Source organism: Sphingobacterium athyrii, assembly GCF_003071065.1.
Lineage (GTDB): Bacteria > Bacteroidota > Bacteroidia > Sphingobacteriales > Sphingobacteriaceae > Sphingobacterium > Sphingobacterium athyrii.
Window position 1 is genome coordinate 461373 of sequence record NZ_QCXX01000001.1, and the last position, 217588, is coordinate 678960.

Sequence of the window (217588 nt, forward strand, 5' to 3'; positions counted from 1 at the left end):
GTATCCAATGGTAAACCTCTATGGTTATTCATCTGGTCAAACGTCGCATCAATACGTTCATCTGTGTATTTATCCCATGCCGCAAAAACCAAAAGATGAGAGCTTTCTGCAATAATTTGTTGCCCCCAAGCTACAGGTACAATTTGTTCTTTCAATTGTTGATCTGTAATCAACACGACACGGAAAGGTTGCAATCCCGAGGAGCTCGGTGCCATACGTGCTGCTTCGATAATTTTATCTACGTCTTTCGGATCAACCTTCTTTGTTGAATCGTATTTCTTGGTCGCATAACGCCATTCAAGGGTTTCTAATAATGCCATTTTCTTTTCTTTTTTTGCTTTATTATTTATTCAAATGCCTTGTTACAGGCTTAGTATCACCTAAATTTGATAAAAGAAATTAAACCCGGAAAGCAGTATACATACAATTAACCTTATTTTAATTTCTATTTATAAAATAAATATAGCAAATATTTGAATGTTCAAACACTAAAACAACATAATAATCCAAGAAACTGAGTAAATCTTTGTACAATCCCGTCAAATTCCCTTGCCGATGATCAGCCCTGCCCTAACGTCTTTTTTTTGCAAAGGGATTAAAAGAAAGTCCAACATTGACATAAAACGACGGGTCCGCAGAAGCTTCCCATACATAATTATTTTGCCGTTCACTTTTTTCAAATATCCTTGATCTCGGAATGTTCTTCATACCAGATTTGAGCGTTGCAATAAACGATCTTCCCAAATTATGTTCGTAGGTCAATCCCGAGTTGATCTCCATCTGACTAAAGGTATAGACCTTGTCTGATCCCCAAAAATCATTGAGGTAGAATGTAGTCGTGCTGAGATCTGCCCCCAGAGAAAGACGACCATTTCGCAACATTGCTTTTCGGACGTAGGCGCCCTTGGGTAATAGCACATCTATCATCCACCCATCGCGATATTGCTGCTTATAGGTGAAGGTAGGAACAACAGGAATAATTGCCGCAGGATCAATAAACCCGAGTAAGCCGATTGTCATTTGTACATCTCGAGTTGCTTTTAATACCCATGTTCCGGTCAATATCCCACGCATCCGTTCAATCCCCTTATCGCTTCCATCCGTCATGAAACTAGCGGAATAAATAACCATTTTTCCAAATAATTTTGAGAAGTAAGAAAAATTAAGTGATTCATAATGGTAATGGAAATCTTGTTTACGCATTTTTTGCGGCTGCGTGCTTAAATCTGATTCTTGGACATTGAATGAAGTATACTGATAACCGAGGCTAGTACCTAACGTCCAGCTACGCCGGTTTAAAAAATTGACATTCAAGTTCCCGCCAGCCTGATGGAGTGACTCTACCTTACCTCGCGTAATGACGCCCCCTTTAACATTGGATGAATATTTGTAACCGCCATTATATTCATAACTTAGATTTAGCACCCGCGCTGCAGGAAATTTGTCGGCTACAATGGCCTGTACTTTTTGCGGAATACTATCTTTGGTCTGTGCGGAACTGCTGCATACAAGAGCAAAGCTCCCAAGCAACACCAAGTTCTTTTTCATGTGGATATACGTTTTTTTTATCTATTCTTTTTCAATTAAAGGAAACCCGAAAAACTGCTCTTTCGAAAATTAGAACGGAGCAGCCGACGTGTTACAAGAATAGATCAATAGGAAACGCTCATTTTATTTTTTATACAAAAAGGTCAATATTTTATACGAAAGGTGGGCAGCTTCAAAAGAGCTTTTTATCCATTCTATCTACCGATTTCACTTTGGTATAAAAAAAAGCAGTGTTCATATAAAACAAAATCATTTTGAAACAAAAAAAGTTACATTTGCGAAATCAGGGTCAATAAACCAGATCAATATGCTAGACTGCAACAACCGTATTGTTTTACGCTACCTAACGGAAAAGAAATTCAGATTTTTACGACATGGTCTGTTCTTAATTGGTTTGCTTATTCTTTTTGCCAATGCCAATACAAATGCACAATTTTTAGGAAATTATAAGACCTACTTCTCCCTGGCGCTTTGGACGGTTTTCGTCGCAATGTTCTATATCAATATGTACGTATTGATACCACAGTTTTTTTTCAGGGGAAAATATGAAATCTACACGGTATTGCTCATTTTGCTGGTGACAGCGAGCCTGCTTGTTGTCATGCAGATCGCAATCTATATCTTTAGCATCCATATTCCGGCAATTGAAAGGCAACGAACCAATACCATGAGTTTTGTGAGCGGTCTTTTTATCTGTGTTCCCATCATTTTGACCACCACTACGTTTAAACTTTTTAAACGTTGGATCGAAGACAATAAACGCATTTCAGATTTAAAAAACTTGGCGCTTACAACGGAGTTAAATGCATTAAAGAACCAGATTCAGCCACATTTCTTGTTTAACATGCTCAATAATGTGAAGGCTCTGATTCGGAAAAACCCGAGTATGGCCACCGAGGTTATTATCAAACTATCCGATTTTCTGCGGTACCAACTGTATGAAAATGATGCAGATAAAACACTCTTAAAATCCGAAATAAACTTTATTTTCAATTTTCTAAAACTTGAGGAAATACGCAGGGATAATTTGAAAACCTCACTTTCCTGTGCCGCGGAACTCGAAAAACAAAGTATTTTTCTGCCGCCACATCTTTTTACCGCTTTTATCGAGAATGCGATTAAACATAGTGTCAATATACACAATGAAAATACCTTTATTGCCATTCACTTTACACAGACCGATGGGCAACTTTGTTTTGAATGTGAAAATTCGAGCGATCCAAATTTTTCGACTACTAATCCTAAATACGGTGGATTGGGATTAGTCAATGCCAAAAGACGACTTGATTTGCTATATGGCAATAATTACGAACTTAACATATCAAAAAAGGACCTGTTGTATCAGGTAAAATTAAAAATTCCATTATGAATTGTATCATTGTAGATGATGAACCCTTAGCAAGGGAAGAAATGCGAAATCTGGTCGAAGAAATTTCATCCATAGAAATCCTCGGCGAGTTTTCCAATGCCTTAGCTGCCAAGGAATATCTCGCAACTGGATCTGTTGACCTTGTTTTTCTGGATATTGAAATGCCCACCGTCAACGGACTGGATTTTGCACAGGCCTTACCGAAAGATGTCCTGGTGGTACTGACGACAGCCTATGCCCAATATGCATTGCGGGGGTTCGAGCTGGATGCACTTGATTACCTGCTTAAACCAATTAAAAAAGATCGCCTGGTCAAGGCAATTGATAAAGCGTTTAGCTATAAAAAGCTGCTCAATTTAAAAGAAAATCAAAACACCTTTGAAGATGCGAATGAAGATGCTGTATTTATCAAATCGGATCGAAAATACTATAAAATCTTATTTGGCGATATTCGATTTATTGAAGCACTCAAAGATTATGTGGTCATCTATACCCGTACCAACAAACTGATTACAGCAATGAATCTAAAAACCATTCACCAAAAACTACCGGCCCATATATTTGTTCGGGTCAGCAAATCTTATTTGATCAATTTGTCCTTTATTGATTCTTTTGACAACCATACGATATATATCGACAAGTTCGAAATCCCGATTGGCGACATCTATCGTGAGCTATTTTTTAAGCAGTATACAGGCGGGCTATTGTAAGATCATCTGTACGGCGATCTGAATAGAGCTAAGCAAGGACAAAGCGGTCCAAAAAATCAACTTTTATACCATGTCTATGCAACAAAGCTGTCAATAGATCTACGGAACAGTCCTCTGTTTCTACCCGAAAGATGGCGTCTTCATCATCCAGATCCAAGGTAGCCGACTGTATCTGCGGTAGATGGAGCTTTAACAGCTGCATCAGGAAGGTCTTCTTCTCCTTTGTTCTCACAGAGCTTTTAAAAATCAATATCTGCTTCGCTTTCATGTTATAAATTTAAAATTGCACCCAAAATTCGATCGCTTCTCAGTTTATATTCATCCGAGATTTATCACAAATCTATCATTTAAACCTATCGCCAGTTGAGATTTTATACGAAAGCAGGCCTTTCTTATACCAAAACTCCCGTAATTCGTCTTGCAATCATTAGCCCTGCTTTTCTTTATGGGATTATCTAATTTTTTTAAGACCTTTGTCTATCTTTAATTCAATAAGCAAAAACACAAAAAAAGCGCAATGTCTATTACCAACGAGAACGAATTGACCGGAATGCAAAAAGCGAGTGCGGCAGTCGCCAAAACGCTTAAAGCGATGTGCGATTATGCCAAGGTAGGCATGTCAACCAAAGAATTAGATGAATATGGCGCAAAGATATTAACTTCATATGGTGCCAAATCAGCGCCAGCGTTGACCTATAATTTCCCGGGCTGGACTTGTATCAGTGTAGACAACGAATTCTGTCATGGTGTTCCTGCTGCGGACCGTTTATTACAGGAAGGAGATCTTATTAATATTGATGTATCGGCTGAGCTGGATGGTTTTTGGGCTGATAACGGGGCTTCTTTTGTAATCGGTCAGGATATTCATAACCATCAGAAATTGGTAGACGCTTCAAAGGAAATCCTTCAAAAAACCATAAAAAATATCCGTGGTGGTGTTAAAATTGCGGACATTGGCCAGCTAATGGAAACAGAAGCAAAAAAGAGAGGTTATAAAGTGATCAAAAATCTAGGTGGACATGGCATCGGACGCAGCTTACACGAAGAGCCAGATGAGTTGCTCAACTATAAGAATAGATTTGACCAGAGACGGTTTAAGAAAAATTCAATTGTTGCTATCGAAACCTTTATTTCCACCTCTTCCACTTATGCTACTGAATTAAATGATGGCTGGACGATGGTTGGTGACAAAGGCGGTTACATGGCACAACATGAACATACCATTATGATTACAGATGGCGCTCCAGTGATTTTAACGGCGGAGAATGGTATTTTCAATTAGGCATTATATCCGGAAAGATATTTCCTAAGATCGTTAAGATCAATATCTTTCCGGAATAACTTTTCTAAAAAACGCCTTTTTTGGCAGGCTCCTCTTCAAAGTCCAAAAGACTTATTTTCAACTTTTTTTGCTCCATCAGACGAATAATCAATTCATCTACTTTTTTTGTTGATTTCACCATCATCGTGAATACCTTGTCATCTAGATTAAAAGAAATGGATATCACTGTCGGAACCAGTAAAAAAATATAGGTTTCAAGTTCCTTCCGTCGCAGTAGAATTCCCCTACCTACCGCAAAAAGTTGCATATAACTCATCATCGTTATTTTTATAATTTAAATTCAAATTACCGACCTATGCCTGCTCCATAGTATTCCACGGCGATGCTGTAAGGAAAATCTTCCACAGTTGAAAACAGCTGTTCCAACCCTTCCAAGTGCGGTATGATAGCCACTTTTTGCCTTCTTTTTTCAAGGATTAAGGCTAGCTGGTCCGCAAAATCCAGATCGGCATCAACAAGTATAAACCGATCAGCACTACATGCGTAGGCCATCTTTTCAGTTTCGCGGCGATTTTGACTTGGATTGATCAGAATCAGCATGTTTATTGTTTTCATTTCGTTCGTATATTAAGATGCTGCTATTAGAGCCAGCCGCCTCCCAAAGCACGGTAAAGGGATGTTATGGCATTAATTTTCTGTGATTTCACCGTAGCCTGATCCAGTTCGGCCTGCAAGCGATTGGTCTGTGCCACAATTACTTCCAAATATGTTGCTTCATTAAATTTATAAAGCAGCAAGGCGTTCTGCACGAGCTGTGCGGAGCGTTCTACCTGCAGATTGGAAGTCTCCAGTTGTTCGTCTGATTTCTCAAGCTGAATCAGCGCATCGGACACTTCACCGACTGCTTTTAACATCGTCTGTTTGAAATTCAGTTCCATTTGATCCTTCGTAATTTTTGATTGTTCTAAACGTGTTTTTAACTGTCTTCCATTCAGAATCGGCTGTACGATAGTTCCGGTTGCTGCGGCAAACAGTGAGCCAGGCAAATTAAACCAGTTATTGGCTTTAAATGCATTTAATCCGCCCTGAGCAGTGATATTTAAATTTGGATACATACTTGCCCGGGCGATGTGTATGGAGGCCAGGCTACGTCGGACATCCAATTCGCTGCTGCGCAGATCCGGCCGGTAGCTTAACAGATTTGCAGGAACCCCCAGCGAGAGATTGGTCGGCGACTGAACCTGATCCAATCGGGTAGTTCTTTTTACGGGCCCCGGCACCTCACCCACTAAAATGCTCAATGCATTTTCCTGTACGTGAATTCGGGCTTCAATTGCTGGAATCTGTTTAGCTACCTGATCCCGCGCCACCTCTTGCTGTTGTACGGAAAGTATGTTTGTCAGCCCCAATTCAACCTGTTTATTGAGAATGAATAACGTGCTATCCGCAAATCCCAGATTACGTTTTGTTATCTCCAACTGTCGATCCAGCAGCAATAGGTTGTAATACCCTTGAACGACCTCAGCCACCAAACGTGTCTTAATTGCGCGCGCTGCCTCCTGTGTTTTAAGAAAATCCACCAAGACCTCCTGCTTTTGTCCTTTCAATTTCCCCCAGATATCGGCTTCCCAAGATAGCTGAATGGACGATGTATAATCCATGTTATATTTTTGTCCCATAAACTGACTGGCCATCATACCGTTCATGCTGTTGTCAGAAGGGCGGTTAATCCCCACATTGGCAAGATTTGCATTCAGCAAAGGCACATTCAGCCACTTGGCTTGCTTATACCCTTCCGAAGCAAATTCAATCTGCTTCAGGGCAACATTCAGATCATTATTTTTTTTCAAAGCACTGTCCAAAAGAGAAATGAGTATTTCGTCTTTAAAAAAATCGCGATAAGATATCTTTGCGATACTACTATCGCGTTCTTGCACCTCCTCCTGATTTCGATAACGATCGACCGGTTTCATCTCGTTCCTAGCGTATTGTGGTACGCGGCAGGCATGCAGCACTGTGATAGTCGCTAGCAGCACCATACCGTAACGGCAATTTCTTTTTATCTGTTTCATATTATATCATCCTTAATTAGTACTCCCATTCACTTTCATCCAGCTCACGGCCATTCAATCTTTCGTGGAAGTACTGAAATACCACAAAGAGTACAGGGGTTAGGAATATCCCTAATACTGTCCCCACCAGCATGCCAAAAATGGCAGCATAGCCAATGGAATGATTACCCATTGCTGAAGGTCCTACAACAAAAACGAGCGGCACAATTCCCGTAATAAAAGCCAATGACGTCATTAAGATAGGTCTTAGCCGCGCTTTTGCACCTTCTACCGCTGCCGCAATCAAGCTCTTTCCGGCTTTTCGGCGCTGGCTTGAAAACTCGACAATCAGAATTCCATTCTTTGCCAGTAGCCCAATGAGCATCACCATAGCAATCTGTACATAGATATTATTTGCAATTCCGGCCATACCAATTCCGATGAACACGCCTGATAATCCCACAGGAATGGAGAGCAGTACGGAAAAAGGTAATATGTAGCTTTCATATTGTGCAGATAACAAGAAATAAACAAATACAATACAGAGCACAAAAATTATTGTAGTCTGTGATGTCGCCATGTTTTCTTCGCGGCTCATGCCTTTGTAATCGAAGGTATAACCTGGTGGGAGCAGCTGCTTGGCTACCTCCTGGATAGCTGACATCGCCTGCCCCGTACTATATCCCGGAGCGGGCATTACCGTAAGGTTTGATGCATTGAATAAGTTAAAACGCTCCACCACCTCGGGTCCGGTAACGGGCTGGATACTCACTAACGTACTGATCGGGATCATGTCCTGCCGGCTATTTTTCACAAACACCCCCTGCAATGATTTTTCATCTGTCCGGGATTCCGGAGTTGCCTGTACCAGTACACGATAATATTTACCGAAGCGATTAAAGTCCGAAGCCTGTATGCTGCCGTAATATCCTTGCATAACGCCAAGTACATCACTAACAGCCACACCGAGCTGTGCGGCTTTCGCTTCGTCCACAGCAACTTCGTATTGTGGGTAGGAAACATCAAAAGTAGTAAAGGCCATGGCAATCTCCGGTCTTTGCATCAATGCGCCCATCATGCCATAGGATATGTTGCCAAGTTTTTGCAATTCCGCATTTGTTCTGTCCTGTAAAACCAGCTCCATACCACTCGAATTACCAAATCCGTCTACCGTAGGTGTGTTTAATACAAGAAAGTTCGCTCGTTTATCCTGCGCAAGCATCCCCTGCAGCTCGCCCATAATCGCTCCGAGATTGTGCACTTCGCCACGTTCTTTTTCAGCTTTCAGGCGAATAAAGAAAGTACCGGCAGCGGAAGACATTGCTCCGGTAAATAGACTTAAGCCATTCACGGAGATTACCTCACGAACTGCGGGATGCGCCATCAACTTGTTTTCGGTATCGGACATCAGCACGGTGGTCCGATCTTTAGACGTTCCGGCAGCCAGGTTGGCCGTCACAATGATAAACGACTGATCTTCATCCGGGATAAAACCTTTTGGAGTATTCATGGAGTACCAGGCAAACAAGCCACCAAACACAGCCAAAAGTAAAAATGCGATCCACTTGCGTTTGATCATCGTTAGAATTGCTTTTCCATAACGAAAAGTAAGTTTATCAAAACCCGCATTAAATCCGGCAAAAAAACGTTGTTTGAATGTAACCTTATGATTTTCATGCGAATGATCCACATGGGTTTTCAATAAGATTGCACATAAGGCCGGACTCAGTGTCAGGGCATTTACGGCTGAAATGACAATTGCGATCGCCAATGTCAACGCGAATTGCTGATAAAACAAACCTGTGGAACCGTCCATAAATGCTACCGGGACAAATACTGCGGACATCACCAGCGTAATCGAAACAATAGCACCCGAAATTTCCCCCATGGCAGACATCGTAGCGGCTTTGGCATTTAGTTTTCGCCGTTCCATTTTGGCATGTACGGCTTCGACAACAACAATGGCATCATCGACAACAATTCCGATTGCGAGTACCAAGGCGAAAAGCGTCAGTATATTAATTGAAAACCCAAATATTTTCATAAAGAAAAATGTCCCTACAATGGAAACCGGAACGGCGATGGCCGGAATCAAAGTCGAACGAAAATCTTGTAAGAATATAAATACCACGATAAATACCAAAATAAAGGCTTCGATCAGGGTTTTAATGACCTGCTCAATCGACTGATCCAGTGATTCTTTGGTTGCATATGGTATTTTGTACTCCATCGTTCCCGGAAAAGATTTCTGCAGTTCTTCCATGCGCTTTTGCAATGCAATTTGTACCTCATTGGCATTTGATCCGCTCATCTGGAAAATTGCCATGGTGACGGCAGGTTTCTTGTTATAGTTGGATGCCACGGTATAGCTATAAGCTGCAAATTCAACTTTGGCAACATCTTTCAGACGCAATACCGAACCATCGTTCTGCGCCCGAATAACAATATCTTCATATTGCCGAGGTTCGGTGAATTTCCCCTTATAGCGCATCACGTACTCTTTCACCTCTGTGCTCTGCTCACCAAACCTACCTGGAGCTGCTTCCAGATTTTGGGACTGGATGGCGCGCGACACATCACTTGGTGTCAGGTTGTAGCTATTCAGTTTATTTGGATCTAACCATACGCGCATGGCGTAGTCCTTATTTCCATATACCATTGCGTCGCCTACTCCTTTGATACGCTTAAGCTCGGGTACTACATTTATTTTGCTGTAGTTTTCGAGAAAGAGATCATCCATGGTACCATCTTTACTTGTCAGCGTGACCATCGCAATCATGCTATTTTGACGTTTTAAGGTGGTGATTCCACTTTGGATCACTTCTGCCGGCAGCTGGTTGGTCACCTGCGCGACACGGTTCTGAACATTGATAGCAGCCTGATCCGGATCGGTACCTAATTTGAAGATTACCGTAATATTTAATGTACCGTCATTGCTTGCCGTTGATGAAATATAATCCATATTTTCAACCCCATTAATAGCGTTTTCAATGGGTGGGGCGACGGAACGTGCGATTGTTTCGGCATTTGCACCGGGATACACAGCGGTCACCATAACAGTAGGTGGGGCAATATCGGGAAATTTGGTAATGGGCAGGCTGAGCATACCGACAACACCGAGAATGACCAATAAAACAGAAATCACGGTGGCCAATACCGGTCGTTTAATTATTTTTTTTAACATGAAATTGCTGCTTTATTTTTTGTTTTGAGTTTGCTTTTGTGCTGTAACCGGCATTCCGGGCTGCAGACGTTCGAATCCTTGTGCGATATAACGGTCGCCCTGTTTTAATCCTTCGCGAATGATAAAATTATCTTCAGATTTTCCTGAAATAGCCACGGGTATCTGTACGACTTTATTTTCCTTATCGACGGTATAGGCAAAGACCTTATCTTGGTAAGTCACTGTCGACGCGATAGGTAATAATGGCATTTCCTTCAATTGTTGAACCATCACAATTTTTCCGGTGTTACCACTGCGCAGCGCAGCATTGGGATTATCAAATTTGGCACGGAAGGTAATCGAACCCGTATTCTTATTGAACTGACCTTCAACGGCATCTATTCGCCCTTTTGTGGCATACTCTTGTCCGTCCGATAATAATAGTGCAACGGGCGCTGCATTTTGCAGTTTCTCGGCCACAGTACTTCCGGTATGCTCGCGTTGAAATCGCACGAAATCACGCTCACTCAAGCTAAAATAGGCATATACCTGATGATTATCCGAAACGACTGTAATGGCTTCCTGATTTGTCGTAGACAGCAAACTTCCCAAACGATAGTTGAAGCGACCGATATAGCCATTCACAGGCGATTTGATCACCGAAAAATCCAGATTGATCTGTGCCGAAGCTATCGCTGATCTGGCCTGTGCCACAGACGCATTTGCGGCGGCATAGCTCGCCTGAGCCTCTTGCATCTGGATATCCGAAACAATCCGGCTTTTGGTCAGCTCCGTTTTTCGATCTAATTCAATTTTAGCAGTCAGTAGATTTGATTCAGCAACAGCCAATGCAGCCTTTGCATTGGTCAACTGCTCGCGGAAGATCCGATCTTCAATTTTGAATAGCGTCTGTCCGGCGCGAACATAGTCCCCTTCATCTACGAATATTTTCTGGAGATAACCGTTCACCTGGGGCCGTATTTCTATATTGGAAAGGCCTTCAATGGCACTAGCATATTCATTTCGAATCGTTGCATCGCCCGTTGTCACAGTATCAAAAAGTACCTCCGCAGGTCCCTGCTGATATCCGTCCCCCTGCCGTTTACCCGTACAGCTGGATAATAATACCAGCGCAATAAACAAGTTCGTGGTGCGTTTTTTAACGACATTTTGCTTCATAATGGATTTTGCTTTTAATTATATGTGTAGCAAAAGTCCAAAAAAACCGAAGTCTAAATTCGGCGCAAAGACGCCAAAATTTGTTTAAAAGACGCCAAACAGGATAGCTCAGGCCCTAAAAACAAAGGTGCTTTTACTTTCGTACGCAGTAAAAGCACCTTTGTTTGGATTGCTATTGGAACAGCAAGAATTACTTAAAAAAGGTCGTCCATTTTGTAGTCACTCGGATTTCTTTCGGTATGTTTTTTGAAAAATTTGCTAAAAACCGTTTGATCTGAAAAATTAAGTAAACAGGCCACCTGACTGATGTTATTTGTCGAGTTTTTTAAGAGAATTTTTGCCTCGATAAGGAGTACCTGGTTAATAATTTCTTTTGGGGTGCGCGACATGGCTTTCTTGACAACTTTCGTAAGATACTTTCGACTGACAAATAAACGATCCGCGTAAAACTGAACGTCGTGATGTTCGACATAATATTCCCGGACAAGTGCAAAAAAAGCACTCGTAATCTCTTCTTCCCGGGAAGAAAAACTTGCCTGCTGCCGAAAGTTTTTGGAATAGTTCTCAATATCGTACATCAATAAAGAAAAATAATGCCAGATCATCTCATTACTATAATAGACCGTATTCTTAAAATCGTTGAGATAAGCTAGTTCCTTAATATAAAATGCCAATCGTCTGTAGAGGTGTTGCTCGCCACGAATGATATAGGAAGGGTTGTTGGAGAAATTCTTTAACATATCATTTGACCGATAATTAAAGCCGGCATCCGATAGCATATCTATGGAAAAGAAAATTTGCTTTTGCCTGACATCCGCGGAAAAGTAAATGACTTTGAAAACCTCCTGTGGAACACAAAAAAGAATGTCGCCTTTTTGAAGCTCATATTCATAGTCTCCCACCCGATAATAGGAAATACCCTCCTCAGCCAACAATACTCCAAAAAAAGAAGCACGATAATGGCAATTGCGTTGAATATGCATATTGTCACTTGTAGACTCTAGCACCATATATTCCTTGCTGCGTTGCGGAAACAGCAGCTCACGCGTCAAATCCTCCATTTTAAGAGAAATGACGTACTCTTTTTTTTTCATTATGTTGAGTTGGCCTTAAAATAACTTCTATTGAAGCAATCAAAAATAGCCGATTAAATAGTGTAAAAAATCATATCATGGTCTTGATTTGGAATTTGACAAAAAAGAAATAAAATATATTCGACGATATCAGAGCTGGAAGTATGGATCATGAACAAAAGCATAAATACCGCCGCCGAATCCTTTAAAAAATATAAGGGGCCTCTCTTGACGAGAAAACCCCCAAATAATATATTTTTGTAGGACTAACTAGATTATTCCAATAAGTACGCAATAGTTTGCATAAAAAATGTGTGATGCGGACGTTCTAACGATTCAAGTGGGATGAACATCTATATTTAAGTTTGTATTTGATTACGATAATAAAGGTCGATGAATTCTTTCAATAAAAAAGTGACTATCGTCACTTTTCACTTAAATTCTGAAATTATTTCAAAAAGTATTTCTATCCCACCTGTTAAATGAATTATATAAAGTTCATTCGCTCAATTATATTGTGTAAGATTGCGCATATAGATCGTTATTTAATTTAGCTTTAAGATTAGTACTTTTGATGTTTAAAGTTTACTGCTATTGAAAACAATAAAATTCCATAAGGGCGAATGCGGTGTTGAATTTCTATTAAACGTACTAAATCAACAGGAAACGGACTATACACATCGCGAGACCTATCATAAAGACTTTTTTGAAATTTTGTTTTTCAAAAAGGCTAAGGGACGTTTGCGATTGAATCAGGAAGTCATCGAATTAACGGACAACAACATTATTTTTATTTCCGCCTTTCAGAAACATACCTTCGAACTGGATCCTACGCATCTGGAATTTACCACATTGATTTTTCAGGAAGATTTTCTCAATGAATTTTTCGCAGATAAGCTTTTTACGTATCGCCTACTGTATTTCTATCAGTCACACCATACTGTAAAAATAGCAGCTGATGATGTACATCTATCTAAATTCTATACGCTGCTGGCGGAAATAAAATCAGAGCTTGTTCAAACACAAGCAGACAGTGCACATATTATACGCTCTTTGCTTTATTATTTACTCCAGACCTTGAATCGAAAATATGCCCGATTGAATGGACTTTCTATACAAAAGCCTGAGAATAATTTTGCGTATCAGTTCAGGATGTTACTCGAACAGCATATTCAACAGAAACAGCGGATTAAAGACTATACCGCACTGATGGGCGTTAGCCGGATCACATTGAATCATGCTGTTAAGGCACAATTCAATACCACGGCGACACAATTACTCAAACAACGATTATTATTTGAAGTGCAGGAGTTGCTGATACATTCAGGCAAGTCAATCAGTGAAATTGCCTTTGATCTGAATTTTTCTGAGCCTAATCACCTGATGCGTTTTTTTAAGGCTCAGACAGGCAAAACCATCAGTGCATTTATCAAGGAACTTCGGTAAAAGATTTATGACCGGTTGTCCCGAGCCGATAATCTCTACGAATTATAAAAAAGCTGACAGTAAGCAACATTGCTATAAACTGTCAGCTGAGATCATTTAATTGTGCGCCAGGTATGTTTCCGTCGTCTGAATCTGCGCATAGAAGAATTCTAATGCTGCGAGAAAGGCATGCTGTACATCCTCAGCTTTCACCGTAACATCATTAATTTCTAGGTCACGTGTTGCACAGGCATCCCCTATTACTGTACATGCAAAACCAAAATCAACCGCTGCCCGCGTTGTGGCATCAATACACATGTGCGTCATCATACCTACAACAACGAGTTCAGTAATTTGATTGTTTTTCAGATAATCTAAGAGTTCAGTTTCCCTAAAACTATTTGGAAAGTGTTTTTTGATCACTTTCTCTCCCACTAGCGGTTTAACGCTGGAGTGGATATCAACAGCAACTGTACCTGCTATAAAAAATGGCATTTTTGCAGGATCGGGAGAGATATGCTGAATATGGATAATCGGTGCATCTCTTTCTCTAAAATGATTAATTATTTTTCCGGCATTTAGACTTGCTGCGATAGGGTTTACAAGTTCCATTCCGCCATTTTCAAAATATTCATTTTGAATGTCTATCACAATTAACGCTGTAGTATTCATCTTTTATATAGTATTATGTTTTCGTTACGACAAAATTAGCGGGTCAACAACAGAGGCCACTACCAAATATATCCTCGACACTACCATTTTGATAAGGAAAGATGTTTTAGTTATCTTAGCCCCAGGAATAGCCTTTTGGAGGCAACATTAATTCGATTAAAAGAAAGAAATATCGTGAAAGAATTACTACACAGCAAAATATACGGAGCAGAAAATGGTGGAACACCACTTGTTGTTCTGCATGGCCTTTTTGGTATGGCAGACAACTGGGGATCTTTTGGCCGTAGCTTTGGCGAAAAAAGACAGATACATTTGCTTGACCTGCGCAATCACGGTCGAAGTTTCCACAGCGATGGCATGTCCATTGAGGATATGGTCGAGGATCTAGCCGACTATATTGCTTCGATCGGGTCGAAGAAAATTCTCTTATTGGGCCATTCTCTGGGTGGAAAGGTTGCCATGCAATTTGCCATTGACCATCCCGAACAGGTTGAAAAGTTGATTATTGCGGATATTGCCCCCAAAGCTTATCCACCACATCACGAAGATATCTTCAATGCGCTCTGTGCTGTTGATATCAATAGTATGGACAACAGGAAAGATGTACAGACAAAACTTGAAACTTATCTTGATGATCCGGGAGTGGTTCAATTTCTGTTAAAAAACGTTTATATTAAAGAAGACCGCAAACTGGGTTGGCGCTTCAATCTAGATGTTCTACAGCAAAAATATGCGGATTTTATCACAATAAGTGTAAAAGCTGGTATTTACACCGGTCCTACGCTATTTCTGGCGGGCGAAAAATCGCGCTACATTCTTCCTGAAGATAAAGTCAAAATCAAAGAGCAATTTCCAAATGTCAGCTTTGAAACGATACCAAACGCCGGACACTGGGTTCAGGCAGAAAACCCACAGGCATTCGACAAATTTGTTGCCGATTTTTTGGAGCAATAAAAATCTAGTCCTGAGGAGCCCGATCCCAGCTGAACCGATCGTTAAGTTGGGATTGGATTATCCTAAGTCACCGTTTATCCAATGCTGCCGCATAGGTCTTTAGCGCACGTTCTCGAGCAAAAGAGTGTGCTATCATCGGTTCGGGATAAGCTGCGCTCCCAAGTTCAGGGATCCATTGTCTACTATATTCTTGCTTCTTATCAAATTTTTCAGCCTGAATGATTGGGTTAAATACCCTGAAATACGGTGCCGCATCACAACCACAACCCGCTGCCCATTGCCAATTGCCGTTATTCGCAGACAGATCATAATCATTGAGCTTTTGTGCAAAATAAGCTTCGCCCCATCGCCAATCAATTAATAAATGTTTACATAAAAAACTAGCCGCTACCATGCGTACACGATTATGCATATAACCCGTACTATTTAATTGCCGCATTCCAGCATCGACCAAAGGATAGCCCGTTTGGCCCTTACACCAACGTTCAAATTCCTCTTCATTATTGCGCCACTGAATACCATCATATTTCTTTTTAAATGATTCGTTGACAACATTTGGAAAATGATACAAGATTTGCATAAAAAATTCACGCCAGATGAGCTCTGATAGCCATACCGCATTATGTTGCCCGGCAAAGGTCACACACTGACGAATACTGATCGTACCAAAACGTAGCGCTATACCAAGATTCGTTGTCCCCGTTAAGGCAGGGTAATCACGGTATTTATCGTAATTATTAATAATATGTGCACGCAATTGTGGCGGATGGAAAGTCAAATCTGTCTTTTTAAATCCAATTTTTTCCAGCGAAATTATTGGCGTATAAGCCTGCTGTACAAAAAGTCCTCCTTTATGATCCAGCGGTTGAAGATCTTTTGTCGTTAATTTTTCCCGCCACTTTTTCGCATAAGGGGTATAAATGGTATAAAGGCTACCATCGTTTTTCAACAACTCATTTTTATCGAAAATAACTTGATCTTTTACTGCTTTAAATGGAATACCAGCTGCTTTAAAAAATTCAAATATTGTGCGATCCCGTTTGATTGCTTTAGGTTCATAATCTCTATTGCAATAGATTTCATGAATTCTGTATTTCTTATGTAGTGTTTTAAAAATTGCGAAAGGACTCCCATAGAAAGTATTCAATGTGGCTCCAAAATCCTTTAATTGTTGGTTTATCGCTTCCAGTGCCCGATGGATATAGTCTACACGTCGATCCGATTTATCCTCCAACTGCTGTAAAATATCTTCATCAAATATAAAAACCGGCAACACAGGGAGTCCTGTTGCTAATGCCCGGGATAATCCGGCATTGTCTTCCAGACGAAGATCCCTGCGGAACCAAAAAACTACGACTTTACTTTCTTCCATAAAAATAGAGACAAGGCCATCAAAATAGCTACACGTCTAATTAATTCAATATCATGATACCAAAAAATTCACAAAACGACAAACAAATTAATTGGACAGTGTTAAACCTAGCATTAATCTAAAGTTGCTTTAATTTAACACTGTCCGGTTTGCACCCTAGTTCTTTAAGCTTTCCATATCGATCACAAATCGATATTTTACATCACTCTTAAGCAACCTATCATAGGCTTGGTTAATGTCCTGCATCCGTATCAGCTCTATATCCGAAGTGATGTTATGCTTTCCACAGAAATCCAGCATTTCTTGCGTTTCGGCAATTCCACCGATCATTGATCCTGAGAAACTTTTGCGGGCAGGAATTAAGCTAAATGGGGCTACTGGAAGCGGATGTTCCGGAGCCCCCACAAGCGTAAGTGATCCATCGCGTTTCAATAGGCTCAGGTAAGCGTTGATATCGTGTTGTGCAGAGACACAATCCAAAATAAAATGTAAAGTGCCGGCATTCTTTTTCATCTGTTCCTGATCTGTTGATAGAATGACTTCGTCAGCACCTAAACGTTTGGCGTCTTCCACTTTACTTTCAGAGGTTGTTATCACTACGACATGTGCCCCCATCGCTTTAGCAATTTTCACTCCCATGTGCCCCAAACCGCCAATGCCCACAATACCTACCTTCTGCCCGGGACCAACTTTCCAATGCCGTAATGGTGAATAAGTTGTAATACCGGCGCAAAGCAAAGGCGCAGTTGCTGCCAGGTCCAAATTTTCAGGAATCCGTAAAACAAAATCCTGATCCACTACAACCCGCTCTGAGTATCCGCCAAAAGTCTGTTTGTTCAGATGTTTATCATGACCATTGTATGTTTGGATATTTCCATTCTCACAATATTGCTCCAATCCTTCTTTGCAACTCTCACATTCACGGCAACTGTCCACCATACATCCAACACCGGCAAGATCGCCAATTTTAAATTTAGTCACGCTAGATCCCACTTTAGTGATCCGTCCGACGATCTCATGACCGGGAACATTTGGATAAACTGTCCCGCCCCATTCGTTACGTGCAGTATGTAAATCGGAATGGCAAACACCACAATAGAGAATATCAATCTCCACATCTCCCGCTGTTACTTCACGGCGCTGAATTTCCAGCTGTTTTAAATCTGCTGTCGGCGCTTCAGTTCCGAAAGCTTTTATTAAAAATGTACCCATATTAATATGATGATCTATAATTAATTATTATTTATACCTGTTATAAAAATCTACCCTAGTTAACTAATCCGGAAGGCCAATTATCTCCCGTATAAGTTAAGAATAACCCTTAGTACTAAAAAAAGTTTGGTTTAAAACACAATATATTCCATTTTCGATGCTTTCCTCGATCTTGGAAGTGAACACCTTATATTTATAGTGTTTCCTAGCCTGAATCAAAAAATATGACATGTAAATTTATGCATTATAGCAATGCGCTGAACTGGATTTTCACAAATCTTTAATCGACATCCTCTACCTGGACAAACTGTATCTTAAGGCCTTGTTGCTGGCAAATATTTAGAATTGAAAATTCTAAACGGCTGTTAATCTTGACAACAAGTAAAAATTGCTGATCATCCAGCAATAAATCGATATTTTTGATCTCCGGAAAACGCTGATATAAGAATTGATAGATCTCGCTGGCCTTCCATTTCAATTTGCGGGATAGGGAGTAAACAATTTTGTACATATTTAGATTTGTTTCAATAAAACAGTTTATTTCAATATCTTAACTGCGAGCTGATTCAAGTCACCGATCACAATTCCTTTATCTTTCAGCTCATTAAAATTGCGCGCCAGTCGCACTTCTTTATTTATACCTTCCAATGCAAGCGCCAATTCATCCAAACGTTCGATTTCACGGTGTATCAATACATAGCAATCAAACGCTGCATCCAATAAACCAGTAGACTCGGGCTGAATCTTTTCATCCGTTTCTACTAATACGAGCAGGTATTTTTGTGCCGTTAATTTTCTGGTCACCTTTCCTATTTTTGCATTTAAAATCATGTTATACCATATTTTTTATTAGGCATTCTTATTTTTTGAGTCAACTACAAAATAGACATATTTTGTATTTTTGTCGAAACTCTACGCTAAAAAAAGAGCAAATGCTCATCAATTTTTAATGCCTGGATATCAAACAGCTACCTTAGTCCTTTTACACAAATGCTAATTAACCAACCAAGCCGCGCTTCGAAATCAGGAAACCGGTCAAATAGCAACACTTCCTGTTCAAAACAACGGGAAGTCGTTACTAGCATTTCCGAGAGGAAGAGGATATCTTTTTCTTCTAAAAACTGAATCTCCCCTTTGGCAATAGCGATCCCGATCATATCACGAATCAATTTAATTTCATCATCCAACATATAACGTGTCTTGGACACCATCAAAGCCGGATCTGATTTCATATCCTCGAAAGCAAGGTGAAAACGTTTCGTAATCAGATTAATCTGGTGCAGTTTCGCTCTCAAAAAGCCAACCAAATTCTCCTCCAAAGAAGCTTCGCGACTATAGCTTTCCTTTGCTTTTGTGAATACCTGTTCACATAAACATTCGGCTATCGCATCAAAAACATCCATTTTGCTCGTAAAATAGTAATACAATGTACTACGGCCTTTACCACAAGCTTTAGAAATATCCTGCATTGAAACTCGTGTAAAACCATACGTTTCAAATACTTTCATTGACGAAAGGATAATTTCTTCCCTAATATTTTCCTGTTGCATTGTCATCGCTCGACAAACATACAAAAAATGTCGAAAATTCACATTATCATTCTTCAATTAAACATATTTTATTATTTTTACGTCCATGATATCGGATATATTCCCAATTTTATCGACTGAACGTCTTTATTTGCGTGAGATTCAACATTCGGATGCTCAGGCTTTATTCTCTTATTTTTCAAAAGATGAGGTAACGCTATATTTTGATCTACCAACTTTTCAGCACATGGACGAGGCCTATGAGCTCGTAAAAAATTGGCAGGAAAATTTTCAACAAAAGAAAGCAATTCGTTGGGCAATCTGTCTGAAGGGCAATCCGGATCAGCTGATTGGCTCTTGTGGTTTCCATAACTTCTCCTCCGAACACTTTCGTGCAGAAATCGGCTATGAACTTCATCCTGACTTCTGGCAACAGGGGATTATGACAGAAGCAATTTCTACCATTATTTCTTACGGATTTGAGGAATATAAGCTCAACCGAATAGAGGCATTTATCGACCCTGACAACTTGGCTTCCCGTAAGTTGCTTGAAAAAATGAACCTTCTTTCAGAAGGAATCCTGCATGACTATTTCTTTGAGAAAGGACGCTTTGTGGATGGCGAAATTTTTGCATTACTTAAAAAGAATTATATCCAGCCTACTTTCTTTCGCCAGATTGTATAGTCGGGATCCCGCTGATTTAAAATCGCAAGCTCCTCTACATGATAGATCGTATCGAGTTTCCTATTGGTGAGCCGGGGCAGATTCATTCGCAGGCGCAACGTGTTCAGATCTTCCTTGTTTTCCACAGGATAGATTCCGCCATCCGCAGTTAACTGTGTTCCAAAACGCTGTGGCTCGCCCTTGAAATACTGTATTCTATCGTATAAATAGGCTATGTGTGCCAAGTTAATATCCTCTTTATCCATGTTCATCAATTGATAACAGGTTTGCATGAACACAGGCTCTGATACCGCATGCTGTACAATAAACCAAGCAGCTTCGCTAGCCTCTTCGCCAACTTTTGAAATACCGGGATATCCTATCTTGTCAATTATTTCACGTAATCGTTTCGCGTTAGCACGATGGACAGCTTCCATTTTCGGATGATAGCCCTTTCCAAGTGCACCTTCTTTGGCTAACTCTTCCCTCAAAAGTCTATCGCCATTTGCTAATTGAATCAATTCTTTTGCAAGCTTCTCGTCTACCATAAGTACAGTTTATCGCTTATAAACGAACATCTTTATACGACTGTTGGTCAATTCTTCTTGACCAACAGTCGTATAGGATATTGGATTTATAACACTTTTGTCATTTCAAGCTGGATCATCCCATTTACCAAGCTTTATTTCTCCAGAAATAATTTCAATTCCTCCGCTTTTGCATCAATGTTATTGAACTGGCATTAATCAAGTCAAATAGTACAAAAGGATTTTATCGATGACCACGATTCGTTTTTTATACTTGAGATTTAATGATTGTTTCAATGTTTTCACAGTACTCTTCCAATGTTGCGATCAATTGTGCGACATGAATCCCATCACAGACGGCATGATGCACCTGGATCGCAATAGGCATCAAGATTTCATCAGCTTGTTTTTTATACTTTCCAATGGTAAAAGAAGGCGCAAAATAATCTGTAAAGTCAGCAATATGCAGATTAAAACTATCAAAATTAATCCATGGAATCGCTGAAATATTAAAATGATTTTCCGGTGGCTGCTCCGGAAAAAAATGCAGATTATCTGCGTGTCTTTCTCCTACATCATTATAATTAGCCATAAACCTCGTAAAATCTTTATCGTATATGGCAGTCAGTGCAGAAAAAGTCTCCGTTTCCGAATGCAATACGGTATATATCGGATCTACATAATCCCATACAATGAGCTCTCCCTCCTTCATTGCCATCTTAAACGCATCATGCTTATTTACAGCGCGTGCGATGAGGTATATCATGACAGGATAAAATTTATAGCCATTTTCCTTAATAAAAGGAAGTACTTTGGCGATATTGATTTTTGTTGTCAGGCTAAAGCCGCATTTCATCTGGCTGCGATATACCGCAAAGTGCTCCTTCCGCTTCCAGTCCGCTAAATTAATCTTCTTATATGCTGATTTTATCTTCTCCATTATTTTTATATTGATCATCTTGTCTGAATCTATTGACTGTATCCTAAAATCACCAATTTCTATCCAGATTTTCTTTCCAGTCAAAAGGTAACAATTCTTTTAAGGATTTGAACACGCCATTTTTTACTTCGACGATTGCTTCGAGGTTGTCTTTGGCAAGCTGACTGATCAATTCCCGGCAACGCCCGCAAGGGGGAACGGCATTTCCCGCGGCATCTACCGCAACAAATGCCCTGACCCGAAACTCCTTATGTTTCAACATTTCCGCAACAGCACTATGTTCAGCACAAAAGCCCATTGAGCAGGCTGTATCGATACTGATTCCGGTATAAATATTGCCTGATACCGTTTCTATCGCTGCGGCGACGCCGGCATATTCAACAAAGTCATTTAGTCTATTTGTACCGGCCAACCCGATTGCTGCCTGTTTCAATTTATTCGTCATATCTTTACTCATGTCCTATGTATGTTTCATACGTTCACTTCATCTTTCCATATTCGCCACTCAAGACCTTCGCTATGTTTTGGTATAAAGCCTAAAACAACCTCTGTAAAAGAAAAATCATGATCAGTATACACCACCATATACAAATCAACTTCCTTTGTTGCAAAAAATTCAATCAGGTACAAAACATTGTTTTCCCTTTTTACCACAGCAGCACAATTCAATTTATCCAAATGATAAATTGAATCTTAACCCCATATTGGGGTAAGCATAGCAATAGAAAAGGCGGGACAAAAGCTTACATTCTCGCTAGTCATTGCTGTCTCTCCCTGTACCATTTTAATGCGTTTCTTTCCTGCATCTTCAAAAATTCGTCCTTACCCGTGTTATAATCGTTTCCATCAACCCATTCGAGTTGAATTAAATGTTGTTTAAGTGTCTGATAGCTTTCTTTGACCGTCGGATGGGCCATTAGATAATCCCGAAACGCGATATGTCTTACCCAATCTGCCGAGCCCTTTACAAAAGCATGTAAATGGGCAACACGCAAATCATGGTCATGCAAGATCGCCGGTATCTCCTCCCCCGTCTTTACAACATCCGGGACCGCAATTTTATCTACGGGTTCATTGAGCAAAATAAAAAAACGGCGTTCGGGCCAATCTTGATTATATTTTTCGTAATAAACAATATTCGGCAATTTTAATAAATCGGGCAGCAATTCCAAATCCGTTTCGTTCTCTACTCCTAACTGTATATCAATGATCGGTTTAGCGGAGAGACCTTCTACTGCAGTGCTGCCAATATGATCAATCTGAGGAGCAAGTGGTTTAAGTATAGCTTGTAGCTCCAGCTTAATTGACTCAAATTGTTTTTTCCATTTCGGATCGTAGGGTAGAAAAGGTAATCGCATTTAAATATTTTTTTAAAATCAATAAATAGTTTGTTTGACTCAGACGCATTCTTTCCAGTTTCTCAGACTAAAAATGGTTACCTCGGGCAGATGATTTTACACCGTTATTACCACTAAAGTTAAAGCCGGTGATCACTGCAAACGTCGAATCAAAATTAAAGTTTTTCGATTGAAAATCAGCATTCACAATCTTGTCTAAGGTGTCCATATGCTAAGATTTTATGTGCTAAAACATCATCTGGGGCGTAAAACCAATTCTGCAATAAGGTAAATCCTTACAGGAATTGTAGCAATGTAGGTGTTTCTCTACAAGAAAAAATACAACAATCAAACAACACTTCTTAAACAAAAAAACCATTTAATTTTGCGTCGAAAAACATTTACCACTACAGATATCATATTACTGACACACTAAAAATACACAGCTTTTATTTAAATATTTCCGAATAAGGATGCAACTAAACGCTTTGTATCATATAAAAATACATTAAAACAAAGAATTCCCTTACATAAATATTTAATTACATGAATTTAAAGCCTTACCTTAATCTGAAAAACATTTTAATGCTAACCTGCATTGTACTGACGGGCTCAGGCCTTTACTCTTGTCAAAAGAGTGGTGAAACTGCTGCATTAACTGGAGAAACAGTGGTTAAAATCAATCTACAAGGCGTTGAAGCCTTTGGTGAAGATGGCAGTAACCCTGTAGGTCAAAAGCAGGGCTCGGCTAAAGGATCGTTAGCTTCTGGCAGCACATCGGATGTTCAGGAAATGACCGTCCCTTTCGGTAACGGATGTTCCATCGATGTTGTCCTGACAAACAGTTCTGCAGCAGCTGTAAAAAAGGGATTAGTTGCCGGATCAAGTCCAAAAACCACCGCTGCTCAGGTAAGCGAGAAACCATTGGACAAAGATATCAAATACAAAGTTGTGGTATATGACAACCAAGGCAGCTATGTAACAGAAAAAACCTATAGCTATGGTAGTGAATCAACAGCAGCGGGAATTGCGCTGGATGCTGGCAAAACCTATACCTTCATCGCGTATTCAATCAACAGCACTAGCACTGTTCCCAATATCAACAACCAAAGCACATTGTCTGCGGCAAGTCTGGACAATATCAGTGGCGATTTAATGGTTTACTCAGGTTCTTTAAAATTGAACACTGGTGTAAACAACTTAAATGTTGTTTTAAAACATCGCTTCAGTCAGATCATCACGACTTTGACAATGGATCCAAATATGACCGGTGCGATTACAAAACTTGAAAATGCAGTGTTCAAACCAAGCTATTCTACGGCAAACTTCAAATTATCGGATGAAGCGCTTACATACAATGCCTTGAATGATGCTGGTGTGCCTGCACAGTTTCCAAGTTTAGGAAATGGTCTCCGTACAGTCGTTAGTACTCCTTCTTTATTGATCCATCCGGCAACGAGCAATGGAACACTTAAATTAGGAACGTTGACAATTGACGGTGAAACAAAATCAAACGTCAGCATTCCAAATGTAAAAATCAATCCGGGACAAAAATATGACCTCAAACTTAATTTCAAAACCTGTACACAAGACGTAACAAGTGACGGATTAAATTGGAGCTATCCTGAAACAACTTTTCGTGGTAAAAAAGGAATCATGAAAGATGAAACATTCTACGCCAATGGTAGCACAATCGAACGTATTTTTACAGCACCGGTAGCGAACTATGGTTTTGTCTTCGATATCACTGAGCTTGACAATGCTTTCAATATGGAAGTAAACGGTATCAGATTGGCCAAACAGGAAATCCAATTTCAGAATGCGGGTGCTTCTTCAAAACAAAATATTCAATTTGCTGATGGAAGCAAATACGAAGGTACGGATGTACAAACCAATAAAAGAATTGGTAACATCTATGACATGAAAGGCACGGCATCAAAACCATTAATTAAGCTTGTAATTAGCAGAACTGGTGAGGTTACAATGTTTGGAAGTAAAACTTCCGGTGGTGAGTTGTATCCACTTGTCTTAACCAATGGCAATGCTTTCAATACATTCCCTTGGAACGGCGTACAAAGCAATGCGGTAAAAGTTACTCAACTTGTTGATGGCAGAACCGTAATCAAAGGTATTGGAGCCGGAAAAAAGAAAATACCATGTAATTAATAATTTAGGTATAAATAAAAGAGAGCCCTCTTAAACATAAAGTTTTAAGGGGGCTCTCTTTTTAAGCTCCATGATCTTTCTGTAAGATTTTGCTGAGGTGACTTACGTCTGTCAGTCCAAACTCATCTGCAATTTCCTTTAAAATCATCCGCCCTGCTGCGATACGTTGTCGAATAAGCGTATTCCGGTAACGCAGAATATATGCCCTTATGGTCATCCCAACCTGACGTTTGAAATAGGTACCCAAATAATCAGGCGAAATATTAAAATGAGGGGCCATAACCTGCGACTTCAATAAATTGGGCGTATAGATATTTTTATGGATATAGCAAAACATCGCCTGTAGGTCGCGGCTTCTACTTCCATCTGTCTGTAATTCGGGCATATTTCTCACCAGAATCGTAGTTATGCCAAGCAACTGATACCAGATCAAGTCTTGATTGGCAAAGGCATCGTGTTTTAATGAAGCAACGACCTGAAACAGTAGGTGAACAGTCAAGAGATCAGCAGCAAGTAGCGGAAATCCATGCTGATGGGTCTCCCTGCTTTTTACCAAATACTCCAATTGTCGGGTTAGCACACCCGAATCGGCAGCATACCGATGGCTATATGCATCTGTAAATTTTAAATAAATAAAATGCGTCTCTTGTTCAATCTCAAAATAGTGGTACTCTTCTGGCCCAATAAAGAAAACAGCCCCGCTTTGGTAAGGGACAGTATGACCATTGATCACATGTACACCCCTTCCACGCACAATAAAAATAAATTCGTAGTGATTATGATTATGTTCAGGATGTGTCCATTCAGCGGCTTTAAATTCTGACACCAGAACAGGCTCAAATTGTCGATAGCGTTTCATTTAAGAAATGTACAAAATTATAGCCGATTTTTACATCCCGCCCGATCGGATCAACACTAATTTTGTTAAAAAAGAAATCCATATGGAAACAACAAACAACACGGCATTAATCGTCGGGGCAAATGGTGTCATCAGCACAAACCTCATTGACTATCTTAGCAGCCTTGGAAATTGGGACATCATTGCATTATCCCGTCGCGGCGGAACCGATCGCGGCCACGTGCATTATATTGCAGTAGATTTATTGGATTTAGAGGACACTGTCAACAAACTAAACTCATTAACAACCGTAACCCACATTTTTTACGCAGCTTATCAGGACCGGGAAAGTTGGGCTGCATTGGTCGAACCTAATTTGAGGATGTTGATCAATGTCATAACGGCTATTGAGCCCGTAGCCAAATCCCTACAACATGTGAGTCTTATGCAGGGTTATAAAGTATATGGTGCGCATCTTGGCCCATTTAAAACGCCAGCCAAAGAATCGGATGCTGGTCATATGCCTCCTGAATTTAATACCAGCCAGCTACAGTACCTGCAACAGCAACAGATTGGCAAACAGTGGACCTGGTCCGCGATCCGGCCATCGGTTGTGGGTGGAACAGCGCCCGGCAACCCGATGAACCTTGCACTGCTGATAGCTGTATATGCTACTATTTCCAAAAAATTAAATATTCCACTTCGTTTTCCGGGGAAACCCGGTGCCTATGGCAAACTGTTGGAGATGACCGATGCCAACTTATTGGCAAAGGCGACTGTATGGGCGGCTACGGAGCCGCATGCTGCCAATCAGGCCTTCAATATTAATAATGGTGACTTATTCCGTTGGGAAGATCTCTGGCCCAAGATTGCGAAATATTTCAAGATGGAAGTCGACGCACCCTTACCCATACCTCTACAGACGATGATGTCCGACAAAGCAGATATATGGGAAGATATAAGGGCCCAACATGGATTGAATTATACTTATACAGAAGTATCTGCCTGGGCTTTTGGCGATTTTGTTTTCTCTTGGGATTATGACTTTTTTGCGGATGGCAGTAAAGCACGAAGAATGGGATTTCATGAGTTCGTTGATACCGAGCAGATGTTTTTTCGTCTATTCGACGAAATGCGGAATAAACAAATTATCCCTTAATAGCATTTCTCTTCATGGTGATTTTGATGATCGCCATGAAGAGAAAAATCAACTTGTTATTTGACCACTGTAGCTTCCAATTCGACCTTCAGCGTCTCAAATAATCCTACAACTTCCAGCGCTGTTAATGCCTGTTCAATTTGGTGTTTGGCAATCCATTCCTGAAGTATCGGGAAATGTGGCCAAAGTTCTCGCATGGAAGTGGTATATAGGTTTAAGCGCACAATTCCGCTACACAAATAGCCAGCTGTCTGAATAACGTTTTCTAGATTGGCAATAGCCTGTCTCAGTTGGGACTCCATGTCTTTATCACTAGAAATTCCGTCATCAGCTATTGCCGCCTGTCCGGAACAATACAAGGTCCCCGCTACATTTTTTACTTCAACAGCCTGCACGTAACTCCGTTGCCGTTGCCACGTCCATGGGTTAATCGATCTTCTATTCATTTTCACAACATTTTGATGTACAACAAAATTGTGAAATGGCAGATGTAAATACCCTTGATAAAACGCACAATTTTTGCGTGACAGAAGTCACATCACCGCGGCAGCCGGCTTAGAGCCTCCCGAGAAACGCCTAAATAGGCTGCAAGTAATGATTTCGGAACACGCTGTACCAGCGTGGGGTATTTTTTCAGGAGTTGTTCATAGCGTTCTTTAATCCCTACTGTCATTGTTGAAATAATGCGTTGCTGCGCAGCGATAAAGCCTTGATAAGCCTTCTCCAGAAAAAAATGCTCTAATTGGGGCATTGCAGCGCATAGTTTTCTATAGTCAGTCAAACGGAGGCAAAGTACCTCCGTATCTTCAACACATTCAAGTGACATCGTGGCCCTCGATTCCGTATAAAAAGCGGCAAAGTCAGTCTCCCACCAATCTTCCTGTGCAAAACCGACAATATGCTCCTTTCCGGTATCGTCAGAATAAACGAGTTTTAAAAGTCCTTTGAGTACAAAAAAGTTGCATGGTACCAGCGCTCCTTCCTGAATCAAAAATTGATGTTTTTTGTATTTTTTATAGCTAAAAAAAGAAGAAATCGTTTCAAATTCAGTATCGTCAAGAGGTACAATACGTTCTATATGATCTCTTAATTGATTCATCATTGTATAAAATTTGGTTGCTAAAAATACAATTTTCTTACATCATTTTGCCGGTTTCTTGGACAAACTCAGGGCTAACGCATTAAAAATAAAAAATTCAGGAGAGTTTCCACATTTTTAGGTTTTCGATGTTGGTAAAATGTGTTTCGTTAAAGTTCTGATGGAGGTATCTTTGTTCCATCATGTTAGAGAAAAAGAGTACCCTCCATCACTATTTTGAACAGTTTCCCGACCACCGGATTAACCGGAACAAGAGGCATCTTTTGAGTGACATCATCATTCTGTCGATCCTTGGTGTACTTTGTGGTGCTGAATCCTGGGATTCCATTGAGGCTTTCGGTAAAACCAAGCTTGGTTTTCTCAAAGGTTTTCTCAAACTGCCTCATGGGATTCCCTCACACGACACGATCAATCGTGTCTTCAGCGGTCTTCGGCCCAAGTTGTTTGAAAAAATGTTCGTAGAATGGGCAGGTAGCCTGAAGAATGAGTCGATCAAAAAGGAGGTCATCAGTATAGATGGGAAGAGCATTAGGGGTTCAAGGGATAGTTTTCATTCCCAGAGTCCAATACACATGGTGAGCGCATGGGCATCCAGTAATGAGCTGGTATTGGGACAATTGAAAGTCTCTGATAAGAGCAACGAGATCACCGCAATCCCCCTTTTATTGGAACTGCTGGACATAGAAGGGAGCATCGTGACCATAGATGCTATGGGTACCCAAGTCGATATTGCACAGAAGATCGTAGAGAACAAGGCGGATTATATCCTATCGGTCAAGGGAAACCAACAGGAACTATCGGATCAGATAAAGGGTCGATTTGAAAACCAGCTTCCAGCAGACGCAGATCTCGCCCAGGAGAAAGGGCACGGACGCATAGAAAGCCGTAAATGCGAGGTGATCACCGACCTTACCTTCATAGACAACAGTATTTCATGGGCTTCAATAAAATCGGTGGTACGCATAAGTTCCACAAGGGAGATAGGAAACAAGGTGACCACAGAACAGCGCTATTATATCAGCAGCTTGAGTGAAAAAGCGGCACATTTCAATAGTTATATCAGGTTACACTGGGGCGTGGAAAACAAGTTGCACTGGTCACTGGATATGATATTTAATGAGGACAGGCAAAGAAAGAGAACAAAGAATGCGGCCGACAACTTCTCATATATTAGAAAAATAGGACTCAATCTGCTCAAAAAGGATACATCAAAGGGCTCATTGGTTACAAAGAGACTCAAAGCGGGATGGGATGATAAGTATCTAATGCAAATTTTTAATCAAATTTAAATGCGTTGACCCTGGGACAAACTGCTATTCCGCTCAACCTGATCCAAGTTTGCTAAAAGAAAAGTTAATTTGTTTGGTTACTGACAGCTGCAGAGTGATATTGGTTACGGTATAGTCTTTTTTTGTTTCAAAAAAGTTCATTTTGTTATTGATCATCATCCCGTAGCTGAAAGACCAATCATCCTTGGTGTAGCTGGCCACTGTTCTTGCCAATACAGTTGGGTAAATTTTAAAATGAAACTTCTTAAAATTTTCGAGGTCATTTCCGATGTTAAAACCAATTGTTGTATATGCCGTAATCAACCAATGCTGATCTAAAACCCAAGAATATACATATCCTCCCTGTGCACCGATCTGTAGATTATCGAGATTCTGTACAAGATTTCCTTCAGCCCCTTCAAAGTCCCGCAGTCGATGCCAATATAGGTTGGTTCCTAGCAGAAAGCTGCCTGCACTCTGAAGCTGTCGTTCGCTTCGCTCAAAAGCTGCCTTCAATGAAAATTGTGTGTGATTAAACAGGTAGGTCTGTTCGAGTCCCATCTGATTGATTTTCATTTCCGGAAAAAGATTGATGTCCCTTCCATCCATGGCAAAGAAACCTTTATAACGTTGAAAATAGATGTCCGTCACAAACTTTCGTCCATACCGATGGATCTGGAAGTCTGTCGAACTGGTTTTACCGTATGTTTTATCTTTTAATGAAACGATCTTTGTGCCTACTAAAAAATTAATCATAGTGTTTCTGATCCCCAGCCCCACGCCCACTTTCATCGGATAATTCGGTTCGAAAGTCCTGTCCTCGGTGGTCATGTTGACCGCGCTTGTTGATAGATAACTCGTTAACCAGGAAGCATTGGGATAGGTATAAATAAATGTCGTGTCAATTTCCTGTCCTTTTGAACAGAACGATAATAAACACATCGTAATAAATAGCACAATGTTCTTAAGCATTAAAAACGGACATAAAGTTTTCAATAAAATAAGCAGTATAAATCTATGTGGTGAATATACAGCTTATAGGATAAAAACGATAACTTTCCATGCGAGGCTTTATTACAATCTTCTTCTCCGCAAAGAAATTCGGCAAAAAGACAAAAACAAAACAAACTAAAAATCAATCAGATAAACAATTTTAAATACTTATTTTTAAATTTAATGCAACCTAAAAATAATTTATGGGTCTTAATTATCCGTGAGCACAACAACAACGATACAACCTGAGGCTGACCGGGAACTAATCTCTAAGATCCTGAAACGGGATCCGCATGCTTTCAAAAAGCTCATCGTCGATCACGAGAAACTTGTTGCTCATTTCGTTTATAAAATGATCCCAGTCGCCGCTGACCGACGGGATATCATACAGGATGTCTATATCAAGGTGTACAATAATCTGGGACATTTTCGCTTTCAGAGCAAATTATCCACCTGGATCGGACAAATTACCTATAATACCTGTTTGCATTATCTACGGAAAAAGCGTCCACTGTTGTTAGCGAGCTTTTTCGAAGAAAGTGACCTATCCTATGTTGATTATAAAATAGCACATGCATCCGCCAATGCGACGGAAGAAGGACTGTATGCGCGTGAGCTCACAGAAACGATAGCACAAGCGGTGAAACAGCTCCCGGCATTATATCAAACACTGATCGGATTACATTACCAACAGGAACTTAGTTTACAGGAGATTTCAGAAATCACACAATTACCGGAGGGTACCATAAAGTCTTATTTGTTTCGTGCACGCAAGCAATTAAAAGACATTCTATTAAAATCACAAAAAAGGGAGGAATTATGAACATCGCACATTTAACAGAAGAACAGCTGCAGACTCTTGCTGATTCCACTGACGGCACAGCAAGTTTGGAAATGGATCATATTTCCACCTGTGCAATATGTAGAATTAAATTTGAAAATTATCAGTCAATCAACTTGGCTATCCAAGAATTACCCATAACCACCTTTGATCCGGATTTACCGGATGATATTGTCAACATGCTGATCCCCCAAAAGATTCCGATTCACTGGGCAGCCCTGGTGGCGGCTACCCTGGGCGGTATATTGGTTACGGTCAGCGCTGTTATCTATGGTAAACAATTTGTAGTCCTATTTATTCAGCTTCCCACCATAATGCGTTATTTATTTGCCATCTTGCCGCTTTCTTTTATTTGTATACAGAGCATACTATACCTAATACGGTATCGACAAAAATTGAACATGATCATAAAAAAACAGATTATTTTGCAACCTAAATCGGATCTCTGGATCTGATATACTATAAAATCAATTGTATGAAACGCATTTTGAACATAACATTGCTGCTCACAGTCATCACCGTTCCGACCATGGCTTTACAACAAAGCACTTCAGTGATGGAAGATAAAGAAGTTATCTTTTTTTCGCTCAATGCGATTGCTGTTTTGCTATCCATTTGGATTGCTTCATCTTTTTTGCTCAGTCTCATCAAACTGTTCTTAAACGATCGCTTGCGAAGGACCCTTATTCAGCGCAATGCCCCTTTAGCGATAATTACTGAAATCCTCCCCAAAGAAAACAATCTTGCGGAGCGCGCACTAAATTGGTGCTGTATATTATTTGCCGGTTCTGCCGGACTCACGCTATGTTATTATACCCAGCCATTTGGCTTGCATTCTGTCATTATCTTAAGTATAAGCTTAGCATTCGGTTTACTTATCTATTATTTTATACATAAACATACCAACAAGTCATGAAAACAAATTACACGCTTATGGCAATAGCTATTCTATGTATCGGGTTATTCGCTTCCGGAAAAAAACTATTCGATCAATTCGCTTATACTCGTTCCAAAACAACTGTTGTTTACAATGAGATCGGTCCGCTCTGCACCTTAACGGCAACCTTTCCAAAAGCAAAGTCTACATCAATTGGCCAATACATTAAAAACTGGAGTCAAAAAAATGGTAAATCTCTAGTTCTGTCGGGAGACACAGCACTATTGTCATCCCTAAACGGCCCCTGTTACAAGCTCTATATGGATGAGACAAACCTAACAGTCATCGCAAGTCGCAATCAGTCTGACTGGACTGCATATGCCTTAATGAAAAATGATTACAAGTTGATCACAGATTTTATCACGAAAGGAAGCGAGCAACGTAATTAAAAAATAAAACAAATGAAATTAGCAACACAGCTTCTCACTTTTACGTTGATCTTTGCCGCGTTTATGGCCACCAAAGCCCAAGACCAACAAAATTTGCCGGTGATTCGGGCTAGCAAATCTATGGTTAGCATACGTGACGGAAAGTTATTCGCTAAAGACGTTTGGAAATTAACCCCGACAACGGCACCTGATATTTACTACACACAAGTGCCAAGAGCAAAACGTAAAATAACATTTATTACGGATAAAGATTCCATTTCTTTTACTACGGTTTATGGTAAAACTTATGATTTCATTATATTATTGAATGAACAGGATCGTATTCTCACCCGAATATCGGCTAATTATGAGCAACTTTTAAATCCAGCAGCACAATCTAAACCGGCCAAACAATCGGTGGATACCATTCCCTTTTTTATGAAAAATAGTCGTATTTACTTTAAAGGAAGTCTGAATGGTTATAAAGATTTGACGATCATGTTTGATCTAGGGGCAGGTATGAGCTGCCTGAGCGAAAAATCGCCAGCAAAAGCAGCGGTCAAATTTGATGGTCACATCAGTGTCCAGAACACGGATGGAACAAACAACGAACCCAGTGCCAGGATGAATAGTTTAGAAATTGCTGGATTACGCTGGGATAACGTTCCATTGGTACAAATTCGAAATCTAGCGGATGGTGAAGATATGATCATCGGAAATTCACTGTTCCGTGACAAAATTGTTGAAGTTGATTATGAAAAAAAACTCATGATCCTAACTGATCAGTTAAACAAAGATCTACAAGGGTATCAGATTCACGATGTTGACTATGTTCAATATCGACCTAGATTTGAAGTCATTATTAAAGTTGGAGAACGGGATTATCCCTTCCATTTTCTATTTGGTACCGGTAGGGATGGCAGTATGCTCATTGGGGATGATTTTACAAATCGTTATCGTCTTTGGAACAAATATCACTCGCTATTTTCTTTTGGAAGAAAAAAGATCATTGTCATTCAGGAGCTCCACATCGGAAATCAGGTTTTTAAAAACATTGTAACAAACGCCAATAATCCTAACTATCCGAATCCCAAACAAAGCTTATTGGGTAATAAAATACTGAATCAATTTAATTTCATCCTAGATAACCGTAACGGTAAACTGTATCTGAAAGCGAATAAACTCCAAAATGATAACTACAGTACATACAATGAGTTTAAGCTGGCATTGGTGTTTATTGCAATTTTCATCATCGGAATGCTGATCTTTATCGGGTACCGCTTCAAAAAATCATATCTTCGAAAAAAGTCTACCCTATAAATATTATTTTCAGCCGGTCTACATTTCTGGAAACCGGTCTCCGACCAAGTTAAGCAAAATATTAAATTCCAAATGCTTTTAGATTTGCTAAAACGAGTGTAAATCCCTCGGTACTGTCCCTTACGCCGACAATCAGCTTTTGGGGCGTATCATGTTCGATTTCATTAGTTACCGATACAAATGTTCCTCCTTTATTGCCTGAAATTTCCATTCGACAATAGAAGGTTCGTCATAATTACCTCCGTTGAAAACAATTTTTTTTGTTATCTATGATTTCCAGTACTTCAACATTGACCTTATGATTATACATCTCCCATTCCCATTCAATATTCTTGTCCTTTTCTAATTTCCCGGAACTCTTGGTGAACCAAATTTTAGTTGTAGTTGCAGGGTCTATAATGGACTGAAACACCTCAGTAACATCTTTTCTGATAAACATTTCTGCTTTGGCAAAATTCGTCTTCATTGTTTTATTTTTACGATCGGTAGTCTATTTACCCGTTTAAAAACAATCATTTCCTTTAGCAAATCAGAAAATTATTTGATCTAAGAACGCATTGTATTTCCATTACATGATTCATTTTTCGGTCTCTTTTTATAAAGCGGACTACTCATTCTTTCTTAATAAATTTGACAAGATGTGAAGTATGGCCCTTATGCTAATTTGTCCCGACATATCGACTCCAGTTACGGATTATGGCATCGGTGGAATAGATTTTGTTTTGTTGTTATTTTATACGTACTTTGAATAGGTTTTTGTGGGATACCTATTGTAAACAGAATTAAATTATGAATTTCTCCGCCCGTTCGGATCAGCAAATTTTTGAATCAGTTTGTCAAGGTGAGGAAAGAGCGCTACAACATCTGATGCACCGCTTCTGGCAGCCGCTGTTCAAGACAGCCTCAGTCACCATGCAGGATCCCGAAGTATGTCAGGAACTTGTCCAAAACGTATTTATCAATATCTGGCGAAACAGGGAGAAAATAAATCTCAAATATTCCATCAAAACCTATCTATTTGGCTGTATTCGTTATGAAGTATTCCGAAATGTCAAAAAAAAGATGGATTATGTCGAACTTAAAGATTTAGATGAGAACTATGTTGACTCATTCAATCCGTTGTTAAAATTGGAGTATACAGAACTGCTTGACTATCTGGATCAAATGATCAATCAGCTTCCTGATAAATGTAAGGAGATCTTTTACCTCAGCAGAATGGAGCAACTCAGCCATAAGGAAATTGCCGAGAAGCTGAATATTTCTGTAAAAACAGTAGAAAACCAAATTTCTATTGCATTGAAACGATTAAAGCAGGGTATGCAGAATATGCACATCTTTTTTCAAATTTTCTTTTTCTAACAAGAATCTGAAATACAACACATTACAACCACAACAGTCTAATAAAAGGCTCTTTTATATTTTCTTTTAAAAAAAAGTGCAATTCCTTTTGGGGGCTAATTGAAAAAATGAACTCTATAAGAACGAATCAATTATAGATTTCATGAAAAAACCTGAAATTATAGACTTAATCAAGAAAATTTTGCGCAAGCAATCCTCCGAAGATGAAGTGCGTGAAGTAGACCACAGGCTCTTGGATGCTTATCATGATACTACTTGGGACGAAGGTAAATTCGGCCCTGCAGAAAATATAGAAAAACAGATTAAGCTCAACGTAGAACAACTTATTCAAGCAGAAGCGGGCAATACAAAAAAAACAAGTATTTTCCTTCGTTACCTCCCTTATGCCGCCTCTTTGTTATTGGCTGTTTCCAGCATTGCCGGATATTATTTTTTTAAGGGTCGGAAGGCCGATTTACAAGCCACCAATCAACAGGCATACCTGAATCCGGGGACCGAAAAAGCTTCTTTGAAAAATTCAGACGGCAGCAGCCTGGATCTGCAGCAACAGCAGGTTGGAGACACTGTTCCTTTCGGAAAGCTGTTGTTCAAAATTGATCAAGAAGGCATTATTAGTTATCAGGCAAAGACCGGAAAAAAAGACATGGAAGCTCAACTTGTCACCTTAGCAACCCCAAAAGGCGGTAAATATCAGATCAATTTAGAAGATGGTACCAAAGTATGGCTCAACGCCGAGAGTAGCCTAATTTTCCCCGAGCATTTTGCTGCTGACCGTCGTCTCGTTCAGGTCAAGGGAGAAGCTTACTTCGAAGTTGCTGAATCAAAACACAAACCTTTCATTGTAGCGGGTAATGGATTTGGAATCCGGGTACTGGGGACCAAATTTAATGTATCCGATAGGGATAACCTCCATGTTGCAAAAGTCGCTCTGTTACAGGGATCAGTACGTTTGACTTCAAAAACAGGCCAGACCATGCTCAAACCCGGTGAACGTGCGAAGATATCTACCTCAGGTGTTCAAATAGATCAATTTGACGCGGAATCCGAAATCGCCTGGAAGAACAACTATTTTATTTACAAAGATGAAAATATCAAAACCATTATGGCGGATGTTGCGCAATGGTATGATGCCGAAGTTATATTTCAGGGAAATGACTGGGATGATGTAAACCTTAAGATGAAAGTCTCCCGAAGAGAAAATATCGAAGAGATCTTGTCACTTCTCGAATTAACAAAATCAATCAAATTTAAAGTTGTGGAAAGGAGGATCTACGTCACAAAAAGATAAATCGAAAACTTAAGCCGGGATGCTGTCACATCCCGGCTACGAATAGAGTTTAAAAATTTTCTGTCAAAAATTAATTAACCTTTTAATTCTAAACAAAATTATGAAAATAATACTGGGAAAAGAACAGTACATGTTCTTAATTAAGACCCTATTGATTATGAAGTTCTACCTAATGCTCGCATTTTTTGGCGTTGTTCAGGCTAAAACTCCGGTTTATAGCCAAAAAATGAACCTACATTTTAAAAATAGTAAGGTCGACCTTGTTCTTGCAGAAATCAGCAAACAGGCGCAGCTTGACCTGCTTTATGATTCAAAGCTGATCAAGAAAGCAAGCCCTGTCACCCTCAATCTGGAGAATGCCACGTTAAATGAAGCGCTGACAGCCTTGTTTCGAAATCAGGCACTTGAGTTTGAAGTCATCAAAAAGACCTTAATAATACGTCCAAAAGAATCGACGGGAGTAGCTCGTACCGCAGAGATTACCGAAAATCAAAAAGCCATCAATGGCTCAGTCAAAGATCAACAGGGAAACCCATTAGCCGGTGTTACCGTACGTATAAAAAATACCCAGATCACAACGACAACCGACGGCAAGGGAGATTTTACCATCGCCCCACCATCCGGATCCGGCCAGGTGATCTTGACATTTACATACGTAGGCTATGAACCTATTGAACGACCAGCAGATAACAAGGACCATTTAAATATAACCTTGGCATTGGCCAATAATAATCTGGATGATGTTGTTGTTGTAGGTTATGGTACACAGAAAAAAATCAATGTTACGGGTGCCGTAAGTTCGGTAAATATGGCCGATATGCGTACACCGGTTCCCAATTTATCGAATGCTTTAGCAGGTAAGGTAGCAGGTATTATCTCGGTACAATCGAGTGGCGAACCCGGTTATGACAATTCGACCTTCACAATTCGTGGAATCGGGACTTACGCTGGTAATTCGTCACCTTTAATTATCATTGATGGTGTACAACGTGATGATGTCAATAGTGGTTTCGGTGGATCTTTCAATAATATTGACCCGGAAGACATCTCCAGTATTTCCTTATTAAAAGATGCCTCATCCACGGCAATGTATGGTGCTAAGGGTGCCAACGGTGTTTTGATTATCACCACCAAGAGAGGTGTCGCTGGCAAACCAAAGATTTCCTTTAAGGCAGAGAATGGCTTTTCCAGTTTTACAAAAACACCGCAAATGCTGGATGGCATAAAATATATGGAGCTGCAGAATGAAGCAAGAACAAATATGGGCTTGACCCCAACCTATTCAGATGAATTGATCCAAAAAACAAAAAGTGGACTAGATCCCTATATGTATCCCAATGTGAACTGGATTGATGAAGTGTATAAAAAGAATTCCATGCTGACCAATGCCAACATCAATGTTACCGGCGGTGGCGAATCGGTGAAATACTATATTTCGGGATCGTATTATAATCAAAAAGGCCCTTATAAGGTAAGCAACTTAAACAATTACAACCCTAATCTCGATTTCAAACGATATGATTTCAGGAGTAATGTAGATGTCAATTTATCAAAAAATACTTCCGTTCAGCTCAACTTAACAGGGATGTTGGTCAACTCCCGCTATCCCGGTATTGCTGCCGGTGATCTATGGTATTTGGCTTATGCGACGACACCCGTCGCATACCCAATTCAATATCCGGACGGTAAATGGGCCGGACCACTTAGCGGTGGCGGCGCCAATCCATTAAATGAGGTACAAAACAATGGTTACTCCAACGAATTTAAACCCATTGTACAGTCCGTATTGACCATTAATCAAAAATTAGACGACATTACTGAGGGATTGTCTGCTTATGCCCGGTTTTCCTTTGATAGTTATGGCGAATTCAACAACCGTCGCTCAGGAAAAAATGATTTATGGCAGGCAACAGGAAGAACCCCTGAAGGGGACTTTATTTTTAACCAAACTAGAGTCGGTCAACAATTTTTGGATTATAGCCAGGAATCTTCCGGTCAACGCGTCATGTACCTCGAAGGTAATTTAAATTATGATCGTACTTTCAATGATCACAAAATCGGCGGGATGTTCCTCTATAATATGCGTAACCGTCTGGTCAGTCTATCAGGCAGCGTTATTGGCTCTATTCCCTATCGTAACCAAAGTTTGGCTGGACGGATTAACTACGGATTCCGTGATAAATACCTTGTTGAAGTAAACGCTGGTTATACAGGATCTGAAAATTTCGAGAAGGGCCAGAAGTTTGGCCTATTTCCTTCCGCTTCGGCTGGCTGGGTGATTTCCAATGAAGAGTTTTTTGAGCCGTTGAAAAAGACATTTAGCTTATTAAAGCTTCGAGGATCTTATGGTATTGTTGGAAACGACAATATTGGAGCTGGCGGCCGTTTTCCCTACTTAACGCAGATCGGCGGTGGTGGTTTTACAGGCTTTGGTCTTAATGGAACTTGGGCCGGCGGAAAGACAGAAAATGTAATGGGTGTAGAAAACCTGACCTGGGAAAAATCCTATAAAACCGGGATCGGTCTTGAAATTGGCCTGTGGAACAAGCTCAATCTGATCTTTGACGGTTTCGCCGAACGTCGTAAGAATATTTTGATTGAACGAAAATCCCTTTCTTCTATCGCCGGTTATAGTAACTTAGCCGTATACGCCAATAAAGGTGAGATGGACAATAAAGGCATGGACGCCAGTGTTGAGTATAACGACAAATTTGGGGAAGTTGGCTTCCGCCTTTTTGGTAATGTCACCTATAGCCGCAACAAAATTGTCTTCGCCGATGAGCCGGTCAGGCGGTATGGTTATCAATCAATGACCGGAACACGCTTTGGTGAATACCAGGGACATATTGCCATGGGTTACTTTACGAGCAAAGAAGAGGTCGAGTCTGCCCCGCAACAGAAGTTTAACCCGGTATCTCCAGGGGATATCCGTTACAAAAACTTAAATGCTGAGGATGATAATATCATTGATGCTTATGACCGAACCTACCTTGGAAAATCCTGGTTTCCTTCTTGGTTATATGGTGCTGGTTTTTCTGCATCCTATAAAAACTTTGACCTTTCGGTATTCTTCCAAGGGGTCGCGGACGTAGGTATTATGGCCAATGGCAGTGAAATCCCTGGAAAAGGCATGGGGGTCAATGGTGTTGGTGTGCTCCCTTTTTCGGGTTTGGGAATCTATCCCAACAATACCATGTCCATTGTTGAAGACCGTTGGACCGCAGAAAATCCACGTCAGGACGCTTACTACCCACGCCTAACCATGGCCAGTGGAAGTGACAACAATTATATTAACAGTACACATTGGTTAAAAGATGGATCTTATATCCGTATGAAACAGGCCTCTGTGGGCTATACTATTAAAGCAAAAGGCTTAGACAAACTTGGTTTCACCTCTATGTATGTGTATTCATCAGGCCAAAACCTCCTGACGTTTAGCAAATTCAAGCTCTGGGATCCCGAATTGGGAAGCAACGGTGCCAAATATCCATTAAATCGCATGATTACCTTCGGCGTTCGGGCACAGTTTTAATCTAACTATATACCACAACTATGAAACAGATAACACCAAAATATATCGTATCAGGCCTACTGGCACTGGCCTTATGCCAAAATATGCAAAGCTGTACTTATTTGGACAAGAAACCGGATAACCTCCTCACTTCAGACATGGTCTGGGAGACCAGGGCAAATGCAGAATCTTACTTAAACCAGATCTATAGTTATATCGAAACACCTGTAGACGATTTTACTACCCTTGGTGCCAGCGATGAAAGTTCATGTAACATACCCGTTGTGAATGTTCGGCAAATGGCTGTCGGGAACTGGAATCCACAAAGCATGTACTGGCAGCATTATTGGAATAATGCATACGCCGCTATTCGGCAATCATTTGTTTTTGAGGAAAACATCGACAAGGTTCCCGAAGGTGCATTGAGCACAGAACTTAAAGTACAATACAAAGCCGAAGCAAGGTTTTTGCGGGGCTGGTACTATTGGAAATTGCTACGTCAATATGGCCCAGCGGTATTGTTGAAAGGGACATTGGGTTTGAACGAAGATTTCAACAAATATCCCCGCAATTCATTTCAGGAATGTGTCGATTACATCAATAGCATGATGGATCTTGCTGCAGCAGACCTTCCTGTGGTATGGTCCGCCTCCTCCAATTATGGTCGTCCAAGCAAAGGAACCTGTTTGGCCATAAAATCACAGGTGGCGCTATGGGCTGCAAGTCCCTTATGGAATGGAAATCCACGATTTGCAAATTTCAAAAACAAGGATGGTAAGGCACTTGCCCCTTTGCAGAACGATGCCAATAAATGGCAATTGGCCGCTGATGCCGCAAAAGCTGTTATTGACTTAAATGCCTATAAGCTCTTTACCAATCTGGATGAAGGAGATTCAAAATTCGATCCTTACCTCTCTTTCCGTAACCTCTTTTTAACAAACTGGAATAATGAGATTATTTTTTCCACGCACAAAGCGGACACTTGGCATTGGGGACATGAGAAAAGAAGTGCACCTGAACCCGGTGGGATTGCCATGATGAATGCCACACAAAATGTCGTGGATGCCCACCTGATGCGCAATGGTAAAACCATTGAAGATCCCAGCTCTGGTTATCGGGAGGACGGTTTCGTAGCAACGGATGATCCAGCCGACTGGGGCAAAAGTCGCGATGGTGTCAATAGAGGTTACATCGCTGGCAATTCAAATATGTATGTAAACCGGGAAGCGCGATTTTACGTCAATATTCTCTATAATGGTAAGCCTATCCTACCCGCACCGACAGCCGATGACCGCAACTTCTTTTCGTCAGATGCCAACAAGGATGGACGCGGAAGGGCTGAGTTTTATTATTCAGGAAAAGCCGGATTGGTCCAAAATTCAAATAGTGCCGATAAAACAGGATACCTTGCACAAAAAAATGTCAGTCCAGCCAGTAATATTCGCCAGGATCGAGCCGTATATCGTCCGTATATCCATATCCGCCTGGCTGAAATCTACTTAAATTATGCCGAATCGCTCAATGAAGTTAATCCGAGCCATCCTGATATTCTATCCTATCTAAACCTTGTCCGTCAACGGGCCGGTTTGCCTAAATTGGAAACTGTCTATCCACAGGTAGTGGGCAATAAAGATGAACAACGTAAATGGATTCTTCGAGAGCGGCAAATTGAGATGGCTTTTGAGGGCGACCGTTATTTCACGCTCCTTCGTCGACTGATGATGGGAAACCCAGCTTCCCGAGCAATATACAGGATGAATATCGCTTCAAACGATAATAATCAAGGATTTTTTTATCAGGACTTCTATAAGAGAAACTTATTGCAAAACAGATACTGGGATGATAAAATGTATCTATTTCCTATTTTACAGGATGATATCGATAAGAACACGGCGCTTGTTCAAAATCCAGGCTGGTAATTAAGGTTTGAATTTTAACTTTTACTATTTATGAACCTTCCTATTTAAAATTTCATTTTTATCCCACAGGTACATGTAAATTTTAAAATAGGATAAGCTCCATCTGGCGGATGGAAAAAAAATTATTGACAGATGAAATTAATATATAAAAAGTATTTATTCTTTCCCCTCCTCTCCTTAGTGCTATTGGTGGGAATATGTTCATGTAAGAAAGATAATATGGGTGCAGCACATGATCCCAATGCGGCAATTGTTGTCACGGATTTCCTTCCAAAGCAAGGTATCTATGGAACAGAAGTTCTGATCAATGGGGAGAACTTTACAACGGACACCACGGCGATTTCCGTTAAGCTCAATGGCATCCCGTTAAAGATTATAGCATCAAATGGCACGCAGATTATGGCCATAGTCCCTAAAAGGGCTGGCAGTGGAGTTATTGAAGTCTCTATTGGCGGAAAAACGGGAACGTCAAAAGATAGTTACAACTATATCTATAAAAGAACAGTCAGTACCTTGGCCGGCAACGGAACTGCAGGATTCTTTAACGGAAAAGGTACTGATGCAAAGTTTAATTTTGGTGGTGAACCTTGGTACCGCAATGGCGGTATCGCTGTAGATGATGCGTTAAATGTCTATGTCACTGACCCCGGTAACCACTGTATCCGTAAAATTGATCCCGCCGGAAACGTCAGTACGTTAGCAGGATCCCCAAGTAATGCCGGTTTTGCAGAAGGGAAAGGAGGTGAAGCACGGTTTAGCCTTCCCTATGGATTGACCATTGATGAACAGGGTAATCTGTATTGTGTCGATCCCGGAAACTGGGATATCCGTAAGATAACACCCGATGGTACAGCAAAGCTTGTCGCCTGGGCCGCGAGAGAGCCTTGGTTCATTACTTATGACCGAACCTCAAAAAAGCTATACTATAATTCTGTTACCTCCCCGGCTCCTATTTATCAGTTAAATACAGATGGTACAGCAGTAACGACAGTCATCGATGGATTGAATTTTCCAGCAGGAATGGCCTGCGGACCGGATGGCAGTCTATACATCTGTATCCATGGCGACAATCAAATCAGAAAATACGATCCCAAAACATGGAAGCATACCATGAGTGCCGGTTCTGGTAAATATGGTTACAAAAATGGACTCAATACAGAGGCCGAATTTGCCCTCCCCTGGGGTATTGCAGCTGACAACCAAGGCAATGTATATGTAGCTGGAAATGGTACCGCCGGTGCCGATAGTGGATCTCCGGATCAGAGCATCCGCTTGGTGGATGGCAAGACATTCCAGGTAAGTACATTTGCAGGATCCAATATCGCTGGTTTTACAAATGCCGTTGGCGAAGCCGCTTCGTTTAATGTGCCTGAAGGTGTTGCTGTAGACAAAAATGGTACGGTCTATGTCATTGACAAGAAAAATAATAGTGTCCGAAAGATTATCTCGGAATAAATGAGTGGGTGTCCGACGTAAAGCGATCGGACACCTGCTTTTTCTAAGCGGTGGGTTGCATCCCCGACGACATCTTTTCAATTCATGCGTTCTCAGAAGCTTCGCTTTTATGCCTTCGACAGCTTCTTTACATTTCAAATGACTTTATATGATTTTTAAGCGTCTATTTTCCTTGAGCTATGTACTGCTGCAGGGTATACTATTGTTTGCAGCATGTGGTCATGCTGATCATCTCGATCATACACAGACCGACGCAGCTCTTCAAAAAAGCAGGTACGTCTCGGTTAGGGGCAATGACCTAAACAAGGGTACGGAGAGCAAGCCCTTTCGTACGATTGCCCGCGCTTTGGAGGCAATATCACCAGGCGACACTATTTTTGTTCGCGAGGGTGCCTACCATGAGAAAGTAATGATTTCAAAATCGGGAAGTTCAGCAAAACTCATTACGATAAAGCCCTATCCCAATGAAGCGGTGGCCATTGATGGCGAGGGACTATCCATCTTCGGCACAGAAGCATTAGTAACGATCAGAAATGCCCGATTTATTCAGTTTGAGGGTTTTGAAATCCGAAATTTTAAAACACAGGCCAAAGGCAATGATGTGAATGGGATTATTATTGATCAAGGCTCTAAAAACATCACTGTGCGAAATAATAGAGTCCATCATATCGAAAACAATGCCAGCCCACAGGATGGCAGAAGTGGGCATGGTATTCTGGTCATTGGCAATACCGCCGAGGCCTTACAGGATATTATTGTGGAGGATAATACGATCCATGACTGCAATACCGGTTATTCCGAAAATCTGACAATCAATGGATATGTCGATGGCTTTATTATCAGACGAAATAAGGTATACAATGGCGAAAATATTGGTATTGTTGCAGCCGGAGGATATGCCGCCAATGCGACAGCAAGCCTGAACTATGTACGTAATGGACTGATCAGCCAAAACGAAGTTTACGATATTGACGGTAGAACTGGTCCTATCCCCGCATTTGCCCAGCATAACGGGGCCATTGGGATTTACATCGATGGCGCCCGGGATATCATTGTTGAAAGAAACAGTGTCTATCGCTGTGGACGGGGAATCGGGCTAGTCAGTGAAACTGATCATTTTCCGACACGTGACTGTATCGTAAGAAATAACGAAGTTTATCACAATTCACTCGCGGGGATAAGCTTAGGCGGTTACCTAAATTACACCGGTGGTGGTACGCTGAAGTGTTATGTTGTGAATAATACCTTATTTCACAACAATATCGACAAAGGGTATTTTGATGAAATTGAAGGTGAAATACGACTTGTTGAGAGCTGTACAGAAAACATCATCCAGAATAATATTATTGTAGCACAGCCTAATAGTGTATTTATTCATAAATATACCAATACGGGTAAATCCAATGCGATTGACTACAATTTATACTTCAGTACCGGAGAAGGTCAGTGGATATGGAATGGGAAAGTCATCCGGGATCAACACACCTGGAAATCAACCCTTATTGGCGATACACATACGATCTTTGGACAGGACCCGGGGTTTATATCAACGACACAAGCAGATTTTGGATTACGGGACTCATCTCCTGCCCTCGCCAAAGGGAAATTTATTGGTCAAGCAATCCATGGTGAATTGGATTTGAGTGGACAGGCAAGATTTGAGTCAAATCGCATTTCCATTGGAGCATTTCAAAAATAATCGTTTAAAAAGAAAATAGGCCAGTTGACACGAAATTGTCTATTGGTCTATCTTGCGTTTAATTCGAATGATTTTCCTTCGATTTAAAAAATCGCTGGGTCAGATATTTTCGCACAGGGACATCGTATAGTTTTAAACAAATATAAGCGAGCACAATGCTACCGATTACAACCGCTGCTGCACCGGGCAATGATTCTTCAAAGCTGAGGTTTTCATTTTTTACCCAAGCGTAATACAAATAGATAAAGGGATAGTGCACCATATACAAAGGGTAAGAGATGTCTCCCAGGAATTTAGACAGTTTGTTTGTAAAACTGCCTCCCTTTCCGGAAGCCCCCAGAACAACTAGCAGTGGAAAAATCAGCACACAGCACAACGTATCATAGAGTCCATTCATCCAGAGGTTTTCAGCTCCCCCGATACGCGGAATCGCCAAAAGTGAAACAAGGATAATACTACAGATCCAAAATGCCCCTTTTATCCGAACAGGTTTAAATACTCGAGATAGAAATAAACCTGCGGTAAAAGAAAATAAAAGACGTAATGATCCGGCTGTGAACTCCATTCCTGTCAGCGAAAACCCTGCACAGATATCACCCAATGGGCCCCAGATAGCAAAAACAGCCAATCCACATGCTGTAACGACGACGAGCCCGCCAAGTGCTTTTGTTGAAAATTTACGGATGACCAAAACATAAAGAACATTACCAATATATTCAAAAAATAAAGACCAGCTCGGGCCGTTAAGTGGAAACATCTCCCCTAGGCCTCTTACTTCATGTCCAGGCAGAGCAGGGATCAACAGTGCGTTCAATACCGTAGCCAGCAATAAAGCCGAAACAGTCACCTTGGATACATCCCACACCGAACAGCCCTGAGAATAAAACATCAAAGCGCCAATGATCGCCCCCATAACAACCATGGGATGAAGCCTTATAATCCGGCGTTTGATAAAATCCATTGTCGTCATCGTTCTCCAACGGTCATCATAAGCATAACCGACAACAAATCCAGAGAGCATAAAGAAAAAATCGACTGCTAAATAACCGTGGTTAATACGTTGATCCAGGTGGCTGGTTGCAAAGGCTTCAAAAATATGGAAGCATACGACTGTGATAGCTGCAACACCACGCAGGCCGTCGAGCACAGTATAATGTGGTTTGGTATCGGCATACGCGGATGTAGAAACTGCTGTATTAGGCATAGAAATAATAAGAATAGTTTGATTGATTTCCTAAAGCAAAGACGTAAATATAAACAAATTTGAAAAAACGTTTTATCGCTGCCGTTCAAACGAATCGTTTATCATTTAACAACAGGAATATAATCCTTCAAATAAACCTGTTCTTTCCGCATATCCTGAATATATTCTTTACTAAAAATTTCCAAAAGTATATCAGAAATGGCAGTTGTAGTCGGACCTTCATCTTCGGATTCACCAAAAGAGAAAATCTGTTCTTCCGTTCTATCTTTTTTAGTTAAAAAATAATAGAAATCCGGACTTTCCCAGCCTTTTACCCCAAACCCGGCTTCTTTTGATAGGTTGAGAGGCGTGTATGATTTTTGTAGAAAATTCTGAAGATTTTGGAAATCGGCCATATTTTTTGAGGTTTTGCTCGCCGATAAATAAGCGAATTTACCACCGTTATTTTCCCCCATAGCCAGCGAGGGAAAAGCGACACCATTCAGCATGGCCAAGGTATCCTTCTCTTCGTTGTAGGACACCGTTGTATAGCGATAGCCATAATATTTCTTCGGTTTTAATTTCCTCGTGCCCCAGCCCGAGGTAGACTCCACATAAAATGGCGTCGGCAAACTTCCTTCGCTATCAAAAATTGCCATGGTATCTTTTTTGAACATGGCGGTTTCAAAAACCTCCTTTAATGCTTTCTTGTCCATGTTATTCACATCAGAAGCTAATATAGACTCCGTTTTTTTTATTTTCGGCGCATAAAACTTTGAAACATCGAACGACTTATCCAACTTATCCAAGAATACAACATCCGGATCCTGAGATTGACAAGAATATAACAACGTCAATAAAAGCAGTGAAAAAAGGAGACTTTTATGTATAGAACTAAATAGCTTCATGGGGAAAATTGCTCAAATTATCTTTTCATTTTCAATCTTAAACCAGCGGCAAAAGATAGTCAAATATAAGGAGTACAGCGTTAGGTTGACAATATTATTTACAATCCGTGCAAACTGGTTTTAAAAATTGATCGTTATCCGAAGAAAGGGATGCGATTAATCCAAACCATGAAATGGAAGTAAGAACAAATTGATTTCTGTTCGTAAATTTTTATTTATAAATTAGCGATAACAGCTTATCTCTAAATACAACTTGCGGTAATTTTTTTATCAAATTTCAAACAAAATATTATTTTTTTTGAAAAAGTGACAAGCCATGTAATCACATAACATAAAACTAGCATTATATTAATATTCAATAAAAATGAACGATTTTATACATGAATTTGAAGTTCTCATTGATACTTTTCCAGCCGAACTTTCGGCCATTAATACAGTCGCATTTAATGAAAAGTCAGTTCCGGGAAAATGGAGCAAGAAGGAAATTTTAGGACACTTGATCGATAGCGCCATGACAAACTATCTCCGGTTTATAAGAGCACAATCTGAAGAAAACCCGCAGATTTTTTATGCACAGGATGACTTTTGCGAAAACGCAAATTATCAGCAGTCAGAGACTAAACAACTCACAGACTTATGGTTATCGCTCAACAAGCAGCTTTTATTTCTATTCAGGACGCTGATTGCGAGAGATCTGACAGCACGAAAATGTAATGATCTAACATTGGCGTTTTTGATGGCAGATTATGTAACCCACCTCAATCATCACCGGCATCAAATACTAGCTTAATTGTAAATTCATAAAGAAGGTCTAGTCCAGATAATCAGATGATTCTAAGGACTAGACAAAATATAGTTTACTTCTTACTCCACCAATGATAATAGTTGTGGGCTCCGTCGTATTCAAATCCGCAACGTGGATATAGCGTATTGCCGATATCGTTTGTTTTTTCCGTTTCTAGCATCAAACCACAGGCACCGGTTTCCGTACACCATTGTTTACTTCGGTCTATCAGTGCGACAGAGAGTCCTTTACCACGATAGTCCTGATGAACAAACAGGTCGCTCAGCAGCCATTGCATTTCCAATTTGGTGTAATGAAACAGTTTATATAATTGTACAAATCCTACCGCTTTACCGTCCACCATCGCTAGAAAAATATCCGATTCGCTATTCAGAAACCGTTCTTTTAAAAAGACCTTCCCTTTTTCCAGATCCGATTCCTGGCGATAAAAAATCCGGTAGAGGTTAAACAGTTCTGCAGTCTGTTCCAGGTCTTCGAGGCTAGCTTTTTTAATTTGATAATTCATTTTAGTAAATATTTTGATTTATACGGGCAAAAATACTCGTAAAAGAAATTCGCCTCATCCTCCAGATTTGAGATGTCAGACAGTCCAGTATGTTACCATCGCTGATTAAAGTCATTAAACGAAGATGGGAGGAGTTCAGTCGTGTTGCATTCTTCAATCGACGGATAAAATTTCATTTGTTCATAATGACGTGATCAGCAATCAGTTTAACACAATTTGATGTATGATCATATATAAAATCTTTTCGGACGAATTGTAAAAGCAGCATACATGGAGTACTTTACACCTTTATATTTATCAAAAATGATAAAGAGCTTATGGTTAATGAGGTTCAGTCTGAAAAGATTTATTATCGACCAAAAAGGAAAAGTGCCACTATCGCCGTTATTTTAGTGTTCATTGGTCTAGCACCATTAGGCATCGATATTTCCTCTTTGTTATATTCCATGGTAGCGATTCCATTGAAACTTATCTGTATTCTTACCGGTTTTTGGGTTTTGAAAAACAAGAAGAGGACCATTCGAGCGAAAACAGATATACATGGTTTTTATTTCAAGCGAATGTGTGGTAGCCCGGTATTAAAAAAGGCTATAACGGACTTGGATTTATTGGTTTTTGTTCCATTTGTGCAAATTGTCAATATCCGGATAACAGCGAGTATCTGGACGGGAACGAGACTCGAACTAGAAACCACGCAAGGCAAAGAGATGCTGACTATGCTGAATGTACTGAGCAGAAAAGAAAAACAGCAGATTTATCAAACTATTAAAAGATTCGGAATAAGGAATCCCGTCAAACCCCGAAAGGAAGAAGGATACCTTAAATATTTAGAAAAACCTGCTGTAAATTAGCCTCCTCCCTGTTAACTTAAATGATCTAATAACAATTGATCCACATATTCCCTAATTTCTTCGGGCAACATCAGGTAAACTGGTGTTTTTAGATTTTCTCTGTTGGCTTCACCTTCGGTAAAAATATTTCTGAACCCTTCATTGAGCCATTTTCCTTCATCTTCTAAATAAGCCTTATATTTATTGTCCAAAATCTCAATTATGTTTTTGCTATCTTTCATTTGTTCCGTCATTTATTCGATTGTAAACTGCATCTAAAAATATTCGACAGGGGAACATCAACATTGGTGCCACTCCTCAACTAAATTTTCAAAAGAAGATTGGAAACAGAAAACTTTAAGATTTCTTAACATTTTTATCAATTTGCCAAATAATGATTCAGTACGCCGACAGTGGCGATGTTGGTAACAGCATTCATATTGAAGCAAGTAGCAGCAATTTTTCACCATTCTTATTTGCTTTCTTTCTTATTATTGTCGATTTTTGCTTTGAACATCTAAGCTATCTATAGCCAGATAAACGTAGATTATTTTAACATAAGATATTACTCTTTTATAAATCAATTGTTATGATCTTGATCGCAGTGTTACTACCTTGGTTATCCTTCTTTTTAAGAGGAAAAATTTTCAGTGGAATTATCTGTTTAATCCTTCAGCTCACTATTTTGGGCTGGTTACCAGCTGCTATTTGGGCGGTTGCTTCACGTGTAGATGGAAAAAATAAACAACGTATACGAAGTCTGGAACGAAGTATGCGCCATTAAGTGTAGCAATCACCTGTCCTAAAATCGGATCGTTAATGTATACATCACCGCCACAAAAGAGTGCTATTAGGCCTCCAGGAATTTTCGAACCTGAAAAATGGTAAAATCAATTAATCCTTCATCAGTCTGACCGTTGAAATCTTTCATCATATAGTTTCCATGGTTGGCGGGTAAGATCATGAGACGGGCATCTGGGATCTGTTTTTGCATTTCAGCTAAATGCTCTCCCTTCACCACATCCTGATCCCCTCCGATCAGAAATACCGGACATGATATATTTTCTAAAGCTCCGGCTTCAAAATCGCGAAAATTTATCATTCGTTGGCTGTCTTTTTCATACATATTTCTAAAATCTTCGGGATCCGGATTTAATTTCAAAAAGTTTTCTTTCAGCGATGGCGGCATCACCTCGATCGTTGAAGCCGACATCCCCTCAAAAAAACCATCTAACAAACCCGCCCTTTTTGTATTACCGGAAGCTGCGATCAATCGGTCTACCCGATCTGGAAAAAGAGAAGCGAGTTTCAAAATAGTGGTCGCACCATTACTGAAACCAAAAAATGAAGCTTTAGCTATGGCGAGATGATCCAATACTGCTACAATGTCCTTTGCATCCTGCTCAAATGTTTCGGGAACTCTTCTATGTGCCGATTTTCCGTGATTCTGCATATCCAACAGAATCAATTGGTACTGATTCTGTAGCCGTTTCACGGTTTCCTCAAAATCAAAAAAACCAGAAGAACCGCCACCGTGAATAAGTATCAGCGGTTTTCCTGTTCCATAGATCTCATAATATAGTTTTATTCCATTGGCTGGAGAATAGCCTGAATGATTGCTCAATATATCCATAATTCAATATTAATTAGTTTGGCTTATTTAGGAGGAAAATTTATCTGCTTTCCATAAATTTCTTAAATTTGACCAGAACAGAGTCTGTGAATTTTTGTTGAAGGTCTAAAGGAGTTTTTGTATCCGGTTCAAATGTTTCCCTTAGAATTGTATTGTTATCTATTGCCTGAAATTCGACAATGCAGTTTCTCCCTGCACTGGTACTTTCAATATATTCGAATGGGATAATTCGGTCATACACGCCGCGATAGTCAAAGCCCTCTCCGTCTTCCATTCGCTCCATTCGAAAATTAAAATGCCCTCCTTCCCTGAAATCGTTTGTCACTACTGGACAATGCCAATCATCAAATGGAATGTTCCACTGTTTTATGGATCCGGCACCGGTCCAATGTTCCCAGACATCTTCAATCGGCCTTTCCACCAAAACAACCGAGACTAGGGTATTTCTGTTTGAGTCTGCAGCTTCCATATTTTATATTTTTAGGTTAAATACATTCTATCTATTGATCATTGTCTTTCCTATTTAATATTCCGATCGTCTGCTGCGTCCAGCAGATCTGATCGTCGCAAGTGAATAGCAACCTATCAATTGAAAGACAATATTAATAAACAGCGTACTAAATTAACTTGCCCTATGACAATATTTATGCAACGTTTAATTTTTTTAGATAAAAAGTACAATTTGAAAAATATGGTATATTTATTGCACAGCAGAATCAGAACACATAGAAAAACCGATTCAAATGAAAAAAATAGCGATTCTAGCACTGAGTGTGATCCTATTTGCCGGATGTAACAATACACAGCAATCAAAATCTACTGAGAACACAGAAGAGAAGGCCAAAGAAGAAACGCCATCTATTGGCGGAGATAAAGATGAACATGGGTGTCTTGTAGGTGCAGGTCAAACCTGGAGTGAGGTTAAGCAGGGATGTATTCAGGTGTTCAATGTCGGAATGCGACTAAATCCTGTTGATACCAAAGAGGGGGATGCTGTCATCAGTGCTTTTGTTGTCGTAAACGATGATAAATCGAAAATGGAGCTATTTTTGCCAGATGACAATAAAACAACCATTATTTTGGATAAAACGGAAGACAACCTGTACCAAAAGGATATTTACAAATATGATGCAAAAAAATCAGATTTATATGTCGATGGTACAGTCAAATATAAAGGTGAAGTTGAATAACATCCCTGAAACTTTATAGGACGTAAAGGTAATGCCAATGTTTATCACATTGGCATTTTTTATTTATCTTACAAAGAACAATATCTCCTTTTGAACCTTTTTGACTGACAAGAATGCCTACATAGCGCTTCTGCTTAATCAATCTCGAAGATTGCCTGTATCTCAACCGATGAATTTGTGGGTAGAGATGACGCACCAAAAGTTGCAGGGGCATGCTCCTTTTATCTTTTTTGCCAAAAATTACATTTAAAACAACATTTCGAATTCGTGCATAAAGCAATTGGGAGTAAATAAATTTTCAATATCTTTAAAGTAATATATTTTTTTAAAATGATCGAAACTAATGCGTGTTTTCAAGTTGCAATAGAGAAGGCTTCCCACTTTAATTATAGCTTCTGTTTCCATAGCCTGTCCCTGGTGGAAAAAATTAAAATCACTGCGGTCACGAGAGATATCGAGCACATTAAAATTGAGATGACTTCTGAAATAGGGCTGTTCAGCCCTTATGCATTTTATATGGATAAATTTTCGGAGGGAATTCCAGTAACGCTGGAAAATTTAGCTTTCGACTACAATATTCCATATATCCGGAATCTCGTGGAGAAAGATATGGACACCATTACTTGTACTATCTCTTCTAAAAATGAAATATTACATCAGCAAAAGTTTGCCGTAAAGGTGTTACCCATGGATTATTTTGGCGGATTAAGTAAATATCCGGAGTTGTTAGCGTCCTATGTGTTACCCAATCACCATATAATTTATACAATTAAAGCAGAGGCGGTCAAGATTCTTGAAAAAAATAGATTAAAGCCGGCCTTTTTGGGCTATCAATCCAATAACAAGGAGCGTGTCCTACAGGAAGTAACGGCGATATACCAAGCAATTTTAAATATCAATATTACCTACAGTGCCATGCCCCCGAGCTTCGAAACTGAAGGTCAGCGGATTCGTTTGGTCGATCAGATTTATGAAACCAAATTCGGAAACTGTATTGATATTTCTCTATTATTTGCGGCCTGCCTGGAAGCGATCGATCTGAATCCGATTCTTATTGTTACGCATGGTCATGCATTTATTGGTGTCTGGCTCAGTGACCAACGGTTAGAGACGGTAATCAACTATGATCAGGCCGCTATTTCAAAACGGATCGCTCATGGGATTGATGATATTGCTTTAATTGAGTCTACTCATCTGTGCCGTGGAAATGCGTATACCATGCGCGAGGCAATGAACAACGCCGAAACACAGCTCTTGCATGCAAACAATTTTATCTTATCTCTTGATATCAAACATGCCCGTTCACATGGTATTCTTCCCTTACCTTTTACGGGAAAAGAAGAGCTGGACAATGCAGGTATAAAGAACTCTTCAAGCCTACCTAAACAACAGGCTATCGATCATTTTACGCTAGATGACAACAAGCTGGACCTAGCTCTTAGTGACGCTAAAGAGCTAACCAAACAAAAAATATGGGAAAGGAAGTTGCTCGATCTCTCCCTCAGAAATAATCTATTAAATCTACGGTTCACCAAAAGCATGCTGCAGATCGTGGATCTGAAAATAGACCATCTGGAAGATCACCTTTCGAATGGGAAATCACTGTCAATTCACCCCAATAACAATCAACAGCTCTTACGCCGTTATAATCTATATTCAGCACCTTTACACTTCTCCGAGCCATTATTTAAACTCGCAGATGACGCATTTCGCTACAACCGCCTGCTGACCCATTACCATCAGGATGACCTGGATATCATTTTAACACACTTGTACCGTAATGCGAAATTAGCCGAAGAAGAAAACGGGAAAAGTACATTGTATCTGGGTGTCGGTCTATTGAAATGGTTTGAACCCAAAACCAAGCAGCAGGCCAGACTCGCTCCTATCCTATTGATTCCGGTAGAATTATCCCGTCGATCCGTTAACACGAAATTTACACTCCGAAGCCGTGAGGAAGAGGCTATGATCAATATTACCTTATTGGAATATCTCAAGCAGGAATTCAAACTTAATCTCAGTACATTGGAGACACTACCGATGGATGAATCGGGAGTAGATGTGCAGAAAGTACTCGCCATTTTAAGAAAGTCTATTTTAAATCTGGAAGGTTGGGATATCCTGGAACAGGTTGTTTTAGGGAACTTTTCTTTTAACAAATTGATTTTATGGCAAGATTTATCCAGATATGCTGAAGAAATTGAAAAAAGTAAGATTGTAAAGAGCTTGATTGACGGGAGGCTTTCAGAAATGCTGGATATCAGCGGCGATTCGGAAAATCTGGAACTGATGCCATCTTCGCGGTTAACATTACCGATACCAACCGATAATTCGCAATTGGAAGCTGTCCGGCACTCGAACGCAAATAAAAGCTTTGTTTTACATGGACCTCCCGGTACGGGTAAATCCCAGACCATTACCAATATTATCGCAGATGCTTTGGCGAATGACAAAAAGGTACTTTTTGTGGCTGCTAAAAAGGCGGCACTGGATGTGGTCCATCGCCGGTTGGAAAAAATTGGACTGGGCTCCTTTTGTTTGGAGTTACACTCCAATAAATCCAAAAAATCAGATGTGCTAAGGCAACTGGAGCAGAGCCTGGAAACCCCCAAATATCAAAGTCATATTGATTTTCAGGAAGAAGCCCAGCGTATCGATCAGCGCAAAGCGGCATTAAGTCGCTACGTAGACGCCCTGCATCAGCCCTTCGCAGTAGGATGGAGCCTGTATGATTCTGTCTCTTATCTAGACAGCAACCATATTGCAATCAACACAGCATGGCTGCTACCTTTGCAACTGGATGTTATCGATAAAAAGACCTGGAATGACTGGCAGGACTGGGCAATCCCCTTTGGACAATTAACAGCTAATTTGCCCGCTATTGACACGCACCCGTTGCGTTTGATCCCGTTGAAAGATCAGAACTTTGCCCATAAAAATCAGATCGAAAAATCTATCGACGATTACGTTCAGGCATCTATTCATGTGACCAAAGCCCAATCGGATCTGCAGCTGAACCTGTCGGACAATTGGATCGTAAACAAAGCTTCTCTATGCTCACTTCTCGAAAAAACAGCTCATTTTCAAGCGCATCAGACCCTCGTGAATGTGCATTTTGACCCACGTCAAAAGAATTTACTTGATCACTGGATTGAATTGCAAACCCAAAAGCAAGCATTAAAAGAAGTGCTTACCACAGGTTTTGGCAACCGAATATTCACCACAGACTGTAACCCTATTGAATCTGTCTGGAATCAGTCAAAGCATTCCTGGTTTCTGTTCAAGTGGCTGAAACAGCGCAAAGTAAAAAACTTTTTAAATGGCTTTGCCACAAATAAAATCAACTCCGAACAACAAGTTGATCAATTCTTTAATCAAAAAAATTCCTTTGATCTCTTTACGAAGAATTTAAGCGAGCCGCAGTTTAATACCATAAACGAAGCGACGAGCTATTATCTTGTCGGTAACCAGTTTGACTTAAACACATTATTACAGAACCTGAATGAACTGGAAGAACTAAATCGTCTGGCGCAATATCTCAAATTTGAAAATTTCCAATCCTGGCTCACCAACATCCTCACGGCTGTAGACTTAAAGCTGAGGATCCCTGCCACTATCCTCACCCTACTGCAGTATGCGGATAAACATCAGGAAATTTCGACATTCTTAACATATATTCCGGACGTCGAAGAATTAAACCAGATAAAACTACATTTAGATAGCCTTGAAGACTGGATCAGGTACAATTATTATAAAGATCAGGGAATAAAACTTGGATTATCCTGGCTGATTGACCTCCTTGAATCAAACAAGATTGATAAAAATGAATTAAGCAGAGATATGGAAAGTGTATTGCATCTCAATTACTTCATAAAATCGTTGGATCAGTCCACTATTCTAAATGGTTTTGACGCAGCTGTATATGAAGCTCAGATCGTACAGTATAAGGCACTTTATCAAGAATTTACCCGACTGGTTCGGGATCAATTGATTTTGGAGCTAAGCAACAAAATTCCGAGTCTCTCCCAGGAAGCGGTCCATAGTTCAGAAATCGGTATTTTGCAACGAGCCATCCGTAACCGGGGGCGTGGGGTCAGTATCCGCCGTTTATTTGACCAAATATCGACTTTACTTCCGCGGTTAAAACCCTGTATGTTGATGAGTCCAATTTCGGTCGCCCAATATTTCGACGTAAATACCGATCATTTTGATCTTGTTATTTTTGATGAGGCTTCACAATTACCGACATCTGAGGCAATCAGTGCTCTTGCGCGGGCAAAGCAGGCCATTATTGTCGGGGATCCCAAACAAATGCCGCCAACTAGTTTCTTTGCCAGTAACAAAGTCGATGAAGACAATCTGGAATTGGAGGATCTCGAGAGTATCCTTGATGATACCCTTGCCTTGTCCATTCCGTCCAAATACCTGCTGCGGCATTACCGCAGTAAACATGAAAGTCTGATTTCTTTCAGTAACTCCAACTTTTATGAAAACAAATTGCTGACATTTCCTTCTCATGACGATCAGGACAGGAAGGTAAGTTATCAATTTATAAACGGCCATTATGACAAAGGGAAAACAAGAACAAATCAGAACGAAGCTGAAGCTGTTATTCAATACATAAAACATCATTTGGAACATCATCCCCATCGTTCATTAGGTGTGGTTACATTTAGTCAAACACAGCAGAATCTAATAGAAGATTTGCTACAGCTTTTATTTTCCGAATATCCTACTTTAGAGGAAACCGCACTGCAGGGAGAGGAACCCATTTTCATTAAAAACCTGGAGAATGTTCAAGGTGACGAACGTGATTTCATTTTATTTTCAATTGGCTATGGTCCAGATGAAGAAGGGAAAGTTTCCATGAATTTCGGTCCATTGAATCGTGAGGGTGGCTGGCGAAGACTAAATGTCGCAGTAACCCGGGCCCGATATCAAATGCGTGTCTTCTCTTCGCTAAAGGGGGACCAGATCGATTTAAGCCGTACCAGTTCGGCCGGTGTGCAAGGACTGAAAGCCTTTTTGAACTTTGCGGAAAGAGGTATATTGCAAACAACAGAAACTGTTGCACCAGATAAAGAAAAACATACGCTCATCCAGTCTATTGCCGGCCATTTAGATCGAAATGGAATAAAAGTAAAAACAAATATCGGAACCTCTGGCTACCGTGTTGATATTGGTATTGTTGATCCTATGCATACGCAACAGTATATTTTGGGAATTTTGGTCGATGGAAAAAACTATTTCAATACAAAAACGACAAATGACAGAGAGTTGCTTATTCCCGAGGTTCTACAATCCTTAGGATGGAATATTTATCGCATCTGGACCTTAGACTGGATAAAAAACAGAGAAAAAATACTGGCTGACATCCAAGTGGTAATGCAACGTATCATGAATGACGCGAAGATACAAGAGCCTATCATCATTGACGCCTCACAACCACAACCAAAGGCAAATATTTCAGTGATATCCGATGATGCGATTGTTTCAAGTAAAATGAAACCCTATCTAAGTGCCAATGTCAGTTCAATGGCAACAGCTAGTGCGGAATCAATTTATGATGCAACACATCGCGCAACATTGAGCAATCAGATCCTGAAAATCATCCGTACAGAATCTCCAATTGGTCAAAATCATCTGTTTCGCAAAGTACTACGCCTATGGGAACTCCCAAGATCCTCCGGAAAACTTACCCAATATCTAAGTGAGCTTATAAAAAAGTTACCGGATATAAGGGAGGAAATTTCACATCAAAGTTTTTATTGGGATCAGGGGCAATTGGCTACCGACCTGACCCACTATAGAGACAATAGTCTGGAAAAACGGGCAATAGAAGATATTGCTCCCCAAGAAATAGAGATTGCGCTCATCGAGATCATGGATACCAACCTCAGTCTATTGCGGGAGGATCTTGTACGTGCCGCCGCAAGAGCCTTTGGCTTTTCAAAGACTGGCGCTCAAATTGATATAATTGTCAATAATTCAATAGATAAATTATTGCAGCAGGCATATTGGAAATCTATAAATGGGAGAATTGTGCTGATAGATTAGGCCCATTTGCTGCTAAGTGATTATAATCCTCTTATCTTGTTTGGACCATATAGATCAGGCCTAGCTGCCTGATCTATATATCTGATTGACATAGGCCGTATAAATTCCGATAGGAATCTTGCCGGTCACTTGACCTCGGCGCGATTCGGGACAGGCATTCAAAATACTGTCCAATGAAAAAACAAATATATTTTCCACCGCATTTTGAAGCCTCCACTCTCCTTTTTCGTGCATATATTCCATCAGATGCAGCGCCTTTCCCAGCTCATCTTCGCACGCCTGTGCGATCATTTTTTCAATATAAGCGGTAAGAATCCTGATTATTGTAAGTGGATTTCCAACATTTTCGGGTCGCAAGATTTCCGTTTGAACCGATGGTATTACCGAAACAATTATTTCCTGAGCCTGTTTTATATTCATCATTTACTTGCGTTTAATGCTATATCCGGTTCAAACATCATCGCCGTACAATAGCAGTTTCTAAATCCTGTATTTTTTAAATTCTGATAATTCACACATTGCTCACATTTACGCCAAAATGATGCATCCTGTGTTATTTCTGAGAAAGTTACCGGCCGCATCCCGAGTTTTGAATTGATTCGCATAGTCGCCAATGTCGTTGTGATGCCAAATATCTTTGCCTCTGGATACTTTTCCCGTGTTAACCAAAATATACACTCCTTCATTTGGGTTGCGATGCCAAGTCTGCGCCAGTCTGGAGCTACAATCAAGCCACAATGAGAAACAAAACTTGCATGTCCATACACCTCCAGATAAATGTAACCAATCCATTCTCCAGCTTTGGTCAAAGCGATAACGGCATTTCCTTCCAACATTTTATGAGCGATAGACGCGGGACTTCTTCGTCCAATTCCGATACCGCGCGCACGCGCTGAAGCTTCCATTTCCTGGGAGATCCGAACCGCATATTTACAGTCGGCCGGAATAGTCTGCCGAATTAATACATCAGTTGTTTTCATAGGGACGATATTCAGCATGCTTGTTTTTTTCTTTATCATAGGTACCTTCGGGCAAAACAAGCCGTTGTATTGAAAGTGGCAAGCGGGCTTCAAGGTAATTCCATTCAATCGAGTTGCATGCTTTTTTTACTCTGGAGAAGGTGTTTGGAAGTAATCCGTTTATCACAAACTGAAGTTCGGAGGTTCCCCGATCATGCACATAAGCCATGACTTGCATAATCCATTCAAAACGATGCCAATCCTTGGCATAAATGACATCTTCTGCAAACTGTGAGATCAATTTTATAATATTTTTGTAGTCTCCTTTAAGTTCGGATTTTCTTAATCTTAGATTCAACTCAGGGATTACAGCGGCAATAAAATCCACTGTCTGTCCTTCATCCATTTTTTTTCTTACATCCATTGTATCGTTTTTTATGTCTACAGGTTTCACTGTACACGGGATGAACCAAACAATATTCCAAAACAACAAAAAAGAGGTTAATAACCTGATATACAGAAAGATAATTTTATTTAAAAAGATATAAAAAAGAAACGGCCTTATCAAAATGATAAGGCCGTTCTCAATTTGGAATAATCTCCACTTCGTAGGGACCTGTATACCGATTGCCAACCATCCTATTTTCATTGACAGTAATATAGTATTGTCCGCTATCAATAAAACGATGGGTCAATTCTTTCCCAAAAGGTCCGTCGGCTGTTCCATTTGGAGAAAATAGCTGGCTAATCCGAATATTAGCCGTATCTGAGGGAGTTTTGATTTTTACCCGAACAGAATCTGCTCGATGAACGAAAATAAAAATAGTATCAGTATGTCCTGACTTTATTTCCATATGCTTTACCAAACGGCCATCGTCAAAAGAGACTGCTTTTTCTGCTGATTCCAGATCAGCTGAGTTATCTCGCATATTTCTATCCTGGTCTGACGGGGACTGACACGCGGTCTGTCCGATGAGTGCTGCTGAGATCAGAATCGCTGATAATACTTTATTCATGACTTTTTACCCGATATAACAATTCTCAACGCATCCTTGTTTTCGTGATACCTGATCTTGCTTACATTGTCCAGAGACTCCATTTTGATTTTACCGCAGCAGGATTTACTTCCTCTATTTTCTTATAAAATTTATAGAAATCTTTATTCCATAGGGTATAGTTATGGGTAAATTTAAATACTATCTTGTGATCGTCAGCCTTCTGAATAACGACTTGCCAGACCCTATCATTGGTGATTGTTATCGAAGTCTTACTCAGTTCGATTATATCCGTCAGCGGGAAAACCGCCTTTCTTTGTTGTTTATTATCGATAGCATAAAAGTTTATATCATCAAAATAGAAATCTTCATCGCTGACAAGATTATCTTCCATGCCAAACAGGAAAGGACGGGACGAAATCTTTCTGATCTCTTCGCCCACTAAATCAGCTGAAGCTTCATAACTGATCTGATTATTTTCAGGTTTAAATCCAGCAGTATACTTCCTGAAAATCAAGCTAAATAGTACAATAAATAGTACTAAACCGACCAAAAATATAAGGTATAAATACATTCTTCTCTTGTTAAACGACATTTGTGTTTCTCTCCGGACATCAAAAAAACGCCTAAATATATAATAAGGTAATTAATTAGCAGCGCAAAATTACCAAATTTAAATCAATACGCTGAATTCCATGGCCAACGGGTAATAAACGAGATCAAAGCTTCCGTTTTGGATGATACCCGCTTCCGTTTCTCGATATAAAAAGACTAGCTTCCAAAGCTGATATAATACAAGGGCGTATCGCCTGGGTGATTCTTGACACGGTCAAGCCCTTCAAAGAATATGTGATCGCCCAATTCCTTGCCTATCAATTGTTTCTCCATTTGATACAATAGATCCAGTGCGGTAAAATTCTTCTCATTGGATGCGCGTAAGCGGGCACAGATCTCCACTTGGTAGTATCCGCTGTCTTCGTTGTCCTCATCAAAAGCCTCTTCTTCATCATCCAATAGTGTTTCATTTGGATTCAAATCTTCCATATCCTTGATCCAACACATATAACACAGCTCTATTTCGGGAGCATCCACCACAATTTCATTGGCGTCCCATTGCGCCTGATCAGCTAAAATATCACGTTGATACGCCGCAACATCGGCATCAAATTCCTGGGAACTCTGATACGATTTGGCCTGAAATGTCCAAGCAATAGCCGACAGCACACGATCTTGGACTGACTGAGTGTTCCAATCTATATTATTCCAAGGGCTGCCTATTTTTTCCCTTAAATAGCCAATATATCTTTTCAAATAAGATTTCCCGATTTTATTGTTCAGCCCAACATAATGTTCTCCTTCTAAAAATTTTTCGGAGAATGAGTGCCAATCTTTAAAATGCAATCTTGCGTAAGAAGAAAGGTTTTTCAGTATATCCAAAGCGGCTGATTTTGGCAGATACCCTACATCAGTTGCAGCAGTCGTGATATGACTGCTAACAGTAATGACAAGTGCATCCACACCAGGTTTGCCAATATCCCAGTTTTCGCTGTCGATTTGATTTTCCCGCCCCTCCAGGACGGTCCCCCCTGTCTTAATTCCGAGCAAGTTAAAATATGCCGCTAATAGCTGCAGGCAGCTTTCGGTATCTGCAATAGCGAAGTCTCTGTTCAATAGTTTCGCCAGTTCGTCACGGTACTCTGCCTGTTTAGGATAAGTCCCGAACTGATAGAGATGAACCGGATAAGTTCTATCGTCCCCAGCACTGCCAAATACGGTAAACCAATCGCCAAAGACGATAACGCGGAATGCCGCTCCCAATGCCGTACCAAATTGCTCTTCATAAGAAATATCTTTCAACATATCCTTACTGTTAATTTGCTGTTTTTTGGCTTTATCCAATTCCGCTTCCTGTGCGAGTTCCTCCCGCGCTTCTTTTACTCCCTCTTTGGCTGCACTCAATAATTCTTTGAAAAATTTAAACATAGTTTTATAATATTATTTTTAGCTAATGATTCCTATTTAAATTTTATCGCAGCCCCAAAAGACTCCCACAGTGAGTTTAACTACTCATTATCACCTTTATGAGCTTAAGATTTCAATTTACTGCTGTAAATCTGGAAATAAATATTTACTTTTTATCTTGAAATCCATATTAGTTTGAAGTTCCACTATATTTGTAGTCGAATACTTTATATTTGATTGAAGATAAATGGAATAAATAGAATCATTATCGAAGTTAAGTCGATGAAGAGGAAAACAGGAATAACTGTATTAAAAGATCTAATTACACCTTCCGTTTTTAAAAAAGTACTTACATTTAAACGGAATGGACTAATCAAAAGCAGCGGCACTGTAGACTCAAAAATACATTTCATTAAAAAGGGCAGTATATTTCGGCTCTTTTGGAAAAGATGGATAACGATATTTCAACTATGTAAATAATTTGAAGATATCCAGTATCGCTGCAAGTATATTTAGCACATGTTTCATAGGACGAATTGCACAATTATTAGGCCATTAAAAGGAGCGTGATGTAAAGAGGTCGATGACGCTATCCAATGGACGTCCGATAACCGCTTTACCGTCTTTAATAACGATAGGCCGTTCAATCAATATTGGATTTTGCAGCATCACCTCAACCCACTCCTCATCTGTCAATTGAAGATGTCGAAATTTCTCGAGAAATAAGGCTTCGTTCTTTCGAATAAGCGCTAATGGCTTAAGTCCGAGTTGTGACAATATTTCAATGAGCTCCGCTTTACTGGGCACTTCTTCGAGATACTCTTGTACCTCCAGATCTATGCTATGCTGTTGCAAAAAATCCAGCGCTGCGCAGCTCTTGCTACATTGTTTATTATGGTATATTTTAATCATGGTAGCTTGCTGTTGGCCCTCATTTGTTTTCAGAAAAAGATGTTAACATTCCAAAGTATCTTCGATCTCGAGAAAATGCTGGGGCAATAAGGATCGTTACCCCTCTCTTAATCAAACTAGAACACTTACCCCGTGATAGTAGATGTGTTGACCTAACAAAAGATCCTCTAGCTGTACAATAATACAAAAAAAGATAAATGGTAAACAATAAAATTGAAACTGTATTGGGGGGTAACGGTAAGTGTGGCCGTCTATCTCCATACTTATCTGAGATACAAAGGAATTATCATCCATACGGAGTAAAAAATTGAACTGTAAATGACCATGGATTGTAAAACGAATTTTATAATTTAGTACTATGAACTCAGCTGAAAGCGTAACAGATTTCTACAAAAGGCAACCGGGCTTTGCAAACTTAGATTTACCGCTCAATAATACAGGTATAGGGCATTTCAATGTATTTAGCAGAGAATCCTGTACGTTGGTCTCCCCCTATAATCGTCGTGATTTTTATAAAACATCACTGATTATAGGCCGCGGCAAATTATATTACGCTGATAAATGGATACAGATCGACCGCCCTGCCATGTTGTTTGCCAATCCGGTCGTACCTTACGCTTGGGAACCGGAGTCAGCAGCACAATCTGGATGGTATTGCGTCTTTACAGAAGAGTTTATCCAGCATAGTGAACGCATAGAGAGTTTAAAGGATTCTCCTCTTTTCAAAATAGGGAGCAACCCTATTTACTTTCCAAATGCGGAACAACTGGATGAAATCTCAACAATTTTCAAAAAAATGATGTCGGAGATGAATTCAGACTATGCCCATAAAGATGATATCCTGCGCAGCTATCTGCATTTATTGATCCATGAAACAATGAAATCGAACCCTGCTCAGGAATTTGGTTCATATACCAACGCATCTACCCGGGTATCCAGCCTTTTTTTGGAACTTTTAGAACGCCAGTTTCCAGTGAATACAGTTCATACAGGTCTGCAATTGAAAAGTCCGGGCGATTATGCCCACGCTCTTTCAGTACATATCAATCACCTCAACCGTTCGGTTAAGGAAACAACAGGTAAAACGACTAGTGCACATATCGCCGGCCGTATTGCCCAGGAAGCCCGGGCGTTGCTTTTACATACAAATTGGAATATCTCGGATATTGCCTATAGTTTAGGCTTTGAATACCCCTCTTACTTTACAAATTTTTTCAGAAAACATACTGGAATGTCACCAAACCAATTGCGGACAACAACTGTTTGAATAGTATAATTATCTGTTTGATTGTCTTAAGTAAGGCACGGGATACCTTCATTACTTTTGTATTGAACAAAATATAACAGTCATGAAATATAGAAATCTTGGAACAACAAACGAACAGTTATCTGCTATTGGATTGGGTTGTATGGGAATGAGTTTTGCCTATGGACCCACTGACGAAAAAGAGAGTATCGCCACGCTTGAAAAAGCATTGGATCTCGGTGTAAATTTCTGGGATACAGCGGACATGTACGGTAATGGCGCCAACGAAGAATTAATTTCAAAAGTTCTCGTTCCCAATCGGGATAAAGTATTTATTGCGACCAAATTTGGCTTTCGCTTTAAAGATGGAACCGCTGGGCCGAGCGGTACTGCAAATACTTACTTTGACGGTTCGCCAGCTTGGATAAAGATAGCTGTAGAAAATAGCCTAAGACGCCTTCGCATCGATACCATAGACTTGTATTATGCTCATCGGGTAGACCCGAACGTACCTATCGAAGATACTGTGGGTGCAATGGCGGAATTAGTAAAGGAAGGCAAAGTGAGGTACCTGGGACTAAGCGAAGCATCACCGGCTTCGATTATCAAAGCCAATGCCGTCCATCCTATTGCAGCGCTACAGAGTGAGTATTCTCTACTAACACGCGATGTGGAAAAAGAAATTCTGCAGACTGTACGTAATCTGGGTATTAGCTTGGTTCCTTATTCGCCATTGGCCCGAGGTTTATTTTCCAACACCTTAAATTTAGATAGTCTGTCAGCAGATGATTTTAGAAGAACACTTCCCCGCAATCAGGGCGAACATGCAGTGAATAATGCGCGATTAATCGCTGAGTTTGCATTATTGGCCCAAGATAAACAATGCTCACCGATACAATTGGCACTGGCTTGGGTACTCGCTCAGGGAAATGACATTATTCCGATTCCGGGGACAAAAAAAAGAAAGTACCTGGAAGAAAATGCAGGCGCCATCGATGTACAATTGTCTGATTCGGATTTAAATACCATCGAAGATATACTCCGGAAATACCCGAACGTAGGTGCACGTTATAGTGATGGCGCCATGGCACTGGTCAATAACTAATAGCCGATCTTTAACGCATACGGAGTATTACAGGTAGTTTCCGGGCACTACCTAATACTCCGTATTTGCTTTATCAAATTTGTCTTTGAAATCATTTTACAGACAATAAAACTACAGCTGGTAAGTCAATCCGTATAATGAAGCCTTTTTATTGAAAATTCCCCATACTATTCGTTATGGATTATTTGAACCGCGTGCTCTCAATAAAAAGTAAAACGAACTTCCTGCACCGTATTCACTCTTTACCCCTATTACACCACCCTGCGCCTCAATAAATTCTTTACTGATACTCAACCCCAGCCCAGTTCCCCCCTTTTTGGATCCCGGAACACGAAAATAACGTTCGAAGATCTTGTCTAAGTATTTAGGTTCAATACCTTGTCCATGGTCGGTGACCGAAAACCGGATCGCCGATTCAATTTTTTCAACGCGGATCTGAATACTGGCATCTTCATAGGAATAGCGTACGGCATTGGATAGAAAATTTGTCAATACCCAAGCTGTTTTTTCATTGTCCGCTACAACCGTATTTATGGTGGGATCTATTTCCAAAACAAATTTTACCCGCTTTTGATCTGCCGCAAACTGATTTGCCATCACGGCATAGTCAATAATAGGCCTTACATCAGTTGTATGTAAACTGATCTGAATAGCGCCACTCTCCACTTGAGTCATGTTCAGTAGTTCCCCGGTGATCTTAAGCAAGCGGTCAGAATCATCTTTTATCCCTTTGAGCAGTCCGACCTGTTCAGGGTTGAGATGCCCGATCTGTTCATTTTCCAATAGCTGGATTCCCATTTGAATCGCAGCGATGGGCGTTTTAAATTCATGCGAAACCGTACCAATAAAATTTGTCTTTGCCAGGTCAAGTTCTTTGAAAGTAGTGATATTTTTTAAGATCACCACCTGGCCGATAAACGTTGGATTAGCTTCGCCCGTCGGTAATACATTGATATCTATAATATCCTTTTCAAAATAGCTTTCCCTTTCATTTGCATAAATTTTAATGGGGCGTTTTTCCCGTTTATCCGGCGGAAGTGCAAGATCTTTAAAAATATCCCTTATCAGATCATTTTCATTGGCAACGAGCGGCGCAAACCTTCCGACCAGCTGCTCCTTTTTCAAGGTTGTGATATTGATCGCTTCTTCGTTTGCGAAAATAACCTGTCCATGTTCATCAATTCCAATAACGGGATCATGCATGTTGTCAATCAGGGCCTCAATGCGTTTCTTCTCTTTTAAGATCTTTTCCAGCTTACTTTCCGAATACTCCTCAAGTTTTTCTGCCATTGTGTTGAAAGACCTGACCAATTCCCCAAATTCTCCCGTGCTCTGTAGATGCAAGCGTTCCTTATAGTTCTGACCCGCAATCTGTCTAATACTCCCCGTCAGTTTAGCAATTGGATCAGCAATATTAGATGGCAGATTGACAAGCAATATAAAAGCAATAATAAAACAAAGTGCCCCGGCAAATGAAATGATCAGGATAGCCTGTTCAGCAGTACGATCCGCTACAAGGCTTTTATCTGAAATAGCCCCCATATTTTGCTGCATCAGCTGAGTGATATCCTTCCTGATCGTCGATATGACCATCATATTCTGCGGATTACTTTTAAGCTGCCCAAAATGCTTAACAATAGCGTCCGTGGTCTGTTGTTCTCCAGGTTCAGTAACATTCTTCCGTTGCTGATTCAGATTGTTTTCAAAACTAGAAAGCGCATCGTTTTTTTTGGGGACATCCTCCAGCGCCAATAGCATATTCTTTGCGTAAAGCAATGTATTATAATTGGCTTTCAATATATTTCCGGTATCTTTCTTTAACCTATACACATACCAACCGCTCAATGTAGCAAGCAGGAAAATCATGAGAAACAGGGAGCCTACTCCAAAAGTAAGTTTCGTTTTTATTTTCATCGTTGTTTGTCAATTAACTTATATTCATGATATCATATACACTATATATCATTATTTTAAGACAATATAATGAGGTCAATATCCTTCTTTGACAATTGCGCCAAAAGTCTACGGAATGTGTCGGTTGACAGTAGAATTCTAAACAGGGACAGTCTGGGTTTTCCGATACACACCGTCGTAATATGTCGCTGTTCACATAAGGTTAATATTTCATCTGCGACACTACGAGCTTCAATCTTTACAATTTCTCCGCCCAATTCTGTTGCCAATTTAAAATTATTGATTAAATGCCGCTGCTTGTTGAGAGCTATCCTATCAGCGCGTTCTGCAGGCACCTGAACATACAATACCAGCCAGCTACTGTTATAATAACCAGCCAGACGAGCGGTCTTTCGGATTACATTTTTAGCTTTGATTTCGTTGGAACTGATACAGGCAAGGAAGCGTTCTTTGCGTACCCATCGCTGTGGCTGGACTTCTATTTCTACTTTACGCTGCACCTGCGAGGCCACTTCCTTTAATGCCATTTCCCGCAACTGAAGAATATGCTCGCTCTTGAAGAAATTCTGTAATGCCGCCTGAATTTTTGAAGACTCGTAGATTTTACCTTCCTTTAAACGGGTGATAAGTTCTTCCGCAGTAAGGTCTATATTGACAACCTCATCAGCCGAATCCACCACGCTATCCGGTACACGCTCTTTCACTTCCACTCCCGTAATCGCCTTTACCTCCTCATTTAGGCTCTCAATGTGTTGAATATTGACAGCACTGATTACATTTATACCAGCATCGAGAATCTCAAGAACGTCCTGCCAACGTTTCGTGTTTTTACTTCCCTCAATATTTGTATGTGCCAGTTCATCAATAATGACCACTTCGGGATGAATGTTCAGCACAGCATTTACATCGAGTTCCTCCAATTGTTTTCCCTTGTAGAAAAGGTTGCGCCTTGCAATAAATGGAATTCCCTCCAGCAACTCGTGTGTCTCCTTTCGATTATGTGTTTCGATGTAACCAATGCGTACGTCAATCCCGCTATGCAGTAGGTTATGCGCATCCTGCAACATACGATAGGTTTTCCCCACACCGGCACTCATACCGATATAGAGTTTGAATCTACCCCGTCTGGATTTCTTGATCAGATCCAGAAAATGTTCCGCGTTTTTTCTTTCTTCCATTTTTTGCGTGTCATTTCGCTAACCTTGCTGTTGAATCAACGTACAACAGCAAGGTTTGTTTTTAATTAAAAACTAACAGCAAGCGCCATCACGGCAGTTGTGCTATTTTTTACCAGATTATTTTTCCGGTCGAGGAAAATTGCGTCCTTATTTGTCAGATTACGTAATTCCATCCGCCAAAGTACATTCGGGAGGATGGAATAATCAGCATTGAGTGAATAGCCCAATGTCTGGAAACCATTTTTCGCTTCAGTAGAAATAATGACTCCTTTTTTATCCTGATAATATTCGCCCCTAGCGGTAAGACTAAATTTATCCGAACCTATATAACGGGCAATCAGCACCGGAGTATACCATACATTATAGCTGCCGCTTCCTTTTTCCTTTTGCTCTGCCCCAATGTCAAAACCGACTGTAAAGCCAAACTGTCTATTGAGCTGATAAATGGCATATAAATTATGAAAATAGCGCATCTGTCTGACACTATCGGCTTTGTCACTACCAATAAAAGATCCACTGTTGATGGTTAAATTATCGGTTGGCTTATAGACAAGCTGATGTCCAAAGGCAGGCAAACTATTGCCATCGACTCGCTGTATACGTTGCCAACCGTTTAGCACAAGCCCGCTAAGAAATAATTTCCCTGATGCGGACGTGTATGATATTTTCGCGCCTGTTTCAAAATATGGCGAATTATCGGCAAAAAGACTCCTTGTCAATGTCCAGTTATCTTTTCCGATGGCACTTTCGAATCCCAAATGGGAGGAAAAAATACCGGCATCGATCCATAAATTGTGTTTTTTTGAAATGCGTACACCGACATTGGCCTCATAAATGTTCTTTAATACGCCCGGCTCAGCCGCGTAATTGGCGTTCATGTAGGTACCTGTTGCCAAGGCGACATTAGCTCGCGTATTTTCAGTACCATAAGTTGCTTTTAACAATGCCATATTAATATTTACTTCATTATTTCTGTTGTGGCTGTAAACAAAAGCAGGGCGTGTGTTGGCAATTGGATTATTAAAATCACGCATATAATAGGCCTCAACATACCCACTGAATGAAACTGTCTTATTTTTTGTTGTATCTTCCTGGGCAAATATGGATATCGTCGACCCGAACATAAGGCAGGTCAACAGGATTATTTTCTTCATCTATTTAATTATTTTATCGTCTTTTATGATCTTCGTATCGCCAGACTTTTTGCATTTATTTTTCAGTCATCTGATCCAAGGCAATATTCAATTCAAGTACATTTATTTTTTCTGGCCCGAACATACCCCAAAGTGGCTTTTGCACATGTGCATCCACTAAGGACTGTACACTATTTGCATCTATGGCTCTTGCTTTGGCTATACGCGCCACCTGTACTTTTGCTGCTGCCACGGATATATCGGGATCCAGTCCACTACCGCTTGCTGTGACAAGGTCTACAGGGACCTGCGCTTTTGATACCTCCGGATTTTTTTTCAAAAAGGTATCAATACGTGCTTTTACCTCTGTCAGGTATTCAGGATTGGAAGGGCCCTTGTTGCTTCCCCCCGATCCTGCAGCATTGTATGCCACGGCTGATGGTCGGGACCAGAAATAGGTTTCGTCGGTAAAAGACTGACCGATATTTTTATAATAATTCTGATTATGATAGCTTATAACCGCCCCTTTTCCATGATTGGGTGCCAGCTGTGCGATCGCCCAGACAACAGCTGGATAAATGACAGCGAGAAGTACCAAGAGCGCCACGGTAATCTTGATAGCTGGATAGATATGTGTTTTCATTTTATTTTTATTAAAAGATGTTAGATAAATAGTGCAACCAGCAGATCGATCACTTTAATTCCGATAAAAGGTACGAGAACACCTCCCACCCCAAATACGAGTAAGTTTCTCCGCAACAGCGCACTTGCACCGATAGGCTTATAAGCGACCCCTTTCAACGCCAATGGGATCAATAACGGAATAATGATCGCATTGAAAATCACTGCGGAAAGAATCGCGCTCTGAGGGCTGTTCAAATGCATGATATTTAGGCCTTGCAGTGCTGGAATTGCCGTAATAAACAATGCTGGTATAATGGCAAAGTATTTGGCCACATCATTGGCAATACTGAAAGTTGTCAGCGTACCACGGGTCATCAGCAATTGTTTACCGATTTCCACTACCTCAATCAATTTCGTGGGGTCATTGTCCAGGTCTACCATGTTGCCCGCTTCTTTGGCGGCTTGGGTACCACTATTCATTGCTACACCAACATCTGCTTGTGCAAGAGCCGGGGCATCATTGGTACCGTCCCCCATCATGGCAACCAATCGACCATCGCCCTGTTCCTTCTTGATATAATTCATTTTATCTTCGGGTTTGGCTTCGGCAATGAAATCATCCACACCTGCTTTTTCAGCGATATATTTTGCGGTCAGCGGATTATCGCCGGTTACCATCACGGTCTTAATTCCCATTTTACGCAGTCTTTCAAAGCGCTCCTGAATGCCAGGTTTAATCACATCCTGCAATTCGATCACGCCAAGTACCTGTTCGTTTTCGGCCACGACCAATGGTGTTCCCCCATTTTGCGAGATGGCCTTCACCCGTTCGTCTGTTTCGATGGGAAACGAATTCCCCGCTTTGGTCACGATATTACGTATCGCATCTGTCGCACCCTTGCGGATACGTGTGCCGGCAAAGTCTATTCCTGAGCTGCGTGTTTCGGCAGTGAACTTGATAAATACAGGCTCCTGAACGCCGTAACTCGCTGGTTTTACTGCCGCCAATTCGACAATGGATTTTCCCTCAGGCGTTTCGTCGGCCATAGAACTTAAAACAGCGGCACGTACCAAACTATCCATTTCAACCGTATTTGCTGGATAAAAATTAGTCGCCTTCCGGTTTCCTATCGTAATCGTTCCCGTTTTGTCAAGGAGCAATACATCAATATCGCCCGCCGTTTCCACGGCCTTACCGCTTTTTGTGATGACATTCGCACGCAATGCTCTATCCATTCCGGCGATACCAATAGCTGACAGGAGACCACCAATAGTCGTTGGTATCAAACAGACAAAAAGCGATATAAAAGAAGCAATCGTGATACCTACATTGGCATAGTCAGCAAATGGCTTGAGGGTCACCGTAACGATAATAAAAACCAGTGTGAACCCCGCTAATAGTATCGTCAAGGCAATTTCATTCGGTGTTTTCTGGCGACTGGCACCTTCAACCAAAGCGATCATTTTATCCAGAAAGCTTTCACCCGGTTCTGTCGTCACCTGCACGACAATTTTGTCGGATAAGACTTTCGTTCCCCCGGTAACGGAACTTTTATCCCCACCGGCCTCACGGATGACAGGGGCAGATTCACCGGTGATGGCACTTTCGTCTATCGTCGCCAACCCTTCTATAATTTCTCCATCAAGTGGTATGATGTCCCCTGCCTGACACACAAAGACATCATTTTTCTTTAATTGTGCAGAAGAAACGACCCGGCCATCCTGCAGTTTAGCAGGCGTCTCCTCACGGGTTTTACGAAGACTGTCCGCCTGTGCTTTTCCACGGGCTTCGGCTATCGCTTCCGCAAAATTCCCAAAAAGCAAGGTCAGGAACAGAATGACAAATACAGTGAAATTATAACCGAGCCCACCCTGTGAGGTTTCCCCGGTCATTATCCAAACACAAACTGCGGCCATAATCAGCGTTCCAATTTCCACCGTGAACATCACTGGATTGCGGAACATTACCTTAGGATTTAGTTTCACAAAAGATTGCTTTAACGCTTGTTGTACAAGTTCTTTCTGAAACAATGTTTGTTGATTGCTCATTTCTAAATTTTTTTTATTTTAATTATTGCATGGAAAAATATTCAGCGATCGGCCCTAATGCCAATGCCGGGAAGAAGGATAGTGCTGCTATGATAACGATCACAGCAAATACCATCATCCCGAATGTACTTGTATCGGTCTTCAGTGTACCTTCACCTTCCGGGATAAATTTCTTCTCGGCCAAAAGCCCGGCGATCGCCACTGGACCGATGATCGGAATAAAACGTCCGAGCAACAGCACGATACCCGTAGAAATATTCCACCATAAGGTGTTGTCTCCCAGCCCTTCGAAGCCACTTCCATTATTTGCAGCCGAAGAGGTATACTCATACAATATCTCGCTAAAACCGTGGAATCCCGGATTGTTTAATGTAGATGCTCCCTGCGCCGGAAAAGCGGTCGCCAATGCTGTACCGACAAGGATAAGAAAGGGATGGGCCAGCGCCACGATCATGGCTATCTTCATCTCACGGGCTTCCACCTTTTTGCCCATAAATTCGGGGGTACGGCCGACCATCAATCCGCTGATAAATACGGCCAATATGATAAAAATAAAGAAGTTGAGGATTCCCGCTCCAACCCCACCATAAAATGCATTGACCATCATTGCAATAAGTTCGTTCATACCTGACAATGGCATATAGCTATCGTGCATGGAATTCACCGACCCTGTTGAAATCATGGTCGTTACAATACTCCAGAAACCAGATGCAGCAGCTCCAATGCGAACTTCCTTACCTTCCATGGCGCCAAGAGAAGTGTCAATTCCCATATGTGCCACTGCTGGATTTCCGGCGATCTCCATCCTTATATTTGGAATTGTCAGGATCAGGAAACCTATGGTCATTACAGCGAACATCATCCATGCAAACTTGCGCTTGCGGATAAAGAAACCAAACGCAAAAATCATAGCCATAGGGATTAGAAACTGAGCGACCATCTCCACCATGTTTGTCAGGTAGTTAGGGTTTTCCAATGGATGTGTGCTATTTGCACCAAAAAATCCACCACCGTTTGTCCCAAGATGTTTAATGGGAACAAATGCGGCAACCGGTCCTCTGCTCACCTGCACAGTATCCCCTTGCATATTGGTCATGGTATCCTTCCCCTCCATCGTCATCGGCATTCCCTGAAAGACAAAAATTGCTGCAATGAGCAGACAAATTGGAAGTAGTATCCGCGTGCATGACTTAAGAAAAAACTCATAAAAGTTGCCAAGCTGCGTTGTGGTCTTATCTCTAAATGCTTTAAAAATGACCGCAGCTGCCGCCATTCCAATACCTGCCGTAACAAATTGAAGAAACATCAGCCAGATCTGCCCAAAGTAACTCACCCCGGTTTCACCAGAATAGTGCTGTAGGTTACAGTTCACCAGAAAAGATATTGATGTATTGAAAGCAAGATCAGCCGACATACTCGGGTTGCCATCGGGATTCAAAGGTAAATGGCTCATATTCATCAATACGGCCATGCTCAATAGGAACCAAACAAAATTTATGGTTAAAAGAGCAACCAAATGCTGCTTCCAAGTCATCTGTACGGTCGGATTTATACCGCTAATTTTATAAAATAAACGTTCCAAGGGTTGAAAAACAGGATCAAGCCCTGTTTTCTCGCCCGCATATACTTTGGCGATATACCTGCCAAGTGGAAGTCCCAGCAGCAATGTGATGATAAACATTGCAACGATTCCAAAAATTTCTGTATTCATTTCAGTTGTGTAATTGTTGTTTGAAAGATTTTATTGTCTACCTTATTCGAAATCTCCTTCTTTCCATCAGAAATCTGTCGAACTTTTGGATAAAACTGAATTCGTCTACGGTATTTTTTAGTACTGTTAAAATTTTTCGGGTCTGAGGAGTACGTAACAAATGTATCCAAAAACCAATAGCGCCACTATAAATAAAGCTGTCATTTGTCTTATTATTAATATATTGCCTGTTGCTGTCTTTTTTGAATTTCCAGAAAAGACAAGGGGAGACGGTATTCAATCCTTGTCCATTCTTCTGCCGAGTAGATCCGCTTTAGCCCCGCCAAGGATCGTACAAATAAATTCTCCATCATGTATTTGACATAATGATTACCTCGGTTATATAATGTCCCCAGAAAATGGATATGCCGGCACAATTTATCGATATTACGATCAGCGCTCAATACGCGAAGGTGGTTGACCACTGCCTGTAATGCTCCGGCAAAATTATGTTTACGAATCAGAAGGTTAATTTCCGAACGAATCTCCCTATAGTGAAGTATAAGGTACATACCTACCCGATATTGATTTAATTTTTGCATGTTATTTTTTTCAAAATTTAACCGAGATACAGTTGATAGATCATAGCAAGTATCAAGATGATCATCACAACCTTCGCGATGCGGTCCATAGACCATTTGTTTGGAGATGAATACTCCTTATTTTCTTTTAAATTTTTCATGGCTAACATTAATGTAAGCGTTGTTCTATTTTGTGTTTTCTTAAATTTTTTCGAAGAAATCAACCATTTTAAAAAACAACCAAAAGCCAAGCAGTCCAGTGATTATCAGTACGAGTGTTATCATTATTGTGGGGATTAATAGTAAAGATTTGTAAACTATTTCTTGTCGCTCTCAGGGATATTATGTCATCCCTGATCCATAGATCTGCTCCAAGGTGGGTGGGCTCTTTGACGATTCTGTTATTTTTTTAATCATTTCCATTTTATATGCTTTGTCCCTATAGGCCAAACGGTATTCCATAGTTTCCAAAGAATACATAAACAACTAAAAAACAGTATATTGAAAATAAAATAGTAAAAATTAAACTGATAAGACCTTATCAAAATGATAGACTTATTTTATCAAAATGAGAATTGATGTGTAGAATTAGCTGTTAAAATTAGATTAAAAAACAGCAATAATATGTAAATTGGACCATAAAGGCTAACTAGTAAGCTGATATAAAATAGATGCAGGAAAATAACTACGACAACCCTAAATTCTTTGAAGAATATAGCAAAATGTATCGCTCACAGAAGGGCTTACAAGGAGCTGGCGAATGGCATGAATTTCAGAAACTTTTCACAGATCTCAAGGACAAGACTGTTCTCGATTTAGGCTGCGGATATGGATGGCACTGTCGATATGTGATTGAAAATGGCGCAAAATCTGTTATAGGTGTGGATCTATCTGAAAAAATGCTGGAAAAGGCCCGACAGATCAATAACCTGGACAGCATTGAATATCAACGTGATGCAATTGAGTCGCTAACTTTCAAACCGGAGCAGTTTAATCTTGTTATAAGTTCTTTGGCTTTTCATTATGTAAACGACTTTGAAACATGCTGCCAAAATATTTATAACTGGCTAAAACCCGAAGGACAATTTTTATTCTCGGTCGAACACCCAATTTTTACTGCACAGGGCAAACAGGACTGGATCTACAAGAATGACGGGGAGAAACTCCATTGGCCGGTAGACAATTACTTTTTAATAGGTTCCAGAGAGACAACGTTTTTGGGAAATGCTGTCCTGAAATACCACAGAACTGTTACGTCTTACATTGGCAGTATCCTAAAAAGCGGATTTAAAATAAACGCTTGTGTCGAGCCTGAACCCAGTAGAGAAATGCTAGAGAATTTCCCAACAATGAAAGATGAGTTGAGAAGGCCCATGATGTTGATTATTTCTGCTGAAAAATAGAAACCACATGGGCATTTCATGTAACAAATTCACATAAGTGTCTGCATTTATAAAAGAAAGTAAACATTAAAAATTATTTTAGTAAATCAAATTCCTAAGAACACTTTCATATACGACAAACTTTAAACAATGATAAACTTAAACCTATTCAAAAAAATTGTTGTTGCTGTCTTTATCGGCTGCCTATTCTATTCGTGTAAAAATGAGGCGAATGCCCCAAACACCTTAACTGAGAAAGAACAAAAAGAGGGCTGGCAACTTTTATTCGATGGTACAACATTGAACAATTGGCATACGTACAACAATGAAAAAAAAGCACCGACCGCTTGGCTGGTAAGAAACGGCACAATCTACTGTGATCCAAACAACGAAAGTCAAAAATATGACCTTATTTCCAACAGCGATTATAAAAATTACGAGTTTAAATTTGAATGGAAACTTGAAAAAGAAGGCAATAGTGGTGTTTTTGTCAACGTACAAGAGCGGCCTGACATCAATGCAACTTATCATTCTGGACCAGAATATCAGTTACTTGCTGACTCACATCCCGACTTTGATAAACCGTTGAAACGCGCGGGTTGTCTCTACATGTTTTTACCGCAGCAAAATTTTGTCAATACCAAAGCAAAAGATGACTGGAACCAATCGAGCATTGTACAGAAAGATGGTAAAATCACATTCTATCTGAATGGTGCAGTTACAGCAGAAATGGATTTCAATTCACAAAAGTGGAAAGACATGGTGAAACACAGTACCTTCAAAGATTTTCCAGAATTCGGTAAACATACGAGTGGAAAGCTTGCCCTTCAGGACTGGTCAAGAGGTGTATCCTTTAGAAATATAAAAATAAAACAGCTGTAACGTATCTAATGCAAACCACAAAAAAGTCCTTCGTTTTTGTATAAACGAAGGACTTTTTTGTGGCTTATATTGCCTATTCGTCCAAACTATTTGGTTATTCAGCCCTTATCTGAACATTAGAAATTACGAATAAAGTCCAAGTGATTTCATCGCGATTTACAATCACTCTTAGTTTCGACAGTGGGTATCATTTTACCGGGTACCTTGGAAAAATTTTATATTTACTGTTCGAGAATGAACAGTTATGCCCGTCATCGGACATTTCAAAAATTTATAAAAAACGTATCTAATTCATAACAAAGAAACTATGAATTTGGCTAAATAATTGTAATTCCACTGTTATTTAAAACTATAATAATATGTTTAAGCTTATTTTGCCATTTGCTTTTATTTTAATTTTCAGCTGCAATCTACAAGCGCAAAATTGCAATTGTGCTGAAAATCTTAAATGGGTCAAAAAAATTATTGAGGAAAATGATGCTGGTTTTCAATATGCTTTAGATCAGAAGGGACAGGATGCATATCAGGCGCATAACGCGAAAATTGAGCAGAAATTAGCGGGAATTAAATCAAACTTAGATTGCACAAAGCTCTTGTCAGAATGGCTACAGTTTATCCGCAAAGGGCATTTGTCAATAAACCGAATCGACGGAAAAGATGTTGATTCATTAGTTTCTGATACTGGTTTTATCACTAAGAACAATCATCCTACTGTGAGCATATCGGAAGACGAGTTCAGGAATTACCTTACTATAAAAAAAGAACAAAATCTAGAAGGGATATGGGATTCTCCTCCCTACAAAGTAGCTATCAAAAAGTATCCTGAGGGGTATAAGGGGATTATAGTCAGCTCTACCGCAGATAATTGGATGTTAGGTGACGTTAAATTCGCCCTAAACAATGAATTATCAGAAGGTATCTATTATCTTAGAGATAAAACTCCGGAAAAAATATCGTTTACGCTACCTATTGGCAAAAATATGTTTCAACTGGGCAATTATTTATATACAAAAATATATCCAATAGTAGAAAACACTCCTTTAGAGGCTGATTTTGTAAAATCATATTCAACAGGTAAACCTTATCTGCAAAAGATTAATGCAAAAACAATTCTGTTGCGTATCCCTAGCTTTAACGGTAGGCAAAAACAAACGATTGATAGCCTTATCGCCATCCATAGACCGCAGTTGGAAAAAATAGAGAACCTAATTATTGATATCCGAAATAACGGTGGTGGCAGTGACGGCAGCTATGCTGAAATTATTCCATTTCTATATACAAACCCCATTCGTACCATTGGAGTAACATTTTACTCCACAAAATTAAACAACCAACGGATGTTAGATTTTTGCAAAAACTATAAAGAATATGGTATAGATCCCATGGAAATTCCTTTCTACAGGGCTGCATATGATAGTTTAAATAACCATTTGGGGGAATTTGTCAATCTTAGGCCAGACCGAAAATTGGTCCGTATTGATTCCGGCTATTCAACACTCCCCTATCCCAGGCAGGTGGCTATCATCATTAATGGTGGAAATGGAAGTACTGCGGAGCAATTTTTACTTGAGGCTAAGCAAAGTAAAAAAGTAAAGCTCTTTGGTACAACAACTTCAGGTGTACTGGATATATCGAATATGTATTTTGTAGAGTCACCTTGTAAAGAATATAAATTAGGCTATGCACTCAGCAAAAGTTACCGAATCCCCAATATGGCTATAGACAATAAAGGGATACAACCAGATTATTATATTGACCAAACTATACAAAATACAGAATGGGTGGACTACGTAAGAAAGATACTGGAAGATTCAAAATAATTGTTAGTTTTCAAAAAAGACCCGGATACTCAAACAAATCAGCGTTATCAATTTCACTTGCACCCATTATAACCAAATTCACTGAGGCACAAGGTATCTCAGAATTAAAATTTAAAAAAAACAAAAAGTTATCGCAAATCAATACGCGCATCTATCCAAAAATAAGCCTGATTTTTGCGGAATAGATCTTCAGGTATCTGATGATTATAAATCAACTCTTCCAACGTATTAAAGTTGTAGCGCAGCATATCATCATTCTTGAATTGGATAGGGCGTAAAATTGCGTCTTCATCATCAATAAAAATATCTGACTCGAAAAGATTAATCTGATGCGCAGAGACCCAGGCAATGGCAGCTACCTTATCCATTCTTATCAGTGCCTTGGCTGCTTCTTGATATTGTTTCATCTCCCAAGGGAGATCTTCAGGATAGTGGGAGGCAACATAATCCTGATAAATTTTTATATCTCCTATACGTAGGCATTCATTGCGAAGCAACAACCTCGTGGTATCACGCGCGAAACTAATATAGTCCGGATGCATAAACAGTCCGTATCGTTTACTATACATTGCTATCTTGTCTGCCAATTCCTGCCTCATAATTTACGTACACAACAAAAATCATCCCAACATCCTCTCTAGCAACACGTTTTGAGCCATATTATTATTTTTTTTCAAAAACTATGATTTATCCAAAGTCAAAGCGAACATGCAAGGTATAAAGCCTAATTGTGAATTAGTCTATAGATATCCCTCTGTTTAATATTTTCGGATTTCAAATATGCAATATTTCGCTAGTACAATAACATTGAATTAGCGCGGACGGAAAGAGCCCGGTAGAATACCGAGCTCTTCTGCAAAAGATCTATTTCCATTAATCCGCTTTAATCCGTTCAACTTTTGGTGCTACTGCACTTTTTGGGCATCCCTATCACGATCAAACAAGTTATATTGCTCGAATAATATCCTCCATATTCAAACGCGACTTGGCTGTTATACTAGGCTGATTTGAGTCCTCCGCATTTCGATAACCAATAGCAACAGCAAATAAAGTATGATATTGTTCAAGTCCTAAAATATGATCATAACGATCATTTTCAATACCTTCCATCGGAGTAGCATCAATATGACTCGCGGCACATGCTGCGAGAAAAAATCCTAAAGAAAGATACACTTGCTGTTTCATCCAGGATTGCACATGCTGCTCTCCCTGTGATTTCAAAAAACGATGGTAGTAATTTATCGAACCTTCGGGTAGTGTACCGTTGATCTGCTCTTCAAATCGTTCCACATCATGAAGGGCACTAAAGACTACCAGATGACTCGCCTCATTAATTTTTTCCGCATTCCAATAAGATGCTTCAGCCAGTTTCGTTTTTGTCTCCCCATCTGAAATAAAGAAAAACCTCCAAGGCTGGCTATTGATGGAAGAAGGACTCAACCGAAGTATTTCTTTTAGTTCTGCGATCTTGTCCGCTGAGATTCTTTCCGTCGAATTATACTTCTTTGTTGTATAACGTTCTTTTGCTGTTTCTAAAAATGCCATAACATACAATTTTAAATTAACTATATTTTTTATAGTTGCAAAACTAAATATAGTGCTATATATTTGCAATAACGGTCAAATTTGATAGTAACAGATGTATTTGATAGACAACAAACAATACCCCTGCAGTACAAGCCTGACAATGAAATATATAGGCGGCAAGTGGAAGGCAGTCATCCTTATCCATTTAATTGAAAAAAAACGTTATAATGAGCTGAGAAAAGAATGTGCATTGATTACAGAGCGTACATTGAGCCTACAGCTGAAGGAATTAGAAGCTGACGGTTTGGTTAAGCGCACAGTACATACCGATAAAGCTCCCTTAAAGGTAGATTATGAGCTTACAGAATTTGGAAAGACGCTGATCCCCCTATTGGAATCCATTGCACTTTGGGGTAGAGAGACTGCAACTAGAACTGCAGGGATTCAACAGGTAAAATAATCGGTCGATTTTGACTAAGTAACATAGGCTGACAAAAGCGTTTTTAATCAGGAAGCTTCCATCTCAGTTTGCTTCCCGATTAAAACTGAAGTACATTGATTGTAGCTGCTATCTGCAGAAATCTTATCAGAAGCTTTCTTCAACCAATTCTTTATTGACCATAGCTCCGGCTAGATTACCTGCGGCGACTGCATTGGAAATAGACCGCATCATACTGGCATTATCGCCACAAGCAAAAACTCCCTTAACCGAAGTTTTTTGAAAATTGTCGACAACAATATGCCCCTGTTCTGTTAGATCACAGCCTAATTCGACAGGAATAGCTGAGTGTTGCTTAAAAGGAATTGCTGCATACAACGTATCAAATGCCCTTGTGCTGTTATCCCCGAAAACTACTTTTTCCAGCCATCCATTCTTATGTTGTATTTTGACAATCTCTTCTTCAATAACAGCTATGCCATGCTTTTCCAATTTCGCAGCCTGTTCAGCTTCAAAATTAGCTTTTCCCGAGGTCAATATTGTCAGATCTGTTGAGAGGTTATTGACCAGAGAAGCCAAATGTAAAGCTCTTTCTCCATTGGCCATAATTGCAGTTTTCTTACCGCTGAATTCATATCCATGACAATATGGACAATGGATAACTGAAATACCCCAACAAGCTGAAAAACCTTGAATGTCGGGCATGACATCTTCTATTCCAGTTGCAAAAATTATTTTTTTCGCGTTAAAAGCTTCGCCATCTACTGTGCTTATTTCAAAGCCATCATTGTTTTTCTTTCCATTTATAGCGAGCCCTTGCTGGAAACGTACTGTTGGGTAACTTAACACCTGCTCCTTAGCCTTTTGTGTTATTACCGATGGTTTTTCGCCGTCATGCGTTATGAAATTATGTGAATGTGGTGTTTGCCTATTACACGGCAAACCGCTATCTATAATCAATACCTGACGTAACGAACGCCCCAAAGCCATGGCTGCTGAGAGCCCTGCATAACTTCCGCCAATAATAATTGCGTCAAAATTTTTATCGTTTTCCATCTTTATAAATTTGATTTTAAATATTAATGATACAACCAGATTTATTAGGCTAGTTCGTAAGTTTGATGTTTATTTCCCTAGCCCACCCATTCATCTGAATAAATCAGGATAATTTCATCAAGGATTGTTTTCGTCTGTTTTACTTTTTACAAGTAATAAAATAAAAGGGATAATTCTCTTCCACTTCCCTGACTTCAATTAATCCATATTTTTCAAATGTTGTTTGAATAGATTCCAAGTCATAAAAGAACATATTAACTCCTCCAAACATTTCAAAACGGTCTTCGCCTATGGCCGTTCCCTGTCCATAGATACTTGCCTGTTTTGATACTGCCGTAAAGATCATATAACCATTGTCGGATAATTGTTCATAACAGTTATGTATAAATTTGATCCGCTCGTCAGCGGCGAGTAGGTAGATTAACCCATGGCAAAATATTCCACCGTATTTTTTGGTATCAAAAGGCATATCAACAACCGACCCATGATAAATAATCGTTTGAGATCCGAAACGTTTTCGCGCGAGTCGAATTGCTGTATTGGACAACTCTATTCCCGTAATACTTATTCCATTTTCTAGAAATACATGACCATTCCGGCCATAACCAAATCCCGGAATTAAGATTTCTTTTATATTCTTCGTCAGAAAGAAATCTTTTGCTATTTGAGCTGAATGAGCAGGACTTCCGCCCCACATCTCTCCTTTTTCCACAAAATTACGTTCCCAAAACTCCATGTCTTTAGACTTTTTATTTTAATATCTTGCATTTATTGAATTCAGCTAACAATAATCTGGTAATTACAATAAAGATAAACGAAGGTAAGTCTTTTTACTATTGCAACTATGTAGCAATAGATTTAAATGCAATTAAATTGCAAATAAATTACATTTAAAGATCTTGGCTCAAATCATGGTTATATATCAGTATTGAAAATTACTGTATGTCAACGATATCTTTGTCGTCAGAAAAAAGAATATACCCTTTGCTAAAAGAAAATCATGAAAAACATAAAAACATTTTTTGCGACCTCATTGCTTCCTTTCTTTACCATGCAGGTCACAGCACAGAAATTGGACAAGATGATCTGGTTTAATGAACCTACCGAGTGGACAATCAGCAACAACGCGCTGTCCATGTTTGTTACGCCTAAAAGTGACTACTGGCGAATATCACATTATGGATTTACTGTGGATGATGCACCTTTCTTCTATACAGAGCGCGGTGGTGAATTTGAAGTGAAGGTCAAGATTTCGGCTAACTATAAAACTCGTTTTGATCAAGCAGGTCTTATGCTACGCATAGATCATGAAAATTATATAAAAGCAGGAATAGAATTTGTCGATGGAAAGTATAACCTGAGTACTGTTGTCACACATCGGACCAGTGACTGGAGCATTATACCGGTAGACAAAGAAATCCCTTTTATATGGATAAAGGCTATCCGGAGACTTGATGCCGTAGAATTCTTTTATTCTTTTGATGATAAGCAATATACGATGATGAGAAACGCATGGCTACAAGACAACCATCCCGTATTAGTTGGATTGATGGGTGCATCACCGGATGGTGATGGCTTCCAGGCTAATTTTGAGCACTTTAGCATCAAGCATCTTCCCGACCAGCGTCGAACAAAATGGTTAAAAGAAAATAGTTCCAATTGATCAGTATCATCAAGTCTGTCAAAAAAGTTGCTTTTGACAGACTTGTCATTATTGTGAATCATCTTCTTGCTTATACATTTTATCGTATATACTGATCGCTTCGTGCAGATTGCGAACCCGCAGTTTTTGTAAAATATTTTGCCGATGCCGGTTAATGGTATTGACACTCAGACCTAACTTTTCAGCAATGTCCTTACTGATCATCCCCCCTCTTACGCAATTCAATACCTCCTTCTCACGTTGGCTCATGACATCCTTGACATCTTGTTTATGGAGTAAATAGGCCTCACCGCTTACTTGATTAAAGATATAGTTATTGTTCCCATGTTGGTCTTCTCTGTCGGGCAATAAGGTATAACAGCACAATGCCAACTGGGGAAACTCTTTGCCGGAGGTATCCAAATAGACGATCTGATGTGACATCAGCATATTCTTCCCATCTTTCCCTACCACACGGAGCACACTATTTGCCTGATATTGAAAACGTTCTTTGGGACCTATGTTCTTAACCATATCAAGAAACTGCAGTTCAAGCCTGTGTTTGACCGCCAGATCTTCAGGATGTACGCGTGCTAAGAGAAAGTCTTCCCAAATACTATTGATCTCCAATTTTCTATCAGGCGAAGACAGATGCAGACGTTCAGCTATCGCCCCCATGAAGGTAAAGCTCCAATTCGCCGTCAAATCACTTAGTACAACAATGCCATTATGGATCTCGGCATAAGTTTTGGCATATTGCTTATAGTATTTTAAAACAGACAAGTCTACACTCGTATTTCGGAGCCCTTTGCCAACAAGATTTTTATTTAATGTCTTTTTTAAATCCGATTCCATCGTTAAATATTATAGATCCAACAGACGACGATGATAATTGATCTGCCCTAAATGGTAGGTTAAATGTGTCGTTAAATGCACCAACAAATATTCCGTTGTTGTCTTCTCCTCAAACACTAATATGGGGTATATTGCGGCAAGGTCCTCCTGATTAAGCTTATCCAAAGCTAGATCAACGACACTTATGGTATTGTCTATACCATCTAAAAGTACTGATCTTGGAATATCCCGCAGGGTAAACTCAGCCTCCCTATTTCTAATATAGCCTGTCTTTCCGATCTCCGCTCCAATATAAGTTTGTAAATTGCCAATTAAATGTAAACATAAATTTCCCGCTGAATTCGCAATACCATGATCAACAATCCAGATATTCTCTTCTTGTCCATAAGATGCAATTTCTGTTTTCAATCTATTCAGATCTCTATAAAAAAGACTTTTCAATGTTTTTACAAGCATAATCTAGTTTTTAGTATAATACCATTAGCATTTCTTAATCAAAACTACCAATTTCACAATATTAATTGGTTCTTTATGTGAAGAAGAAAAAGAAAAAATTGCCTCAACTGACTGTAATTTTGAACAGATAGATCTAAACCTCTTGAAAAGTACATCCATTAAATATTCATAAGATATCGTATTTTTACTTGTATCAACAAAGTAATACATACGTATGTTTCCAAAATTTCCAAGAACGACCTGGATCATCTTCTTCATACTAACAGTAACGATCACCCTGCTATTTTCGAAATGCGAAAGTCCTTCGGATGGCAATGATGTCCTTGGTTTTCCCTTTCCCTTTTATACCTATTTAGGCGGGAAACGTTACCCAGAACCACCGGACAGAACATATTTCAACGGCATATATCTTCTTCTGAACCTTGTCGTCTATTTTGGGATCGCCTGTCTATTAAGTTATTCAATAAAAAAAATCAGAAAATAAAAGATTAAAGAAAATAGCGCGAACAGTACAAATTAAACAACATATAATTGGGAAATGAAGTTTTTACCGATTAAATTTACATTGCTAGAATTGCTATCATTATGAAAAAAAACACACAGATAACCAACCTAAGTATAGAATCTGCTGGTTTACCTAAAGATCCAAAATTGGTCATTGCTGAATATATATGGAACGGCTTTGACGCAAAAGCTACTGAAGTTGATATTGTAATTGATAGCAATGAACTCGGTTATATAAACAGTATTGGCATCAGCGATAATGGAGAGGGTATCGTTTTCGATACACTCCCCTATTCATTTGGTAATTTTCTGGATTCAGTAAAGAAAAATAGCATCAGACGAAGTTCCTATACAAGAGGAAAGAAAGGAAAAGGCAGGTTTTCTTTTTCGTTGTTTGCGACAAGAGCGATTTGGAATACAATTGTGAAAGAAGAAGGAGTTTTAAAAACATACCGCATACAGATCGATAGGGACAGCAAAGAACAATATGACGTTAGCGAAAGTACCCGTATAGAAAATCAAAAGACGGGGACCCAAGTGAGATTAGAGGGCGTTTTCGGGCTAAATTCATCCTATTTGGAATCGAAAGAATTTATAGATTTCATGGCGCAGGAATTTGGCTGGTTTCTATACCTTAACCGCGATTTAGATTACACCATACGAATCAACGGCGCCATATTAATCTATGATCATCTGATTCAAGAAACGGATCTACTGTCATGGACCTTATATAGCCCTGAAGAAGGTCCCTCCTACACGTTTCACGTCAATTATATTCGTTGGAACCAACAGATCGGGGACCGATATTACTATTACTTGCGCAATAGCGATAAAAGAGAAATTGCCAAAGTACTCAGCAGCTTTAACAATAATGCGATAGATTTTCATCACTCGGTATATGTAACATCCGATTTTTTTGACGCTTTTGAACAAGAAGATATTAGCATTTCAACGGACGTCAATCTCTTCACTGGCAAAGAGAAACAAGTTGTGTACCGTAATCTGCTTGCTGAGTTGCGCGATTTTCTGGATCGCAAACAAAAAAAATACGTTCGTGAAAATGCTGTAGCTGTCAAACTCAGTGAATTGGAAAAGAAAGGTTTTCTACCCGGTTACGGGCAAACAGACAACGACAAAAAAAGAAAAGAAACATTGCTCGCATTGCTGCAAGAAATCTACATCATAGACCCGCGCATCTTCTTTGGTGTCAAAACCGACCTGATCCGTACCTATCTGGGTTTCCTGGATCTCCTACTACAAACAGAGAAAAGCACAGACATCCTGACCATACTAGAAAAGGCAATTCCATTGTCGGACAAAGAGAGAAGCCGGATAAAACAGATCCTAATACCCCACAATACGCTCAAAAAAGGGGCTATTTGAGAACATTTGAGCGGTATTTTTATTTAATGACTTTCAAATGTCATTAAATAAAATAAAAAGTTAGAATTTTGCTTAACACTGTTAAATCATTTATGCATTAAGCATGGGTAGTAAAGAACGCATACAACGCCTTAAAGATGAGAATAGAACAAATATTCTCGATGCCGCTCTTCAAATCGTAAAAGAAGAGGGATGGCAGGCATTGAGTATGCGCAAAATTGCGGATATCATCGAATATACCGCCCCCATGATTTATGAGTATTTTGCAAACAAAGATGCAATTTTAAACGAACTTGCCAACCAAGGTTATCTCTTACTTGCCAAAAAAGTCAGACAAGCCAAATCAACTCAAACCGACTTGGAGAAACAATTGGAAGCAATGTGGTTCAGTTATTGGGATTTTGCATTTGAAGAGCGCGAATTATACCAACTCATGTTTGGGGTAGGTACAGCTTGCTGTGGGTTTGAAAAAACCTATAAGTGTGCTGAATCTCATGGCAGATTGATCAGTGACGTAATTCGTGAGATCATGAAGGATAAAAGTCCGTCAGAAGACCTGATCTGTAGAAAATATTTCACGTACTGGTCTATTATACATGGGCTCATATCCATCAATTTAGTGAATCAAGGCAACGGAGATAACACCAACCAGGAGGTACTAAAAGATGCGATCTACGGAATCACCCGTTCGCTTACTGACTAATTTTTTTGCATCAAAAAATACAACGTTAAAGAATCTAACACCGTTAAATATACCAAAACTTCAATTTTTAATATCACATGAAAACAAATGTATCACCAAGTCTTAAGAAGATTTACGTTCCTGCACTTAACAGTGTTAAACGAATTAATATCGTAAAGACTGCATATGTGCTTAGTGCAATCTTGTTGTACAGCTGTTCGACAGGAACAAGCAAACCTAATGATCCACCACCAGTTAGCCTTCCTGTTGTCAGCATCGAAAATGGCAACGAGATCGTCTATCAGGAATATCCGGCAACAATCGAAGCTTCTGCCAATATTGAAATCAGACCTCAGGTTGAGGGCATTTTGGAACAGATTTATGTCGATGAGGGTGCGAAGGTCAGTAAAGGTCAGGCGCTTTTTAAAATTAATGACCGCCCATACCAAGAACAATTGAATCAAGCTAAGGCCAACTTATTAGCTGCGAAAGCTGCATTGGAAACCGCAGAACTGGAAGTTGAAAAGAAAACAAAGTTGGTTAACACCAAAGTCCTGACTGATTTTCAATTAAAAACGGCGATCAGTGCGCGCAATGCTGCTAAAGCGAATGTACAATTGGCAATATCTGCTGTAGAGACCGCAAAAATCAATGTGGGCTATACCTTGATCCGCGCTTCGGCCGATGGATATATCGGAAGGCTGCAACGTAAACAAGGAAGTTTAGTGGGCCCAACTGATACACAACCCCTGACAGCACTTTCAAATGTCAGAGATCTCCACGTCTATTTTTCATTGGGAGAAAATGATTTTATTGCCTTCAAAAACAATACGGAAGGTAGTAATCTGCAACAAAAATTAAACAACCTTCCCCCGATCAGCTTGGTGCTTTCTGATCAGACTATTTATGATCAAAAAGGAAAAATAGATATGGTGGATGGTCAGTTTGACAAAAACACAGGCGCGATTACGTTACGCGCGACTTTCAGTAATCCCGAAGGAGTGTTACGTAATGGAAATACCGGCCGTGTCAGACTACAAAAGAAATACGATCAGGCTCTATTAGTGCCACAACTTGCTACACTTGAAATGCAAGACAAGATCTTTGTGTATACTGTCGGAAAAGAAAATAAAGTTGTACAGCAGCCTATTACTGTCATCGGAAAAAGTGGTTCAAACTATCTTGTAAGTAAAGGAATCAATGCAGGAGACCGCATTGTTTATAAGGGTATTGATTTACTGCAAGACGGCCAAAAAATTACACCACAAGCTTTATCAAAAGACAGCATCAATTAATATTATAACGACAAACTTATGCTTAAGAAATTTATAGAAAGGCCTGTACTTGCCACCGTAATTTCCATATTACTTGTGATATTGGGAGTAATCGGTATCCTAAAGCTGCCCTTACAGCAGTTTCCAGACATCGCCCCGCCTGCGGTACAGGTCACGGCATTATATCCAGGCGCAAATGCCGAAACAGTACTTCGTGCTGTTGCTCCTTCGCTGGAAGAGTCTATCAATGGGGTCGAAAACATGAGCTATATGAGCTCTACCGCCAGTAATGACGGGTCATTGATGATTACCGTATATTTTAAACTTGGTACGGATCCGGATCAGGCTGCTGTCAATGTGCAGAATCGTGTTGCACAGGCCACCAGTCAACTTCCTTCCGAAGTTGTTCAGGCCGGAATCACAACAGCCAAGCAACAAAATAGCTTGATCATGGTATTGGATCTATATACTGAGGATGAAGGTAAATATGACCAAACGTTTATTACCAACTATGCACAGATCAATATTATTCCGGAGCTGAAACGTATCCCCGGAGTGGGACAAGCGTCGGTTTTTGGCGGTAGTAAAGATTATTCCATGCGCGTATGGCTTAATCCAAACCAAATGGCTGCTTACAAACTGACCCCTGAGGAGGTAATGGCAGCTATTCAGGATAAAAACGTAGAAGCCGCTCCCGGAAAATTTGGAGAAAGTAGCCGTGAAGCTTTTGAATTTGTCATTAAGTATAAAGGTAAACTTAATCAGCCGAGCGATTACGAGAACATCATTATCCGTTCAAACACAGATGGTTCTGTATTAAAACTGAAAGATGTAGCTCGTGTTGAGTTAGGATCTTATACTTATGCCAGTAAGACCCGCATCAATGGAAAAGCTGGTCTCAACATCGGTGTAATGCAATTAGCGGGATCCAATGCGAATGAAATTCAGATTGCCATACAGGAGTTTATGAAAAAAGCTTCGTTAAGCTTTCCAAAAGGTGTAAAATATCTCGTTTTATATAACACTAAAGATGCGCTCGACCAATCCATTGATCAAGTTAAACACACATTGATCGAAGCATTTATTCTGGTCTTTTTAGTTGTTTTCCTATTTCTTCAGGATTTTAGATCAACACTGATACCGGCCATTGCTGTACCAGTGGCAATTGTAGGAACATTTTTCTTTATGCAGCTTTTTGGCTTCTCCATCAATCTATTAACCTTATTTGCGCTTGTACTGGCAATCGGTATCGTCGTGGATGATGCGATCGTGGTGGTCGAGGCTGTACACGCCAAAATGGAGCATAATAATCTCCCGCCCAAATTAGCAACGACCTCTGCCATGAGTGAGATTACGGGAGCCATTATCTCCATTACCCTGGTCATGTCTGCGGTCTTCCTCCCTATTGGTTTTATGGAAGGTTCGACTGGAGTTTTCTATCGACAATTTGCCTTTACATTGGCCATAGCAATTGTGATTTCGGCGATCAATGCACTGACATTAAGTCCGGCGCTCTGTGCCCTATTTTTAAAACCTACGCACCATAACCACGACGAGACCAAGAAACTTAATTTCAAAGAACGTTTCTTCACAGGATTCAATGTCGGTTTTGACCGCCTGACCAAAAACTATTTAGGCAGCTTACGTTTTCTGGTCCGTTACAAATGGGTAGCTTTTGCAGGCTTAGGTATCACCTTGTTGTTGACAATTTTTATGATTCGTCGTACACCAACAGGATTTATCCCTTCCGAAGACCAAGGTTTTATCGCTATATCATTTTCTATGCCAGCCGGTGCCTCTTTGGATCGGACTTCGGAAGCATTAGCTGAAGCTGAAAAACAACTTCAACATGCTGACTTCACCAAGACACTAAACGTTTTGGCTGGTTTTAATATTTTAACGCAATCAACCAGTCCATCAGCAGGTGTAGCATTTATTTTGCTGAAACCACATGAAGAACGTGGCAGTATCAAGGACATCAACGCTATTATGGCCGATGTGAACCAACGTTTAGCAAGTATCAAGGGCGCCAACTTCTTCGTGTTTACCTTCCCTACAGTCCCTGGATTTAGTAACGTGGATGGTCTCGATATGGTTCTTCAAGATCGGACAGGTGGACAACTTGGTAAATTCAGTACAATAGGTCAAGGGTTCATAGGAGAACTCATGAAGCGTCCTGAAATCATGATGGCCTTTACAACCTTCAAAGCCGACTACCCGCAGTATGAGCTACAAGTGGATGACATCAAAGCCGAACAACTTGGTGTAAGTACCAAAAGTATCTTACAAACCATGCAAGCTTATTTTGGTAGTGCGCAGGCGTCAGATTTTAATCGATTCGGAAAGTACTATCGTGTTATGGTCCAAGCGGATGCAAAAGATCGTAGCGAACCAACTTCCATGGACGGAATCTTTGTAAAAAACAGATTAGGTGACATGGTACCGATCAACACGTTGGTCAAATTGCAACGTGTATATGGACCGGAGACTGCTTCGCGTTACAATCTATTTAATTCGATCGGAATCAATGCAATCCCAAAACCCGGCTATAGTTCTGGGGATGCGATCCGTGCGGTGGAAGAAGTGGCGAAGCAACATTTACCTACTGGATTTACCTATGAATTTTCGGGTATGACCAAAGAAGAAATTGTTTCGGGAGGTCAGTCGACCCTTATTTTTATTCTTTGTTTAATCTTTGTTTACTTCCTGCTTGCAGCACAATATGAAAGTTATATTATCCCATTAGCGGTTATACTCTCTATTCCAACAGGGATATTCGGGGTCTTTGCAGCAATTAGTCTCACCGATACGGCCAATAATATTTACGTTCAGGTAGCTCTGGTCATGTTGATTGGCTTGTTGGCAAAGAATGCTATTTTAATTGTCGAATTTGCTATTCAGGGTCGGAAACAGGGACTCTCAATACCTAGTGCGGCGCTTAAAGCAGCACGCTTACGTCTGCGTCCTATTATCATGACCTCCCTAGCCTTTATTGTAGGTATGATTCCTATGATGAGCGCAGTAGGCCCCTCTGCACAGGGTAACCACTCAATCAGTATTGCAGCAGCTGGTGGAATGCTCAGTGGCGTTGTATTAGGACTGTTTATTATTCCTATCCTCTTTATTGTTTTCCAATTTATACAGGAGAAAGTAAGCGGCACGCCGGGCGAAAAACAACGGGAAAATGAATCCATTGCTTTGGAAATTCCTGTACATACAAATAATTAGTGAACAATGACAACATCGAAATATATGAATAGAAAAGCAAAGCTACTGACTATTTTCATCTTATCTTTTGCAGCGTGGTCTTGTAAAACAGATAAATTGGTCAGCAATAAAAACCTTGCGCCAAATCTGCCCGAGCAATATCGTGATCAGGGAAAAGCGTCACAAGAAAACAATATTGGTTCTATTCCCTGGCGCGACTTTTTTAAAGATCGGGTTTTACAAAGTTTGATCGACAGTGCTATCCAACATAACCTGGATATGCAATTGGCTCTTAAAAATATCGAGGCATCTCAATTGAGCTTAAGGCAGGCAAAGGCAAATTATCTTCCTTCGGCACAGTTGCAGATCAGGGGAAACAGCACCAACCCCTCCAATAACAGTATGAACGGATTGAGTTTGGGCCAATTTTTAAAACAGCACCATGTTGAAGACTATACGGCTTCAGTGGGTGTGTCCTGGGAGGCTGACCTATGGGGAAAAATCAAAAACCAGAACGCCGCTGCTTTAGCATCGTACTTACAGACGGAAGAAGCAAAAAAAGTCATACAAACACAATTGATTGCCCAGGTAGCACAAGGCTATTATCAACTTTTGATGCTCTACCAATTGCGGGATATCGCACAGCAAAATTTACAGTTGAGCGACACGACACTCCGCATCGTTAAGCAACAATACGAAGTTGGTGATATTACATTGCTCGCCTTAGAACAAGTCGATGCACAGCGTTTATCTGCGGCCGCACTTATCCCTGATTTCGAGCAGCAGATCCGACTTCAAGAGAATGCGATCCAAATCCTTAGTGGTAAACTCCCTGCGGAAATCAAAACACAAGAGCAATTGGTCAATGTTCGTTTTCCCGAAGATTTGGCTACAGGGATACCGGCAGACTTATTAAGCCACCGTCCGGATGTGAAACAGGCTGAACTTGCTGTCACAGCTTCTCAGGCCTATCAAAAATCCGCCAAAGCGAGAATGTATCCGTCCTTGGTCATTAGTGCCGAGGCTGGAGTTAATGCATTCAAAGCAAGTAACTGGTTTAATTTGCCAGGCTCGCTATTTGGTGCTATTACAGGAAGTATTACACAGCCTATTTTTCAGCGTAGAGAGTTGAAAACACAATATGAACTTGCTCGTATAGAACAAGAAAAAAATGTGATGATTTTCAAACAAAAGGTCATTGCTGCGGCTGGCGAGGTTTCCGATGCTTTGGTCTCGATCCAAAAACTAAAAGAAAAACAACAGATTACTTTGGATCGAACCAATCGTTTGAAAGAGGCTACAAAACATGCCAACCTACTGTTTGAGACGGGTATGGCTACTTACCTAGAAGTAATCACCGCGCAAAGCAATATATTGCAGAGTGAACTGGAGCTCGCGCAAGTCAAAAAAGCCGAACTTTCAGCTGTAGTAGATCTCTATCGTTCCTTAGGTGGCGGCTGGAGCAATAACTAATTTTCGAAAGTGCAATTTTTCTAATTTTATATCACATATCTGGGAGGCAGGGGACCGCGAGGGTCTCCTGCCTTATTTTTGGTAGCAACATCTTTGACCTTTTACCGTTTCCGCTAAGTTTGGACTTTCCTACTCCTACTCCTACTCCTACTCCTACTCCTACTCCTACTCCTACTCCTACTTGATCTCCCCCTATTGAGACTCCGATATCTTCGCCCTATCCATTACAATTTCATGCATAACGATTGCCACAGTTATAAATACTTCAAACCTTGGAATAAAAGGGACAAATGCAATCACAATCACGCAATTATTTTTGTGAGACAATAAATTCAATAACATGAAAAACTTAAAAATGATTGCAATGCTATGTTACATGGTCATTTGCACTTTATTACTTGGTAGCTGCAGTAAGGATGATGAGGTAACACCCGAACCTCAGCTGACGCCCAGCGAAATATTAGCAAGTACAGCCTGGGAAACTACCAATGCCAAAAATAACAAAGGTGAAAATGTGGTCCTGACAGATGCCAACGTTTCAAATTTTGTAGGTTTTGCCTATTTTAAATCTGATGGCACCTTTACCATGTTCAATCTTGATGACTCTCCCAAAATGCATGGCGACTGGTCGGTTTCAGCGGATGGAAAGACACGGACCATCGTTGCTAAAAACGCTGCTGGAGAAACGCTTTTCACACGTATCGTTGATATTACTGTATTGACAAAAGAGGAATTTACGTACCGGATTTATCCAAACAATGACAATAAGTCCGTTTATTTCGATATTATACACACACCAACCACACACACAGAACCAAAATAATCGGTCGTATTATTTGACGTAGAGATAAGGCGACCCCTTAATCAAAAGGATTGGCAACATTTCAAATATTGTCAATCCTTTTTATCACTTCCGTTTATCAACTTTTTGGACTACTTGAATCCATAAACTCGCTAAATTCTTCAATATCATGGTAACCAAATACCTTTATTTCGGAATGATCAGCTACAAATTCACGAATTTTATCCATCGAAGCCAGTCGTAGACGGTTATCTTCCGCTCTCATTTTGGCTAAGCTATTTACAGGATGTGTTTCGTCTGTCAACTCAACTCTCATGTAATACGCGTCAGCCACATAGAGCAACTTTACTTCCTGTGATTCTATCGCAACACCACAATGCCCCAGTGTATGCCCAAAAAGTGGAACAAGATATAAGGACAGTTTCAGATCAATCGCGAGTTTTCTCGCTTCAAGGCCATGCCATTGAAAATCACTTTTTGCATACGTCCTGATTACGGGGTTATGCAACAATGGTGTCACCAGGTAGCGTTGATTACCGGACAAATAATTTTCATACTCTTCTTGTCCAAGGTGAACTGTTGCATTTGGAAAATCAGCCAATCCACCAATATGATCGTTATCCAAATGGGATATCACACAATCCGTTACAGCGGACGGATCAAATCCAAGTTTTTCAATCTGACGGATAGCCGTTAAATCTTCATTAAATCGATAGCCGACCATTTCGACAAGTTCTTTACCAATTCGTTCTATCGGAAACATCGTATCCATTAAACCAATACCTGTATCCACTAAAACCAATCTTTCGCCTTCTTTGATTAAAAGGCAGTGTCCACATACATTGTCATTCACAGATGAAACAATCCGAACGCAATTTAAATGATAAAATTCAGCCATCTTAAAATTAATTTATAAGAGCCAATTTAAGAAAATAATAGGCTACATCCATTATTTCGATTGTAAAGCGTAATTGAATTCCTTATATTATCAACTGGATGAATGGATCAAACTAAACTGAAGAGGACAATCCAAGATTTGTATCTATACGATTGAGCTGCGGTAAATGGGTATTTCAGTTTACTCTTTGTACACTTCAGAATAAATTTGTAATCCAATTCTTAAATGAATTGCGAAATTTGTATTGATTTAATGGCAATATACACGTAAAACGTATGCAGGAGAAGACGATCTATAAGAATGAAAAAAATTTAATCAGTACAAATAAGAAGAGGTTATTATTTACCCTGTTGTCTTTTTTCCTCATCTACCTTGTTGCTTATATTATAGATCCGTTCGCCAGCTGCTGGAATGGCTATTTCCAACGAAATATATTTGAAATACTGGGCGAATGGACATTTACAATTATTTATAGTTTCCTCATTTCGGAATTTAGCATTATTGTCCATAATCGCTTGGACGCTGTCTTAACTTGGAAGGACAATCCAACTGAAAGACTGCTTATTGAAACCGTCATCAATCTCATTGTCGTTCTACTCATCAATTTATTACTGGTTTACATCATCTCCCGTTATTATTTTGAACTACAGAACGTTACCATTGCAACATCTTTAGAGGAAAAAAGAGGTGCGATACAAAATATCTCCATCAGTGTGATGATCGCTTTAATGATTATGGGGATAAATATTGGGATCCATCTGATTAACAACTGGAAAAATGAATCTATACGCGCGGCCAAACTTGGCCAAGTTATTTTAGAGGCCGAGCTTCAGTCCCTAAAACTGCAAATTGACCCTCATTTTGTATTCAATAATCTGAGCGTATTGTCGGAAATAATTTTAGAAGATCAACAGCTGGGATATGAATATGCCGAAAATTTCTCCAAAATATACCGCTATCTATTGGTGAATTCAAAAAAAGATGTTATTTCGCTGGAAGAAGAGCTCAATTTCCTTGATTCCTATATTTTCTTGATAAAGAATAGATTTGGGGATGGTGTCCATTTTGAAATTAACGTAGATCCTGCCAAGTCCAATTATCAATTACCACCGCTCACGCTACAGCTCCTGGTTGAGAATGCATTAAAACATAATCAGACCAACAAAAAGCGTTCGTTAAAAATCAAGGTATACACCAATGCACAGAATCAGCTTGTTGTCGAGAATATTTTGATACCCATAGAAAATGTATCGGAATCCTCAGGAATAGGTATTTCCAACATCATTAAAAGATATGATCTTCTGTCAAATCTACAGCCGGAGATATTGAACAACGGAAAAACATTTAAAGTAAATCTACCACTTATAGAACAAAACTCATGAGCATAACCAATGTCTTAATTATTGAAGATGAAAAACTGAATGCTGATCGTCTCAAACGACTGTTGCGGGAAATAAAACCCTCCATACAGATATTGGATGTTTTGGATAATATTGCGGACAGTATCAATTGGTTTCAAGGCAATGAATCTCCGGATTTGGTCATGATGGATATCCGTCTTTCTGATGGTTTAAGTTTCGAGATTCTGGAAAGTATAAAAATTGACTGCCCCATTATCTTTACGACCGCATTTGATGAATATGCCGTCAGGGCCTTTAAGTTCAACAGTATAGATTATCTCCTGAAACCTGTAGAGAAAAAAGAATTAGAAAATGCGCTGATCAAATTAGACAGTCTAAAACTTCAACAGACGAATCAGGACCCGATCCGGGGCTTATTGGATTTTATTTATCCAAAAGATTTCAGAACCCGATTTCTCCTACCCTACAAGGATGGTTATAAAACAATACTGGTAGAAGACATTCAATATTTTTATTCAGAGTTTAAGTTGACACATGCCAAATTGAAATGCGGCACGGTCGAAATTGTACCACAAACCTTAGAAGAACTGGAACAACAACTAAATTCCAAAGTTTTTTTCCGTGCCAATAGACAATTTATTGTGCATATAGACGCAATAAAGAGATTACATAATCATTTTAATGGCAAACTTAAAGTAGAAATCAAATATAGCGAAGATGTCGAAATCCTCGTCAGCCGCGAAAAAGCACAACTCTTAAAAAACTGGCTGGATTATTAATAGACAGCAGTCTTTAATTCCAATTTTTTGGCCCCAATTAACAGGGTGAGATCAGTTCCGCGAGTAGCGTCTTTCTAAGGAAAACGACAAAAAAGCCCCATTCTGATTAAATAATATCAAAATTCAGCGCATTATAGCTACGTTTCAGCAAGCAATTGTTACGTCTCGGTAGATTTCCTTACAACATCCCTTAAAAGAATTCTTTCTTTTGCTTTATATAAAATGATAAAATGGCACTAAGAACGATGACTTTAAAACCTATCCTTACATTTATTACAGCAGCTACATTATTATCGTCCTGTGGAGGTAACCAAGAACAACCGCAAGAGCAGGCAGTTACTGTTGACTTTATCGAACTATCCCCTGCACAGGCGGAAACAGAAAAAAAATATCCCGGCACATTAGAAGGTACGGTCAATGTTGACGTAAAAGCTCAAGTAACGGGTTATCTGGAGCAGATCTATGTGAAGGAGGGGGATTACGTCACCAAAGGCCAAGCCCTTTTCAAAATAAAAGCAGATGTATATAATGAACAAGTTAATAACAGCAGGGCAGCTTATCAGGCAGCGCTGTCCGCAGAGCAAAATGCCAAACTGGAAATTGAAAAAATCAAGCCCTTGGTAGAAGGTAAGGTGTACACCGAACTTCAACTTAAAACTGCCGAAGCAAATTACGCTGCTGCAAAAGCTCAGGTTGCACAGGCACAAGCGGCCTTAGGCTCCTCGCAAATCAATGCGCGATTTACCTTAATAAATGCTCCAGTAAGCGGATATATCGGGCGGATCCCAAATCGTATCGGAAATCTGATTACGGCTGCAGATGCAACACCGTTGACAACATTGTCTGAAATCAATACCGTGAACGTCTATTTCTCCTTAAGCGAAGCTGATTTTATAACCTTTATGAAGGACCATAAAACAAAATCATCTCAGGATGATGCAACATTGATCCTGGCTGACGGTACAGTCTATAATCACCCTGGAAAAGTAGAAATGGCCAGCGGTAATATTGATAGGACGACTGGTAGTATGACACTAAAGGCAATCTTTTCCAACCCGGACAAAATACTTCGTTCAGGCGGTTCAGCCAAAGTTGTCCTAAAAAAGGCTCATGACAATGTATTGTTAGTTCCCATGGCAGCTGTTAAAGATATCCAGGACCGCTATTTTGTTTATGTCATCGGAGACAAAAACAAAATTGCCATGAAACAGATCGAGATTGCCGGAAATACGGCCAACGAGTATCTGCTCAAATCAGGTCTAACAGCGGGTGAAAAAATCGTAATGAATCGAATTGATATGCTTAATGACGGAATGCAGGTTCAACCTACTAAGAAATAAGAACCTGTAGTAGATTTATCTAAAATTTAAAATAAAATGCTGAAGAAATTTATTGACAGGCCAGTTTTGGCAACTGTTATATCTATCATATTTGTCATACTCGGAATCATCGGTCTACTCAGGTTACCACAGACACGGTTCCCGGACATCGCTCCACCCACTGTCCAAGTGACAGGAAGTTACCCCGGCGGTAATAGTGAAACCGTACTACGCTCAGTTGTTACACCACTGGAAGAACAGATCAACGGTGTGGAGGACATGGAATATATTACCTCAACGGCCAGTAATGACGGTACATTTTCGGTGCGTATCGTCTTCAAGGCTGGGGTAAATCCAGATCAGGCAGCAGTAAACGTACAAAACAGGGTGCAGCAGGCTACTCCAATTTTGCCACAGGAAGTGGTCCGTATGGGATTGACGACTTCCAAACAGCAGAATAGCATGATCATGATTTTCAATATCTATACCGTAGATAACAAAAAATATGATGAATTATTCCTGCAGAACTATGTCAACATTAACCTGATCCCACAGATCAAACGTGTTCCCGGCGTGGGCCAGGCCATGGTATTTGGCTCCAAAGACTACTCCATGCGCGTTTGGCTGAACCCTCAGAAAATGGCAAGTTACGGTCTTGTACCTCAAGAGGTCATCGCCGCTATTTCTAAACAAAGTCTGGAATCTGCCCCGGGAAAATTAGGTGAAGAATCAAAAGCACCCCTGGAATATGTCATTCGATATAAAGGGAAAAAGAACCTTCCGGAACAGTATGAAAACATTATTGTCAAAAATAATGATGTTCAGATCGTCCGGCTAAAAGATGTTGCCCGGATAGAATTTGGTTCGATCAGCTATAGCGGTAACTCGCAAAATAATGGTTTGAACACGGTTACAATCGGTATTTTCCAGACTTCTGGTTCCAATGCCAATGAAATCGAAATAGGGATCGATAAACAGATCGAAATAGCACAACGCTCTTTTCCTCCCGGCATCAAGATCTTTAAACTGATCAGTACCAAGGAACGTCTGGATGAAAGTACCGCTCAAGTACGTTCTACATTAATTGAAGCATTCATTTTGGTCTTTTTGGTTGTGTTCTTATTCCTGCAGGATATCCGATCGACCATTATCCCCGCAATTGCGGTACCAGTTGCCATCGTGGGAACGTTCTTTTTCTTGCTGGTATTTGGTTTTACCATCAATATATTGACCCTTTTCGCCTTGGTATTGGCGATCGGTATTGTCGTCGACGACGCCATTGTTGTCGTCGAAGCCGTCCATGGCAAGATGGAAACATCGACCATGACCGGTAATGAGGCCACACACAGTGCCATGGGCGAAATAACTGGTGCCGTAATCTCGATTACCTTGGTCATGTGCGCTGTATTTATTCCGATCGGTTTTATGACGGGTTCATCGGGAATGTTTTATAAGCAATTTGCCTATACGCTAGTTATCGCTATTGTAATTTCGGCAATCAATGCGCTTACATTGACCCCAGCACTATGTGCCTTGTTACTGAAAAACACACATGCCGAAAATCACAACGGGCAAACGCAGAAAGCAGGATTCTCCCAGCGGTTTTTCAAAGCATTTAATGCTGGTTTTGAGAACATGACAAATAGATATGTTGGTTCACTGAAATTCCTCGTTAAGAGAAAATGGATAGCAGCTTTATTAATTATCACCACGATAGCTGCTGCAGGATATTTGATGACGAGTACCTCAAAAAGCTTTGTTCCAATGGAAGATGACAACTTTGTCGTGTACAGTTTGGAGATGCCGCCGGGAACCGGTCTCGATCGGACGACAAAAGCCGTGGAAAAAATAGAAAAGCTACTCGCTGACCTACCCGCTATTGAAAGTCACACAAGTATAACGGGTTTCAATATGATCGGGAACAACTCCAGTGCGGCATATGCAACAGGATTCATCCGTCTAAAGGATAAGAAAAAACGTGGTGAAATGAACGATATTGATCAGATCCATCAGGTGATTTCTGAAAAGCTGACCACTGTCAAAGAAGGTAATGCAATGGCCTTCCGCTCCCCTCCTGTTGACGGTTACGGTATGATGAACGGGGCCGAACTTGTACTGCAGGATAGAGCCGGTAAATCCCCGGTGGAGCTTAAAGCGATGTCCGATTCTGTTATTGCTAAGATCATGCAACAACCGGGTGTGCAATTTGCTTATACCATGTTTAGAGCGGATTACCCTCAAATGGAACTGGAAGTTGACGAGGATAAAGCTGCCCAGCTTGGAGTCGATGTCAGTGAAATGCTTTCTTCGGTCCAGACCTATTTTGCGGGCGATCAATCATTGAATTTCAATCGCTTTGGTAAATTCTATCGTATTGCCGTAAAAGCAGATGGAATTTTTAGAACAGATAAGGACGCATTCAATGAAATATTTATCAAGAATAACAAAGGGGAAATGCTGCCCGTAAATACATTGGTAACACTACGTAAAGTCTATGGACCAGAATCCGTAACACGCTACAACCTGTACAACTCACTCACCATAAATGTCGTTAGTAATCCGGGCATCAGTAACGGAGCTATTATGGAAACATTGGAGAAAAACGTATTGAACAAGCTACCCGGAGACTATAGTTACGAATGGACAGGACTTAGCCTTGAAGAAAAATCTTCCGGCAATCAGACGATGATCATTTTGACATTGAGCTTATTGTTCGTCTACTTCTTGCTTTCCGCTCAATATGAAAGTTACCTATTGCCGTTGGCAGTTCTGTTATCGATTCCGACAGGGATTATAGGATCGTTCTTAGGAACACGTGCTATCGGTCTGGACAATAATATATACGTTCAAGTCGGATTGATTATGCTAATTGGTCTCTTGGCCAAGAATGCGATTCTCATCGTTGAGTTTGCTTTGCAGCGTAGACGTGCAGGTTCTTCACTCCTTGATTCGGCTCTGGAGGGTGCCAAAGCACGTCTAAGACCGATCTTAATGACCTCATTGGCTTTTATAGCAGGTATGATCCCATTGATGTTCGCATCGGGCGGAACAGCAACAGGCAACCACTCCATCAGCACCGGAGCAGCAATGGGGATGTTAAGCGGTGTGATCCTGGGTGTGATCGTTATACCTCTATTATACCTGGTGTTTCAATATTTGCAGGAGAAGGTTTCAAGTAAAAAACTCGTGGATAAGACAAACCATTAAAATGAAAAAATTTCACCAATATATTATCATATTAGCAGGCACTTCCCTACTGCTCGCTTCATGCAGTGTGGGCAAAAAATATACACGTCAGGACATGGAGCTACCGGAAAATTTCAGAAATAACGAAATTGTCCTGACTTCCGATACACTAGCATTATCATGGCGCAAGTTTGTGAAGGATTCCAATCTGACTGCACTCATAACGAAAGCACTGGTTAAAAACACGGATGTAAGTGTGGCACTGCTTAGTATGCAACAGCTGGAGCTCGCTTATAAACAATCAAAAAAGGGTTTGTTGCCGACACTTGACCTAAATTTGGGCGCGAATAGAACTTGGCTATCCACCAATTCCCTCAATGGTTCCCTCAGTGATCAATTTATCGGAACACCCTATATGGATGACTACAGCGCTACGCTCAGGCTTGCCTGGGAAGCAGACATCTGGGGAAAGGCAAAAATGCAGAAAGAAGAAGCTTTAGCAAATTTCTTTGGACAGAAGGAAAATTTATCTGCATTAAAGACCCGCATTATTGTTCAGGTTATCCAATCTTACTACAATTTGATCGCATTGGATGAACAGCTAAAGATTGCACAAAAAAACGTTCAGCTTAGTGACAGTACATTGGCGATGATACGCCTCCAATATAATTCTTCACTCGTGAGTTCGTTAGCTGTTGAACAAGCCGAAGCCCAAAAGAAAACTGCAGAATTGCTGATTCCTTTGGCAGACCAGAATATTGCCGTGGAAGAAAATGCCCTAAGCATTCTCTGTGGCGGTTTTCCTGATAAAATTCAGCGCTCCGAAGATCTTGATGCAACATTCGTCAACGAAACAGTAGCAACCGGTGTTCCTGCCGAACTGCTTAGCCGGAGACCCGACGTAAAAGCAGCTGAATATGCTATTGTCGCCGCTAATAGTAAAATGGGATTAGCGAAAGCTGCAATGTATCCTTCAATAAGTTTAACACCTTCGATCGGAACGAACTCCTTTCAGTTCAATCGCTGGTTTGATCTGCCGGGTTCAATAGTGAAAACAATAGCTGGCAACATCACCCAGCCCATTTTTCAAAAAGGTGCATTAAAAACGAACTATGACATCTCGGTAATCGAGCGGGAGAAATTGGCGGTACAGTTCAAACAATCCGTTATGCTCGCGGTTTCGGAAGTATCGGATGCCTTGGCTAAAATTAAACATAGCGAAAGGAGGTTACAACTGATTGAAGCTAAATCCAAATCATTGGCCAAAGCGACTTCGGATGCTGCGCTCTTATACAAAAGTGGCATGGCAAATTATTTGGAGGTCATAACCGCACAAAACAATGCTTTACAAAATGATCTCGAACATATTAGCATAAAGCGGGAAAAACTAAACGCAGTGGTGGATCTTTACCGCGCATTGGGTGGAGTTAACGATACCGAACAGTAACGGGATAAGCATAAGGTTTTCTTCAGACGATTTTGGGCATATCCATGTTATCAAAGTTTAATCAACGGGGGCTGATGAAAATTAGCCCCCGTTTTTGGCAGATACCCTCACCACAAATACAATCACCCAAATGGATCCTTGCTATTTTTCATTCATCAAAATTAAACCATTAAATTTTCTTATCTTCGGATAAGAAATAGAATGTTATGAACAGAACAAGCTGTCTTCCTCCTCCAATCGTTTAATATTTGCTAAAATATTAATAAAGTATGGCACCGAATAATCGGCTAATTGCCCATGCCTTAAATTCTCAATCAAATTTTATAACAATAAATATCTGTCTTTTTTAAGATAGATCTGGAAGACAACATCTTATGAAACATTCATATTTCATACTGCATCTTGCTGTGGTATGTTTAGGTATATCGGGCGTATTGGGCAAGGTCATCAGTCTCAATGAAGGTATGCTAACCTGGTATCGGGTATTTTTCGCTGCTATTTTTCTATTTTTTATTTTAAAATGGTTTAAAATTCCACATCAGATCAGCTTAGCTGAAAAATTAGCTATCGCAAAAAATGGGCTTTTGGTTACAGCTTCCTGGCTACTTTTTTATGCAAGTATCAAATATTCCAATATTTCCATTGGCGTAGTCTGTTACTGCATGGCTAGTTTCTTTACCGCAATCTTTGCTCCAATGATCAACAGAACAAGGTTTAAACGTTCGGAGTTTCTGCTGAGTGGACTTACACTATGTGGCATAGCATCGATATTTCATTTCGATACAGCGCATCAATTGGGTATTATCTTGGGAATCATTTCACCAGCATTCGCTTCGCTTTACGCGATTTATAATGAACGTTTGGTCAAACGATACAATAGTATAATCATCAATTATTATCAAATGATCGGCGGGACTATCGGCCTGGGTCTGCTCCTTCCCGGCTATCTTTATTATTATCCCATGTCCTCTTTTATCCCGAGTTTAACGGATATGCTGTACCTCCTCATTTTGTCCCTCTTTTGTACCGTTGCCGTATATATCGCTTTCACAGAAATTTTAAAGAGAATTTCTGCTTTTACGCTCAATTTAAGCCTTAACCTCGAACCTGTGTATGCTATCCTAATTGCATTTTTTTTCTTTCATGAATCCAAAGAACTCAATCTATCATTCTATTTCGGACTTTCATTGGTTATGCTCTCTGTGTTTATCCAGGCACTCCTCGGTAGAAAAAGAGAATAATCGAGATTTTGATATAACATAAAGACGATGAAATCGTTTAGCACGAATTAAGAACAGATTCATGAGATATGTCCAAAAATTTGTTCGGGCAAAGTCTTATATTTATATCATATCGAAAGCTCACTTGCAATAAGAAATTCAAGTGAGCTTTCGAAAAAATGAACATCACTTAGACAATATTATGAGCAATTCTTCTTCAGACAACAAACTTATCCATGAGCAAATTCAATATCTTGAATTTATATCAAGCGATCTTGAAAGAGCTAAACAATTCTATTCAGCAAGTTTTGGCTGGAGCTTTACAGATTACGGTCCTGAGTATACGGCCTTTGACGGTAAATATGTGGATGGAGGTTTTACGGTTGGAACACCGATAAACGGCAGTATTTTAGTCGTTCTTTACTCGAATGATTTGGTCGCTACGCGTGACAAAGTCACTCAGGCCGGGGGTGTCATTGTCAAAGACATCTTTAGCTTTCCTGGTGGCAAAAGATTCCAATTTAAAGACCCCGACGGCTATGAGCTGGCTGTATGGGCAACAGAATAGACCGATCAGACAGGCGAATAGCATAAAACACAAGGGGCTTAATAAATTAAGCCCTTTTTTGTTTCTGATAATTTTTATTTCTGTTCTTATTGGAACGTCTTCGATTTTGCGAATTGCCGCTTTTCTTTGTAGGATTATATTCAGGTCCAGCCTCAAAGCCCTCCGGTAAAGCGATTTGTTCTACAGGATAACCGATCAGGTTTTCAATCTGAGAAAAACGTTGCTGATCTTTGTCATTCACAAAAGTAATGGCAGTACCTGTTGTTGCAGCTCTCGCTGTACGGCCGATACGGTGTACATAATCCTCAGGATCTGGCGGAACATCATAATTTACAACCAGACTGATCCCTACGATATCGATACCGCGCGAAATTACATCTGTCCCGACAAGTACCCTCACCTGCCGTGATCTAAATCTGCTCATGATATCCTCACGCTTCGCCTGTTCGAGATCAGAATGAAAACCTTCTGCGTCTATTCCCTGTTTTTGCAGTTCTTGCGCCAATAATTTAACTGTAGTTTTTTGTGAGGCAAAAATGATGACAGAGACATAATTAACATCCTGTAAGATAATCTTCAATAGATCCATCTTTTGCTTATCATATACAAGATATGCACGCTGATCTATACCTTCCGAAGGTTTTGAAATGGCGATATTGACTTCAACGGGTTTAGAAAGAATCTTTCTCGCAAAATTTCGGATTTTGAGGGGCATCGTCGCGGAAAAAAGCAGCATTTGCTTTTTCTTTGGCAGATAGCTGACAATGCGTAATATATCATCCTGAAACCCCATATCCAGCATACTGTCCGCTTCATCCAGCACAAAATGCGTCAGATGGGTTAAATCGACTTTCATTGAGGTAAGGTGACTAATTAGTCGACCAGGGGTAGCGACAATAATATTAACGCCCTCCCGGATAGCACGTTTCTGCTGTTCGTAACCCATACCGTCACCACCTCCGTAGATCGAGATGGAAGTTGCCCCCGTATAATAGGACATCCCCATGATCTGTTGATCTATTTGCAATGCCAGTTCCCTTGTCGGAACAAGTATAATCGCACGTATGTATTCTTTAGCATCCCTAGCGACTGCATCTAAAATTGGCAACATATATGCCGCCGTTTTTCCCGTGCCTGTCTGCGCACAGGCAATCATATCGCTTCCTTCCTTTATGACGGGAATTGTCTGTTCTTGAATAGGCGTAGCCTCTTCAAACATCATGCTTTCTAAGCCCTCTTCCAATTCCGGAACAAAACCAAATTCAGTAAATCTCAAATTTTATTATTTTATTAAATATGTGCTAAGTTACTAAAACTAATCTATATATGAGGTCAGCTTTTACTCGCCAAAGGACTATACCGAAAATAAACCTGCTGACAGCATTTTAAATCCATGCCATTTTTAGCCTATACTCTCCAGATTGTTTTTGGAATTACCCGCCAATCTCAATATCGTATATCCTAATATTCCAGCGCAAAGCGAAGCCATAAGCACCGCAAATTTTGCTTCTTCGATCAGGAAGGCGTCATCAAATGATAAGATAGATATGAAGATAGACATGGTAAAACCAATTCCTCCCAATAAACCTACACCGAAAATCTGCATCCAGCTTGCACCATCCGGAAGCTGTGCTATTTTCATTTTTTTTGCGATAAAACAAATTAAAAATATGCCAACTGATTTTCCGGCAATCAATCCCACAATAATACCGAGTCCCAATTTTGAAGTTAAACCGCCAACCATTTCTGCATGAATTGGAATTAATGTATTTGCAAACGCAAACAAAGGGATAATAATAAAATTCACGGGTTTAGTCAATAAATGCTCAAGCTTTTCCAGCGGAGACTCTGTTTCATCAGGCGTAGTGGGTAATGTCATTGCTACCAACACCCCCGCAATAGTCGCATGTATGCCAGAATGATGGATAAAATACCAAATAAAAAGCCCCGGAATAAGATAAGCCCATAGCGCTTTTACCCCAAGTTTATTGAGGACAATTAAAAAAACAAATATGCCCAGCGCAATAAATAGATAGGTTGCATGAATCCCGTTGCTATAGAACAAAGCGATAACTAAGATTGCAAGCAAGTCGTCGACAATGGCCAAAGCCGCCAGAAAAATCTTGAGGCTAGCCGGGACTTTATTTCCCAGAAGTGTGATTACGGCAAGCGCAAACGCAATGTCCGTCGCCATGGGAATTCCCCAACCGTGCGCCGTGTCGGCAGCATCTTTATTGATGATAAAATAGATTGCCGCAGGCAATAATGCCCCACCCACAGCAGCCAAAATTGGAAGAACGGCTTTACTAGGAGAAGATAGCTCCCCCTCCACAATTTCTCTTTTTATCTCCAATCCCACCAATAAAAAGAAAATAGCCATTAGTCCATCGTTGAGCCACAACAACCAGGAATATTTCAGCTGGATACTGTCGGTTTCAAATCCTACTTCTCGAAGCAGAAAGTCCATGACCGATCCATATAACGATGTATTGGCCACGATCAACGCCAAGATTACACAGGAAAAAAGAATAATCCCACCAGCAAAGCTAGATTTCAAAAATTCTCTGAAGACAGTTAAATTAATAAGTTTTGACATGACATTAATATCTTTAAATGCTCAAAAGGTTCACAATATACAACTTTACGTCCATTAATCCGACCGCTGATCTCATTATTTCCACCTACGAGCCAGATGACATGAATCTGCCCCATTATAACACAAAAAATAACTATTTTTTAATCGTTCAACACCAAAAAGGTCATTTTGACAACAATCTCTTCCAATAATGGAGACATTTTAACTTTAAACATTGCCTAAAAACCCGACATCTCCATAAAAATCAACACATTATACACAACCACTGCAAACCACTTCTTGTTATTGTCATTTTTGTAAAATTTATTTGTCTTTATTGCAAAAAATAGTTAGCTTGCTACTATAGTTAATAAACCGTTTATTATGTGCAAGAAGTGGATTTTCATGGTGCTTCTTTTCGTAGCAAATTTTATATATGCGCAGACGACAGAGGATACAACCCAACATCAACAACAATCAGGCTCCCATTATATTATTTTAGGGATCGTAGCTATTATTGTCATCATTTTTATATTATACAGGAGGCAAAAGAGGAAATTTAATGAATAAGGGAGATCGATTGATCTCCCTTATTGTTTCTAAATACATCCATTTTCTCTTTTAACCACATCATACCTAGTGCTTAATCGGCTCATTGGTTTGCGCTAAACGTTGTGATCCTGTATTCGCAGGGCAGGCAATATCATCTGTCGCGTCATAAACCAACTTTTTGCCTTTCAATTTTGTGATCAGTTCCTCCGGTACATATATCTGCACTTTGGTCATGGAGTAACCGCTAGGAAAATATCGGACATAATAACCATCAGGATGAAGTGTCCAGATACCACTAGGGACATCAGTACGAGGTTCGGCCATACCGGCCATAATCGCATACTTTTCAAACTCAGCATAAGAATAGTTGCCAGAAGAAACCAGCTGCCTGATATTATTCTCTGCTTCAAATATAGTCTGCACAGCAGGTGGCATCTGATCTTTTGCTTTTTGAACAACATCAAACGGTAATATACCTAGTGCCCCGCCCTCCAATAACAACAATTGTTCTGGACTCAATAACCTCAATGCTGTTTCCTTGACCTCGCCAGAATAGTCTATAAATTTGGTCTTGGCAATAATAGTCCACAATAACATCTGTATCGACGATTGTGAAACTTCAGGATGTCTTTCCGCACTTTTTAAGATAGCGATAACAACCTCCCTTTTTTTTCCAAGCGTGGGGGCGTACATATAACCATCACCCTTGGACGGAGCATAGGTACCCGCTTTCAGACAGTAACTTTTGTTGGTCATTTCATAATGACCTGCTTCGAGTAGATAACCATCCTGACCATTTTTGGTTAAATTTTCCAAGGGTTTATAGACGGCTGTATTTTGAAAATCGGGCATCTGTTCACCTTTCCGATTCACATCTTCAAAACTTGTGCTTATCGCATCAGGTTCCTTTAAAAGCTTGTCCAATCCCAACATTTTGCTCCCTTTGGAAGCTACGGCCTTGCTCGCCTTGTCAAGCAGTCCACCAAACTGCGCATGGGCTCCCTGCAAATTCAGCAAAAAGGCAAAAACGACTACTAAAGCATACGGAATGCTATTTCTTTTCATAATTGATTTCATTTCAACGCTAGAGCCACAAAAAAGAAGCCAATTTATAGGTATAACACCCAATTCATAATTTATTAATATGGCGCATTTTTTTAACCATATTCTCTACTCTACTTTAGGTACTATGCCTGCATTTTGTATTTTCGACAGTTAGACGCTATTCACATGAAAATCCAACTTTTACAAAAGCTAAAACCAAGGCGATTCTGTCCGGAACTGATGTTTGGAAATAGTTAAAAAATACAAGATTAAAACGTATCTTTGCAGCATGATTAATGTGTCAAATCTCTCCCTTCGTTATGGTAAACGTGTACTATTCGAAGATGTCAATTTAAAATTCACACCTGGCAACTGTTACGGTATTATTGGTGCCAATGGAGCTGGTAAATCTACTTTCTTAAAAATTATTTCTGGCGAAGTTGACCCTTCTACAGGTTCGGTGGCATTTACTCCCGGCGAACGCATGTCTGTATTGAGTCAGGATCACTATGCTTTCGACGAATATACGGTACTAGAGACTGTCATGATGGGTAATCAAGATCTTTACAAAATCATGAAAGAAAAAGATGCCATTTATATGAAAGAAGACTTTTCTGATGCGGATGGCGAACGTGCAGGCGAACTTGAAAGTCTTTTCGCAGAAATGGATGGTTGGAATGCGGAATCCAATGCAGCTACTTTATTGAGCAGCTTAGGTATTAAGGAAGAACTTCACTACAAGTTAGTATCAGAGATTGATGGTAATCAAAAAGTACGTGTCCTATTGGCGCAGGCATTATTTGGTAAACCAGACATCTTGATTCTCGATGAGCCTACCAATGACTTGGACATCAATACAATTGCCTGGCTGGAAGACTTTTTAGCATCTTATGAAGCAATCGTCCTTGTTGTATCCCACGACCGTCACTTTCTGGATGCCGTGTGTACACATACAGTAGATATTGACTTTGGCAAGATGACTATCTATACCGGAAACTATTCGTTTTGGTACGAATCTTCCCAATTAGCTTTAAAACAACGATCCGATCAGAACAAAAAGATGGAAGATAAGGTCAAGGAACTACAGGAATTTATCCGTCGTTTCTCTGCCAATGCATCCAAATCAAAACAGGCTACTTCCCGTAAAAAAGCGCTGGATAAGATCAATATTGATGAGATCAAACCATCCAACCGTAAATATCCGGCAATTATGTTCAATACCATGAACCGTGAACCGGGTGACCAAACTTTACAGGTCGAAGGATTAAGTAAAACGGTCAATGGAGAAGTCTTCTTCAAGGACATCACATTTATGATTAATAAAGGTGATAAAATTGCCGTACTGGGTCCCAACTCCCTAGTTACATCGGCCTTTTACGATATCATTACCGGTAGAGATACTGATTTCGGTGGTGAATTCAAATGGGGGGTTACCATCACTCCTGCCGATATGCCAATTGAAAATGCAGCTTTTTTTGAAGGTAAAAATGAAAATCTGGTCGATTGGTTAAGAGACTATACAACGAACCCTGAAGCAGATGAACAATTCCTACGTGGATTCTTGGGGAAAATGTTATTCTCCGGTGAAGAGGTGATGAAAAAAGTTTCGGTACTTTCCGGAGGTGAAAAAATGCGTTGTATGTTTTCAAGAATGATGCTACAGGGAGCCAACTTCTTAATTTTTGACGAACCGACCAACCACTTGGACTTAGAGTCAATCACCGCATTGAACAATGGAATGTCAGACTTTAAAGGATCAATGCTGTTCACTTCTCGTGACCACGAATTGACTGAAACTGTGGCAAACAGAATCATTGAATTGACTCCGAAAGGAATCATCGACAAGTTAATGACTTACGATGAATACATCAACAGCGATGTGGTAAAAGCACAACGCGAAGAGATGTATAAATAAGATAATTTATCCCAATTTTATAAAGGCTCCATAACTTATTTATGGGGCTTTTTATTTATAGGTATCCCCCCGTTTGGACCGTCGAAAATACCAAAACATAAAAAAGCACTGAAGGGGCTCAGTGCTAATCGCGATTGATATGAAAGAATTGAGAAAGTCTATTGATCGAAGGGGGTAATCATGCGCCATCCCAACTGTAACGATACGGCACAATGATCAGATAAATCTTGTCCCGCCCTATTTTGAAAAAGTTGCTTTTGAACTTGATAGTCTTTTGCTTCAAAAACAATACGGTTATTATTACGGTAATAGATCTTGTCAATTCCCTCACAGTCATCCGTTAAGTCCAATGCAGCCCGAGCTATAAAGTCTTGCTTATGCGAGGGTATTTTACCGTTATTTTTCAAATTTACCCAAGCATCCACCAGCGCTAATTCACGCTGAAAAGAAACAATATTATCCAAAGGATACGCATAATGAGCATTAAAATCGCCCATGATCAACAAAGCTTGTCCTGCGGAATGCTCTCGAATATAATTTTTCAGTTGATTCAAATTTTTCTGGCGGGCCACCGTTGCATCGGGATCATCTTGGGCTGTCGCATGCACATTATAAACATCGATAAAAACCTCTTTCGCCAGCTGGATCCTTGCATAAGAAAATCCTTTAGGAGTCAAACAATCCGATCCATTACAGTCCTTCCAACTCACCCGTTCAAAATCCTGTATGGGATATTTTGAGAGTGTGCTCAATCCATCGCCGAAAGGTACACCGCCCATATTTTCAGTTCGATAGCTATGCCTGTTTCTACTGTACAAAAACTTATTGTAATTAAAATCCTCCTGCACATTGACAATATCAAAAGGATTTATTAATTCACCGATCGAGGTAATGCTCGAAGCCCTTTCGGTCTCGGCACTTGAAATCAATTCTGGAAGACCAGCGATGTTATAGGTCAATAAACTAAGGCGTCCTTCCCGTGCATTTGGCATATCGACATAAACGAAATTCATGGGCCTTACTTCCTTAGGCTTCAATTTGAAGCCCAACATAACGCCTGCCGAAGCACAAACAGCTAAAATCAGCACCTTTCGGAGACCTTTGAATCTAGTTTTCCTTTCGAACAATAAATCTAATAACATGGACTGAATAATTTGTTCATCCCAAAAATACCATTGCAAGATTAGGTCAACTATATTCTAAAATTAATTTTACCTATAAAAATTATTGACAAATTATTAATAATTAACAATTTACAAACACTTTAATGATAAAAGATTAACATCTAAATAGCTTTTGAGTTACGCTTTTCAAATATTTTTATGAAACCCCTAATTAAAATAAAATGAGAAAGGTAGCCTTTTTTACAGAAATACTCGTTGAAGATTTCGACGGTGCATCTCGAACAATGTTTCAGCTCATAAATCGTATTGACCAACAAAATTTCAGCTACTTCTTTATTTACGGTGGCGGTCCCACACAATTCCGGGACTTTCTTTCTTACAAAGTTCCCACATTCAAAATACCTGTCAATGATGATTATTGTCTGGCTATTCCGCAGCTCATCAAAAAAAAGCTCGAACTGGCATTGGATGAATTTGCACCGGACATCATTCATATCGCAACCCCCTCGCTGCTGGGATTCTTTGCATTGAATTATGCCAAACGTAGAAATATCCCCGTATTAACCATATACCACACGCATTTCATCTCCTACATCGCATATTATTTCAAAAATATATTGCCTCTGGTCAAACCCACAGAACAATGGATGAAACGTGCAATGAATAATTTCTACAACAAATGTGACATTATCTATGTTCCGACAAAATCTATCTTAGCTGAACTCCAGCAAATTGGCCTTCAACAGGACGGATTGAAGCTCTGGCAAAGAGGTATTGATACGCAGCTATTTACGCCCACGAAAAAGAATAAGAGTTACCTCCAACAACTGACCAAAAATGAAAAACCAACCGTGCTATTTGTAAGCCGGATCGTTTGGGAGAAAAATATCAAAACCCTGATTGACATTTACCAGCAAATACAAGCTCAAAAACTGGACTACAATTTTATTGTAGTCGGCGAAGGAACCGCAAAGTCAACTGCAATGCAGGAAATGCCTGATGCTATTTTTCTGGGAAAAAAGACACATCAGGAACTTGCCATACTGTACGCATCGGCAGATGTCTTTGTCTTTCCTTCGGTTTCAGAAACTTATGGCAACGTTGTTGTCGAAGCATTGGCTTCGGGCCTGCCTTGCGTGATAGCAGATGGCGGCGGTTCAGCATCGCTGATTCAGCATGGTGTAAGTGGATTTAAATGCCAGCCCGAAAATGCGGCCGGATATGTATACTATATCAAGAAAATCCTGTCTGACGCAGCGCTAAGAAGAAGCTTGATTACAGCTGGACTTTCTTATGTCGGCCAATTAGACTGGTCACGGTTATCTCGACAATACTTTGAAGACATTGAATTACTGGTCGATAAAACACAGGACACAGACCTCGCATGGGCAAATTAACAACATCCCGTCGGATAATCAAAGTCACCTTTTTAGTATTGATCCTGACATCCATGGTAATTTTCATAGTACACAGCGATCTTTCTGCCTTGAAAAGAGAACTGTCAGCTATTGGTTATCGCTTTATCATTATCCTATTGACAACTTTAGTAGCCTACTGCTTCGGAACACTGGCTTGGTGGGTTTGTCTGGGAGCCTCGAAAAAAAAGATCAACCTGATCGAGCTTTTTGCAGTGCGTCAAATCGGTGAGACGGTCGGACTCTTCAATCCCACGAGCATCATCGGCGGAGATCTGCTTAAAGCCCAATTGCTAACCCGTTATGATATCCCATTGCAGCAGGGACTCAATGCCGTCACCATCTCGCGTATCACAGCCATACTATCTCAATTAAGCCTTTTCCTACTTGCAATGATCTGGCTGATGTTTTCTCCGTTAAAAAAAGAGGTTATCCGATCTACAGGACCTGCGGTCTATGCCGTCTGTGCGATCCTGTTGCTGTTTGTCATTTTTATATTCTATTGGCTCGTATCCAGCAAAGCACTACCAGCACAAGTAGCCAATACATCAGTTCTATTGAAAGCAAAAAATCAGATCCAGCAATTACTTTGGAACACAAAAGACTTCTACCAGCAGCAAAATAAGGTATTTTGGTATTCCTATTTGCTGTTTGCATTACATTGGTTAATTGGAAGCCTGGAATTCTATCTGATCTTAAAATTTATGACGGTTGATGTCAAAGTGATCCATGGGTTGATCCTGGATATGAGTGTAATTATTTTTAAAAGTGCAGGTGCATTTATTCCGGGGCAACTTGGCGTTGAAGAAATCTCAAACAAAATACTACTTAGCATGATCGGAATTTCAGGAGGGAGCATCTGGTTAAGTGTTTCCCTCCTGCGCCGTGGCCGTCAGCTACTGTGGACCGCAATTGGAGTAATATTTTATCTCTGTATCAAAAGAAAAAATCTACATGTTACCGTCTGAAATAGAAATCTTATTTGTTAGCCATAAATACCCACCCGCGGTCGGCGGAATGGAAAAACAGAGCTTTGAGCTCATTAATAATGTGGCACTCTATCTAAAAGTACATACCATCGTTTATGACAACAAAGAATCCATTCTGACTTTTTTCTTTCATTTGAACCGACGTATCCTATCGAAAATCAACGACAACCCGCGCATTAAGCTCATTCATTTTAACGACGGATTAATTGCTGCTGTGGCATCTTTTCATAAGGGATATGACCATCTGAAAAGAGTCGTCACCCTTCATGGCCTCGATGTGGTTTTTCCATTTCCTTATTTTCAACGCCGGATAATCCCCCGCTTCAATGTATTTGACCGGATTATAACAGTGAGCCAGGCAACTGCCCAAGCCGCTCAATCACGTGGAATTGATGCCTCCAGAATCTTGGTCATCCCAAACGGTGTAGATCCTGTCCTTCCCAGCACTGCTGTAATACCGGAAAATAACTTGGATTTCACCGGAACTGAGTATCATAACCTAAACGGAAATGTTACTCCTCTGCCTTATTTTATCACCTTAGGAAGGGCTGTAAGGCGCAAAGGGTTTTCGTGGCTTATGGAACATGTCATTCCTGCTGTTCAGGGTAATTTTAAACTTATTATGATAGGGCCGTTTGATCATAGCCCTACGCTGACGGAACGTTTACTCAACTTATTGCCCAACAAACTTTATCATCTGTTTACCCTATTTCTTGGGTATCCAACAGATCAACAGGATATGCGCAAATTATTGAAGGCATATCCCGAACAAATCCAGCATCTGGGAAAAGTTCCCTTTGCTCAATTAAAGCAGCTTCTCGCAGGAGCCCAAGCTTTTCTGATGCCCAATATCCAGGTACCGGGAGATATGGAAGGTTTCGGATTGGTCTGTCTGGAAGCGTCTGCTGCGGGCACCATCGTTGTCGCCGCCGAACTGGAAGGGATTACTAGCGCCATTACACATAATCACAATGGCCTTCTGCTTGCTAGCCGAGACGCTCATGCATGGATAACGCAGCTACAGTCCATTTTAGACCATCCAGATCATTATGAAAAACTGGGGCAGAAATTCAAATGCAATACGAGCAGAGCGTTCAGCTGGGACATCATGGCCAGAAATTACTGTCAGACCTTCGTCGAACTGTGCCAAACCCTTTAACAAAACAATAGGTTTAGCCCTTCGACAAATGGAGAATTCGTTCGTAATGATATTTTATCGGTCTATAAATGATGAGCTGCATCAGCGCAATTGTAAAGAGAACAAGGAGTGCCGGAAACGAAAAAAAAGTAATTGTTATAAACAGCAACACCAGAAATAGCCGCAGCATTTCGAGTGGAAAAACCCATTTTTCATGCTCCAGCAAGCCACCAACACAGATGACACTACACAGGATAAAGAGACCGCCTACCATCAGCTGTATACTGTTTTGGTAATTGCCGTAAAGCAAAAAGAAAAACAGAAGTCCCATCGTTAACATGGATTGGAAGAAAATATATCGGCTCAGATTTTTTCCATGAACCCGAGACTTTGTCCCCGCAAAGATCTTCTGCTCCAATTCCTCCCGAATTTCAGGTTGTATATCATCAGGGCGGCCAAATATCGTGCGCATTTTGTTTTTAAATCCCACCGCACGCTTAAAGGACAGCCCTATTTCAAAGAGATAGTGAAAATGTTGCCAAAGAAAAGTATACCGATGAATTGGTTTGGTCAATCCATAGACGCAAGGCTCCGCTCTTTGTTCCGCAATAAAAGTTCCGAACATTTTATCCCAAACGATCAAAATATCACCATAGTTCTTGTCCAGATAAATCTCATTACTGCTATGATGTACACGGTGATGTGATGGAGTGACCAGTATTTTTTCAAAAATCCCCAGATTACCCACCGTTTGGGTATGGGAGAAAAATGGATATACCCCATGCACCAATAAGATTGTGGTCATCATAAAAGGCGGAAATCCCAAAAGTGGGATAAAAGCCCAGAACAAGGAGCGAAATACCGCCTGAAATATGGTAATCCTTGCAGCGACAGTAAAATTATAGTCTTCGCTTTGATGGTGAACCACATGCGCCGCCCAAAGTAGGTTGATCTCATGACTATATCGATGATACCAATACCACAAAAAATCCGTAAATAGAAAAAGTATGATCCAGGTCCAAAGGTTGGCTTCGATATGGAAAATCGCAAAGTTCTGGTAGACCCACGCGAAAAAAAAATAGAACAGGCTAACAGAAAACATATCGCACATACGTTCAACAATGCCAACGTTTAGATTCGAGATGGATTCATCAAATGTATAATATCGCTTTTGTTTCTTCAGACTATACCAATATTCACATAACATCAACACTAAAAACAAAGGGATAATAAAAGCTAAAAAATTAAGTCTTCCTGTATACATGCGGCGCTTCTTTTGAACTAATAACTTCTTTGTAACGACTAGTTTATAGACGTATAATCTCAAAAAATATTTTATTATTTAACAATCAATTCCAAATCAGGTTTTTATTTTATGCCTTTCTGGAAATAAAAAAGCCCCCAAAAAGTGAAATTCCTTTTGAGGGCCAATAAAACGATATAAAATTTTGCGCCGATGGCTTCTAATCCACACAGCGGTTAGTGCACACTTGACATGTCGATCTGCGTCTTGCCCTGTTTGATCATCAGCACAAAAGGTACACAGATCAAAAATACAACCCCCAAATAGAGGAATACATCCATGTAAGACAGTACAGTTGCCTGCTTCATGACATTCATGTCCAGTATTTGGTGCGCTTTGGCCAATGCTTCATTTGAAGCAAAGCCTTTCGCCTGAAAGCTCATCTGCAGCTGCTGTACACGTTGCTGTACCTCAAACTTACTCGGATCCAGATTGGCAACTAAGTCAACACGGTGCTTTTGAGAGTCACGCGCGATAAAAGTTGTGATCAGTGCAATACCAAATGAACCACCCAGCTGACGCATCATACCCGTAAATGCCGCTCCCTCACCGATGGATTTACCATGGAGGGTAGACAGGGATAAAGTCATTACAGGAACAAATAGCAAACCCAAACCTACCCCACGAATGATAAGCGGCCAAAACATATGTTCAGATCCAGTATCGTTTGTCATTAGACTATACATCCAAAAACAAAACCCAAAGAAAATGCTCAATCCAACTGCAACCATATACTTCTGAGGTACACCATTCTGGATCATTTTTCCAATAAATGGCATCATAATCCCGGTCATAATCGAACTTGGCAATAGCAATAGACCTGCATCCGTTGCCGTCCAACCCAATATCGATTGCGTGTAAATCGGGATAATAAAGGTCGATCCAAATAAGCCGAAACCGAGGATAAAACTCATTACCACCCCTACCTGTAAATTCTTATCACGCAATACCCTCAGGTTAACTATAGGTTTGTCATATACCAGCTCCCGCCAGATAAAGAACAATAGTCCGAATACAGATAATATGGACAGACCTAAGATTAGCGGGTCATCAAACCAATCATCCTGTTGACCATGTTCCAGTACAAACTGCAGTGAACCAATAAACATAATTAAAAAGATCACGCCGAACCAATCCACCTCTTTTGCCGATTGCTTTTGGCTATATTTCGGACTACGCACAAAGGACAAGGTCAGCAAAGTAGCTATAATTCCCAATGGTACATTGATGTAAAAAATATAAGGCCAGGAGAAATTGTCTATGATATAACCACCCAGAGGCGGGCCCAATGTAGGTCCAATAATAACCCCCATACCGTAAATAGCCTGTGCCATACTACGTTTCTCTTTGGGGTAACTTTCTGTGATAATGGTCTGTGCGGTCACTAGTAAAGCGCCCCCACCCATTCCTTGCAGGAAGCGGAATGCGACAAGCTCCCAGATATTGGTTGCGTTTCCACACAAAAATGAAGATATTGTAAATATGACAATTGACGCCGCAAAGTAATTACGTCTTCCAAACTGTTGGGACAACCAACTCGTCATCGGAATCACAATTACGTTAGCAATGGCATAAGCCGTAATAACCCAGGCCACGTCTGTCAACGTTGCCCCTAACGATCCTTTCATATCGTTTAAGGCCACATTCACAATCGTCGTATCCACGATTTCCAGCAACGCACAGAGCACGGCTGTAATCGTGATGACTACGCGTCGAAAACCATATTCAACCAGATTATCTTGTTGATTTAAATTTTCCATAGTTATTGAACATGCACATCTACGTCAGCATTCATGCCCGGTCTGAGCAAAGCAACGTTTTCAGCTTTATTATCTTTTGTCAATTTGATTTTTACCGGCAGGCGTTGTACTGTTTTTACAAAGTTACCAGTTGCATTGTCCGGAGGCAATAAAGAGAAACGTGACCCAGTCGCCGGAGAAAAGGAATTGACCTCACCATCAAATTCGATATTTGGATAAGCATCTACCCTAATACCTACTTTTTGACCGGGTTTCATTTTTTGCAATTGTGTCTCTTTGAAATTCGCAACCACCCAAGTTTCAATATTATCAACAATATAAAATAAAGACTGCCCCGGGTTGATCATCTGACCGGGCTGCACCTTGATATTCGATACCTGACCATCAACAGAGGCTAGCACAGCAGTATAAGACAGATTTAATTTTGCAGCCTCTAATTGCGCCTTTGCCCGCTTTATATTCGCCTCAGCAACAGATGTCTGTTTAGAAGCTACGGTAGTCTTACTTACGATGGCATTCCGTTGTGAAGCGCTTGCGTTGCGCTGTTGTTGTAAGATTTCCACTTGTTTATCCGCTTCTAATTTAGTCGTTAAAGCCTGCTCATATTGCTGCTTTGTGATGGACTGATTATTATATAGATTTTGGTAACGGATATAGTCGTTGTTCGCTTGTTTCGCACGGATACGTGCTGCCTCAATGCTTCCTAAATTTGATTGAATCGTTGCGTCTGAGATCGCTACATTAGCAGAAGATGCCGAAACATCCGCCTTTGATACATCAAAGCTACTTTCAGCAGCAGCCAATGCCGCTTCCGCTTCGTCCACACGGACCTGATAATCTTGGCTTTCAATCGTAAACAAAGTATCCCCTTTTTTCACCAAATCATTGTCCTTGACGTAAACCTTGGAAATAAATCCACCCACACGCGGGATAATCGGACTCATATTCTTCTCAACCTGCGCATCGTCAGTGGTCTCATGCGCTTGACCGTGCAAATATTTATAACCTCCGTAAGCCCCACCGAAGATGACCAAAGCGGCCAGAATAATTGTGAATTTTTTATTTGTACCTTTTTTTTCAGGTGCGTTTTCTACTGTATTTTCCATGTCTAGATTAATTGCTATTTAATATTTAATGACCCATTTGCCAACAGTAAGTCATAGTATTTTTCAATTGTATTTGCTTTGCTGATTGCCAGATTTATTTTGCTCTGAAGCTGTTGAACATCTGCTGTCAATAAATCATCCGTATCCGCAATGCCATTATCATACTTATCTTTTGTGATACGGTAATTTTCAACGGCCTGATCTAATGCCTGACGGTACACCACATCTTGTTTTTGTGCCAGCATATAGCTTTCATTCGCCTGTTGCACCTGAACTTTTACCCGGTCATTGAGCAGTTCTAGGTTCTCATCAATTTGCTTGATCCGGTTCTTAACGACATTCACCTCTCTCTTATTCTTATACAAAGAACCTATATCATAAGATATTCCAACACCTACCATGGCAGCGTTCGTTACCGTAACGACTTTCTGTAGACCAAAAGCATTGTAACCAGCGGTTGCCGAAACTGTAGGCAATGTAGCCGCTTTTGTCACTTTTAACTGATCCTCCGCAACCAAGCGCTGAGACTCCATGGACTTCACATCAGAACGTACGGTCTTGGCAGTTTCGTAAGACGCCTTCAAACCTAAATCTAGCCCATTCACTTCACCTAAATTGATCTGATCCAACTGCGTATCTTCGTCAATTTTCAGAAAATTAGCCAGTTGATAATTGAGCACCTTAATATTTTTCTGCGCTTCCTGAAGCGATACCTGATAGTTTGATAGCTGCAATTCCGCTTTTAACAGGTCGTTTCGCGCGATCAAACCATTGTCCAACATCGCTTTGAAATCTGAAACCCGTTGCTCAGACTGCTTGATATTTTCAGCAATCAACAAATTGGTTTGCTGCGCCTTATACAAGCTCAGATAGAGATTTACTGCGCGGATAGCCAATTGTTCTTTACTAGCAACAGCGTTCCATTCCTCGGCTTTTAGCACATCTTTTGCAATATCAATTCCCCCTTTGATCCGCCCACCTGTATAGATTGGCATACTCACAGAAGCCTGTCCCAACCACAATTGATTTGCAGCGATATCCGGTGCGGAGCCCCCTTCACCCAGTGCCAACTTTAGATTAACATTCGGCGTGGTCATCGCCATATATTGCCCGCTCAATTTTGCATCAGGAAGCTGTTTCGATTTGGCACTTTCGACCTCAAGCTGTCTTCCCAATATTTTGGTATCGGCAGTTTTCGCTTCCACACTTTGGTTTGCAGCCATGTGAATTATTTCTTCCAAAGTCAAGTGTTTGTTGTCTTGCGCCAGCAAACCCAAAGGACTTAAAAGCAATAAAGCACTTAAATTGGCCAACTTATTTTTCATATGTCAATAAAGCTTTAATTGTTTTCTGTATGAATTCTGTTAACGTTGTTTCTATATATTGGCCATAACCTTCGTCATCGGCTATTCCTAATTGATCCTGTAAAAAGACCTGATTCATCTGAAAGTTCATAAACGTCCCCATCATCATGGAATGAATCAAAATAGGATCATTACCCGCTTTAAATACCCCGTCTGCTATACCACCATTAATAATGGATGCAATGACCTCCAAATTGTGAATTTTTAATCTTTTGAAAGCATCCGAAATCAGCATCCGCTGCTTTAAGGTACTTTCAATTGCAATAACACGATAGAGTTTCCGATGAGAGCTCATCGATTTAACATACCTGTCCACCATCACGTCAATTTTGTCAAGCGCATTGCCGACTACTGAGAGTTCATCCACATTGATCATGAAATCTGGAACGCGCCATTCAAAAAAGGTATCCAGTAGCTTATCTTTTGACCCAAAATAATAGTTGATCATAGCCACATTAACATTTGCTTCATGTGCGATATCGCGCACGGAAGTTCCATCAAAACCTTTTGTCGCAAAAAGTCGCTCAGCTGCAAGGAGGATATCTATTTGTTTATCGTTAAATTCCATGTAAAAACCCTTAACTTTTTATAGCTAATTCCACCTGTTATCCAACAGATAAAATCGTCTTTTGTTAAATGCGGGACAAAGTTAAACAAACGTTTAATTTAAACAAGTGTTTAATTATTAAATTTATGTCAAAAAATACAGCAGAATATGCTACACAAAAAAGTTAAATGACCACAATAAAGTGATTTACAGCACGACACCCCATAAACACAAAAACCATTTAAAGGGTCTTTAAATGGTTTTTGTATCGTTTTTACAACAAAAAAATACGATAAACTAGTCATCCAAAGCATCTATCAAACAAATAGACGACAGATCAGGCGAAAGGCTATCCAAGTTTTTTTTCGGCAGGTCTAAAATACCAGGATACCGCAATTAGAACCAAATAAAGCAAAGCTGGAGCCATTAAACCAAAAGCATCCCCTACCATAAGATGAGAATACAACGCTCCGGTTGCCGTAAAGAAAATACCAGCATAAGCCCATTCCTTCAATAGCGGTCTCTTTGGTGACAGCAGGGCGATGACAGCCAAAATCTTCCAGAGACCAAGCAGCGGTAGTATATAGTGGGGATAGCCCAAATGATCTACATTTTGTACGCCACCAGCACCCTCAGTTTTGATACTAAAGACCTGTATGATAGCGGTAGACATCAATCCCAAAGACAACCATGCCGTTGCGACCCAATAGATTATTTTATCTCTCTTTTTCATCATTATTTTTATTGTTTAAATAGTATTTAAAATTAGCCAAACCAATATCCTGATGATCGACTTTGACCCCCATATAATACGGACTATCCAAATCGGATTCTACGTCCAATAATTTTGCGAATAACGCTTTCGATTGTGCCATATCTTGCATCGGATAGCGCACTGTTTTAATTCCCTGATTCATTGATTATATAATTTTGCCTCCTCTTCTTGATTTTCAGCAACTCCCGTTTTTACAGCTACAGCTCCACCAACTATTTGTTATGCAATGCATTACTAAATCACAACCTAAACCGGCGATTCATAAATAACAAGGCTTCACTACGTGTAGCTATTTGACTACAAATATACATGTAGTTATTTGACTACAAAATATTTTTTGTCTTTTTTTTCAGATTAATGTAAATTCGAGTAATTTCTATCCCCAAGTGTTTTCTAAGCATACTGCGGATTGAAATGCCAATTACATACAGCAATACCAGTATTCACCATAAAACAGCATTTGATTGAAAATTTATCTTTTTACACTATTCATGAGCCTATCGCTGCTTTCAGCAGCACAGCCCCGGCATATAAGGCTAATAGGCGCTGTTTCAGCGGACAATTTCGCTGCGTATTTTAATACAGACACGGTACAGTTGAGCCAGCTAAATACAAGCAAAACACCTGCAGGAGTTTTTGTTGCTTACAGAAAAGCTGATACACTTAATTTCAAGCATGAATTTTATCAGAGCTTTGAAGCTGAAAATTACATCAGGGTTGGATTGGCATTTTACGCGAGAAAAGGAAATGACTACCAGCTGTCCTTCAAGAATGACAATGCGTTCTTTTGTGCTTCGTGCAATAATATGAGTTATTATAACGTAAATGCCAGCCGCGATACCGTAAGCATCTCGATTTCGTGGGGGCCGAATGCGCATGGTCGAAATGAGGGTTATTGTTTTGTCTATAGACCGGCGACAAAACGCTGGCAATTGGCTGAACGAGATAATTCCGGATCGGATGACGAAGGTACAAGCAGCAGCGAATATATGACCTATTCTAAAAACGTCAAGGTTTATCTAGACGACTACGATGCTGAGTCCTTATCTTATGATTCCACAGTGGTAAGCAATCAGCGGATCGCTCTGAGCTACAAGCCCGGAGACTATGCTACTCTCCTTCGCTCGTTGAAGGAAATACCTAAAAATAGCCTATTTCTGCTACCTAAAGTTTTTAACGAGCATACAGCAAAATATTTTATGGAAAATGGTCTGAGCGAAGACCAGCCTGACAATACAAATCCAATTCATGGTAAAAATGTCCTTTCGGCCAATGAGATTGGTTATTTTCTGGAGCAGGCGAATCAGCTGGATGCGGCGCAAGTTTTTTTAGATAAAGTAATTGAGCGTTTTCCTGAGCGTGAGGTTGCCTATTTAAACCGTGGCGATGTGTTTTTCAAAAGAGGGCAATCTTCTTTCAAGCAAGCTGTCAACGATTACCGCACCTACGTTGCACTCATGAATAAACGCGGTCTGCAGGCAAAAATTCCACAACGGGTCGTCAAATTTCTGAGCACACATTAATCTTGAAGAACTTGCCAGCTCCTAATTTAAGATCCTATAAACCATTTCTTTGAGAATCTCCTCACTATTGAAATTGCTGGGCACATTGACGCCCTTTGATTTAAGGTCAGTCTCTTTGAGGACATTCAATACATCAAAAGTTTTCCGGCGGTTGTAATTTCGGGCAGCCAGTTCATACTCTTTCAGGAAAAACGGATGCACCCCCAATTCTTTCGCGGCAATGGATTTATCAATGAGATAATGGTATTTTAGTATTTTGGTGAAATAAGTAGCCACCTGTCCGACCACCATCACCAGCGGGTTATTCTTTGGGTTTGCCACAAAATAATCCACAATCTGATAAGCTTTCAAGGCGTTGCGTTTTGCTAGTGCGGTATTGAGCTCAAATACGTTGAAGTCTTTTGAAATACCGATATTACGTTCCACATCATCTACGCTGATCTCCTGACTTTTCGGAACATTCAGCATCAGTTTATCCAATTCATTGGATACCTTGGCCAGATCATTGCCGAGATAATCCGCGATTAAAGCCGCTGCCTGCGGATGTATTCGCCAGCCGGCATCTTTAAGATATCCGCCGATCCAAGGCGCAACTTTATCATCGTATAATTTAGCCGCATCGATCACCAATCCAGCCTTCTCAAACACCTTGTATATTTTCTTTCGCTTATCGAATTTGCCATGCTTATAGCAAAATACCAAGATAGTTGTTGGTGTCAGATGTTCCAGATATTTCGTCAACAGCTCCTCCGTATCCGATTTCCATTTGAGTTCCTGGGCTTCCTTTACAATAATCACCTGATAATCGCTCATCATAGGATATCGTTTGGCGGCATTGACCACTGTGGAAATATCGATATCCTTGCCGTAAAAAACAGATTGATCAAAGCCTTTTTGCGCCTCATTCAGCACTGTCGATTCCAGTGCATCTGCGATGGTATCAATAAAATAACTTTCCTCCCCCTGTAGCAGATAGACCGGCTTAAAAGATCTGTTCTTGATATCGGATAAGATCGGATTTATGTTCATGTAAGCGAAATTACGATTTTACCGTCAAATCTACATCAGTAAACCGATCAGAATTCATCCCGACGTTTGATCTATTTCGGTAAAAGAGATCTAACCAATTGATTAAAAGAAGCAATTATAAAGACGAAAAAAACCGCTTGGGGAATCTTATGATTTCCCTTTTTTTGCTAAAATTTTAGTATATTTGTGTATGTTTTCACCGACACCGCTCAATTTGCCACCATTCAAAGCTAAAATATCCAAAAAGAATAATGCGGTTTATATTTTTGACGAGCTGCGAAAAAAAGAGTTGGTATTGACGCCGGAGGAATGGGTCAGACAACATTGGATAAATTATTTGGCATTGATCAAAAATTATCCAAAGTCACTGATGAATATTGAAGGCGGGTTAAAACTAAACAGTCTTCAGCGACGGAGTGATTTATTGATTTATAACAGTAAAGGACATAAGGTGGTTTTGGCCGAATTCAAAGCACCACATATCAAGATCACACAAAAAGTATTCGAACAGATCGCCAATTATAATTCGGTGCATCGTATCCCATACTTACTGGTGAGCAATGGCATAAATCATTATTATTGCAAAGTTGACTTTGACAACGAGTCTTATCAATTTATAGAAGAGCTTCCAGATTATGCTGAAATCGGCTAAGGACTTCTAAGTGAAATGGATAAAGCATAAGCCCTATTAATAAAACGCCTTTCTTTGCTGAAAGAGACCGTATCAAAAAAATGTAAAGTAGATGTAAAACATCTTTTCACTTTATTTGATTTTTAAAATATAGTTTTATATTAGTCCTACAGAATAGAAAAAATAAAAAGATGAATATAGATAAAAACGAATTCAGAAAATATGCAGTAAAGCATCACCGCATTGGAAGTCAACATGTTGACAGTTTTATTGCCCGTACAGAGACTAGCATTCCGACAAATCTGACGCCATACATCGTTGAGGAGCGTCAATTGAACGTTGCACAGATGGATGTGTTTTCACGTTTAATGATGGATCGTATTATATTTTTAGGAAGCGGTATAGATGACCAGGTCGCAAATATTATTCAGGCACAATTGTTGTTTTTACAGTCCACTGATGCACAGCGTGACATCCAGATCTACATCAATTCACCGGGTGGAAGTGTTTACGCAGGTTTGGGTATCTACGATACCATGCAGTACATCACACCGGACGTAGCGACAATCTGTACTGGTATTGCAGCATCTATGGGCGCTGTCCTACTTGTAGCCGGAGCAAAAGGAAAACGTGCTGCTTTACGTCACTCACGTGTAATGATTCACCAACCATCTGGCGGCGCGCAGGGAGTTGCCGCAGATATGGAGATCAATTTACGTGAAATGTTAAAATTAAAGGAAGAATTATATACCATTATTTCAGAACACTCCGGACAAACCTATGAGTGGGTGGAAAAATCTTCTGATCGTGACTACTGGATGAGAGCCAACGAGGCCAAAGAATTTGGTATGATTGATGAGATTTTACTTCCTAAGAAGGAGATTATTAAATAACGATGGCGAAGAATAACGATAGAGACATTCATTGTTCGTTTTGTGGAATAAGCAAAAATGAAGCTCAGATGCTCATTGCTGGAAATGGAGCACACATCTGTGACAGATGTATCCAACAGGCAGGAGAGATTCTGGCAGAAGAATTAAAACAACGAAAAAGCAAGACATTACAGACCGCTTTAAAATTAATACGTCCCCAAGAGATCAAAACTCACCTGGATCAGTATGTGATCGGTCAAGATGACGCAAAGAAAGTAATTTCAGTAGCTGTTTATAATCACTATAAACGTCTGAACCAAAAAGTGGATAAAGATGAAATTGAAATTGAAAAATCCAATTTGATTATCGTTGGTGAGACGGGTACAGGTAAAACATTATTGGCAAAGACCGTTGCCAAAATATTGAACGTACCTTTCTGTATCGTTGATGCCACTGTACTAACTGAAGCGGGATACGTAGGAGAAGACGTGGAAAGTATTTTGACGCGCTTGCTTCAGGCCGCCGATTATGATGTTGCATCAGCAGAACGTGGTATCATCTATATCGATGAAATTGATAAAATCGCACGTAAGAGCGATAACCCCTCCATCACAAGAGATGTCTCAGGTGAAGGGGTACAACAGGCATTGTTAAAGATTTTAGAAGGTACGGTTGTCAATGTTCCACCGCAAGGCGGACGTAAACATCCAGACCAAAAGATGATCGCTGTCAATACCAGCAACATTCTATTTATCTGTGGTGGTGCATTCGACGGAATCCAAAAGAAAATTGCAAACCGTCTGCGTACACAAACTGTAGGTTATAAGATGAATGAAGATGAAGAGGAAATCGACTTGAACAATCTTTACAAGTATATTACACCTCAAGACCTCAAAAACTTTGGATTGATCCCTGAGTTGATCGGGCGTCTTCCAGTGTTGACTTACTTAAATCCATTGGATAAGGAAACCTTGTTGAGTATTTTAACAGATCCAAAAAATGCTTTGGTCAAACAATACAAAAAGTTATTTGAGTACGAAGGTGTTGAACTGAAATTTGATCCCGAAGTATATACTTTTATTGTAGATAAAGCGGATGAATTTAAACTTGGGGCCCGGGGGCTGCGAAGTATCTGCGAAGCGATCATGCTGGATGCCATGTTTGAAATGCCATCAACGAAAGAACAAACGGGACAGAAAAGTTTGGAAATCAGCTTGGACTATGCAAAGAAGAAATTCGAAAAATCCGATCTGAAAAAGCTTAAAGTCGCTTAAAAAGAATCCCGTTCGCTGAACGGGATTTTTTTTTAACTAGTTAACCTCGTCACTGAATTTAATAACGCCCCTATCCTTAGTGAAATCCGTGAATAAAAAGCGCTTAAAACAAGCCAAAGCATCATAATAAAAAGAATTAAAAATCTTATATTACAATAATAACATAGCCATAACGGAATGTTGATAGACAGATAAGAGATTCGTGAAATTAAAATTTAATGACTATGACAAAGAAAAGTACAAAAAATACAGTAAATAGCCCAATAACGCCAGGTTTAAAAACCAAAGAGGAAATCGTAAACAACTGGCTTCCGCGTTATACCGGAAGACCGTTGGAAGAGTTTGGAGAATATATCCTATTGACAAATTTTTCAAAATATATCCACCTGTTTTCGGAAATGCATGACAATGCTCCGATCTATGGCGAGGACAAACCCATGCAATCCGTCACTGCTGGAGGTATTACCATTATCAATTTTGGAATGGGTAGTCCGATGGCAGCAACAGTTATGGATCTTTTATCTGCAATCAGCCCTAAGGCAGTCCTATTTCTGGGCAAAACCGGTGGGATTAAGAAAAAGATTCCGATAGGCGAGCTGATATTACCAATCGCTGCTATCCGTGGTGAAGGAACATCGAATGATTACTTTCCGCCTGAGGTACCTTCATTACCCGCGTTTGCCATGCAAAAAGCGATATCCACGACAATCCGTGATCATCAACGCGATTATTGGACAGGAACCGTATACACCACCAATAGACGCGTCTGGGAGCATGACAAAGCGTTCAAAAAATACCTGAAGTCTATCCGTGTCATGTGCGTCGATATGGAAACAGCAACCATATTCAGTGTCGGTTTTGCCAACAAAATTCCAACAGGCGCTTTACTGTTGGTTTCTGACCAGCCGATGGTTCCGGAAGGAGTCAAAACATCTGTCAGCGACGTCACGGTCACAGCTAAGTATGTCGAGGCACATATCAGTATAGGTATTGACGCCCTGAAACAGCTTATTAATAACGGACTGACTGTGAAACACCTTAAATTTTAAGCGTTTCATTATAAAGAAAAAGGACTGCAAATAGATTCTCCCAAAGGATAAGGAGTTCGGTCTCCAAAAACATCCTGAAAATCGGAAAAGACTAAACATTGACGATTAAAATAATGAGCTCGATATCGGGCTCATTCCTCGATCCCCTGCTGTCAAAGTCGAATGATCAGTAGCAAGATCAATTTACCGCTCGCAATATAATAATTATGCCGCCGACCAATACGCGCTGAAAAACAGCAACTTAAAACGAATAAATACCCTACTTGATTATTAACTGATCTGTTATTAACTATAAATTGAAACGTTAACAAATGTTAATTTGCACAATAATTAAACTATTTGGCGTTATAACTTGTAATAGTAATATTACAAATAGCACATATATCATAAATTTAATCAAGCATTGTGAAGAAAAAAACATTATCTATTTTCAGCGTCTCCTTATTGATTTGTTCAGTCTTAACCACCCAGGTAAGTTGTTCTTCAAGTTCTTCCAAAGAAAATAATACCAAAGAAAAGCCTGTAGCCCTACCAGTTTATACTGTTGTCAAGTCAGATGCTACCACAATCAAGGATTATTTAGGTACCATTGAAGGAAAAGTGAATGTTGAAGTGAGACCCCAGGTTGAAGGCTTACTACAGGAAATCTATGTTGACGAAGGTTCTTTTGTGCAAAAAGGACAAAAGCTATTCAAAGTAGACCCTTCTACTTATCAAGAAAACCTAAACAATATGGTAGCAACGGAGCAGGTTGCACGGGCTAAACTTAAAAATGCGCAACTCGAAGTGGACCGTTTGAAACCATTGGTTCAAAATGATGTCATTTCAGATGTAAAGCTGGCCTCCGCCAAATCTGACTATCAGGTCGCTAAGGCCACCCTGGATCAGGCCATTGCTGCTGTACGTTCGGCACAGATCAGCAAAGACTTTACCATTATCACCGCACCTGTAAGCGGTTATATCGGACGTATTCCAAAACGTATCGGTAATTTGGTTTCCAAAGGTGACAAGGAACCCCTCACCTACCTTTCCGATATCCAGGAAGTCTATGTTTATTTCTCCATGAATGAATCCGACTTCCTATACTTTTCAAAGGCACAGGCAAAAAAAGACAGCATTGAAGGTAAGAAATACAACCAAAACCAAAAACTGGTATTTCCCCAGGTTACACTCGTTCTCGCTGATGGCGAAGAATACCCTATCAAAGGAGTTGTTGACGCTGTCAATGGACAGATCAACAGAACCACAGGTGCAATCTCTTTACGTGCGACTTTTCAAAACCGGGATAATATCCTACGTTCGGGAAGCAGCGGTACATTAAAAATTGCCGAAGTAAAAAAAGATGTACTCCAGATCCCGCAGATTGCGATTAATGAATTGCAGGATAAAACCTTTGTTTACATATTGGATCAAAATAATAAAGCGCAACGCCGCAATATCCAGCTTTCCGGTAAAAGTAAGGGCAATTACATTGTGTACTCCGGTCTCAAGGAAAACGACCGTGTCATTACCAGCGGATTTGACAAACTAACAGATGGCTCAACTGTAGCCCCTATTCCACAAAAATAATTAGCGCACGTTTTTACGTATTTACGGCAATCCTTTTTCAGGTCTGCCTGAGGTATGTCTAAAATTTTTATATATGTTAAAAACCTTTATAAATAGACCTGTCTTAGCGACAGTCATTTCTATTATTTTAGTCATATTGGGCTTGGTGGGATTAAAATTGCTTCCTGTCTCCCGATTTCCCGAAATCGCACCACCGAGTGTCCTTGTATCACTGAGTTATCCCGGTGCCAATGCGGAGACCGTGGCAAAAAGTGTACTGCTTCCCATCGAAGAGGCCATTAATGGTGTCGAAGATATGACCTATATTAAATCGTCTGCCTCAAATTCAGGTTCGGGAAGCGTTTCTGTCTATTTTAAGACCGGCACAAATCCGGACATTGCCTCGGTCAATGTGCAGACCCGTATCTCAAAGGCCATCAGTTCTATTCCTGCTGAAGTAAACGAGGCCGGAATTACCGTTATGCCACGTCAGACGGGAGTCATCATGACCATCAACCTTTATTCAGATCATCAGGATAAAGCCTATGACGAGACCTTTCTGCAGGCCTACGCGCAGATCAACCTGATGCGGCCCCTATTACGTGTAGACGGTGTCGCACAGGTATCCCGGCTCGGTGCAAGGGATTATGCCATGCGACTCTGGCTGAATCCTGAAAAACTGGCCCTTTATAATCTGGTTCCTCAGGACATTATGAATGCCATCAAAGATCAAAACTTTGAGATTGCCCCAGGGAAATTTGGGGAGACTTCCGACGAGGCATTTGAAACCGTCATTCGGCATAAAGGACGTTTTACAACACCCGAAGAATTTCAAAGCATCGTCATCAAGACAAACAACGACGGGTCGGTCCTCTATCTCAAGGACGTAGCGCGGGTAGAATTTGGTGCCACCAATCTCAGTAGCGACAATAAGGTAAACGGTCACCCCGGACTAACGCTCAATCTGACCCAAACCAGTGGCTCCAATGCCCACGATATCGACATAGCCGTTCGAAAAGTGCTCGAAGAACAAGCCAAGACATTCCCAAAAGGATTACATTATGAGGTGACTTATTCCGTGCGTGACCAGATTGATGAATCCATCAATCAGGTTGAACATACCCTCTTTGAAGCCTTTATTCTGGTTTTTATCATTGTTTTTATATTCTTACAAGATTTTAGATCCACCTTAATTCCGGCAATTGCCATACCTGTCTCTTTGATCGGTACCTTCTTTTTCCTGCAGCTCTTTGGTTTCTCGCTCAATGTATTGACGATGTTTGCCTTGGTGCTGGCTATCGGTATTGTCGTGGATGATGCAATCGTTGTTGTGGAAGCTATCCATGAGAAGATGCACAGTACGGGATTAAAACCCAAAGCTGCAACATTGTCGACCATGTCAGAAATTACGGGTGCAATCCTCTCGATTACTATGGTCATGGCGGCGGTATTTTTGCCGGTCGGTTTTATGGAAGGGCCTGCGGGTATCTTTTACCGGCAATTTGCGTACACGCTGGCAACAGCGATCTTGATTTCGGCACTGAATGCCCTGACATTGAGTCCTGCTTTATGCGCGCTATTACTTAAGGCACCAAAGCATCAAAAAGAAGACGAGCAAAAATCAAGAATCAACCAGTTCAAAGATCGTTTCTTTAAGGCATTCAATACGTCTTTTGATCGCCTGACGGCCCGATACGTAACCATTGTACAGTTGTTGATCAATCATAAAAAAATAGCCTGGATAGGCCTAATATTGATTACTGCGATCGGTGTCATTTTGATGATCAGAACGCCGAAGAGTTTTATCCCAACCGAAGATGACGGTTTTATCACCTATAACATCGCACTGCCTCCAGGGGCTTCATTAAGCCGCACGACAGAAGTACTCCGTCGTGCTGATAGTCTACTGAAAAAGAGAAAAGATATCGAAGGCATGACGACAGTATCTGGCTTCAATGCACTGGACGGTAGTTCAAGTCCTGCCTTTGCTGCAGGTTACATTACCCTTAAACCGCATGCCAAACGCAAGCACATTAAAAATATCAATGCTTTTATGGACACCATAAGAAACGACCTGGCACAGATAAATGAGGCTACATTTACAGTATTCCCGAGACCAACAGTACAAGGATTTGGTGATTTTGCGGGTATTGAAATGGTTCTTCAGGACCGTATGGGTGGAGACGTCAGGGATTTTAACACTATTGCCGATACTTTTATCAGCCAGCTGAATACCCGTCCTGAAATCCGTAGTGCCTACACCAGTTTTAAATCCAATTTCCCACAATACGAGGTAAACATTGATGCCGTAAAAGCGAAATCACTCGGTGTTGAAATCAAAGATCTGATGTCTACGATCCGTTCCTACTTTGCGCGTGTACAGGCCAGTGACTTCAATCGCTTTGGCCGGCAATACCGTGTATACGTGCAGTCCGATTTTGATTTCCGGAAAGATCCGGAGTCTTTCAATTCAATTTTCGTACGGAACAACAAGGGCGAGATGGTACCCATCAATACCATTTTGACATTAGAAAAAACCGTCGGTCCTGAAACCATTACCCGTTACAATCTATACAACGCCATTGCGGTCAATATCACACCGGCCGAGGGCTACAGTACCGACGATGCCATGCAGGCCATCCAAAAGCTGGCGGACGAAAAGTTACCCGGAAATTATGGCTTTGAATGGACGGGAATGAGTTACGAAGAGAGCCAATCGGGATCTCAGACCATTCTGATCTTTGTTTTGAGTATCTTATTTGTTTACTTTTTGCTTTCGGCACAGTATGAAAGTTATATCCTACCCTGGGCGGTTTTGCTGTCCATACCTGTTGGCCTGATCGGTGTTTTTTCAGTGATCAATCTTGTCGGCTTACAGAATAACATCTATGTACAGGTTGGTTTGATCATGCTGATCGGTCTGCTGGCTAAAAACGCAATCCTCATTGTTGAATTTGCCGTTCAGGAACGCAAAAATGGGAAAAGTATCGTGGAAGCAGCGATCAGTGGGTCAAAACTGCGGTTGAGACCGATCCTGATGACCAGTCTCGCGTTTGTGGCGGGTCTGGTTCCCCTGATGTGGACGGTTGGCCCATCGGCCATAGGTAATCACTCCATTAGCTTCAGCGCTGCGGGAGGGATGTTATTAGGTGTTGCCTTCGGCATCTTTATTATTCCGGTACTGTTTGTTGTTTTCAAAGGTCTGGATGAAAAATTACAGGATAAACTCGCTAAAGAAGAAGAAGAATGAAGAACATAAAAAAATACATTTCAGCGCTATGTCTAGCTACGGGGCTACTGATTTCGATGAATGCCTGTAAAATCGGTAAAGATTATGTTCAGCCCAAATTAAAACTACCAAGTACCTTCCGTGGCGATACATTGGATTTTTTTGGAGATACCTCAAGTATGGGGCTGATCCATTGGAAAACCTTCTTTCATGATCCCACGCTCAAGATGCTGATCGATTCAGCACTTGCCAACAATTTTGAAATGAAAACAGCACTGCTGAATCTGCAGATCTCCAACAGAGTTCTGGCACAGAATAAATCAAATTATTTACCAAGTGTAAGTGCCACCCTAGCCAATGGAAGCCGTACCTGGCGATCGAAAGATTTTGGAAGCGGCCCCCTCACAAAGTATTATGACCGCAAAGGTGAAAAAGCGCCCGAAAATATGTTTGTCTATCAATCCCAGTTTGGTTCTGACATCAGTTTCAGCTGGGAAATAGATATCTGGAAAAAGATCAGCAGCAAACAAGAGCAGCTTTTAGCCGAGTATCTGGATACACAAGAAGCCAAAAATGCGATTCAGACCAATATCATTACCTCTGTCGCCAAAGGCTATTTCAACCTGCTGATGTTAGATGCCAAGATTGAAGTAGCCAAACGTAATGTTCAGCTGAATGACAGCACATTGCGCATGATCAAGCTTCAATACACCGCCGGAGAGATCACTGCACTGGCCATTCAGCAAACAGAATCTCAGCGTCTGCTAGCAGCCTCACTGGTACCAGAATTGGAAAAGCAGATTGTTATTCAGGAGAATGCCCTTCAGACATTAACGGGAAAACTCCCCGACAGCATCAAGCGCGGGACTTCATACGAACATCTCTTTGCCGAAAGCAAAGAGATATCCTTAGGTTCACCCGTCGAAATTATACGAAATCGGCCAGATATCCGCTCCTCTGAGTTTCAACTGATGGCCGCCAATGCGAACGCCAATATTCAGCAGGCCATGCGCTACCCTTCGTTCAATATAGGCGGTGTGCTCGGTGTAAATGCGATGCTTCCCCGAAACTGGTTCAATATTCCCGGAGCCCTATTAGGTGGCATCACCGGCAATCTGACCACACCTATATTCAAGAATAAAACATTAAAAACACAACATGAAGTTGCGAAACTGGAACGGGATAAAGCCGAAATCCAGCTTCAACAGAAAGTGGTTGAAGCCGTTGCCGAAGTCTCCAATGCTGTAGTAACAGTAGACAAACAGCGGGAACAGCTTGAACTGGCAAGAAAAAGAGTGGACAATGCACATCTTGCGGTAAAAAATGCAAACTTGCTCTTCAAAAGCGGATATGCAACGTACCTGGAAGTCATCACCGCCCAAAGCAATGCCTTGGATAGTGACTTAGATCTCGTCGAATTGCGCCAGCAACATCTGGATGGATTCTTAGATCTCTACCGATCTTTAGGAGGTGGTTGGAGATAATGATTTAAAACTCTATTTTTGTCTTATGACACCAGAGGAATTACAAGAATATTTTCAGTCACGGGACTTGCCCAAATCACTGGAGATACAACAAGATATGCAAGTATTTGATGTGGAGCGATTTATCAGCACAAGTTTTATCCATGTTGGATTATGGAAAAAAGACCTGAACAAATGCCCTTCATGGGTCAGGCTCTTAAAGTTTAAAGAAGCATTGGAAAATAGCGAAAAAGCCTAACAAATGTTAGGCTTTTTATTTTTTTAGCTAAGTTGCTTCAACAATACGGACATCTCCTCCTTCGAAAAGATCTGCTCCGCTCCTCCCGCCAGCATTTCAAGGCGTTCACGCTCATCACTACTCGAGGTCAGACCAAAAATACGAATGGCGGGAAACTTATCCCTGACTATCTTCGCGGTTTCAATGCCATTTAAGATCGGCATGTGCAGATCCAATATACATACCTCAGGGAGTGCGTTGTTATGTTCAGTCAAATAGTCGATCAGATCTCTACCATTAGCAGCGCAATAAATTATTTCCAATGAATGGGATTGGGCCATTGCCTTCATCATGACATGATGGATCATCGCATCATCTGCGTAGACAATCTTACATTTGCTTTTGGTATCCATTCGAAAAAGATCTCATTCAACTAATTAATATAATAAAATTCTATAAATATGTGATAAAAATAAAAAATTTGATAAGAAGTTAGCAAAAATTATGTTAATATGCAAATCTTATTAAAAAAAATGCACAACAGCTCTTCCGTTAAATTCAGTTAGTTCGAATAATAAGAACATCATTAGGTAGTAAAATATTGCTTAGACAATAAGTCTAACTCATTTGGATCAGTCGAAGGATTTAATTTAACGACAACATGATATCATTAAAAATCCGCTATAATTTCAGCCACTCGCCCCACCTGGCCATCCGTCAGTCTTACTTTTATCCCTCTTGAATGATAAGATGAGGATGTCAGTAAATCCTTTACAATGCCTTCTGTGAGATTACCGCTACGTTGGTCCTTTTTCAAAATAATATTGACCAACATTCCTGGTTTTACGTCCGCTCTATTTCTTCCGTCCATGGTCAAATGTAAGAAATAAAAAAGGAGTTTTCCAAAAGAAAACTCCCCTATTTTTTGTTGAATTATGTATTTTTTTTCCTCCCCCTATATACGCCGGGGTCCTTGCTGTGATCACCATGACCTATATTTTTTGTTTTCAGCAATATACGTCAGCAGTTAATGGATCTTGGCTTATTACAACGACAAGATCGCCTGGAATATTCCTATTAATGATGGTGTTCCATCACAGCCATGCGTCAATCTATTTGAACAACTTGAAAATATCATTTCCGAATATAAACACCATCAGGCCCAAAAGGATAAAGAATCCGACCATTTGTGCTTTTTCTAGAAATTTTTCACTCAGCGGCTTGCCTTGAATCATCTCGATCAGTAAGAATACAACGTGACCACCATCCAGTGCTGGAATAGGTAACAAATTCATAAACGCAAGAGCCATTGAAAGCATACCAACCAAAGACCAGAACCGAATCCAATCTACTTCAGTGCCGAACAGTGTAGCAATACCGATAGGTCCAGATAGCGCTTTATCAGCACGCACCTCCCCTTTGAAGATTTTACCGAATCCTTTCGCATTATCCGTGATTACCGTAAATGCTTTTTTAGCACCGATCGGAAAAGCTTCCATAAGTGTATAATGCGTTGTAAACGACTTGATCGAATTATCATGATTGACACTGATACCCAACATCGCATCCGCTGGTACATTTCCTTTTAGGGAAACCTCCGCTCCCGCACGGATTACTTTGATGGCAACAGGTTTATTGATATTTGCTTTAACTAATGTTCTGAATTGATCAAAGAAAGGTACCGGAGTGTCATTTAGAGCAACAATACTATCTCCTTTAACGAAGCCCATCTTGCTGGCCACGGATCCCGGAGCCACCTGTGCCACACTTGTTGTTTTAAAACGAGGTTCAATAAACTTCTCCCCCTTTTTATCGGACAAGGTATTCAATAAGTCTGCTGGAACCTTGATTTCTTTTGTCGCGCCATCACGTTCTACCGTAAGAGCCACACCGCCCATCAATACTTTCGAACTGATTAACTCGGAGTAATTTTCAACGCGTTGCCCATCTATTGCGACGACTTTATCACCGGCCTTAAGACCGATAGATTCACCGATAGATCCCGGTACGATACCGTTTACCAATTGATCCATCTTGACATCTGTATTGCCCATTTTGAAGGTCAACATCCAAAAGACAAGAATACCTACGACAATATTGACAATAATACCACCCAACATCACAATCAGACGTTGCCATGCCGGTTTGGAGCGGAACTCCCAAGGCTGCGGCTCGCCCTTCAACTGTTCAGTATCCATTGACTCGTCGATCATACCGGCAATCTTGACATAGCCACCCAAAGGCAACCAGCCTATACCATACTCACAGCCTTTATAATTGAATTTAAACAACTTCACTCCCCATGCATCAAAGAACAAATAGAATTTCTCCACTTTAATGCCAAATGCACGTGCTGCTAAAAAATGTCCTAACTCATGTAGAACAATTAAAATTGACAAGCCTAAAATCACTTGTCCGACCATAATTAAAACACCCATGTATGCTTTCTATATTTAATCTTTGATTATTTCTTTTGTTATTAACCGCGCCAACCGATCAGTTTCTAAATAGTCTTCCAGTGCCGGATTAGCTATAAATTCCACTCTATCCAAGGTACGCTCGATCACATCGCTCATTTCCAGAAAGCCGATTTTATCGTCTAAAAAAGCGCCTACAACGACCTCATTAGCGGCGTTCAGTATACAGGATTTATTTCCGCCCGCACGAAGTGTTGCGTAAGCCAGTGCCAAGTTACGAAACGTTTCCATATCCGCTTTTTCAAAATGAAGCGTTGGATAGTCCATAAAATTGAACCGTTCGAAATTATTTTCAAATCGGGCAGGATAAGTCAATGCGTATTGAATAGGCAACTTCATATCCGGTACCCCCATTTGTGCTTTCATCGAACCATCTTTAAATTGGACCAGGGAGTGCACAATTGACTGAGGATGTACGATAACATCCACCTGATCAATGGCAAGATCGAAAAGCCATTTTGCTTCGATTACTTCCAATCCCTTATTCATCAATGAAGCGGAATCTATCGTAATTTTTGCTCCCATAGACCAATTGGGATGTTTTAAGGCCTGTGCTTTCGTTACCTGTAACAGTTCATCCCGTTTTCTCCCGCGAAAGGGCCCCCCAGAGGCAGTCACGTAAATTTTCTCAATCGGATTTTGGTCCTCGCCGACCAGACATTGGAAGATTGCCGAATGTTCAGAATCTACAGGTAACATATTGACACCATATTCTTTGACCAGGGCCATGATCAGCTCCCCTGCGACCACAAGGGTCTCCTTATTGGCAAGGGCAATATCTTTCCCGGCTCGGATGGCCGTTACAGTAGGTTTTAATCCTGCAGAACCAACAATCGCATTTAAAACAATAGCAATTTCGGCATATTGCACCGCCTCGATCAGGCCCTCTTCACCGTATAAGACAGCCGTCTCCTGAGATGCCAAGGCTTCTTTAACTTTTTTATATTGGATCGGATCGGTCACAACGACCGATTTTGGTTTAAACTCTAACGCTTGTTTGATCAATAATTCGCCATTGCTGCCGCAAGTCAGAACAACTGCCTCAAACTTATCCGAAAAGGCTCTAATAACATCCAAGGCTTGTGTACCGACACTACCCGTTGCCCCTAAAATGGCAATTCCTTTTTTACTCAAAACCTTCTCTCTTTATTAAAATATATTATTCAAAATCTTCGGATCCTCTCCACCGTGGTAGTCCGACATCATTTCCCGGTAAGCAACCGAGACAACAATACAAGCCAAAGGTACCACTAAGAACGAGCTCACAAGGTTCAAAATAATAAAAATTATGTAATATTCTAAATAATTAAAATACATCTGCAGTAATTGAAAAAAAGCAAATACTGCTAAGATCAATAATAATTTGAATACATTTCCTTTGGTCAACGCAAAACTAAAGCGTAATGACTTAAAGGTTCCCGCATGTTTATCAATGATAAAGAAAGGGTAAAACGCTACACGAATAATCAAAATAAAAGTCAGTATTGCTGCTACGAAAACTACAAAAACAGTAAACTTACCCATGATTTCAGCACGATTTTCGCCATTTTCAAATAAATACAAAAACGGAAGCGATACTGCTCCCAATAGCATCAATAACGCAATAGACATTACCATGATACTCAGCATGGCGCCGAAAAAACAAGCTAATTCTTTTGAACTTGGTATGCAATGGATCAATTTTTTATCCTCGTTACCATCGATGAGATTGAGGATATATTTAAACAAAGTAAGATTCAGTCCAAAATACATTACCATAAAAAAGAAGGCCATAAAACCACTCAGTACCACATTAAAATCACTGATCGTCGTGGCCAAAAAATTAGATAAACCAGAGGTTACAAACAGTAAAAAACACAAGCCAGCAACCGAAAAATAATGCTTTTTCAGTAGCTCCAACGACCTATTAAAAACTTCATTTACGGCAAAAGTACTTTCCTTTAGGAATTGAATCATTTTTTCTTTGAATAAACTTTTACAAAGATGCCATTATTTTTAATTTTCAACAATTTACACCCACATAAAATTGACATTTTTTAAGTTTTTTAACATCCTATTCAATCGAAGTATTTTTTACCACCTTCGTATGCTCGGCTATATTTCAATCCCTGTAAAAATCGGTTCCCGATAAGGGGCGATAAAATTCACAAAAACTCTAGGCTGTCCGTGCTCTCAGTAAATATCCGGGGATTTTTCCTATTTTAGAATATTCGGATAAAATCATTTATCGCTTCAGCGAGATGATGCGATCTACCAGAATCATGCTGTTGCCCGAAACAAGCAAACGGCCGAAAATAAATTAAAGCAAAATCACTATAAGATACACCCAACAAGAATGGAAACAGAAGATCCTTATCGTCACATGGAATTTGAAGAATTTCAGCTTTTAAAAACACCCCAGGAGCTTCATAAATTAGCGTCACAATGTTTTTTCTACATCCAACAATGGATCGTTGAGAGCCCATTTTGTAGTGAGGCTACTGCCCTAATGCTATTCTGGAATAACTATCCTTTTGAAGCTATTCGTCGAAGCTGGAAAACAAGGAAAGGAACTGACGAAAACTTTGACATTATAAAAACAGTTATAAACAACTCTGAAAAAGGGTTTTATCTCAAAACAGACATCCGTTACGATCCTGCTGAAAAAATTGCACAAGCTCAAAAAATACCAGCGGCCGTCTTGCAGGCAAGCCAAGGAGAGGAACCCTATATTTATTTAGAAGAGACGGAAGTTCATAGCTGGTTTGGAGAACATCTGATCAATCAGATCAGGCGGGCTGATAGCACCATTGAATTGTTCAACATTGCCGTCTTATTGAAACATCGCGAATTCGACGTATATCAAACCGTAATCGAACATAAATACTGTGATAAAGCAATTGCTCTTATGGTCTATTGGCTGCTTGAAAGGTATTCGACCTTGGCATTATATGCTGAAGATTGGCCGGAAATAAGGCCTATTTTGGAAAATATTATTGATAAGCTCGAACGAAATGAATATCCGGAGATTTTAAGTTATGATCCGATCAAAGAAGTAAATCCCATTAAATGGCAGATTCCCGATTACTTATTTAACAGAATCAACTAACTTTTGGGCTGCAATTTCCTAGCCTGTTTTATCTCCTCAATCCTTTGGTAATACAATTTCCTTTGCCTTTGTTTATGAAAAGGATCAACCGTAAAATAAATGAACAATAGGATGACGAGTGCAGATAATAAGGCAGCAATATACATCAGCCAAGTAAAAATAACTTTCATTTCCTTTGAATTTAATCAGTCAAAATAGTAAAGCAAATTTTAGACAGACAACATGAACTTTGAGCAACTATCTTACCTGATATCCAAAGACTATCCTATAAAAAAACACGCGATTTAGCTTAACCGCGTGTTTTTTCTGTAATTACAGCCAACAACCTACTTAAACTCCTTTGGAAGCGGTTTTTCCAATAAATATTGGTAATAGAAACGCGCACGCTCATTAAAGTCATATTTACTTTTTGAACGGTTAAATCCATGACGGCTGCCCGGATAGATCATCAATTCAAAAGGTACGCTTCGATCTGTTAATTTATCAACCAGTTGAGTCGTATTCTGCAAATGAACATTGTCATCCATATCGCCATGCATGATACGTAATACACCTTTGTAATTGTCTGTATAGGTCAATACGGATCCCGCTTTGTAACCATCAGGATTATCCTGCGGCGTATCCATCCAACGTTCGGTATAATGCGTATCGTATAATTCCCAAGAAGTTACCGGTGCACCGGCAATACCAAAGTCAAATACATCGGCCGCTTTCGTCATCGCCAGACAGGTCATATAGCCACCGTAGCTATGGCCTGTGATCAATACTTTGTTTTTAGCTACCCAAGACTGAGATTTCAACCATTTTACGATGGTAGAATAATCGATAATTTCCCAATGTCCCAGATTACGGTGCATATAAGCTACGCCTTGTTTACCGAAGTGGCCAGAAGCCCTGTGATCCGCGGATACCTGGATAACACCTTCATTCGCCCAATACTGATTGCCTGTACCTTTCCAGGTATCCTTTACAGTACCCGCATCCGGACCACCATAGATACTGAAAACAACTGGATAAGTTTTCGATTTGTCAAAATCCGTAGGATACGTGATCGTCAGTGGCAAATCAAATAGACCGTCATCTGATTTGATATGTAAATATTCTGTTTTACCGTAGGTGTATGAACTAAAGTCCGCAGCTTTGCTATCCGCCAGTTGACGTACCACTTTGCCCTGATTATCCACTAAAGCAAAACGGTCCGGTGTGCTCACATTAGAATACCGGGTGATAAAATACTTGCCATCAGGTGATACGTTGACATCATGTGAATATTCACCAAAGGTCAAACGTTTCAGATTTTTACCCGAGTAATCTACGCGGTACAGATCAAAACGGGCCGAATTTTCCTTACGTGCGGTAAAATAAAGCACTTTATTTTTCTCGTCTATCCGTTTGATTTCGGTCACCTGCCAATCGCCAGATGTAATCGGATTTACTAAAGTGCCATCCAACTTATACAGGTAATAATGTGCCCAGCCCGTTTTATCCGATTTTAAAATGTAATACTTGTTGTCGGCAAGGTAAGTAATACGCTCATCATGATCCAGGTTGATCCATGAAGACTGCCGTTCATCGTAAATTTCCTTTTTCGAGCCTTTATTTGGATCCACCTGGTAGAATTTCAGGTTGTTCTGATCCCTGTTCATCCATTGCACCATGATATTTTTACTATCAAAAGCCCAATATGGCTGCCCGAAATACTGATCATCCTTCTCATTGAAATCCGCCCAAGTTACCTTGCCCCCGTTCAGCTGCACGATACCCATTTTAACTTCAGGATTGGGATCACCCGCTTTCGGATAACGGGTCTCTTCGAGATAACCATGCTGTCCTTTGGATGAATAAATAGGGAACATAGGTACTTTGGTATCATCAAAACGCATAAAAGCGATTTTTTTGCTATCCGGAGACCACCAAAAAGCTTTATAATTTGTCGAACGACCCAAAATTTCCTCGTAGTAAACCCAAGAAGACCAGCCGTTGTAGATGACATCAGTACCGTCGTTGGTATATTGTGCTTCTTTTCCCGTATTTACTTCCACGCTATACAAGTTGCTTTTGCGTGTGAAGGCCACATATTGACCATCTGGCGATAAAGTTGGATTCTGTTCGGCAATCTCGGGTGAATTGGTCAGTTTTTTTGCTGTTCCAGAGCCATTTTTGATAAAAATATCATTATTCTCAACATAGACCACAGTCCCCTCTTTTGCTGGAATAGTATAGATACTTCTCTTGCCCGATTTGACATCGACCTGATAGAGCCGGCTATCGTTGACATCATTTTCGAGATAAGCAGCTCCATCCGCCCAGCCCGGATATTGATTTGTGCGCACGGTCAAAGACTGTTTCTGTCCCCAGGATTGCGCAAAATCCAATTTTTTCTGCGCAAAAGTCAGATCATGCACAAAAAACACAATAGATGCGCCTAAGAGCACTCTTGATACTGTATTCATTAATTCTTGGATATGTTTATTAATTATTTCAGCTAAGATAAAGAATTGCGATAAATAACAACGATTTTACCTGTAACAAGCTTATTCAGTCCGATACTTGTCAGATGACCATTCTTTAAATGGGGAGAATTTTACAGCCTACCGATAATTTTCAAAAAGAGCAAGCTGCACACCTTCTTTTGGAAAATCGGTCTCTTCGACGAAATTAGAAATTGAAATGCCAAGCAGCCGCACCTTATTGGCTAAAGAAATCTTACTCAACAGACTATGGGCTGTCGCATAGATTTTCTCTTCGGAATCAAAACTTGTATCCAGTGTAAGGCTCCGTGTCAGCTGCACGAAATCAGCATACTTAAGTTTCAGCGTTAATGTCCTGCCCGATATTTCCTTTTTTCCGATACGCTCCCAAAGCTGTCTACTCAGTCTCTGAAGAATGGCGTTCAGTTCTTCAAAAGTTTCGATATCAGCCTCAAAAGTATCCTCTATTCCGACCGATTTACTGCTCCGATTGGGGGTGACAGGCCGGTCGTCTATGCCGCGGACAATACGGTAAAAAAAATGTCCGGTCTTACCAAACCAACGCACCAGATCGTCCTCACGCTGTTTTTTGAGGTCCATACCTGTAAACAAACCCAACTCGTGCATTTTCTTGGCCGTCACCTTACCCACACCAAAGAATTTCTCTACCGGTAAGGATTCCATAAATTTCAGGATCTTTGAAGGACCGATAAATGTGAGGCCGTTGGGTTTATCCATATCGGAAGCAATCTTTGCAACGAATTTATTAACGGAAACTCCGGCAGAGACAGTCAGATTAAGTTCTTCCTTAATCGCGGTTTTAATCGCCCTCGCGATGTCAATAGCTGAACCGATACCCTGTTTGTCCATCGTTACATCCAGAAAGGCCTCATCCAGCGACAAAGGTTCAATCAAGTCAGTATACCGCTGAAAGATTTCCCGGATCTGATAGGAAACCTGTTTATAAACATCAAACCGCGGGCGGGTAAATATGATATCCGGGCAGAGCTGAAGTGCTTTACGGGAGCTCATGGCAGATTTTACCCCAAATTTGCGGGCTTCGTAACTCGCTGTCGCCACGACACCCCGTCCATCTGGCGAACCACCTACCGCGATAGCCTTACCCCGGTATTCCGGAAAATCCCGCTGTTCCACAGATGCATAAAAAGCATCCATATCCAGATGGATAATCTTGCGGTATGTTTGGGGTGAATCCATTATCCAAATTTACAAAAATTAGCAGGAATCAAGACAATTTGCAATCAAATACTAATATAATTAGCTCACTTAACCAATTATCAGGCAGTTAATATTTTAATCGTATAATTAGCTTTTTGTTTGTCAATTTCTCAACCCGCTATAATTGGCCGAGTTCTTGTGAGAATAGATTTTCAGTTAAAACCGTTTCAATGTGCCTAAAATATAGAATGGACATGAATAACTTGAAGTGACAGTATCGTTGGATAAAATGAAAAGAAAATAATACAGTAAAAACTAGCGTAAAAAATTATGGAAAATTTACCGGAACAAAAAAAGACTAAATCAGGATTTAAGAAACTTCTATTTATTCTGTTGCTCTTTTTGTTAGTAGGCTTTGGGTCTTATGGTTACTGGAAATACTATTACGTCTTTGGTGAAGGCGTAAAATCAGGTTATCTAAATTTTGCTGTCAAAAAAGGCAATATATTTAAAACCTATGAAGGAAAGCTCATTCAGGAAGGATTTGGCAGTGCCAAGACAGGCGGAATTGCCAGCAATCAATTCGAATTTTCCATCGAAGATGACTCGATATTCCACCAGCTTGAACTAAATAGCGGTAAATATTTTGACCTTCGGTACAAAGAGTACCATGGCGTATTGCCCTGGCGTGGCAATACGGTATATGTAGTTGACAAGATCATTAATATGAAATGATGAAGGAGGGTATCCCCTCCTTTTATGCTGAGTGCACATCTCTTACAGTTAACTGTTCTCCAAAATAGCTTTTGAGTATCGTGCCATCACCATGCAATGTCCACACTTCCCGTGGAGCAACCAGCTTAATGTAATGCAAGATATCGTTCCAGTCCACATGATCCGATATATACAACTCAATATCATTCTGTGCCTGTAGCCGCTTCCATCCGGAGGCAAAGGCACGCAATACTTTTGTCGCCCTAAAATAACTGTTGAAAGTCATGGGCGGCACCAGATAAACCTTATTCTGTTCACCCTGCTTCATTTCTCTGCGGTTGTAAGGTTCATAGCTCATTTTTTTAAGCCCATGCTCATCATATAGGCGATGATAAGGCAATATTCCACTGTGTACCAACACCCTTCTTTCCGGGCAGTACCTATTGATCAGATCCGTCACCCGTTGCGCTTTACCAAGCACGTAAGTTCCCAATAGAATATTACTTGCATGTCCCTCAAGTTTCTTGATCTCTGCAATGGGGTCGGGATGGATGATCTCCGGATTTGCGAACGTACTCTCAGTGATCAACACATCAGCCTGTTGCAACTCGATGGGTTCACAGGTCTCATCAGGCTGCAGTTTATAGTCACCCGTATACAAATAACGTACCCCCTTGTATTCCATTAAGATCTGTGCCGAGCCCAAGATATGACCTGCGGGTAGAAAAGTAATTTCCACCGGACCTATTTTAAAAGTGCCGTTAAATAACTTGACCTGGTAGGAATCCTTGCGATTCTGCCTATAGCGATAGCTCATAAACAATGCTGTCCCATTGGTACAATAGACATAATCATGTCCTGAACTGGCGTGATCGCCATGGGCATGTGACACCACATTATGCGCTACAGGGCTACCCGCATCGATAAAAAAGTCGCCATAACGGCAATAATACCCTTCCGGTTTTCTGACCAGAAAGTCAGACAATATGATAGACATATATTTATTTTAGAAATTTCTGATGCAATGTCCACACTTGCGGTAGTAGTGGAGTGATTCCATCGTTAACGATGACGAAGTCCGCAAGCTGCAATTTTTCCTCGTCAGACAATTGTTTGTTAATGCGCTCGCGTACCTGTTGTTCGGTTGCGCCATCCCGCTCGATGACACGTTGTATACGAATATCCATTGGAGCAGTGACCAATATGGTATAATCTAGGTCTTTATAGGAGCCGCTTTCAAAAAGCAGCGCAGCCTCTTTAAGGGAATAACGTGTCGTCTGGCGCTCGGCCCAATCTTTCGCTTCCTGAATGACAATCGGGTGTACAATGCTATTTAACAGTTCCAGTTTTTCCTTATCCGAAAAAACCATATCGGCAAGGAAAGCCCGATCCAACCGGCCCTCCTTGTACGTTGCTTCCCCAAACTGCTCAATCAATTTCTCTTTGATCCTTGCATCGGAATTCATCAGTCTTTTGGCTTCTTCATCAGCATTATAGACCGGTATCCCCAAGGCTTCAAAAAGCTTGCAGATAAACGTTTTTCCGGAACCTATTCCGCCTGTTATTCCTATCTTCAGTCCCATTTTATCACACTATTTTCGTACAAAGAAGTCCACATTTTGTGGCACAACACTGATAATCTTACAGTAATCCGGCACCTTGGTCAGCAGTATCGGCAGGTATTGCACCTCATTCTTTTCCCAGTCTGCCAGATCTACCACCGCCTCAAAATCACGGGATGTATAATTGTTATAATCCTTGACCGACATCAGTACCGTGATCACCACTTTACTGGGATTGGGCCTTACGGAACTATAACGCTGTCCATTTTCAACCTTTACAGGCAGTTCAATAACCTTCTCCGTCAACTCCCCTACGGGCATTAGCACCTCCACGGATGTGGGATAAACATTGATATTTCCCTTTTGATTGCGGGCGAGATTGGCCACCGTGCGCACATCAGTTTCCACCTCTTTTCCACGAACAGTATCTGTTTCCCAATATTCAATGGTCGAAACATCCTCGTATGGTCCTGTTATGGTCACGTATGCAGGTGTTACTTTAGTATCAGCGATAACACCATATCCCTTTTTAAATAAGATATTGGACAATGGCTTTACAGGAACCTTGCGCTGTGTTTGTTTTGAGAAATCGAAAAACAGGGTATCAGGGCTCACCGACACCACACGTTGTTCATGTGGAAACTGGCGGTTGATAAATCCTAGCTGATTAGAAAATACGATCCAATCTTTTGTTTTCAAAGAGCTGAGGTCCACCTGCACCTTGGGTGTTTCCAATGCCGCTTTCGAAAAGAGGAATTGCCATCCCGTCATCTCGAGCTTTACTTTGACCGTGTCCGATTGTTGTGGGTGAAACGCACGTTTCTCCGGCAGGTTGACATATTCTATCGCAGCCTTGACAGATACTGTATATTGGTTGGAAATTGAAAACAACAACCAAGCCAGCAACGAAATTGCAACACAACGCACAAAGGTGTTAATCTTGCGCCGTTGGGTCTTATTTAGTCGAACTGCATTTGCCATGTTACAAACTTAATCAATTTGCGTAAAAATCAGTTACAGCATTCATTTTTATCTGAAACATTGTCATTCCATAATAACATAAATCATGTGTAATACTTTGATCAAGTGCAGTTTTTAGCCATTTTGGTTTTGTGATGTTCAACGACATAATGAGCTGCTTCAATAATTTTGTAATCCTATCGGATTTCGATTCGATATAAACTTTGCATAACTTCCAATCATTATATAATCGACTTTCGATTGTTCGAGATTTCTCCAAAAGTTCCATATCTCCTCCTCAAATATATCCATAGACTATTTTTAGGAAAGGGTTTATGTAGAATTTTAACCTTTTTAAGCGTTTGCTGATTTTGTAAAGACGCATAGTCATTTCAGGTCGTTCTTTATATGTACGGCTAAGACCTTTTTTCAATAAATCAATCTCAGTTTCGCCAGATGACGGAGAGGGATTTTCTTTGTTACTATGTATTATAAACTTAGTTAAAAACTATCTCTTTACAAAGATGCACCACGATCTGGGTATCCATTTAACGTACCCAACCGCTCCATCACCTTTTTCTCCTTCGTCGCCAGAATTTTGAGTGTTTCTGAAGCTTGTTGTATATACTCAACCCGGGCTGTCTCACTGATTTGATAAAATAAGTCTGAAACGGATTTCCATAACAAAGCTATTTCCACAAATTCTTGATGTGCCTCATGAAGTTGCTCAATATGAAGCAGGTCATAACCTTCCTTTAGAAAATCGCGATATAAATTTCTGAACAGCGCACCTCCTGTACCCGCTCTTTCCATAAGATTGGCAGCCATTTTAAATTCGGTGGCTATATCCTTACTCCTATTAAACCATTTTATAAGCTCCTGACTTGTCTTCACAATCCCCCTGTAAGAAATATTTGTAATGGGCGGATTGAGATATTCGTTTGCATTATTGACTATAGCGGAAATGACGGATTTTTTTAAGTCATAGTCTTCACTCTTTCGCTGTATGGTGTAGTATAAGTTATTGGAAGCCATTGGCCCTTTCTCCGCCCTAGCCAAAGCTAGACTATCGAGCGAGGTTTTGACTTTCCCACCTTGCTGTCTGGTATCGACCAAAAAAGCATTTTGATTGTCATAACCATAAATCGCCACATAATGCCCAGCGAAATGGAACGGATTGGTGAAATACTCAAGGTAGTAGGCATCAAGTTTGAGCCCGACGATTTGCCCCTTATCCAAAAGCTGTTTGACCTGTTGCCAGGCCTTTGTTTTCGAGGTAGTTTCCCTTACAGAAAGGGCGAGATTGAGGTTTTTACAGAGATTCTTTGTCAACAGATCAGTCTTGATGCGTCCACCCAAAAAAGGAAAATCCATTGTTTTCATATTCCAATAGATAAAACTAAGTCCCTCCCCGAGCCCAAAAAGCATGGGTTCGGAAAGTTCAATTCCAAGTTGCCGCAGTAACGTTCCGGTGGCTGTAGTTTCACAATGTTGTCCGTCAAACGCTTTTAGATTGCTCATGATTTTTTCTTTTGCTTAAAATTAACCGTATAAACTGACATCTCTATGTCAACAGGTGAAATGAGATTGCGGGAAAATAGCTATGCCAACAAAAAAGCTGATTACACCACAACAATTAATCAAACATGTTTAAATACTGATACAATACAAGACACTCTTTATCATTGGTTTATAAACGAGCAATCTAACATAGCAGCTTTCAGAAAAAACAGTTTATTATGGAATTAAATATACACTAAACAAAACTGAAATTCTGCCAAATTGATAAAGTGAACATTTTAAAAAACATCGCTATTCAACTAATCTCGTTACTACTATAGTAGATCTATTTAAAATCATAATTCGCGCCATCATATTTTATTTTTTGTAACTTTGATATAGCATCACAAACAAGAGTAAAGATGGAAATTACAGTAAAAATAGACAAACGGAGCAAACAAGCAAAAGCTTTTTACGAATACCTTAAAACGCTACCTTTTGTAGAAATTCAAGAGCCTCGGTACAATAAAGAAACTGAACAGGCGATAAAAGACGCCAAATCCGGTAAAACATCAGAAATATCACTTACAGATTTCAGAAAGGAGCTTTTTTCATAGTGTATACATTAGAGCAAACCGGTCAGTTCAAAAAAGACATCAAATTAGCAAAAAAACGTGGTTTTGATATGGGGCTACTTAATGAGCTAGTTACCACTTTGGTTGAACAAGGTGTGCTTTCACAAAAATATAAGCCCCATAAGTTAACTGGTAATTATAAAGGCTTTTGGGAATGCCATATTCAGCCAGATTGGCTGCTGATATGGGAACAAAATGAAACCATTAAACTTGTTACACTTACAAGGACAGGTACTCATAGTGACCTGTTTTAGCTCCCCTACGTATTAGCTATGGCTCCAATAATATAGCAAGCGACCAGGCATTTTCCCAAAAATACATCAAGACAGCAAGTATCGTCAATACGGTCAGTCTCTTGTCTCGAGCGTCAATATTTATCTTCATAATTGAACACATAAGCCATTAAGTTGCAAAAAATTATTTTCAATAGTAACGCTTTCAATTTTACCTAGGTTGATGATTCCTAAAGCCAAAATCACTTTTGAAGGTCAAAGTATCTATGGCAATGATCTTCGTAGTGTCCGATACAAGCTAACAATTGCTTCATACCAACTTCTCTATTAATAGGGTAAATACAGGGGTGTAACAGGGGGTTAACAGGGGTATAACAGGGGTAAATCCCTATTAACTCCTTATTAATATGCTGTAAAAATAGTGTTACTTCACTTTTAATTCAGAATTTGGTATTAACTTGGTAATAAGTTAGATACCAGCAATTATAAACATTAGTAAAATAAGACTATGGCGATTTTACAAAACGGGCCTAATGGTCCAATTACCGGAAAATTTGGCTCTGTCAGCGCTTATATATTGAATGGCCAAAATGTTGTTCGCGGACCTAAAAGGAAACGTACATCTCCTCCAAGCGAGTCAGAACTTCTAAATAGGAAAAAGCAAAAAGTTGCCGGAAGATTTGCCGGTGACAATCGAGGGATACTTGATTTTGGTTACAAGTTTTTAGCGAAAAAAGGAAGTCGGATAGGTGCTTTCCAATTGGCTCAGCGCCATATTTTTAAGGAAGCCCTGGAATTGGATTCGGAGGGCAATCCTTTTGTCAATCCCGAGAAACTGATCGTATTTGCAGGACAGTTGATGCCATTGACCAGTTGCGAAGTTAGCCTTCACGGCGACGTGATAGACTTTAAATGGGCTTCTAATGCACACTATGAAGATAGCATCTACAAAATCAATATCGCACTGGTCGGTTTGTATGGGGAGTCTCATTTGAGAACTTCGATCGCTGAAGTAAGACAGGGGGCTTGCTCATTACAATTTGATGGAATAAGTCGAAAAAACCACGATTACCATGTGTATGCTGGTATATGGGATACCTTGTACGACAACTTTTCAAATTCCATCTATTGTGGGGTAATATAAAATAAACAAAGCCAGTCCCTTTTGGAGACTGGCTTTCAATTTTTTAAAGAAAAACCTTATGATGTGCTTTTCTCCGTTGCATTAGCGGCTTTTGAAGCATCTAAAGCAATGGCAGACTTGTCAAAACGAATTCTCACGCCTGAACCTACATCAACCAAGAAAGTTGTGTCAGATACCTCTACGATGCGTCCGTGGATACCTGCAGTGGTAACAATTTTAGAGTTTACACCCAATTCTTCAATGTATTTCTTATGGTCTTTTTGCTTCTTCATTTGAGGTCTGATCATGAAGAAATAAAATACCACAATGATCAAAACCATTGGTAAAAAACTCATCATGTTACTTCCGCCTGCCGCTTGTAATAATACTGTATTCATCTGTTATTATATCGTTTAATAATGTGTTATTTCGCTAATACTTCACCCTTTAACTGGACGGTCGTCATACTATTGGAAGCATTTGATTGGATCGTGATGATCTTTTGCTGCTTACCTACCTGTCCCTCACTCTTGAAAGTCACATGGATATCCGATGTTCCTCCCGGTAAAATGGGGCTTTTTGAAAACTCAGGTTGAGTACAACCACAAGAAGCGGTCACTTTGGACAAAATAACCGGCGCATCACCTGTATTCTTCAATACGAACGTGTGTTTCACTTCTGCACCTTCTTTGACCTGGCCAAAATCGAAAGCCGATTCGGCAAATTCTACTTTACCCAATTGTGCCGCAGCTTTAGAAAGACTGTCTGTGGCTACTGCCTCAGTTCCTGTCTTAGCCGTTTCTGCTTGTCCTTTTTGGGAATTTCCACAAGAAAAGAAAAGCACCGATGCCAAAGCTAAGACCGAATATTTACTAAAGTTCTTCATTTGTTGATTGATCTTTAATCCCTTAAACCACGACCTGCCTTCTGGATTCTTCCCTGTTGGTTCAGGTCGCTTAATATTTTATCTAAGATACCGTTAATAAATGTATTACTTTTCAATGTACTGAATACCTTAGAGATTTCAATATACTCATTTATTGTCACTTTCACTGGAATAGATGGAAAATTCACCAATTCACATATTGCCATACGCATCAACAAGGTATCCATCAAAGCAATACGATCTGACTCCCAGTTCTTGGTCTTATCTGAGATCAGTTTCTGATACTCATTTGTATTGCGAATTGTCTTACCCAACAAGGCAATCACATAATCGCTGTCATCATTCCAGTTTTGGGTGATTTCAGCAAGTTTGTTTTTACGCGGATCTTCTGAACTGAAGTTCTTAAAAGTTTTCGCGATCAATGCTTGCAACACTTCTTTATCGACAGGCCAGTTGATAAATTTCTCCTCAAAAACCTGCTCGATAACCGGTGATTTCAAAATGATCTTTTTAAAGATATGCTTAATGATATCTTTTTCCGTACCGATAGAACGGTCCTCCTGCTGTAAATATTCCAAATAAGCCTCAGAATCCTTTAGCTGCAAAAATACCGTACGCACGATCTCCGGGTCAAAGCTCCATGAAATCTTATATTTTTTGACTCCCTCGGCATATTGCGGATTTTGTCTCAATGACTCAATAAAAGTATTTGTACTTAACTTGGTCGTTAAGGACAAGTCTTTTTCAGTCGGCAAAAACTTGTTGGCTCTGCCTTCTGCGTCTATCAATACATAATCGGATACCTCATCCAATAGATTTAGTGTCCAGATATACATCTCGTAGACCTCATCCACATTTTTTAATAGTGCTTTTTCAAATGTTTTGATGTCTTTGTCTTCTGTAAGACTGTACGCATAAAGCGTTTGCACTACTTTTACCCTCAGGTGTCTCCTGTTTAACATAGTAATTTTAAAGAACGATTTTTTATAAACTAATAAATAAGAACGATTTTGGGAAGAAGACTATCTCTTGATTTTTTTAATATCTTGGATACGTTTCTCCGCAATGCGATTTGCCGCTTCAAAAGTAGAGATATTCTCCTCTTTTGATTTTTTCAACACGTCTCTGGTCGCATTATATATGTTTTTGATCACAAATTCTGTGTGATCCACTCCATAATTCTGAATTTCTGAATAACAGCTGATCAACGCACCTGCATTGATTAAATAGTCCGGTGCATACAATATACCTCGCTCATGAAGAATTGTACTTGTGGTTACCTCATCTTTCAGCTGGTTATTTGCCGAACCGGCAATTATTTTACATTGCATTTTTTGCGCCGATTCCGGATTTACCGTACCGCCCAATGCACAAGGAGAATAGACATCAAACTCATGATCGAATACTTCGTTGTATGGGATCGGCTCGGCTTTGTATTTCGCCGCCACCTTAAGCATTTTCTCCTCGGTAATATCACTCACGTAAACACGTGCATTTTCTTCACGCAACATGGCGATCAATCGCTCACCAACGCTACCTACGCCGTGTACAATAACTTTTTTGCCTGCCACACTCTCCGATCCATACAACTCTTTCAAGCAAGCTTTAATACCGAAATAAACACCTTGGGCTGCAAAAATTGATGTATCGCCAACCCCACTGCCGTGAATCGCTTTTGGCAAACCGGCAACATGGTCAGTCTCCGTATAAATATATTCTAAATCACGCTGTGTCGTACCTACGTCCAAAGAAGCAATGAAATTACCGTTCAATCCTTCAATAAATTGGCCCAAACGGCGCAATAAAACCTCAGATTTGTCCAAACGGCTATTACCGATAATAACAGCACTTCCGCCACCTAAGTTCAATCCGGTGATCGCGGATTTATAGGTAATGGCCTTGGATAAACGTAAAGCATCCTCAATAGCTTCTTCTGTCGTTTCGTATGGCAACATACGAACCCCTCCTATTGCCGGACCCAATGTGGTATCATGGATCGCAACAATAGCTTTTAAGCCCACTAATTCATCATTACAGAAAAATAAGTTTTGATGGCCAGACTGGCTCATCAATTCAAAAATAGAATTTTGAGATGTTGACATAAAATGTACTACTCTAATTTGTTTTAATTTTTTAAGGTACTTGATGCAAAAGTAGGAAAATTATTCGTTGTGCATAATATCTTTTTTTATCCAAGACTTAACATTTGATTTCCCAATGACAGTAATTTCATCGAAATATAAAGCAGAGTTGACGAATTAGTCCTATTTTTGTACCCATAATATGAAGGATCTCGCCTACTTAAATAAGTACTTTTATAAATACCGCTGGAAACTGATTCCGGGGGTGATTTTCGTTATCATTTCCAATTACTTTGGGGTACTCCCCGCTAAAGTAATTCGCGAAGCGTTTGACTTGGTACAAGAAAATATCTACCTCTATCGGCTATTCGATGGTTTTGACAGACAGGAACTTATTTACAAAGTATTTGGCACGAGCCTGCTATTCTTTGGTTTTGTCGTCCTGTTGCTCTCGCTCTTGCGCGGTATTTTCCTGTTCTTTATGCGGCAGACCATTATTCTGACCTCCCGGTATATCGAGTATGATCTTAAGAATGAGATTTACAACCACTATCAGGAGCTGAATTTCGGTTTTTTCCGCAAAAACAATACAGGTGATCTGATGAGCCGTGCAACAGAGGATGTCAACCAGGTCCGTAATTATCTGGGGCCGGCCATAATGTATGCCATTAATACTGTGGTCCTGTCCATTATGGTCATCTATGCCATGTATAGCGTCAATGGAAGGCTTGCGACGTATGCGTTGGCACCGATACCTGTCTTATCGGTCATCATCCTTTTTGTCAATAAAATCATCAATAAGCGCAGCTTAAAAATCCAAAAACAGCTGGCAAACCTGTCCTCTTTTGTTCAGGAAACATTTGCAGGTATCCGTGTCATCAAGACCTATACCCGGGAGCAGAACAAAATGCAGGCTTTTGAAAAGGAAAGTACGATTTACCGCAACACAGCACTGGATCTGGTTAAGGTACAGGCTGTTTTCTTTCCGCTTATCTTATTGCTGATCGGTCTCAGCACCGTCATCACCATCTATATCGGCGGTATTGAAGTTGCCAAGGGAACGGTCACTGCCGGAAACATCGCCGAATTTATTATCTATGTCAATCAATTGACCTTTCCGGCCATGTCTTTAGCATGGGTGACCTCGCTGGTACAACGTGCCGCGGCATCACAAAAACGGATCAATGAGTTCCTTGAAACCCAATCGCCGATTGCCAATGGTCAAATAGATAAAGAAATCGCAGGTGAAATCAAGGTGGACAATATTTCATTCACCTATCCTGAAACGGGTATTCAAGCCATTAAAAATATATCCTTCCAGGTTCCTATCGGAAAAACATTGGCTATTATTGGAAAAACTGGCTCCGGAAAATCTACGCTGGCCAACCTACTGCTACGCATGTATGATATAGACGAAGGCAATATTCAATACGACGGTATCGCATTAAAAGATCTCAATTTCAAAAATCTACGTCAGCAAATTGGCTTTGTCCCTCAGGATGTATTCTTATTTTCAGATACAATTGCCAATAACATCGGTTTCGGACTGGATCATTTCACGCAGGAACAGATCGAACAGGCGGCCAAGGACGCAGCCGTGTATGACAATATCATCGCTTTTGACGAAGGCTTTGAAACGGCTGTGGGAGAGCGTGGTATCACGCTTTCGGGCGGTCAAAAACAACGGGTTTCCATCGCCAGAGCACTGGTAAAAGAACCAAACGTATTGATCTTTGATGACTGCTTATCTGCCGTGGACACCAAAACCGAGGAAACCATCTTACGCTCATTAAGTCGCATCATGAAGGGCAAAACCTGTATTTTTATTGCCCACCGGATTTCGACCATCAAAAATGCAGACCATATCCTTGTCATGGATCAGGGTGAAATTGTCGAACAGGGCACACACCTTGAACTAATGGAGAAAAGAGGTGAATACTTTGAACTCCATGAAAAACAACTGCTGGAAAGCGTGGAAGGATAAGCTCAGGAGTCAAAAAATCATAGCGGTAACACTGCAAAAAATTAAATATCCCTGAATTCAGCTAATGAAAACGGGGATTATCTCTTCTACATTTGCCTTATACATTTTTTATAGCAAACTTTTTATTGTATAAGTATCATGGAGAGAAACCAAGTGCAGAGCACATCATCAAATGACGGTAAGACCGTTGCTATCATTTCTTATTTAACCCTAATTGGTCTGATTGCAGCCATCATCATGAACAATAAGGAAAAGACTTCTTTAGGTCAGTTCCACATCAGACAGAGTATCGGTATTACCGTCACAGGAATTGCATTGGGCCTATTGCGCTTTATCCCCGGTATCGGTGAAATAATCATGAGTGCTGTTGGTATAATTTTGCTTATCGCTCTTATATTAGGTTTGATTGCGGCATTCTCGGGTGAGAAAAAAGCCCTTCCTTTTATTGGAGAAAAATATCAGCAATGGTTTGATATGGTTTAATCAGATCTTATTTAGCCCCTATTTTAGAAAAAAGGCTGTTCAAAAAACTAGCATGAACCTCAAAAGTAAGATAAATACTTTTGACGGCCAGTTCAGACTTTGAGTAGCCTTTTTTATTACTGTGTCAGATCACTTGATACCCCCTGCTGTCTGTAACATTTTTTCTTCTTTGAAAAAAACAGCGAACAGGAGTAGACAGAAAAATGAAATTCCAGCCGGTATAAACCATAGGTATTCCCAGAATTGTTCGGCATAAGCCACTTTGAGATAATCAGAAACCCCACCGGCAACCCAGAACCCGATCAGCATCCCCACACCATACATGGCAATCGTGATCAGCCCCTGTGCCGAAGCTTTATATTTTTCACCAGCAATCCGATCGGTATAGATCTGTCCGACGACAAACATAAAGTCATAGCAGATTCCATGTAGAACGATTCCTAAGATAAGTAGAAAAGCCTTTTCCTGTCCATCCCCAAAAGCAAAGAACAGATACCGCAATGCCCATGCGGCAATGCCCAATAAAATCATTTTCTTATAGCCCAAACGTCTAAAGAAAAATGGAATCAACAGCAAACAGATCGCTTCTGAAAACTGCCCCAATGCCATTTTTGCGGTTGGATTTGCCATACCGACATTGACCAAAAAGGGGTTGGCATTTTGATAATAAAACGAAATCGGAATGCAGATCACTATGGCCGTAACAAAAAAGATCAAGAAACTCTTTTGTTTTAACAGCCCCAGCGCATCCAGCCCGATGGCTTTTCCAAAATCAAATTTTTCGTCTTTTACCCGTATCTGCGGTGGAGTTTTAGGAAGAAACAAGCTAAATAGCGCCAAAAGCACGGAACAGACAGCACCCATAATAAAGGTATTATGCAAGGCTCCCCGGCTTATTGCCTCGGGACTATCCCAGCGGAATAGATAGCTGATCACAAGACCTGAACAGATCCAGCCGATTGTTCCCCATACCCGGATTCCCGGGAAATACTTTTTTGCATCCGCGATATGTCGAAAAGCAATACCATTGGAAAGTGAAAGTGACGACATATAGGCCATAAAATAAACAAAGACGTAGGGGTAAAAATGGCTGGCATCGGGTGCTTGAGACATCCCATAAAGCAAAGCCGCCCCCAAGAGGTGTAAAACCGCGAGCACCCGCTCCGCATTAAAATAACGGTCTGCGACAAAACCAACAAAAAAAGGGGCAAATACTGCACCCAGCGACTGCGTAGAAAATATATTGGCAACTTCCATTCCCGATGCATTCAGGGATTTGATCAGATAGGTACCTAAAGTAACAAACCAGGCTCCTTTGATAAAATATTCCAAAAACATCATCAGGGATAACTGGAGGCGTAAGGTAAGCGTCATAACGGTTTAGAATTGTTTCTGTTTACGAATATATCATTTATTTCGAAGACATATCTATCGGGTAAGCAGGCCCTTTTGTAACGATCTGCTTACCGTAATCCCTTTTTTCTGTCATCAAATAGTTAACTTGAAGCTGCTGCCCTCTTATTACTCCGGCAGGGCCTTCCGCATAAAATCCAACCAGTTTTGACTGGCAATTTTTGTCAGATCAGCATCGCTGTACCCGCGCTGCTTCAATAAGTCAAAAACCTTTTGGATATCAGCAATGGTCTCCAGATCATAAGGACATTGCTCCCGGCCGAACGCCCCATCTAAATCACTTCCTACGCCAACATGATTGACATTGCCAGCCAATTGGCAGATATGATCGATGTTATCGGCCATAATTTCCATCGAGCAGTTGCTGGATTTCGGGTCAGATGTACCGCGCACCCAGTTGGGCACCATCATCCAGGCATCCAAAGCAACGCCGATAACAGCTCCCTTGTCCACTAAAATCCTGATCATCTCATCGCTGAACTGCCGATTGTGATCCACAAACTTCCGGCAATTGTTGTGGCTGGCCCAGATCGCACCGCCATACTGTCCCATGGCATCCCAAAAAGCATCGTCATTGAGATGTGTGGCATCCAGAATCATGCCCAATCGTTCCATTTCCTTCAATAACTGCACCCCTTGCGCATTGAGCTTACCGGAGGAATCGGTTCCATTCGCATACCTCCCCGGCCCATAATGCGCCGGGCCGATCGCCCGCAAACCATAATTATAGGCGACTTCCACATAACTGACATCCACCAAAGAATCGGCACCTTCCAGACTCAACAAGTAACCGATGGGCTTATTTGAATGATCCGTTCCCTGAGACCACAATGCACGATGTTGATCCAAATCGGCCTTTGTTTTGATCATCTTCATGTGCCCGTCAGCTTCCATGGCCTTGTACCAGGCTAATTGTCCCTGTGTCTGCGCCCAGGCCTGCTCTGCTGAATACCAGCCTGGCAATGGACTATCGGGGCGAACAAAGCGCGCAATCTGCGTTGCCACGACCATACCGATATTCCCCTTGCGTAGTTCGTCAAAAGTAACCGTCGCTTTTGCCCGGTCGGGTTTATCGTTCATACCCTCCTCCCGCCGGTTCAATTCCTGAATGGGCAGCCGGAGATCCCGGTTCCATTCCATGGCGTTCATGCTCAAATCGAGGTGTGCATCAACCACAAAAGGCATTTCAAATTCGTACATATCAATAATTTATCTTTTTACTTCGAGCCAATACCTTCCAGACCCGATCAGTAGCTCCTTTATCAACTACCTGCACCTCGTCATAACAGGCGACTGTCGGACAGATGTGCCGTGGCACACAATATAGCTCATCGCCAATCTTAAAATCGGTACTGTCCCGCACTTCAACGACAAGGTGCTCCTCACTCTGCATTTTGATCGTTTCGATCCGCCGGTCAAAAAATTTGACACGGGGCTGCGGCGATTCACTTGCAACGGACTTGTAACCCAGATCCAGACACAGATGCTTATGATCCACGATGGAAACAACACGTGTCAGCAACACAGCGGCTACCAGAAAGTCCTGTTCGGCATAATTTTCGGCGTAACCAAAATCCCAGAACACAAAGGTTCCGGGACTGCATTCCACATCATCACGTTCGGCATGGAACGGAAAACTGGGTGATCCGCCGATCACCTTTGTCAGCGGTGTAGAAGTAGAACCCTGCGCCATCAGATAGACCATTTCAAGTACACGATATGTCTGCTGGCTTTGTTGTTCACGAACTTGATGATCTTTATCATGAATATGTCCATCATAGCCATGTACACCCATCAAATGAATGCCATCAAGCAACTGAATATCAAGCACAAGACGCTCTATTTGGGCGATAGAAGCCCCGGTACGTCCCATACCGACATTAACATCGATGTAAATTGCAAGAGGCCTACCATTTTGCAGCCCTCGCGCTGATAGCTCATGCGCCGAATCGGCATTGTCTACCAGACAGGCATAATGTGTATTGGGAAATGCTTCGATCAAATGTAGCAAACGGTCTATCTTTGGTCCTACTGGCTGATAAGCCAATAAAACATCCTTCGCTCCGACCATACCAAGAAGTTCGGCTTCAGCGATGGTCGCGCATTTGAATTTGCTGATCCCGCTGTCCAACAATAACTGACAAACCTCCCTACATTTGTTGGTTTTGATATGTGGCCGTAAACGGCCGGCATCCCCATTGACAAATTTCAGTGCCCTTTCTATATTCCGAACAATACGATCAGGATACACCAGCAGTGCCGGGGAATCTACCTGATCCGCATTTTGTACCCGATACCAATTTTCCATAATCCACCGATTAATATAACTCGAATAGCGCTTCTATTTCAACAGGGATATTATCCGGTAAAGAGCCAAATCCGACCGCACTACGTGTACCGATTCCATTTTCCTCCCCCCATACCGCAGCGAACAACTCACTACAGCCATTGATTACCCCAGGATGATACAGAAAATCGGATGTACAGTTGACCATACCCAATACTTTAATAACCCGTTTAATTTTATTCAAGGAGCCCAAATTAGTTTTGATTGTCGATAACATGGTCAATCCCACTTGTCTGGCCGCAAGTTTTCCATCCTCGGGACTGATATCGCTACCAATCCGTCCAATAATCAGGGAAGCATCGTCCTGTACCGGTCCGTGTCCAGAAAGATAAAGATACTTGCCATCGATAACGTAGGGTTTATATACACCTTTAGGTGCCGGTGCCGGTGGTAGTGTCAAACCTAATTTTTCGAATTGTTCATCTGCGTTGTACATCGTGAATGATTTTAATGTTTAAAAATATATGAGCTAATATAAAATAATTTGCAATAGCAAAACAGCGACAAGCCCGACAATGGAAACGATGGCTTCCATAATCGACCAGGAAAATAAAGTATCCTTGACACTCAGGCCAAAATACTCCTTAAACAGCCAGAAGCCCGCATCGTTGACATGGGAAAACATGAGGCTTCCGGCCCCGATTGCCAATACCATCAGATTGGGGTCAACCTTGCCCGCTGTAACAATCGGCAATAAAACGCCCGCAGCTGTCAGTGCGGCAACTGTTGCCGATCCCACGCAACCTCTTATGACCGCGGTAATTAACCACGCTAGTAGCAAGGGTGAAATCGGAAGCTGCTGTAAGGTATTGGCCAACAACAAGCTCACGCCGCTATCTTCCATGACCTGTTTGAATACACCCGATCCGGCAATGATCAGCAGGATCATTGCGATATCCCTGACGGCCGACTCATAGATTGACATAACTTTGACCATGGATCGGCCAAGTTTCAACCCCAATAAGTAGGTGGCTATAACTATGGCAATGACCATCACGGCTGTTGGACTGCCTATAAATTTCAGCCAGCGCTGTACTGTCGTGTCATCGGTATGGTATATATAAGGTATAAGGGTAAATAAAATAATCAATAGGACAGGTAACAAGGCTACTGCCAAGCTGGTAACAACGGTAGGCTGCTTATACGCCTGTTGATCAACTGTTTTTTCCTGCCGAAAGATTGATTCTTGACTCGGGAGCATATTCCGCAGGCGGCGGCCGAAAATAGGTCCTCCTAATACAATCGCCGGAATAGCGATCAAAAGACCATAAATCAATGTCAGCCCCATATCTGCATGAAAAAGTGCCACCAATGCAACAGGTGAAGGATGGGGTGGAATAAATCCATGTGTTACCGATAATGCAGCCAACATGGGTAAGCCAATGTACACGGCCGGCAATTTGTACCGATAGGAGACCGAAAAAATCAGGGGTACCAACAGTACGAAACCAACCCCATAGAACAAGGGAATCCCCACTACGAAGCCCGTTAGCATCAATCCCCATTGCAGGTATTTCTCCCCCATTAGTCGGACCATCTGTACAGCAATGATTTCGGCCGCACCACTCTCGGCGACAATCTTGCCCAGCATTGCGCCAAGCACGATAATCAGCGTCAGGCTACCCATAACGCCCGCGATCCCTTTTTCGACGGTACCGACCAGCTGATCCGGTGCAATACCCAAACACAGTCCGCTAAGAATCGAAACTAGTAAAAACGAAAGAAACGCATTAATTTTAAAATAAGTAATGCAGAGGATGAGCAAACAAATGCTGATTACAATGAGGATTATGGTCATTATATCAATATTAGGTCAATCCCTCATAGGAGAGATTTAATAAAATTTTGGTCTAGTAAATCATTTTTTCATCCTGAAAGTACAATTATTTTTCGTTTTCTGCAAGGAAGACAAAAAAATAATTGAGGATATTGCTAAAGAAGAGCATCATAACCAAGGTGTTTTTTTAAGTGCGTTTAATGGATAAAGAAAGATGACATGGCCTGAATCCTCGGCACTTGGGGGTGAGTACAGCTGTAAAAGAAAAGGGCTGTCCAAATCGTTGATATATCCCGGGATATAGGTAAAAACCTCTAGGGTACACATCAACTTTTTTAAACAGCCCTTCGTATGTTGATACGATCGTCTAAGCAGCTATTGTCACAATATATAATAGTATCTTATTTACGTGGAATCTCTCTTAGTATTTCGAGCACAAATTGCCAATATTTCTGAACAGAAGATATGGAAGCACGTTCTGCCGGTGAGTGTGCACCCAATATCGTGGGTCCAAAGGAAATCATGTCCATACCAGGGTAGTTTGTGCCCAATATGCCACATTCTAATCCGGCATGACAGGCAACAACTTCCGGAGCCTCGCCATGTTGTTTCATATAAATGGATTTAAGCAGCTCCAAGATTTCGGAATTCGGGTTGGGCGCCCATCCTGGATAACTGCCGGAGAATGCCACGGCAAAACCACCTAATTCAAAGGCTGCCTGTAAAGAATGTGCCAGATCAAACTTGGAAGTTTCGACCGAAGAACGGGTCAAACATTTTATAGCTATTTGTCCATCCCCCACTTCAACTTTAGCAATATTGTTGGATGTTTCGACCAGATCCTCGAAATCCGCACTGACACGGTACACACCGTTCAATGCAGCATAAACGCAATTGATTAAATTCTCCTGTACGCGGACAGGAACAACGGTCGCATGAACCGCATCGCTTGGCTGTACGACGATTTCCATCAGGGGCTCGGTCGTGGCAAATTCAAATTTGATTTCTTGTGCCAATTGTGTCAGTTCCGCAACGAATGCAGGCGATTTGTCTTTATTTATGACAACTTTGGCTACGCTTTCTCTTGGGATCGCATTGCGAAGGCTGCCGCCCAATAAAGACGCAATACGTAATCCATAGCGTTCATTGGCCTTAAACAAAAGTCGGTTCATCACTTTATTGGCATTTGCAAAGCCCTTATGGATATCCATACCTGAATGCCCGCCATGCAATCCTTTTACCGTAAGTTCAAAAGATATGGCATCTGAAGGGCACGCCTCTGCTGCATAGGATTGTGTTGCTGTAACATCAATACCACCCGCACAGCCAATGTCGATCTCATTGTCATTTTCAGTATCGAGGTTCAATAGGATCTCACCCGACAGGACACCGCCTTTTAATCCTAACGCCCCGGTCATTCCGGTTTCTTCGTCGATGGTAAACAAGGCTTCAATAGCCGGATGAACGATTTCCGCTGATTCTAAAATGGACATGATGGTCGCAACCCCCAGACCGTTATCTGCCCCCAAAGTGGTTCCTTCGGCTTTTACCCAATCGCCGTCCACATACATTTTAATCCCTTCATTATCGAAGTCAAAAACGGTATCGTTATTCTTTTGGTGAACCATATCCAAGTGCGACTGCAATACGATTGTCTTGCGGTCTTCCATACCCGCACTTGCAGGTTTCTTGATCAGCACATTCCCTATTTCGTCCACGCTGGTCACTAATCCCAGTGATTTTCCGAAATCTACCATAAATGAAATGACATGTTCCTCTTTTTTCGAGGCCCGTGGAACAGCATTCAGGGCAGCAAAATTTTTCCAAATTGCTTTTGGTTCTAATTTATCTAAACTATTTTCAGCCATATCTAAAAATTTGTATCTGTCAAAGTTACTCCATTTTTACAACATATCCTGTCTTTATCCGAAGCTTATAAAAACAAAAACCCGTCGCTGATCGTTCTTATAGCGTGTAAACTTGAAAAACGCTGACATGCATAAACCTGTAAAAGTAGATCGAAAAGACATTTATTTCAAACCGGACAAGAAAAGGGTATTAGCCAGATTTTTCTCTCTCGGTGACGAGCGTACCGTCAAGGTCATCAAACGCACCCTGGGACTGAGCGAATCCGAGCGAAAAGAGGTTTTTGGTCAGATTCTCCGTAGCTATACAAAAAGACATCGTAGCATTATCAACATTTTTGAACGTAATTTTGAACGAGTGAGCCATTTACTGGAGAAAGTTCCATTTCCGAAAGATAAACTCAGCCAATTGGACAAGCTGTTGATCGGTTCATACTTTACGATGGAGTATTCCATTGAATCCGCAGCGCTTTTTAATCCTTCCATTGTAGAACACCCGGATCAGACCGAGCTCTTTAAAGGCGAAAAACGGGTCATACTGAGCTTTAGGGCCACGGGTGAAGGCCATGTATCTTCGATTGTTTTTCGTGCCGGAACGCTTGATCTGGACAATAATATCCATATAGATTATATCGGTAATTTGCTAGACAAACCAATTCAGGTCAAAAACCACCGTTATCATAAGGAGTCCTTCTTAAAAAAGATGAACGAGCTCCATGCCGAACCCACGGAAGTGAAAATGAAGCTTGAGCAAAAATTAACAGCAACGTTTACTTATGAGGAACTCAAGCGTTATATAGACGAGGTCAGACGGGATAGCGAAGAAAACCTCGAAAACATCACCTTTTTACAACAGGCACTATGGCTGGCCTCATCCCATTATGAAATGACATTTTCACTGGACACTTCCATTTCCGAACGGGTCATCTTCCCGATTGCGGATACAGAAAAAAGAGGCATCGAGGACGCCCGTTTTGTACAGTTTAAGGATGAAAAAGGAGAAAGCATCTATTATGCGACCTACACAGCCTACGACGGATTCAGCATACTCCCCAAACTTTTGACCACCAAAGATTTCTACCATTTCAAGGTAAAACCGATCTATGGGGAGATCGCCAATAAAGGGGCGGCACTCTTCCCCCGAAAAATCAACGGCAGGTATGCGATGCTGTGCCGTATTGATGGTGAAAACAACTATATCGCCTATTCCAATAACATCAATATCTGGCAGGAAACAGCGATTAGGATCCAGCAACCTGAATATGCCTATGAATATGTGCAGATAGGCAATTGCGGATCGCCGATAGAGACCAAGTACGGCTGGCTGATCCTGACACATGCCGTCGGCCCGATGCGCGAGTATGTCCTCGGCGCAGCCTTACTGGACCTGGACAACCCGCATGTGGAAATAGGCCGTCTTCACAGCCCCTTGATGACTCCCAATGACGAGGAGCGCGAAGGCTACGTCCCTAACGTCATTTATTCCTGTGGTGCACTGGTTCATAATGAACAGCTGATTTTGCCTTACGCGATGTCTGACTATGCATCCACCTATGCGACAATCAACCTGGAAGACTTGCTGCTTGCTATTTTGAATCCTGAGCGCTATCAATAAAAGCACCGTAAACGATAATATAGGCAAGATAGAAACACAGGGTGCTTTCGGCCCCCTGGTTTCTATTGATTCCATAAGATTCAAGGCCATCGCAGCAGCCTTTGGTTTCTTCGTCGTAAAGTCCAAGCTTTAGATCATTCTCACCTAAAAACCAGCGGAATGAAGCAATCATACGGGCAAAATAGACCTTTTTGTTGGTCAGACGAAATGCTTCGCGGTACATAAACACCATCGCTGTGACATCAAGCGGCTGCTGACCGAATTTGCTGATGTGTTTTCCTTGTTTTGCCCAGTCCTGATTGCCGACCAGCGAAAGAGCGCCATTCTGAACGGTAATGCTCTCCAGAAATGTCAGGGTCGATAAGCCCAATTGTTTCACTGCCTCATCGTTGAGAAATGGATAGGCTGTCAGTAAAGCATAAGGCAAAATAGCATTGTCATAGGCCAGTACAGCCTCAAACCATTGCCAGTTGTCATCCGAACTTGCCTCATATTCCCGCATCAACTTGCCGACCAGTTCCCGCATCAATTCGATCATGACTTCGTCATTCGACTGATGATGCAAATACTCCGCGATACCGAGTATGGTATAGGCAATGGCCCGATTGGACCGCAGCTGACGAAAATTTGGCACAGATCTAAAAAACAGTTCATGCCCCAACTGATAATAGCTTGTCAGCTTTGTTTCCCGGAGCAGTACCCCCAAAGCCCAGATCGTTCGGCCAAAAGAATCCTCTGATCCGACTTCATCGAGAAAATTATGCTGAAAGCTCATGAAATTATGAAACAGCCCGTCTTCCCGCTGATGATAGTAGATGTAACTCAGATAGGTGGAGATACGACGGTCTAGTCTTTTATCTGAAAAGTCACGCTGTGCCAATAAAGTGACCAGTAGTGCACGCGCATTGTCATCCAGGCAATACCCCTCTTTGTAATTGGGCAACGAATAGGTCGCATGCTGCAAAATACCAACCTGGTTGGTCAGCCGATCGATATGCTTCCAGCTGAACTTGGGCATTTCATCTTTAGAAAAAGTGACATTTTCTTTAAAACCATCCAGTGAAGGCACTACCTTATCCAAAAGCCGGGTGTAGCGAAGTCCGATATTTCGCCAGGTCATCTCCCTACCAAAGTTTCGGGCATTGTCGCGCAGGGTCATACGGTATTCCTGATTGCTAAATAATGCCGTCAAGGTCCTCGCCATCTGGACAGGATTTTTAAAGTCTACCAGTACGCCACGACCATCTGCCAACAGCTCTTTGGCATGCCAATAGGGCGTGGATACCACTGCAGCCCCCGCCCCGATGGCATAAGATAGTGTTCCGCTAGTGATTTGCGCTTCGTTGACATAAGGAGTCACATACACATCGCAGGCCGACAGATAGGTAACGAGGTCCAACTGGCTGACAAAAGAATTGACAAATTGCACATGTTCTTCCAAATTATATGCATCAATCAAGCTCTTGAGATAATCACGGTATTCTTCTCCGGAATGGGCCAGTACATTGGGGTGCGTCTTCCCAACGATCAAATACAAAAGATCAGGTTCGTCTTTAACCACCTCGGCAAGAGACTCAATTACGGTTTCAATTCCCTTATTCCGTCCGATGAACCCGAAAGTCAATAAAATCTTTTTACCTGAAAGCCCCACCTGCGCTTTGGCTTCTTCCTGACTAAGACGAAACTCGGGTACCCCGTGATGGATGAGCCTCACTTTTGCGGTATTGACACGATAGACAGATTTCAACAGTGTAATCGCGTAATTGCTCATGACAACAACGATGGAAGCGCGTTTGACCAATTCTATCAAGATCGCCTTCTCGTCGACATTAGGTTTCTCCAGAATGGTATGAAAATTTACCAACAGCGGAATATGAAGCGCATTAATGAGCGAAAGAATATACATACCGCTATTCCCTCCAAAAATACCATATTCGTGTTCAAGTACGACGCAGTCGTAACCATTGTCATTGATGTAGTTGGCAGCTTCGATATAGGAAAGCTGATGGTGCTGGTCAATGGTAAAAACCACTTCACTTGGATAAAGATAATCTCGATCAGCAACGGCAATAACGTGCTGGGTCAGATCCTGATTGTGTAGGGCCACTGCATGCAGCAGATCTGAAGTGAAGGTTGCGATACCACATTCTTTGGGTAAATAGGTACTGATATAAGCGATTTTCATTGAAATAATTGTTTTGAATAAAAGCCTTCCGTGAAGACAATAGCATTCTGTGTGTTCCATTATCTAAATGCTTCTCAGCAGCAAATTGTTTGTAAAGAGTATATTATTTCATCCAGAAAGAATAAATTCAGCCCATAAACGACAGTTTAATTTTAACTGTCCATGTAGTGCCTAAAAAACTTCCCGTATATTTGCGCGAGATCAAAAATATTGACTGAATGAAATCACCAAAGGAGAAAATGATTGCGGGCATCCCCTATATCGATACGGATGGACAACTATTTAAAGAGAGGCAATTTGCAAAAGAAGAGCTCAAACGTTTCAATGACTCCGAACCCAAACAGATCAAATTCAGAAAGCAGATCATTCAAAAGCTATTTAAAACGACAGGTAGCCGTTTCTTTCTAGAACCACCGTTTCGTTGCGATTATGGCTATAACATCTCCATTGGTGAGAACTTTTACAGCAATTACAACTGCACCATATTGGACGGCGCACCCGTGACAATTGGCGCAAATGTACTGTTCGGGCCAAACGTCAGTCTTTTTACCGCAGGTCATCCGATTTATTTTGAAACAAGAAATCAGGGTTGGGAATTTTCCGCAGCTATTGTTATCGAAGACAATGTATGGATCGGCGGACAAGTAGTTGTTAACCCCGGCGTACGTATCGGAAGAAATTCGGTAATTGGCTCCGGTTCGGTGGTTACAAAAGATATCCCTGCTGATGTCATTGCGGCAGGAAATCCATGTCGCGTCATCCGCCCGATTACAGCAGCAGACCAGATTGATTACACCAACATTTAGGCAGCATAAAGACCGCCGCTGGAAATGAGGGCCTGAGGTTAGTCAAAACTTATCGTTAAATACCAGCTCAGACTATTTTTCGAAATCGGTCCGGCTTACCCGATTCTTTCACCGGAACAAATCCATTTCGTGTCCAAAAATGCTGATGCTCCACATCCATCTGAACAAAAAGACGATGACCATTGAAGGTTTTGATAAATTGTACTGTATAACGCAGCAAGGCACTGCCCACTCCCCGTCTTCTAAAATCGGGATGGACAGCAAAATAAAGAATTTCATAATCGTTTTCTGAACGCTTCAGGCTGAGCACACCGACAACTTCGTTTTCACTGTATGCCGCAAAATGAGATGCCTCAAAATCCCCGTCCAGCATGACCTCCGACAGATTCCCTTTTGAACTAAAAACTTCCTTTCGAAGTTTCCAGGTACGAGCCGCAAATACCTGTTCAATATACCAATCCGTCATGACTGTTTCTCCAGTTCTAAAAATGCAGCGGGGAGGTGACTAATGATATCCGAAGGTAATAAAGAATAAACGCCTAGCGTCTGCACCGCAATATCCGCCGCCCTGCCGTGTAAATATACCCCCATAATCAAGGTTTCCTGCGAAGAATAGCCCTGGCCTAGCAAAGCTGTCAATATCCCTGTCAAAATATCTCCGCTTCCCCCCGTAGCCATCCCCACATTGCCCGTGCTATTGAAATAGACTGTGCCATCAGGAGTAACTATTGCACTATTGGCACCTTTTATCAAAATATAAAGCTGGTATTCCTCCGCAAAGGCCTTCACTTTCTCAAGTTTTTCAAAATCATTCTGCCAAGTTCCCAGTATCCTGCTCAGTTCTTTGGGATGCGGAGTCAATATACTGCCCTTCGGAACAAATTGCCATAAGTCGCGATCCTGTGCCAGTATATTCAATGCATCAGCGTCCAATACCAAAGCAGTATCAAGCCCTTGCATAATAAATACCTTGAAAGCATCAATCGTATACTGTGCCGTTCCCATACCAATTCCGACACCAATGGACTGAAAGGTACGAGTGTCGGGAAACTGCGTAATCATTTCTTCTTCGGGATCACTTATTACCATCGCTTCAGGGACAGCCGTTTGAATGCTGGTATATCCACAGGAAGGAATATAAGCAGAAGCCAGCCCGCATCCCGAGCGCAGAGCTGCTTTCAGTGCCAATTGCACCGCCCCCATCTTTCCCCTGCTGCCACCAATAATCAGACAATGCCCAAACGTCCCTTTATGGTCAAATTTGCTCCGTTTCCGATAGAACGGGCCTAACAATGCCAAATCAATATAATGAAATATGGTATCAACCTGTTCAAGAGCAGATCTGCTCAGCCCGATATCCAATACACGGAATGCTTTGGCCCACCTGCTATTGCCGGGCATTAACAATCCCAGTTTAGGTGATTGAAATGTATACACCACATCTGCTTGTATGACGGGGGCCTCAGCTGCCGTTGGCCCGTCACTTAACAGCCCTGAAGGCATATCTATTGCATAAATTGGCCCGGTACAACAATTAATACCAGTGATAAGGCTACGCCATTCTTCAGCAAGCGGACGTTTCAGTCCGTAACCGAACAAGCAATCCAAAACGATTGCCCCAGCAGGAATATGAACCTGAGTGTCGGGACTAATCTTCTGAATGAGGTGGGCAGACAGGCGTTTTTGATTCGCCAAATTAGCGGTTGAATAATCCGTCGCATCAACTAAATACACATTGACTTGAGCCTGCTGCTGATCCAGGAGCCTGGCCAATACCAATCCGTCGCCCCCGTTATTGCCTTTACCACAGAAAATATAAAAAGTATATTGCGCCAAACGTGGGTATAACTGCTTTATTTCATCAAAAACAGTTGTTGCCGCCCGTTCCATCAGGTCAAGGCTGCTTACTTCCTGATCTTTCATGGTCTGCTGATCTACCCAGCTCATCTGGGCAGCTGAAAGTATCTTCATATCCGTTGTATTTTATTTTGGGCATCTATTGTCAATGATTCTTAGGAAAACAGACGCCCGTTCTAATTTACTTAGAAAATAGAGTACAACCAAGACATGAACACTATTCGCTTATGGTCACTTCCTTCACGCCTCCGGTACGTTTCAATGTACCCCAGGTATTCAATTCACCCTTAATGGCTTTTCGAACTGATTTGAACAGCACGAAATACATCAGTTGACGCCAGAAAAACGTTGTGGAAATAGGTAAATTAAATTTTTCAAGGCCCCCTACTGTTGCAAATTTATCCCCATGCTCCTTAAAATAATGGATAATGCGGGACAATGCAGCGGGCGGCCCCGATTTCGGCACTCTGCTGAATTTTAGTTACCTTAGTAGAGCAGTAAACATTGACTAGAAAACCCGATATGACTACAACATATTTATTATTAGCTGTACTATCTCTACAGGCACTCATTGGCTGTGGACAGCCAAGTTCGGCTATATCACAATCGCAGCCCAAAGACCAGACCGCTGCTGAGCATACTGAGGCGTTTATTGCCCCCACAGGAATGACTGTCAAAACAAGAATTTCATTACCCAGTGGTTTTGAAAGACTTTCTTATACCACAAAAGACTTTGGCAGTTTTCTGGAAAACCTTCCGCTCTACCCGATAGACCATGAGGTCCGTTATTATAACGGAAAAATTAAGCCCAGGAACAACATCTACAATAGTGTTATCAAACTGGATATTGGTAAACGCGACCTCCATCAATGCGCCGATGCCGTAATGCGTTTACGCGCCGATTACCTCTATCAACAAAAAAGGTATCAAGACATTAAGTTTAACTTCCTGTCGGACGGAAAGCCACGCAGTTATACAAATTATGTCAAAGGAGACTATTCTTATGCAAAATACTGGAAATACATGGAGTATATCTTTGCCTATGCCAATACAGCTTCTTTACATGACGAATTACCTAATGTAAAAACAACGAAGGCAGTCAAAATCGGAGACACTTTCATACAGAAAGGCTCGCCCATTGGCCATGCGATTATCGTCGTTGATCTCGCAAAAAATAAGGAAGGCAAGACAATCGTACTACTCGCCCAAAGCTATATGCCCGCGCAGGAAATACAGCTTTTGAATAATTGGAATGATCCACAATTAAGCCCTTGGTATGATATCGACAAGGACGTAATCAAAACTCCGGAATGGACCTTTTATGCTAAAAACCTGAAAACTTGGGAATAGTTATCCTATTCGGCAAAGGCCATTAGCCTATTTTGAATCAATAGAACCCGGCAGTTAGCTATATGTCCGGTATCGGTTTTCGTTTAAAATTTAATAAAAGATATTTTTGTCTTTTATTAAATTTTTCTATTTTTGTTTTCGATAGTCATTTGCAAATGTATCCTATCAAGGAGTAATAATAACCTCTAAAAGAGGTTAAATCACATTTCATTCCTTTTTTTTAAAAAAATAAAAGACAAAAAGGTATTTAAATATTTTATTATGATCACCGAAACACAGAAAGATTTAATCAAAGGAACCATACCCGTTTTGAAAGAGCACGGTGTTGCGCTAACCAGCTATTTTTACAAACGGATGTTTACCCACAATCCTGAGCTTAAGCATATCTTCAATATGGGCAATCAGCAAAATGCAAAACAACAGACTGCCTTAGCTACGGCAGTATTGGCCTATGCAGAACATATTGACAATCCCACGGTACTCTTATCTGCCGTCAAACACATCGGACAAAAGCACAGTAGTCTTAACATCCGTCCCGAGCACTATCAGATCGTAGGCAAGCATCTGCTGGCCTCTATCCGCGAGGTGCTGGGTGATGCAGCTACAGAAGAACTTATAGCGGCATGGAAAGTAGCTTACTTTCAATTGGCTGATCTGATGATCGGCATCGAAAAAGAGATGTATGATCAAATGGTCCAAAATGAAGGTGGCTGGACAGGCTGGAAGCCTTTTAATATTGTTAAAATCGTTTCAGAGACTGCAGAAATACAATCGGTTTACCTGGCACCGACCGACGGTGGGAAAGTTCCAAGACATAGCGCCGGCCAGTATGTAAGTGTGCGCGTTTACCTACCTGAACTCCATCTATATCAACCACGGCAGTATAGTCTGTCCGATGCCAGTAACGGTCAATACCTCCGTATTTCTGTTAAAAAAGAAACTCCTGCTGGAAAACCGGAAGGAATGGTCAGCAACTACCTACATCAATACTTTCAAGTAGGTAAGCAGCTGGAATTGACAGCACCCACTGGTTCCTTTAACCTGATGGAGAATAAATATCCGCATGTGTTTATCAGCGGCGGAGTCGGGCAGACTCCATTGATGGCGATGCTGGAACAGCTGGTTAATACTAACGGACAAAATGCAGTCACCTGGATCCATGGCTGTAGAAACAGTGAGCTACATGCATTTAAAGAAAGGCTCATGGCACTGGAAGAACAATACGAGCACATCAGCTGCTTCTCCTTCTACGATGAACTCCGGGAGAGCGATAAGTACAATCTACCGGGTTGGGTGGATCTTGCTAAAATAGATCCCGAGCATCTGCCGCAAAAAGCCAACTACTACCTATGTGGCCCTTCGGGTTTTATCGCAAAGCATTTTCAGTATTTGACCAGCCGAGGCATTGAAAGCGAAAACATTCATTTTGAAGAATTTGGGCCCGCTTCACTACAGCTCGGTTAAGCGGATAGTTATGGCCATCCGTAAATTTTTCATGGATTGCGGATGGCTATTCTTGATTTTGTACCTTTGTGGAAAAGCAAGAACAGATTATGGGTATTTTTTCCAAAACATGCGAATATGGTCTCCGGGCAGTTTTTTTTATCGCACAACGTTCGCAAGAAAACAAACGCGTAGGCATAAAAGAAATTGCTGAAAATATCCATTCTCCCGAAGCTTTCCTAGGTAAAATCTTGCAAAATTTAAGCCGAGCAGGTATTATCCGGTCCATGAAAGGCCCCGGAGGCGGATTCTATCTGGACGCATCCGATATGTCCACTCCATTGTCAGATGTGGTTAAAGCAATTGACGGAGAGAATCTATTTGTAGGTTGCGGAATGGGCCTGGAGTTCTGTTCTGAACAGTACCCCTGTCCGCTACATCACGAATTTAAAAGCATTCGCAACAGCCTGTCCGAGATGCTTCAAAAAACAACCGTCGGTCAATTCAACGACGACCTCATCAAAGGAAAAATCTTGCTGACAAAATCCAAAATTACTCCAGATCAAGACACATAAAACGACTCTCAAAAGCGGACAACATCGGTCCAAAATAACATATTTTTCATTCCATTAGGAATTATTTCCTAGGATGCCAAGTGTTGCTACAGTCTTCGAACACTATCATTATAGAAATCTCGACATATAAACATAAAAAACAAATAAAGCTCATAAGTATACTGAAATAAAACAACTTAAATGAATTAAAAACAGCAATAAATCAGCACACAACCTCATTTGACCCTGTAGCCATAACAACCGCTACCGATGTCGCCCCTCCCTAAAAAGAACATCTATAAAGCCTTCCTTCACAAATTTACCTACCTTCCATTACCGTCTGCATTAAATACCTGTATACGATGCGTTAATCAAGAATAACTTCGCGAATGCATAAGTATTTGACGAAAAAAATGATAAAATGGCGCGGTCCAAAAGCGCATTTCTTATGGGTTAAACCACATATATCATGCTCATTATTGGTCAAAATAACCTTCTCTCAGAGTTTTCACCCTTTAACACAAAATTCACAAAAATAAATTATATTATTATTTAAATTAGAACACTTTACAAAAATCATATAAATAAAAAAATAACATATAAAATACGGTAAAAACTATGGTTTTCAACTAAAAAAAGGTATGGATAAAATTCTATCCATACCTTTTTTTTTCAACACAACAGCCCGCCCTGCATTGAGTGCTTGCTTGCTTGCTTGCTTGCTTGCTTGCTTGCTTGCTTGCTTGCTTGCTTGCTTGCTTGCTTGCTTGCTTGCTTGCTTGCTTGCTTGCTTGCTTGCTTGCTTGCTTGCTTGCTTGCTTGCTCGCTTGCTTGCTTGCTCGCTTGCGACAAAACACCTTTTTATAATATCCAAAGAAAAGGAATACATGATCATCAACAACTATCCGCCAGCATGTATCGCATCGACCCTTTATTTAACCACGTTTTTAAGAGACAGAAGCCCTCCAAAGACAACAAGAGTAGCAGAATATAGGTCAGTCAGAAAGTTGTCTTAAAAGCCATAAAAATAAGCTTACTTCAAATAGCGCACAGCAAAAACAGATGATCATCAACAACTATCCGTCAGCATGTATCGCAGCGGCCCTTTATTTAACCACATTTTTAAGAGACAGAAGCCCTCCAAAGACAACAAGAGTAGCAGAACATAGGTCAGTCAGAAAGTTGTCTTAAAAGCCATGAAAATAGGCCTACTCCAAATAGTGCACAGCAAAGATAGATGATCATCAACAGCTGCCCGCCGACATGCGTTAGCCTCTTTATTGAACTATATCTTTTAATTGACACAAGTACTTTATGCACGATATCACTAGATTTTCCACATGGAAAAATAGCTAAGAAATAATAAAAAAACCACAAAACAAACTAACCCACAACAAAATAGCAACATCTAAATAAATAAAAAAATTACATACAGAAGGTACTATTTAAATGATGAAGTCGAAACAACAACAAAAATTTTAAAAACACAGACAAGCAAAAAGTCTTCCTTCTTGTTATCTTTGCACTACTATATAATTCATTATATGCATAATTGTTCAGCCGAAGACAGTTTGTTTGCACAGATCGAGATCAAGAAAATAAAAAAGCCCGTATCAATAGAAACAAAATTTGTCCGTAATTATCGTGATACATACAGCTTCCGCATCTATCTGTATAATGAAGCTACAAAAATCTATCAGGTAGCAATGAACCAGATAGCTGCCTTCGATTTTCTACAGAAACAGCTTCTGGAGGAAAATCCCAATCTAACGATCATCGCACGAAATCAGATACCCTCGTATTTGAGAACAAAAGACAAGCCTACACACTATTAATTTATTATATGGAAAGTTATTCGTCCAACAAAAGTTCATTTTTACAAACGGAGATAAGGAAAATCTGCAAAGTCCGCAATGCTGGTATCGGACTGTTTATAGCGATGTTTCTTTTTTGCTATGGCTTCTTCTTTTACGTTTTTTTGGAAAAATGGACGGGTACTTCCGACAAGCTGACTTTTTTCTATAAATCCCTCCCCCTACTTAGTACCTTGTTCGTTTATTTCGGCGTACTTTTCGGCGGATTAAGCTGGGCCGTTTATGCCAAAAATCAGAAATTTATTCTCGCCTTAAGAGCACTCAATAGCCGTGACCTTGATATTTACCAACGATACACAAACAGACTTGTCCGCATTTATGCAACCATTGCGCCTTATCTTTTTTGTGAACATGAACTTATATTCTTCACTTTTTTTGGAAGTAAAAAAATCTCGATCAGTCAGATCCACCGCATCGAGACTAAGATTATTCAGAATCCCCGCGGTCCAAACAGCTTCCGCGTCTATTTTTACAACGAATTCTCCAAGATCCATCAGGTGACAATGAACCAGAGAGGTGCCTTTGATTTTTTACAGGAACAACTTCTACTGGAAAACCCATATCTGAGCATTACCTCAAGAAACCGATAAGCTCCTTATAGCCAAACCTTAAACAATACCACCTTCTACCCTATCCTCAGCAATAACAGACATAATCTCCTGATTCCGCAACCGCTTTAATGATACGATTACGCTCTTCAAGAAATCGTTTCATATATACAGTAAGGAAAGACCATTCAGCAAACCTTCCCAAAGGACCTAAAGGTGCCCTAAAATGAAACACATCCCGCATCAGAATAGCACCATCCTCCTGCTCTTCAAACAGATGCTGATGATCCATCGACTGAAATACCCCCTGTATCATCTTATCCTCAAAAAAATAGGGCTTTTCCATTTTCGTGATCCGCACCGTCAAGGTTTGATATACGCCCAGATGCTTTGCTCGCCACCGAACAGTCTGCCCCAGCTCAATCAACCCACTGGTGATCCCAGCTATTGCCCGCTCATTTGTTTTCTTCGTCGAATACATATGCAGGTCTATACTGCGGGCCAGATCAAAAACTATAGCTATGGGCGCATTTACAAGGGTATCTAAAACAAGTGTTGGCATACAATCGTCGTGTCAGTAAATCTGTAACGAATTTCGCAAAAATCACGATGTTTTTTTAGGAAAGCGTCCGACAATTATCTAACTTAATCCTATACTTAGGTTTAGATGTCAATAATAAATTTATGATCACACTACTTCCATTTGAAGAAACCGACTTTGAGCGCTTCAAATCCTGGATAAAATCCCCAGAAGAACTCCTGCAATTTGCAGGCCCTTATTTTTCTTTTCCAGTCACTGACGTACAGTTAAAAAAATACATTGCCGATCCCAAGCGTCGTGCGTACAAAATTATCAGTACAGAAACAAACAACGTTATCGGGCATTGCGAATTAAATTTTGAAAGAGCTACCCCAAGACTATCCCGCATATTGATTGCTGACAATACAGAGCGCAACAAGGGTTTCGGAAGAAAAACAATAAACGCCATGCTAAAACTTCTTTTCATCGACGATGTATACGATAGCGCGGATCTGAATGTGTATGCATGGAACAGCAATGCGATAAAATGCTATGAAGGAGCAGGATTTGAAATCAATGAAGGTGTCACAACCGATACTCCCATCGGCAATGAAGTTTGGAAAAGTCTAAATATGCAGGTTACAAAATCCAGTTGGTTAGCCAAAACACAATGAAAAGGAAACGTTTTTTTAAGAAAGGTTTTATCTCCTTCATCTTAATTGCAGCTTTGGCCGGCTATTACGCTTGGCGGATTGAACCGCATTGGGTAAAATACGAGCAACTAAAGCTCCCCATAAGACATCTTCCTGAGAACCTCGAGGGGAAAACGCTTGTCCAGATTTCGGACATCCACATCGGTAACTATGTGGATAAAGATTTTATTAAAAACAGCTTCAAAAAAATTAAAAAAATAAGCCCGGACATTATTGTCTATACTGGCGATTTCGTCCGGTTGACCAACAACGCCCTACCGCTCGATGACCTTGATGATGTCATGCAAGCGGCACCAAAAGGAAAGATACTAACAGTGGCAATCTTAGGAAACCATGACTATGGACGTGCTTTTAGGGACAGTGCCGCAGCCGATTCGATTACCGCCCTTATCACAAAACATCAAATAAGGGTTTTAAGAAACGAGCGTGCAAACGCAGCTGGCCTGTTGCTCTACGGTATGGACGACTACTGGGGAACAAACTTCGACCCGATAAAAACAATGCAGAACTACGACAGCAAACAGGCTAGCTTAGTCATTTGTCATAATCCGGATGTTGCTGATCTGGATGTATGGAATGGTTATGAAGGGTGGATCTTGTCCGGCCATACACATGCGGGCCAAGTTCGGATCCCATTTTGGGGCTCTCCGATAATCCCCGTCTCCAACAAAAACTATGACCAGGGTGTTAAAAAACTAGATGGAAATCGGACGCTTTATATCAACAGGGGCCTTGGCCATAGTATCCCGATTCGCTTTAATGCACGGCCAGAAATAAGCCTTTTTACTTTAACAAGAGGTTAAGTTGATGGATAACACTGCGTTTAACCTCGTCACAAGCAAGAACCGGAATTAGGTCAGGTATGGATAGAAAGCAACTTCTATCGTTTGTCGATAGTCTTCCAGCGCATCCGATTGACACCGGCCTCCCAGTACTGCAAAACTCGAATACCAGAAATCTGATATAATAAAAATCTGACGTATAAAACCCTTCAGTATAGCTATCGGTATGTCCTGCCGGAACATCCCTAACTCAGCGTAGTACCTGAAGAGGGAGACAAACTGCTCCTCACGACGCATGACAAGATCCCTGTAAGACTCACCAATTGCAGGGATCCACGCACATACCTCAACAAAATTGACAAAAATGAACCTGTATTTATTGATCAATCTATAAGATCCGTTAATAAACTCCTGCAATAGCTCCCGAAGCACAAGATCTTTCTTATCAAATAGAGCCACCATTTCATCGTAATCACGTTGGAGTTGCCCGAAAATAGTAAAGATAATATCTTCTGTATGTTTAAAGTGGTAATGAAGATTTCCGGCGCTAATTCCCATTTCCCGAGCAATCTGACGTGTCGTTACCGTACGTATCCCCTCCCTGTTATATACATCTAATGCTGCTGCGACAATTTTTTCTTTCGTATTCATGACACAAAATTAGAACAATTGTTCTAATTTTGTGTCATGAATGATAAAATTAAGATCATATGAAAGATAAAAAGAAGGGAAACTGGCTGAAAAATCAATACTTCGACTTAAAACAGACACTCATTCCGATTCATCCTAACGATAGTTCATGGAAAAAATTCGGCAAACAGACAGCTTTTTTTATGTTTTTAACGTTGATGGCATGCGGAGCAATAGCGATGTTGATCGCCGTTTCCTTTGCACATTAGGAAAGGCACTTTTTGACAATATATTTATTTTCTACTGGTTGTGCTGGTTCTTTATCCGATTTACACGGCACTGCCATTTTCAGATTCCATATTTAAACAGCTGGCTTACGGATTTTGTCTTTGTTCCCATCATTGTTCACGTCTCATCTGTTGTGGGAAGTTATTTATTTAACAATGGTAATCCACATAGCTATCCGCTGTATCAAATCTGGTTTATAGCCGCTATTGTATCGCTAGTTTTTGAGTGGGTAATGCCCTACTATACGGATTATAACACAGCTGATCTTTATGATGTTTTTGCCTATTTCACCGGAGGGCTATTTTACTTTTTGTTTCATCAGCCCCGTTATATCAAAAAAAGTTCCGATGGAACCAATCATTTGGTTTGTAGCCAAAATTAAATCAGAGCCGATAAAAACACATTCTGGAACAAAAATAGGATATACGTTCTGAAAAATTTTCGCTCAAAATCGCCCAGAATATCTTATTGAACAACAGACATTAAAATAGCAAAAGCATAAACTATAATCGAAGAATAATGTTGATATTGTATTTAATTAGCAGATATAGGCCACATGACAAGAATCAAAACCAAAAGAACATGTACTAATGGGCACAGCTTCTATAAGAGTACAGACTGCCCAACATGCCCAATATGCGAAAAGGAAAAGAAACCTAAAGATGGTTTTCTAGCTCTTTTGGGTAGCCCCGCTAGAAATGCACTTTTAACCCATGGCATAGATCAACTTGAAAAACTGGCTCAGTATTCGGAGAAGGACCTGCTGAAGCTCCATGGTCTTGGAAAGACTTCCTTACCTTTGTTAGGTCAGGCTTTAATGGAAAAGGGATTAAAATTTAAGGAGTAGGCTGCTCCAAAGACTATTCTGTCAGGTGACAACAAAAAATAAGCCCTCGCTTGGCTTCCACATAGTTTCTGGCTACTAAGAAGTGCTTGAGGGCTTTATAATTCAACGCTTTTAGCACAAGCGGAACCTTCGTTTACTAGTACTCAATCAAAACCTCAGTGACCTGAGCGCCTTGTTTAGCACTTTTGAATTTAAACTTCACTTTCTGATTCAAGTTCAATTTTTGTCCGACAAGACGGTCATTGAAATAGATAGATTGCTGGGTGTCATTGTCTCTAATGAATCCATAATTGGACTCTGCATTGTAATGGACAACTTTTCCGAAAGAGTACTCGTCATGATGGTTTGAAGTCATGCTTGGACTCTCTCCTTCTTTCAATTTTATCGCAGGTCTGTCTGAGATATTCCCGTGTTCATCAACATAAGCAAACAATTCTTCCAAAGATTTTCCTTTGTCGTTGTTTGTTTTATTGAATTCTTTTTTCTCAATTTTTTGCTGTTTTTTGAGTAGTTTCTTTTTTTCTCGTTCTTTTTTGTTAAATGTAATTTGGCTTTTGCTCATTCAATATGGATTAAAATAAAATGTTCCCGAGGAGGTTTCGGACCTTTAGAGCTTTGGTGAAAAAGATAAAAATGCGAGGTGTTCTAAGGAGATAATTGCAAAGGTACAAAAAAAATAGGAGAAATCAGATAGTCGATCACCTAATTCTCCTAAGATTCACGAAGGAAAAGATATTCATTTTTTGTTCTTTTAATACGTTCAGCAGAGGCCAGCATACAGACACCATTCTTTTATACTTAAATTTGGCAACGCTGTTTAGTAACAAAACGACAGGCCATATACAGCATTCGGTCGCCGTCTCACCTAAATTCAAAAATGAGAAGGCTCATAGATAGCTGCATATTGTATACTTTGCTAAGTAAAAATTGGAAACTTTGATAAAACAAAAATATCTTTTGGACGTTATTTTGAAAAAAACACTATGGAAGTAAAAAATATCGAAAGAGATGACAGAGGTAATTTCATCGCCGAGGTGGATAATAATGAGGCTGGGATTTTAGAATATACATGGCAGACTGAGAACGAGTTCTCCATAGACCACACCGAGGTATATGACGAATATAAAGGGATGAGTGTCGGTAAAAAACTCGTTCTTGAAGCAGTGGATTATGCCCGGAAAAACGAGGCCAAGATTATTCCAAATTGCCCATACGCTAAATCAATTTTTGATAAAACAATTGCCTTTCAGGACGTATTAGCCTAAAAAGCCATTTTATCACTGGGACAAAATGGCTTTTATTCTTGATAGCAGTTTGGACTAAGCTACAATATTGATTATTTTTCCTTTTACAAAAATGATCTTTTTAATAGGCTTGCCGTCCAGATGCCTTTGCACATCCGCATGTGCCTTGATCATTTCTTCAACGGTTTGTTGATCCAAATCCAAAGCGAGTGATAGATTGAACTTCATCTTACCATTGAAAGAGACCGGATATGCAAATTCAGACTCGACTAGATATTCTGGTTTAAATGTAGGATAAGTTGCCTGAGAAAGCGTACCTGCCTCATGCCCCAATAAATTCCACAATTCCTCCGTAATATGTGGTGCATAAGATTGAAGAACGATAACAAGTTGCTCCAATATCTGGCGTTTATTACATTTCAAATCGGTCAATTCATTCACACAGATCATAAAGGCCGAAACAGAGGTATTGAACGAAAAACGCTCGATATCATCTTCCACTTTCTTAATAATCTTATGTAAAGCTTTAAACTCGGCCTTTGAAGGCTCTTCATCCGATACATTAAAACTACCTTCGGCATCGTGAAACAGGCGCCATACTTTCTTTAAAAACTTGTAAACACCTTCGATACCATTGGTGTTCCAAGGCTTGGCCTGTTCCAGTGGTCCCAAAAACATTTCATAAAGACGTAAGGTATCAGCGCCGTAAGTCTCAATGATATCATCTGGATTAACGACATTGAATTTTGATTTAGACATTTTCTCGACCTCACTGCCACAGATGTATTTGCCATTTTCCAATACAAATTCAGCATTCGCAAAATCAGGTCTGAAGTTTTTGAATTTTTCCAGATCCAAAACATCATTCGACACAATATTGACATCCACATGCAAAGGAATTGTATTGTAATCATTTCTCAAGCCATAGGACACAAATTGATTGGTTCCTCTGCCCTCTTCATCGAGTACACGGTAAACAAAATTTGAACGTCCCTGAATCATCCCCTGATTGATCAGTTTTCGGAAAGGCTCTTCTTCATTATGATAGCCAAGATCTTTTAAAAACTTATTCCAAAAACGTGAATACAACAAGTGACCTGTCGCATGCTCTGACCCACCAATGTATAAATCAACGGCTTTCCAGTAATCAACAGCTTCCTTTGAAGCAAAGCTATCTTCATTCTTTGGATCCATGTACCTGAACCAATACCATGAAGAACCGGCCCAACCCGGCATTGTACTCAACTCATATTCATACTGATCTTCATATTTCCAGTCCTTCGCACGCCCTAAAGGAGGTTCTCCGGACTCTGTTGGCAAGTACTTATCAACCTCAGGTAACAATAAGGGTAGTTCTTCTTCTTTAATAAGGTACGGAAGACCATTTTTAAAATAAACAGGTACAGGTTCGCCCCAATAACGCTGACGTCCAAAAATGGCATCACGCATACGGAAGTTGATTTTCGCCTTACCCAATTTCAATTCTTCCAGCCTAGTGATCAGCGCAGGTACAGCCTCCTGATAGGTCATACCATTGATAAAATCCGAATTGATATATTTTCCATCCTTATTTGGATCAGCTTCTTCTTCAATCTGCTGTGTATCCGAAATCGGAATAATTTCTAAATTAAAATGTTTGGCAAAAACATAGTCACGTTGATCACCACTTGGCACCGCCATTACAGCTCCTGTACCATATCCGGCAAGCACGTAATCCGCAATCCAGATCTGGACATCCCGACCTGAAATAGGATGTTTGGCATAAGCACCTGTGAAAGCACCCGACACTGTTTTGGTATCAGCCATACGATCCAATTCGGATTTTTTTGATGTTTTCTCAATATAAGCTTCAACTTCAGCTTTTTGTTCGGCTGTCGTCAACGATGCGACCAATTCATGTTCCGGTGCTAAAACAACAAATGAAACACCGAAAATGGTATCTACACGTGTTGTGAAAACTTCTATCGCGGTATCCAGCTGCGGAACGGGGAATTTCACCGAAGCGCCGACAGATTTACCAATCCAGTTACGTTGCATTTCTACCAAGGGCTCTGGCCAATCAATGGTATCCAGACCTTTCAACAGGCGATCAGCATACGCCGTAATGCGCATAGACCACTGCATCATTTTCTTTTGTTCAACCGGGTAACCGCCGCGTTCAGAAACACCATTGATCACCTCATCATTGGCCAATACTGTTCCTAAGGCAGCACACCAATTCACCGTACTCTCGCGCAAATAAGCAATGCGATATTTTAACAGCTCACGCTGTTGTGTTTCTTCATCAAAAGATTTCCATTCCTCTGCAGTGAATACTAATACATCTTCGTCAGAGACTGCCTGAACAGCTGTAGAACCGTTTGAAGAAAATTTCGCAATCAATGTATCAATGGATTCCGCTTTATCCGTTTCTTTATTATACCAAGAATCGAATGATTTCATAAAAATCCACTGCGTCCATTTATAATATTCAGGTTCAGAAGTACGGACTTCTCTACTCCAGTCATAAGAGAAACCGATGTTATCCATCTGCTCGCGGTAACGATTGATATTTGCTTCGGTTGTAACAGCAGGGTGTTGACCCGTTTGAATCGCATATTGTTCTGCAGGAAGTCCAAAGGAATCATACCCCATTGGGTGTAGTACATTGAAGCCCTTTAATCGTTTATATCTTGAAAAGATGTCCGAAGCAATGTATCCCAGAGGATGACCAACATGTAGTCCCGCCCCAGATGGATAAGGAAACATATCCAACACATAGTATTTTGGCTTCTGGTGTGCATCTGATGTTTTATAGGTTTGATGATCCGCCCAAAACTTTTGCCACTTTTTCTCTAATGATTTGTGATTATACTCCATTTTTGTTCGTAAGGAATTTTTATGACTTGCGAAATTACGATTTTAATACTGAAATGTGATAAAAGTTTTGTAGTTTGAACAATAAATTCTAGTATTGAAAAGTTATTTAAACATAGGTAGAAAACAAAATTCGAATTGATTTTTATCAAAGTAATTACAAGATAAATTCGAAATCTTCCGCTCAATTAGTTACTTTCGCAAATAAATTTTTGCTTATTATGTCAGAATACGAATTAAGCACACAAAAAAGAAAAACAAAGTCTGTCTATGTTTCCACAGTGATCAGCATCGCGCTGGTGCTCTTGGTGACAGGTATGTTGGGCTTATTATTGGTGCACGCTAAAAATCTTTCAAAGTACGTTAAAGAAAACATTGTCCTGAATGTCATTGTAAACGATGGCACCAGTGAGGGTGACGTGCTCTCCTTACAAAAAGATCTTGAAAAAGATCCTTATGTGCTTCGTTCAGTATACATCAGCAAAGAAATCGCTGCGAAAAACCTGAAAGAAGATCTCGGTGAAGATTTTGTGCAATATCTTGGGCATAATCCATTATTACCTTCTTTGGATGTCTATATGAAGGAAAATTACGCCAATACAGACAGTATCAAGACATTCATTGAAAAAATCTCTAAAAATAATAGAATAAAAGAGGTGGTTTATCAAGAATCGTTAATTGATATGGTCAACAAAAATGTACGTATTATTGGTATGATTGTTTTAGCCTTCGCTGTTATTCTCTTGATTATTGCCGTTGCCTTAATCAACAATACAATACGTCTAGCCATTTACTCGCAGCGTTTCTTAATTAAAAGCATGCAGTTAATCGGTGCGACCAAGAACTTTATTCGCAAACCTTTTATCACTTATGGTATTATTCATGGATTGCTTGGTTCACTGATCGCGATTTTATTGTTGATATTGACGCTCAAATTTGCGCAACAACAGATACCTGAATTGGTATTTCTGCGCAACTGGTTTGAATTTGCCGTTATCTTTTTAGGGGTTATCTTCATCGGAATTTTAATCTCAGGCCTCAGCACCTACTTTGCTGTGACGAAATATTTAAAAGCTCAATCTAACGATTTATATAGATAAAAATGGCTCAAATTAAGAAATCTACAGAATCTGTGAATAAAGGTTCTTTCGTATTTTCCAAATTAAATTATCAGCTTTTTATAGCTAGTCTGATCATTGTTGTCATCGGCTTTGCCCTGATGTCAGGTGAAACTGATATTTATAGTTTTACCAAAATTACGTTAGCCCCTATTGTTGTTGTCCTTGGCTTTGCCTTAGGCTTTGTTGCGATCCTATATCGTCCCAAAACAACGAAAACTGAAGAATAATCTTATTAAAAACAGATGTCTATTATTGAAGCTATCATCCTCGCTATCATCGAAGGATTAACGGAGTTTTTGCCTGTCTCCTCCACAGGTCATATGATTATCGCAACCGCTCTGATGGGTATTCAACCCTCAGCGTTTGTTAAATTATTTACAATTGTCATTCAATTGGGAACAATATTATCCGTTCTCGTTTTATATTATAAAAGGTTTTTTAAATCGCTTTCATTCTATTACAAACTGGTGATTGCGGCTATTCCAGCCTCGGTGCTGGGATTACTCTTCAATGATTTCATCGATTCACTTTTAGAAAGCCCCTTGATGGTTGCCATTATGCTGGTCGTTGGTGGTGTTGTGCTTCTTTTTGTAGACAAGTGGTTTAATAAACCTACTGTTGAAGATTCGGACGAAATTTCCTATAAACAGTCTTTTATGATCGGTGTGTATCAATGCCTTGCTTTAATTCCGGGCACATCTCGATCTGCAAGTACCATTATCGGTGGTATGGCAGAAAAATTAACACGTAAAGCGGCAGCGGAGTTTTCATTTTTCCTAGCTTTACCAATGATGTTTGGTGCATCAGCGGTTAAACTCCTGAAGTTTTTCAAAGAAGGAAATACATTTACAAGTGAAGAACTCAACTTGCTTATCGTTGGTAACCTCATCGGCTTTGTTGTGGCAATTATTGCCATCAAATCATTTATTGGATTTTTAACAAAGCATGGATTTAAGGCCTTTGGGTGGTACAGAATAGTGATTGGCGTTATTATACTGGTATTACTGCTTTCGGGTCATAGTTTACAAATTATCTAAAATTTTTTCATGGAAAACAGAGAGGTTGGTGAAAACTCAGCAGAGTTTAATTTTGCTGAAGGCGAAATGTTGTTGATTGATAAACCTTTGACATGGACAAGTTTCGACGTTGTAGGTAAAGTCAGGAACTCACTAAAACCATTAAAATTAAAAGTTGGCCATGCAGGCACACTGGATCCTTTGGCAACAGGATTATTGATTGTCTGCACCGGTAAATTAACAAAAAAGATCGACAGCTATCAGGCTGAAGACAAAGAATATACAGGTACAATTACACTAGGAGGCACTACCCCTTCCTACGACCTGGAAACCGAAATTGACGAGACATTCCCGATCACACATATTAACGAACAAATGATATTGGATGCTGCAAAATCATTTGTGGGTGATATCCAACAATTTCCTCCAGCACACTCTGCCATAAAGATCAATGGGGAACGTGTTTATGAAAAAGCACGCCGCGGTGAAGATGTCGAAATAAAATCCCGGCAGGTACGGATCAATAGCTTTGAAATTGAGAAGATTGAACTTCCCAACGTATATTTTCGTATTTCCTGTTCAAAGGGTACATATATCCGATCCTTGGCGTACGACTTTGGAAAAGTATTACAGAGTGGATCACATTTAAGTTCATTAAGACGAACCAAAAGTGGTGATTATCGTGTCGAAAACGCTTGGAACCTCGAACAGCTTATCGCCGAAATAAAACGTCATAAAGAAATCATTAAATAACCCTATCGGCACTTTTTATTGATTCTTTATCTTATTTTTGCAAAAAATCCTATAAATGAAAATCTACAGAAGTTTAGAAGATTTCACTCCCGTTGAAAATGCAGTCGTTACCATTGGTACTTTTGACGGTGTTCATATCGGCCACCAAAAAATATTAGTCCACTTAAAGGAGGCTGCACAAAAGATTAACGGCGAAACCATATTGCTTACTTTTTTTCCTCATCCCCGGTTAATTATTAATCCAGATGATGATAGCTTACGGCTAATAAATGATATTGAAGAGAAAGTGAGCCAATTAAGCAAAGTGGGTATTGACCATTTGATCATTATCCCCTTCTCCCGTGATTTTTCCAATCAGACTCCTGAAGAATATATCAGCAATGTGCTTGTAGGAAAATTGGGCACCAAAAAGATTGTTATCGGATATGACCATCATTTTGGAAAAGACCGCAAAGGTTCCTTAGGAGACTTGGAACAATTTGCTTCGATATTTGATTATAGTGTGGACGAAATCCCAGAACAGGATATCAATGATATTGCCGTCTCTTCCACCCGTGTCCGTGAAGCACTCATTAAAGGTGATATCAAAACGGCCAACCTGTATTTAGGTTATCCTTTTGAATTGACAGGAACTGTGATCCGAGGGGATCAAATCGGGCGTACCATTGGATTTCCGACAGCCAATTTACAGGTGCATGAACCTCATAAACTCATTCCTGCCTACGGTATCTATGCCGTTGAGGTCTATATATACAATCATATCCAAAATATCACTACAGGCGAGTATAAAGAAGAGAATCCTGTTTCAATCGCTAAGGGTATGGGATATATTGGTACAAGGCCTACTGTTGACGGAATGAATCGTGCGATTGAAATCAGTCTATTTGACTTTGATCAGGATATTTATGGCAAAACACTACGCGTCAAATTCCTTCACTTTATCCGCCACGATGAACGTTTTGACTCACTGGAGGAAATGAAAGCGCAGATCAAAGCAGATGAAATAGAAATAAGAAATCTTATTGCATAATATACCTTTATAAAAAGAAAAGCGGGAATTCCCGCTTTTCTTTTTATAAAGGTATATTATGCTTCGCATGCTGATTTCACTAAAATACCATTTTTCAGAAGTAGCCACGACACTTTTCAATGCGTTACATGATACCTGCAGCATTGCTGATGAGAACCAAACTAAGCTTTTACCGATAAGTTTTTAAACTAACAGCGCTTCGATGCCAAGCCGGTAACTATCCAATCCGAAACCACAAATCACTCCCCTGCAATTTTTGGCCAAGAAAGAATGATGACGAAATTCCTCCCGTTGATACACATTACTGATGTGAACTTCAATGACCGGTGTCTGAACAGCGGCAATAGCATCACCAATAGCAACAGAGGTATGCGTATATGCGCCAGCATTCATTACAATTCCATCGTACTCAAAGCCAACCTCATGAATTTTATCAATTAATATCCCTTCGGAATTGCTCTGAAAATATTCCAGTTGAATCGTTGAAAAGCGTTTTTTCAAGTCCTCGAAATAACTCAGGAAATCCTGACTTCCATAGATTGACTTTTCCCTAACACCCAATAGATTTAAATTTGGGCCATTTAACACAAGGATTTTTTTCATCCGTATTTAATAATTTAGACAATATTAGCGATTCGATCCATGCCGGCTACCTTTGGTAGCTGTAGCAGAGACCTCGAAGGCTATGAAACAGTTTTATTAAACAAGAAACATCATAATTATACATTCCATATAAGGCTTGAATAATCATGATGTTTTCATAAGCTCAATAATGTGCTTCAAATATATAAAAACTTCCTATAAATCATTATAGATTGCTCTGAAGCTCGAACGAAGTCCAAATGTAAACACCCCTGATTTATTCACGACAGGCGTCTCGTACTGTGCTTTGGCATAACGTTGCATATAGCCTAATTCTAGCCGAAGATTATATTTGGGATTGAGTACATATGCTGCTTTCGCATCGGCATAATAGATATTATTTTTGATCCCTTGCGCAATATGGTTTCCATACATATTTGGAATGGTGGTATACGATTGAAAGATATTCCCTCCCATATTGCTTCCGTCAGGCAGATCCAGTCCATTTTGTGTATACATCCCCTGCAATGAAAAGTCCCATCTGTCCCAAGCGTAGTTTACCAGACCGACCAATTCCCTGAAGTTAGCACCTTTTGGATGCGCCAATGGTTCGGCATTGTTGCTGTAGTTGGAATAGGATTTAAAGTGTGCATAGGTATAAGGCCTAGCTGTATTGTACTCCGCTAGGAAGTTTAGGTTTTTGACACCAAACATGTCGTAGCCTCTTAGCCCCAACTGCGCTCCCCATTTGTTATGTGCATAACCGTTGCCCGCAAAAAATTCCTTAGCCGTAAATTCGCCCAATAGAAACTGACCATAAACAGTCAAGTTATAAGGCAATTTATATTTTGAAGTAGCCCCTAAAAACATTTTATCCGGCGATGTGCGGTTATTGCTCTCGACAGGACGTATAAAGATAATCGGACTCAAATAACTGAAGTCAAATCCTCTTTTTCCACCCTCATCTTGTGCTGCCCAAACGACAGACTGAAAGAAACCAACGGATAATTTATTGGTCACATTCCAATCCAGGTATTGAAAGGCTCCCCATTTTTTTCCATCGCCCAAACGTCTGTTATTTTGCCCTTCCATAGGGTAGGTCCCACTGATATCTTGTCTCGGATGCGTTGGATCATTCATATAGGCCCAGATGGAAGTATACTGTACATTCCCGATCGTACCGGTCAGTTTCAGATGCGCATAATTAGATGAAAAGTCAGAAAGCAACATCGAACGATAACCATCACCAATAAAATTCTTGTCGTACGCGATGGTCGCTTGGATATATTTGTGCGCATCGTAGGTCATGCTTGCGGTCGCATACATCCAGTCCATTTTATTTTTCGACTGAAATTTGGTATTTCCCTGACCGGGAATTACTTTATTAGCCACGATATAATCATCCAGATATTTTGGAAAAACCGCCTGGCTTTCAAATGCAGATGAGTTAAATGTGAATTTATTCCCCACATTCAGTCCTACCTGAAATCCCCTTCCGTTCATCCATGTCCGACGTTTGTCACCCTGCATATCTTTTCCGATATACATATCCGGCAAAAAGTCGGCATAGAACGTGTAATCGTCTTTTTCTACTTGAACCAGATGTTCATTAAAGATCTTCCGCATGAACCAATTTGACGAAGAAACCGGTTTATTGGATTGTATCGAGTCAAATTTGGCCAGCAACAAAGAATCCTTGATGACAAATGGTTTAGCTGTTGTGTGCATTCTCGTCTCCGTTGAATACACAACATCGTTCATTTTCTGATAGAAATGATACGAATACGGCTGACTTTTAATTTGCCCAAACCCTGCAAAGGAGGCACTTACCCCGATGCCAGCCAGCACAATTCGAAGTAAATTACTTTTTTTTGATATATTAAGCCCCATAAAATTATTTCAAAGATTATTTCTTCTAGCAAAATGCATTCCTAACTGCAAATTAACCGAATAAAAATGACTTTATTCACATTCGAAGTCAATATTATAATGCTAAATCGTATTTGCTGTTCGTTATATTCAAAAATATTTATATCTTGCATCTTAGTAAATAACCTTGTATAACAAAAAATCAGCCCTAATAAGCATGAAACGCAGAACATTTATCCAAAACGCAACCTTATTGACAGCAGGTGCATTTGCAAGCAAATTTTCTTTTGCTCAGGAACATTCTTTTCCTGCCGTGCGTACGCCTAAAGAAAAACGACTTTTTTCCAGTAAAGTAGTCGAAGATGCTATCGCAGAATTTCAAAAAAACACAAAAAATAAGGAGTTAGCTTGGTTATTTAACAATTGTTTTCCGAACACATTGGACACCACAGTATTCCCTTATGTTCAGAATGGAAGAAACTATACCTACGTCATCACGGGAGATATTGACGCCATGTGGCTTCGTGACAGTAGTGCTCAGGTATGGCCCTATCTTCCTTTCATGAAAAAAGATAAAAAATTACAGGATCTCATCGTTGGTTTAATTCAAAAACAGAGCAAATGCATTAACATCGATCCATATGCCAATGCTTTTTACAATGATCCAACTAAAAAGGGAGAATGGTTTAGTGACCATACCAGCATGAAACCCGGAATCCATGAAAGGAAGTGGGAAATCGACTCGCTATGTTATCCGATTCGACTGGCTTATCATTATTGGAAAGAAACAAATGACAGCAGCCCATTTAACGAAGAATGGCTGGAAGCTCAACATAAAATTTATCAGACTTTTGTTGAACAGCAACGTAAAGATAATTTAGGACCTTATAAATTTGAACGGACAACCTCCAGAGGATCCGACACCTTACAGGTTGATGGCTATGGTTATCCCGTCAACCCCGTGGGTTTGATCTGTTCGAGCTTTAGACCTTCGGATGATTCAACTATTTTCTCGTTTTTGATTCCTTCCAACTTATTTGCGGTTGTTAGCTTGAGACAAGCTGCTGAAATTCTTAAAAAGGTTAAAAACGAACAGGCACTTGCATCAAAAATGGAAGCGCTCGCCAATGAAGTAGAAGCAGCCGTAAATAAATATGGAATTATCGATCACCCAACACTGGGAAAGATCTATGCTTTTGAAGTAGACGGCTATTCAAGTCACTTAATGATGGATGACGCCAATATCCCAAGTTTATTGGCTCTGCCTTATTTAGGCGCCGTCGACATCCATGATGAAGTCTATCAGCGCACACGTAATTTTGTTCTGTCTGACAAGAACCCATTCTTCTTTAAAGGTACTGCAGCCGAAGGCATTGGCGGTCCGCACATCGGTCGTGACATGATTTGGCCGATGTCCATTATTATGCGCGCACAGACGTCGACAAATGATGAGGAGATCCGCAACTGTATCAAAACCTTGGTGAGTACACACGGCGGAACAGGATTTATGCATGAATCCTTCCATAAAAACGATCCAAAAAAATTCACCAGACATTGGTTTGCCTGGACCAATACATTATTTGGCGAATTAATTTGGAAAATATACAAAGAGAAACCATCTTTGCTTCAGTAAAACTGAATCTTATAACGCAATGTTATAGGTGGATGTAACTTATAGCATTGCGTTATGGATAATACATTAACTTCTGGTCCTATTGGAATTTTCGACTCCGGCTATGGAGGCCTGTCGGTATTCAGGGAAATTCAACAGCTTTTGCCCCAATATGACTATATCTATTTAGGCGACAATGCACGTGTCCCCTACGGTACGCGTTCGTTTGAGACCGTGTATGCCTATACCAAACAATGTGTATTTAAGCTATTTGATCTAGGCTGTAATCTCGTTATTTTAGCCTGTAATACTGCTTCGGCGAAGGCGTTACGAACGATTCAGCAAAACGATCTTCCACCGGGGAAAAAAGTTCTTGGTGTTATCAGGCCAACCACAGAAATCATCCATAATTATACAAAAACAAATAAAATCGGTATCCTTGCCACAACAGGAACTGTAAAATCAGAATCCTATAAAATAGAGATCCATAAATTCAATCCGGAAATTGAGGTATTTCAACACGACTGTCCTTTTTGGGTTCCTTTGGTCGAAAACAACGAAATTAACACGGAAGGAGCACACTATTTTGTTCAAAAGGATATCCATGAGCTATTACAGCAATGTGATCAAATTGACACCATTGTTTTAGCGTGTACACACTATCCCCTACTATTGCCTGTCATCGAAAAATATGTCCCCAAAAATGTCAATATTATTTCCCAGGGACCTATTGTTGCCAACAGCCTAAAGGATTACCTGCACCGACATGTCGAAATAGAGGCTTGCTGTTCCAAAAACAGTCAATTGGCCTTCTACACTACGGATGACCCCAGGGATTTTGAAACCAAAGCAAAAATATTCTTTGGAAAAGAGGTGAATGCAAGCCATATCAGCGTTTAAAAATAAAAAGCGATGAATTTTTAAAACTATTGTCGTTTACTTTTCGTTATTCCTGATAAAGGAGCGTACAATGAAAAAGAATTTTATAACCATCGCATATAATGAGGAAACACAACATTGTGAATCCAAAGAGTTTTCAACTTTCCAGGAAAGCGCGGACTATTTTAAAACTTTTGAGACTTCTGCTCAGCCAAACTATGTTCCCGTATGCATCTACAATTTAAGCACCAATGCAACATTAGAAGTGAGCGATTATTTTGTCAACAAAGAAAATGAGCTGCAAAAGATATTGACACATTGTTTGAATATGCCTTAGCCTAGACACCGAAACCGTCAACAGAATGGGCGAAGTTTTTATCTTTCTCATTTTTAATGATGTTGTGATAAATGTCGATAAATTTATTACATGATATCAGAAAGCATTTCATTAATTTTTAATATCTTCAACGGAACAATAAGACAAAAAAATAAGTCATCAACAATGAAAACCAAACTGACAATAAGCCTTTTAACGATATCACTAGGCCTGACCGCCTGTAATTCCAATCATGCAAATTCAAATTCCGGTTCAGATAGCACATCAAATCCGGGTACGGATACGACAAGCTATCCACCAGTCGAAACTCAAAAAGCAAATACGGATTACAAACCTGCTTTTGCCGGACAAACCAGAATCGCCGGAGCGAAAACAACCTCCGCCTTTGAAGGCAAAGTTATTGCCGAAGGATTAAAGTCCCCTTGGGGCATTGCAGCGCTACCGGATGGTAGATTATTGATCACAGAAAAAGAAGGTGATATGCGTATCGCAAGTGCCGACGGGAAATTAAGCGAGCCAATTAAAGGCATCCCAGCGGTGAATAGCAGCGGTCAGGGCGGATTGCTCGGATTGAGGCTCGATCCGGATTTTGCAACAAACCGAATGGTATATTGGGTGTTTTCGGACAATACCCCTGCAGGAACGTTAACGGCTGTTGCCAAAGGTAAGCTTTCTGCTGACGAGAAATCATTCGAGGGTGCGAAGGTTATCTATCAGGCAACTCCAGCCCATAAGGGCAGCCTGCACTATGGTGGGCGAATAGTTTTTGATAAAGAAGGGAACATTATTTTTACTACCGGTGAACGCTCTGATTTGGTCACCAGACCTTTGGCTCAGGATTTAAATGCGGCCCTGGGTAAGATTTTACGCATTACAAAAGATGGAAAACCGGCACCCGGCAATCCATTTATAGGAAAAGCAAATGCACGACCAGAGATATACAGCTATGGACACCGTAATCCGCAGGGACTTGCGTTTCATCCTGAAACCGGCGATTTATGGGAAACTGAATTTGGCCCTCGCGGTGGAGATGAACTCAATAGGGTCCAAGCCGGTAAAAATTATGGTTGGCCTACCATTACCTATGGAATAGAATATAAAGGCGATAAAGTTGGTGCAGGTATACAGCAAAAAGATGGGCTTGAGCAACCTGTTTATTATTGGGACCCTGTCCTCTCCCCAAGCGGAATTACATTTTATACCGGACAGAACATTCCCGAATGGAAGAATAACCTCTTTATTTGCGGCCTGAGCAGTACCCATATCGCCCGGATTATCTTAAAAGACAATAAAGTGGTTGGCGAAGAACGCTTACTCGGCAGTGAGGGGCAACGATTCAGAGATATTACGCAAGGACAGGATGGTGCGCTATATGCCATTACTGATCTCGGCAGATTATATAAAATAGACAAAAAGTAAATTTAATAAAGATAAGTAGCCCCAATGTGGGGCTACTTATTATGTCTTATGTCCACCTTCCTATTCTTCCAATTTTATTTTATCAGATATCGATAAACCGATCAGATCACGAAAGGCAATTTGGCGTAAAGCTAAAGTTTGGCGTGATTATTGACAATATCTAGTCGAAACAATAAAATATTATATGGTAAAAAAAGAAAAAATGAAAAAATTATTAGAAATTAACCCCTTATCGTTCTATGTGACCAACTGGGGATTTGTAAACAACACCGAACCAAAAAGAACGCGCAAAACTGGCCAACCTTCTCCGAAAAATTAGGCGTTCTTCTCTAAACATTCCAATCAAATTTATTAAAATCATCTGCTGATATCCTCCATACGGATATTAAGTAAGAGATTTATTCTTTTACTCCTACCGTAATTAGAGGATATCAAATTATGCAAAGTAAATTGCCAATAAAATAACAATAACGATACATGCTATCATAATGTATTTATTCAATTGGCTATTTTTCTCTCCTTCATCACTTTTATAGTGATAATCACGTTTGTTCGGCAAATTCATAAGTCTGTTTTTATTAATGATGAAGTTACGGACTTTTTTCCATATTATTCATGATGATAAGGTTCACCTTTCATAATAGAAAAGGCTCGATAAAGCTGTTCCGTAAAGAATAAACGGATCATTTGATGCGAAAAAGTCATCTTCGACAAAGACATTTTGGAATTTGCACGATCATAGATTTTTTGATCAAAACCATAAGGACCACCGATAATAAACACCATATGCTGTACACTATTGACCATCATTTTCTCCAAATATGCGGAAAAGTCCAGGGAACGGAACTCCTTACCAAATTCATCCAGTAAAATGACCATATCCTGCGGCTGCAATTGTTTTAAAATGAATCCAGCTTCCTTGTCCTTTTGCTGCTCCTCAGAGAGACTTTTGCTATTTTTAATATCCGGTATTACCATGATAGTAAAGTTTACATAGAACTTTAGTCTTTTGATGTATTTGTCGATTCCTTCGATCAAGTATTTATCATCCGTTTTTCCAATACAAAGCAACGTTATTTTCATAATATCTAATAAGTTGCCAAAGTTCCAATTTTATTTAAAATATCCGTAAACAAAAAGCTATAAAACAATAAACAATATTATTCGTTTAGTTATAGAACAATTATTTTCGCAATAATGCACAAAAACCAAATTTTTAGTATGAAAAAAATTAAATCGATCTTTCTTATTGCACTATGTTTATTTGGCTTTCGAAGTTATAGTCAGCAAGCTCTTCCAGACACCAGTAAAATATGGACGATCAAAGGTGAAAACACTTTTCTAATTAACCAAAGTTCATTTTCCAATTGGGCGGCGGGGGGTGTCAATTCATTCTCCGGAAACCTTACCTTAAATTATGATTTCAATTATAAAAAAGATAAGTGGTCCTGGGACAACAAGGTGCTAGCGGCATACGGTTTAACTTTTCAAAAAGAATCTGACTGGCGCAAAAATGATGATAGATTGGTATTGAACAGTTTATTGGGACATCAAGCCTCACAATACTGGTTATATACTTTTTTCTTGAATTTTAATACGCAGTTTGCCGATGGATTTGATTATACGAAAACTCCGAAAGAACGTATTTCGCGATTCCTGGCTCCGGCATATTTAAGCTTTGGACCCGGTTTTGCCTACAAAAAATCGGATAACCTGAGGTTCAATCTGTCCCCAGCAGCAGTAAGATTCGTGTTCGTCAGCGACACACTTCTTTCAACACGATATGGTCTAGATCCCGGAAAAAAAGTAAGAACCGAGTTCGGTGCCTCTTTTGACGCATACTACAAAGTAAACCTGATGGAGAATGTTTCCTTTGAAAATATTTTAAAACTCTATTCAAATTACCTGGACAAGCCGCAGAATGTTGACATAGACTACACCGCGAATCTATTCATGAAGGTCAATAAGTTTATTACCGTAAACGCCGGCGTACAAATGATCTATGACGACAACACCGCCATTCCGATTATTGAAAAAGGAAAAGAAGTCGGAAAAAGAAACTCCGCATTACAGATCAGACAAATCGTCGGAGCTGGAGTAACCTATAAATTTTAGTTGCGATAATCAATTCAACATCGAAAAAAAGGACAAAAATGCATTGAATAGAATTAAAAAAAGCCGGAATGTATTATTTCGGCTTTCTCATTTATGGATACTCGTGTAAAATTACATATTAAAATGGTGCATCGTCAGGCATATCGTTCATCCGTGAAGGCATGGTAATGCCACCACTAAAACCTGCTCCACCAAAGTCATCGCCAAAATTTGGAGACGGATTCAATGCGGATGCAGAGAATGTGGCTGGCGCATCGCCAAAACCGTCACCCCCACCCATTCCGGAAAACTCGTCTTCAAGATCGACAAATTTAACAAATTTACCGACGAAACGAAGCGGCACGATCCCTGTTTCACCATTACGGTGCTTCGCAATAATAACTTCACCCACACCTGCCGTCGGACGTCCTTCCTCATCTTCTGTCAAACCATAATATTCTGGTCGGTATAAGAAAAGTACCATATCGGCATCCTGCTCAATAGACCCCGACTCACGCAAATCGGATAACATTGGTCGTTTACTATTTCCAGGTCTGGATTCCACCGCACGACTCAATTGCGACAAGGCCAAAACTGGAATATTCAACTCTTTCGCGACAGATTTCAGAGCACGGGAAATACTACCGATTTCTTGTTCCCGGTTTCCCCCACCTTTGCCTTCTGCTTTACCGTGCATCAATTGCAAATAATCGACAATCACCATTTGGATATCATATTGTGCTTTTAGACGACGGCATTTTGCCCTAAATTCAAATACGTTCAGCGCAGGAGTATCATCAATGATAATCGGAGCGTCTGTCAGTCGCCCGATACGAGAGTGCAATTGCTGCCATTCATGATCTGCCAGGTTACCTTTTTTTAGTTTTTCCTGCTCAATTTCAGTTTCCCCAGCGATCAGACGATTGACCAACTGAACCGATGACATCTCTAGCGAGAATACTGCTACAGCTTTACCGTGTTCTACCGCCGCATTTCGTGCGACAGACAATACAAATGCCGTTTTACCCATCGCTGGACGTGCAGCAATAATCACTAGATCCGAAGGCTGCCAGCCAGAAGTCATACGATCAAGCGCCGTTAGCCCTGATGGCACACCGGTCAGACCGTCCGTGCGATCACGTAACATCTCAAGATTCGAGATGGCTTCACGCATAATATCGTCCATCTTGCGGGAATCTCTTCTCAAGTTATTTTGTGCAATATCAAACAAGCTCTTTTCGGCATGGTCCAGGAGATCGAAAATATCGGAGGTCTCGTCGTAGGAGCTATTGATAATTTCAGTTGAAACTTTGATCAGTTCCCTTTGAATATATTTTTGAGAAATAATCCGTGCATGGTATTCAATATTAGCCGCTGAAACTACGCGGTCGGTCAGTTGCGTAATATAATAAGCTCCGCCTACCATTTCCAGCGCGCCCATTCTCCGCAACTCGGATGTAACCGTCAAAATATCAATCGGCGAGGTCTTTTGGAATAAACCAAATATCGCTTCAAAAATCTTCTGATGCGATTCCTTATAGAAAGACTCAGGTTTTAAAATATCAATAATCTCGCTCAGTGCATTTTTCTCAAGCATCAATGCGCCCAAAACAGCTTCTTCAAGATCTACCGCCTGTGGTGGTAGCTTCCCTAAGCCGCTTACCATATTGTTTAATTTGGTACGGCGCTCACCATAATTACCTCTTTTGTTATTATCCGTATTATTCGCCTCAAAATTGCTCTCGTTCATCATGATATTATATCAGAAATATAGCTTCCCAGCTCTTAAATTTAAGATGGGATAACAAATGTATAAAAAATAAAATTCACCACGAGGATGAATTACAAACAGCAGATTTAGTTGTTCAGCCATCAACTGTCAAAACGCTTTGAAGGACACAGTTTTACCACTCTACTTATTAACACAACATGTGGAAAACATGTTGAAAATAAAAAACAAGCCCTTAAAATCAATACATTAAAAAGTGTTGATAACTTAAACCATTGTGAATAAGCAAAATTCAACAAATTCAAAATAGCAGCATTTATTTCCCATTAAAGACTGTCATAACATCTCCTTAATCAGACAGGAAAAATCTCAGCTTTAAATCGAAAAACAAATCCCATTTTAAGCATTAAAAATATACTTATATTGTATATTTGTAAAATGACGCACGATTCTTCAACATTAAAGCCCTATAAAGACGCCAACGACGGCAAGAAAAAACAGGTCGCGGATATGTTCAACAATATTTCCCATTCCTACGATTTCTTAAACCACTTCATGTCTCTGGGGATTGATATTATATGGCGCAAGAAAGCCATCAATGCCTTAAAATCCATCAAACCTCAACTGATGCTGGATGTGGCAACCGGAACTGGGGATTTTGCATTGGAATCCATCAAAATATTGAATCCCAAAAAAATCATTGGGGTTGATATCTCGCAGGGTATGCTTGATGTTGCTAAAAAGAAAATCGCAAATAAAGGGTTGGAAAATCAATTTGAAGTACAATTAGGCGATTCGGAGAGGCTTCAATTTGATGACAATACTTTTGACGCCGTGACCGTTGCATTTGGTGTCCGCAATTTTGAGAACTTAGAAAAGGGACTGTCCGATATCTACCGAGTATTGAAACCGGGTGGCAAAGCCGTTATTTTGGAGTTTTCAAATCCAAAAAAATTCCCAATAAAACAACTCTATAATTTTTACTTCAAATATGTAACACCGACTATTGGAAAGTTCTTTTCAAAAGATGCCAGTGCTTACGAATATCTACCGGAATCTGTTGCTCAGTTTCCCGATGGACAGAAATTTGTTGCTATAAATAAAAAGGCTGGCTTTGACCAAACGATTGTAAAACCCCAGACGTTCGGTATCTGTACGATTTATATCGCTACAAAATAAGTCAATAAACGATTCCACGGCTACATTTTAGCATGAAAAGACGGTCAATATCGAGTTTTAATATTTCAACTAGTAACATATATGAGAAAGACAGTTTTCATCACAGGAGCAAGTTCAGGTATTGGCCAGGCCTGTGCTGAAGTATTGGCGAAGGAAGGCTACAATCTTTTACTTTGTGCCCGCAGACTAAATCGTTTGGATGAATTAAAGGAAAAACTGAGTTCAACCTATCCCGATATCAACATTCATACTTTTGAATTAGACGTCAGAGATTCAGAGCAGGTCCAGAATCAAATAGATGGTTTGCCGCAAGAATGGAAAAAAATCCATGTGTTGATTAATAATGCCGGACTTAGTCAAGGTCTGGATCCTATTCAGGATGGCGATATCGGTGACTGGGACAGAATGATCGATACCAACGTCAAGGGCTTGCTTTATGTGAGCAAAGCAGTTATCCCACTCATGGATACTGAAAATGGGGCACATATCCTCAATTTAGGATCTATAGCCGGAAAAGAGGTTTATCCCAATGGTAATGTGTACTGTGCGACAAAACATGCCGTCGACGCGTTAACAAAAGCAATGCGTATCGACCTGCTTTCCAAAGGCATAAAAGTTAGTTCCATTGATCCCGGAATGGTCGAGACAGAGTTCTCCGAAGTTCGTTTTCATGGCGACAAGGAACGGGCAAAAAACGTCTATGTAGGCGTACAGCCCCTCACCGGAACCGACATCGCTGAAACAATACTTTTTGTCATCACTAGACCGGCGCATGTGAACATCAACGATCTATTAATAATGCCCACAGCTCAGGCTACGGGCACGATTGTCAATCGAAAATAATTAAAACATCATGTCATTAGAAACACAAATAAATCAAGACATTAAAGCGGCAATGATCGCAAAAGACACCGCAACATTGCGTGGACTACGTGCCATCAAAGCGGCTATTCTTCTTGCTAAAACTGAAAAAGGCCATGCAGAAGAGCTAAATCAGGAAGCTGAAATCAAAGTTTTACAAAAACTGGTAAAACAACGCCGTGAGTCTGCCGAAATCTATAAGAATCAAAACCGTGAAGATCTTTATCAAATTGAGGTAGAAGAAGAAAAAGTGATCGAAGCCTACCTTCCTAAACAAATGAGCAAAGAGGAAGTAGAGTCCGTTATCAAAGCAATCATTGCAGAGACCGGCGCTTCATCCATTAAGGAAATGGGAAAAGTAATGGGTGCTGCCAATCAAAAATTAGCTGGTCAAGCCGACGGGAAGACAATCTCTGAGGTCGTAAAAAGCCTATTGGCATAATCACCCCATTAACATAACATCAATCGAGTTACCGACCAATTGCTCCTGCGGTAGGGTCGGTAACTCGATTTGTCTGTCTTCATTAACCATCATGGATTATAATTGGAAACTTAAGAATTTTGACGAACTGACGAACCGGGAACTGTATCGCCTTTTAAAATTGCGTACGGAGGTTTTCATGCTGGAACAAGCGTGTTTATATCCGGAACTGGATGATAAAGATTATGTCTGCCTCCATCTTTGGGCGGAAAAGGATGGAGAGATTGTCGCCTATACCCGTTTGGTTCCGCCTGGAATTTCATACCCACAAGCGTCCATAGGGCGTGTAATTGTTGTGAAGGAGGCGCGAGGAACAGGCTTAAGCCAACTGCTGATGCATAAATCCATCACCGCTACGCTAGAAGCGTTCGGAACGCAGGATATTCAAATCGGTGCCCAATTCCACTTAAAGTCATTCTATGAGAAATTAGGGTTTGAACAAAATTCCGAACCTTATCCTGACTACGGGATTCTCCACATAGACATGACTAAATCAGTTCTTAAATAAATTATATTTATGAATCACATTGTAATCATTACCGCTGCATTATTGGGCGCTCTGGCCATTATATTAGGTGCATTTGGCGCACATGCATTCAAAAAAATTCTATCGGCTGAAAAGCTGGATTCGTTTGAGGTAGGCGTTCGATATCAAATGTATGCAGCCATCACGCTATTGGTTCTCGGACTAAACCTGTCCTTTGACTATCAGTCCGAACGGGTAGCCTATTACCTAATTACCTCGGGCACATTATTGTTTTCAGGAAGTATTTATTTTCTTTCCTTTGCGGAGTATTGGAAAAAAAACCTGAAGTTTCTTGGCCCCATCACTCCTTTAGGAGGATTACTCATGATAATGGGCTGGATTGCAATTATCATTCGTTTTTTATAACTTTGCATAACATAGTGGCAATGATGTCTGCCCAAAACCGCCCTAATAAGCTGATGACGTCTACTTTTAGTATAAAAACAACAGATTTTATATGAGTAGACTTATGGCTATCAAAACTTCAAATCAAACAGCGCAAAACAAGTTTTATTTCATTTCCAAATGGCTGATTACCTGCTGTATGGTAGGCTTTAGCGTTGGGTCAATCTGCGCATTCTTTCTTTTTTCGCTGAATTGGGTCACCGCATATAGAGAAAACAATTCCTGGATTATCTACGGATTACCGCTTGCGGGTCTGATCATTGCCTTATCCTATCAGCGTTGGGGTAATCCCTCCAGTAAAGGGAACAACCTCCTGATTGAAGAATACCTTTATCCACAGCGCCGGATACCGCTCATCATGGCACCTCTTGTCTTATTCGGAACTTTGCTCACCCATCTGTTTGGGGGATCGGCCGGACGTGAGGGAACGGCGGTCCAGATTGGCGGGGCAATATCCGACCAACTCAACCGTTGGTTTAATTTCGGCAAAACCGAACGTCGTATCCTGATATCCATTGGCATTACAGCAGGTTTTGCCGCCGTCTTTGGCACCCCACTTGCCGGAGCCGTCTTTGGCCTTGAAGTTCTCCTCATTGGCAAAAAAAGATATTTTGGGCTACTCCCCTGCATGCTCACAGCCTATATCGCACACTTTAGTTGTCAGTTGTGGAATATCCCGCATACACATTATCCTATACATGATAGTATCCCCGCAATATCTTTAAGCAATATTGGCCTTAGCCTAATTGCCGGGATTTTATTCGGTGCGGCAGCCCGGTTGTTTACTTTCACGGGAGACTTCTTCAGCTCCCAATTTAAAAAGATCAGATCCCCGCTATTCAGACCCGTTATCGGTGGTATTATCATCGTGATTACGGTGGTATTGCTAAAAAGCACAAAATATATCGGCTTGGGTATTCCAATGATACAGGAGGCTTTTAACAATCCTTCGGATTATTATGATTTCCTCATCAAATTGCTGCTAACCACATTTACGCTTTCTGCTGGCTTTAAAGGCGGGGAAGTGACCCCATTATTTTTTATTGGAGCTACGCTTGGCAGTGCGCTGAGTACGGTTATCCCGCTCCCTTTAGGGCTGCTGGCCGCCATGGGCTTTGTTGCCGTATTCTCAGGCGCCACAAATACGCCACTGGCCTGTATCATTATGGGCTATGAGCTTTTTGGTTTTCAACCCGTCGTTTTTATAGCAATTGCTTGCATAGCCGCATTTATATTTTCTGGAAAAAAAGGAATTTATGTTGCTCAAAAAGGGGGAATTAAAGAAAAATTGTACCGAAGATTGAATCTGTAACTCAGTCCATAAAAAAAGCATAAAATCAGGGACTGATTTTATGCTTTTCATCGCTATTTTTTTCAAACAGGCCTACAATAATTTGCCCTGCAAAAAGAACGCTGCAACGGTAAAATATATAATCAAGCCGGAGACATCAACCAAAGTGGCCACAAAAGGTGCCGATGCCGTGGCTGGATCCAAACCGAATCGACGTAGAATAAAGGGAATAAATGAACCCGACAAAGTTCCCCATAACACGATAAACACCAACGAAACCGCCACAGTAAGACCTATTGCAATCCAATAAGGGCCATAGTCATATAGACCAAGAAAATGCCAGGCCAATATCCTAAGAAAACCAATGGCGCCCAATATACTGCCCAAAATCAGTCCCGAAGAAACTTCCCTTTTCATGACATACCACCAGTCCTTGAGTTTCAATTCACCCAAGGCCATGGCACGAATAATAAGTGAGGCAGCCTGCGAGCCCGAATTTCCACCACTGGAAATAATCAGCGGAACAAACAATGCCAATACAACTGCCTTTTCCAATTCCCCTTCAAAGAAACCCATGGCAGAAGCGGTAAGCATCTCACTGAAAAATAATATAATAAGCCATCCGGCCCGTTTTTGTACTAACTGAAGTAATGGCGTCTTTGTATAAGCCAGATCCAGCTCTTCCATCCCTCCAAATCGTTGAATATCTTCTGTGTCACGGTCTTCGATCCGGTCCAGCACATCATCAAAGGTCACAATCCCAACCAATACACCCGCTTCGGTAATAATAGGTAAGGCACTTCGATCGTATTTTTGGAAGATTTCGAAAGCCTCCTCCATCGGAGTTGAGGCTTTAATTGCTGCGAAATTATAGTCAATTAGATCCGAAATCTTTGTGGAACCATCAGACAATAGCAATTGACCGATCTTCAAATCATCAATCAAAACATTCTTCTCATCAACGACATAAATGAAATTGAGTGTCTCAGCCTTTCTTCCAAAGACTTTAATATGCCGAAAAACATCATCCACCGTATAATAGGGACGTACCTGCACATACATGGGTGTCATTAGACGGGCAATACTGTCCTCTTTATATCCGATCAACTCCAGCGCCATCTGCTTTTCACGCTCGTTCAAGAGATTGATCAAATATTTGATCAGATCATCCGGTAGCTCAGAAAGCAACTCGTTTCGCGTATCCGGCTTAAGGTTATTCAGCAATTCGGACAATTCCTGCTCGGTCATTGATTTAATCAATGTGTATTGGACATCTACTTCCAAAAATGAAAAGATTTCCAATCTATCCTCTAAAGGATAGTCCATAAAATGTTGATGTTGCTCACCTTTAGTTAGACGCGATATTTCTTCCGCAATATCGGCTGGGTGCAATGCTGAATTTTGTTCCATTGGAAGAATATTTTAATGGATTTAGCGCAAAAGTAGCTTATTTTGTATGATATCCAATCATCTACAAAAGTATTTTTTAAGAAGGAAAGGCACTATTATATCTAAAATAGGCTGCTGACCGCTTTCGATTTATTGTTAAGCTACGAAAACAGTGCAGATTTTACAAAATCTTAAAAATTAATTAATCCGGGAGCAAGCTCCACAGCTTCACTTTCCGGTCGAAATAAACGGGCTGTCAACGTTCCCTCCAATTTTATTTCTCCTTGATTTACTTTTAGCCAACTACCTTCCCGTAGTCCAATTACGGGTTGTGAATTAAATTGATGAAATTCCTGAATACGGGTTTCCCGTGTTTCTCCTTTATGGGTCGAATTCATGTCCGGATCCAAAAAATGTGGATTAATATTAAAAGGGAGAAATCCCAACGCGTCAAAACTTGGCGGATAAACAATAGGCATATCGTTTGTTGTGCCAATGGTCAATCCGGTCAAATTAGATCCAGCAGAAGTGCCTACATAAGGAGTTCCTTTGCCTACTTGTACGCGCAATTGATGTACAAGATCCAAATCATACAATGTCTTCAACAACAAGAATGTATTACCCCCACCGACAAAGATTGCTTTTGCTTCCTGAATGGCCTTTTTCTTGTTCTGAAACTCATGCAATCCGGTAACTTTTATATTTTTATCATCCAAAGCTTCCTGAACCTTGGCCGTATACGCATCAAAAGATATTCCGGATGGTCTGGCAAAGGGAATAAACAGCAACTCATCGGAAGCGATAAATTTCACAAAATCTTCTTTAATGTAATCGAGAAATCCGCTGCCATGAATGGTACTTGTGCTTACGACCAATAAATTATAGATTGGATTGATCAACATATCTTATTTCTTAAAATTATATAACAAAAAATGCACCTTTTACTTCGTTTGAAGCGAAGCCAAAGGTACATTTTTACTTTCTGATTCTTTATTTTTTATCAGCAGACTTTTTCTCCGCACTCCATCTTTTATTTTCTTGCAGCGCTTTATGTAAAAGATATTCGATCTGCCCGTTAACACTCCTAAACTCATCTGCAGCCCATTTTTCCAATGCTTTGTACATTTGATCGTCAAGCCGCAACATAAAGTTCTTTTTATCTGCCATTTCATTCAGTTTATTGGTACAAAGTACCGGTATTTACAATTGGTGTCGCGGCTTTTTCTCCACAGAGCACCACCATTAGATTGCTCACCATAGCCGCTTTTTTCTCGTTGTCCAGTTCTACAATATCCTTTTCGGACAGCTTCTTTAGTGCCATCTCAACCATGCCTACAGCACCATCCACAATCTTTGAACGCGCGGCGACAATGGCAGCAGCTTGTTGTCTTTGCAACATTGCACCGGCAATTTCGGATGCATAAGCCAAATGACTGATTCTAGCCTCTTTAATAATCACCCCCGCAGGTGCAAGACGATCGGCGAGTTCCTGCTCAAGAATATGATTCACCGTATCGCCGCCTTCACGCAAAGTGATCTCCGCTCCCTCATCCTCCAGGTTATCATAAGGAAAACTTCCCGCCAGATGCCGTACCGCAGCTTCGCTCTGCGTACGTACATAAGACGTATAATTACTGACATCATACGCAGCTTTATAGGTATCCCCTACCTGCCATACGATAACAGCACCGATCTCAATTGGATTTCCCATCTTATCGTTTACCTTTAATGTCTGCCCTTGGAGATTATCCGAACGTAAACTGATCTTGATGGTAGAATACAGCGGATTGACAAAAAACAAACCGTTCTCTTTTACAGTGCCCACATATCGACCAAAGAAATTTAAAACACGTGAATGATTTGGATTAATAATCATTAATCCTTTCAGTATAAAAAATGTTCCGATCATCAGGATGACGCCAAGTACAACATATAGCGAACTTTCGTCGACGTTGGCAAATGAAAATATGGCAGCTATAAAAGAAGCTACCGCAATTAATAAGGCTAAATAGCCCGACATGGGTTTAATCAATTTTTCCATAATTCGTTAATATATATTTGATATCATTTTAATATCATAAATATAGCAAAAAATAATTCTTATTTCAAAGCCAAAATTTTTATTGTTATTTTTGATTATGCTCAAAAGGTCCTTTTTACCACTTGTGAACGCCAATACCAAAACGCTTATCCTCGGATCTTTGCCGGGCGACAGATCGTTGGAGCAAAATGAATATTATGCGCATCCACAAAATCGTTTCTGGAAAGTGATCAGACATTTGTATGATAGTCCAAATACGACAGACTATATTGATAAAGTAAATCTGCTGCTTGACAACGGCATAGGTCTGTGGGACGTCTGTGCGGAAGCATCCCGTCCGGGCAGTATGGATTTAGCGATCAAAGATGAAAGCCCCAATCCAATCATCGCGCTTCTGGAGGCAAATCCGGGGATCAAACTCGTAGTCTTTAATGGGCAAAAAGCGTATAAATTGTATACGAAGTATTTTGACGAAAAAGAGAACATACGCTACCTATGCCTCCCCAGTACAAGTCCTGCAAATGCAAAAACAAACTTCGAACAACTCGTCACGCATTGGCGTACGATCATAAGTGATTAAATTACATAAATAAGGTTCGTTAATTCAGCGCTATTGCTTATTTTTGCGCTAAGATGTCAGATTTAAAATACAATCAACGAGGTGTATCCGCTGGAAAAGAGGATGTGCACAATGCGATAAAAAATATCGACAAGGGTCTGTTTCCCAAAGCATTCTGTAAAATCATTCCCGATATTTTGGGTGGAGATCAGGATTGGTGCAATATAATGCATGCTGATGGTGCCGGTACCAAGTCTTCGCTAGCCTATGTCTATTGGAAAGAAACTGGAGATATTTCAGTTTGGAAAGGTATTGCACAAGACGCTATCATTATGAATATAGACGATTTACTCTGTGTTGGAGCGATCGATAATATTCTACTGTCCTCTACAATCGGAAGAAACAAAAATCTTATTCCCGGAGAAGTTATTGCAGAAATCATCAATGGTACAGAAGAAATATTGGCTGAACTTCGTGATTTGGGTATCGGTATTTATTCTACCGGTGGCGAAACTGCTGACGTTGGCGATCTGGTACGCACAATTATAGTCGATAGTACAGTTACATGCCGGATGAAACGGGAGGATGTGATTTCAAATCACCGGATTAAAGGGGGCAACGTAATCGTCGGCTTGGCGTCCAATGGAAAAGCAAGTTATGAAAAAGCTTATAATGGCGGTATGGGCTCCAATGGCTTAACCTCAGCACGTCATGACGTCTTTAACAAAAAAGTAGCGGAAAAATATCCGGAGGCTTACGATCCGGCTGTCCCTTATGAACTTGTTTTTGCGGGGAGTCAGGATTTAACCAATGGCATCACCGTGGAAACAGGCGAAACAGTCACTGCGGGTAAACTCGTCCTTTCACCGACACGTACCTATGCCCCGGTCATCAAAAATATTTTAGATAAGTACCGTTCTCAGATTGACGGAATGGTGCATTGTTCAGGTGGAGCGCAGACTAAAGTGTTGCACTTTGTGGACAATGTACATGTCATCAAAGACAATCTTTTCCCAATTCCGCCACTCTTTGAATTGATACAGAAAGAATCCAATACGGACTGGAAGGAGATGTACAAGGTATTCAATATGGGACACCGGATGGAATTGTATGTACCTGAAGCTATTGCTGCGGATATCATTGCCATTTCGGAGTCGTTCGGAATTCCGGCACAAATTATCGGTCGTGTAGAAGATGCCGCTTCTAAAAAAGTAACGATTACATCTCCTTTTGGAGAATTTATTTACGAATAAAACAAGTATGCACCATTCTATGCGATAAAGATTGGTGCATTTATTCCTTTTGGTATCAATGAAAGAAAAACTTCTCGTGGGCTGGAAAGAGACCCTGGATTTACCTGAATTAGGAATATTTGGCATAGAAGCAAAAGTCGATACCGGCGCTGCTTCCTCGGTTTTGCATTGTAACTCCTATAAAATCGTCAATGAAGATGGTCATGACTGGATCCATTGTGAACTCATTACCAATTTCGAAACAGAAGAAACCAAAGTTTTAAAATTAAAGCTTTACAAATCAAAACTGGTCAAGAGTTCATTTGGTCAGGAGGAAAAGCGTTATTATATCCGAACTACAGCAAAACTTTACGACCAGGTTTTCAGTATCAAGATTTCATTTCGAAATCGCTCCAAAATGACCTACCCGATGCTTTTAGGAAAGAATTTTCTCTACCGAAGATTTTTGGTTGATGTTTCCAAAGAAAATCTCTCCTTGAAGTCCCCGTCAAAATAAAAACAAATAGCAAAGCTATTTTGTTATCTTAGCACAAAAATATATTCAATATACAAACCGTGAAAATTGCCGTATTATCGACAGTAAAGAGTTTATACTCAACTCGTCGTCTCGTAGAAGCTGCACAACAAAGAGGTCACGAATGTGTTGTCATAGACCACAGTAAGTGTTACGTTGGCATTCAACAAGATAAACCCAGTATTCATTACAAAGGACAGGATCTCAGTGGTATTGACGCGATTATTCCCCGAATAGGCGCTTCGGTCACCTTTTATGGTTCGGCTATTGTCAGACAATTTGAGGTGATGGATGTAATTTCCGCAAATCCAAGTCAAGCCATTACCAGGTCCAGGGACAAATTGAGATGTCTGCAGATCTTGTCCGGTGCCGGCATTGGCCTCCCGATTACAGGCTTTGCACGTACGGCGTCCGATGTTGACGATCTGATCAGTATGGTAGGCGGAGCCCCTTTGGTGATTAAACTATTGGAAGGTACACAGGGGATTGGTGTTGTCTTGGCAGAAACCAAGAAAGCGGCGTCATCTGTTATAGAAGCTTTCTACGGCCTCGGAAACAATATTTTGATCCAAGAGTTTATCAAAGAGTCGAAAGGTTCTGACATCAGAGCTTTTGTGGTCGACGGCAAAGTTGTCGGGGCAATGAAACGTACAGCTAAAGAAGGTGAATTTCGGTCAAACATACACCGGGGCGGAACAGCTCAGGTAATACGCCTAAGCAAGGCAGAAAGAGAAACCGCTATTGCCGCCGCCGCACAATTGGGGCTTACCGTTTGTGGCGTGGATATGATTCCCTCGGATCGGGGGCCGTTAGTTCTCGAGGTAAATTCTTCCCCCGGATTGGAGGGTATAGAAAAGGCCACAAAGAAAGACATTGCTTCTGAAATCATTCAATACATCGAAAGACAATATGAATTGAAACAAGCACAAATGCCAAAAGTGGTAAAGAAGAAGAAAAAGAGAGAGAGCAAATTATAAAATTACCGGACTAAAAATTAAAAGGGTTGTTAATGGCTATTGACAACCCTTTTAATTTTTAAAGACGCTAGATTTAATATAATAAAGATTTCCCAATACTTCCTAAATTCAGCTACCGTTGAGTCCAAATTTTACTTATCTTAGGCTAAATTATGAATTAATGAAAAGATTTAGCCATCTTCTATTAGCTTTCGTACTTGTACTAGCTGCATTTTCCTGGTCTTTTAGCCAAACACCCATTCAAAAAACAGCGTCGCCAACTTGGCTCCGGCCCATTGCAAAAAAAGCCATAAAGCCAAATCTGGATGATATTAGCGATGGATATTACTATGAGTTAATCGAAAATCAAATAAACTTAGCTGCCCAAACAAAATATTATAAGGACATAAAAGTATTGTTTGATCAAAGTGGGATCGAAAACCTGGGACAGGTTCAGGTAACCTTTGATCCGCATTTCCAAAAACTTCAATTACATGAGTTAAAGATCATTCGCAACGGGAAAAATATTGACTTACTGCCACAGGCAAAATTCAACCTCCTTGCATCCGAAACAGAGCTTTCGAGGTCCATCTACAACGGAAGTCAGATGGCCCATTATGTCCTGGAAGATTTACGTAAAGACGATAAGATCGTATTCGCCTATTCAATTATAGGTGCAAATCCCGTATTTGAACATAAATTTTTCGACACCTATTACCTACAGGGATATGAACCTACTGGTTTGGTCCATCTCAATTATATTGTACCTAACAGTCGCAAACTTCAATTCAAAAGTTTCAATGGCGCACCTGAAGTACAGCAACAATCCATGGGAAATGCAACAAATTTCTTTTGGGAGCTTACTGAGAACAAAACAGTTCAGTTCGAAAATTATAGTCCGGCCTGGTACAGCCCCTTAAAGTATATCCAATGTTCAGAATTCAATACCTGGCAGGACGTTGACCAGTGGAACCGTAGGATTAATCCCATCCCACAGATAGTTCCTTCAAGTACACTTCAAACTTTCGTCAATCAACTATGGAAAGAGTCAAATGGGCAGCCCTATAACTACTTAAAAAAGGCCTGTGACTTTGTACAAAACGAGATACGTTATATGGGTATTGAGATGGGAGAATATTCACACCGGGCGAATGTTCCGGAAAAAGTATTTTCGCAGCGCTATGGCGATTGCAAAGATAAATCCATGCTGCTGGCAACAATACTCAAAAATAAGAACATCGACGCAGGACTGGTATTAGCCAATACGTATAAGGACCGAGGACTACAGGAAGAGCTCCCCTCGCCTTATGCTTTCAACCACATGGTTGTTGAAGTTAATATCGGAGGACGTTACCAATATATTGATCCAACCATAACCAATCAGGGCGGAGATATCAAAAACAGATATTTCCCCGCTTATGGAAAAGTGCTCTCGACCCTGGGCAATGGAAAACTTGCCGATGTACCGCAGCATGTTGTGGGAAATATTAAAGTCAAGGAAACGTTGACGCTGGAAGGCAAATTCGAAGCTATCCTTGATGTCAAAACAGTCTATTTCGGAAATGAAGCGGACAATATGCGTACTTATTTTCAAGGTAGTGCCAAAAACGATATACAGAAGCAATACCTGGAGTATTATGCGAAAACCTATCCCAAAATCAATAAAATTGGCCATATACAATTCAAAGATGATATTGAGAACAATCGCGTGGAGATCACCGAAAAATACAAAATTAAAAACATCGGAAAAGCAGAAAACGGATCTTCCAAAAAGTATATTTCCCTGTTGGGCACAAATATAAACGACAAGCTACCCGAAATTATGGAGGATCGTATTGCCCCACTGAGCCTGCCGTTCCCTACCGATATCGAGTATGAGATCTACGTTGTAAACAAAGGAAAAAATACATTTGGCAGTCATAAAGACAATAGCTATTTTGACCGCAACGCCTATGTATTCGGAAAGACATTGGAAATAAAGCCAGATAGTATCAAGATTGCTTATACCTTGGGTTTTCATGAACCATTTGTCGAGCAAAAGGATCTGCAACAGTATTATACAGATTTTGCCGATCGTGAGAATATCTTTTTCAATGGTTTTTATCTGGACGCCGACGGATATGTAACAGATGGGATAACTAATCTGGGCACACCGACATCAGCGAAGGAAATAAATTGGTTTACCCTGATCCTAATCATTGTCCTGGTACCAGTCGTCATTTGGTATATTGTTAAAAAGTATAATAAAAGTAAGCCCTTCTTTATCAAGCCATACGACGAAGTTTATCATGAACAAATTGGTGGATGGATGATTGTACTGCTTATCGTACTATTTATAAATATATTGACCCTATCCGGTATATTTTTCTTTCAGCAGTCCTTTTTTAATTTAAATACTTGGCAAGCGGCAGATCAGTTAGATGGTGTTTCACCCGTTACATACAAAATTCTGCTGCTGTTGGAAATAATCGGTAATGTATTGATACTGGTTGGTTTGATTTATAGCTGTATCTTACTGATCAAGAAAAGGGATATTTTCGCACAGACCTTCTTTATGGTTGCACTATTTATGGCCATATTCTGTACTATTGATGGAATTGCATCCTATTTTATGTTCAAAAGTTATTTGGATAAAACAGATGATCCACTCGCACATTACAAAGATACCATAAAAGCGATTTTCTTTTTCTGCATTTGGGGAACCTATGTGTATAATTCTGAACGTGTCAAAGGCACCTGTCTTCGAACATATCACGATAACAACCCTATACCGCGAGCCGTTACTCCTCATCCTTTTGATCAAGATTTTCTAAACCCCTATCCGATACAAAAAGAACAAGATACAGAAATTACATCCGCGGATTATAAAACACAAAGAAATGAATTAGATGATAAGCAGTCTGAAGACAATCAAACTAAAAACTAGATACTATTTTTCAATAAAAAAGGGTTTTGCATGATATCATACAAAACCCTTTTTTATTGAAATTTTTGATTATTTCATCTTCATAACCATATTGTCGGCACCTTCAGTAGAGACCTTTACTTGGCCAGATTTGTTTTTAGTCGATTTGTAGTGAACGTGATTTTTGATACCTTCAATTTGAACGGTTTCGACAGACCCAATATTAACCATATTGTCTGCGCCCTCTATCGTAACAGTCGACACGTCATTTCCCGTTACGGTATTGCCTTTGCCTTCAATAATAACTTTACTAACATTACCACGTATTACCACCTTATTATCGGCACCTTCTATTTGGATTGTCTCTCCTCCCTTGGCCTCTATTGTCCGGCTGTTACCTACACCCTCAATTGATATAACTTTTCCCTGTTGATCCGACACAGTTTTTATAGGAGCTTTGTAACCTGGTCCTTTAGCCATAACCATACCTCCAAATAACAGAAGTGAAAATCCAAATGCGATCGTTCTTGTTTTCATAATTGCATGTTTATTGCTATTTGTACAAAAATCAAACCTAATATTGAGTGAGAATGGTTATTACATATAGTTTGATAATTTCAGTTGTTTAAAAGAGGGTATAAAGCCTCCGACAAATAAAATACGATGAGCAGCTCCTTGCTATGCGTTCAAATATCGTCCAAAAAAACAGACAGCGTTCAAACGGTTCACAACAAAAAAAGGAGCCTTTTGGGCTCCTTTAATATCTCTAACAAATTGACAGCGGATTAAAAACTCTATTTTACTGCGTCTACAACTGCTTTGAAAGCTTCTGGGTTATTTAAAGCTAAATCAGCTAAAACCTTACGGTTCAAACCAATGTTTTTAGCGTTTAATTTACCGATCAATTGGGAATAAGAAATTCCGTGTTGACGAGCTCCAGCGTTGATACGTTGAATCCATAAAGCTCTAAACTCGCGTTTTTTGGTTTTACGATCGCGGTAAGCGTATTGTAAACCTTTTTCTACTGTATTTTTAGCAATAGTATAAACTTTGCTACGTGATCCAAAGTAACCTTTTGCAAGGCCTAGGATTTTTTTGCGTCTTCTTCTTGAAGCTACTGCGTTAACCGAACGTGGCATATTTTTAAAATTAGTTTGGTAAAAGGTGCCATGTATTTCAATGAACTTACGACCCTGTACCCGGTTAAAAAATTATTATTAAATAAAATCGAATAAAACTTATTTACCGATAGCAAGCATACGTTTAACGTTGCCCATATCGCCATCAGATACATAACTTGTTTGTGTTAAGTTACGTTTACGTTTTGTGCTCTTTTTTGTCAAGATGTGGCTTTTGAAAGCGTTTTTTCTTGCAATTTTACCTGTTCCAGTCAATTTGAAACGTTTCTTTGCGCTGGAATTGGTTTTAACTTTTGGCATAATACTTATAAATTTTATATCAATCTGTTAGAATTCTTATTATTTTTTAGGAGCCTTTGGAGCTACTGTTAAAAACATACGTTTCCCTTCTAATTTTGGTAAAAGTTCTACTTTACCGTAATCTTCCAGTGCCTGAGCGAAGCGTAACAACAAGATCTCACCTTGATCTTTGTGTACGATAGCACGACCTTTGAAGTGTACGTACGCACGTACTTTTTCACCACTTTCAAGAAACTTAATCGCATGTTTCAATTTGAAATCAAAATCATGTTCACCAGAGTTAGGTCCGAAACGAATTTCTTTGATAACAGTCTGTTTTGCATTAGCTTTGATTTCCTTTTGTTTCTTCTTCTGTTCGTAAACAAACTTACTGTAGTCGATAATCTTACAAACCGGCGGTACAGCATTTGGCGAAATCTCCACTAAATCAAGTTCCAACTCATCAGCCAACTCTAACGCTTTGCGTGTAGGGTAAACTCCTTGTTCCACATTATCTCCTACCAAACGTACTTCAGGTACCTTGATTAACTCATTAATGCGGTGATCTGGTTCTTTCTTTCTCATTGGTGGTCTTGGACCACCGGGTCTTTTTAATGCCAAATGTTTAAAAATTAAACGGTTATTTCCTTAATTAATATATCTCTAAATTCGTCAGCAGTCATAGTTCCTAATTCTACTGAGCCATGTTTACGTACAGAAACTGTGCCATTTTCCACCTCTTTTTCCCCTACAATTAACATATAAGGAAGCTTTTTCACCTCGGCGTCTCTGATTTTTCTGCCCACCTTCTCGTCACGTAAGTCTATCAGTCCGCGAATATCGGAATTATTTAGCGAATTCAAAACATTTTGCGCATATTCTTCGTATTTTTCTGACACTGGCAAGACGATAAATTGCTCAGGCGCAAGCCATAACGGAAATTGTCCCGCACAGTGTTCGATCAATACGGCTACAAAACGTTCCAACGATCCAAATGGCGCACGGTGAATCATTACTGGGCGATGTTTCATGTTATCACTGCCAGTATACTCTAATTCAAAACGTTCAGGTAAGTTATAGTCCACCTGAATAGTACCTAACTGCCATTTACGTCCCAGGGCATCCTTCACCATGAAGTCCAATTTCGGACCATAGAAAGCCGCTTCACCATATTCCACGACAGTTGGCAGACCTTTTTCTTCAGCCGCCTCAATGATCGCAGATTCGGCTAAAGCCCAGTTCTCATCAGTACCGATATATTTAGTACGGTTTTCAGGATCACGCAACGACACCTGTGCAGTATAGTCATTAAACCCTAAAGCACCAAATACATAAAGAACCAGATCAATTACCTTTTTAAACTCATCTTTTACCTGATCCGGGCGGCAGAATAAGTGTGCATCATCTTGCGTAAACCCACGTACCCGTGTTAACCCATGTAACTCTCCGGATTGCTCATAACGATACACGGTACCAAATTCGGCAAAACGAACCGGCAAATCTTTATACGAACGCGGCTTTACCTTATAGATCTCACAGTGATGCGGGCAGTTCATCGGTTTCAACAAAAACTCTTCACCTTCAATAGGTGTTTTGATCGGTTGAAAGGAATCCGCACCGTATTTTTCATAGTGACCAGAAGTCACATACAATTGTTTGTGTCCAATATGTGGCGTTACGACTGGTTCATACCCCGATTTCAACTGTGCCTTTTGCAAGAAATCAATCAGTTTTTGACGCAGAGCAGCTCCTTTTGGCAACCATAAAGGCAATCCAGCGCCCACCTTTTCAGAAAATGCAAAAAGCTCCAGCTCCTTACCTAATTTGCGGTGGTCGCGTTTCTTTGCTTCTTCAATGAACTTTAAATATTCGGCAAGCTCCGATGCTTTCGGAAAAGTTACACCATAAATACGTGTTAACTGTTTCCGGGATTCATCACCCCGCCAATATGCACCGGCAACATTAGTCAGTTTTATGGCCTTGATAAATCCAGTATTTGGTATATGTGGTCCACGACATAAATCAGTAAACTCACCTTGGGTATAAAAGGTAATCTTTCCATCTTCCAGATCCTTGATCAGATCCAGCTTATACTCATCCCCTTTTTCGGTAAAATAGGCTAAAGCATCCGATTTAGAAACGGCTTTACGTTCAAAGGTTTCTTTGCGTTTGGCGAGTTCTAACATTTTGTCCTCGATAGCCTTAAAGTCATCCGAAGAAAATTCGCGATCACCAAAATCAACATCGTAGTAAAAACCTGTTTCGATTGCCGGTCCAATACCGAATTTAATTCCCGGATACAATGTTTCCAGTGCCTCAGCTAGCAAGTGAGCCGAAGAATGCCAAAAAGTAGATTTTCCTTTTGTGTCATTCCAGGTCAACAACTTCACGCTAGCATTTTCTTCAATAGCACGGGCAGAATCCCATACTTCACCGTTCACCTCAGCAGCAAGAACATTTCTCGCTAACCCTTCAGAAATTGACAAAGCAATTTCCGCTGCAGTGATTCCTTTTTGATATTCTCTAACGGAACCATCAGGTAGTGTAATTTTAATCATTTACAACTATGATCTTTATATTGTTAAAAAATAGAAAACACAAAACAACATGTACAATTATGTTATTACACTTATGTTTTCAATAAATAAATTGTGAAACAAATTTAGCAAAATTTCTGGTAATAAACAGTTTTTTTATGATCTCTTGTCCCTTTTTAAGCAATCCTTCGTCTGGTAACACCTACCTCAGAAAAGAAAACAAAAAGCGGCGCTTCCACAAAAAACACCAAAATCACCGCTCAATTTTCAACCCCATAAAAATGACATGAATTCCACTGAAAAAAACCAGGGCTAACGCATTAAAAATAAAAAATTCAGGAGAGTTTCCACATTTTTAGGTTTTCGATGTTGGTAAAATGTGTTTCGTTAATGTTCTGATGGAGGTATCTTTGTTCCATCATGTTAGAGAAAAAGAGTACCCTCCATCACTATTTTGAACAGTTTCCCGACCACCGGATTAACCGGAACAAGAAGCATCTTTTGAGTGACATCATCATTCTGTCGATCCTTGGTGTACTTTGTGGTGCTGAATCCTGGGATTCCATTGAGGCTTTCGGTAAAACCAAGCTTGGTTTTCTCAAAGGTTTTCTCAAACTGCCTCATGGGATTC

The 217588-nt window shown here is 40.4% G+C and carries 213 protein-coding genes and 1 riboswitch (1 of these 214 running past the window's edge); of the genes, 102 read left to right on the forward strand and 111 right to left on the reverse strand.

Annotated features, from left to right (window positions below):
• Positions 1 to 320, reverse strand: partial view of a nitroreductase family protein gene (locus tag DCO56_RS02005; protein ID WP_108632082.1) — the 5' portion only. Its footprint begins 316 nt before the window's first position; the window shows 320 of its 636 coding nt (coding positions 1-320); the start codon lies at positions 318 to 320; its stop codon lies beyond the left edge, outside the window.
• A gap of 250 nt (positions 321 to 570) precedes the next feature.
• Positions 571 to 1548, reverse strand: a complete 978-nt coding sequence (locus DCO56_RS02010) for a DUF6268 family outer membrane beta-barrel protein (RefSeq protein ID WP_108632083.1) — start codon at positions 1546 to 1548, stop codon at positions 571 to 573.
• Between the two features lie 307 nt (positions 1549 to 1855).
• Here DCO56_RS02010 and DCO56_RS02015 point away from each other — a divergent pair, with 307 nt between their 5' ends.
• Both DCO56_RS02015 and DCO56_RS02020 read left to right on the forward strand, forming a co-directional pair.
• A complete protein-coding gene (locus DCO56_RS02015) occupies positions 1856 to 2917 on the forward strand; it encodes a sensor histidine kinase (RefSeq protein ID WP_108632084.1) in 1062 nt (353 codons plus the stop codon).
• The gene (locus tag DCO56_RS02020; protein WP_108632085.1) at positions 2914 to 3627 is read left to right on the forward strand and encodes a LytR/AlgR family response regulator transcription factor; all 714 of its coding nucleotides are present in this window, start codon (positions 2914 to 2916) and stop codon (positions 3625 to 3627) included. The genes DCO56_RS02015 and DCO56_RS02020 overlap by 4 nt, the downstream gene beginning before the upstream one ends.
• Positions 3628 to 3655: 28 nt before the next feature.
• Here DCO56_RS02020 and DCO56_RS02025 read toward each other — a convergent pair whose 3' ends face one another.
• The gene (locus tag DCO56_RS02025) at positions 3656 to 3895 is read right to left on the reverse strand and encodes a hypothetical protein (RefSeq protein WP_104382394.1); all 240 of its coding nucleotides are present in this window, start codon (positions 3893 to 3895) and stop codon (positions 3656 to 3658) included.
• Positions 3896 to 4144: 249 nt separating this feature from the next.
• On the opposite strand from DCO56_RS02025, the gene map reads away from it, so the two are divergent.
• A complete protein-coding gene (gene map / locus DCO56_RS02030; protein ID WP_108632086.1) occupies positions 4145 to 4909 on the forward strand; it encodes a type I methionyl aminopeptidase in 765 nt (254 codons plus the stop codon).
• A gap of 64 nt (positions 4910 to 4973) precedes the next feature.
• On the opposite strand, the gene DCO56_RS02035 is transcribed toward map, so the two are convergent.
• The 6 genes from DCO56_RS02035 to DCO56_RS02060 form a co-directional block, all read right to left on the reverse strand.
• Complete coding sequence (locus tag DCO56_RS02035; protein WP_146190955.1) at positions 4974 to 5228, reverse strand: hypothetical protein; 255 nt, start codon at positions 5226 to 5228, stop codon at positions 4974 to 4976.
• Between the two features lie 26 nt (positions 5229 to 5254).
• A complete protein-coding gene (locus DCO56_RS02040; protein ID WP_108632088.1) occupies positions 5255 to 5524 on the reverse strand; it encodes a hypothetical protein in 270 nt (89 codons plus the stop codon).
• A 26-nt stretch (positions 5525 to 5550) separates the two neighbouring features.
• Positions 5551 to 6981 (reverse strand): TolC family protein, encoded by a 1431-nt coding sequence (locus DCO56_RS02045; protein ID WP_108632089.1) that lies wholly within the window; start codon positions 6979 to 6981, stop codon positions 5551 to 5553.
• Positions 6982 to 6997: 16 nt separating this feature from the next.
• Positions 6998 to 10144, reverse strand: coding sequence for an efflux RND transporter permease subunit (locus DCO56_RS02050; RefSeq protein ID WP_108632090.1), 3147 nt, complete (start codon positions 10142 to 10144; stop codon positions 6998 to 7000).
• Positions 10145 to 10156: 12 nt separating this feature from the next.
• The gene (locus tag DCO56_RS02055) at positions 10157 to 11302 is read right to left on the reverse strand and encodes an efflux RND transporter periplasmic adaptor subunit (protein ID WP_108632091.1); all 1146 of its coding nucleotides are present in this window, start codon (positions 11300 to 11302) and stop codon (positions 10157 to 10159) included.
• 194 nt (positions 11303 to 11496) lie between these two features.
• The gene (locus tag DCO56_RS02060; protein WP_108632092.1) at positions 11497 to 12396 is read right to left on the reverse strand and encodes a helix-turn-helix transcriptional regulator; all 900 of its coding nucleotides are present in this window, start codon (positions 12394 to 12396) and stop codon (positions 11497 to 11499) included.
• A 573-nt stretch (positions 12397 to 12969) separates the two neighbouring features.
• Here DCO56_RS02060 and DCO56_RS02065 point away from each other — a divergent pair.
• A complete protein-coding gene (locus DCO56_RS02065) occupies positions 12970 to 13821 on the forward strand; it encodes a helix-turn-helix domain-containing protein (RefSeq protein ID WP_108632093.1) in 852 nt (283 codons plus the stop codon).
• 96 nt (positions 13822 to 13917) lie between these two features.
• Here the strand turns inward: DCO56_RS02065 and DCO56_RS02070 are convergent, their stop codons facing one another.
• Positions 13918 to 14472, reverse strand: a complete 555-nt coding sequence (locus DCO56_RS02070; RefSeq protein WP_108632094.1) for a cysteine hydrolase family protein — start codon at positions 14470 to 14472, stop codon at positions 13918 to 13920.
• A 174-nt stretch (positions 14473 to 14646) separates the two neighbouring features.
• Here DCO56_RS02070 and DCO56_RS02075 point away from each other — a divergent pair, with 174 nt between their 5' ends.
• Positions 14647 to 15426: an alpha/beta fold hydrolase gene (locus DCO56_RS02075; protein WP_219929284.1), complete on the forward strand. Its 780-nt coding sequence runs from the start codon at positions 14647 to 14649 to the stop codon at positions 15424 to 15426.
• Between the two features lie 67 nt (positions 15427 to 15493).
• Here the strand turns inward: DCO56_RS02075 and DCO56_RS02080 are convergent, their stop codons facing one another.
• The 5 genes from DCO56_RS02080 to DCO56_RS02100 form a co-directional block, all read right to left on the reverse strand.
• Positions 15494 to 16798 (reverse strand): cryptochrome/photolyase family protein, encoded by a 1305-nt coding sequence (locus DCO56_RS02080; RefSeq protein ID WP_108632095.1) that lies wholly within the window; start codon positions 16796 to 16798, stop codon positions 15494 to 15496.
• A gap of 156 nt (positions 16799 to 16954) precedes the next feature.
• Positions 16955 to 18010 carry an NAD(P)-dependent alcohol dehydrogenase gene (locus tag DCO56_RS02085; RefSeq protein WP_108632096.1) on the reverse strand — a complete coding sequence of 352 codons (1056 nt, stop codon included), beginning with the start codon at positions 18008 to 18010 and terminating at the stop codon, positions 16955 to 16957.
• 280 nt (positions 18011 to 18290) lie between these two features.
• Positions 18291 to 18521 carry a hypothetical protein gene (locus DCO56_RS02090; protein ID WP_108632097.1) on the reverse strand — a complete coding sequence of 77 codons (231 nt, stop codon included), beginning with the start codon at positions 18519 to 18521 and terminating at the stop codon, positions 18291 to 18293.
• A gap of 26 nt (positions 18522 to 18547) precedes the next feature.
• Positions 18548 to 18841 carry a hypothetical protein gene (locus DCO56_RS02095; RefSeq protein ID WP_108632098.1) on the reverse strand — a complete coding sequence of 98 codons (294 nt, stop codon included), beginning with the start codon at positions 18839 to 18841 and terminating at the stop codon, positions 18548 to 18550.
• Between the two features lie 137 nt (positions 18842 to 18978).
• Entirely contained in the window at positions 18979 to 19566 is a 588-nt protein-coding gene (locus tag DCO56_RS02100; RefSeq protein WP_108632099.1) for a TetR/AcrR family transcriptional regulator, read from the reverse strand.
• A 79-nt stretch (positions 19567 to 19645) separates the two neighbouring features.
• Between DCO56_RS02100 and DCO56_RS02105 the strand changes: the two genes are divergently transcribed.
• Complete coding sequence (locus DCO56_RS02105; RefSeq protein WP_108632100.1) at positions 19646 to 20224, forward strand: GNAT family N-acetyltransferase; 579 nt, start codon at positions 19646 to 19648, stop codon at positions 20222 to 20224.
• On the opposite strand, the gene DCO56_RS02110 is transcribed toward DCO56_RS02105, so the two are convergent.
• The 5 genes from DCO56_RS02110 to DCO56_RS29460 all read right to left on the reverse strand — a co-directional run bounded on the left by DCO56_RS02110 (position 20188) and on the right by DCO56_RS29460 (position 23236).
• Positions 20188 to 20751, reverse strand: coding sequence for a DUF6624 domain-containing protein (locus DCO56_RS02110; protein ID WP_108632101.1), 564 nt, complete (start codon positions 20749 to 20751; stop codon positions 20188 to 20190). The two genes, DCO56_RS02105 and DCO56_RS02110, sit on opposite strands and share 37 nt — an antisense overlap.
• Before the next feature lie 247 nt (positions 20752 to 20998).
• On the reverse strand, positions 20999 to 21670 hold the full coding sequence (gene catA, locus DCO56_RS02115) for a type A chloramphenicol O-acetyltransferase (protein ID WP_108632906.1): 672 nt from the start codon (positions 21668 to 21670) through the stop codon (positions 20999 to 21001).
• Between the two features lie 49 nt (positions 21671 to 21719).
• Entirely contained in the window at positions 21720 to 22127 is a 408-nt protein-coding gene (locus DCO56_RS02120; RefSeq protein WP_206531920.1) for a cytidine deaminase family protein, read from the reverse strand.
• A 301-nt stretch (positions 22128 to 22428) separates the two neighbouring features.
• Positions 22429 to 23028, reverse strand: coding sequence for a GrpB family protein (locus tag DCO56_RS02130; RefSeq protein WP_108632103.1), 600 nt, complete (start codon positions 23026 to 23028; stop codon positions 22429 to 22431).
• Positions 23029 to 23095: 67 nt separating this feature from the next.
• Positions 23096 to 23236, reverse strand: coding sequence for a hypothetical protein (locus tag DCO56_RS29460; protein WP_219929285.1), 141 nt, complete (start codon positions 23234 to 23236; stop codon positions 23096 to 23098).
• 356 nt (positions 23237 to 23592) lie between these two features.
• Here DCO56_RS29460 and DCO56_RS02135 point away from each other — a divergent pair, with 356 nt between their 5' ends.
• A complete protein-coding gene (locus DCO56_RS02135) occupies positions 23593 to 25173 on the forward strand; it encodes a fimbrillin family protein (protein ID WP_146190956.1) in 1581 nt (526 codons plus the stop codon).
• Between the two features lie 61 nt (positions 25174 to 25234).
• Here the strand turns inward: DCO56_RS02135 and DCO56_RS02140 are convergent, their stop codons facing one another.
• Positions 25235 to 26032 (reverse strand): AraC family transcriptional regulator, encoded by a 798-nt coding sequence (locus DCO56_RS02140; protein ID WP_108632105.1) that lies wholly within the window; start codon positions 26030 to 26032, stop codon positions 25235 to 25237.
• 82 nt (positions 26033 to 26114) lie between these two features.
• On the opposite strand from DCO56_RS02140, the gene DCO56_RS02145 reads away from it, so the two are divergent.
• Positions 26115 to 27170, forward strand: a complete 1056-nt coding sequence (locus DCO56_RS02145; RefSeq protein WP_108632908.1) for an SDR family oxidoreductase — start codon at positions 26115 to 26117, stop codon at positions 27168 to 27170.
• 56 nt (positions 27171 to 27226) lie between these two features.
• Here DCO56_RS02145 and DCO56_RS02150 read toward each other — a convergent pair whose 3' ends face one another.
• Together DCO56_RS02150 and DCO56_RS02155 are read right to left on the reverse strand one after the other, a co-directional pair.
• Positions 27227 to 27616, reverse strand: a complete 390-nt coding sequence (locus DCO56_RS02150; protein ID WP_108632106.1) for a RidA family protein — start codon at positions 27614 to 27616, stop codon at positions 27227 to 27229.
• Between the two features lie 92 nt (positions 27617 to 27708).
• Positions 27709 to 28272 carry a Crp/Fnr family transcriptional regulator gene (locus tag DCO56_RS02155; RefSeq protein ID WP_108632107.1) on the reverse strand — a complete coding sequence of 188 codons (564 nt, stop codon included), beginning with the start codon at positions 28270 to 28272 and terminating at the stop codon, positions 27709 to 27711.
• A gap of 179 nt (positions 28273 to 28451) precedes the next feature.
• Between DCO56_RS02155 and DCO56_RS02160 the strand changes: the two genes are divergently transcribed.
• Complete coding sequence (locus DCO56_RS02160; protein ID WP_108632108.1) at positions 28452 to 29558, forward strand: ISAs1 family transposase; 1107 nt, start codon at positions 28452 to 28454, stop codon at positions 29556 to 29558.
• Positions 29559 to 29591: 33 nt separating this feature from the next.
• On the opposite strand, the gene DCO56_RS02165 is transcribed toward DCO56_RS02160, so the two are convergent.
• Positions 29592 to 30509: a DUF4421 family protein gene (locus tag DCO56_RS02165; RefSeq protein WP_108632109.1), complete on the reverse strand. Its 918-nt coding sequence runs from the start codon at positions 30507 to 30509 to the stop codon at positions 29592 to 29594.
• 241 nt (positions 30510 to 30750) lie between these two features.
• Here DCO56_RS02165 and DCO56_RS02170 point away from each other — a divergent pair, with 241 nt between their 5' ends.
• Genes DCO56_RS02170 through DCO56_RS02190 form a run of 5 tightly spaced genes read left to right on the forward strand, consistent with a single transcriptional unit; the run spans position 30751 to position 33996 of the window.
• Positions 30751 to 31353: an RNA polymerase sigma factor gene (locus DCO56_RS02170; RefSeq protein ID WP_219929287.1), complete on the forward strand. Its 603-nt coding sequence runs from the start codon at positions 30751 to 30753 to the stop codon at positions 31351 to 31353.
• A complete protein-coding gene (locus tag DCO56_RS02175; protein ID WP_108632110.1) occupies positions 31350 to 31826 on the forward strand; it encodes an anti-sigma factor in 477 nt (158 codons plus the stop codon). The genes DCO56_RS02170 and DCO56_RS02175 overlap by 4 nt, the downstream gene beginning before the upstream one ends.
• Before the next feature lie 20 nt (positions 31827 to 31846).
• A complete protein-coding gene (locus DCO56_RS02180; protein WP_108632111.1) occupies positions 31847 to 32287 on the forward strand; it encodes a hypothetical protein in 441 nt (146 codons plus the stop codon).
• Positions 32284 to 32697, forward strand: a complete 414-nt coding sequence (locus DCO56_RS02185) for a hypothetical protein (RefSeq protein ID WP_108632112.1) — start codon at positions 32284 to 32286, stop codon at positions 32695 to 32697. Before DCO56_RS02180 ends, DCO56_RS02185 begins: the two co-directional genes overlap by 4 nt.
• 12 nt (positions 32698 to 32709) lie before the next feature.
• A complete protein-coding gene (locus DCO56_RS02190; protein WP_108632113.1) occupies positions 32710 to 33996 on the forward strand; it encodes a retropepsin-like aspartic protease in 1287 nt (428 codons plus the stop codon).
• Between the two features lie 61 nt (positions 33997 to 34057).
• Here DCO56_RS02190 and DCO56_RS29465 read toward each other — a convergent pair whose 3' ends face one another.
• Both DCO56_RS29465 and DCO56_RS29470 read right to left on the reverse strand, forming a co-directional pair.
• Positions 34058 to 34207, reverse strand: coding sequence for an SRPBCC family protein (locus tag DCO56_RS29465; protein WP_219929288.1), 150 nt, complete (start codon positions 34205 to 34207; stop codon positions 34058 to 34060).
• A 24-nt stretch (positions 34208 to 34231) separates the two neighbouring features.
• Positions 34232 to 34462, reverse strand: coding sequence for an SRPBCC family protein (locus DCO56_RS29470; protein ID WP_219929289.1), 231 nt, complete (start codon positions 34460 to 34462; stop codon positions 34232 to 34234).
• A 323-nt stretch (positions 34463 to 34785) separates the two neighbouring features.
• Here DCO56_RS29470 and DCO56_RS02200 point away from each other — a divergent pair, with 323 nt between their 5' ends.
• From DCO56_RS02200 to DCO56_RS02225, 6 genes are all read left to right on the forward strand, one after another.
• Complete coding sequence (locus DCO56_RS02200) at positions 34786 to 35355, forward strand: RNA polymerase sigma factor (protein WP_108632114.1); 570 nt, start codon at positions 34786 to 34788, stop codon at positions 35353 to 35355.
• Between the two features lie 142 nt (positions 35356 to 35497).
• Entirely contained in the window at positions 35498 to 36643 is a 1146-nt protein-coding gene (locus DCO56_RS02205) for a FecR family protein (protein WP_108632115.1), read from the forward strand.
• 100 nt (positions 36644 to 36743) lie between these two features.
• On the forward strand, positions 36744 to 40175 hold the full coding sequence (locus tag DCO56_RS02210; RefSeq protein WP_108632116.1) for a TonB-dependent receptor: 3432 nt from the start codon (positions 36744 to 36746) through the stop codon (positions 40173 to 40175).
• 20 nt (positions 40176 to 40195) lie between these two features.
• The gene (locus DCO56_RS02215; RefSeq protein WP_108632117.1) at positions 40196 to 42073 is read left to right on the forward strand and encodes a RagB/SusD family nutrient uptake outer membrane protein; all 1878 of its coding nucleotides are present in this window, start codon (positions 40196 to 40198) and stop codon (positions 42071 to 42073) included.
• Positions 42074 to 42205: 132 nt separating this feature from the next.
• On the forward strand, positions 42206 to 43528 hold the full coding sequence (locus tag DCO56_RS02220) for an IPT/TIG domain-containing protein (protein ID WP_108632118.1): 1323 nt from the start codon (positions 42206 to 42208) through the stop codon (positions 43526 to 43528).
• 148 nt (positions 43529 to 43676) lie between these two features.
• The gene (locus DCO56_RS02225) at positions 43677 to 45227 is read left to right on the forward strand and encodes a DUF1565 domain-containing protein (protein WP_108632119.1); all 1551 of its coding nucleotides are present in this window, start codon (positions 43677 to 43679) and stop codon (positions 45225 to 45227) included.
• 58 nt (positions 45228 to 45285) lie between these two features.
• On the opposite strand, the gene DCO56_RS02230 is transcribed toward DCO56_RS02225, so the two are convergent.
• Both DCO56_RS02230 and DCO56_RS02235 read right to left on the reverse strand, forming a co-directional pair.
• The gene (locus DCO56_RS02230; RefSeq protein WP_108632120.1) at positions 45286 to 46431 is read right to left on the reverse strand and encodes an acyltransferase family protein; all 1146 of its coding nucleotides are present in this window, start codon (positions 46429 to 46431) and stop codon (positions 45286 to 45288) included.
• Between the two features lie 101 nt (positions 46432 to 46532).
• The gene (locus DCO56_RS02235; RefSeq protein ID WP_108632121.1) at positions 46533 to 47318 is read right to left on the reverse strand and encodes a hypothetical protein; all 786 of its coding nucleotides are present in this window, start codon (positions 47316 to 47318) and stop codon (positions 46533 to 46535) included.
• Between the two features lie 364 nt (positions 47319 to 47682).
• Here DCO56_RS02235 and DCO56_RS02240 point away from each other — a divergent pair, with 364 nt between their 5' ends.
• Positions 47683 to 48108 carry a DinB family protein gene (locus tag DCO56_RS02240; RefSeq protein ID WP_108632122.1) on the forward strand — a complete coding sequence of 142 codons (426 nt, stop codon included), beginning with the start codon at positions 47683 to 47685 and terminating at the stop codon, positions 48106 to 48108.
• A 67-nt stretch (positions 48109 to 48175) separates the two neighbouring features.
• Here the strand turns inward: DCO56_RS02240 and DCO56_RS02245 are convergent, their stop codons facing one another.
• Complete coding sequence (locus tag DCO56_RS02245; protein ID WP_108632123.1) at positions 48176 to 48628, reverse strand: GNAT family N-acetyltransferase; 453 nt, start codon at positions 48626 to 48628, stop codon at positions 48176 to 48178.
• A 317-nt stretch (positions 48629 to 48945) separates the two neighbouring features.
• Here DCO56_RS02245 and DCO56_RS02250 point away from each other — a divergent pair, with 317 nt between their 5' ends.
• Positions 48946 to 49479, forward strand: coding sequence for a hypothetical protein (locus DCO56_RS02250; protein WP_108632124.1), 534 nt, complete (start codon positions 48946 to 48948; stop codon positions 49477 to 49479).
• An 11-nt stretch (positions 49480 to 49490) separates the two neighbouring features.
• On the opposite strand, the gene DCO56_RS02255 is transcribed toward DCO56_RS02250, so the two are convergent.
• On the reverse strand, positions 49491 to 49700 hold the full coding sequence (locus DCO56_RS02255) for a hypothetical protein (protein ID WP_146190958.1): 210 nt from the start codon (positions 49698 to 49700) through the stop codon (positions 49491 to 49493).
• Between the two features lie 347 nt (positions 49701 to 50047).
• On the opposite strand from DCO56_RS02255, the gene DCO56_RS02260 reads away from it, so the two are divergent.
• Positions 50048 to 50242: a YqaE/Pmp3 family membrane protein gene (locus DCO56_RS02260; RefSeq protein WP_108632126.1), complete on the forward strand. Its 195-nt coding sequence runs from the start codon at positions 50048 to 50050 to the stop codon at positions 50240 to 50242.
• Positions 50243 to 50308: 66 nt separating this feature from the next.
• Here DCO56_RS02260 and DCO56_RS02265 read toward each other — a convergent pair whose 3' ends face one another.
• Together DCO56_RS02265 and DCO56_RS02270 are read right to left on the reverse strand one after the other, a co-directional pair.
• Entirely contained in the window at positions 50309 to 51091 is a 783-nt protein-coding gene (locus DCO56_RS02265; protein ID WP_181390434.1) for an alpha/beta fold hydrolase, read from the reverse strand.
• Positions 51092 to 51131: 40 nt separating this feature from the next.
• On the reverse strand, positions 51132 to 51560 hold the full coding sequence (locus tag DCO56_RS02270) for an SRPBCC domain-containing protein (RefSeq protein WP_108632127.1): 429 nt from the start codon (positions 51558 to 51560) through the stop codon (positions 51132 to 51134).
• Positions 51561 to 51834: 274 nt separating this feature from the next.
• Between DCO56_RS02270 and DCO56_RS02275 the strand changes: the two genes are divergently transcribed.
• Both DCO56_RS02275 and DCO56_RS02280 read left to right on the forward strand, forming a co-directional pair.
• Entirely contained in the window at positions 51835 to 52281 is a 447-nt protein-coding gene (locus DCO56_RS02275) for a hypothetical protein (RefSeq protein WP_108632128.1), read from the forward strand.
• 417 nt (positions 52282 to 52698) lie between these two features.
• Positions 52699 to 58338, forward strand: coding sequence for a DUF3320 domain-containing protein (locus tag DCO56_RS02280; protein WP_219929290.1), 5640 nt, complete (start codon positions 52699 to 52701; stop codon positions 58336 to 58338).
• A gap of 60 nt (positions 58339 to 58398) precedes the next feature.
• Here the strand turns inward: DCO56_RS02280 and DCO56_RS02285 are convergent, their stop codons facing one another.
• The 7 genes from DCO56_RS02285 to arsC form a co-directional block, all read right to left on the reverse strand.
• On the reverse strand, positions 58399 to 58761 hold the full coding sequence (locus tag DCO56_RS02285; RefSeq protein WP_146190959.1) for a DUF7674 family protein: 363 nt from the start codon (positions 58759 to 58761) through the stop codon (positions 58399 to 58401).
• Entirely contained in the window at positions 58758 to 59318 is a 561-nt protein-coding gene (locus tag DCO56_RS02290) for a GNAT family N-acetyltransferase (protein WP_108632911.1), read from the reverse strand. The genes DCO56_RS02285 and DCO56_RS02290 overlap by 4 nt, the downstream gene beginning before the upstream one ends.
• Positions 59305 to 59721, reverse strand: coding sequence for a hypothetical protein (locus DCO56_RS02295; RefSeq protein ID WP_146190960.1), 417 nt, complete (start codon positions 59719 to 59721; stop codon positions 59305 to 59307). The genes DCO56_RS02290 and DCO56_RS02295 overlap by 14 nt, the downstream gene beginning before the upstream one ends.
• Before the next feature lie 160 nt (positions 59722 to 59881).
• Positions 59882 to 60313 (reverse strand): hypothetical protein, encoded by a 432-nt coding sequence (locus tag DCO56_RS02300; protein WP_108632132.1) that lies wholly within the window; start codon positions 60311 to 60313, stop codon positions 59882 to 59884.
• 61 nt (positions 60314 to 60374) lie between these two features.
• A complete protein-coding gene (locus DCO56_RS02305; RefSeq protein WP_108632133.1) occupies positions 60375 to 60866 on the reverse strand; it encodes a hypothetical protein in 492 nt (163 codons plus the stop codon).
• Positions 60867 to 61063: 197 nt separating this feature from the next.
• A complete protein-coding gene (locus DCO56_RS02310) occupies positions 61064 to 62275 on the reverse strand; it encodes a DUF1266 domain-containing protein (RefSeq protein ID WP_108632134.1) in 1212 nt (403 codons plus the stop codon).
• Between the two features lie 534 nt (positions 62276 to 62809).
• On the reverse strand, positions 62810 to 63166 hold the full coding sequence (arsC, locus tag DCO56_RS02320; protein ID WP_108632136.1) for an arsenate reductase (glutaredoxin): 357 nt from the start codon (positions 63164 to 63166) through the stop codon (positions 62810 to 62812).
• A 358-nt stretch (positions 63167 to 63524) separates the two neighbouring features.
• Here arsC and DCO56_RS02325 point away from each other — a divergent pair, with 358 nt between their 5' ends.
• Both DCO56_RS02325 and DCO56_RS02330 read left to right on the forward strand, forming a co-directional pair.
• Entirely contained in the window at positions 63525 to 64433 is a 909-nt protein-coding gene (locus tag DCO56_RS02325) for a helix-turn-helix domain-containing protein (protein ID WP_108632137.1), read from the forward strand.
• A gap of 82 nt (positions 64434 to 64515) precedes the next feature.
• Positions 64516 to 65517 (forward strand): aldo/keto reductase, encoded by a 1002-nt coding sequence (locus tag DCO56_RS02330; RefSeq protein ID WP_108632138.1) that lies wholly within the window; start codon positions 64516 to 64518, stop codon positions 65515 to 65517.
• 174 nt (positions 65518 to 65691) lie between these two features.
• On the opposite strand, the gene DCO56_RS02335 is transcribed toward DCO56_RS02330, so the two are convergent.
• From DCO56_RS02335 to DCO56_RS29825, 9 genes are all read right to left on the reverse strand, one after another.
• On the reverse strand, positions 65692 to 67431 hold the full coding sequence (locus DCO56_RS02335; protein WP_108632139.1) for a HAMP domain-containing sensor histidine kinase: 1740 nt from the start codon (positions 67429 to 67431) through the stop codon (positions 65692 to 65694).
• A 56-nt stretch (positions 67432 to 67487) separates the two neighbouring features.
• Positions 67488 to 68609, reverse strand: coding sequence for a histidine kinase (locus DCO56_RS02340; protein ID WP_108632140.1), 1122 nt, complete (start codon positions 68607 to 68609; stop codon positions 67488 to 67490).
• A gap of 65 nt (positions 68610 to 68674) precedes the next feature.
• Complete coding sequence (locus DCO56_RS02345; protein ID WP_108632141.1) at positions 68675 to 69763, reverse strand: porin; 1089 nt, start codon at positions 69761 to 69763, stop codon at positions 68675 to 68677.
• A 55-nt stretch (positions 69764 to 69818) separates the two neighbouring features.
• A complete protein-coding gene (locus DCO56_RS02350; RefSeq protein ID WP_108632142.1) occupies positions 69819 to 70385 on the reverse strand; it encodes a K(+)-transporting ATPase subunit C in 567 nt (188 codons plus the stop codon).
• Between the two features lie 20 nt (positions 70386 to 70405).
• Positions 70406 to 72415 (reverse strand): potassium-transporting ATPase subunit KdpB, encoded by a 2010-nt coding sequence (gene kdpB, locus DCO56_RS02355; RefSeq protein WP_108632143.1) that lies wholly within the window; start codon positions 72413 to 72415, stop codon positions 70406 to 70408.
• Between the two features lie 22 nt (positions 72416 to 72437).
• On the reverse strand, positions 72438 to 74126 hold the full coding sequence (gene kdpA, locus DCO56_RS02360) for a potassium-transporting ATPase subunit KdpA (protein ID WP_108632144.1): 1689 nt from the start codon (positions 74124 to 74126) through the stop codon (positions 72438 to 72440).
• Between the two features lie 126 nt (positions 74127 to 74252).
• A complete protein-coding gene (locus DCO56_RS30025; RefSeq protein WP_104383366.1) occupies positions 74253 to 74330 on the reverse strand; it encodes a potassium-transporting ATPase subunit F in 78 nt (25 codons plus the stop codon).
• Positions 74331 to 74341: 11 nt separating this feature from the next.
• Positions 74342 to 74707 (reverse strand): DUF7674 family protein, encoded by a 366-nt coding sequence (locus DCO56_RS02370; protein ID WP_146190961.1) that lies wholly within the window; start codon positions 74705 to 74707, stop codon positions 74342 to 74344.
• Between the two features lie 17 nt (positions 74708 to 74724).
• Positions 74725 to 74847 (reverse strand): hypothetical protein, encoded by a 123-nt coding sequence (locus DCO56_RS29825; protein ID WP_277603204.1) that lies wholly within the window; start codon positions 74845 to 74847, stop codon positions 74725 to 74727.
• 510 nt (positions 74848 to 75357) lie between these two features.
• Between DCO56_RS29825 and DCO56_RS02375 the strand changes: the two genes are divergently transcribed.
• The 3 genes from DCO56_RS02375 (at position 75358) to DCO56_RS02385 (ending at position 78770) form a co-directional block, all read left to right on the forward strand.
• Entirely contained in the window at positions 75358 to 76089 is a 732-nt protein-coding gene (locus DCO56_RS02375) for a class I SAM-dependent methyltransferase (RefSeq protein WP_108632146.1), read from the forward strand.
• A 129-nt stretch (positions 76090 to 76218) separates the two neighbouring features.
• Positions 76219 to 76950, forward strand: a complete 732-nt coding sequence (locus DCO56_RS02380) for a 3-keto-disaccharide hydrolase (RefSeq protein ID WP_108632147.1) — start codon at positions 76219 to 76221, stop codon at positions 76948 to 76950.
• 359 nt (positions 76951 to 77309) lie between these two features.
• The gene (locus DCO56_RS02385; protein ID WP_108632148.1) at positions 77310 to 78770 is read left to right on the forward strand and encodes a S41 family peptidase; all 1461 of its coding nucleotides are present in this window, start codon (positions 77310 to 77312) and stop codon (positions 78768 to 78770) included.
• A gap of 128 nt (positions 78771 to 78898) precedes the next feature.
• Here the strand turns inward: DCO56_RS02385 and DCO56_RS02390 are convergent, their stop codons facing one another.
• A complete protein-coding gene (locus DCO56_RS02390; protein WP_108632149.1) occupies positions 78899 to 79369 on the reverse strand; it encodes a hypothetical protein in 471 nt (156 codons plus the stop codon).
• 346 nt (positions 79370 to 79715) lie between these two features.
• Complete coding sequence (locus tag DCO56_RS02395) at positions 79716 to 80315, reverse strand: nitroreductase family protein (RefSeq protein ID WP_108632150.1); 600 nt, start codon at positions 80313 to 80315, stop codon at positions 79716 to 79718.
• Positions 80316 to 80457: 142 nt separating this feature from the next.
• Here DCO56_RS02395 and DCO56_RS02400 point away from each other — a divergent pair, with 142 nt between their 5' ends.
• On the forward strand, positions 80458 to 80757 hold the full coding sequence (locus DCO56_RS02400; RefSeq protein WP_199768582.1) for a winged helix-turn-helix transcriptional regulator: 300 nt from the start codon (positions 80458 to 80460) through the stop codon (positions 80755 to 80757).
• Between the two features lie 126 nt (positions 80758 to 80883).
• On the opposite strand, the gene DCO56_RS02405 is transcribed toward DCO56_RS02400, so the two are convergent.
• Together DCO56_RS02405 and DCO56_RS02410 are read right to left on the reverse strand one after the other, a co-directional pair.
• Positions 80884 to 81792 carry an NAD(P)/FAD-dependent oxidoreductase gene (locus DCO56_RS02405; protein WP_108632151.1) on the reverse strand — a complete coding sequence of 303 codons (909 nt, stop codon included), beginning with the start codon at positions 81790 to 81792 and terminating at the stop codon, positions 80884 to 80886.
• Between the two features lie 139 nt (positions 81793 to 81931).
• On the reverse strand, positions 81932 to 82528 hold the full coding sequence (locus tag DCO56_RS02410; RefSeq protein WP_108632152.1) for a class I SAM-dependent methyltransferase: 597 nt from the start codon (positions 82526 to 82528) through the stop codon (positions 81932 to 81934).
• 264 nt (positions 82529 to 82792) lie between these two features.
• On the opposite strand from DCO56_RS02410, the gene DCO56_RS02415 reads away from it, so the two are divergent.
• Positions 82793 to 83455 carry a DUF1349 domain-containing protein gene (locus tag DCO56_RS02415; protein WP_181390435.1) on the forward strand — a complete coding sequence of 221 codons (663 nt, stop codon included), beginning with the start codon at positions 82793 to 82795 and terminating at the stop codon, positions 83453 to 83455.
• A 48-nt stretch (positions 83456 to 83503) separates the two neighbouring features.
• On the opposite strand, the gene DCO56_RS02420 is transcribed toward DCO56_RS02415, so the two are convergent.
• Positions 83504 to 84289 carry a response regulator transcription factor gene (locus DCO56_RS02420; protein WP_108632153.1) on the reverse strand — a complete coding sequence of 262 codons (786 nt, stop codon included), beginning with the start codon at positions 84287 to 84289 and terminating at the stop codon, positions 83504 to 83506.
• 9 nt (positions 84290 to 84298) lie between these two features.
• A complete protein-coding gene (locus DCO56_RS02425) occupies positions 84299 to 84745 on the reverse strand; it encodes a DUF1572 family protein (RefSeq protein ID WP_108632154.1) in 447 nt (148 codons plus the stop codon).
• Between the two features lie 214 nt (positions 84746 to 84959).
• On the opposite strand from DCO56_RS02425, the gene DCO56_RS02430 reads away from it, so the two are divergent.
• From DCO56_RS02430 to DCO56_RS02460, 7 genes are all read left to right on the forward strand, one after another.
• Positions 84960 to 85229, forward strand: a complete 270-nt coding sequence (locus DCO56_RS02430) for a hypothetical protein (protein ID WP_108632155.1) — start codon at positions 84960 to 84962, stop codon at positions 85227 to 85229.
• 101 nt (positions 85230 to 85330) lie between these two features.
• The gene (locus tag DCO56_RS02435; protein WP_108632156.1) at positions 85331 to 86632 is read left to right on the forward strand and encodes an ATP-binding protein; all 1302 of its coding nucleotides are present in this window, start codon (positions 85331 to 85333) and stop codon (positions 86630 to 86632) included.
• Between the two features lie 103 nt (positions 86633 to 86735).
• Positions 86736 to 87335 (forward strand): TetR/AcrR family transcriptional regulator, encoded by a 600-nt coding sequence (locus tag DCO56_RS02440; RefSeq protein ID WP_108632157.1) that lies wholly within the window; start codon positions 86736 to 86738, stop codon positions 87333 to 87335.
• Positions 87336 to 87412: 77 nt separating this feature from the next.
• The gene (locus DCO56_RS02445) at positions 87413 to 88609 is read left to right on the forward strand and encodes an efflux RND transporter periplasmic adaptor subunit (RefSeq protein ID WP_108632158.1); all 1197 of its coding nucleotides are present in this window, start codon (positions 87413 to 87415) and stop codon (positions 88607 to 88609) included.
• A gap of 18 nt (positions 88610 to 88627) precedes the next feature.
• Positions 88628 to 91816 (forward strand): efflux RND transporter permease subunit, encoded by a 3189-nt coding sequence (locus tag DCO56_RS02450; protein WP_108632159.1) that lies wholly within the window; start codon positions 88628 to 88630, stop codon positions 91814 to 91816.
• 24 nt (positions 91817 to 91840) lie between these two features.
• The gene (locus tag DCO56_RS02455; protein ID WP_108632913.1) at positions 91841 to 93268 is read left to right on the forward strand and encodes an efflux transporter outer membrane subunit; all 1428 of its coding nucleotides are present in this window, start codon (positions 91841 to 91843) and stop codon (positions 93266 to 93268) included.
• Between the two features lie 340 nt (positions 93269 to 93608).
• Complete coding sequence (locus DCO56_RS02460) at positions 93609 to 94091, forward strand: DUF4822 domain-containing protein (protein ID WP_108632160.1); 483 nt, start codon at positions 93609 to 93611, stop codon at positions 94089 to 94091.
• A 97-nt stretch (positions 94092 to 94188) separates the two neighbouring features.
• Here DCO56_RS02460 and DCO56_RS02465 read toward each other — a convergent pair whose 3' ends face one another.
• Positions 94189 to 94968, reverse strand: coding sequence for an MBL fold metallo-hydrolase (locus tag DCO56_RS02465; protein ID WP_108632161.1), 780 nt, complete (start codon positions 94966 to 94968; stop codon positions 94189 to 94191).
• Positions 94969 to 95243: 275 nt separating this feature from the next.
• Between DCO56_RS02465 and DCO56_RS02470 the strand changes: the two genes are divergently transcribed.
• The 7 genes from DCO56_RS02470 to DCO56_RS02500 all read left to right on the forward strand — a co-directional run bounded on the left by DCO56_RS02470 (position 95244) and on the right by DCO56_RS02500 (position 104848).
• Positions 95244 to 96350, forward strand: coding sequence for a sensor histidine kinase (locus DCO56_RS02470; protein ID WP_108632162.1), 1107 nt, complete (start codon positions 95244 to 95246; stop codon positions 96348 to 96350).
• Positions 96347 to 97108, forward strand: a complete 762-nt coding sequence (locus DCO56_RS02475; RefSeq protein WP_108632163.1) for a LytR/AlgR family response regulator transcription factor — start codon at positions 96347 to 96349, stop codon at positions 97106 to 97108. The genes DCO56_RS02470 and DCO56_RS02475 overlap by 4 nt, the downstream gene beginning before the upstream one ends.
• 230 nt (positions 97109 to 97338) lie before the next feature.
• Entirely contained in the window at positions 97339 to 98448 is a 1110-nt protein-coding gene (locus DCO56_RS02480; protein WP_108632164.1) for an efflux RND transporter periplasmic adaptor subunit, read from the forward strand.
• 36 nt (positions 98449 to 98484) lie between these two features.
• Positions 98485 to 101634, forward strand: a complete 3150-nt coding sequence (locus DCO56_RS02485) for an efflux RND transporter permease subunit (RefSeq protein WP_108632165.1) — start codon at positions 98485 to 98487, stop codon at positions 101632 to 101634.
• Position 101635: 1 nt separating this feature from the next.
• Positions 101636 to 103060: an efflux transporter outer membrane subunit gene (locus DCO56_RS02490; RefSeq protein ID WP_108632166.1), complete on the forward strand. Its 1425-nt coding sequence runs from the start codon at positions 101636 to 101638 to the stop codon at positions 103058 to 103060.
• 374 nt (positions 103061 to 103434) lie between these two features.
• Positions 103435 to 104301, forward strand: coding sequence for a DMT family transporter (locus DCO56_RS02495; RefSeq protein WP_108632167.1), 867 nt, complete (start codon positions 103435 to 103437; stop codon positions 104299 to 104301).
• Between the two features lie 181 nt (positions 104302 to 104482).
• Positions 104483 to 104848 carry a VOC family protein gene (locus DCO56_RS02500; RefSeq protein WP_108632168.1) on the forward strand — a complete coding sequence of 122 codons (366 nt, stop codon included), beginning with the start codon at positions 104483 to 104485 and terminating at the stop codon, positions 104846 to 104848.
• 46 nt (positions 104849 to 104894) lie between these two features.
• On the opposite strand, the gene DCO56_RS02505 is transcribed toward DCO56_RS02500, so the two are convergent.
• The 3 genes from DCO56_RS02505 to DCO56_RS02520 all read right to left on the reverse strand — a co-directional run bounded on the left by DCO56_RS02505 (position 104895) and on the right by DCO56_RS02520 (position 109040).
• A complete protein-coding gene (locus tag DCO56_RS02505) occupies positions 104895 to 106124 on the reverse strand; it encodes a DEAD/DEAH box helicase (RefSeq protein WP_108632169.1) in 1230 nt (409 codons plus the stop codon).
• Between the two features lie 126 nt (positions 106125 to 106250).
• The gene (nhaA, locus tag DCO56_RS02510; protein ID WP_108632170.1) at positions 106251 to 107444 is read right to left on the reverse strand and encodes a Na+/H+ antiporter NhaA; all 1194 of its coding nucleotides are present in this window, start codon (positions 107442 to 107444) and stop codon (positions 106251 to 106253) included.
• Between the two features lie 615 nt (positions 107445 to 108059).
• The gene (locus DCO56_RS02520) at positions 108060 to 109040 is read right to left on the reverse strand and encodes a hypothetical protein (RefSeq protein WP_146190962.1); all 981 of its coding nucleotides are present in this window, start codon (positions 109038 to 109040) and stop codon (positions 108060 to 108062) included.
• 268 nt (positions 109041 to 109308) lie between these two features.
• On the opposite strand from DCO56_RS02520, the gene DCO56_RS02525 reads away from it, so the two are divergent.
• Positions 109309 to 110934, forward strand: a complete 1626-nt coding sequence (locus tag DCO56_RS02525) for an ABC-F family ATP-binding cassette domain-containing protein (protein ID WP_104382479.1) — start codon at positions 109309 to 109311, stop codon at positions 110932 to 110934.
• A 158-nt stretch (positions 110935 to 111092) separates the two neighbouring features.
• Here DCO56_RS02525 and DCO56_RS02530 read toward each other — a convergent pair whose 3' ends face one another.
• Positions 111093 to 112076: an endonuclease/exonuclease/phosphatase family protein gene (locus DCO56_RS02530; protein ID WP_108632173.1), complete on the reverse strand. Its 984-nt coding sequence runs from the start codon at positions 112074 to 112076 to the stop codon at positions 111093 to 111095.
• A gap of 203 nt (positions 112077 to 112279) precedes the next feature.
• On the opposite strand from DCO56_RS02530, the gene DCO56_RS02535 reads away from it, so the two are divergent.
• From DCO56_RS02535 to DCO56_RS02545, 3 genes are read left to right on the forward strand one after another with little or no spacing between them, the layout of a single operon-like run.
• Positions 112280 to 113455, forward strand: coding sequence for a glycosyltransferase family 4 protein (locus DCO56_RS02535; RefSeq protein ID WP_108632174.1), 1176 nt, complete (start codon positions 112280 to 112282; stop codon positions 113453 to 113455).
• Positions 113443 to 114441 carry a lysylphosphatidylglycerol synthase transmembrane domain-containing protein gene (locus DCO56_RS02540; RefSeq protein WP_108632175.1) on the forward strand — a complete coding sequence of 333 codons (999 nt, stop codon included), beginning with the start codon at positions 113443 to 113445 and terminating at the stop codon, positions 114439 to 114441. The genes DCO56_RS02535 and DCO56_RS02540 overlap by 13 nt, the downstream gene beginning before the upstream one ends.
• Positions 114428 to 115621, forward strand: coding sequence for a glycosyltransferase family 4 protein (locus DCO56_RS02545; protein ID WP_245935761.1), 1194 nt, complete (start codon positions 114428 to 114430; stop codon positions 115619 to 115621). Before DCO56_RS02540 ends, DCO56_RS02545 begins: the two co-directional genes overlap by 14 nt.
• 13 nt (positions 115622 to 115634) lie before the next feature.
• Here DCO56_RS02545 and DCO56_RS02550 read toward each other — a convergent pair whose 3' ends face one another.
• From DCO56_RS02550 to DCO56_RS02580, 7 genes are all read right to left on the reverse strand, one after another.
• Positions 115635 to 116864, reverse strand: coding sequence for a sterol desaturase family protein (locus DCO56_RS02550; protein WP_108632176.1), 1230 nt, complete (start codon positions 116862 to 116864; stop codon positions 115635 to 115637).
• Between the two features lie 215 nt (positions 116865 to 117079).
• Positions 117080 to 118663, reverse strand: a complete 1584-nt coding sequence (locus DCO56_RS02555) for an MDR family MFS transporter (RefSeq protein WP_108632177.1) — start codon at positions 118661 to 118663, stop codon at positions 117080 to 117082.
• 2 nt (positions 118664 to 118665) lie between these two features.
• Complete coding sequence (locus DCO56_RS02560; protein WP_108632178.1) at positions 118666 to 119769, reverse strand: HlyD family secretion protein; 1104 nt, start codon at positions 119767 to 119769, stop codon at positions 118666 to 118668.
• Positions 119770 to 119783: 14 nt separating this feature from the next.
• Entirely contained in the window at positions 119784 to 121094 is a 1311-nt protein-coding gene (locus DCO56_RS02565; protein ID WP_108632179.1) for a TolC family protein, read from the reverse strand.
• Positions 121084 to 121701, reverse strand: coding sequence for a TetR/AcrR family transcriptional regulator (locus DCO56_RS02570; RefSeq protein ID WP_108632180.1), 618 nt, complete (start codon positions 121699 to 121701; stop codon positions 121084 to 121086). The genes DCO56_RS02565 and DCO56_RS02570 overlap by 11 nt, the downstream gene beginning before the upstream one ends.
• Positions 121702 to 122029: 328 nt before the next feature.
• Entirely contained in the window at positions 122030 to 122416 is a 387-nt protein-coding gene (locus DCO56_RS02575) for a DoxX family protein (protein WP_245935762.1), read from the reverse strand.
• The gene (locus tag DCO56_RS02580) at positions 122397 to 122597 is read right to left on the reverse strand and encodes a hypothetical protein (protein ID WP_108632182.1); all 201 of its coding nucleotides are present in this window, start codon (positions 122595 to 122597) and stop codon (positions 122397 to 122399) included. The genes DCO56_RS02575 and DCO56_RS02580 overlap by 20 nt, the downstream gene beginning before the upstream one ends.
• Positions 122598 to 122919: 322 nt before the next feature.
• Between DCO56_RS02580 and DCO56_RS02585 the strand changes: the two genes are divergently transcribed.
• Entirely contained in the window at positions 122920 to 123978 is a 1059-nt protein-coding gene (locus DCO56_RS02585; RefSeq protein WP_146190963.1) for a tetratricopeptide repeat protein, read from the forward strand.
• A 21-nt stretch (positions 123979 to 123999) separates the two neighbouring features.
• On the opposite strand, the gene holA is transcribed toward DCO56_RS02585, so the two are convergent.
• Positions 124000 to 125007: a DNA polymerase III subunit delta gene (gene holA / locus DCO56_RS02590; RefSeq protein ID WP_108632184.1), complete on the reverse strand. Its 1008-nt coding sequence runs from the start codon at positions 125005 to 125007 to the stop codon at positions 124000 to 124002.
• 190 nt (positions 125008 to 125197) lie between these two features.
• On the opposite strand from holA, the gene DCO56_RS02595 reads away from it, so the two are divergent.
• The 8 genes from DCO56_RS02595 (at position 125198) to DCO56_RS02630 (ending at position 135332) form a co-directional block, all read left to right on the forward strand.
• Positions 125198 to 125659, forward strand: a complete 462-nt coding sequence (locus tag DCO56_RS02595; RefSeq protein ID WP_108632185.1) for a type I restriction enzyme HsdR N-terminal domain-containing protein — start codon at positions 125198 to 125200, stop codon at positions 125657 to 125659.
• Between the two features lie 170 nt (positions 125660 to 125829).
• Positions 125830 to 126531, forward strand: a complete 702-nt coding sequence (gene clpP / locus DCO56_RS02600; RefSeq protein ID WP_104382492.1) for an ATP-dependent Clp endopeptidase proteolytic subunit ClpP — start codon at positions 125830 to 125832, stop codon at positions 126529 to 126531.
• A gap of 2 nt (positions 126532 to 126533) precedes the next feature.
• A complete protein-coding gene (gene clpX / locus DCO56_RS02605) occupies positions 126534 to 127784 on the forward strand; it encodes an ATP-dependent Clp protease ATP-binding subunit ClpX (protein WP_108632186.1) in 1251 nt (416 codons plus the stop codon).
• A 224-nt stretch (positions 127785 to 128008) separates the two neighbouring features.
• Entirely contained in the window at positions 128009 to 128833 is an 825-nt protein-coding gene (locus DCO56_RS02610) for an AMP nucleosidase (protein WP_108632187.1), read from the forward strand.
• 405 nt (positions 128834 to 129238) lie between these two features.
• On the forward strand, positions 129239 to 130402 hold the full coding sequence (locus DCO56_RS02615) for an efflux RND transporter periplasmic adaptor subunit (protein WP_241254976.1): 1164 nt from the start codon (positions 129239 to 129241) through the stop codon (positions 130400 to 130402).
• A 73-nt stretch (positions 130403 to 130475) separates the two neighbouring features.
• Positions 130476 to 133631: an efflux RND transporter permease subunit gene (locus DCO56_RS02620; protein ID WP_108632189.1), complete on the forward strand. Its 3156-nt coding sequence runs from the start codon at positions 130476 to 130478 to the stop codon at positions 133629 to 133631.
• Entirely contained in the window at positions 133628 to 135094 is a 1467-nt protein-coding gene (locus tag DCO56_RS02625; protein ID WP_108632190.1) for an efflux transporter outer membrane subunit, read from the forward strand. The genes DCO56_RS02620 and DCO56_RS02625 overlap by 4 nt, the downstream gene beginning before the upstream one ends.
• Positions 135095 to 135119: 25 nt before the next feature.
• Complete coding sequence (locus tag DCO56_RS02630; RefSeq protein ID WP_108632191.1) at positions 135120 to 135332, forward strand: DUF6965 family protein; 213 nt, start codon at positions 135120 to 135122, stop codon at positions 135330 to 135332.
• 23 nt (positions 135333 to 135355) lie between these two features.
• On the opposite strand, the gene DCO56_RS02635 is transcribed toward DCO56_RS02630, so the two are convergent.
• The 5 genes from DCO56_RS02635 to DCO56_RS02655 form a co-directional block, all read right to left on the reverse strand.
• On the reverse strand, positions 135356 to 135724 hold the full coding sequence (locus tag DCO56_RS02635) for a response regulator (protein ID WP_108632192.1): 369 nt from the start codon (positions 135722 to 135724) through the stop codon (positions 135356 to 135358).
• Positions 135725 to 135981: 257 nt separating this feature from the next.
• Complete coding sequence (locus tag DCO56_RS02640) at positions 135982 to 136182, reverse strand: YwbE family protein (protein WP_108632193.1); 201 nt, start codon at positions 136180 to 136182, stop codon at positions 135982 to 135984.
• A 241-nt stretch (positions 136183 to 136423) separates the two neighbouring features.
• The gene (gene rseP, locus DCO56_RS02645; protein ID WP_108632194.1) at positions 136424 to 137749 is read right to left on the reverse strand and encodes an RIP metalloprotease RseP; all 1326 of its coding nucleotides are present in this window, start codon (positions 137747 to 137749) and stop codon (positions 136424 to 136426) included.
• A gap of 15 nt (positions 137750 to 137764) precedes the next feature.
• A complete protein-coding gene (locus DCO56_RS02650; protein WP_108632195.1) occupies positions 137765 to 138922 on the reverse strand; it encodes a 1-deoxy-D-xylulose-5-phosphate reductoisomerase in 1158 nt (385 codons plus the stop codon).
• A gap of 15 nt (positions 138923 to 138937) precedes the next feature.
• Positions 138938 to 139744: a beta-carotene 15,15'-monooxygenase gene (locus DCO56_RS02655; protein ID WP_108632196.1), complete on the reverse strand. Its 807-nt coding sequence runs from the start codon at positions 139742 to 139744 to the stop codon at positions 138938 to 138940.
• Positions 139745 to 140123: 379 nt separating this feature from the next.
• On the opposite strand from DCO56_RS02655, the gene DCO56_RS02660 reads away from it, so the two are divergent.
• Positions 140124 to 140876 carry a hypothetical protein gene (locus DCO56_RS02660; RefSeq protein ID WP_108632197.1) on the forward strand — a complete coding sequence of 251 codons (753 nt, stop codon included), beginning with the start codon at positions 140124 to 140126 and terminating at the stop codon, positions 140874 to 140876.
• A gap of 326 nt (positions 140877 to 141202) precedes the next feature.
• On the opposite strand, the gene DCO56_RS02665 is transcribed toward DCO56_RS02660, so the two are convergent.
• Both DCO56_RS02665 and dinB read right to left on the reverse strand, forming a co-directional pair.
• Positions 141203 to 143329: a S9 family peptidase gene (locus DCO56_RS02665; protein ID WP_108632198.1), complete on the reverse strand. Its 2127-nt coding sequence runs from the start codon at positions 143327 to 143329 to the stop codon at positions 141203 to 141205.
• Positions 143330 to 143467: 138 nt separating this feature from the next.
• On the reverse strand, positions 143468 to 144565 hold the full coding sequence (gene dinB, locus DCO56_RS02670) for a DNA polymerase IV (RefSeq protein WP_108632199.1): 1098 nt from the start codon (positions 144563 to 144565) through the stop codon (positions 143468 to 143470).
• A 291-nt stretch (positions 144566 to 144856) separates the two neighbouring features.
• Here dinB and DCO56_RS02675 point away from each other — a divergent pair, with 291 nt between their 5' ends.
• On the forward strand, positions 144857 to 145261 hold the full coding sequence (locus DCO56_RS02675) for a hypothetical protein (protein ID WP_108632200.1): 405 nt from the start codon (positions 144857 to 144859) through the stop codon (positions 145259 to 145261).
• Positions 145262 to 145283: 22 nt separating this feature from the next.
• Here DCO56_RS02675 and DCO56_RS02680 read toward each other — a convergent pair whose 3' ends face one another.
• The 4 genes from DCO56_RS02680 to DCO56_RS02700 all read right to left on the reverse strand — a co-directional run bounded on the left by DCO56_RS02680 (position 145284) and on the right by DCO56_RS02700 (position 149283).
• Complete coding sequence (locus DCO56_RS02680; RefSeq protein WP_108632201.1) at positions 145284 to 146237, reverse strand: MBL fold metallo-hydrolase; 954 nt, start codon at positions 146235 to 146237, stop codon at positions 145284 to 145286.
• Positions 146238 to 146241: 4 nt separating this feature from the next.
• Complete coding sequence (coaE, locus tag DCO56_RS02685; RefSeq protein WP_108632202.1) at positions 146242 to 146823, reverse strand: dephospho-CoA kinase; 582 nt, start codon at positions 146821 to 146823, stop codon at positions 146242 to 146244.
• Between the two features lie 9 nt (positions 146824 to 146832).
• On the reverse strand, positions 146833 to 147783 hold the full coding sequence (locus tag DCO56_RS02690) for a CdaR family protein (RefSeq protein WP_108632203.1): 951 nt from the start codon (positions 147781 to 147783) through the stop codon (positions 146833 to 146835).
• Positions 147784 to 148278: 495 nt separating this feature from the next.
• The gene (locus tag DCO56_RS02700) at positions 148279 to 149283 is read right to left on the reverse strand and encodes a BtrH N-terminal domain-containing protein (RefSeq protein WP_108632205.1); all 1005 of its coding nucleotides are present in this window, start codon (positions 149281 to 149283) and stop codon (positions 148279 to 148281) included.
• A gap of 45 nt (positions 149284 to 149328) precedes the next feature.
• Here DCO56_RS02700 and DCO56_RS29005 point away from each other — a divergent pair, with 45 nt between their 5' ends.
• From DCO56_RS29005 to DCO56_RS02715, 4 genes are all read left to right on the forward strand, one after another.
• On the forward strand, positions 149329 to 149511 hold the full coding sequence (locus DCO56_RS29005; RefSeq protein WP_146190964.1) for a hypothetical protein: 183 nt from the start codon (positions 149329 to 149331) through the stop codon (positions 149509 to 149511).
• Between the two features lie 173 nt (positions 149512 to 149684).
• Positions 149685 to 149879, forward strand: a complete 195-nt coding sequence (locus DCO56_RS02705; RefSeq protein ID WP_108632206.1) for a hypothetical protein — start codon at positions 149685 to 149687, stop codon at positions 149877 to 149879.
• The gene (locus DCO56_RS02710) at positions 149879 to 150151 is read left to right on the forward strand and encodes a type II toxin-antitoxin system YafQ family toxin (protein ID WP_108632207.1); all 273 of its coding nucleotides are present in this window, start codon (positions 149879 to 149881) and stop codon (positions 150149 to 150151) included. The genes DCO56_RS02705 and DCO56_RS02710 overlap by 1 nt, the downstream gene beginning before the upstream one ends.
• 487 nt (positions 150152 to 150638) lie before the next feature.
• Complete coding sequence (locus tag DCO56_RS02715; RefSeq protein WP_108632208.1) at positions 150639 to 151274, forward strand: hypothetical protein; 636 nt, start codon at positions 150639 to 150641, stop codon at positions 151272 to 151274.
• Between the two features lie 56 nt (positions 151275 to 151330).
• Here the strand turns inward: DCO56_RS02715 and yajC are convergent, their stop codons facing one another.
• From yajC to DCO56_RS02735, 4 genes are read right to left on the reverse strand one after another with little or no spacing between them, the layout of a single operon-like run.
• Entirely contained in the window at positions 151331 to 151651 is a 321-nt protein-coding gene (gene yajC / locus DCO56_RS02720; RefSeq protein WP_108632209.1) for a preprotein translocase subunit YajC, read from the reverse strand.
• Between the two features lie 26 nt (positions 151652 to 151677).
• On the reverse strand, positions 151678 to 152139 hold the full coding sequence (locus DCO56_RS02725; protein ID WP_108632210.1) for a DUF1573 domain-containing protein: 462 nt from the start codon (positions 152137 to 152139) through the stop codon (positions 151678 to 151680).
• A gap of 14 nt (positions 152140 to 152153) precedes the next feature.
• A complete protein-coding gene (gene nusB, locus DCO56_RS02730) occupies positions 152154 to 153101 on the reverse strand; it encodes a transcription antitermination factor NusB (RefSeq protein ID WP_108632211.1) in 948 nt (315 codons plus the stop codon).
• Between the two features lie 60 nt (positions 153102 to 153161).
• Positions 153162 to 154241 (reverse strand): Glu/Leu/Phe/Val family dehydrogenase, encoded by a 1080-nt coding sequence (locus DCO56_RS02735; protein WP_108632212.1) that lies wholly within the window; start codon positions 154239 to 154241, stop codon positions 153162 to 153164.
• A gap of 181 nt (positions 154242 to 154422) precedes the next feature.
• Between DCO56_RS02735 and DCO56_RS02740 the strand changes: the two genes are divergently transcribed.
• Positions 154423 to 156204, forward strand: a complete 1782-nt coding sequence (locus DCO56_RS02740) for an ABC transporter ATP-binding protein (RefSeq protein WP_108632213.1) — start codon at positions 154423 to 154425, stop codon at positions 156202 to 156204.
• 138 nt (positions 156205 to 156342) lie between these two features.
• Complete coding sequence (locus DCO56_RS02745) at positions 156343 to 156687, forward strand: magnetosome magnetite crystal formation protein family (protein ID WP_108632214.1); 345 nt, start codon at positions 156343 to 156345, stop codon at positions 156685 to 156687.
• Between the two features lie 129 nt (positions 156688 to 156816).
• Here the strand turns inward: DCO56_RS02745 and DCO56_RS02750 are convergent, their stop codons facing one another.
• The 6 genes from DCO56_RS02750 to DCO56_RS02775 all read right to left on the reverse strand — a co-directional run bounded on the left by DCO56_RS02750 (position 156817) and on the right by DCO56_RS02775 (position 164092).
• Positions 156817 to 158061, reverse strand: coding sequence for an MFS transporter (locus tag DCO56_RS02750; protein WP_108632215.1), 1245 nt, complete (start codon positions 158059 to 158061; stop codon positions 156817 to 156819).
• Positions 158062 to 158208: 147 nt separating this feature from the next.
• Positions 158209 to 159300 carry a dipeptidase gene (locus DCO56_RS02755; protein ID WP_245935763.1) on the reverse strand — a complete coding sequence of 364 codons (1092 nt, stop codon included), beginning with the start codon at positions 159298 to 159300 and terminating at the stop codon, positions 158209 to 158211.
• Position 159301: 1 nt separating this feature from the next.
• Positions 159302 to 160408 carry a D-TA family PLP-dependent enzyme gene (locus DCO56_RS02760; RefSeq protein WP_108632216.1) on the reverse strand — a complete coding sequence of 369 codons (1107 nt, stop codon included), beginning with the start codon at positions 160406 to 160408 and terminating at the stop codon, positions 159302 to 159304.
• Positions 160409 to 160418: 10 nt separating this feature from the next.
• Positions 160419 to 160883 (reverse strand): RidA family protein, encoded by a 465-nt coding sequence (locus tag DCO56_RS02765; RefSeq protein WP_108632217.1) that lies wholly within the window; start codon positions 160881 to 160883, stop codon positions 160419 to 160421.
• Between the two features lie 33 nt (positions 160884 to 160916).
• A complete protein-coding gene (locus DCO56_RS02770) occupies positions 160917 to 162245 on the reverse strand; it encodes a GntT/GntP/DsdX family permease (protein WP_108632218.1) in 1329 nt (442 codons plus the stop codon).
• A 380-nt stretch (positions 162246 to 162625) separates the two neighbouring features.
• Positions 162626 to 164092: an aminoacyl-histidine dipeptidase gene (locus tag DCO56_RS02775; protein WP_108632219.1), complete on the reverse strand. Its 1467-nt coding sequence runs from the start codon at positions 164090 to 164092 to the stop codon at positions 162626 to 162628.
• A 127-nt stretch (positions 164093 to 164219) separates the two neighbouring features.
• Between DCO56_RS02775 and DCO56_RS02780 the strand changes: the two genes are divergently transcribed.
• On the forward strand, positions 164220 to 165704 hold the full coding sequence (locus tag DCO56_RS02780; RefSeq protein ID WP_108632220.1) for a glycoside hydrolase family 130 protein: 1485 nt from the start codon (positions 164220 to 164222) through the stop codon (positions 165702 to 165704).
• Here the strand turns inward: DCO56_RS02780 and DCO56_RS02785 are convergent.
• Positions 165676 to 167889 (reverse strand): glycosyltransferase family 4 protein, encoded by a 2214-nt coding sequence (locus DCO56_RS02785; protein WP_108632221.1) that lies wholly within the window; start codon positions 167887 to 167889, stop codon positions 165676 to 165678. The two genes, DCO56_RS02780 and DCO56_RS02785, sit on opposite strands and share 29 nt — an antisense overlap.
• A 218-nt stretch (positions 167890 to 168107) precedes the next feature.
• Here DCO56_RS02785 and DCO56_RS02790 point away from each other — a divergent pair, with 218 nt between their 5' ends.
• Entirely contained in the window at positions 168108 to 168695 is a 588-nt protein-coding gene (locus tag DCO56_RS02790) for a sugar O-acetyltransferase (protein WP_108632222.1), read from the forward strand.
• 67 nt (positions 168696 to 168762) lie between these two features.
• Here the strand turns inward: DCO56_RS02790 and DCO56_RS02795 are convergent, their stop codons facing one another.
• The 3 genes from DCO56_RS02795 to DCO56_RS02805 form a co-directional block, all read right to left on the reverse strand.
• On the reverse strand, positions 168763 to 169161 hold the full coding sequence (locus DCO56_RS02795; protein WP_108632223.1) for a GNAT family N-acetyltransferase: 399 nt from the start codon (positions 169159 to 169161) through the stop codon (positions 168763 to 168765).
• A complete protein-coding gene (locus DCO56_RS02800; RefSeq protein ID WP_108632224.1) occupies positions 169158 to 170666 on the reverse strand; it encodes an NAD(P)H-hydrate dehydratase in 1509 nt (502 codons plus the stop codon). The genes DCO56_RS02795 and DCO56_RS02800 overlap by 4 nt, the downstream gene beginning before the upstream one ends.
• A 103-nt stretch (positions 170667 to 170769) precedes the next feature.
• Positions 170770 to 171018 (reverse strand): hypothetical protein, encoded by a 249-nt coding sequence (locus tag DCO56_RS02805; RefSeq protein WP_108632225.1) that lies wholly within the window; start codon positions 171016 to 171018, stop codon positions 170770 to 170772.
• A gap of 56 nt (positions 171019 to 171074) precedes the next feature.
• Here DCO56_RS02805 and DCO56_RS02810 point away from each other — a divergent pair, with 56 nt between their 5' ends.
• From DCO56_RS02810 to DCO56_RS02820, 3 genes are all read left to right on the forward strand, one after another.
• The gene (locus DCO56_RS02810) at positions 171075 to 171902 is read left to right on the forward strand and encodes a DUF4846 domain-containing protein (RefSeq protein ID WP_108632226.1); all 828 of its coding nucleotides are present in this window, start codon (positions 171075 to 171077) and stop codon (positions 171900 to 171902) included.
• 261 nt (positions 171903 to 172163) lie between these two features.
• Positions 172164 to 173366, forward strand: coding sequence for an NO-inducible flavohemoprotein (gene hmpA, locus DCO56_RS02815; protein ID WP_245935764.1), 1203 nt, complete (start codon positions 172164 to 172166; stop codon positions 173364 to 173366).
• A 68-nt stretch (positions 173367 to 173434) separates the two neighbouring features.
• Positions 173435 to 173920 (forward strand): RrF2 family transcriptional regulator, encoded by a 486-nt coding sequence (locus tag DCO56_RS02820; RefSeq protein ID WP_342749283.1) that lies wholly within the window; start codon positions 173435 to 173437, stop codon positions 173918 to 173920.
• Between the two features lie 604 nt (positions 173921 to 174524).
• Here the strand turns inward: DCO56_RS02820 and DCO56_RS29010 are convergent.
• Positions 174525 to 174788 (reverse strand): hypothetical protein, encoded by a 264-nt coding sequence (locus DCO56_RS29010; protein WP_146190965.1) that lies wholly within the window; start codon positions 174786 to 174788, stop codon positions 174525 to 174527.
• 655 nt (positions 174789 to 175443) lie between these two features.
• Here DCO56_RS29010 and DCO56_RS02830 point away from each other — a divergent pair.
• Entirely contained in the window at positions 175444 to 175734 is a 291-nt protein-coding gene (locus DCO56_RS02830; RefSeq protein WP_108632229.1) for a hypothetical protein, read from the forward strand.
• A gap of 8 nt (positions 175735 to 175742) precedes the next feature.
• The gene (locus tag DCO56_RS02835) at positions 175743 to 176363 is read left to right on the forward strand and encodes a hypothetical protein (RefSeq protein WP_108632230.1); all 621 of its coding nucleotides are present in this window, start codon (positions 175743 to 175745) and stop codon (positions 176361 to 176363) included.
• 46 nt (positions 176364 to 176409) lie between these two features.
• Here the strand turns inward: DCO56_RS02835 and DCO56_RS02840 are convergent, their stop codons facing one another.
• A complete protein-coding gene (locus tag DCO56_RS02840) occupies positions 176410 to 176883 on the reverse strand; it encodes an SRPBCC family protein (RefSeq protein ID WP_108632231.1) in 474 nt (157 codons plus the stop codon).
• A 122-nt stretch (positions 176884 to 177005) separates the two neighbouring features.
• Here DCO56_RS02840 and DCO56_RS02845 point away from each other — a divergent pair, with 122 nt between their 5' ends.
• Positions 177006 to 177515 (forward strand): GNAT family N-acetyltransferase, encoded by a 510-nt coding sequence (locus DCO56_RS02845; RefSeq protein ID WP_108632232.1) that lies wholly within the window; start codon positions 177006 to 177008, stop codon positions 177513 to 177515.
• Complete coding sequence (locus DCO56_RS02850; protein WP_219929291.1) at positions 177512 to 178357, forward strand: metallophosphoesterase; 846 nt, start codon at positions 177512 to 177514, stop codon at positions 178355 to 178357. Before DCO56_RS02845 ends, DCO56_RS02850 begins: the two co-directional genes overlap by 4 nt.
• Before the next feature lie 48 nt (positions 178358 to 178405).
• Here DCO56_RS02850 and DCO56_RS02855 read toward each other — a convergent pair whose 3' ends face one another.
• The gene (locus tag DCO56_RS02855) at positions 178406 to 178987 is read right to left on the reverse strand and encodes a TetR/AcrR family transcriptional regulator (RefSeq protein ID WP_108632233.1); all 582 of its coding nucleotides are present in this window, start codon (positions 178985 to 178987) and stop codon (positions 178406 to 178408) included.
• A 59-nt stretch (positions 178988 to 179046) separates the two neighbouring features.
• Here DCO56_RS02855 and DCO56_RS02860 point away from each other — a divergent pair, with 59 nt between their 5' ends.
• The 3 genes from DCO56_RS02860 to DCO56_RS02870 all read left to right on the forward strand — a co-directional run bounded on the left by DCO56_RS02860 (position 179047) and on the right by DCO56_RS02870 (position 180101).
• A complete protein-coding gene (locus DCO56_RS02860) occupies positions 179047 to 179235 on the forward strand; it encodes a hypothetical protein (RefSeq protein ID WP_108632234.1) in 189 nt (62 codons plus the stop codon).
• Positions 179190 to 179636, forward strand: coding sequence for a hypothetical protein (locus tag DCO56_RS29015; RefSeq protein ID WP_146190966.1), 447 nt, complete (start codon positions 179190 to 179192; stop codon positions 179634 to 179636). Before DCO56_RS02860 ends, DCO56_RS29015 begins: the two co-directional genes overlap by 46 nt.
• Positions 179637 to 179810: 174 nt before the next feature.
• Entirely contained in the window at positions 179811 to 180101 is a 291-nt protein-coding gene (locus tag DCO56_RS02870; protein WP_108632236.1) for an RNA polymerase alpha subunit C-terminal domain-containing protein, read from the forward strand.
• Positions 180102 to 180237: 136 nt separating this feature from the next.
• On the opposite strand, the gene DCO56_RS02875 is transcribed toward DCO56_RS02870, so the two are convergent.
• Positions 180238 to 180663, reverse strand: a complete 426-nt coding sequence (locus DCO56_RS02875) for a cold-shock protein (RefSeq protein ID WP_108632237.1) — start codon at positions 180661 to 180663, stop codon at positions 180238 to 180240.
• Between the two features lie 421 nt (positions 180664 to 181084).
• Here DCO56_RS02875 and DCO56_RS02880 point away from each other — a divergent pair, with 421 nt between their 5' ends.
• A complete protein-coding gene (locus DCO56_RS02880) occupies positions 181085 to 181366 on the forward strand; it encodes a GNAT family N-acetyltransferase (RefSeq protein ID WP_108632238.1) in 282 nt (93 codons plus the stop codon).
• Positions 181367 to 181420: 54 nt separating this feature from the next.
• Here DCO56_RS02880 and leuS read toward each other — a convergent pair whose 3' ends face one another.
• Positions 181421 to 184204: a leucine--tRNA ligase gene (leuS, locus tag DCO56_RS02885; protein ID WP_108632239.1), complete on the reverse strand. Its 2784-nt coding sequence runs from the start codon at positions 184202 to 184204 to the stop codon at positions 181421 to 181423.
• Positions 184205 to 184422: 218 nt separating this feature from the next.
• Here leuS and DCO56_RS02890 point away from each other — a divergent pair, with 218 nt between their 5' ends.
• Genes DCO56_RS02890 through DCO56_RS02910 form a run of 5 tightly spaced genes read left to right on the forward strand, consistent with a single transcriptional unit; the run spans position 184423 to position 188121 of the window.
• Positions 184423 to 185301, forward strand: a complete 879-nt coding sequence (locus DCO56_RS02890) for a cell division protein FtsX (RefSeq protein WP_108632240.1) — start codon at positions 184423 to 184425, stop codon at positions 185299 to 185301.
• A gap of 2 nt (positions 185302 to 185303) precedes the next feature.
• Complete coding sequence (locus tag DCO56_RS02895; protein WP_104382545.1) at positions 185304 to 185549, forward strand: DUF3098 domain-containing protein; 246 nt, start codon at positions 185304 to 185306, stop codon at positions 185547 to 185549.
• Between the two features lie 15 nt (positions 185550 to 185564).
• On the forward strand, positions 185565 to 186359 hold the full coding sequence (locus DCO56_RS02900; protein WP_108632241.1) for an undecaprenyl-diphosphate phosphatase: 795 nt from the start codon (positions 185565 to 185567) through the stop codon (positions 186357 to 186359).
• Positions 186360 to 186368: 9 nt separating this feature from the next.
• Entirely contained in the window at positions 186369 to 187091 is a 723-nt protein-coding gene (gene truB, locus DCO56_RS02905) for a tRNA pseudouridine(55) synthase TruB (protein WP_108632242.1), read from the forward strand.
• Positions 187092 to 187146: 55 nt separating this feature from the next.
• Positions 187147 to 188121, forward strand: coding sequence for a bifunctional riboflavin kinase/FAD synthetase (locus DCO56_RS02910; RefSeq protein WP_108632243.1), 975 nt, complete (start codon positions 187147 to 187149; stop codon positions 188119 to 188121).
• Between the two features lie 183 nt (positions 188122 to 188304).
• Here DCO56_RS02910 and aroQ read toward each other — a convergent pair whose 3' ends face one another.
• The gene (gene aroQ, locus DCO56_RS02915; protein WP_108632244.1) at positions 188305 to 188724 is read right to left on the reverse strand and encodes a type II 3-dehydroquinate dehydratase; all 420 of its coding nucleotides are present in this window, start codon (positions 188722 to 188724) and stop codon (positions 188305 to 188307) included.
• Positions 188725 to 188919: 195 nt separating this feature from the next.
• Complete coding sequence (locus tag DCO56_RS02920; RefSeq protein WP_241254972.1) at positions 188920 to 190593, reverse strand: gliding motility protein RemB; 1674 nt, start codon at positions 190591 to 190593, stop codon at positions 188920 to 188922.
• 196 nt (positions 190594 to 190789) lie between these two features.
• Between DCO56_RS02920 and DCO56_RS02925 the strand changes: the two genes are divergently transcribed.
• From DCO56_RS02925 to DCO56_RS02940, 4 genes are all read left to right on the forward strand, one after another.
• Positions 190790 to 192205: a glycoside hydrolase family 125 protein gene (locus DCO56_RS02925; protein WP_108632245.1), complete on the forward strand. Its 1416-nt coding sequence runs from the start codon at positions 190790 to 190792 to the stop codon at positions 192203 to 192205.
• Between the two features lie 54 nt (positions 192206 to 192259).
• On the forward strand, positions 192260 to 193084 hold the full coding sequence (murI, locus tag DCO56_RS02930; protein ID WP_108632246.1) for a glutamate racemase: 825 nt from the start codon (positions 192260 to 192262) through the stop codon (positions 193082 to 193084).
• 70 nt (positions 193085 to 193154) lie between these two features.
• Positions 193155 to 193400: a hypothetical protein gene (locus tag DCO56_RS02935; RefSeq protein WP_108632247.1), complete on the forward strand. Its 246-nt coding sequence runs from the start codon at positions 193155 to 193157 to the stop codon at positions 193398 to 193400.
• Between the two features lie 165 nt (positions 193401 to 193565).
• On the forward strand, positions 193566 to 194819 hold the full coding sequence (locus tag DCO56_RS02940; RefSeq protein WP_108632919.1) for a PQQ-dependent sugar dehydrogenase: 1254 nt from the start codon (positions 193566 to 193568) through the stop codon (positions 194817 to 194819).
• A gap of 436 nt (positions 194820 to 195255) precedes the next feature.
• Here the strand turns inward: DCO56_RS02940 and DCO56_RS29830 are convergent, their stop codons facing one another.
• Complete coding sequence (locus tag DCO56_RS29830; protein WP_262507815.1) at positions 195256 to 195384, reverse strand: hypothetical protein; 129 nt, start codon at positions 195382 to 195384, stop codon at positions 195256 to 195258.
• A gap of 44 nt (positions 195385 to 195428) precedes the next feature.
• Positions 195429 to 195902: a 23S rRNA (pseudouridine(1915)-N(3))-methyltransferase RlmH gene (rlmH, locus tag DCO56_RS02945; RefSeq protein ID WP_108632248.1), complete on the reverse strand. Its 474-nt coding sequence runs from the start codon at positions 195900 to 195902 to the stop codon at positions 195429 to 195431.
• A gap of 138 nt (positions 195903 to 196040) precedes the next feature.
• On the opposite strand from rlmH, the gene DCO56_RS02950 reads away from it, so the two are divergent.
• The gene (locus DCO56_RS02950; RefSeq protein ID WP_108632249.1) at positions 196041 to 196934 is read left to right on the forward strand and encodes a DUF3078 domain-containing protein; all 894 of its coding nucleotides are present in this window, start codon (positions 196041 to 196043) and stop codon (positions 196932 to 196934) included.
• Positions 196935 to 197052: 118 nt separating this feature from the next.
• On the opposite strand, the gene dnaB is transcribed toward DCO56_RS02950, so the two are convergent.
• Entirely contained in the window at positions 197053 to 198666 is a 1614-nt protein-coding gene (gene dnaB / locus DCO56_RS02955) for a replicative DNA helicase (protein WP_104382556.1), read from the reverse strand.
• A gap of 414 nt (positions 198667 to 199080) precedes the next feature.
• Between dnaB and ubiE the strand changes: the two genes are divergently transcribed.
• The 6 genes from ubiE (at position 199081) to DCO56_RS02985 (ending at position 203406) form a co-directional block, all read left to right on the forward strand.
• On the forward strand, positions 199081 to 199821 hold the full coding sequence (ubiE, locus tag DCO56_RS02960; protein ID WP_108632250.1) for a bifunctional demethylmenaquinone methyltransferase/2-methoxy-6-polyprenyl-1,4-benzoquinol methylase UbiE: 741 nt from the start codon (positions 199081 to 199083) through the stop codon (positions 199819 to 199821).
• 81 nt (positions 199822 to 199902) lie between these two features.
• Complete coding sequence (locus DCO56_RS02965; protein ID WP_108632251.1) at positions 199903 to 200664, forward strand: SDR family oxidoreductase; 762 nt, start codon at positions 199903 to 199905, stop codon at positions 200662 to 200664.
• 10 nt (positions 200665 to 200674) lie between these two features.
• A complete protein-coding gene (locus DCO56_RS02970; RefSeq protein WP_108632252.1) occupies positions 200675 to 201124 on the forward strand; it encodes a GatB/YqeY domain-containing protein in 450 nt (149 codons plus the stop codon).
• Between the two features lie 91 nt (positions 201125 to 201215).
• A complete protein-coding gene (locus DCO56_RS02975) occupies positions 201216 to 201671 on the forward strand; it encodes a GNAT family N-acetyltransferase (protein ID WP_181390436.1) in 456 nt (151 codons plus the stop codon).
• Positions 201672 to 201680: 9 nt separating this feature from the next.
• The gene (locus DCO56_RS02980) at positions 201681 to 202055 is read left to right on the forward strand and encodes a DUF423 domain-containing protein (RefSeq protein ID WP_108632254.1); all 375 of its coding nucleotides are present in this window, start codon (positions 201681 to 201683) and stop codon (positions 202053 to 202055) included.
• 7 nt (positions 202056 to 202062) lie between these two features.
• Positions 202063 to 202125, forward strand: a riboswitch (Fluoride riboswitch).
• A gap of 21 nt (positions 202126 to 202146) precedes the next feature.
• Positions 202147 to 203406 carry a chloride channel protein gene (locus DCO56_RS02985; protein WP_245935765.1) on the forward strand — a complete coding sequence of 420 codons (1260 nt, stop codon included), beginning with the start codon at positions 202147 to 202149 and terminating at the stop codon, positions 203404 to 203406.
• Positions 203407 to 203478: 72 nt separating this feature from the next.
• On the opposite strand, the gene mgtE is transcribed toward DCO56_RS02985, so the two are convergent.
• From mgtE to DCO56_RS03005, 4 genes are all read right to left on the reverse strand, one after another.
• Complete coding sequence (mgtE, locus tag DCO56_RS02990) at positions 203479 to 204795, reverse strand: magnesium transporter (RefSeq protein ID WP_108632256.1); 1317 nt, start codon at positions 204793 to 204795, stop codon at positions 203479 to 203481.
• A gap of 170 nt (positions 204796 to 204965) precedes the next feature.
• A complete protein-coding gene (gene pepE, locus DCO56_RS02995; RefSeq protein WP_108632257.1) occupies positions 204966 to 205676 on the reverse strand; it encodes a dipeptidase PepE in 711 nt (236 codons plus the stop codon).
• An 88-nt stretch (positions 205677 to 205764) separates the two neighbouring features.
• On the reverse strand, positions 205765 to 205941 hold the full coding sequence (locus tag DCO56_RS03000; protein WP_108632258.1) for a type II toxin-antitoxin system antitoxin: 177 nt from the start codon (positions 205939 to 205941) through the stop codon (positions 205765 to 205767).
• 10 nt (positions 205942 to 205951) lie between these two features.
• Positions 205952 to 206815 (reverse strand): SPFH domain-containing protein, encoded by an 864-nt coding sequence (locus DCO56_RS03005; RefSeq protein WP_104382566.1) that lies wholly within the window; start codon positions 206813 to 206815, stop codon positions 205952 to 205954.
• Positions 206816 to 206912: 97 nt separating this feature from the next.
• On the opposite strand from DCO56_RS03005, the gene DCO56_RS03010 reads away from it, so the two are divergent.
• The 5 genes from DCO56_RS03010 (at position 206913) to DCO56_RS03030 (ending at position 213023) form a co-directional block, all read left to right on the forward strand.
• Positions 206913 to 207395, forward strand: coding sequence for a DNA-deoxyinosine glycosylase (locus tag DCO56_RS03010; protein WP_108632259.1), 483 nt, complete (start codon positions 206913 to 206915; stop codon positions 207393 to 207395).
• Between the two features lie 53 nt (positions 207396 to 207448).
• Entirely contained in the window at positions 207449 to 208627 is a 1179-nt protein-coding gene (locus tag DCO56_RS03015; RefSeq protein ID WP_108632260.1) for an AIR synthase related protein, read from the forward strand.
• Positions 208628 to 208685: 58 nt separating this feature from the next.
• A complete protein-coding gene (locus DCO56_RS03020) occupies positions 208686 to 209123 on the forward strand; it encodes an ATP-dependent zinc protease family protein (protein ID WP_108632261.1) in 438 nt (145 codons plus the stop codon).
• 59 nt (positions 209124 to 209182) lie between these two features.
• On the forward strand, positions 209183 to 210118 hold the full coding sequence (gene rimK / locus DCO56_RS03025) for a 30S ribosomal protein S6--L-glutamate ligase (RefSeq protein WP_108632262.1): 936 nt from the start codon (positions 209183 to 209185) through the stop codon (positions 210116 to 210118).
• Positions 210119 to 210278: 160 nt separating this feature from the next.
• Positions 210279 to 213023, forward strand: a complete 2745-nt coding sequence (locus tag DCO56_RS03030) for a DUF3857 domain-containing protein (RefSeq protein ID WP_108632263.1) — start codon at positions 210279 to 210281, stop codon at positions 213021 to 213023.
• A gap of 69 nt (positions 213024 to 213092) precedes the next feature.
• Here DCO56_RS03030 and DCO56_RS03035 read toward each other — a convergent pair whose 3' ends face one another.
• The 5 genes from DCO56_RS03035 to thrS form a co-directional block, all read right to left on the reverse strand.
• Positions 213093 to 213539 (reverse strand): DUF3060 domain-containing protein, encoded by a 447-nt coding sequence (locus DCO56_RS03035; RefSeq protein WP_219929292.1) that lies wholly within the window; start codon positions 213537 to 213539, stop codon positions 213093 to 213095.
• Positions 213540 to 213796: 257 nt separating this feature from the next.
• A complete protein-coding gene (gene rplT, locus DCO56_RS03040; RefSeq protein WP_046674462.1) occupies positions 213797 to 214141 on the reverse strand; it encodes a 50S ribosomal protein L20 in 345 nt (114 codons plus the stop codon).
• Between the two features lie 99 nt (positions 214142 to 214240).
• Positions 214241 to 214441 carry a 50S ribosomal protein L35 gene (rpmI, locus tag DCO56_RS03045; RefSeq protein ID WP_002993964.1) on the reverse strand — a complete coding sequence of 67 codons (201 nt, stop codon included), beginning with the start codon at positions 214439 to 214441 and terminating at the stop codon, positions 214241 to 214243.
• A 39-nt stretch (positions 214442 to 214480) separates the two neighbouring features.
• Entirely contained in the window at positions 214481 to 215041 is a 561-nt protein-coding gene (infC, locus tag DCO56_RS03050; protein WP_077435368.1) for a translation initiation factor IF-3, read from the reverse strand.
• 11 nt (positions 215042 to 215052) lie between these two features.
• A complete protein-coding gene (gene thrS, locus DCO56_RS03055; RefSeq protein ID WP_108632264.1) occupies positions 215053 to 216978 on the reverse strand; it encodes a threonine--tRNA ligase in 1926 nt (641 codons plus the stop codon).
• A gap of 399 nt (positions 216979 to 217377) precedes the next feature.
• Here thrS and DCO56_RS29475 point away from each other — a divergent pair.
• Positions 217378 to 217588: transposase family protein (locus tag DCO56_RS29475; protein WP_219929293.1), on the forward strand; the 211-nt coding region annotated here is incomplete at its 3' end.

Bases quoted from the DNA above. Each gene is read 5' to 3' on its own strand.
- DCO56_RS02305 (WP_108632133.1), bottom strand. From the start codon at position 60,866: ATGTATTTATACCTTATATTTTTGGTCGGTTTAGTACTATTTATTGTA.
- DCO56_RS03015 (WP_108632260.1), top strand. From the start codon at position 207,449: ATGTCAGATTTAAAATACAATCAACGAGGTGTATCCGCTGGAAAAGAG.
- DCO56_RS02495 (WP_108632167.1), top strand. From the start codon at position 103,435: ATGAAACATTCATATTTCATACTGCATCTTGCTGTGGTATGTTTAGGT.
- DCO56_RS02290 (WP_108632911.1), bottom strand. From the start codon at position 59,318: ATGAAAACAACTGATGTATTAATTCGGCAGACTATTCCGGCCGACTGT.
- DCO56_RS02530 (WP_108632173.1), bottom strand. From the start codon at position 112,076: ATGTTATTAGATTTATTGTTCGAAAGGAAAACTAGATTCAAAGGTCTC.
- DCO56_RS02405 (WP_108632151.1), bottom strand. From the start codon at position 81,792: ATGGAAAACGATAAAAATTTTGACGCAATTATTATTGGCGGAAGTTAT.
- DCO56_RS02690 (WP_108632203.1), bottom strand. From the start codon at position 147,783: ATGGCAAATGCAGTTCGACTAAATAAGACCCAACGGCGCAAGATTAAC.
- DCO56_RS02325 (WP_108632137.1), top strand. From the start codon at position 63,525: ATGAACTCAGCTGAAAGCGTAACAGATTTCTACAAAAGGCAACCGGGC.
- DCO56_RS02610 (WP_108632187.1), top strand. From the start codon at position 128,009: ATGACAAAGAAAAGTACAAAAAATACAGTAAATAGCCCAATAACGCCA.
- dnaB (WP_104382556.1), bottom strand. From the start codon at position 198,666: ATGATGAACGAGAGCAATTTTGAGGCGAATAATACGGATAATAACAAA.
- DCO56_RS02665 (WP_108632198.1), bottom strand. From the start codon at position 143,329: ATGAATACAGTATCAAGAGTGCTCTTAGGCGCATCTATTGTGTTTTTT.
- kdpB (WP_108632143.1), bottom strand. From the start codon at position 72,415: ATGAGCAATCAACAAACATTGTTTCAGAAAGAACTTGTACAACAAGCG.
- DCO56_RS02980 (WP_108632254.1), top strand. From the start codon at position 201,681: ATGAATCACATTGTAATCATTACCGCTGCATTATTGGGCGCTCTGGCC.
- DCO56_RS02840 (WP_108632231.1), bottom strand. From the start codon at position 176,883: ATGCCAACACTTGTTTTAGATACCCTTGTAAATGCGCCCATAGCTATA.
- rpmI (WP_002993964.1), bottom strand. From the start codon at position 214,441: ATGCCAAAAGTTAAAACCAATTCCAGCGCAAAGAAACGTTTCAAATTG.
- DCO56_RS02880 (WP_108632238.1), top strand. From the start codon at position 181,085: ATGGAAGTAAAAAATATCGAAAGAGATGACAGAGGTAATTTCATCGCC.
- DCO56_RS02520 (WP_146190962.1), bottom strand. From the start codon at position 109,040: ATGAAAAGAAATAGCATTCCGTATGCTTTAGTAGTCGTTTTTGCCTTT.
- DCO56_RS02295 (WP_146190960.1), bottom strand. From the start codon at position 59,721: ATGGATGTAAGAAAAAAAATGGATGAAGGACAGACAGTGGATTTTATT.
- DCO56_RS02550 (WP_108632176.1), bottom strand. From the start codon at position 116,864: ATGTATACAGGAAGACTTAATTTTTTAGCTTTTATTATCCCTTTGTTT.
- DCO56_RS02570 (WP_108632180.1), bottom strand. From the start codon at position 121,701: ATGGAATTTAACGATAAACAAATAGATATCCTCCTTGCAGCTGAGCGA.
- DCO56_RS02410 (WP_108632152.1), bottom strand. From the start codon at position 82,528: ATGGAGTTTTGGGAACGTAATTTTGTGGAAAAAGGAGAGATGTGGGGC.
- DCO56_RS02705 (WP_108632206.1), top strand. From the start codon at position 149,685: ATGGAAATTACAGTAAAAATAGACAAACGGAGCAAACAAGCAAAAGCT.
- DCO56_RS02475 (WP_108632163.1), top strand. From the start codon at position 96,347: ATGAGCATAACCAATGTCTTAATTATTGAAGATGAAAAACTGAATGCT.
- DCO56_RS02835 (WP_108632230.1), top strand. From the start codon at position 175,743: ATGGAAAGTTATTCGTCCAACAAAAGTTCATTTTTACAAACGGAGATA.
- DCO56_RS02860 (WP_108632234.1), top strand. From the start codon at position 179,047: ATGAAAGATAAAAAGAAGGGAAACTGGCTGAAAAATCAATACTTCGAC.
- DCO56_RS02180 (WP_108632111.1), top strand. From the start codon at position 31,847: ATGAAACGCATTTTGAACATAACATTGCTGCTCACAGTCATCACCGTT.
- DCO56_RS02020 (WP_108632085.1), top strand. From the start codon at position 2,914: ATGAATTGTATCATTGTAGATGATGAACCCTTAGCAAGGGAAGAAATG.
- DCO56_RS29830 (WP_262507815.1), bottom strand. From the start codon at position 195,384: ATGAATTTGCCGAACAAACGTGATTATCACTATAAAAGTGATGAAGGA.
- DCO56_RS02850 (WP_219929291.1), top strand. From the start codon at position 177,512: ATGAAAAGGAAACGTTTTTTTAAGAAAGGTTTTATCTCCTTCATCTTA.
- DCO56_RS02145 (WP_108632908.1), top strand. From the start codon at position 26,115: ATGGAAACAACAAACAACACGGCATTAATCGTCGGGGCAAATGGTGTC.
- DCO56_RS29825 (WP_277603204.1), bottom strand. From the start codon at position 74,847: ATGAAAAATTTAAAAGAAAATAAGGAGTATTCATCTCCAAACAAATGG.
- DCO56_RS02105 (WP_108632100.1), top strand. From the start codon at position 19,646: ATGATATCGGATATATTCCCAATTTTATCGACTGAACGTCTTTATTTG.
- DCO56_RS02755 (WP_245935763.1), bottom strand. From the start codon at position 159,300: ATGTACGAATTTGAAATGCCTTTTGTGGTTGATGCACACCTCGATTTG.
- DCO56_RS02715 (WP_108632208.1), top strand. From the start codon at position 150,639: ATGGCGATTTTACAAAACGGGCCTAATGGTCCAATTACCGGAAAATTT.
- DCO56_RS02450 (WP_108632159.1), top strand. From the start codon at position 88,628: ATGCTTAAGAAATTTATAGAAAGGCCTGTACTTGCCACCGTAATTTCC.
- DCO56_RS02565 (WP_108632179.1), bottom strand. From the start codon at position 121,094: ATGAAAAATAAGTTGGCCAATTTAAGTGCTTTATTGCTTTTAAGTCCT.
- DCO56_RS02810 (WP_108632226.1), top strand. From the start codon at position 171,075: ATGACTACAACATATTTATTATTAGCTGTACTATCTCTACAGGCACTC.
- DCO56_RS02210 (WP_108632116.1), top strand. From the start codon at position 36,744: ATGAAAATAATACTGGGAAAAGAACAGTACATGTTCTTAATTAAGACC.
- DCO56_RS02265 (WP_181390434.1), bottom strand. From the start codon at position 51,091: ATGGATATATTGAGCAATCATTCAGGCTATTCTCCAGCCAATGGAATA.
- DCO56_RS02745 (WP_108632214.1), top strand. From the start codon at position 156,343: ATGGAGAGAAACCAAGTGCAGAGCACATCATCAAATGACGGTAAGACC.
- pepE (WP_108632257.1), bottom strand. From the start codon at position 205,676: ATGTTGATCAATCCAATCTATAATTTATTGGTCGTAAGCACAAGTACC.
- DCO56_RS02370 (WP_146190961.1), bottom strand. From the start codon at position 74,707: ATGCAAAAATTAAATCAATATCGGGTAGGTATGTACCTTATACTTCAC.
- DCO56_RS02095 (WP_108632098.1), bottom strand. From the start codon at position 18,841: ATGATTTTAAATGCAAAAATAGGAAAGGTGACCAGAAAATTAACGGCA.
- clpX (WP_108632186.1), top strand. From the start codon at position 126,534: ATGGCGAAGAATAACGATAGAGACATTCATTGTTCGTTTTGTGGAATA.
- DCO56_RS02785 (WP_108632221.1), bottom strand. From the start codon at position 167,889: ATGAAAATCGCTTATATCAGTACCTATTTACCCAAAGAATGTGGTATC.
- murI (WP_108632246.1), top strand. From the start codon at position 192,260: ATGGATAATACATTAACTTCTGGTCCTATTGGAATTTTCGACTCCGGC.
- DCO56_RS02285 (WP_146190959.1), bottom strand. From the start codon at position 58,761: ATGATGAATATAAAACAGGCTCAGGAAATAATTGTTTCGGTAATACCA.
- DCO56_RS02445 (WP_108632158.1), top strand. From the start codon at position 87,413: ATGAAAACAAATGTATCACCAAGTCTTAAGAAGATTTACGTTCCTGCA.
- DCO56_RS02135 (WP_146190956.1), top strand. From the start codon at position 23,593: ATGCTAACCTGCATTGTACTGACGGGCTCAGGCCTTTACTCTTGTCAA.
- DCO56_RS02700 (WP_108632205.1), bottom strand. From the start codon at position 149,283: ATGAGCAATCTAAAAGCGTTTGACGGACAACATTGTGAAACTACAGCC.
- DCO56_RS02870 (WP_108632236.1), top strand. From the start codon at position 179,811: ATGACAAGAATCAAAACCAAAAGAACATGTACTAATGGGCACAGCTTC.
- DCO56_RS02830 (WP_108632229.1), top strand. From the start codon at position 175,444: ATGCATAATTGTTCAGCCGAAGACAGTTTGTTTGCACAGATCGAGATC.
- DCO56_RS29470 (WP_219929289.1), bottom strand. From the start codon at position 34,462: ATGAAGACGAATTTTGCCAAAGCAGAAATGTTTATCAGAAAAGATGTT.
- DCO56_RS02540 (WP_108632175.1), top strand. From the start codon at position 113,443: ATGGGCAAATTAACAACATCCCGTCGGATAATCAAAGTCACCTTTTTA.
- DCO56_RS02735 (WP_108632212.1), bottom strand. From the start codon at position 154,241: ATGTCAACATCTCAAAATTCTATTTTTGAATTGATGAGCCAGTCTGGC.
- DCO56_RS02775 (WP_108632219.1), bottom strand. From the start codon at position 164,092: ATGGCTGAAAATAGTTTAGATAAATTAGAACCAAAAGCAATTTGGAAA.
- DCO56_RS02460 (WP_108632160.1), top strand. From the start codon at position 93,609: ATGAAAAACTTAAAAATGATTGCAATGCTATGTTACATGGTCATTTGC.
- DCO56_RS02485 (WP_108632165.1), top strand. From the start codon at position 98,485: ATGCTGAAGAAATTTATTGACAGGCCAGTTTTGGCAACTGTTATATCT.
- DCO56_RS02090 (WP_108632097.1), bottom strand. From the start codon at position 18,521: ATGTACAAAATTGTTTACTCCCTATCCCGCAAATTGAAATGGAAGGCC.
- mgtE (WP_108632256.1), bottom strand. From the start codon at position 204,795: ATGGAACAAAATTCAGCATTGCACCCAGCCGATATTGCGGAAGAAATA.
- DCO56_RS29015 (WP_146190966.1), top strand. From the start codon at position 179,190: ATGCGGAGCAATAGCGATGTTGATCGCCGTTTCCTTTGCACATTAGGA.
- DCO56_RS02895 (WP_104382545.1), top strand. From the start codon at position 185,304: ATGGCTCAAATTAAGAAATCTACAGAATCTGTGAATAAAGGTTCTTTC.
- arsC (WP_108632136.1), bottom strand. From the start codon at position 63,166: ATGATTAAAATATACCATAATAAACAATGTAGCAAGAGCTGCGCAGCG.
- DCO56_RS02470 (WP_108632162.1), top strand. From the start codon at position 95,244: ATGCAGGAGAAGACGATCTATAAGAATGAAAAAAATTTAATCAGTACA.
- DCO56_RS02175 (WP_108632110.1), top strand. From the start codon at position 31,350: ATGAACATCGCACATTTAACAGAAGAACAGCTGCAGACTCTTGCTGAT.
- DCO56_RS02140 (WP_108632105.1), bottom strand. From the start codon at position 26,032: ATGAAACGCTATCGACAATTTGAGCCTGTTCTGGTGTCAGAATTTAAA.
- DCO56_RS02970 (WP_108632252.1), top strand. From the start codon at position 200,675: ATGTCATTAGAAACACAAATAAATCAAGACATTAAAGCGGCAATGATC.
- DCO56_RS03005 (WP_104382566.1), bottom strand. From the start codon at position 206,815: ATGGAAAAATTGATTAAACCCATGTCGGGCTATTTAGCCTTATTAATT.
- DCO56_RS02330 (WP_108632138.1), top strand. From the start codon at position 64,516: ATGAAATATAGAAATCTTGGAACAACAAACGAACAGTTATCTGCTATT.
- DCO56_RS02560 (WP_108632178.1), bottom strand. From the start codon at position 119,769: ATGGAAAATACAGTAGAAAACGCACCTGAAAAAAAAGGTACAAATAAA.
- DCO56_RS02595 (WP_108632185.1), top strand. From the start codon at position 125,198: ATGTTTTCACCGACACCGCTCAATTTGCCACCATTCAAAGCTAAAATA.
- DCO56_RS02795 (WP_108632223.1), bottom strand. From the start codon at position 169,161: ATGACGGATTGGTATATTGAACAGGTATTTGCGGCTCGTACCTGGAAA.
- DCO56_RS02220 (WP_108632118.1), top strand. From the start codon at position 42,206: ATGAAATTAATATATAAAAAGTATTTATTCTTTCCCCTCCTCTCCTTA.
- DCO56_RS02215 (WP_108632117.1), top strand. From the start codon at position 40,196: ATGAAACAGATAACACCAAAATATATCGTATCAGGCCTACTGGCACTG.
- DCO56_RS02085 (WP_108632096.1), bottom strand. From the start codon at position 18,010: ATGGGTACATTTTTAATAAAAGCTTTCGGAACTGAAGCGCCGACAGCA.
- kdpA (WP_108632144.1), bottom strand. From the start codon at position 74,126: ATGAATACAGAAATTTTTGGAATCGTTGCAATGTTTATCATCACATTG.
- DCO56_RS03010 (WP_108632259.1), top strand. From the start codon at position 206,913: ATGCTCAAAAGGTCCTTTTTACCACTTGTGAACGCCAATACCAAAACG.
- DCO56_RS02250 (WP_108632124.1), top strand. From the start codon at position 48,946: ATGGTTAATGAGGTTCAGTCTGAAAAGATTTATTATCGACCAAAAAGG.
- DCO56_RS02390 (WP_108632149.1), bottom strand. From the start codon at position 79,369: ATGAGGCAGGAATTGGCAGACAAGATAGCAATGTATAGTAAACGATAC.
- DCO56_RS02420 (WP_108632153.1), bottom strand. From the start codon at position 84,289: ATGGAATCGGATTTAAAAAAGACATTAAATAAAAATCTTGTTGGCAAA.
- DCO56_RS02080 (WP_108632095.1), bottom strand. From the start codon at position 16,798: ATGGAAGAAAGTAAAGTCGTAGTTTTTTGGTTCCGCAGGGATCTTCGT.
- DCO56_RS02780 (WP_108632220.1), top strand. From the start codon at position 164,220: ATGCATAAACCTGTAAAAGTAGATCGAAAAGACATTTATTTCAAACCG.
- hmpA (WP_245935764.1), top strand. From the start codon at position 172,164: ATGATCACCGAAACACAGAAAGATTTAATCAAAGGAACCATACCCGTT.
- DCO56_RS02800 (WP_108632224.1), bottom strand. From the start codon at position 170,666: ATGAAGATACTTTCAGCTGCCCAGATGAGCTGGGTAGATCAGCAGACC.
- DCO56_RS29465 (WP_219929288.1), bottom strand. From the start codon at position 34,207: ATGGAAATTTCAGGCAATAAAGGAGGAACATTTGTATCGGTAACTAAT.
- map (WP_108632086.1), top strand. From the start codon at position 4,145: ATGTCTATTACCAACGAGAACGAATTGACCGGAATGCAAAAAGCGAGT.
- nusB (WP_108632211.1), bottom strand. From the start codon at position 153,101: ATGTTAAACAGGAGACACCTGAGGGTAAAAGTAGTGCAAACGCTTTAT.
- nhaA (WP_108632170.1), bottom strand. From the start codon at position 107,444: ATGTCAAAACTTATTAATTTAACTGTCTTCAGAGAATTTTTGAAATCT.
- DCO56_RS02580 (WP_108632182.1), bottom strand. From the start codon at position 122,597: ATGAATCAGGGAATTAAAACAGTGCGCTATCCGATGCAAGATATGGCA.
- dinB (WP_108632199.1), bottom strand. From the start codon at position 144,565: ATGGATTCACCCCAAACATACCGCAAGATTATCCATCTGGATATGGAT.
- DCO56_RS02675 (WP_108632200.1), top strand. From the start codon at position 144,857: ATGGAAAATTTACCGGAACAAAAAAAGACTAAATCAGGATTTAAGAAA.
- DCO56_RS02415 (WP_181390435.1), top strand. From the start codon at position 82,793: ATGAAAAACATAAAAACATTTTTTGCGACCTCATTGCTTCCTTTCTTT.
- DCO56_RS02635 (WP_108632192.1), bottom strand. From the start codon at position 135,724: ATGGATACCAAAAGCAAATGTAAGATTGTCTACGCAGATGATGCGATG.
- DCO56_RS02875 (WP_108632237.1), bottom strand. From the start codon at position 180,663: ATGAGCAAAAGCCAAATTACATTTAACAAAAAAGAACGAGAAAAAAAG.
- DCO56_RS02380 (WP_108632147.1), top strand. From the start codon at position 76,219: ATGATAAACTTAAACCTATTCAAAAAAATTGTTGTTGCTGTCTTTATC.
- DCO56_RS02230 (WP_108632120.1), bottom strand. From the start codon at position 46,431: ATGCCTAATACAGCAGTTTCTACATCCGCGTATGCCGATACCAAACCA.
- DCO56_RS02185 (WP_108632112.1), top strand. From the start codon at position 32,284: ATGAAAACAAATTACACGCTTATGGCAATAGCTATTCTATGTATCGGG.
- DCO56_RS02350 (WP_108632142.1), bottom strand. From the start codon at position 70,385: ATGAAAACACATATCTATCCAGCTATCAAGATTACCGTGGCGCTCTTG.
- DCO56_RS02260 (WP_108632126.1), top strand. From the start codon at position 50,048: ATGATCTTGATCGCAGTGTTACTACCTTGGTTATCCTTCTTTTTAAGA.
- DCO56_RS02300 (WP_108632132.1), bottom strand. From the start codon at position 60,313: ATGAATAAAGTATTATCAGCGATTCTGATCTCAGCAGCACTCATCGGA.
- aroQ (WP_108632244.1), bottom strand. From the start codon at position 188,724: ATGAAAAAAATCCTTGTGTTAAATGGCCCAAATTTAAATCTATTGGGT.
- DCO56_RS02395 (WP_108632150.1), bottom strand. From the start codon at position 80,315: ATGGCATTTTTAGAAACAGCAAAAGAACGTTATACAACAAAGAAGTAT.
- DCO56_RS02660 (WP_108632197.1), top strand. From the start codon at position 140,124: ATGGAAACAGAAGATCCTTATCGTCACATGGAATTTGAAGAATTTCAG.
- DCO56_RS02845 (WP_108632232.1), top strand. From the start codon at position 177,006: ATGATCACACTACTTCCATTTGAAGAAACCGACTTTGAGCGCTTCAAA.
- DCO56_RS02225 (WP_108632119.1), top strand. From the start codon at position 43,677: ATGATTTTTAAGCGTCTATTTTCCTTGAGCTATGTACTGCTGCAGGGT.
- clpP (WP_104382492.1), top strand. From the start codon at position 125,830: ATGAATATAGATAAAAACGAATTCAGAAAATATGCAGTAAAGCATCAC.
- DCO56_RS02025 (WP_104382394.1), bottom strand. From the start codon at position 3,895: ATGAAAGCGAAGCAGATATTGATTTTTAAAAGCTCTGTGAGAACAAAG.
- DCO56_RS02545 (WP_245935761.1), top strand. From the start codon at position 114,428: ATGTTACCGTCTGAAATAGAAATCTTATTTGTTAGCCATAAATACCCA.
- DCO56_RS02440 (WP_108632157.1), top strand. From the start codon at position 86,736: ATGGGTAGTAAAGAACGCATACAACGCCTTAAAGATGAGAATAGAACA.
- DCO56_RS02740 (WP_108632213.1), top strand. From the start codon at position 154,423: ATGAAGGATCTCGCCTACTTAAATAAGTACTTTTATAAATACCGCTGG.
- DCO56_RS02155 (WP_108632107.1), bottom strand. From the start codon at position 28,272: ATGATGAATCAATTAAGAGATCATATAGAACGTATTGTACCTCTTGAC.
- DCO56_RS02045 (WP_108632089.1), bottom strand. From the start codon at position 6,981: ATGAAACAGATAAAAAGAAATTGCCGTTACGGTATGGTGCTGCTAGCG.
- DCO56_RS02430 (WP_108632155.1), top strand. From the start codon at position 84,960: ATGTTTCCAAAATTTCCAAGAACGACCTGGATCATCTTCTTCATACTA.
- DCO56_RS02770 (WP_108632218.1), bottom strand. From the start codon at position 162,245: ATGACCATAATCCTCATTGTAATCAGCATTTGTTTGCTCATCCTCTGC.
- DCO56_RS02655 (WP_108632196.1), bottom strand. From the start codon at position 139,744: ATGATTCAATTCCTAAAGGAAAGTACTTTTGCCGTAAATGAAGTTTTT.
- DCO56_RS02235 (WP_108632121.1), bottom strand. From the start codon at position 47,318: ATGAAGCTATTTAGTTCTATACATAAAAGTCTCCTTTTTTCACTGCTT.
- DCO56_RS02165 (WP_108632109.1), bottom strand. From the start codon at position 30,509: ATGCTTAAGAACATTGTGCTATTTATTACGATGTGTTTATTATCGTTC.
- DCO56_RS02055 (WP_108632091.1), bottom strand. From the start codon at position 11,302: ATGAAGCAAAATGTCGTTAAAAAACGCACCACGAACTTGTTTATTGCG.
- holA (WP_108632184.1), bottom strand. From the start codon at position 125,007: ATGAACATAAATCCGATCTTATCCGATATCAAGAACAGATCTTTTAAG.
- DCO56_RS02640 (WP_108632193.1), bottom strand. From the start codon at position 136,182: ATGGACGGAAGAAATAGAGCGGACGTAAAACCAGGAATGTTGGTCAAT.
- DCO56_RS02335 (WP_108632139.1), bottom strand. From the start codon at position 67,431: ATGAAAATAAAAACGAAACTTACTTTTGGAGTAGGCTCCCTGTTTCTC.
- rseP (WP_108632194.1), bottom strand. From the start codon at position 137,749: ATGGGTGTTTTAATTATGGTCGGACAAGTGATTTTAGGCTTGTCAATT.
- DCO56_RS02940 (WP_108632919.1), top strand. From the start codon at position 193,566: ATGAAAACCAAACTGACAATAAGCCTTTTAACGATATCACTAGGCCTG.
- rplT (WP_046674462.1), bottom strand. From the start codon at position 214,141: ATGCCACGTTCGGTTAACGCAGTAGCTTCAAGAAGAAGACGCAAAAAA.
- DCO56_RS02965 (WP_108632251.1), top strand. From the start codon at position 199,903: ATGAGAAAGACAGTTTTCATCACAGGAGCAAGTTCAGGTATTGGCCAG.
- DCO56_RS02910 (WP_108632243.1), top strand. From the start codon at position 187,147: ATGAAAATCTACAGAAGTTTAGAAGATTTCACTCCCGTTGAAAATGCA.
- DCO56_RS02275 (WP_108632128.1), top strand. From the start codon at position 51,835: ATGAAAAAAATAGCGATTCTAGCACTGAGTGTGATCCTATTTGCCGGA.
- DCO56_RS03020 (WP_108632261.1), top strand. From the start codon at position 208,686: ATGAAAGAAAAACTTCTCGTGGGCTGGAAAGAGACCCTGGATTTACCT.
- DCO56_RS03000 (WP_108632258.1), bottom strand. From the start codon at position 205,941: ATGGCAGATAAAAAGAACTTTATGTTGCGGCTTGACGATCAAATGTAC.
- catA (WP_108632906.1), bottom strand. From the start codon at position 21,670: ATGGAGAAGATAAAATCAGCATATAAGAAGATTAATTTAGCGGACTGG.
- DCO56_RS02425 (WP_108632154.1), bottom strand. From the start codon at position 84,745: ATGCTTGTAAAAACATTGAAAAGTCTTTTTTATAGAGATCTGAATAGA.
- DCO56_RS02630 (WP_108632191.1), top strand. From the start codon at position 135,120: ATGACACCAGAGGAATTACAAGAATATTTTCAGTCACGGGACTTGCCC.
- DCO56_RS02400 (WP_199768582.1), top strand. From the start codon at position 80,458: ATGAAATATATAGGCGGCAAGTGGAAGGCAGTCATCCTTATCCATTTA.
- rlmH (WP_108632248.1), bottom strand. From the start codon at position 195,902: ATGAAAATAACGTTGCTTTGTATTGGAAAAACGGATGATAAATACTTG.
- DCO56_RS02575 (WP_245935762.1), bottom strand. From the start codon at position 122,416: ATGATGAAAAAGAGAGATAAAATAATCTATTGGGTCGCAACGGCATGG.
- DCO56_RS29010 (WP_146190965.1), bottom strand. From the start codon at position 174,788: ATGTATTCCTTTTCTTTGGATATTATAAAAAGGTGTTTTGTCGCAAGC.
- DCO56_RS02490 (WP_108632166.1), top strand. From the start codon at position 101,636: ATGAAAAAATTTCACCAATATATTATCATATTAGCAGGCACTTCCCTA.
- DCO56_RS03035 (WP_219929292.1), bottom strand. From the start codon at position 213,539: ATGAAAACAAGAACGATCGCATTTGGATTTTCACTTCTGTTATTTGGA.
- DCO56_RS02985 (WP_245935765.1), top strand. From the start codon at position 202,147: ATGAGTAGACTTATGGCTATCAAAACTTCAAATCAAACAGCGCAAAAC.
- DCO56_RS02010 (WP_108632083.1), bottom strand. From the start codon at position 1,548: ATGAAAAAGAACTTGGTGTTGCTTGGGAGCTTTGCTCTTGTATGCAGC.
- DCO56_RS02535 (WP_108632174.1), top strand. From the start codon at position 112,280: ATGAGAAAGGTAGCCTTTTTTACAGAAATACTCGTTGAAGATTTCGAC.
- coaE (WP_108632202.1), bottom strand. From the start codon at position 146,823: ATGGGACTGAAGATAGGAATAACAGGCGGAATAGGTTCCGGAAAAACG.
- DCO56_RS02385 (WP_108632148.1), top strand. From the start codon at position 77,310: ATGTTTAAGCTTATTTTGCCATTTGCTTTTATTTTAATTTTCAGCTGC.
- DCO56_RS02925 (WP_108632245.1), top strand. From the start codon at position 190,790: ATGAAACGCAGAACATTTATCCAAAACGCAACCTTATTGACAGCAGGT.
- DCO56_RS02680 (WP_108632201.1), bottom strand. From the start codon at position 146,237: ATGTCTATCATATTGTCTGACTTTCTGGTCAGAAAACCGGAAGGGTAT.
- DCO56_RS02015 (WP_108632084.1), top strand. From the start codon at position 1,856: ATGCTAGACTGCAACAACCGTATTGTTTTACGCTACCTAACGGAAAAG.
- DCO56_RS02375 (WP_108632146.1), top strand. From the start codon at position 75,358: ATGCAGGAAAATAACTACGACAACCCTAAATTCTTTGAAGAATATAGC.
- DCO56_RS02240 (WP_108632122.1), top strand. From the start codon at position 47,683: ATGAACGATTTTATACATGAATTTGAAGTTCTCATTGATACTTTTCCA.
- DCO56_RS02110 (WP_108632101.1), bottom strand. From the start codon at position 20,751: ATGGTAGACGAGAAGCTTGCAAAAGAATTGATTCAATTAGCAAATGGC.
- DCO56_RS02620 (WP_108632189.1), top strand. From the start codon at position 130,476: ATGTTAAAAACCTTTATAAATAGACCTGTCTTAGCGACAGTCATTTCT.
- DCO56_RS02245 (WP_108632123.1), bottom strand. From the start codon at position 48,628: ATGAATTATCAAATTAAAAAAGCTAGCCTCGAAGACCTGGAACAGACT.
- leuS (WP_108632239.1), bottom strand. From the start codon at position 184,204: ATGGAGTATAATCACAAATCATTAGAGAAAAAGTGGCAAAAGTTTTGG.
- DCO56_RS02920 (WP_241254972.1), bottom strand. From the start codon at position 190,593: ATGGGGCTTAATATATCAAAAAAAAGTAATTTACTTCGAATTGTGCTG.
- DCO56_RS02270 (WP_108632127.1), bottom strand. From the start codon at position 51,560: ATGGAAGCTGCAGACTCAAACAGAAATACCCTAGTCTCGGTTGTTTTG.
- DCO56_RS02340 (WP_108632140.1), bottom strand. From the start codon at position 68,609: ATGGAAGAAAGAAAAAACGCGGAACATTTTCTGGATCTGATCAAGAAA.
- DCO56_RS02500 (WP_108632168.1), top strand. From the start codon at position 104,483: ATGAGCAATTCTTCTTCAGACAACAAACTTATCCATGAGCAAATTCAA.
- DCO56_RS02255 (WP_146190958.1), bottom strand. From the start codon at position 49,700: ATGAAAGATAGCAAAAACATAATTGAGATTTTGGACAATAAATATAAG.
- DCO56_RS02040 (WP_108632088.1), bottom strand. From the start codon at position 5,524: ATGAAAACAATAAACATGCTGATTCTGATCAATCCAAGTCAAAATCGC.
- DCO56_RS02435 (WP_108632156.1), top strand. From the start codon at position 85,331: ATGAAAAAAAACACACAGATAACCAACCTAAGTATAGAATCTGCTGGT.
- DCO56_RS02760 (WP_108632216.1), bottom strand. From the start codon at position 160,408: ATGGAAAATTGGTATCGGGTACAAAATGCGGATCAGGTAGATTCCCCG.
- DCO56_RS02345 (WP_108632141.1), bottom strand. From the start codon at position 69,763: ATGAAGAAAATAATCCTGTTGACCTGCCTTATGTTCGGGTCGACGATA.
- DCO56_RS02765 (WP_108632217.1), bottom strand. From the start codon at position 160,883: ATGTACAACGCAGATGAACAATTCGAAAAATTAGGTTTGACACTACCA.
- DCO56_RS02070 (WP_108632094.1), bottom strand. From the start codon at position 14,472: ATGAATACTACAGCGTTAATTGTGATAGACATTCAAAATGAATATTTT.
- DCO56_RS02160 (WP_108632108.1), top strand. From the start codon at position 28,452: ATGTTAGAGAAAAAGAGTACCCTCCATCACTATTTTGAACAGTTTCCC.
- DCO56_RS02200 (WP_108632114.1), top strand. From the start codon at position 34,786: ATGAATTTCTCCGCCCGTTCGGATCAGCAAATTTTTGAATCAGTTTGT.
- DCO56_RS02480 (WP_108632164.1), top strand. From the start codon at position 97,339: ATGGCACTAAGAACGATGACTTTAAAACCTATCCTTACATTTATTACA.
- DCO56_RS02190 (WP_108632113.1), top strand. From the start codon at position 32,710: ATGAAATTAGCAACACAGCTTCTCACTTTTACGTTGATCTTTGCCGCG.
- DCO56_RS02310 (WP_108632134.1), bottom strand. From the start codon at position 62,275: ATGTTTAAATTTTTCAAAGAATTATTGAGTGCAGCCAAAGAGGGAGTA.
- DCO56_RS29460 (WP_219929285.1), bottom strand. From the start codon at position 23,236: ATGGACACCTTAGACAAGATTGTGAATGCTGATTTTCAATCGAAAAAC.
- DCO56_RS02725 (WP_108632210.1), bottom strand. From the start codon at position 152,139: ATGAAGAACTTTAGTAAATATTCGGTCTTAGCTTTGGCATCGGTGCTT.
- DCO56_RS02130 (WP_108632103.1), bottom strand. From the start codon at position 23,028: ATGCGATTACCTTTTCTACCCTACGATCCGAAATGGAAAAAACAATTT.
- thrS (WP_108632264.1), bottom strand. From the start codon at position 216,978: ATGATTAAAATTACACTACCTGATGGTTCCGTTAGAGAATATCAAAAA.
- DCO56_RS02205 (WP_108632115.1), top strand. From the start codon at position 35,498: ATGAAAAAACCTGAAATTATAGACTTAATCAAGAAAATTTTGCGCAAG.
- DCO56_RS02555 (WP_108632177.1), bottom strand. From the start codon at position 118,663: ATGGAAAATTTAAATCAACAAGATAATCTGGTTGAATATGGTTTTCGA.
- DCO56_RS02935 (WP_108632247.1), top strand. From the start codon at position 193,155: ATGAAAAAGAATTTTATAACCATCGCATATAATGAGGAAACACAACAT.
- DCO56_RS02120 (WP_206531920.1), bottom strand. From the start codon at position 22,127: ATGAGTAAAGATATGACGAATAAATTGAAACAGGCAGCAATCGGGTTG.
- DCO56_RS02750 (WP_108632215.1), bottom strand. From the start codon at position 158,061: ATGACGCTTACCTTACGCCTCCAGTTATCCCTGATGATGTTTTTGGAA.
- DCO56_RS03030 (WP_108632263.1), top strand. From the start codon at position 210,279: ATGAAAAGATTTAGCCATCTTCTATTAGCTTTCGTACTTGTACTAGCT.
- yajC (WP_108632209.1), bottom strand. From the start codon at position 151,651: ATGAATACAGTATTATTACAAGCGGCAGGCGGAAGTAACATGATGAGT.
- DCO56_RS30025 (WP_104383366.1), bottom strand. From the start codon at position 74,330: ATGACAGCTTTATTTATAGTGGCGCTATTGGTTTTTGGATACATTTGT.
- truB (WP_108632242.1), top strand. From the start codon at position 186,369: ATGGAAAACAGAGAGGTTGGTGAAAACTCAGCAGAGTTTAATTTTGCT.
- DCO56_RS02035 (WP_146190955.1), bottom strand. From the start codon at position 5,228: ATGATGAGTTATATGCAACTTTTTGCGGTAGGTAGGGGAATTCTACTG.
- DCO56_RS02455 (WP_108632913.1), top strand. From the start codon at position 91,841: ATGAATAGAAAAGCAAAGCTACTGACTATTTTCATCTTATCTTTTGCA.
- DCO56_RS02150 (WP_108632106.1), bottom strand. From the start codon at position 27,616: ATGAATAGAAGATCGATTAACCCATGGACGTGGCAACGGCAACGGAGT.
- DCO56_RS02625 (WP_108632190.1), top strand. From the start codon at position 133,628: ATGAAGAACATAAAAAAATACATTTCAGCGCTATGTCTAGCTACGGGG.
- DCO56_RS02100 (WP_108632099.1), bottom strand. From the start codon at position 19,566: ATGACAATGCAACAGGAAAATATTAGGGAAGAAATTATCCTTTCGTCA.
- DCO56_RS02525 (WP_104382479.1), top strand. From the start codon at position 109,309: ATGATTAATGTGTCAAATCTCTCCCTTCGTTATGGTAAACGTGTACTA.
- DCO56_RS02855 (WP_108632233.1), bottom strand. From the start codon at position 178,987: ATGAATACGAAAGAAAAAATTGTCGCAGCAGCATTAGATGTATATAAC.
- DCO56_RS02790 (WP_108632222.1), top strand. From the start codon at position 168,108: ATGAAATCACCAAAGGAGAAAATGATTGCGGGCATCCCCTATATCGAT.
- DCO56_RS02060 (WP_108632092.1), bottom strand. From the start codon at position 12,396: ATGAAAAAAAAAGAGTACGTCATTTCTCTTAAAATGGAGGATTTGACG.
- DCO56_RS29005 (WP_146190964.1), top strand. From the start codon at position 149,329: ATGTCAACAGGTGAAATGAGATTGCGGGAAAATAGCTATGCCAACAAA.
- DCO56_RS02465 (WP_108632161.1), bottom strand. From the start codon at position 94,968: ATGGCTGAATTTTATCATTTAAATTGCGTTCGGATTGTTTCATCTGTG.
- DCO56_RS02950 (WP_108632249.1), top strand. From the start codon at position 196,041: ATGAAAAAAATTAAATCGATCTTTCTTATTGCACTATGTTTATTTGGC.
- DCO56_RS02890 (WP_108632240.1), top strand. From the start codon at position 184,423: ATGTCAGAATACGAATTAAGCACACAAAAAAGAAAAACAAAGTCTGTC.
- DCO56_RS02900 (WP_108632241.1), top strand. From the start codon at position 185,565: ATGTCTATTATTGAAGCTATCATCCTCGCTATCATCGAAGGATTAACG.
- DCO56_RS02050 (WP_108632090.1), bottom strand. From the start codon at position 10,144: ATGTTAAAAAAAATAATTAAACGACCGGTATTGGCCACCGTGATTTCT.
- ubiE (WP_108632250.1), top strand. From the start codon at position 199,081: ATGACGCACGATTCTTCAACATTAAAGCCCTATAAAGACGCCAACGAC.
- DCO56_RS02975 (WP_181390436.1), top strand. From the start codon at position 201,216: ATGGATTATAATTGGAAACTTAAGAATTTTGACGAACTGACGAACCGG.